Source organism: Candidatus Litorirhabdus singularis, from assembly GCF_026262625.1.
Lineage (GTDB): Bacteria > Pseudomonadota > Gammaproteobacteria > Pseudomonadales > Halieaceae > Litorirhabdus > Litorirhabdus singularis.
Window position 1 is genome coordinate 403,050 of record NZ_SHNN01000003.1, and the last position, 197,861, is coordinate 600,910.

At 55.5% G+C, this 197,861-nt stretch carries 180 protein-coding genes, 2 tRNA genes and 2 pseudogenes (1 of these 184 only partly in view); 91 read left to right on the forward strand and 93 right to left on the reverse strand.

From position 1 onward, the window contains the following. The 4 genes in view from EYC98_RS16340 to EYC98_RS16355 are tightly spaced (at most 57 nt apart) and all read left to right on the forward strand, a layout consistent with a single transcriptional unit that may run on beyond the window. A protein-coding gene (locus tag EYC98_RS16340; protein WP_279246446.1) for a hypothetical protein crosses the window boundary here: on the forward strand, positions 1-303 show its 3' portion. Its footprint begins 633 nt before the window's first position; the window shows 303 of its 936 coding nt (coding positions 634-936); its start codon lies off the left edge, out of view; the stop codon is at positions 301-303. Then, positions 303-1,280, forward strand: coding sequence for a diacylglycerol/lipid kinase family protein (locus EYC98_RS16345; RefSeq protein ID WP_279246447.1), 978 nt, complete (start codon positions 303-305; stop codon positions 1,278-1,280). The genes EYC98_RS16340 and EYC98_RS16345 overlap by 1 nt, the downstream gene beginning before the upstream one ends. After that, entirely contained in the window at positions 1,277-2,215 is a 939-nt protein-coding gene (locus tag EYC98_RS16350) for a hypothetical protein (RefSeq protein ID WP_279246448.1), read from the forward strand. The genes EYC98_RS16345 and EYC98_RS16350 overlap by 4 nt, the downstream gene beginning before the upstream one ends. Positions 2,216-2,272: 57 nt before the next feature. Then, the gene (locus tag EYC98_RS16355; protein ID WP_279246449.1) at positions 2,273-3,220 is read left to right on the forward strand and encodes a glycosyltransferase family protein; all 948 of its coding nucleotides are present in this window, start codon (positions 2,273-2,275) and stop codon (positions 3,218-3,220) included. Between the two features lie 8 nt (positions 3,221-3,228). On the opposite strand, the gene EYC98_RS16360 is transcribed toward EYC98_RS16355, so the two are convergent. Together EYC98_RS16360 and EYC98_RS16365 are read right to left on the reverse strand one after the other, a co-directional pair. Continuing rightward, a complete protein-coding gene (locus EYC98_RS16360) occupies positions 3,229-4,284 on the reverse strand; it encodes a mitochondrial fission ELM1 family protein (RefSeq protein WP_279246450.1) in 1,056 nt (351 codons plus the stop codon). Positions 4,285-4,289: 5 nt separating this feature from the next. Next, complete coding sequence (locus tag EYC98_RS16365) at positions 4,290-5,246, reverse strand: sulfotransferase domain-containing protein (RefSeq protein ID WP_279246451.1); 957 nt, start codon at positions 5,244-5,246, stop codon at positions 4,290-4,292. 301 nt (positions 5,247-5,547) lie between these two features. Here EYC98_RS16365 and lptF point away from each other — a divergent pair, with 301 nt between their 5' ends. The 3 genes from lptF to EYC98_RS16380 are packed head-to-tail and all read left to right on the forward strand — an operon-like array spanning position 5,548 to position 9,471. Further along, on the forward strand, positions 5,548-6,615 hold the full coding sequence (gene lptF, locus EYC98_RS16370) for an LPS export ABC transporter permease LptF (RefSeq protein WP_279246452.1): 1,068 nt from the start codon (positions 5,548-5,550) through the stop codon (positions 6,613-6,615). After that, positions 6,612-7,682: an LPS export ABC transporter permease LptG gene (gene lptG, locus EYC98_RS16375; RefSeq protein WP_279246453.1), complete on the forward strand. Its 1,071-nt coding sequence runs from the start codon at positions 6,612-6,614 to the stop codon at positions 7,680-7,682. The genes lptF and lptG overlap by 4 nt, the downstream gene beginning before the upstream one ends. 43 nt (positions 7,683-7,725) lie before the next feature. Continuing rightward, positions 7,726-9,471 (forward strand): ABC transporter ATP-binding protein, encoded by a 1,746-nt coding sequence (locus EYC98_RS16380; protein WP_279246454.1) that lies wholly within the window; start codon positions 7,726-7,728, stop codon positions 9,469-9,471. Here EYC98_RS16380 and EYC98_RS16385 read toward each other — a convergent pair. After that, on the reverse strand, positions 9,468-10,541 hold the full coding sequence (locus EYC98_RS16385) for a mitochondrial fission ELM1 family protein (RefSeq protein ID WP_279246455.1): 1,074 nt from the start codon (positions 10,539-10,541) through the stop codon (positions 9,468-9,470). The two genes, EYC98_RS16380 and EYC98_RS16385, sit on opposite strands and share 4 nt — an antisense overlap. Before the next feature lie 138 nt (positions 10,542-10,679). Here EYC98_RS16385 and EYC98_RS16390 point away from each other — a divergent pair, with 138 nt between their 5' ends. Genes EYC98_RS16390 through EYC98_RS16405 form a run of 4 tightly spaced genes read left to right on the forward strand, consistent with a single transcriptional unit; the run spans position 10,680 to position 14,302 of the window. Beyond that, entirely contained in the window at positions 10,680-10,922 is a 243-nt protein-coding gene (locus tag EYC98_RS16390; protein WP_279246456.1) for an acyl carrier protein, read from the forward strand. A 6-nt stretch (positions 10,923-10,928) separates the two neighbouring features. Then, the gene (gene spt, locus EYC98_RS16395) at positions 10,929-12,128 is read left to right on the forward strand and encodes a serine palmitoyltransferase (protein ID WP_279246457.1); all 1,200 of its coding nucleotides are present in this window, start codon (positions 10,929-10,931) and stop codon (positions 12,126-12,128) included. Then, positions 12,128-13,384 carry a UDP-N-acetylglucosamine 1-carboxyvinyltransferase gene (gene murA, locus EYC98_RS16400; protein ID WP_279246458.1) on the forward strand — a complete coding sequence of 419 codons (1,257 nt, stop codon included), beginning with the start codon at positions 12,128-12,130 and terminating at the stop codon, positions 13,382-13,384. The genes spt and murA overlap by 1 nt, the downstream gene beginning before the upstream one ends. A gap of 12 nt (positions 13,385-13,396) precedes the next feature. Further along, positions 13,397-14,302, forward strand: a complete 906-nt coding sequence (locus EYC98_RS16405; protein ID WP_279246459.1) for a metallophosphoesterase family protein — start codon at positions 13,397-13,399, stop codon at positions 14,300-14,302. A 12-nt stretch (positions 14,303-14,314) separates the two neighbouring features. Here the strand turns inward: EYC98_RS16405 and EYC98_RS16410 are convergent, their stop codons facing one another. Further along, on the reverse strand, positions 14,315-15,133 hold the full coding sequence (locus tag EYC98_RS16410; RefSeq protein ID WP_279246460.1) for a nucleotidyltransferase family protein: 819 nt from the start codon (positions 15,131-15,133) through the stop codon (positions 14,315-14,317). Between the two features lie 4 nt (positions 15,134-15,137). Continuing rightward, positions 15,138-16,283 carry a hypothetical protein gene (locus EYC98_RS16415; RefSeq protein ID WP_279246461.1) on the reverse strand — a complete coding sequence of 382 codons (1,146 nt, stop codon included), beginning with the start codon at positions 16,281-16,283 and terminating at the stop codon, positions 15,138-15,140. 478 nt (positions 16,284-16,761) lie between these two features. On the opposite strand from EYC98_RS16415, the gene EYC98_RS16420 reads away from it, so the two are divergent. The 5 genes from EYC98_RS16420 to EYC98_RS16440 all read left to right on the forward strand — a co-directional run bounded on the left by EYC98_RS16420 (position 16,762) and on the right by EYC98_RS16440 (position 22,097). After that, entirely contained in the window at positions 16,762-18,534 is a 1,773-nt protein-coding gene (locus EYC98_RS16420) for a fatty acyl-AMP ligase (protein ID WP_279246462.1), read from the forward strand. 17 nt (positions 18,535-18,551) lie between these two features. After that, positions 18,552-19,460, forward strand: coding sequence for an NAD-dependent epimerase/dehydratase family protein (locus tag EYC98_RS16425; protein ID WP_279246624.1), 909 nt, complete (start codon positions 18,552-18,554; stop codon positions 19,458-19,460). Between the two features lie 98 nt (positions 19,461-19,558). After that, the gene (locus EYC98_RS16430; RefSeq protein ID WP_279246463.1) at positions 19,559-20,551 is read left to right on the forward strand and encodes a lysophospholipid acyltransferase family protein; all 993 of its coding nucleotides are present in this window, start codon (positions 19,559-19,561) and stop codon (positions 20,549-20,551) included. Next, a complete protein-coding gene (locus EYC98_RS16435) occupies positions 20,541-21,152 on the forward strand; it encodes a sterol desaturase family protein (protein WP_279246464.1) in 612 nt (203 codons plus the stop codon). The genes EYC98_RS16430 and EYC98_RS16435 overlap by 11 nt, the downstream gene beginning before the upstream one ends. 9 nt (positions 21,153-21,161) lie before the next feature. Next, positions 21,162-22,097, forward strand: a complete 936-nt coding sequence (locus EYC98_RS16440; RefSeq protein ID WP_279246465.1) for a lysophospholipid acyltransferase family protein — start codon at positions 21,162-21,164, stop codon at positions 22,095-22,097. Between the two features lie 15 nt (positions 22,098-22,112). On the opposite strand, the gene zapE is transcribed toward EYC98_RS16440, so the two are convergent. Next, positions 22,113-23,222, reverse strand: coding sequence for a cell division protein ZapE (gene zapE, locus EYC98_RS16445; protein WP_279246466.1), 1,110 nt, complete (start codon positions 23,220-23,222; stop codon positions 22,113-22,115). Positions 23,223-23,372: 150 nt separating this feature from the next. Here zapE and EYC98_RS16450 point away from each other — a divergent pair, with 150 nt between their 5' ends. Next, positions 23,373-23,870 carry a Z-ring associated ZapG family protein gene (locus EYC98_RS16450; protein WP_279246467.1) on the forward strand — a complete coding sequence of 166 codons (498 nt, stop codon included), beginning with the start codon at positions 23,373-23,375 and terminating at the stop codon, positions 23,868-23,870. Between the two features lie 7 nt (positions 23,871-23,877). Here EYC98_RS16450 and EYC98_RS16455 read toward each other — a convergent pair whose 3' ends face one another. Next, positions 23,878-24,639: a Nif3-like dinuclear metal center hexameric protein gene (locus tag EYC98_RS16455; protein WP_420887185.1), complete on the reverse strand. Its 762-nt coding sequence runs from the start codon at positions 24,637-24,639 to the stop codon at positions 23,878-23,880. Between the two features lie 61 nt (positions 24,640-24,700). On the opposite strand from EYC98_RS16455, the gene EYC98_RS16460 reads away from it, so the two are divergent. After that, the gene (locus tag EYC98_RS16460; protein ID WP_320415563.1) at positions 24,701-25,786 is read left to right on the forward strand and encodes a S1C family serine protease; all 1,086 of its coding nucleotides are present in this window, start codon (positions 24,701-24,703) and stop codon (positions 25,784-25,786) included. Between the two features lie 38 nt (positions 25,787-25,824). Here the strand turns inward: EYC98_RS16460 and hisD are convergent, their stop codons facing one another. From hisD to EYC98_RS16480, 4 genes are all read right to left on the reverse strand, one after another. Continuing rightward, positions 25,825-27,123, reverse strand: coding sequence for a histidinol dehydrogenase (hisD, locus tag EYC98_RS16465; RefSeq protein ID WP_279246468.1), 1,299 nt, complete (start codon positions 27,121-27,123; stop codon positions 25,825-25,827). Continuing rightward, positions 27,120-27,761 (reverse strand): ATP phosphoribosyltransferase, encoded by a 642-nt coding sequence (gene hisG / locus EYC98_RS16470; protein WP_279246469.1) that lies wholly within the window; start codon positions 27,759-27,761, stop codon positions 27,120-27,122. Before hisG ends, hisD begins: the two co-directional genes overlap by 4 nt. Continuing rightward, entirely contained in the window at positions 27,758-27,997 is a 240-nt protein-coding gene (locus EYC98_RS16475) for a BolA family protein (RefSeq protein ID WP_279246470.1), read from the reverse strand. The genes hisG and EYC98_RS16475 overlap by 4 nt, the downstream gene beginning before the upstream one ends. Before the next feature lie 109 nt (positions 27,998-28,106). Continuing rightward, complete coding sequence (locus EYC98_RS16480; RefSeq protein WP_279246471.1) at positions 28,107-28,763, reverse strand: MlaC/ttg2D family ABC transporter substrate-binding protein; 657 nt, start codon at positions 28,761-28,763, stop codon at positions 28,107-28,109. Positions 28,764-28,925: 162 nt separating this feature from the next. Between EYC98_RS16480 and EYC98_RS16485 the strand changes: the two genes are divergently transcribed. The 12 genes from EYC98_RS16485 (at position 28,926) to yjgA (ending at position 38,328) form a co-directional block, all read left to right on the forward strand. Continuing rightward, positions 28,926-29,906, forward strand: coding sequence for a calcium/sodium antiporter (locus EYC98_RS16485; RefSeq protein ID WP_279246472.1), 981 nt, complete (start codon positions 28,926-28,928; stop codon positions 29,904-29,906). An 85-nt stretch (positions 29,907-29,991) separates the two neighbouring features. Further along, positions 29,992-30,918, forward strand: coding sequence for a KpsF/GutQ family sugar-phosphate isomerase (locus EYC98_RS16490; RefSeq protein ID WP_279246627.1), 927 nt, complete (start codon positions 29,992-29,994; stop codon positions 30,916-30,918). After that, complete coding sequence (locus EYC98_RS16495; RefSeq protein ID WP_279246473.1) at positions 30,915-31,451, forward strand: KdsC family phosphatase; 537 nt, start codon at positions 30,915-30,917, stop codon at positions 31,449-31,451. The genes EYC98_RS16490 and EYC98_RS16495 overlap by 4 nt, the downstream gene beginning before the upstream one ends. A gap of 92 nt (positions 31,452-31,543) precedes the next feature. Continuing rightward, positions 31,544-32,116 (forward strand): lipopolysaccharide transport periplasmic protein LptA, encoded by a 573-nt coding sequence (lptA, locus tag EYC98_RS16500; protein WP_279246474.1) that lies wholly within the window; start codon positions 31,544-31,546, stop codon positions 32,114-32,116. Between the two features lie 4 nt (positions 32,117-32,120). After that, a complete protein-coding gene (lptB, locus tag EYC98_RS16505) occupies positions 32,121-32,846 on the forward strand; it encodes an LPS export ABC transporter ATP-binding protein (protein WP_279246475.1) in 726 nt (241 codons plus the stop codon). A gap of 184 nt (positions 32,847-33,030) precedes the next feature. Then, positions 33,031-34,518: an RNA polymerase factor sigma-54 gene (locus EYC98_RS16510; RefSeq protein ID WP_279246476.1), complete on the forward strand. Its 1,488-nt coding sequence runs from the start codon at positions 33,031-33,033 to the stop codon at positions 34,516-34,518. 30 nt (positions 34,519-34,548) lie between these two features. Next, positions 34,549-34,836 (forward strand): ribosome hibernation-promoting factor, HPF/YfiA family, encoded by a 288-nt coding sequence (gene hpf, locus EYC98_RS16515; RefSeq protein WP_279246477.1) that lies wholly within the window; start codon positions 34,549-34,551, stop codon positions 34,834-34,836. A 3-nt stretch (positions 34,837-34,839) separates the two neighbouring features. Beyond that, positions 34,840-35,316 (forward strand): PTS sugar transporter subunit IIA, encoded by a 477-nt coding sequence (locus EYC98_RS16520; RefSeq protein ID WP_279246478.1) that lies wholly within the window; start codon positions 34,840-34,842, stop codon positions 35,314-35,316. Positions 35,317-35,319: 3 nt separating this feature from the next. Further along, entirely contained in the window at positions 35,320-36,177 is an 858-nt protein-coding gene (rapZ, locus tag EYC98_RS16525) for an RNase adapter RapZ (RefSeq protein WP_279246479.1), read from the forward strand. Between the two features lie 11 nt (positions 36,178-36,188). Continuing rightward, positions 36,189-36,458 (forward strand): HPr family phosphocarrier protein, encoded by a 270-nt coding sequence (locus tag EYC98_RS16530; RefSeq protein ID WP_279246480.1) that lies wholly within the window; start codon positions 36,189-36,191, stop codon positions 36,456-36,458. Next, entirely contained in the window at positions 36,459-37,817 is a 1,359-nt protein-coding gene (mgtE, locus tag EYC98_RS16535) for a magnesium transporter (RefSeq protein WP_279246481.1), read from the forward strand. Further along, positions 37,810-38,328 carry a ribosome biogenesis factor YjgA gene (gene yjgA, locus EYC98_RS16540; protein WP_279246482.1) on the forward strand — a complete coding sequence of 173 codons (519 nt, stop codon included), beginning with the start codon at positions 37,810-37,812 and terminating at the stop codon, positions 38,326-38,328. Before mgtE ends, yjgA begins: the two co-directional genes overlap by 8 nt. Before the next feature lie 46 nt (positions 38,329-38,374). On the opposite strand, the gene EYC98_RS16545 is transcribed toward yjgA, so the two are convergent. Genes EYC98_RS16545 through EYC98_RS16570 form a run of 6 tightly spaced genes read right to left on the reverse strand, consistent with a single transcriptional unit; the run spans position 38,375 to position 47,045 of the window. Continuing rightward, a complete protein-coding gene (locus EYC98_RS16545) occupies positions 38,375-42,538 on the reverse strand; it encodes a YhdP family phospholipid transporter (RefSeq protein ID WP_279246483.1) in 4,164 nt (1,387 codons plus the stop codon). 31 nt (positions 42,539-42,569) lie between these two features. Further along, positions 42,570-44,048, reverse strand: coding sequence for a ribonuclease G (gene rng / locus EYC98_RS16550; protein WP_279246484.1), 1,479 nt, complete (start codon positions 44,046-44,048; stop codon positions 42,570-42,572). After that, positions 44,041-44,634: a Maf family protein gene (locus EYC98_RS16555; protein ID WP_279246485.1), complete on the reverse strand. Its 594-nt coding sequence runs from the start codon at positions 44,632-44,634 to the stop codon at positions 44,041-44,043. Before EYC98_RS16555 ends, rng begins: the two co-directional genes overlap by 8 nt. Positions 44,635-44,643: 9 nt before the next feature. Continuing rightward, a complete protein-coding gene (mreD, locus tag EYC98_RS16560; protein WP_279246486.1) occupies positions 44,644-45,132 on the reverse strand; it encodes a rod shape-determining protein MreD in 489 nt (162 codons plus the stop codon). A gap of 4 nt (positions 45,133-45,136) precedes the next feature. After that, positions 45,137-45,958: a rod shape-determining protein MreC gene (gene mreC, locus EYC98_RS16565; RefSeq protein WP_420887188.1), complete on the reverse strand. Its 822-nt coding sequence runs from the start codon at positions 45,956-45,958 to the stop codon at positions 45,137-45,139. Between the two features lie 49 nt (positions 45,959-46,007). After that, a complete protein-coding gene (locus tag EYC98_RS16570) occupies positions 46,008-47,045 on the reverse strand; it encodes a rod shape-determining protein (protein ID WP_279246487.1) in 1,038 nt (345 codons plus the stop codon). A gap of 227 nt (positions 47,046-47,272) precedes the next feature. Here EYC98_RS16570 and gatC point away from each other — a divergent pair, with 227 nt between their 5' ends. Genes gatC through EYC98_RS16590 form a run of 4 tightly spaced genes read left to right on the forward strand, consistent with a single transcriptional unit; the run spans position 47,273 to position 50,781 of the window. Continuing rightward, positions 47,273-47,560 carry an Asp-tRNA(Asn)/Glu-tRNA(Gln) amidotransferase subunit GatC gene (gene gatC, locus EYC98_RS16575; RefSeq protein ID WP_279246488.1) on the forward strand — a complete coding sequence of 96 codons (288 nt, stop codon included), beginning with the start codon at positions 47,273-47,275 and terminating at the stop codon, positions 47,558-47,560. A gap of 1 nt (position 47,561) precedes the next feature. Continuing rightward, on the forward strand, positions 47,562-49,025 hold the full coding sequence (gatA, locus tag EYC98_RS16580) for an Asp-tRNA(Asn)/Glu-tRNA(Gln) amidotransferase subunit GatA (protein ID WP_279246489.1): 1,464 nt from the start codon (positions 47,562-47,564) through the stop codon (positions 49,023-49,025). A gap of 2 nt (positions 49,026-49,027) precedes the next feature. Beyond that, positions 49,028-50,470, forward strand: a complete 1,443-nt coding sequence (gatB, locus tag EYC98_RS16585) for an Asp-tRNA(Asn)/Glu-tRNA(Gln) amidotransferase subunit GatB (protein ID WP_279246490.1) — start codon at positions 49,028-49,030, stop codon at positions 50,468-50,470. Positions 50,471-50,487: 17 nt separating this feature from the next. Then, complete coding sequence (locus tag EYC98_RS16590) at positions 50,488-50,781, forward strand: PA4642 family protein (protein ID WP_279246491.1); 294 nt, start codon at positions 50,488-50,490, stop codon at positions 50,779-50,781. A 41-nt stretch (positions 50,782-50,822) separates the two neighbouring features. Here the strand turns inward: EYC98_RS16590 and smrA are convergent, their stop codons facing one another. Beyond that, complete coding sequence (gene smrA, locus EYC98_RS16595; RefSeq protein ID WP_279246492.1) at positions 50,823-51,404, reverse strand: DNA endonuclease SmrA; 582 nt, start codon at positions 51,402-51,404, stop codon at positions 50,823-50,825. 21 nt (positions 51,405-51,425) lie between these two features. Here smrA and EYC98_RS21800 point away from each other — a divergent pair, with 21 nt between their 5' ends. Both EYC98_RS21800 and cysZ read left to right on the forward strand, forming a co-directional pair. Further along, complete coding sequence (locus EYC98_RS21800; protein WP_420887189.1) at positions 51,426-51,662, forward strand: cysteine-rich CWC family protein; 237 nt, start codon at positions 51,426-51,428, stop codon at positions 51,660-51,662. Continuing rightward, a complete protein-coding gene (gene cysZ / locus EYC98_RS16600) occupies positions 51,652-52,395 on the forward strand; it encodes a sulfate transporter CysZ (protein WP_279246493.1) in 744 nt (247 codons plus the stop codon). The genes EYC98_RS21800 and cysZ overlap by 11 nt, the downstream gene beginning before the upstream one ends. Here cysZ and rhlB read toward each other — a convergent pair. Continuing rightward, positions 52,392-53,636, reverse strand: coding sequence for an ATP-dependent RNA helicase RhlB (gene rhlB, locus EYC98_RS16605; RefSeq protein WP_279246494.1), 1,245 nt, complete (start codon positions 53,634-53,636; stop codon positions 52,392-52,394). The two genes, cysZ and rhlB, sit on opposite strands and share 4 nt — an antisense overlap. Before the next feature lie 140 nt (positions 53,637-53,776). Between rhlB and EYC98_RS16610 the strand changes: the two genes are divergently transcribed. Next, positions 53,777-55,195 carry an MATE family efflux transporter gene (locus tag EYC98_RS16610; protein WP_279246495.1) on the forward strand — a complete coding sequence of 473 codons (1,419 nt, stop codon included), beginning with the start codon at positions 53,777-53,779 and terminating at the stop codon, positions 55,193-55,195. Here EYC98_RS16610 and EYC98_RS16615 read toward each other — a convergent pair. From EYC98_RS16615 to hemA, 4 genes are read right to left on the reverse strand one after another with little or no spacing between them, the layout of a single operon-like run. Further along, complete coding sequence (locus EYC98_RS16615) at positions 55,167-55,874, reverse strand: HesA/MoeB/ThiF family protein (RefSeq protein ID WP_420887190.1); 708 nt, start codon at positions 55,872-55,874, stop codon at positions 55,167-55,169. The genes EYC98_RS16610 and EYC98_RS16615 overlap by 29 nt on opposite strands. Before the next feature lie 55 nt (positions 55,875-55,929). Beyond that, positions 55,930-56,775, reverse strand: a complete 846-nt coding sequence (gene prmC / locus EYC98_RS16620; RefSeq protein WP_279246497.1) for a peptide chain release factor N(5)-glutamine methyltransferase — start codon at positions 56,773-56,775, stop codon at positions 55,930-55,932. Between the two features lie 2 nt (positions 56,776-56,777). Then, positions 56,778-57,866: a peptide chain release factor 1 gene (gene prfA, locus EYC98_RS16625; protein ID WP_279246498.1), complete on the reverse strand. Its 1,089-nt coding sequence runs from the start codon at positions 57,864-57,866 to the stop codon at positions 56,778-56,780. A 12-nt stretch (positions 57,867-57,878) separates the two neighbouring features. Further along, on the reverse strand, positions 57,879-59,153 hold the full coding sequence (gene hemA, locus EYC98_RS16630) for a glutamyl-tRNA reductase (RefSeq protein WP_279246499.1): 1,275 nt from the start codon (positions 59,151-59,153) through the stop codon (positions 57,879-57,881). A gap of 205 nt (positions 59,154-59,358) precedes the next feature. Between hemA and EYC98_RS16635 the strand changes: the two genes are divergently transcribed. The 10 genes from EYC98_RS16635 to EYC98_RS16680 all read left to right on the forward strand — a co-directional run bounded on the left by EYC98_RS16635 (position 59,359) and on the right by EYC98_RS16680 (position 67,237). Then, positions 59,359-61,053: a tetratricopeptide repeat protein gene (locus tag EYC98_RS16635; protein WP_279246500.1), complete on the forward strand. Its 1,695-nt coding sequence runs from the start codon at positions 59,359-59,361 to the stop codon at positions 61,051-61,053. Further along, a complete protein-coding gene (gene lolB / locus EYC98_RS16640; RefSeq protein ID WP_279246501.1) occupies positions 61,054-61,653 on the forward strand; it encodes a lipoprotein insertase outer membrane protein LolB in 600 nt (199 codons plus the stop codon). Next, positions 61,629-62,477, forward strand: a complete 849-nt coding sequence (gene ispE, locus EYC98_RS16645) for a 4-(cytidine 5'-diphospho)-2-C-methyl-D-erythritol kinase (RefSeq protein WP_279246502.1) — start codon at positions 61,629-61,631, stop codon at positions 62,475-62,477. Before lolB ends, ispE begins: the two co-directional genes overlap by 25 nt. Positions 62,478-62,492: 15 nt before the next feature. After that, positions 62,493-62,567 (forward strand) — tRNA-Gln (locus tag EYC98_RS16650). 138 nt (positions 62,568-62,705) lie between these two features. Then, complete coding sequence (locus EYC98_RS16655; protein WP_279246629.1) at positions 62,706-63,638, forward strand: ribose-phosphate pyrophosphokinase; 933 nt, start codon at positions 62,706-62,708, stop codon at positions 63,636-63,638. A 71-nt stretch (positions 63,639-63,709) separates the two neighbouring features. Beyond that, complete coding sequence (locus EYC98_RS16660; RefSeq protein WP_279246503.1) at positions 63,710-64,390, forward strand: 50S ribosomal protein L25/general stress protein Ctc; 681 nt, start codon at positions 63,710-63,712, stop codon at positions 64,388-64,390. A 27-nt stretch (positions 64,391-64,417) separates the two neighbouring features. Further along, a complete protein-coding gene (pth, locus tag EYC98_RS16665; RefSeq protein WP_279246504.1) occupies positions 64,418-64,996 on the forward strand; it encodes an aminoacyl-tRNA hydrolase in 579 nt (192 codons plus the stop codon). Positions 64,997-65,019: 23 nt separating this feature from the next. Then, a complete protein-coding gene (gene ychF / locus EYC98_RS16670) occupies positions 65,020-66,114 on the forward strand; it encodes a redox-regulated ATPase YchF (protein ID WP_279246505.1) in 1,095 nt (364 codons plus the stop codon). Between the two features lie 86 nt (positions 66,115-66,200). Next, positions 66,201-66,277: transfer RNA gene (locus tag EYC98_RS16675), tRNA-Met, on the forward strand. Positions 66,278-66,742: 465 nt separating this feature from the next. Beyond that, complete coding sequence (locus EYC98_RS16680) at positions 66,743-67,237, forward strand: hypothetical protein (RefSeq protein WP_279246506.1); 495 nt, start codon at positions 66,743-66,745, stop codon at positions 67,235-67,237. 188 nt (positions 67,238-67,425) lie between these two features. Here the strand turns inward: EYC98_RS16680 and EYC98_RS16685 are convergent, their stop codons facing one another. Together EYC98_RS16685 and EYC98_RS21680 are read right to left on the reverse strand one after the other, a co-directional pair. After that, entirely contained in the window at positions 67,426-67,683 is a 258-nt protein-coding gene (locus EYC98_RS16685; protein ID WP_279246507.1) for a hypothetical protein, read from the reverse strand. 83 nt (positions 67,684-67,766) lie between these two features. Continuing rightward, positions 67,767-67,946 (reverse strand): carbon storage regulator, encoded by a 180-nt coding sequence (locus tag EYC98_RS21680; protein WP_338140840.1) that lies wholly within the window; start codon positions 67,944-67,946, stop codon positions 67,767-67,769. 331 nt (positions 67,947-68,277) lie between these two features. On the opposite strand from EYC98_RS21680, the gene EYC98_RS16690 reads away from it, so the two are divergent. Beyond that, on the forward strand, positions 68,278-69,105 hold the full coding sequence (locus EYC98_RS16690) for a hypothetical protein (protein ID WP_279246508.1): 828 nt from the start codon (positions 68,278-68,280) through the stop codon (positions 69,103-69,105). Positions 69,106-69,528: 423 nt separating this feature from the next. Then, complete coding sequence (locus EYC98_RS16695) at positions 69,529-70,578, forward strand: MBL fold metallo-hydrolase (RefSeq protein WP_279246509.1); 1,050 nt, start codon at positions 69,529-69,531, stop codon at positions 70,576-70,578. 52 nt (positions 70,579-70,630) lie between these two features. On the opposite strand, the pseudogene EYC98_RS21865 reads toward EYC98_RS16695, so the two are convergent. Next, positions 70,631-70,810: pseudogene (locus EYC98_RS21865) on the reverse strand (IS6 family transposase); the annotation flags it as partial. A 176-nt stretch (positions 70,811-70,986) separates the two neighbouring features. Between EYC98_RS21865 and EYC98_RS16700 the strand changes: the two are divergent. Continuing rightward, on the forward strand, positions 70,987-72,060 hold the full coding sequence (locus tag EYC98_RS16700; protein ID WP_279246510.1) for a coiled-coil domain-containing protein: 1,074 nt from the start codon (positions 70,987-70,989) through the stop codon (positions 72,058-72,060). 113 nt (positions 72,061-72,173) lie between these two features. Here EYC98_RS16700 and EYC98_RS16705 read toward each other — a convergent pair whose 3' ends face one another. The 3 genes from EYC98_RS16705 to EYC98_RS16715 all read right to left on the reverse strand — a co-directional run bounded on the left by EYC98_RS16705 (position 72,174) and on the right by EYC98_RS16715 (position 79,115). Next, positions 72,174-74,015 carry a hypothetical protein gene (locus EYC98_RS16705; protein WP_279246511.1) on the reverse strand — a complete coding sequence of 614 codons (1,842 nt, stop codon included), beginning with the start codon at positions 74,013-74,015 and terminating at the stop codon, positions 72,174-72,176. Between the two features lie 90 nt (positions 74,016-74,105). Continuing rightward, on the reverse strand, positions 74,106-76,787 hold the full coding sequence (locus EYC98_RS16710) for a patatin-like phospholipase family protein (RefSeq protein WP_279246512.1): 2,682 nt from the start codon (positions 76,785-76,787) through the stop codon (positions 74,106-74,108). A gap of 177 nt (positions 76,788-76,964) precedes the next feature. Further along, on the reverse strand, positions 76,965-79,115 hold the full coding sequence (locus EYC98_RS16715; RefSeq protein ID WP_279246513.1) for a di-heme-cytochrome C peroxidase: 2,151 nt from the start codon (positions 79,113-79,115) through the stop codon (positions 76,965-76,967). A 682-nt stretch (positions 79,116-79,797) separates the two neighbouring features. On the opposite strand from EYC98_RS16715, the gene EYC98_RS16720 reads away from it, so the two are divergent. From EYC98_RS16720 to EYC98_RS16760, 9 genes are all read left to right on the forward strand, one after another. Continuing rightward, positions 79,798-80,604, forward strand: coding sequence for an acetoacetate decarboxylase family protein (locus tag EYC98_RS16720; protein WP_279246514.1), 807 nt, complete (start codon positions 79,798-79,800; stop codon positions 80,602-80,604). Positions 80,605-80,780: 176 nt separating this feature from the next. After that, the gene (locus EYC98_RS16725) at positions 80,781-81,575 is read left to right on the forward strand and encodes an SDR family NAD(P)-dependent oxidoreductase (RefSeq protein WP_279246515.1); all 795 of its coding nucleotides are present in this window, start codon (positions 80,781-80,783) and stop codon (positions 81,573-81,575) included. Between the two features lie 47 nt (positions 81,576-81,622). Then, positions 81,623-82,810, forward strand: a complete 1,188-nt coding sequence (locus EYC98_RS16730; RefSeq protein ID WP_279246516.1) for an amidohydrolase family protein — start codon at positions 81,623-81,625, stop codon at positions 82,808-82,810. Between the two features lie 19 nt (positions 82,811-82,829). Continuing rightward, positions 82,830-83,849 (forward strand): aromatic ring-hydroxylating oxygenase subunit alpha, encoded by a 1,020-nt coding sequence (locus tag EYC98_RS16735; protein WP_279246517.1) that lies wholly within the window; start codon positions 82,830-82,832, stop codon positions 83,847-83,849. Positions 83,850-83,943: 94 nt separating this feature from the next. Further along, positions 83,944-84,810, forward strand: a complete 867-nt coding sequence (locus tag EYC98_RS16740; RefSeq protein ID WP_279246518.1) for an SDR family NAD(P)-dependent oxidoreductase — start codon at positions 83,944-83,946, stop codon at positions 84,808-84,810. A 10-nt stretch (positions 84,811-84,820) separates the two neighbouring features. After that, positions 84,821-85,207, forward strand: coding sequence for a VOC family protein (locus tag EYC98_RS16745; protein WP_279246519.1), 387 nt, complete (start codon positions 84,821-84,823; stop codon positions 85,205-85,207). A gap of 183 nt (positions 85,208-85,390) precedes the next feature. Further along, positions 85,391-87,640, forward strand: coding sequence for an LruC domain-containing protein (locus tag EYC98_RS16750; RefSeq protein ID WP_420887186.1), 2,250 nt, complete (start codon positions 85,391-85,393; stop codon positions 87,638-87,640). Continuing rightward, on the forward strand, positions 87,637-88,602 hold the full coding sequence (locus EYC98_RS16755) for a hypothetical protein (RefSeq protein ID WP_279246521.1): 966 nt from the start codon (positions 87,637-87,639) through the stop codon (positions 88,600-88,602). The genes EYC98_RS16750 and EYC98_RS16755 overlap by 4 nt, the downstream gene beginning before the upstream one ends. 132 nt (positions 88,603-88,734) lie before the next feature. Next, on the forward strand, positions 88,735-89,556 hold the full coding sequence (locus tag EYC98_RS16760; protein ID WP_279246522.1) for a class I SAM-dependent methyltransferase: 822 nt from the start codon (positions 88,735-88,737) through the stop codon (positions 89,554-89,556). Positions 89,557-89,612: 56 nt separating this feature from the next. Here EYC98_RS16760 and EYC98_RS16765 read toward each other — a convergent pair whose 3' ends face one another. Together EYC98_RS16765 and EYC98_RS16770 are read right to left on the reverse strand one after the other, a co-directional pair. After that, positions 89,613-89,993 carry a VOC family protein gene (locus EYC98_RS16765; RefSeq protein WP_279246523.1) on the reverse strand — a complete coding sequence of 127 codons (381 nt, stop codon included), beginning with the start codon at positions 89,991-89,993 and terminating at the stop codon, positions 89,613-89,615. 544 nt (positions 89,994-90,537) lie between these two features. After that, positions 90,538-91,188 (reverse strand): TetR/AcrR family transcriptional regulator, encoded by a 651-nt coding sequence (locus EYC98_RS16770; protein ID WP_279246524.1) that lies wholly within the window; start codon positions 91,186-91,188, stop codon positions 90,538-90,540. Positions 91,189-91,384: 196 nt separating this feature from the next. On the opposite strand from EYC98_RS16770, the gene EYC98_RS16775 reads away from it, so the two are divergent. From EYC98_RS16775 to EYC98_RS16795, 5 genes are all read left to right on the forward strand, one after another. After that, positions 91,385-93,760, forward strand: a complete 2,376-nt coding sequence (locus tag EYC98_RS16775; protein ID WP_279246525.1) for a TonB-dependent receptor — start codon at positions 91,385-91,387, stop codon at positions 93,758-93,760. Positions 93,761-93,855: 95 nt separating this feature from the next. Continuing rightward, the gene (locus EYC98_RS16780; RefSeq protein WP_279246630.1) at positions 93,856-95,265 is read left to right on the forward strand and encodes an MFS transporter; all 1,410 of its coding nucleotides are present in this window, start codon (positions 93,856-93,858) and stop codon (positions 95,263-95,265) included. A 57-nt stretch (positions 95,266-95,322) separates the two neighbouring features. Beyond that, positions 95,323-96,135, forward strand: a complete 813-nt coding sequence (locus EYC98_RS16785; protein WP_279246526.1) for an acetoacetate decarboxylase family protein — start codon at positions 95,323-95,325, stop codon at positions 96,133-96,135. Positions 96,136-96,171: 36 nt separating this feature from the next. Continuing rightward, positions 96,172-97,419 carry a 3-hydroxyacyl-CoA dehydrogenase NAD-binding domain-containing protein gene (locus EYC98_RS16790; protein ID WP_279246527.1) on the forward strand — a complete coding sequence of 416 codons (1,248 nt, stop codon included), beginning with the start codon at positions 96,172-96,174 and terminating at the stop codon, positions 97,417-97,419. Positions 97,420-97,523: 104 nt separating this feature from the next. After that, positions 97,524-98,279: an SDR family oxidoreductase gene (locus tag EYC98_RS16795; protein ID WP_279246528.1), complete on the forward strand. Its 756-nt coding sequence runs from the start codon at positions 97,524-97,526 to the stop codon at positions 98,277-98,279. Between the two features lie 27 nt (positions 98,280-98,306). Here EYC98_RS16795 and EYC98_RS16800 read toward each other — a convergent pair whose 3' ends face one another. Both EYC98_RS16800 and EYC98_RS16805 read right to left on the reverse strand, forming a co-directional pair. Further along, positions 98,307-99,608 (reverse strand): flavin monoamine oxidase family protein, encoded by a 1,302-nt coding sequence (locus tag EYC98_RS16800; RefSeq protein ID WP_279246529.1) that lies wholly within the window; start codon positions 99,606-99,608, stop codon positions 98,307-98,309. Between the two features lie 40 nt (positions 99,609-99,648). Further along, positions 99,649-100,698, reverse strand: a complete 1,050-nt coding sequence (locus tag EYC98_RS16805; RefSeq protein ID WP_279246530.1) for a fumarylacetoacetate hydrolase family protein — start codon at positions 100,696-100,698, stop codon at positions 99,649-99,651. A 122-nt stretch (positions 100,699-100,820) separates the two neighbouring features. Between EYC98_RS16805 and EYC98_RS16810 the strand changes: the two genes are divergently transcribed. The 5 genes from EYC98_RS16810 to EYC98_RS16830 all read left to right on the forward strand — a co-directional run bounded on the left by EYC98_RS16810 (position 100,821) and on the right by EYC98_RS16830 (position 105,704). Then, positions 100,821-101,042, forward strand: coding sequence for a hypothetical protein (locus EYC98_RS16810; RefSeq protein ID WP_279246531.1), 222 nt, complete (start codon positions 100,821-100,823; stop codon positions 101,040-101,042). 230 nt (positions 101,043-101,272) lie between these two features. Then, positions 101,273-101,884, forward strand: coding sequence for an HvfX family Cu-binding RiPP maturation protein (locus EYC98_RS16815; protein WP_279246532.1), 612 nt, complete (start codon positions 101,273-101,275; stop codon positions 101,882-101,884). A 72-nt stretch (positions 101,885-101,956) separates the two neighbouring features. Continuing rightward, positions 101,957-102,157, forward strand: a complete 201-nt coding sequence (locus EYC98_RS16820) for a cation:proton antiporter domain-containing protein (RefSeq protein WP_279246631.1) — start codon at positions 101,957-101,959, stop codon at positions 102,155-102,157. A gap of 273 nt (positions 102,158-102,430) precedes the next feature. Next, entirely contained in the window at positions 102,431-102,889 is a 459-nt protein-coding gene (locus tag EYC98_RS16825; RefSeq protein WP_279246533.1) for a prepilin-type N-terminal cleavage/methylation domain-containing protein, read from the forward strand. A gap of 19 nt (positions 102,890-102,908) precedes the next feature. Beyond that, on the forward strand, positions 102,909-105,704 hold the full coding sequence (locus EYC98_RS16830) for a bifunctional diguanylate cyclase/phosphodiesterase (protein ID WP_279246534.1): 2,796 nt from the start codon (positions 102,909-102,911) through the stop codon (positions 105,702-105,704). A gap of 35 nt (positions 105,705-105,739) precedes the next feature. Here the strand turns inward: EYC98_RS16830 and EYC98_RS16835 are convergent, their stop codons facing one another. The 3 genes from EYC98_RS16835 to EYC98_RS16845 form a co-directional block, all read right to left on the reverse strand. Then, positions 105,740-107,149, reverse strand: coding sequence for a carotenoid oxygenase family protein (locus EYC98_RS16835; RefSeq protein WP_279246535.1), 1,410 nt, complete (start codon positions 107,147-107,149; stop codon positions 105,740-105,742). A 181-nt stretch (positions 107,150-107,330) separates the two neighbouring features. Next, positions 107,331-108,014, reverse strand: coding sequence for a glutathione S-transferase family protein (locus tag EYC98_RS16840; RefSeq protein WP_279246536.1), 684 nt, complete (start codon positions 108,012-108,014; stop codon positions 107,331-107,333). Positions 108,015-108,105: 91 nt separating this feature from the next. Continuing rightward, on the reverse strand, positions 108,106-109,278 hold the full coding sequence (locus EYC98_RS16845; protein WP_279246537.1) for a saccharopine dehydrogenase family protein: 1,173 nt from the start codon (positions 109,276-109,278) through the stop codon (positions 108,106-108,108). Positions 109,279-109,598: 320 nt separating this feature from the next. Between EYC98_RS16845 and EYC98_RS16850 the strand changes: the two genes are divergently transcribed. The 7 genes from EYC98_RS16850 to EYC98_RS16880 all read left to right on the forward strand — a co-directional run bounded on the left by EYC98_RS16850 (position 109,599) and on the right by EYC98_RS16880 (position 119,370). Further along, complete coding sequence (locus EYC98_RS16850; RefSeq protein WP_279246538.1) at positions 109,599-110,180, forward strand: NapC/NirT family cytochrome c; 582 nt, start codon at positions 109,599-109,601, stop codon at positions 110,178-110,180. A gap of 18 nt (positions 110,181-110,198) precedes the next feature. Beyond that, a complete protein-coding gene (locus tag EYC98_RS16855; RefSeq protein WP_279246539.1) occupies positions 110,199-111,704 on the forward strand; it encodes a cytochrome c3 family protein in 1,506 nt (501 codons plus the stop codon). After that, on the forward strand, positions 111,694-112,578 hold the full coding sequence (locus EYC98_RS16860; protein ID WP_279246540.1) for a DmsE family decaheme c-type cytochrome: 885 nt from the start codon (positions 111,694-111,696) through the stop codon (positions 112,576-112,578). The genes EYC98_RS16855 and EYC98_RS16860 overlap by 11 nt, the downstream gene beginning before the upstream one ends. Beyond that, a complete protein-coding gene (locus EYC98_RS16865) occupies positions 112,575-114,800 on the forward strand; it encodes an MtrB/PioB family decaheme-associated outer membrane protein (RefSeq protein WP_279246541.1) in 2,226 nt (741 codons plus the stop codon). Before EYC98_RS16860 ends, EYC98_RS16865 begins: the two co-directional genes overlap by 4 nt. Before the next feature lie 33 nt (positions 114,801-114,833). Beyond that, positions 114,834-117,119 carry an OmcA/MtrC family decaheme c-type cytochrome gene (locus EYC98_RS16870; protein ID WP_279246542.1) on the forward strand — a complete coding sequence of 762 codons (2,286 nt, stop codon included), beginning with the start codon at positions 114,834-114,836 and terminating at the stop codon, positions 117,117-117,119. A 49-nt stretch (positions 117,120-117,168) separates the two neighbouring features. Next, a complete protein-coding gene (locus tag EYC98_RS16875; RefSeq protein WP_279246543.1) occupies positions 117,169-118,086 on the forward strand; it encodes a cation diffusion facilitator family transporter in 918 nt (305 codons plus the stop codon). 81 nt (positions 118,087-118,167) lie between these two features. Beyond that, entirely contained in the window at positions 118,168-119,370 is a 1,203-nt protein-coding gene (locus EYC98_RS16880; protein WP_279246544.1) for a retropepsin-like aspartic protease family protein, read from the forward strand. Positions 119,371-119,381: 11 nt separating this feature from the next. Here EYC98_RS16880 and EYC98_RS16885 read toward each other — a convergent pair whose 3' ends face one another. Continuing rightward, positions 119,382-119,807, reverse strand: coding sequence for a nuclear transport factor 2 family protein (locus EYC98_RS16885; protein ID WP_279246545.1), 426 nt, complete (start codon positions 119,805-119,807; stop codon positions 119,382-119,384). A gap of 51 nt (positions 119,808-119,858) precedes the next feature. Between EYC98_RS16885 and thpR the strand changes: the two genes are divergently transcribed. Next, positions 119,859-120,404, forward strand: a complete 546-nt coding sequence (gene thpR / locus EYC98_RS16890) for an RNA 2',3'-cyclic phosphodiesterase (protein ID WP_279246632.1) — start codon at positions 119,859-119,861, stop codon at positions 120,402-120,404. Between the two features lie 3 nt (positions 120,405-120,407). On the opposite strand, the gene EYC98_RS16895 is transcribed toward thpR, so the two are convergent. Then, on the reverse strand, positions 120,408-120,779 hold the full coding sequence (locus EYC98_RS16895) for a YkvA family protein (protein WP_279246546.1): 372 nt from the start codon (positions 120,777-120,779) through the stop codon (positions 120,408-120,410). Positions 120,780-120,809: 30 nt separating this feature from the next. After that, positions 120,810-122,753 carry a beta-ketoacyl synthase gene (locus tag EYC98_RS16900; RefSeq protein WP_279246633.1) on the reverse strand — a complete coding sequence of 648 codons (1,944 nt, stop codon included), beginning with the start codon at positions 122,751-122,753 and terminating at the stop codon, positions 120,810-120,812. Between the two features lie 253 nt (positions 122,754-123,006). Between EYC98_RS16900 and EYC98_RS16905 the strand changes: the two genes are divergently transcribed. Further along, on the forward strand, positions 123,007-124,545 hold the full coding sequence (locus EYC98_RS16905) for an aromatic ring-hydroxylating oxygenase subunit alpha (protein ID WP_279246547.1): 1,539 nt from the start codon (positions 123,007-123,009) through the stop codon (positions 124,543-124,545). Between the two features lie 33 nt (positions 124,546-124,578). Here the strand turns inward: EYC98_RS16905 and EYC98_RS16910 are convergent, their stop codons facing one another. The 4 genes from EYC98_RS16910 to EYC98_RS16925 all read right to left on the reverse strand — a co-directional run bounded on the left by EYC98_RS16910 (position 124,579) and on the right by EYC98_RS16925 (position 129,076). Then, positions 124,579-125,739 carry a glycosyltransferase gene (locus tag EYC98_RS16910; protein ID WP_279246548.1) on the reverse strand — a complete coding sequence of 387 codons (1,161 nt, stop codon included), beginning with the start codon at positions 125,737-125,739 and terminating at the stop codon, positions 124,579-124,581. Next, the gene (locus tag EYC98_RS16915) at positions 125,708-126,757 is read right to left on the reverse strand and encodes a glycosyltransferase (protein WP_279246549.1); all 1,050 of its coding nucleotides are present in this window, start codon (positions 126,755-126,757) and stop codon (positions 125,708-125,710) included. The genes EYC98_RS16910 and EYC98_RS16915 overlap by 32 nt, the downstream gene beginning before the upstream one ends. Beyond that, the gene (locus tag EYC98_RS16920) at positions 126,758-128,233 is read right to left on the reverse strand and encodes an acyl-CoA carboxylase subunit beta (RefSeq protein WP_279246550.1); all 1,476 of its coding nucleotides are present in this window, start codon (positions 128,231-128,233) and stop codon (positions 126,758-126,760) included. 207 nt (positions 128,234-128,440) lie between these two features. Beyond that, positions 128,441-129,076, reverse strand: a complete 636-nt coding sequence (locus EYC98_RS16925; RefSeq protein WP_279246551.1) for an inorganic pyrophosphatase — start codon at positions 129,074-129,076, stop codon at positions 128,441-128,443. 253 nt (positions 129,077-129,329) lie between these two features. Between EYC98_RS16925 and EYC98_RS16930 the strand changes: the two genes are divergently transcribed. Together EYC98_RS16930 and EYC98_RS16935 are read left to right on the forward strand one after the other, a co-directional pair. Further along, positions 129,330-130,229 (forward strand): enoyl-CoA hydratase-related protein, encoded by a 900-nt coding sequence (locus EYC98_RS16930; protein WP_279246552.1) that lies wholly within the window; start codon positions 129,330-129,332, stop codon positions 130,227-130,229. A gap of 4 nt (positions 130,230-130,233) precedes the next feature. Then, positions 130,234-130,890 (forward strand): cupin domain-containing protein, encoded by a 657-nt coding sequence (locus tag EYC98_RS16935; protein ID WP_279246553.1) that lies wholly within the window; start codon positions 130,234-130,236, stop codon positions 130,888-130,890. A 57-nt stretch (positions 130,891-130,947) separates the two neighbouring features. On the opposite strand, the gene EYC98_RS16940 is transcribed toward EYC98_RS16935, so the two are convergent. Genes EYC98_RS16940 through EYC98_RS16965 form a run of 6 tightly spaced genes read right to left on the reverse strand, consistent with a single transcriptional unit; the run spans position 130,948 to position 137,472 of the window. Further along, complete coding sequence (locus EYC98_RS16940; protein WP_279246554.1) at positions 130,948-131,379, reverse strand: potassium channel family protein; 432 nt, start codon at positions 131,377-131,379, stop codon at positions 130,948-130,950. Then, on the reverse strand, positions 131,379-132,440 hold the full coding sequence (locus EYC98_RS16945; RefSeq protein ID WP_279246555.1) for a DUF2955 domain-containing protein: 1,062 nt from the start codon (positions 132,438-132,440) through the stop codon (positions 131,379-131,381). The genes EYC98_RS16940 and EYC98_RS16945 overlap by 1 nt, the downstream gene beginning before the upstream one ends. After that, positions 132,430-133,563, reverse strand: a complete 1,134-nt coding sequence (locus EYC98_RS16950) for an HlyD family secretion protein (RefSeq protein WP_279246556.1) — start codon at positions 133,561-133,563, stop codon at positions 132,430-132,432. Before EYC98_RS16950 ends, EYC98_RS16945 begins: the two co-directional genes overlap by 11 nt. Before the next feature lie 17 nt (positions 133,564-133,580). After that, positions 133,581-135,101, reverse strand: coding sequence for an efflux transporter outer membrane subunit (locus tag EYC98_RS16955; protein ID WP_279246557.1), 1,521 nt, complete (start codon positions 135,099-135,101; stop codon positions 133,581-133,583). Positions 135,102-135,103: 2 nt separating this feature from the next. Beyond that, positions 135,104-136,216: an AI-2E family transporter gene (locus tag EYC98_RS16960; RefSeq protein WP_279246558.1), complete on the reverse strand. Its 1,113-nt coding sequence runs from the start codon at positions 136,214-136,216 to the stop codon at positions 135,104-135,106. 26 nt (positions 136,217-136,242) lie between these two features. Beyond that, entirely contained in the window at positions 136,243-137,472 is a 1,230-nt protein-coding gene (locus EYC98_RS16965; protein WP_279246559.1) for a cation:proton antiporter, read from the reverse strand. Between the two features lie 371 nt (positions 137,473-137,843). Between EYC98_RS16965 and EYC98_RS16970 the strand changes: the two genes are divergently transcribed. Beyond that, positions 137,844-138,308 carry an SRPBCC domain-containing protein gene (locus EYC98_RS16970; protein WP_279246560.1) on the forward strand — a complete coding sequence of 155 codons (465 nt, stop codon included), beginning with the start codon at positions 137,844-137,846 and terminating at the stop codon, positions 138,306-138,308. Here EYC98_RS16970 and EYC98_RS16975 read toward each other — a convergent pair. From EYC98_RS16975 to EYC98_RS17065, 19 genes are all read right to left on the reverse strand, one after another. Next, positions 138,305-139,552: a CaiB/BaiF CoA transferase family protein gene (locus EYC98_RS16975; protein WP_279246561.1), complete on the reverse strand. Its 1,248-nt coding sequence runs from the start codon at positions 139,550-139,552 to the stop codon at positions 138,305-138,307. The two genes, EYC98_RS16970 and EYC98_RS16975, sit on opposite strands and share 4 nt — an antisense overlap. Then, positions 139,549-140,022 (reverse strand): hotdog family protein, encoded by a 474-nt coding sequence (locus EYC98_RS16980; protein ID WP_279246562.1) that lies wholly within the window; start codon positions 140,020-140,022, stop codon positions 139,549-139,551. The genes EYC98_RS16975 and EYC98_RS16980 overlap by 4 nt, the downstream gene beginning before the upstream one ends. Further along, positions 140,019-140,552 carry an FAS1-like dehydratase domain-containing protein gene (locus EYC98_RS16985; protein ID WP_279246563.1) on the reverse strand — a complete coding sequence of 178 codons (534 nt, stop codon included), beginning with the start codon at positions 140,550-140,552 and terminating at the stop codon, positions 140,019-140,021. Before EYC98_RS16985 ends, EYC98_RS16980 begins: the two co-directional genes overlap by 4 nt. 1 nt (position 140,553) lies before the next feature. Next, complete coding sequence (locus EYC98_RS16990; RefSeq protein ID WP_279246564.1) at positions 140,554-144,072, reverse strand: indolepyruvate ferredoxin oxidoreductase family protein; 3,519 nt, start codon at positions 144,070-144,072, stop codon at positions 140,554-140,556. Further along, positions 144,069-144,788: an enoyl-CoA hydratase/isomerase family protein gene (locus EYC98_RS16995; protein WP_279246565.1), complete on the reverse strand. Its 720-nt coding sequence runs from the start codon at positions 144,786-144,788 to the stop codon at positions 144,069-144,071. Before EYC98_RS16995 ends, EYC98_RS16990 begins: the two co-directional genes overlap by 4 nt. Then, positions 144,785-145,603: an enoyl-CoA hydratase/isomerase family protein gene (locus EYC98_RS17000; protein ID WP_279246566.1), complete on the reverse strand. Its 819-nt coding sequence runs from the start codon at positions 145,601-145,603 to the stop codon at positions 144,785-144,787. The genes EYC98_RS16995 and EYC98_RS17000 overlap by 4 nt, the downstream gene beginning before the upstream one ends. Continuing rightward, positions 145,590-146,489: an SDR family NAD(P)-dependent oxidoreductase gene (locus EYC98_RS17005; RefSeq protein WP_279246567.1), complete on the reverse strand. Its 900-nt coding sequence runs from the start codon at positions 146,487-146,489 to the stop codon at positions 145,590-145,592. The genes EYC98_RS17000 and EYC98_RS17005 overlap by 14 nt, the downstream gene beginning before the upstream one ends. Before the next feature lie 25 nt (positions 146,490-146,514). Continuing rightward, positions 146,515-147,621, reverse strand: a complete 1,107-nt coding sequence (locus tag EYC98_RS17010; RefSeq protein ID WP_279246568.1) for an acyl-CoA dehydrogenase family protein — start codon at positions 147,619-147,621, stop codon at positions 146,515-146,517. A gap of 3 nt (positions 147,622-147,624) precedes the next feature. Beyond that, positions 147,625-148,227 (reverse strand): TetR/AcrR family transcriptional regulator, encoded by a 603-nt coding sequence (locus EYC98_RS17015; protein WP_279246569.1) that lies wholly within the window; start codon positions 148,225-148,227, stop codon positions 147,625-147,627. Next, positions 148,224-149,411: an acyl-CoA dehydrogenase family protein gene (locus tag EYC98_RS17020; protein WP_279246570.1), complete on the reverse strand. Its 1,188-nt coding sequence runs from the start codon at positions 149,409-149,411 to the stop codon at positions 148,224-148,226. Before EYC98_RS17020 ends, EYC98_RS17015 begins: the two co-directional genes overlap by 4 nt. 1 nt (position 149,412) lies before the next feature. After that, positions 149,413-149,817 (reverse strand): VOC family protein, encoded by a 405-nt coding sequence (locus EYC98_RS17025; RefSeq protein WP_279246571.1) that lies wholly within the window; start codon positions 149,815-149,817, stop codon positions 149,413-149,415. Continuing rightward, on the reverse strand, positions 149,814-150,797 hold the full coding sequence (locus EYC98_RS17030; RefSeq protein ID WP_279246572.1) for a VOC family protein: 984 nt from the start codon (positions 150,795-150,797) through the stop codon (positions 149,814-149,816). The genes EYC98_RS17025 and EYC98_RS17030 overlap by 4 nt, the downstream gene beginning before the upstream one ends. 25 nt (positions 150,798-150,822) lie before the next feature. Then, entirely contained in the window at positions 150,823-152,034 is a 1,212-nt protein-coding gene (locus EYC98_RS17035) for a cytochrome P450 (protein ID WP_279246573.1), read from the reverse strand. Positions 152,035-152,125: 91 nt separating this feature from the next. Continuing rightward, positions 152,126-153,151: a phosphotransferase family protein gene (locus tag EYC98_RS17040; RefSeq protein WP_279246574.1), complete on the reverse strand. Its 1,026-nt coding sequence runs from the start codon at positions 153,149-153,151 to the stop codon at positions 152,126-152,128. Continuing rightward, on the reverse strand, positions 153,151-154,494 hold the full coding sequence (locus EYC98_RS17045; RefSeq protein WP_279246575.1) for an acyl-CoA dehydrogenase family protein: 1,344 nt from the start codon (positions 154,492-154,494) through the stop codon (positions 153,151-153,153). Before EYC98_RS17045 ends, EYC98_RS17040 begins: the two co-directional genes overlap by 1 nt. Positions 154,495-154,674: 180 nt before the next feature. Further along, on the reverse strand, positions 154,675-155,619 hold the full coding sequence (locus tag EYC98_RS17050) for a sterol desaturase family protein (RefSeq protein WP_279246576.1): 945 nt from the start codon (positions 155,617-155,619) through the stop codon (positions 154,675-154,677). Positions 155,620-155,634: 15 nt separating this feature from the next. Continuing rightward, the gene (locus tag EYC98_RS17055) at positions 155,635-156,378 is read right to left on the reverse strand and encodes an SDR family NAD(P)-dependent oxidoreductase (RefSeq protein ID WP_279246577.1); all 744 of its coding nucleotides are present in this window, start codon (positions 156,376-156,378) and stop codon (positions 155,635-155,637) included. 30 nt (positions 156,379-156,408) lie between these two features. After that, entirely contained in the window at positions 156,409-157,365 is a 957-nt protein-coding gene (locus EYC98_RS17060; protein ID WP_279246578.1) for a hypothetical protein, read from the reverse strand. Next, positions 157,365-158,390: a TIGR03617 family F420-dependent LLM class oxidoreductase gene (locus tag EYC98_RS17065; RefSeq protein WP_279246579.1), complete on the reverse strand. Its 1,026-nt coding sequence runs from the start codon at positions 158,388-158,390 to the stop codon at positions 157,365-157,367. The genes EYC98_RS17060 and EYC98_RS17065 overlap by 1 nt, the downstream gene beginning before the upstream one ends. 75 nt (positions 158,391-158,465) lie before the next feature. Between EYC98_RS17065 and EYC98_RS17070 the strand changes: the two genes are divergently transcribed. Genes EYC98_RS17070 through EYC98_RS17085 form a run of 4 tightly spaced genes read left to right on the forward strand, consistent with a single transcriptional unit; the run spans position 158,466 to position 161,285 of the window. Beyond that, on the forward strand, positions 158,466-158,912 hold the full coding sequence (locus tag EYC98_RS17070; RefSeq protein ID WP_279246580.1) for a MarR family winged helix-turn-helix transcriptional regulator: 447 nt from the start codon (positions 158,466-158,468) through the stop codon (positions 158,910-158,912). Next, positions 158,909-159,754 carry an SDR family oxidoreductase gene (locus tag EYC98_RS17075; RefSeq protein WP_279246581.1) on the forward strand — a complete coding sequence of 282 codons (846 nt, stop codon included), beginning with the start codon at positions 158,909-158,911 and terminating at the stop codon, positions 159,752-159,754. The genes EYC98_RS17070 and EYC98_RS17075 overlap by 4 nt, the downstream gene beginning before the upstream one ends. After that, entirely contained in the window at positions 159,751-160,521 is a 771-nt protein-coding gene (locus EYC98_RS17080) for an enoyl-CoA hydratase (protein ID WP_279246582.1), read from the forward strand. Before EYC98_RS17075 ends, EYC98_RS17080 begins: the two co-directional genes overlap by 4 nt. Beyond that, positions 160,518-161,285 (forward strand): glucose 1-dehydrogenase, encoded by a 768-nt coding sequence (locus EYC98_RS17085; RefSeq protein ID WP_279246583.1) that lies wholly within the window; start codon positions 160,518-160,520, stop codon positions 161,283-161,285. The genes EYC98_RS17080 and EYC98_RS17085 overlap by 4 nt, the downstream gene beginning before the upstream one ends. Positions 161,286-161,315: 30 nt before the next feature. On the opposite strand, the gene EYC98_RS17090 is transcribed toward EYC98_RS17085, so the two are convergent. Further along, a complete protein-coding gene (locus EYC98_RS17090) occupies positions 161,316-162,782 on the reverse strand; it encodes a hypothetical protein (RefSeq protein ID WP_279246584.1) in 1,467 nt (488 codons plus the stop codon). A 105-nt stretch (positions 162,783-162,887) separates the two neighbouring features. Here EYC98_RS17090 and EYC98_RS17095 point away from each other — a divergent pair, with 105 nt between their 5' ends. Beyond that, positions 162,888-163,295: a nuclear transport factor 2 family protein gene (locus EYC98_RS17095; protein WP_279246585.1), complete on the forward strand. Its 408-nt coding sequence runs from the start codon at positions 162,888-162,890 to the stop codon at positions 163,293-163,295. Between the two features lie 19 nt (positions 163,296-163,314). Here the strand turns inward: EYC98_RS17095 and EYC98_RS17100 are convergent, their stop codons facing one another. The 14 genes from EYC98_RS17100 to EYC98_RS17165 form a co-directional block, all read right to left on the reverse strand. Then, positions 163,315-163,674, reverse strand: coding sequence for a DUF4345 family protein (locus EYC98_RS17100; RefSeq protein ID WP_279246586.1), 360 nt, complete (start codon positions 163,672-163,674; stop codon positions 163,315-163,317). 59 nt (positions 163,675-163,733) lie between these two features. Then, the gene (locus EYC98_RS17105; protein ID WP_279246587.1) at positions 163,734-164,894 is read right to left on the reverse strand and encodes an acyl-CoA dehydrogenase family protein; all 1,161 of its coding nucleotides are present in this window, start codon (positions 164,892-164,894) and stop codon (positions 163,734-163,736) included. A gap of 20 nt (positions 164,895-164,914) precedes the next feature. Continuing rightward, on the reverse strand, positions 164,915-165,691 hold the full coding sequence (locus EYC98_RS17110; protein ID WP_279246588.1) for an SDR family oxidoreductase: 777 nt from the start codon (positions 165,689-165,691) through the stop codon (positions 164,915-164,917). A 91-nt stretch (positions 165,692-165,782) separates the two neighbouring features. Then, positions 165,783-167,123 (reverse strand): cytochrome P450, encoded by a 1,341-nt coding sequence (locus tag EYC98_RS17115; protein WP_279246589.1) that lies wholly within the window; start codon positions 167,121-167,123, stop codon positions 165,783-165,785. Positions 167,124-167,158: 35 nt separating this feature from the next. Continuing rightward, complete coding sequence (locus EYC98_RS17120) at positions 167,159-167,551, reverse strand: hypothetical protein (RefSeq protein ID WP_279246590.1); 393 nt, start codon at positions 167,549-167,551, stop codon at positions 167,159-167,161. Positions 167,552-167,553: 2 nt separating this feature from the next. Next, positions 167,554-167,787: a hypothetical protein gene (locus EYC98_RS17125; protein WP_279246591.1), complete on the reverse strand. Its 234-nt coding sequence runs from the start codon at positions 167,785-167,787 to the stop codon at positions 167,554-167,556. 4 nt (positions 167,788-167,791) lie between these two features. Continuing rightward, positions 167,792-170,023 carry a molybdopterin-dependent oxidoreductase gene (locus tag EYC98_RS17130; protein WP_279246592.1) on the reverse strand — a complete coding sequence of 744 codons (2,232 nt, stop codon included), beginning with the start codon at positions 170,021-170,023 and terminating at the stop codon, positions 167,792-167,794. A 376-nt stretch (positions 170,024-170,399) separates the two neighbouring features. Then, entirely contained in the window at positions 170,400-172,037 is a 1,638-nt protein-coding gene (locus tag EYC98_RS17135; RefSeq protein WP_279246593.1) for an NAD-dependent malic enzyme, read from the reverse strand. 32 nt (positions 172,038-172,069) lie between these two features. After that, positions 172,070-172,357 carry a c-type cytochrome gene (locus EYC98_RS17140; RefSeq protein WP_279246594.1) on the reverse strand — a complete coding sequence of 96 codons (288 nt, stop codon included), beginning with the start codon at positions 172,355-172,357 and terminating at the stop codon, positions 172,070-172,072. Positions 172,358-172,546: 189 nt separating this feature from the next. Then, the gene (locus tag EYC98_RS17145; RefSeq protein ID WP_279246595.1) at positions 172,547-173,212 is read right to left on the reverse strand and encodes a nitroreductase family protein; all 666 of its coding nucleotides are present in this window, start codon (positions 173,210-173,212) and stop codon (positions 172,547-172,549) included. Between the two features lie 136 nt (positions 173,213-173,348). Beyond that, positions 173,349-175,820, reverse strand: a complete 2,472-nt coding sequence (locus EYC98_RS17150; RefSeq protein ID WP_279246596.1) for a TonB-dependent receptor — start codon at positions 175,818-175,820, stop codon at positions 173,349-173,351. A gap of 110 nt (positions 175,821-175,930) precedes the next feature. After that, on the reverse strand, positions 175,931-176,608 hold the full coding sequence (locus EYC98_RS17155; RefSeq protein WP_279246597.1) for an SOS response-associated peptidase: 678 nt from the start codon (positions 176,606-176,608) through the stop codon (positions 175,931-175,933). Between the two features lie 62 nt (positions 176,609-176,670). Then, complete coding sequence (locus EYC98_RS17160; RefSeq protein WP_279246598.1) at positions 176,671-177,807, reverse strand: acyl-CoA dehydrogenase family protein; 1,137 nt, start codon at positions 177,805-177,807, stop codon at positions 176,671-176,673. A 14-nt stretch (positions 177,808-177,821) separates the two neighbouring features. Beyond that, complete coding sequence (locus tag EYC98_RS17165; protein WP_279246599.1) at positions 177,822-179,009, reverse strand: acyl-CoA dehydrogenase family protein; 1,188 nt, start codon at positions 179,007-179,009, stop codon at positions 177,822-177,824. Between the two features lie 222 nt (positions 179,010-179,231). On the opposite strand from EYC98_RS17165, the gene EYC98_RS17170 reads away from it, so the two are divergent. From EYC98_RS17170 to EYC98_RS17180, 3 genes are all read left to right on the forward strand, one after another. Beyond that, on the forward strand, positions 179,232-179,666 hold the full coding sequence (locus EYC98_RS17170; RefSeq protein ID WP_279246600.1) for a Zn-ribbon domain-containing OB-fold protein: 435 nt from the start codon (positions 179,232-179,234) through the stop codon (positions 179,664-179,666). A gap of 20 nt (positions 179,667-179,686) precedes the next feature. Further along, positions 179,687-180,874: a lipid-transfer protein gene (locus EYC98_RS17175; protein WP_279246601.1), complete on the forward strand. Its 1,188-nt coding sequence runs from the start codon at positions 179,687-179,689 to the stop codon at positions 180,872-180,874. A 77-nt stretch (positions 180,875-180,951) separates the two neighbouring features. Then, positions 180,952-181,386, forward strand: a complete 435-nt coding sequence (locus EYC98_RS17180) for a hypothetical protein (protein ID WP_279246602.1) — start codon at positions 180,952-180,954, stop codon at positions 181,384-181,386. Positions 181,387-181,415: 29 nt separating this feature from the next. Here the strand turns inward: EYC98_RS17180 and EYC98_RS17185 are convergent, their stop codons facing one another. Then, positions 181,416-182,033, reverse strand: coding sequence for a glutathione S-transferase family protein (locus EYC98_RS17185; RefSeq protein ID WP_279246603.1), 618 nt, complete (start codon positions 182,031-182,033; stop codon positions 181,416-181,418). Positions 182,034-182,196: 163 nt separating this feature from the next. Here EYC98_RS17185 and EYC98_RS17190 point away from each other — a divergent pair, with 163 nt between their 5' ends. Further along, positions 182,197-182,820: a LysE family translocator gene (locus EYC98_RS17190; protein ID WP_279246604.1), complete on the forward strand. Its 624-nt coding sequence runs from the start codon at positions 182,197-182,199 to the stop codon at positions 182,818-182,820. Here EYC98_RS17190 and EYC98_RS17195 read toward each other — a convergent pair whose 3' ends face one another. Further along, a complete protein-coding gene (locus EYC98_RS17195; protein WP_279246605.1) occupies positions 182,821-183,825 on the reverse strand; it encodes a Rieske 2Fe-2S domain-containing protein in 1,005 nt (334 codons plus the stop codon). A 105-nt stretch (positions 183,826-183,930) separates the two neighbouring features. Next, the gene (locus EYC98_RS17200; RefSeq protein ID WP_279246606.1) at positions 183,931-184,809 is read right to left on the reverse strand and encodes an HpcH/HpaI aldolase/citrate lyase family protein; all 879 of its coding nucleotides are present in this window, start codon (positions 184,807-184,809) and stop codon (positions 183,931-183,933) included. A gap of 83 nt (positions 184,810-184,892) precedes the next feature. On the opposite strand from EYC98_RS17200, the pseudogene EYC98_RS21810 reads away from it, so the two are divergent. Next, a pseudogene (locus tag EYC98_RS21810) lies at positions 184,893-184,973 on the forward strand (IS6 family transposase); the annotation flags it as partial. 34 nt (positions 184,974-185,007) lie between these two features. Here EYC98_RS21810 and EYC98_RS17205 read toward each other — a convergent pair. The 7 genes from EYC98_RS17205 to EYC98_RS17235 form a co-directional block, all read right to left on the reverse strand. After that, positions 185,008-185,889, reverse strand: coding sequence for an efflux RND transporter periplasmic adaptor subunit (locus EYC98_RS17205; protein WP_279246607.1), 882 nt, complete (start codon positions 185,887-185,889; stop codon positions 185,008-185,010). 11 nt (positions 185,890-185,900) lie between these two features. Continuing rightward, positions 185,901-187,898 (reverse strand): preprotein translocase subunit SecA, encoded by a 1,998-nt coding sequence (locus EYC98_RS17210; RefSeq protein ID WP_279246608.1) that lies wholly within the window; start codon positions 187,896-187,898, stop codon positions 185,901-185,903. A gap of 77 nt (positions 187,899-187,975) precedes the next feature. After that, on the reverse strand, positions 187,976-190,126 hold the full coding sequence (locus tag EYC98_RS17215) for a PqqD family peptide modification chaperone (protein WP_279246609.1): 2,151 nt from the start codon (positions 190,124-190,126) through the stop codon (positions 187,976-187,978). A 12-nt stretch (positions 190,127-190,138) separates the two neighbouring features. After that, positions 190,139-192,001: a GAF domain-containing protein gene (locus EYC98_RS17220; protein ID WP_279246610.1), complete on the reverse strand. Its 1,863-nt coding sequence runs from the start codon at positions 191,999-192,001 to the stop codon at positions 190,139-190,141. A gap of 337 nt (positions 192,002-192,338) precedes the next feature. Continuing rightward, positions 192,339-193,037, reverse strand: coding sequence for a cohesin domain-containing protein (locus EYC98_RS17225; protein WP_279246611.1), 699 nt, complete (start codon positions 193,035-193,037; stop codon positions 192,339-192,341). 35 nt (positions 193,038-193,072) lie between these two features. Further along, the gene (locus tag EYC98_RS17230; protein WP_279246612.1) at positions 193,073-193,204 is read right to left on the reverse strand and encodes a hypothetical protein; all 132 of its coding nucleotides are present in this window, start codon (positions 193,202-193,204) and stop codon (positions 193,073-193,075) included. A 104-nt stretch (positions 193,205-193,308) separates the two neighbouring features. Next, on the reverse strand, positions 193,309-197,861 hold a 4,553-nt coding region (locus EYC98_RS17235), incomplete at its 5' end, for a PKD domain-containing protein (protein WP_279246613.1).

Consider the following 197,861-nt stretch of genomic DNA (forward strand, 5'->3'; position numbering starts at 1 on the left):
CTGAGCCCGCAGCCAACAGTGCAACTGGATGTCAAATACAATCTGACGCGCACCGGACAGGCCGCGCAGCGGCGAAAAGAGACCGTCGACGCCACACCGGTCAAACTGTTGGTAGCTCCAACCGCACTGGCCTCTAATAAACCCGATTTCGAGTTGATGGGCCTTAGTGGCGAAATTACCGTATTTGTTGATAGCCTCGACCACACGCCACTGCGCGTTGCCGGCATCGCCCCGCGCGTGGGCGCGGCACACCTGGATATAGCGAACGCCGTGCTGGTAGAACGCCAGGAACCATCAGACTGATGCCGGACGCAGCACTCAACCCCTCTCGAATTGGCCTGATCAGTAACCGCAATAGCGGGCATAATCGCGACCAATTGGGCGCTATCAGCGCCTTGATAGACCGTTGTCCGGCGGTACTGCATACCATTACCGACCAGGCGGAAGATGTTGGCCCCGCCTTGGTGGCAATGGCTGCTGCCAACATAGAAGTTCTGGCAGTCAATGGTGGCGACGGCACCATCTCCGCACTACTCGGCCACTTGCTGGAAAATCCTGTCTTTGACCGCATGCCTCAAATCATATTACTGCCAGGCGGCACCGCCAACATGAACGCGGGAGACATAGGCGCCAGCGGCAAACTGCCCGCTGCCATTGAACGTTTTTGTGCCTGGACACAGTCGTGCGATGCGCCGGCGCCCATCAGTCGCCACCTGATGCGGGTTCAACTAACTCCGGATCAACCGCCCCACTACGGAATGTTTCTGGGCTTAGGCACCGTGATACAGGGCACCGAATACGCGCATGAAGAGATACACTCACGCGGGCTGCGTGACGATTTCAGTGTTGCCCTTGGTGTGGCACGCACGGCCTGGGGCGTCTTCCGCCATGACCCCAAGTTTGCCCGCCCGGTGCCGCTCAAATTTGACGCCGACAACAGTGGCAACCAGGAGCATCAGGCACTGGTCATGGTGATAAGCAGCCTGCAGCAGCTGTTTCTGGGTATGCAGCCATTCTGGGGGGAACAGCAAGCCCCGCTGCGCTACACCATCATCGACGTCAATCCGGTCAAGTTTCCTTCCACCTTCATCTCGATTTTAAGAGGTAAGGCGAACCGTAATGCGACTCCTGAAAACGGCTATCACAGCGCCAATTGCACCACTTTGAACCTGTTTCTGGATGGCCACATCAATCTGGACGGCGAGATCCTGGAAGTCAGTCGTGCCAACGGACCCATCCAAATTGCCGCCACCCCCGCCTTCGAATTTATACGCTTATGAGCAACTTCCCGACGGTAGAACTACCCGAGGTCAACGCGGCACCCGCCCTGGTGCAATTGATCAGCGAACTGCGCGCGCAATACAACGACGCCATCAATGCAGTGGTTATTTACGGATCCTGTCTGCGCAGTGGCGATATATTTGATGGACTGCTGGATATTTACCTGATCTGTGACAGTTACCGCTCGGCTTATGACGGCTCGCGACTGGCGCTGGGCAACTGGCTACTACCTCCGAACGTTTTTTATATCGAGAGTGAGTACGAGGGGAAGATACTGCGCAGTAAGTACGCGGTTATCTCCAGCGCTGATTTCGCCAAATTCTGTTCACCAGCTCGCTTTGAATCTTACATCTGGGGCCGCTTTGCACAGCCGGTCGCAGTGCCCTGGCACCGTGACCAGCCTAGTCTGGACAACCTGCATCAGAGTCTGCAACAAGCTGTGACGACATTTCTGGGCCGCAGCCTGCCCAGCATACCTGCCAGCGGCACCGTCACCAGCTTATGGCAAGACAGCCTGGCCCTAAGCTATAACACCGAACTGCGCAGTGAGGGCAATAATCGTGCCGGACAGCTGGCGCAAATGTCCGCCAGCCATTTTGCCCGGGCCACCGAACTGGTCGCCGCTCAGGTTCGTCCACCGCTAAACCTGCACCGAGTGGACGGCGAGCTGCACTATCAATCCAGTGTCACCCGCTGGCAGACGCGCTGGTCCACTCTGGGCTGGGCCTGGCGGGGCATCAGCGGCAAACTGCTTTCAGTACTGCGCCTGCTGAAGGCATTATTTACCTTTCGCGGCGGCCTCGACTACATCGCCTGGAAGCTGGAAAGGCATTCCGGAGAAGAAATAGTGATACCAGACAGGGTTCGACGTTATCCGCTGGTTTTTCTGTGGGGATTTTTCTGGCAGCTATACCGCCGCGGCATCTTCAAGTAGCGAGGCCGCTAGCGATACTTTATAGTTAAGCCAGCGTTCTACTACGGTTTTCAGGCAATGACTCACTGCGTATTTATCCAAACCAATCACAAGCAAATGACCGGTGCACTGGTAGCTCAACATGCACTGCGCCGTTATTCACAGAACAACGACAAGTTCGATGTGCGCATCATCGACACCCGCGACTACCCGATGTTTGCTGCCCACGAAGGCGAGGAATACCTGCGCGATGGTGTCAAACGTGAATGGCTCAATGAAGACCTCCAGTCCTTTACCCCTACCCGATTTATGCCGCCAAAACTAATGAACTATGAGGGCCGCGCGATCGTTATCGACCCGGATATCTTCGCGGCAACTGACATCTGGGAATTACTCAACCGGGACATGCAGGGCAAAGCCATCATGTGCCGCATGCGCTCTGGCCCCAAAGGCCTGGTCGATCGCTGCTTTGCCAGCAGCGTTATGCTGCTTGATTGCGCCCAACTGAAGCACTGGGACGCAGAGGCAAAGTTTAATGCCATGTTTGATTTCACCCAAGACTATCAGCCGTGGATATGCCTGAAGGAAGAACCGCGGGAATCCATCGAATACTTCGAACCTGAATGGAATGATTTCGACAAATTCACCACCGCCACCAAGATGCTCCACACTACCAGGCGCAAGACCCAACCCTGGAAGACTGGACTGCGCACAGACTGGCGACCGGCGGAGACCTTTAGATTATTTCCACCGGTGGCCTGGGTAATGCGGGCGCGCCGTCATTTGTTTGGGGAGTATGCGTTTCTGGGCAATTACAAGGCTCACCCTGACAAGAACCAGGAATGGTTCTTTTTCGCCCTGCTCAAAGAGTGCCTGCAAGAAGGCACTATCAGCGAGGAATTTCTGCGCAGCGAGATGGCCGCTAATCACGTTCGTCACGACGCCTTTGACGTTCTGGCTAACACCCCCGCTCTGCCACCCGGACCAACGCACCCATTAGCGCAAGCTACAAACCGCGCCGCTTGAGGCGCCGCTCAGGGCTTTAGCAATTGCTGCACGCGCTCAGCAGTCGCGGCTAATTCTGCGGCGGCATCAGGCGTCACACAGCTGCCAGAGGGCGCACCATCACTGAGCCAGTGAGCGGCGCCGGAGGCAACCAATAGTTGCTGGATTTTACCGATATCACGACGCATCCGCTGCGGCCCCCAACGCATTGCCAGACGATGACTCAGTGGCTTGAAGCGAAATTGATGCCCGTGCCGCCACCAGCTGCCAGCATCCTCCATGTCAAAAATATGCAGCGGTTTACCGCAACTGGCTGCTTCCGCCAACATCGACATGCTTTCGCCGGTAATCACAAACTCATCGGCTAGCGCCAGGTAACCCAAATACGGGTTCGCGCTATCCGTACGCCCAAACCGAAAACAGTGCACCGGCACCGTGAGCTGATTTTCTAAAGCCTCAAAACTGGCCGCAGGCGTGCGCGGGCTATCAGTGATCAACAGCGAACCGCCAGCCTGCTCTGCCAGAAGATTGGCCTGACGGCCCAGCCGCGCTGCCTTATCAGACGTCAGTACAAAGCGGCCACTATTACCGCCGACCATGAGTGCCAGCCAGGGCCGTGGCAGGTTTTTCAAAATAGGCAGCCACTGCTCGCCCGCGGCAGCCAGTTGCTCTGATTGCAAGCGCAACAAGGGCAGCTGATTATGCAAAATATTGTCGGCGCGCGGCAAAAAGTATTGTCCAGTGGTGACTATAAGATCCCAGCGGGCAAGCGCTGACCAGGGCCTACCCAAATGCACCAATTTCGCATGCCCCCCGGACTGCTGCTGAATCCAGCGCGCTACAGGCTCATTGCGGCGCCCGGCGCTGATGACCAGGTCCGGCCATGGCGCTACCAAGGACGAAGACTGGCGCTGATCAATACCAGCCAAGGTGGCACCTAAGAGCAGATGGGGCAGCAACTCCCAGCTCCGCGCACTTATCTGCTTGCGCTCATACGACAAACCAAGTGCATCTGCCAGCGCCAGCACCTGAGTATTGTCGCCGGCCTTGCGGCCCAGCAGGACCCAGATCAGCGGCTCGTCCAAAACCCTTAATCCACCGCCGCGGTTTTGCGATAGCCGTAAACCGGATCCAGCGAGGCCTCAAGCTGAGCGTCAATCGCCGCCACTTCTTCATCGCTAAAATAATCACGAAACCCACCAACCTTGGCACGCCGGGTTTTGAAGCTGTCAGGATTGTTTTTGTCACCGGGCTTCATCCGCTCACCAGCGAGACGGAACTTGCTGGAAGATTCCAGCTTCTTCATGTTCTCAAAGGCACTGTATTCAACCGCCGCGGTGACCTGCTCGGCAGTCGCATCAACTTTCATAAAATCCAGCATACGCTGTAAGTGTGGCGCCGGGTCGGCGCGTAAATCTTCGTAGCGCAGCACCAGATACTGTTGAATATTCGGCGCCTCTAACGCCCATAGATTGAGATACTCACACACCGCCGCCATGCTGCCGCCGTTGTCTCCAGTCACAAAATCAAACAGACTGATATCTGAACCACGCTCCGGGTAATTATTGATGGCAACTTTGTTCGGGCGCAGCCGAAATTTCCACTGAAAATACTGCGATACAGCCACATCACGAGGGTCCCGTGCCAACAGCACCACCGGCTTGTCATAGAAGGGCTTCTTACTCTCTGCAGCTCCGGTAAAGTCCTTAATATAATTATCATGAGTGAAGAAAATTTTAGGAATGGCCTTATTCATGTTGTGGAAATTGTCCATTCCCAGCAACGCATTGTCCGGTAAACCGTATTTAACGCGAAACAAATGCGAGACCATAACTCGCAGCCATGTGCGGCCACTTTTCCCAAAAGAAACCACGGCGATATCGCTGCGCCGTAATAGTTTGAGCTGATCTTTTCCGCGCAGCACGCGCTCGGCTGCCAATAGTTCGGATTCCGGTCTACCGCGCAGGCGCAGGTGCAGCCAACGTCGCTCCAACTTGCGAGTAGCGGTCTGGAAAAATTGTCGAACCAGCTGAATGAAGTAGACCATGCACAGGCACCTTAATGAGCTGCTTTAGCGGCGGCGCAGCATATAATAAACCCGCTACGGCCGCAGCCGACTTGGTACAAATACCCATAACTATGAAAATCTTGAATCCAGCGACTGTCAAGCAAGACCCGAGTCGCAGTCAGCAGTGCCCCAACGATTTCAGCCGCTGATACCACCGCGCCGCTGCAGCATAGGCTAGCAGAACTAAAGGGAGATTGGTGAGTCTGTTACACAGTCAGGAAAATAAACAGATCGCACAGAGCTGTTGTACAATGCCCGCGTTCGCCACTGGAAACCAGCCTTGATCATAGACCGATATATCAGCTCAGAAGTCATTCGCCCGTTTGCCGGCGGACTCGGTCTTCTGGTGCTTATTTTTGTCGGCTACTCCGCGACTATCCAGCTTAATCTGGCCGCGCAGGGTCAGCTGGGGATTACCTCTGCCTTCAAACTGATCGCACTCAATACCTTGATCACGCTGGAAGTTCTAATGCCGTCGGCGCTGTTCTTTTCCGTATTGGCCGCACTCAGCAGGATGTATAAAGAGTCGGAGATGAACGCTTTTTTTGCAGCCGGAGTGAGCCGCACAAGGATCTTGGAATCGATCTTTAAACTGGCGGCGATGGTAGCGCTGCTCACCGGGCTTATTTCGATAGAAGCCCGGCCCTGGGCCTATCGAGAGGTTTATCAGATAGAGGCTGAAGCGCTGGCCAAGTTCGACCTGAAACAGATGGCCACCGGAGAATTCGTCAGCATGGGAAGCAGCAAATACATTTTTATCGCTGATGACATCGATATCCAGGCTGGGCTGCACAAAGAAGTATTTCTGCATAAGCGCCATCAAAAAGACGGTCGCACCGAGATTATTGTGGCCCAGGAAGCCTCGCTACCAGTCCTGAACCCTGGCGAGCCCTTAACGGCTGAATTTTACAACGGCCATCACTACTTGCTGGACGATCGTAAAAAACAAGATGTATCGATCCGCTTTAAAAAGTTGACCGTCTACCTCGAAAACGAGGGAGCGCGGGCCGCCTATCGACGCAAGGCCGAAACCACAGAGCATCTTGGAAATTCATCTGACCCCAAGGATATTGCCGAGTTCCAATGGCGTTTGACGACACCATTGGCCACCATATTACTGGCGCTGATAGCCGTACCCCTGGCAAAATCTGAGCCCCGCGAATCGCGGTTTCGGAGTTTCTTCATCGCTATTGCGGTCTATGTCGGCTTGTTCACCTTAACCAGTGTGGCCCGCACCTTTATCGAGCAGGGTCGACTGCCGGCCATGCCCGGCCTCTGGTCGGCTTACATAGTTATAGCGCTAGTGCTATTGATACTGCTGAAGCAGCCAAGACTGAAACCGCGATGAGCATCCTCGAGCGCTATATTGCAGGCACCTTAATCAAAGGCTGGTTCACCGTGCTGCTGGTGCTGGGCACCGTATTTGGTCTGATTGCCCTGATTCAGGAACTCGATAAAACCCAGGGCGATTACGGCGTGCCGCAGGTCATATACTTCACCCTCCTGAGCCTGCCACAACAGCTACTCGACCTGATGCCGGTCATTGCACTGCTGGGCACCATTGTTGCTATCGCCAACCTCGACAAAGCCAACGAGCTGACCATTATTCGCAGCGCCGGCGTGCACCTTGCCACCGTACTTAAGGCCATAATATTGCCGACCCTGGTGCTGATGGCACTGCTATGGGTTTGCCTGGAATACGTTTCCGGGCCTGCCTTTCAGACCGCACAACTTATGAAAAGCGCGACCCGTAATGACCACCCTGATCGCATCCCCAACGGCGGCGTGTGGTCCAAATTTGACAATCGCTATATCCATTTGAGCAAGCTGAGAGATGGTAAAGAGCCCGGCGACATTCGTCTCTATCAGTTCGACGACAGCGGTGAATTGGTGCAGGCAGTGAGCGCGGTCACAGCCCAAATTGAACAGCGTCGGTGGAACTTCAACACAACTCGAACCAAAACCAATCAGAATGGCGAAATGGTTACCGCCTTGAAGAAAAGCCTGGCAATAGACAACCTGTGGTCGGTCAAGGAGTTACCCACCTTGAGCCTGCCCAGTCAGAGCATGCGACTATCCGTGCTCTACGAATATGCGCAATATTTGCGTGAGCAGGGACAACCCTATGAAATTTACTTACTAGCATTTTGGCAGCGTATTACACTGCCCTTTGCCGTCGCTGCGATGATCTTACTGGCTACTCCAGTCAGCACCAGCCTCGGCTCCGGCCGCGATGCGGGGCTCGGTAAGAACATCGCTATTGGCGCCGTAATTGGCATCTTTTTCTTCCTCGGCACACAAATTTCGCACGCAGTTGGACAGCTTATGGGCCTCAATTTCCTGCTCATAACCTTAGCCCCTATTGCGGTCATCGCCGTTGTAGCCCTGCTGCTTTTGGCGCGGCTGCGCTGGTGACTCAAATACTACCTGACTACTGCACCAGAGGACCCGCTTAGCCATGCGTTTGATGCTCAGCTTTTTCAGCGCCTATAAACTGCAAACTGCGCTTATGCTCACGGCGTTGCTGCTATCTGGCATGGCTGAAGGCATCGGCTTGTCCGCACTGCTGCCGCTGGTTAATGTGGCACTGGGCGCAGATGCCACTGCTGGCCTGACTGGCGGCATGGTCAGCGCTGAGCAGAATGACTTCGAACGTTTCTTCCTGGAAACGCTGCAAAGCATGAACATTGCACCGACACTGCAGAACCTGCTCCTCATCATGGTCATGGGCGTCGCCTTCAAAAGCGCACTGCTGCTAATCGCCCAGCGCCAGGTCGGCTACACCGCCGCCCAGGTTGGCACCGACTTACGACTGGAAATGCTACGCGCGGTGTTGCGCAGTAAATGGGAGTATTTTTTACACCAGCCGGTGGGTAAATTGACCAACTCACTGGCCACGGAAGCGCAACGGTCGTCCGCCTCATTTGTGTACGGGGCTACAGCTCTCACCTATTTCATTCAGGCCGTCATATACGGCGGCGTGGCTCTAGCCCTGTCTTGGCAAGCGACGCTGACAGCAACCCTGGCCGGCGCCGTAGTCATTGGAGTGTCGCACTTTCTGGTACGCATCACTCGCAAGGCTGGTAAAAAGCAAACCAATCTACTGACCTCCTTGATGTCCAACCTGACAGATACCCTGCAATCGGTAAAACCACTCAAGGCGATGTCGCGTGAACACTTGGCCGACAACGTTCTGGCTGGCGACACGTCGCGCCTGAACAAGGCACTGCGACGACAGGTACTCAGCGGCGCCGTGCTGGACTCAGCTCAGGAATTGATGTTTGCCGTATTTATCGCGCTGGGCATTCTGGTGGCACTGCAAGGTTTTGATATGCCACTGCCTACCGTCATGGTGCTCGTGGTCGCCATCGGTCGCGCCTTTGCCTTCCTTGGCAAGGTGCAAAAACAGTTTCAGAAAATGGCTCAGGGTGAAAGTGCATACTGGGCAATGCGGGCGTCCATCGATGAAGCCCTGGGCGCCGAAGAGCAGCTCAGCGACGGTATCGTGCCGAACTTTGACCACGCAATGGAATTCAGGGCTGTCGATTTTGACTATGACCAACACCCGGTGTTCAGACAGCTATCACTGACTATTCGGGCCGGTACACTGACCACATTGGTGGGCCCATCTGGTGCCGGCAAGACCACCATTATTGACCTCACTATTGGTTTACTGCGACCGCAACAGGGGCAGATATTGCTCGATGGCACACCTCTGTCGGACATCGATATCCGCGCCTGGCGCAGCAAGATAGGCTATGTGCCTCAGGAAACTGTGCTACTGCATGACACCATTGCTCACAACGTATCATTGGGCGACCCAGATTTGGATCCTGAGGCCATTCAACGCGCACTGGAATCTGCTGGTGCATGGGATTTTGTGCAAAAGATGCCCGAGGGTGTAGAGACAAACGTTGGCGAACGCGGCGGCAAACTGTCCGGTGGCCAGCGTCAGCGTATTGTTATTGCACGCGCCTTGGTTAACCGCCCGCGGCTGCTGATTCTGGACGAGGCCACCAGCGCACTTGATCCCGCCAGCGAAGCCGCTATTCGCCAGACCATGGAAACCCTCAAAGGCGAACTCACCATTCTGGCTATCAGCCATAACAGGGCGATGGTAGATGCCGCCGATACCGTCTACAAACTGGGCGACGGCCAAGCCAATGTCGTCGACCGCGAAACGGAAGCCGCGCTGTTTAGTTAGGCTTGTTCACCGGCGTCAAACATCGCTTGCACCGCGTCCACAGCTCGTTCCAGATCGGCTTGCGTTGATTGTGTGGCAACCAGCTGAGGCTGACCCAGCCACGCCGCGCGCCCGGCGTCCGCAAGACGCTGGTGCACCAATGTAATATCCCGACTGAGCCGCTGCCAAACCCAACGCATCAGACCACGATAGGCCAGTGTGGACAGGCGCCAGTCGTTGTCAGCCGGCAGCCGCCGCGCCGCCGGATCCATGGCCATTGCACCACGTGCCAGATCAAACATGTACACCGGTTTACCGGTGGCACACGCTTCTGAAAGCATTGATATGCTATCGGCGGTAACCACAATCTGCTGCGCCAGTGCGAGTAAGCCAAAGTAGGGGTTATTTTCATCGCCGGCCTGCCACTGATAAAAATACAATGGCTCTGGCAGTGCCTCGCGCAAAACCGCTACCACAGCCGGATGGGTACGCGAGCTGGTGCTTACCAAAATAGAGCCGCCGCTGGTCGCGACTAACTCTGTCACCTCACTCGCCAGCCGCCGGGCCGCCCTAACACCCAGTGCATAAGGCCCGCTGTCGCCGCCAACAATAACCGCGGTATAGGGCGATGGCAGTGCAGCAAACTGCTCACGCCACTGTGCGGCAGCCTGCGCCAAGCGCTCTTCGCTCACCTGATGCAGCGTCAACGCATTCTGAATCACGTTCGGGCGCCGAGGCAGGCGATACTGCGGTGTTGTTATTACCAGATCAAAACACTCGGGGTTAGCCCATGGCCTTCCGACATGCACGATGCGCGTATGCCCGCCAGACTGCTCGCAAATCCAGCGACACACAGGTTCGTTGCGCATACCCGCGGTGATGACCAGATCCGGCCACGGCGCTTGCAGCGCGTCTGATTCAGACAGACGAATACCTCGCAGGTTACTGCCACGAAAAATATTCGTGAAAAATTCATACTTTCGGTAGGCCAGTCGCTTTACTTTATAGCCCCAACCCAGCGCCTCTGCTAGCGCCGTAACCTGACTGCGCTCACCGGCGCGGTAGGGGTCGATCAACCAAACTACTGGCATTGGATGGTGTCCGTGGGTATAGTTCGAAGCACTGGAATCTAGCGGCTTGCGGGACATTGCGCAAGTTGTCTCAGGTTTCAGTCAGCGCTATTCAGCGCTCACATAACACCGACTTCACTCTCAGCATGGACAAAAGCAATGGCAGATAGTAAGCAGTACCTCGAATTTATGTACGGGGCTCTGGCAGAGCTGAACAAACAAGGCCTGGAGTTGTCAGAGACAACCGACATGATTGCCGATATGGGGCTGAGCTCGCTGGAAGTTATGGAATTCATTGAGCAGATTGAAGACGAGTATGATATTTCCATACCGCTTAATATTCTCCCCGACGTTAACACCATCGGCCAATTGGCCCAGAAACTTCAGGAACTGATCGAGTAATACAGCATGCTGTTTGACAAATTCAAGGAAATGGCCGGATTCCAAGCCGAGCTAACTGAACGTGACATCAAGCCCTTTGGGGCGGTTACGGAAAAATTTCTGTCGCCAACAGAAGGTATTGTTGGCGGCCGTAAAGTGATTCTTGCAGGTACTAACAATTACCTCGGACTCGCCTATGATCAGCGCTGTATCGACGCCGCGCAGCGCGCAGCGCAGGACTGGGGCACCGGCACCACAGGCTCACGCCTCGCCAACGGTTCCTTCGTCGAGCACGAGTTGCTGGAGCAGGAGCTGGCGGATTTTTATGGTGTCGGTCATGCCATCAGCTTTACCACCGGATACTCAGCCACGATGGGCATGTGCGCTACCATAGCCGGCCCTGGCGATGTCATTCTGTTGGACTCCGACAGTCACGCCAGTATTTATGCGGGCGTACAGCTTAGTGGCGCCGAAATCATTCGCTTCAAGCACTCTAATCCGGACGATCTTGCCAAGCGGCTGCGACGCCTGGGTGATCGCGTGAGCAATACGCTCATCGTCGTTGAGGGCATTTACAGCATGCTCGGCGACACTGCACCACTGCAGGAATTTGCCGAGGTCAAACGCGAGTACGGTGGCTACCTGATGGTAGACGAGGCGCATTCACTGGGCGTACTCGGCGCTACCGGTCGTGGTGCCGCCGAAGCCACGGGCGTTGAGGCCGATGTGGACTTTATTGCCGGCACTTACAGTAAGAGCCTGGGCTCCACCGGCGGTTATTGCGTCAGCCAACACGCCATGCTGGATATCATTCGCTACTGTATTCGAGCCTATATTTTTACTGCCAGCGCGTCACCTTCCACGGTGGCATCCACTCGCAAGGCACTGGAAATCATGCGCCAAGAGCCAGAACTGCGCGCCAAGCTGTGGAGCAACGCCAACAAGCTTTATAGCAGCCTGCAGGACATGGGGCTTAGCGTTGGCCCTACCCCGAGTCCGGTGGTTGCAGTAGAGCTGGGCGATCGTGAACAGGCCATCCTGTGCTGGAATGCACTCATGGACGCCGGAGTCTACGTCAACCTGGTCATACCCCCGGCTTCGCCATCGACCAATTTCCTGCTCCGCTGCAGTGTTAGCGCGGCGCATACCGAAGAGCAAATTAACCATATTATTAACGCCTACGCGGCGTTGCTAAAAAACGGCGCCATTAGCGTCCGGGCTGAATAATGGAAAAGCTAATTATCACCGGTGGCGGGCCACTGCAGGGTGAAGTCACCATTGCCGGCGCCAAGAATGCAGCGCTACCGGCAATTGCAGCCTGCCTGCTAAGCGCCGAGCCGGTAACACTCACGAACATACCTGGCGTCCGCGATATCGACACTGCGCTGCAATTGCTCAGCCTGATGGGCTGCGAGGTAGAGCGCGATGCAAACACCCTGCAAGTAACCGCCAGCACGCTCACTTCGGTGCGCGCACCCTATGAACTGGTGCGCACAATGCGTGGATCGATTTTGTTACTAGGCCCATTACTGGCGCGCTTTGGCGAAGCTGATGTATCTCTGCCGGGGGGCTGCGCCATCGGTTCGAGACCAGTCAACGAGCACATTACCGGCCTCGAGCGCATGGGAGCAGAGATTGATATCGAAGCGGGTTACATCAAGGCCAAGGCCACCCGCCTCAAGGGTGCACATATCGTCTTTGACGTGCCCTCGGTAACCGCTACTGAAAACCTGATGATGGCAGCGACCCTGGCCGACGGCACCACCGTTATCGATAATGCCGCCATGGAGCCCGAGATAACCGACCTGGCACTCATGCTCAGCAGCATGGGTGCACGCATCACGGGTGCTGGCACCAACAGTATTACTATCGAAGGCGTTGTCAGTCTCCATGGCGCGCAGCACCAGATACCACCAGATCGCATCGAAACAGGAACTTTTCTGGTGGCTGCGGCCGCAACTCGAGGCGATATTACCCTGCGCAACAGCAACGCAGCACACCTGCAATATGTCATCGCGAAGCTGGAAGATGTAGGCTCTGATATCAGCAGCGGCCCTGACTGGATACGCCTTAACAGCCGCGGTTTACGTCCGCAACCGGTGAATATCACCACCGCGCCCTACCCGGCTTTTCCAACCGATATGCAAGCCCAATTTGTCACCCTCAATGCGTTGGCAGATGGCAGTTCCACCGTGGTGGAAACTATTTTCGAAAATCGCTTTATGCACATCGCAGAGTTACAGCGCATGGGTGCGCATATAGAACTACAGGGGCATACCGCAGCCATTCAGGGCACCGAAAGACTGCAGGCGGCGCCAGTGATGGCCACTGACTTGCGCGCCTCAGCCTCGTTGGTCATCGCTGCACTGGCTGCCGATGGCGACACCACCATTGACCGGGTCTATCACCTGGATCGCGGTTACGACAACATCGACGCCAAGCTAGCTGACCTGGGTGCCAGCACGCGCCGGGTCTCGGGCTAACAGGGGCGCAGGGTGCAAACCTGGTTTGCCCATTTATCAGACCCACATCTGACCACCCTGGAGCAGGTCAAGCCCCTCAAGATATTGGGGAAACGCCTGCTAGGCTACATTTCCTGGCGTCGCAAGCGACGCTTTGAGCATCGACCTGAAGTGCTTGCAAGCCTGCAACAGCACTTACAACAGCAACCGTCCGACGTGCAATTACTGGTTACCGGTGATCTCACGCATATTGGTTTACCCGATGAATTTACCCAGGCCGCACATTGGCTGCGGCAGTTAGGCGAGCCCGACGCTATTGCCGTCATTCCCGGCAATCACGATGCCTGCGTGGCGCTACCCTGGCGGCAGGGGCTAGGACAGTGGCAAGACTATCTGAAATCTGACACACCGCAGCAGGACACCTTTCCCAGCCTGCGAGTACGTAGCGGCATCGCTTTCATTGGCGTATCCAGCGCCTGCCCCAAGCCACCTCTAATGGCGACCGGCACCGTCGGTACGGAGCAACTGGCCAAGCTGGCCGGGCTATTGAAAGAAACACGAGCGCAGGGCTTGTTCAGGGTAGTCTACATACACCACCCGCCCAAAACCGGCGTGGTCAAATGGCGCAAGCGTCTCACCGACGCACCCCAGTTAAGCGCAATGCTGCAGCGCGAAGGCGCTGAACTGGTGCTGCACGGACATGGTCATAGAGCTCAACAATACAGCCTACCCGGCGCGACTGGCGATATCCCGGTGATAGCAACACCCTCGGCCTCGGCTATGGGCCTCCACGGCGCCGATATCGCTCAATACAACCGGTACGGAATAGAATCTACGGCAGAAGGCTGGAACCTGACCGCTATTACCAACAGCTATGATAAACAGGATGCGGTGTTTCGCACCGGCGCTGCGCGCCAGTGGCAACTCAAACGTCAGTAAGCGTGCAATGGGCTAGTCTTCTTTGACTGCAGCCTTGGAAAATGACCCGCGCACCAGCGCCAGGTCGGAGATCGAATCAACATCAACAGCTGCATTAGCGTAGGGTAAAATTACCACTCTAATGCGCAGACCAAGGCGCTTGCTCAATTTCGCCAGAGCTTCCTCCAGCGGCAGCACGCCCATGCGATAGCGCAGCACCGCCCACCAGCCCAACAGCCCAATAACGACTCGCGGCTTCTTGCGTTCCTGCTCAATCTTGCGCCAAAAGCTGGCGGCACGACGGCCCTCGGGGGTAACAAAGGCGAACAGGTTGCAGCCACAGAACTCGCCATCTGAAAAACGCAGTACCGTTTTACGCATTTCTGGATAAGCTTCCTGTACCAGCGCATACGGCGCCAGGCCTACCGTCACGTCCACATCATCAGCCAGACTCTGACGGCCAAAAGCATCGACGATTTCGGGCGTCAGCAAGGGGTGGTCGGCCGTTGTCAGCAACACCCGCTCTTCCAGCGGCAAAGATTGCATCGCTGCATAGGCACTGGTGCTGGGACTGCTCTCCGGTGCCAGCCATGCCACTTCAGCAGAGCTCACCATCTGCTTGAGCTCTGCGTCACTTTCCAACTCCGACTGCAGCGGCCCCGACAGCAGTATTTTGTCTACCACCCTGGAACCCTTCAATGCAGCAATAACCCGGCGCACCATCGGCACTCCGTCGATATCAATGAGTGCCTTGCAGCTAACACCCGAGTGATTAATGAGTGAATCCTGCTTGGTACGATCACCCGCCAGGACAATAGTGGTGAGATGGTTGCTATCGGGATCTAGATGCATAATGTCAACTTAGTGTCTTTTCGTACATGCGGTAGCGCTTATAGGCGACTCCGCCAATGGTTTCAATGATGTTACGAATGCCGGCATTGCTTTCAAGTATCCAGCCCATTTCGGCACGTTCAACGCCCAATTCAAGGCCTGCCCTGCGCACCGCGTCTACGCCCATAAAAGCCATGGTCGGGCCCAACCGAGAATTCTGGAATTTCTGCCTTACGCCCATTAAAGGCACCCGAGCGCTCTTAACCCCGACGACCTTGAGCCGCCACAGCAACTTCACCCAACCAAAGGGCAGCAGTTTACCGTTCAAGTCACGGCTTGCCTCATTAATATTGGGCAGCACCACCACGAAAGCCGCTGGCTCTCCTTCGTACTCCACAATTTGCACATACTCATCAGGTAGCAAAAGGGTCAGTGTCTTCACCAGCGCACCGTATTCCTCCGCTGTGAAAGGCACAAAGCCCCAGTTGTTTTGCCAGGCATCATTAAAGATGTTACGCATAATCTCGGCTTCTTCGGCAAGATGCTTGCGCCGCAGCGGCCGAATCGTCACCTTGTCTGACACTCGCTCAGCCAATCGCAACATAATCTCGGGCGGTTCAAAGCGGGTATCCAGCATGTAGGCCAACATGTCCTGAGCCGGCACATAGGCCTGCTCTACGACGCGAGTGTCATACCAGGGCTTGCCATGACCCATCATAATAAAAGGTGGGGTATCAAAGCCGTCTACCAGCAAGCCAACCTCTTCATTGACGCCTAGATTGTAGGGGCCACGCACACGCCGCATACCCTGCTCTCGCAACCAGCCTTCAGCCGCAGCAAACAAACGGGCGAACAGATCTGCATCGTCCCCCGCTTCGATCAAACCGAAGTATCCAGTATCATCCTGATAACGCTGCTGATGCAGATCGTCTACTTGCGCGCTGATACGCCCCACCGGTTGATCACCACGATAGGCAACCCAGGCCTGCCATCTAGCGTGGAGGAAGAACGGGTTATTGGGATCAAAGCGTTGTTTTTGCTCAAAGTCGAGCGGCGCAATCCAGTGCGGATCGTCCTGGTATATCAGACGCGGTACATTGAGAAAATCGCGTATACCGCGGCGGTCCAGGACCGGCCGAATGGCAATTTCAGAGGCGTTGGCGGACGACATAATCGCGCTGTTCTCAAACCTGTGGAGGTGGGTAAAGGCTGGAAGTATAGCCGCGCAAGTGGACACTAACAATGCGGGGGTAAATGCATCGGTAATTTTACCTACAAATAGAGGTGCAATATAAAATACTTTATTTTCAATGCGTTACGAGAGGAAAGCAGGTGAAATAGTAGCTCTGTGCAATATCTATCCATGTATTAAACGAATCAGAACCAGAACCCCTCAAAATTTTCTGAAACAATCGCCCGACTATTGGTATTATTGCATAGCCGCTCGCGGAAGCCCGGTGCTAATATGGCGTCCATCGAGTGAAGGTAACATATAACGCTCGTCAGAGGCGCACCCGCAGCACCAAGCAGGGAAGCGCCCGCCAGATAAGGTTGGGGACGTTAACTGCAGGTTGCCAGAAACAAATCGGCAAATTCTGCTTCATTGAGCACTGACGGCGATTTTCGTCAGTATGTGCGGGGGAAACATTGTGCAACTTAACGCGACTCCAACCAGTCACCAACTACCGTTCCGGCCGGCCGACTTTGCCACGCTGACCGAGGCACTGGACTATGCAGCTCAGGGCGACACCGGCACCAATTTCTATACCGGCCGCGGTAAAATCTACGAAACGATTCCTTACAGCCAGCTGCGCGCAGAAGCGCAGACACTGGCCAGAAAGCTGCTTGGCTATGGCCTGGAGCAGGGCGATCGCGTGGCATTGGTTGCAGAGACCAGCTCCGACTTTGTCCGCTTCTTTTTCGCCTGCCAATATGCCGGCCTGATCCCAGTGGCACTGCCTGCCACCATCAAGATGGGCGCTCACGCAGTCTACGTAGCACAGTTACATCGCCTGCTGGAAGCAAGCTCCGCGGTGGTTGCTGTCGCAACTGAGGGCTACCTGCCCTTCCTCAAGGAAGCCGCTGAGGAACTGGATACAAAAATGGTTGATTTGCCAGAGGCATTCCACGCCCTGCCCGAATCTGATCAGCCGCTGCCTACGATACAGGCAGAGGATATCTCTTACATTCAATACACTTCTGGCAGCACGCGTTTTCCACGCGGCGTTGTCATCAAGCATCACACCATCATGGCCAACCTGAGCGGTATTATTCAACACGGCCTTGATATTACCGCCGCAGATCGTCTGGTGTCCTGGCTGCCGTTTTATCATGACATGGGCCTCGTCGGTTTTGTACTGACACCGGTCGCCGGTCAGCTTTCCGTCGACTATCTGGATACCCGCGAATTTGCAGTACGTCCGCGCCAATGGCTGAACCTGATGACGCAGACCAAAGCCACCATCTCTTTCGCGCCCTCTTTCGGCTATGACCTGTGTGCACGCCGTGTTCGCGAGAAAGACGTTGCCAGCTACGATCTCAGTAACTGGCGCGTTGCGGGCATTGGTGCTGAAATGATCCGGCCAGAAACGCTGGATCACTTTGCCGAACTGCTAGCACCTGCGGGCTTTGATCCCAAAGCCTTCACCGCCTGCTATGGCATGGCAGAGTGCACCCTGGGCGTCAGCTTCTCACCGTTGGATGAGTCCTACACCACACACTACATCGACAGCGACCAACTCGCTGACCTCCACAAAGTAGTGATCATGGAACCCGATGATGTAGATTGTCGTGGCCGACATTTTGTCAATTGCGGTAAACCTTTGCCTTGTTATGAGGTAGAAATTCGCGATGAAGATGGCAACTGCCTGGAAGACTGGCGCAGCGGCGTGATCTATGTACGTGGCCCTAGCGTAATGTCGGGTTACTACAACTTACCCGAAGAATCCGCCGAAGCTCTGTGTGAAGATAACTGGTTGAATACCGGCGACATTGGCTATCGGGTCGACGGCACTCTCACCATTACCGGGCGCAAGAAAGACCTTATTATTATCCACGGTCGCAATATCTGGCCACAGGATTTAGAGCATATTGCAGAAACCCAACCCGAAGTACGGGTCGGTGACGCGGTGGCCTTCTCAGCTCCCGACGCGGGCGGCGATGAACTCTGCGTACTCGTGGTCCAATGCCGCGAGACTGACGCCAATAATCGCCTCAACCTGGTAAAACGCCTGACCGCACTGGTGCGCATGGAGCTGGGTCTCGACTGCTATGTCGAGCTGGTACCCAACCGCTCACTGCCCAAGACCTCCTCGGGCAAGCTGTCACGGGCCAAGGCGCGACTGGACTTCATTGCCGAGCACGACGAAGAGCGTCTGACTGCGGTAGCCGAAGAAGTCCGGGTAAGGATTGCCTCCGCTTAAGGAGTAGTCCCCTGATCATCGCGGTTACAGGTGCTACCGGTTTTATCGGAGCGGCGATATGCGCCGCACTGATTGAGGCTGGTTTCGATGTGCGCGCACTGGTGCGCAGTCCAGAGCGAGCCGAGCAACTGTTGCCTGCCGCCGTTAACATAATCCAGGGCGACCTTGATAGTACTGCCAGACTGAATGAATTGGTCACTGACTGTGACTGCGTTATTCATTGCGCAGGATCGGTGCGCGGGGCTTCGCAGGCCGCCTTCGACCGTACCAATGTAACCGGAACTCAGCACGTAGTAGAAGCTATACAGCGCATGGCTACACCAGCTCGCTTGCTATTGCTATCCTCATTGGCGGCGCGCGAGCCCGGCCTATCATGGTATGCAGCCAGCAAACATCGGGGTGAGATGCTGGTTGCCAACGCTGACCCCGCCCTGCAATGGGTGGGGCTGCGACCGCCGCCTGTATATGGCCCGGGTGATAAGGAAATGCTACCGATATTCAAGCTCATGTCGCGCGGGCTGGCACCAGTACCGGGCAACCCGGGCAACCGTATCTCACTGGTGCATGTCGACGACGTAGTCCAGGTCATCGTCGGTCTGTTGGAGCTTGCAAACTGGCCTGGACGCAGTTATACCCTGTGTGACGGTCGCGAAACCGGCTACGACTGGGACGAACTGAGCACTATTGCAGCTAAAGTATGGCAGCGAAAGGTAAGGATATGGCGCATTCCGACATGGGCTGCAGACCGTGTGGCGGGGTTTAATCTGTATCTGGCACGCCGCTTTGGCTACGCACCCATGCTCACGCCAGCCAAGTTGCGTGAGTTGCGGCACCCGGACTGGGTGGTCGACAACAAAGAGCTGACCGCGCTACTGGGCTGGCAACCACGGGTCGATCTCGAACAGGGGATAACACGGCTATGGTAAGCGAGCGGTTAATGGCAAGGACATTTGCAGCTGAAACTGCGGATGTAATCGGCAGCTCGAGATGAACGAGCCGCCCAAGCAAATGAAAGGAAACCACCGTGGCTGAATACATCCTCGGCAATTCACTCAGTAAAGCCGCCAGCAAGCACAAGTTCTTGCGGGCCCTGCTGTGGCGCCTGGATTTCGCAGTGGTTTGGCTTTTAATCAACCTGTTCGCCCTATTGCCGACAGATACCGCGTCCAATCTTGGTGAGCGCCTCGGGCGCTTTATTGGGCCGCGTCTGCGCCGTAAAACTGAGCTGTACAGAGAGAATCTTGCGATCGCTTTTCCGGAACAGACTCCGGCGGAACGAGAGGCACTGCTGGTGCGCTCGTGGGGCCGCGCCGGTCGCGTGCTAGCTGAATACCCGCACTTCAACCGCATTGCCGCCAGCAAGGATCGTGAACGCTTACATATTCGTATTCTGCAAGACACACCCACCTACAGCGACGAGCACGCTGCGGCAGTTATTGTCACCGCGCATCACAGCAATTGGGAGATGGTTGGCTCTGCCATGGGGCGACTCGGCATCCCCAACAGCACCCTCTACAGCCCACCCACCAATCCGCTGCTGGACCGCATGCTACTCGCCTCCAGAATGAAACTGAACTGCGAACTGGTGCCCCGTGATAAAGCCGCCCGCAGCCTGGTGAAAGCCCTGGCACGCGGACGCAGTGCGGGCATGGTGATGGACCGACGTATTGACGGCGGTCATCCGATTCCATTTTTTGGCCGCCCCAAGCCCTCTACCCTGCTGCCGGCCAAGCTGGCCCTGAAGAATGGTATTGACTTGATACCGGCGCGGGTAGAGCGCCGTCAGGGCGCCGAGTTTGAAATAATCTTTTACCCGCCAATAACTGCACGTAACCCGGAGGCCAGCGAGGACGACCGTGCCGTTGACATGGTCACCCAGGTCCATGAACTGTTTGAGGAATGGATTCGCGCGGAGCCCGCAGACTGGTTCTGCAGCAAGCGAATTTGGCCTAAAATGAACGCGCAGGACGGGTATAATGCGCCAACAGCAACCGAGGCACGCTCCAATGTCCAGTAAAACCGAACATCAATCTATCAGGCTGTTTGAAAACAAGTTTCTCGAAAGCCTGACCCATGTCCACCCCCTGATTCCCTTGCTCCTGTGGGCGCCAATCGCCAGCTACCTGCTGTGGCGCAGCGTTGCGGTGCATGAATTGCCAGCAGCAGGGCTGCTACTGACCGCTGTTGCGGGAATTCTGGTGTGGACCCTGACCGAGTATGTGCTGCATCGCTTTGCCTTCCATTTTCCTGCCAAGAGCAAGTTTGGCAAATGGCTGGTATTTCTGTTCCACGGTAATCACCACGATGACCCCAAAGACAAGACACGTCTGGTGATGCCGCCCAGCGGCTCTATCCCCATCATGATCGCCCTGTATTTCCTGTTCTCGCTGTTTGTGCCGGCGCCATGGATAGAGCCGTTTTGCGCGTTTTTCATGATTGGGTATCTGATTTACGATTACATTCATTACGCTACTCATCATTTCCCGATGAAAAACCCGGTGGCGAAATACATCAAACACTACCATCTCAAACACCATTTCTCCGGCGAAAAAGGGCGCTACGGCGTCAGTTCACCGCTGTGGGATAAGGTGTTTGGCAGCGCAGGCAGCGGTAACTAAGACAGCGCTGTGCCTCGCTACTATGTCATCCCCAAGCAACTCGCCGATGCTGCACCCGCGCTGGGACGCTTGGCACAGTGGCTGGAAGCCGTTGGCATCAGCTTCGCCTTCTGGATACTGAAACGCTTATCACCTGAGCGCGGTTCACGCATCGCCGCCGCCGTTTTCCGAAAACTGGGGCCGCGCACCGGCAAAGCCAAAAGCGTTCGCCGCAATATGCGCGTGGTATTTCCCGACCATAATGATGAACAAATAGAAGATCTCTGCCAACAGGTCTTCGGGCAACTGGGCATGGCCACGGTAGAACTGGTCAAGATGCGACAGCTATGGGCCGAGCGTGAGCAGCGCATGGAATTTGTAATAGCACCGCAGGCGCTGGCCCACCTGCAGGCACAACGGCCCACCGTCTTTGTCACTGCGCACGTCGGTGCATGGCAGTTGACCAACCTGATATCACTGCATCAGGATCTAACCATCACCACAGTGTATGCGGCGGAAACCAACCCGACGTTACATGATCTGTTTCTGGATCTGCGCGAGGCTTTTGGGGTTAAGTTACTGCCCACTGAAGACGGTGTGCGCCCGCTTATGCGCGAATTGAATGCAGGCAATAGTATCGGACTGGCAATGGACAATCGCCTCGATAGCGGCAGCCCCATACCATTTTTTGGCGTCGATGCGCTGACCAACACCACCGCAGCCAGGCTAGCACTAGGCAACGCGCAGGCAGCCCTGATACCCATTAGGGCTGAACGGCTAGAGCCCGGGTATTTCCGTGTTAACGTCTACGACCCCATCATCAGCTCTGATCCCAACGCCAGCAAAGCCAATCAGACGCTGGATATGACGCGCCAGATCAACCAGCACTTTGAAAGCTGGATACGCGAGACCCCCGAGCAATGGATGTGCCTGAAACGGCGTTGGCCCAAGCCTGGAAAACCATGAGAACCTGCCGAGCTACTAGGGACGGTGGGAGCGAGCCAGATAATCGTGGCTTTGCATTTCCTGCAAGCGACTGACCGTACGCTGAAACTCAAACTCAAGGCGACCACCGGTATACAGCTCTAGTAACGGTACCTCGGCCGATATAATGAGCTTGACGTTGCGGTCATAAAACTCATCCACCAGATTCACAAAGCGTCGCGCCTGATCATCGCTGGTGCGGCCCATCTGCGGTACGTTACCCAGCAACACCGCATGATAAATGCGTGCCAGCTCAATGTAATCATTTTGGCTGCGAGGGCCATCACAAAGCTCAGTAAATTCGAACCACACAACATCGTCAAAGGCCCAACGCGAGCTGAGATAGCGGCCATTAATTTCCAACCTTTCCCATTGATAGCCAGTCTCAGGAACCAGGTCGTCAAAGCTCTGTTTGAGGCTAATTTCGGCTTCCGCATCCAACGGCCAATGATAAAGCTCAGCCTTCTCCAGCACGCGCAACCGGTAATCTATGCCACCATCAACGTTCAACACGCGGGTATGCTGCTTCACCAGGGCAATGGCTGGCAGGAAACGCTGACGCTGTAGCCCATTTTGGTAAAGCAGATCTGGGGCGATATTAGATGTCGCAACCAGAGTGACGCCGCGCTCAAACAGGGCCTCCATCAGTCCACCGAGAATCATGGCATCGGTGATATCAGAGACAAAAAATTCGTCAAAGCACAACACTCTGGCCTCGCGAGCCAGCCGGTCGGCAACGGTCAGCAGGGGGTTAACGGTGCCCTCTAACTGCGTCAATTCATTATGCACACGCTGCATAAAGCGATGAAAGTGAATGCGCAACTTACGCTCAAATGGGAGGCAATCGTAGAAAGTATCGACGAGATAGGTTTTGCCACGACCAACACCCCCCCACATATACAATCCCGGTACCGGCGCCTGCGCCTCCTCTGGCCTGATGCGGCGCCACCAGCGCCCGAGTGCTCCGCCTTCAGAGCGCTCTGACTCAGCCGCTACCAGGCCCTGGTAAACTGCTTCCAGCGCCTGCACCGCTTGTAGTTGCGCGGCATCCTCGACGAATCCATCGCGCTCCAGGTCTTGCCGATAGCGCTCAAGCGGAGTACTCATATCAGGTCTGCAAATTGCTCCAGTGGAGGGGACGCACACTTTAACCAGCGCGCGTTTAGTTGGCAACGTTGTGCCGCGACCATACCGCAGCTGCATCTATCGGGGTATAATCCACACCACCATCTCAGAGCCGTTAACGGGGAAACCTCAGTGTACAGTGACAACACCCTTATTCTCGCCATTATTATCGCCCTCCTGTTAGGGCTGGGCGTCGGTGCCTTTGTTAGCCGCCGCCTGTCGCCTGACACTAAGCGTCAGCGCGAATTGGAGCGCAATCTGGAGCGTGCGCTTGAGCAACAGCGCAACTATCAGCTTGAAGTCTCCGAGCACTTTGCCGATACGGGCAAACTACTGGGTACGTTGGCGCAGAGCTATCGCAACGTCCACAACCACTTGGCGGAGGGCGCCGATCGACTGACAGGTGCCGAACAGGGCCCGCAGCTAACACCGCTGCCAGATTTTTCAATCGACAATCAGACCGCTACTCCTGTTACCGAGGCCTCCCAACCACCTCTGGACTATGCACCCAAGATATCGCCGCACGAGCCAGGCATGCTCAACGAAGAATTTGGACTGGACAAAATCGAGCCCGAGCCTATTCCAGAGCCGGTGATAGACACCCAACCCATAGCAGCGGCAAAACTCTAAATCTGCTTCAAACCGGGTTGGGAATATCGATAAACTCGTGGTTAAGTCCCAGCTCCACCTGCAGTTTCTCTCCCAGCGCGCGCACTCCGCCGCGTTCGGTTGCATGATGTCCGGCGGCAATAAAGTGAATACCCTCCTCCCGCGCGATATGCACAGTTTGCTCTGATACCTCCCCGGTGATAAACACTTCCGCACCCGCGGCAACAGCCTGATCGATATAACTCTGGGCGCCACCAGTGCACCAGGCTACGCGTTGTACCTGTGCCTTCGGATCACCGATATGTAAAGGTACCTGGCCTAGCTGCTGCTCTAATCGCTGCAGCAACTCAGCCAGCGACAGTGGCTTGGAAAAATGACCATAATTACCAACCCCCTGAGGGTCAGTCGGGTCAAGCAGCCCCTCTTCAGTGATATCCAACAACCGCGCCAGCATCGCATTATTGCCAAACTCGGGATGGGCATCCAACGGCAGGTGGTAAGCCAACAGACTGACATCCGCGCGCAATAGCGCCGCGATTCGCCGCTTTAGCATACCCGTCAGGACTGGACTATCACCCTTCCAGAACACGCCATGGTGCACCAGTATCGCATCCGCACCGCTGTCGATCGCGGCATCCAGCAAGGCCTGGCAGGCGGTCACACCTGACACCACTTTACCGACACTGGCTGTGCCTTCCACTTGCAATCCGTTGGGGCAATAATCCGCAAAGAGCGCCGGACGCAACCACTGCTCCAGCGTGGCAACCATGTCTTTCAGTGGTACTGTCATGTAACATTCCTCGACCAAATTATCCGTTCATAATAACGCCAACAGCACAGGAGTCATTCGCTTGTTGAACAAGGCGCTGAAATTATTTACCTGGCCGGCCATCGCCGGACTGCTGGCGGCCGTGCTGCTTCTGCAATGGCATAATTTCCAGAACCTGGAACACAAAGTCAACGCCATTGCGGAACGCGGCAGCTACGCGGATGTCGTGGCCAGTGCTGTACCAGCGGTAGTGAATATCTATACCAGTAAGCTAGTGCGTGAGCGAATTCATCCGCTAATGAATGACCCCTTCTTCAGACGATTTTTCCGCAGCAGCGCTATGCCGCGTGAGCGCATGGAAAACTCTCTCGGCTCAGGGGTAATCGTCAGCAGCGAGGGGCTCATACTCACCAATCGCCATGTGGTGGCAGGCGCAGACGAAATCCGGGTCGCGTTTTACGACGGCCGAGAGGTGCTGGCGCGCGTCGTCGGCAGCGATGCCGATACAGACCTCGCAGTATTGCAGGTGGAGCTCGACAATCTCCAGGCTATCACTCAAGGCAGCCCGGATCAGGCTCGGGTGGGAGATGTGGTATTGGCAATCGGCAACCCCTACGGCTTCGGCCACTCCGTCTCTCAAGGCATCATTTCCGGGCTAGGCCGCTATGGGCTAAAGCTCAGCACCTATGAGGACTTTATTCAGACCGATGCGGCCATCAATCAAGGTAATTCTGGCGGCGCACTGATTGATACCCGAGGCCACCTGCTGGGGATTAATACCGCCAACGTGCAGAGCGAGGGCGCCGCCACTAATATCGGTCTGACTATACCCGCCGATCTGGCATTGAATGTGATGGCAGACCTGGTGCAATACGGCAAAGTCATTCGGGGCTGGATGGGGCTGGACGTGAAACCGGTGCCAAGCAACGGCGGCAGCGCCCTGTTAGTAAAGGCCACGGATGCTGGCGGTCCCGCGCAAAAAGCTGGCTTGTTGCCAGGCGATATCATTACCCACTTTGACGAGCAGGCGATTGTCGACGCACGACTCACTATGCAACAAATTGCTCAGATGCGCCCGGGAGACATCATCGATATCCAACTACGGCGCAACACGCAACAACTGTCACTGCAGGCTATTATCGGCGAGCGTCCCAGCAACAACCGCTGAAGAGCGCAATTGCAATGCTCGATGGATTAACGTCGGGCTCAGCTATCAGTATCAATACGGTATTCAGCAGAGCGCGCATGCGCCTCCAGTGACTCACCGCGCGCCAACGTGCTCGCCAGAGGCGCCAAGGCCTGCGCACCCTCCGGGCTGCAGTGAATAATCGAACTGCGTTTCTGGAAATCATAAACTCCCAGGGGTGAAGAGAACCGCGCAGTGCCAGCCGTTGGCAGCACATGATTCGGTCCAGCGCAGTAATCTCCCAGCGCCTCGGGTGTGTAGCGGCCCATAAAAATGGCGCCCGCATGCCTGATTTCAGGCAACCACTGCTCCGGCTCTGCCACTGCCAGCTCAAGGTGTTCCGGCGCAATACGATTCGAAATATTGACTGCATCTGCCAGGTCAACCGTTTCTATCATGGCGCCGCGGCGCTCCAACGAAGCCGTAATAATCTCTGCGCGCTCCATAGTGGGCAGTAATCGGTCGATACTGGCACTCACTGCTGACAGAAACTCTCGGTCCGGTGACAACAGAATAGACTGCGCATTTTCATCATGTTCAGCCTGAGAGAACAGATCCATGGCAATCCAGTCCGGATTGCTATCGCCATCGCTGATAATCAGTATTTCAGAGGGCCCGGCAACCATGTCGATGCCTACCTGGCCAAATACACGACGCTTGGCGGTCGCCACATATATGTTGCCTGGGCCGACGATTTTGTCGACCCGGGGAATGGTCTCAGTACCGTAGGCCAGCGCCGCGACAGCGTGGGCACCGCCAACCGTAAACACCCGGTCGGCGCCAGCAATCGCGGCTGCAGCCAAAACCATGTCGTTTATATTACCAGTGGGTGCTGGCACCACCATTACAATTTCCTCGACACCGGCCACTTTGGCGGGAATCACATTCATCAACACTGAGGAGGGATAACTGGCTTTTCCACCCGGAACGTAAACGCCAACGCGCTGCAGCGGTGTCAACTGCTGGCCCAGACGGTTGCCATGGGCATCCCGATAACTCCAGGAGTCCTGCAGCTGGTGTTCATGATAATCGCGGATGCGTGTGGATGCCTGCTCCAGTGCCTCGCGTTGTGGCGCAGAAATAGCCCCTAAAGCTGCCTGCAACCTCGGCTGATGCACTTCCAACTGACTGACACTTGCCACGCTGAGGCCGTCGAAGCGGTGGCTATAATCAAGCACCGCGGCATCACCGCGCGCGATAACATCCCGGACAATAGCATCGACGCTGCTAACCACCGCGGGATCTTCGGTTTCATTCCATGCAGTCAGCGCACGCAGGCTGTCGGCAAAGTCGGTATCGGTACTGCGCAGCCACTTCAAACCGACTGCCCCTCTACCGCCAACCCCACTGCATCAACAATGGCCTGAATAGCCTCATGCTTCGAACGCATGGCGGCCTTATTGACCACCAGTCGTGAGGAAATATCAGCAATTTTTTGCAAAGGCTGCAGGCCATTGGCGCGCAACGTGTTGCCAGTGTCTACGATGTCTACAATGATATCCGCCAGATTCATCATCGGGGCCAGTTCCATAGCCCCATAGAGTTTTATCACGTCCGCATGAATTCCCTGCTCGGCAAAATACTGCTGTGCAATGCGCGTAAACTTGGTAGCCACCCGCACCCGACTGCTACCGGGGCTCCAACCTGCAGGACCCGCAGTCATCATTTGGCAACATGCAATACCCAGGTCCAGCGGCTCATAAAGACCTTCGGCGCCATTTTCCAGCAGAATATCTTTTCCTACCACGCCTATATCGGCCGCTCCATGACGGACATACGTGGGCACATCTGTGCCCCGAATAATCATTAGCCTTACGCCCGGCATCGTAGTGTCAAATACCAGCTTTCTGCTGCTGGCAATGTCCTCGAGCGGCGCTATACCGGCGGCGGCCAGCAACGGCAGAGTTTCTTTCAGTATCCGGCCCTTGGTCAGCGCCAGAGTCAGCTCGGCACTCATTGCTGCTGCGCCCACTCCGCCGCAGTAAAGGTGCGGATGTTTACGGCATGGATGCTGCCATCTGCGATCTGTTCACGCAGCACTGCATAGACCATCTGCTGTTTCTTGACCGGGCGCAGGCCGGCGAAGATCTCACCCACTACCAATATGTCAAAGTGATTGCCTTCACCGCTTACGCTGACCTCACAATCCTTCAGCCCGCTGTGTAGCAATCCTTCGATATCACTGGTCTGCATGGTGCACTCCTTTCTCGCGCCGGCACTGAACTTGTGCGGCACCTCTAAAAACGCGGCATTCTAGGCGATTTGATCAATAAAGGCGAATCAGGTCGCAACCCCGTGCGCGCTAGATTTCTTCGGGGGTCCAGTTATCTATCACTGCTTTGAGGTCGCCGTTGTTATCTCGCACTGCGGCCTGAAACTGGTTACGGTAGACCTGCCCGAGATTGATTGATTCCACAATCAGATTACGCAAGCGCCAGTCGCCGGAGCGCGCCCGGCGCATCTGATAGTAAATTTGATAAGGTTCGTCGGCATCGCCGTGAATCAGTTGTACTACTGAAACTTTGTTGCCTTTTTCCTCTTCCGCGTCGGTGGGTAATACCTCTACCCGGCTACCGCCAAAAGCGAGCAGTCCCTTACCGTAAGTACGGACCAAGCCGAAGCGCATTTCCTGCGTGAAACTCTTTACGTGCTCTCGCAACTGCGCTTTGCCTTCAGCGGACAGCGACTGGTAATAGGACTTGGTCGCATAAGTACCCATTACACCCTTGGCAAAGCCAGAAAAATCAACAACCTCATCTAAAATAACCAATAATTCAGCGTAATAGCGCTCGGGATCTTCATCAATATAATCAGGCGCGGCTTGTACCACCACCATGACGCGGTCCGTTGCCGATGTAACCAACTGTTGTGCGCTAGGGGCGGCGGTCTCTGCTGCGCCCACTACCGGCACTGCTAAAAAAGCGAGTATGGCTATTACTTTCATCAAGCTGTCAAACATAATAATTTCCTGCGAGCCAAATTTGGCCTTTCCGTTACCTGCTTCCACGATATACTGTTCGCCCCCGGTCTTCCGTTATTGACCTCCAGCGGCGTCGCAAGTTCAACCGCAGCAGTCACCGCCATGCGGGGCGGGGCATACTTTAACAGGATTATACTTTATATGCTGATCGCGTCAGCTGCCATACTGATTGGATTCATCGTGCTAGTTTGGAGCGCAGACCTGTTTGTTGCAGGCGCTGCTTCTATGGCAGAAAACATGGGCATGTCGCCTATCTTGATTGGCCTCACCATTGTTTCCCTGGGCACATCAGCCCCCGAGGTTTTGGTCGCGATTACTGCTGCCATGTCGGACGTGGGCGAACTGGCGATAGGTAATGCTATCGGCTCCAATATTGCCAACGTTGGCCTGGTGCTTGGGCTGACCGCACTGATCGCACCACTGCCCGTGCACCGGGCGCGACTGCGCCGGGAACTACCGACCTTGATGGCCATCACGATCGCCTGCGGTCTTTTACTACTTGATGGCAAGCTGGACCTTCTTGACGGATTGCTGATGCTGGGGGCACTGGCATTCATACTGTTTGAAATGATTAATAGCCAGTCTCATGACCCCGATGCCAATGAAGAAGCCGGGGTTGAAGATTTGCCCCATATGCAGCCAGTGCGCGCCTGGGTGAGCTTTATCATCGGCCTGGTGCTGCTAATCGCCAGCTCCAAACTGCTGGTGTGGGGCGCCAGCAAAGTCGCTATTGAACTCGGCGTCAGTCAATTAGTGATTGGACTGACTATTGTTGCTATCGGCACCAGCCTGCCAGAACTGGCCGCAACCATGGCCAGTGCCCTCAAAGGCCACGGCGAAATTGCTCTGGGCAACGTAGTCGGCTCCAACATTTTCAACCTGCTGGGCGTAATGTCACTACCGGGGATGTTTGCCGTTGAGTACCTCGAGCCTATGGTGCTGATCCGCGACTACGCCTCCATGACGGGGATCACGCTGCTGCTGGCTGCGGTGTTATACCTGAGCCTACTGCGCCCCAAATGTCGTAACGAAGGCGGCAACATCCATGTTGGCAGGAGCATTGGTGCATTGTTACTGGCAGCCTACGCACTGTATTATTACTTCCTGTATTTGACGGCCTGAGCCATCACCCAACAAACTGGGGACCCCCATCGTGTCAAAAGTATCCAACCCTGATTTTCTGGCGTCGGTACGCCGCACCGTTTGCATGGAGCGTGATGCGATCACTGATCTACTGGAACGCATCGACGATTCATTCAGTCAAGCCTGCGAGCTATTGCTGGAGGTTAAGGGCCGCGTAGTCGTTACCGGAATGGGCAAGTCTGGGCATATAGCGACCAAAATCGCGGCCACGCTGGCTAGCACTGGAACCCCGGCAATGTTCGTCCATCCCGGCGAAGCAAGTCATGGTGATCTGGGCATGATAACCCCGCAGGATGCCGTTATCGCTTTGTCTAACAGCGGTAACACCAGCGAGGTAGTGACCCTGCTGCCGCTACTCAAACGCATGGCAGTGCCGTTGATCACCATGACAGGCAACCCCGATTCCGTCCTCGCACAAGCCGCCGACGTCAATCTCGACACTCGGGTTGCGGAGGAGGCCTGCCCGCTTGATTTGGCGCCTACCTCAAGCACCACAGTCAGTCTGGTAGCGGGCGATGCATTAGCCATTGCACTGCTGGAAGCACGGGGCTTTTCAGCCGAAGATTTCGCATTTTCACATCCTGGCGGGGCGCTGGGCCGGCGCTTGTTGCTCAAGGTTGAAGACATCATGCATTCCGGAGACAGTATTCCCAGGGTTTTCGAATCAACCACCCTGGATGACGCGCTCATGGAAATCACCACCAAGGGACTGGGTATGACCAGTATTGTCGACGCGGAAGGCGCCCTGCTGGGGGTCTTTACCGATGGCGACTTACGTCGCGTACTGGATGACGAAATCAATATCCACAACACACGTATTCAGGAAATAATGACGCGTAACTGCATCACTATTACGCGACAGATTCTCGCGGCCGAGGCCCTGCATATCATGGAAGAGAACAAGATATCTGCTCTAATCGCTGTGGATCTAGAGCAGAAGCCAGAAGGTATTGTGCATTTGCATGACTTGCTTAGAGCGGGTGTTGCATGAGCGCGCCAACCGCAAATGCCCGCCGCATTCGCCTGTTAGTTCTGGATGTCGATGGCATACTCTCCAATGGGTTACTCATCTACGGAAATCAGGGTGAAGAGATGAAAACGTTTCACACTGAAGATGGACTGGGTATCAAACTACTACAACGATCAGGCATCGAGGTCGCCATCATTACCGGACGTGAGTCTGCCATTGTTGCCCGGCGCGCCAGCGAACTGGGCATTGAGCGACTGATACAGGGACGTGAAGATAAACTGCATGCGTTACGTGAACTTGTCGCTGAGCTGGAAGTCGAACTACATGAAGTCGCCTACATGGGCGACGACCTGCCCGACCTGGCCGCTATTGCCAAGGTCGGTCTTGGCATGACCGTCGCAAGTGCCAACCCGTTTGTAAAGGAACATGCGCTCTGGTGCAGTCAGCGCAGCGCCGGTCGGGGTGCTGTGCGAGAAGCGGCGGAGTTCATTCTCCAGGCGCAGGGCAAATTGGATGACATTAGACAACGTTACCTCAGCGGCGAGCCCGGTTGAGCAGACAAGGAGCACCAGCAATCTCTAGCAAACACACCATTTCTGGACAACACACTATCTCTGGCAAACACCTTGCAGCTATAATTTGCAGCATGACCTACTACAGAACACTCTACCAGGGCATGTGTCTGGCGCTATGCTTTGCGCTGCTTCCACAACTTGCACTGGCGCTTCCAGACGACAAAGATCAGCCCATTTATATTGAAGCTGACGAGGCCGTGCGTGATGAAAAAAGTGGTCTGACCCTGTATCGCGGCAATGTCACCATCAGGCAGGGCACCTTACGTATCGACGCACAGGAAGTGAACATCTTCGATATCGAAACCCAGGCCGACAAAATCGTCGCAACTGGTAGTCCCGCGCGCATTGAGCAACAGCGCACACTGGAAGGCGCGGTCATGCACGCTGAAGGTAATACCATCGAGTATTTCAAGGAAGAGGAAAGAGTCTTCATTCGCGAGAACGCCATGCTGGAGCAAGACGGATCTATCGTCCAAAGTGACACGATCGAATACTTCATTAATCAGGAACTGGTCAAGGCCGCTACCGACCAAAGCGTCGGCGATAGCAAAAGCCGCGTGGAAGTAGTAATACCTGCGCATCGGGTAGAAGCAGAGCAGCAAGACCGCCCCACGCCGCCGCCGTCTGCTCCGAGCGCGGAGTAATAGCATGGGCTTACTGAAGGCCAATAACCTGGCGAAAAGTTACGGTGGCCGCAGCGTTGTCAAAGACGTCTCCATGGAAGTTGAACGCGGCCAGATCGTTGGCCTGCTCGGGCCGAACGGCTGTGGCAAGACCACTTGCTTCTATATGATTGTGGGGATTATTGCTGCAGACCAGGGCAACGTCAGCATTGATGATGAAGATATAACCGCGCTCCCCATGCACGGACGGGCCCGCCGTGGCATTGGTTATCTGCCCCAGGAAGCCTCTATATTCCGCAAGCTAAGCGTAACTCAGAACATCTATTCGATCCTGGAAACCCGCAAAGATTTGAATCGCGCGCAGCGTCTGGAGAAACTTGAGTCGTTACTCGAGGAATTCCATATCACCCATATTCGCGACAGCAAAGGTATCGCATTGTCCGGTGGTGAGAGGCGTCGGGTCGAAATCGCCCGCAGTCTGGCGACTGACCCGGATTTTATCCTGCTAGATGAGCCATTCGCGGGCGTCGATCCCATCTCGATCAACGATATCAAGCAGATCGTCAAACAACTGCAGAGTCGTGGTATTGGCACCTTGATTACCGACCACAATGTTCGCGACACGCTCGATATCTGCGAAAAGGCCTTTATCATGGGCGAAGGTCATATCATCGCCGCTGGCACAGCCGACGATATTCTCAACAATGAGAAGGTCCGCAGTACCTATTTAGGCGAAGACTTCCGTCTCTGAGAGCCTGTCTCTGCGCTCTGAGTGTGAGCGACTTCACACGAATTCCAAAAAACATGCCATTTTCGTGCCAAAATTGAGTTTTGTTGGTTGCCTCGGCTATGGGCGGCGGCTACACTCGATGAAAATACAGGGATAAACAGCGGGTTTCGGCTCCACCGATATTTGGTTCGAAGCCCCGATTATTATGAAACAATCGCTGCAATTAAAGCTTGGCCAACAGCTGACGATGACTCCTCAGTTGCAGCAGGCTATCAGGCTTTTGCAGCTCTCCACCCTCGATCTACAACAAGAAATTCAGCAAGCCCTGGACAGCAATCCTATGCTTGAGGTTCCGGATTTCCCAGACGAGGGCGGCGATAGCACAGATGGCAATAACGAGACGCCCTCGCCCGAGGCGACCAGCGAACAGGCAGGACCCGAGGAACTGATGGAGCTGGCTCAAGGTGGAGAGTCGCTGGGTGACACGATTCCCGACGACCTTCCCGTGGATACGCAATGGGAAGACGTCTACCAGGCGCCGGTCAGCGTCGGTAGCGGTGGCTCCGATTACGGCGACAATGACTATGATGGTCGCCTGGAGCAGACGGAAACACTCCAGGAACGCTTGAGCTGGCAGCTTAACCTGACCCGTTTCTCAGATCTGGACCGTTACATTGCCGTTGCCATCATTGATGCCACCAATAACATGGGACGCCTCAGCGTGAGTGCCGAAAAGATCTGGGAGGGATTTGATCCAGAACTGGAAATAGAACTGGACGAGGTCATGGCGGTGCTGCATCGCTTGCAGCAGTTTGACCCACCTGGAGTCTGCACCCATGACTTGCAGGAATGCCTGCTGGTGCAACTGCGACAACTGCCTGAAACGACCGAGCACCTGGCCCAAGCCAAGATGGTGGTGTCCAGACACATTACCTTACTGGCGACCCGAGACTACGCGCAGTTAATGCGCCGCGCGCGTCTGCGCGAGCCAGAGTTGAAGGCCGTACTCGAATTGATTCAGACTCTCACGCCTAACCCCGGCGAAAACCTGGGAGATGACGGCACCGAATATATTGTTCCCGATGTTTTCGTGAGTCGACGCGGGGGTACTTGGGTAGTAGAGCTCAACCCGGACATTGCCCCGAAAATCCGTATTAATGCCGAGTATGCCGGGCTGGTAAAACGCGCCAACAGTAGCGCAGACAATACCTACCTGCGCGATAACCTGCAGGAAGCTCGCTGGTTTCTCAAGAGCCTGCAGAGTCGCAATGAAACCCTGATGAAAGTGGCGACCAAGATTGTTGAGAGGCAGCGGGGTTTTCTGGAGTTCGGAGCCGAAGCCATGAAACCACTGGTACTCCACGATATTGCCGATGCCATCGAGATGCATGAATCAACCATCTCGCGAGTGACCACTCAAAAATATATGCACACACCGCGAGGCATATTCGAGTTAAAATACTTTTTCTCAAGCCATGTGAATACTGCGGCGGGGGGCGAATGCTCATCCACCGCTATTAGGGCATTAATCAGAAAGCTGGTCGATGCAGAAAACCCCCGTAAGCCGCTAAGTGACAACAAGATCACTAGCTTGCTGGAAGATCAGGGAATCAAGGTGGCGCGCAGAACCATCGCAAAGTATCGTGAGTCCCTGTCAATCCCGCCCTCCAACGAACGTAAGCAATTGGTTTGAGGGTCATCCATTCCGCACAAGGAGCACACTATGCAAATTAATATCAGTGGCCATCACGTTGAAGTTACTCCCGCCTTGCGAGAATACGTACTGAGCAAGCTCGAAAGGCTGCAGCGCCACTTTGACCAGATCACCAATACCGATGTCACTCTAATCGTTGAAAAAATGGTTCAAAAAGCGGAGGCGTCAGTCCACGTTTCGGGTGCAGACATCTATGCCCAGTCCGAGTCCGATGACATGTATACCGCCATCGATCTGCTGGCAGACAAGCTGGACCGGCAGTTAATCAAGCATAAGGAAAAGCATCGCGGACACTGACCTATGCCCGCTCCTACTCTCGATCTACGTGGCACTCTCACGCTGGCCAGAACCCTGTGCCATGCCCCAGGAGTCAGCAAAAAACGCCTGTTTGAAACTGCCGCGGCACTGATTCATGAAGATCAACCGCACCTGGAAGTCAGCGATATTTTCGCCAAGTTCCTGGCGCGGGAGAAGCTCGGTAGTACTGCTCTGGGCGATGGCATCGCTATTCCACACTGCCGCATCGGCAATTGCCAACGCGCTTTGGGCACGCTGATCACCTTGGCGGACCCTATCGACTTCGATGCCCCGGACGAACAGCGCATAGATGTGCTATTTCTATTGCTAGTGCCAGAAGAAGCCCATCAAGAGCACCTCAACCTGTTAGCAGGTCTGGCGCGCAATCTAAGCAGCATCGATTATCGTCAAGGTCTGCGTGATGCAAAGGATGCGGCAGCACTCTACAAGTTCGCTATTGATTTCAAGTTACCGGCCTGACACGTGCATTTGGTCGTCATAAGCGGACGCTCGGGCTCTGGCAAAAGCACCGCGCTGCACCAGTTGGAAGACGAGGGTTACTACTGCATCGACAATATGCCCGCGCGCCTACTGCCGGGCTTATTCGACACCGATGAAGGCAATACACCGCTCGCCGCCGGTATCGCAGTGTGCATAGACTCCCGCAACATCTTGAAGGACCTGGAGCAGTTCCCTGCATTGCTGGAATCGTTGCCGCCCGATGTAGACACCGATGTGGTTTTTCTCGACGCAGAAGACGCCGCGCTGCTGATGCGGTTCAGCGAGACGCGCCGACGACACCCCCTGAGCGATGACAATACCTCTCTGGCGGAGGCGATTCGGCAGGAGTCCGCGTTATTGGAGCCACTGGCCAGCCGCGCCTCGCTACTAATCGATACCAGCCAGATGACTATTTACGAACTGCGCTCTGCAATTCGCCAACGCATTCTGGGAAATCGCAGCGGCGATATGTCGGTATTATTCCAGTCTTTCGGCTTCAAGCGCGGGCTCCCCAGTGAATCCGACTTGATTTACGATTTACGTATGCTGCCCAACCCGCACTGGGATGCAAAACTGCGCAAACTGAATGGCAGAGATTCAGACGTCATCGCCTATCTGCAGCAGCAACCGGTGGTGGAAGAATATTATCAGGATATATGCCGGTTTCTGGACCGCTGGCTACCTGAGTACCAGGCCAATAACCGCAGCTACATGACGATTGCTCTCGGTTGTACCGGCGGCCAACATCGTTCAGTATACGTCACCGAGCGCTTGTATGAACGCTACCGACAGAGCTATTCCGAAGTTCATATCAGGCACCGCGAACTACTTCACTGGTAGACGGAACGCCTATGATCCAGCGCGAAATAACCATTATCAACAAACTGGGCTTGCACGCCAGGGCTGCGGCCAAGTTCGTCAGCTGCGCCACCGCATTTTCCAGTCAGGTTCGAGTGGGTCAGAACGGCGACCTGGTGGACGGCAAGAGTATTATGTCAATCATGATGTTGGCCGCCGCCAAGGGCAGCGTTTTACAACTCGAGGTGGAGGGTAACGACGAGCAGGCCGCGCTGGACGCGCTGGTCGCTCTCATAGAAAATCGATTCGACGAGGCAGAGTAAGTGCCCGCCCGCCACGACCCCGACAATACGCAGAACCAACTAAAGGAGCTCAATAGAGCACTCGACCGTGGCAGCGTAACCGAGGCCAGGCGCATGCTCGAGCTGCTCCCGGCTCCGGATGTCGCGCACCTGTTAGAGTCATCCCCGCCACAGAGCCGCAGCGAGCTCTGGGAACTCATAGACGACCAGAGTGAAGGCGACGTTCTTCAAGAACTCAGTGATGAAATCCAGTCCCAGTTCCTGCGCACCATGGACGCCGAAGAAGTGGCTGCAGCGGCAGCCGGCATGGACGTCGATGATGTCGCGGACATGCTGCAGCAACTGTCGGAGCCAGTGCTACAGGAAGTACTGGATTCGATGACCCTGCAGGATCGCACGCGGGTGGAGCAGATACTCAATTACGCCGACGATACCGCCGGCGGTTTGATGAATACTGACGCCATCACCGTGCGCCCGCCCCATACCATGGACGTTGTCCTGCGCTACCTGCGACGTCACAGCGAAATACCCGAGATGACCGATAATTTGATTGTCGTTAATCGCGCCGACGAATTCATAGGTCTGCTGCCGCTATCTACGCTGCTGGTCTCTGACCCGCATGCGACAGTCCGGGAAATGATGGTCACAGATGTGGAAGCGATTCCCGCGGCGATGCACGACAGCGAGGTGGCCAGCTTGTTCGAACGCCATGACCTGGTCTCGGCGCCGGTTATTGATCAGCATGGCAAGTTACTCGGTCGCATCACCATTGACGATGTCGTCGACGTGATTCGTGAAGATGCCGATCACTCTTTAATGAGCATGGCGGGGCTGGACGAGGACGAGGACACTTTCGCCCCGGTGATGGCCACTACGCCGCGACGCGCTATCTGGTTGGGCATCAACCTGCTAACAGCGTTCCTCGCTTCCGGCGTTATCAACATGTTTCAGGATACGCTGGAAAAAGTCGTGGCGCTGGCGGTACTGATGCCTATTGTTGCGAGCATGGGGGGTGTTGCGGGCACTCAGACCCTCACCGTTATCGTGCGCGGCCTGGCACTGGGGCAGATTGGTCATAGCAACCGCAACTGGCTTATTGTCCGGGAGGTTACCGTCGGTCTGATCAATGGCATACTCTGGTCTCTGGTGGTGGCAGTGGCGGCGTCGCTCTGGTTTCAAGACCCTTTAATCGGTCTGATTATCGCCGCAGCGATGGTCATTAATCTGCTGATGGCAGCGCTAGCCGGCACCATTATTCCGCTCACCCTTAAGCGCTTCAAGATCGATCCCGCGCTGGCTGGTAGCGTGGTTCTGACCACGGTGACCGACGTCACTGGTTTTCTATCATTCCTAGGTTTGGCAACAATTTTTTATGCATGATAACGAAGAAGAAGAAGAAGATTTAGGCCCCAGCAAATCGGCACTGAAGCGGGAAATGACAGCGCTACAGAAAGTCGGCGAGCAGCTGGTCGGTTTGAGCGAGCGTGAGCTGGCCAAAATGCCGATTGACGATGAAAATCTGTCAGAGGCTATAACACTGGCGCGGCGCATCAAGTCGAACAGTGGACGCCGGCGCCAACTGCAATATATCGGCAAGCTGATGCGGGGCATAGATGCCAGCGCATTGATCTTCGCACTGGAAGAACTGCACCAGCAAGGTCAAGCGGAAGCCAAAGCCTTTCAGGCGCTCGAGTTACTGCGTGAGAATATTCTTGGGGGCGATGCTGACGCGATTGAAACTGTAGTGCGGGATTACCCCAATGCCGACCGTCAGCAATTGCGGCAATTGCAGCGCCAGCATCAAAAAGAGCAGAGCGCGGACAAACCCCCGGTCGCTAGCCGCAAGTTATTCAAGTACCTACGCGAACTCGCTGAATCAGAAGACGATTGAGCCGGCACAAGGTGCTGCGAGAAACGCGATAACGCACTAGCTAGACTCAATCTACAGGCACAGCTTTGAGGGTACTGGAGGGCGCAACTTCAGGTACTGGATCCGGCACTGGATCCGGTAATGTCTCCGGTAATGCCTCAGTTTTGATCTCACCTTTGACCTCAGCTTTGACCTCAGCTGGAATCACTAGCTCGGTTTCCTCTGCGGCGTCAGGCTCCGCAGCTTCGGGCCCTGCCGCTGATGGCTCTGCGCTTTGATTCGCTGCCGGCACAGCCACCTCTTCACTAGTGAGGACATCTACTGCAGCAGGACTGGTGGGGAGCTCCGGGGCACGCCCATTCTGAGGAGGCGTCACATCGTCGAAGATACGCTTAAAGTCGACTTCCGGGTTATTCCATGGTCCCTCGATGTTGTAGATTGCGCTGCTAAAGCGGTCCATCTGCTCACTAAAAATCTGACTAACAACAAACACCCCTGCGGCCACCGGCAGACCCGCAACCAGAGCGGCTATCCAGGGTAGATTACTGGCAACCGGCAGCGTCGCCACCAGCTCTCCGGCCACTGTCTCGGACCCTATATCCGCCAGTCCAACAAACTGAAAGCGACTGCCGCGGCCGGCGACGTCGATCAGCGGCACGTCGATAACATCATTATCAAATAGCAACTCGCCAGTGATCGAATCGAAAGGCACCCCCGACTTGGCCAGTGAATTCAGGTCCAGACTTAACCGCCGCACAAATTCCGCCAGGTTAACGATAGCCACCACGCGCAGCGTTCCCTCCGCCGCCCCAGATGCATTCAGAAACCGCCCCTCGTCGACGTTCATTACTAATTGCCCCGATGTCCCCAGCAACGCAAAGTCGAGAGGAGACGCCGGCCAAGCGAGATCTATATCAACTCGCCCGCTATTGGTTTCAATGATACGTTCATAGCTGAAGCTAGCCAGTACATCGCCAAAGTCGACAAAATGCACTGGGCCCCATAGACGGGTATCAACCTCATCCCCGCTGCGGCGCCAGTCAAGATTCATAGGGGCCTCATCGACACCCAACTGCAAGCCCCGCAGATTCCCGAAAATGTCTCGAAACTGCAGTGTGTCTCCCTGCTCCTGCAACGAAAAATTCAGTTCACCCCAGCGTTGTGAGCCAGACCAGAGGTTTTCAATTTTCCACTCGAAACTCGGTAGCTCCAACTTTGACACCGCATCTGGATCGGCCGCCTTCAACCACTGCGGATCAATGCCCTGAATATCCAGCCTCTGCAGGTCCAGCTGGACCCAACTCAAGTCATCTGCCACCACCGCAGTGCCATCCAACCACGGCAAGGCAAAGCCAATCTGCCATTGACCCGGACCCTGCTCCGCATCCAGCAACACGGTGTTGGTACAGATTCCGAGAGCACAAAGCTCGCTAACCTGCAGACCGCTCACAACAATCGGCATTTCAGGACCAGGCAGGGGTGCAGGTGGCTGTGCGGATGGCTGTGCGGATGGTTCCGACAACGCAACCGACCCAGTTGTCAGGTCGTCGCCTAAAATATAATTGTCAATAAAGCTCCACCAGGATTCGGCCTCTACAGCAGGCAGCGCGCCACTGATCAGAAATGTGTCCTCTACCACCGGCAACGGTTGAGCGTTGAAGCCCAGACTGGCGCCATGATAGCCGCCCGCGTCCAACAACAGGCTCACAAACGCCCGCTCTTCATAGTCAATATCAAGCTGTCTGCGCTCACCATCCAGCGGCATGGTAAGTCTGAGGTCACTGACCTGTTCCGAGGCTTTGGCAAACCCTGGGGGAAGGTCCAGTGCAACGCCCTGCAGATCAGAAGCCATGACTATTTGGCCGGTCTCGCCGGGCGGCATCAAAATGTGTAATTCAACCGCAGCAACGCCCGTGGCCAATCGCAGTAAGTCCAACTGCAGCCAATTTCGCAGTGACTCAGCACCAACCTGACCGTCAACTCTCACGTCCAACAGCCCCGGCCCGTTGTCTGAGGTTTGCTGACTGACACTCGCCAGCAGTGGCTTGCCCCACAAACTGCCGCGTATATCTGTCGCCGTGAACCCTTCCCGCCAGTCATAATTCAGCTGGCCGCTGATGTCATCAACCGGAACCCCCAACGTCGCAGTCGTCAGATCCACCGACTCCCATTGAGTCCTGACTGTCACCTTGGGTACGGCGGCAGAATTACCCAGCACCAGTTGTAGATCCAATTCCGTGCTCAGCTCTCCGTCTAATTCCCAACCCGTGAACGCATCGCCAACAATATTGGCCAGCGGCGAATTGAGCAGCACAGAAAGCCCATCCGCCGCTGCGCCCAATGCGCTCCCTGTAACAGATAGCTGCATCAGCCCTTGTCCAAACGGCTCCAAATCAAGTTGGGTCACCTGCAGTTCAGAGCCATAAATCTGACCGCGTAAACCACTCCCCGAGACGTGACTATCATCAATAAACAGGGTGCCTTCCAGATCACTCAGCGATGGCCAGTCGGGATGGTATTGCAGTATCGCGTCCGCTACGTTGAAGTAGAGCTGCACGCTGCGCCTATCGGTGGCGCCAGAACGTAAGCTGCCACGAAAGATAAAACCGCCGTGAACTATATCGGCCTCACCAATACTGCCCGCCAGCCAGTCCAGCAACGAATCTGGTAAGGTATACGGCAGGTACTTGTAGCGGTAGGTTGGGCTGGCATCCTCCAACCCAACCATCAACTCCATCTCCAGGCCTGCTTCGGTCGCCTGCAGCGGCACGTTCAGGGAGAACAGTCCTCGCACCCGGCCCTCTTCACCAACACCGGTAAACGGCCCGCTAAACAGCTGGAAATTCTCCTCGGTCACAAACCAACCCAATTCAGCCGCAAACTCATCGTATTCGAGCGGGTGTCGATAGACAGTGGGGAAACCGAGGGAAAACTCCGATGAGCGCATTTGCACGGTTCCCACTCGCGGCTCCAGTGCCAGAAAGCCAGCTGCGTTGCGGACCTCCGGCGCACCACGCCAGGAGGCAACACTCAGATCATCAAAATTGGCATTCACTTGCCAACTACCACCTGGATCTGAAAGGTCACTGACTTTTAGTTGCAGTGTCTGCAAGCTACCTGCAGGTGCCAGTATGGCAACCACATCGGCCAAACCCGGTGGCAGAAAATCTTCTTCGATCAGGTAATCACTCAGACTACCTAGATCCACCACCGAGGTACGCAGATCCAACTGGCCGTCATCAAGCACCCCCGACATCGCATTCAACTGAAACGTCTTGTCCCCAATACGAGCATTAATTCCGGAGGCACCATAATGCCAACGACCGTCAACCGTTGCCGCATGCACCTGCGCCGAAAGCTCATCCAGTTCCAGGCGCTTACCATTATCTACCAGTTGCTGGATTTGCAGATCGCCAGCTGCGAAATCGGCCAGCACCTGCACTTGGCCGGCATCAATATTCAGCCACAATTGTCCGTCCAACTCGCCATTTTCCAAACGGAAGCCAGCCGCTTCCGCTAAACCGGTGTAATTGGAAACCTCTGGCACATGTGACTCGATATGAACCTGAGCGCGTAACTCATCAAGCTCTGTAGGCTCACCGATACCCTCGGCTATCACTCGAAACCAGCTGCGCTGGCTGGGTGACAACACGGATGCACGCAGGCGCCGAAAATCCTCATCGCGGCGCAGATTCAAATCTACCCGAAAATCATGTTCTATCTCGCCTTCATGCACTAACACCCGTGCCTGCTCCAGCTCCAGGCTGCCGGTGGCAAATATAAAGCGCAACAAGCTCTTACTGAGACCCCCACCCGCCGGAATGCCAGGGATAGCCAGTGTTCCGTCCTCAGCAATATCCACGTGAAGTTGCAGGCCACGGGCAACCAACGCGTGCATTTCCACCTTGAGCGAAGCTACTGTACCGGCCAGGTTAAGCCCTATGTTCAGGCGTTCCACGTGAACCGCTACCGGGGTATGCTCATCGCCCAGAATCCTGACGCCTTCCAACTCCAGATACGGCGCCATCGCAGTCCAGCGCCCGCGAATATGATCAGCCTCTATTACCATACCCAGGCGCTGATTCAGTTCTTCCAGAATCGGCTGCTGGAACTCGCTCACTCGCGCCACCACAAAGCGGCCCAAGCTGACGTAGGTAGCTAAAAGCATCACAAAAATTGCGATGGCTACCCACAGAGTATTGGTGAGCCTGTTGAGAAAACTGTGAGTCAATGGATTTCCTGAATCGACCAAACTGCAGGTATTAGAACGGTATTATGTCGAAGTGTTCCCTGCGATACACGGATTCAACGCGGATCTGTACAGTTTTGCCAATAAATTGTTCCAGCTCGGCCATCGCCGTAGATTCCTCGTCGAGCAGCCGATCGACTACTTCCATGGCAGCCAGCACCCGCAAGCCTCCTGCTTTATTGCCGCGCGCCTCCCGCAGGATCTCCCGAAAAATGTCATAACAGACCGTTTCGACGGACTTCATCTCCCCTCTGCCGTCACATACCGGGCAGGGTTCACAGAGCACATGCCCCAGACTCTCCCGGGTACGTTTGCGGGTCATTTCCACCAAACCCAACTCGGAGACGCCGGTAATAGCGACGCGCGCAGTGTCCCCTTCCATCGCTTTTTCCAGAGCAAGCAACACCTGTTGGCGATGCTCAGACTGGCGCATATCGATAAAGTCGATAATGATAATACCGCCCAGGTTTCGCACCCGAACCTGACGTGCCAAGGCAACCGCTGCCTCAAGGTTGGTCTTGTAGATGGTCTCTTCGGGGTCACTGCGGCCCACAAAGCCACCGGTATTGATGTCAATGGTGGTCATGGCTTCAGTCTGGTCAATCACCAAATGAGCGCCGGACTCAAGCTCAACCTTCCGCTCCAGGGCCTGACTGATTTCAGCCTCCACTGCGTACTGTTCAAACAGCGGCAGCGGCCCTTCGTAGGGCTCCAACAAAGGCGCAATTTCGGGCACGAAATCCAAACAAAATTGCTGCAGGGCGGCGGCGGTGGCGGCATCATCCACCCTTATTTTTTCCAGACCAGAGCGAGCCATATCCCGAATAGCGCGCTGCGGTAACGGCCAGTCTTCATAAATACGCTGGGGAGCGGGACCAGCACTGACGCGCTTGGTGACGGCGCCCCACAGGCGCTGCAAAAATCGTAGATCGGCCTCCAGTTCGGCTGCGGCAACACCCTCAGCAGCGGTGCGGATAATGAAACCTGCGCCCGCATCCATACCGACGGCAGCAGCACTAGCCTGCAACAAGTTACGCAAGCGGCAGCGCTCTTCCTCATCTTCAATTTGCTGGGAAACACCGGTATGGCTAGTGCGTGGCAGATATACCAAATAACGCGAGGAAACAGAAAGCTGCGTGGTCAGCCGTGCACCCTTGTCACCAAGAGGCTCTTTGGCGACCTGAACCAACAGGTCTTGACCCTCCCGTAGATGCTCGCTGATGCTCCGTTTGGATGCCGAGCGAATTTCCCAGCCATTGGCGTCGACTGCAGTAATGTCGTTGGCGTGAATAAAACTGGTGCGCGCCTCTCCGATCTCTACAAAAGCGGCTTCCATGCCGGGCAGTACCCGCACAACTTTACCCAAATAGATGTTACCGGCAATACCGCGATGAGCCGCGCGCTCAATATGCAGTTCCTGCAGCACACCCTGCTCCAGCAACGCCACACGTGTCTCCAGTGGAGTCACGTTGACTAACAGCTCCTCACTCATCCAGCGCTCCCTGCAACGCCGTTGCAACACCGAAATCGGCTAACAGCTGCCAGGTCTGCGCCAGCGGCAGACCCACAACGTTGCTATAGCTGCCGACAATAGACTCTACAAAGGCGCCACCAAGCCCCTGAATTCCGTAGCCGCCCGCTTTATCAAACGGCTCACCAGAATCGATATATGCTTCTACAGCCTCGCGCTGCAGACTGACAAACTGCACCCGTGTTTCGCAGAGGAGTTCCTCAACCCGATCACCGGCAGCCAGACACACACCGGTTAGCACCCGATGCTCGCGGCCACCCAGGCGCGCCAGCATCGCCAATGCGTCCATTCGGTCTACCGGTTTACCCAGAATTTGCTGATCCAGCACCACACAGGTGTCTGCCGCCAACACCACAACGTCAGCATCATTTACCTGAGCCTGGCAACTGGCGGCTTTTTCACGCGCCAACCGAACCACATAGTCTGAGGCTTCTTCCCCCGCCATAACAGACTCGTCAATATCCGCCGGGCGTTGACTAAACTTCACCCCAAGTCGGGTCAAAAGTTGTACTCGACGCGGCGAAGCGGAAGCTAAAATCACAGGCATAGCTGACGCTCAACTGACCCGGTAATGGCGGCGCACAGACCGCAATAAAACCAAAACCAAGGGCCACAGCAAGGCCCCGACCAGAGCAGGCATCAAAAACAACAGCGTATCGGCGCCGCTGCTGGTGAGATTCTGCACCCACTGCCCCAATAGCTGATTCAAACTCAACAACATAAGCACCACAGCCGCCTGTTGCCCCAGGTTGAACACCCGCAGGCGCTGATAGAGAATCAACGCCAAAAATGCCACCAGTGCAAATGCCAGCGCATTCTGCCCCAGAGCTGCGCCTTCCAATACGTCGAGCAAAATGCCCACCAGAAAAGCGATGAAAATTCCAACCCGTTGTGGCAGCGCAACAACCCAGTAGATCAGCACCAACGCGACCCAATCCGGACGCGCCACCGCCAGCCACTGCGGCAGCGGAAAAATGGCCAGCAGAAACGCCACACCAAAGGTGACACCTATCACCCAGACCGCGTTGGCACCAGGCTGCGACATCCGCTTAGTCCGCCACTGACTGTTTGAAAACCAACAACACGTGACGGCTGCGGTTAAGCGCCGCGTTGGGACGAGCCTTCACAACCGCGAAGGGCTGGCCCGGGTCACGCGTCACCTCAATAACCGTGGCTACCGGATAGCCAACTGGAAAACGTCGGCCTAATCCAGAGGTGACCAACAAGTCACCCACCTCGATATCCGTTGTTGAGGCCACATGACGCAGCTCTACTACATCGAGTCGACCCACACCCTCGGCGATCGCCCGCACCCCATTGCGATTAACCTGGACCGGCAACGCGTGGGTAGCATCCGTGATCAGCAAGACCCGGCTACTGGCGTTTCCAGCCTCGATAACCTGCCCCATCAGACCATCCGCATCCAGCAACGGTTGGCCCACAAAAACCCCATCGTCGGTACCTTTGTTTAATACCACCTGATGGCGAGCAGGATCTGGAGTCACGCCAATGAGTTCGGCGACCAACACGTCATCCTGCACCAGCGCGGAAGAATTCAGCAGCGCTCGTAGACGTAAGTTTTCCGCCCTTAGTGCGGCCATCTGCAGCATTTTTCCCTGCAATAACTGCGACTCAGAGCGCAGGTGTGCATTCTCTTCCAGCAGCGTACTGCGGGTAACCAGAATTTGACTGGACCAACTGCTCAAGCGGGCGGGAAGATCCACCAGCCAGTAAAAAGGATAGGCGGCATTTGACAAGGTGGCACGGGTCGCCGCCATCTGGTTAAAGCGCACATCGGCAAAAATCAGAGTCAGTGCCAGAACCCCCGTCAATGCTACGCGGGTAAAGGCAGAGGTCTCTTGGACGAACAGGGGCTTGATGCGTGCTCCTCGCTGTCAGGCAACAGGTACGGAGTGAGGCCTACTCGGTAGAGAGCAGGTCAATGGTATGTCGATCCATCAGTTCCATGGCCCGACCACCGCCACGCGCCACACAGGTGAGTGGATCATCAGCGACAATAACCGGCAAACCGGTCTCATCGGCAATCAGTCGGTCGAGATCACGCAGTAAGGCGCCACCGCCGGTCAGCACAATACCGCTTTCAGCGATATCGGCTGCCAGTTCCGGAGGCGATTGCTCCAATGCAGACTTCACTGCTTGAACAATCTGCGTCAATGGCTCCTGCAGGGCTTCAAGTATCTCATCTGAATTCAGTGAAAAGCTGCGTGGGACACCTTCGGCAAGATTACGACCCCGTACGTCAATTTCACGAAGCTCGCTGCCGGCAAACGCACAGCCAACCTCTTCTTTTATACGTTCCGCCGTGGCATCGCCAATCAATGAGCCGTAGCGACGTCGGACATGCGAGACGATGGCTTCGTCAAAGCGATCCCCGCCAACTCGAACAGAATCCCGATAAACAACGCCGTTCAATGAAATAATAGCAATCTCTGTGGTTCCGCCACCGACATCCACAACCATGGAGCCATTGGCTTCCTCTACCGCGAGCCCGGCACCGATGGCAGCCGCCATCGGCTCCTCTATCAAACGCACTTCGCGCGCGCCGGCACTCAAGGCCGATTCACGAATAGCGCGACGCTCAACCTGAGTAGACATACAGGGAACACATATCAGTACGCGTGGACTAGGCCTGATGAAGCTATTCTCATGCACCTTGGCAATAAAATGCTGAAGCATTTTCTCGGTGACCTGAAAATCGGCAATCACGCCATCTTTGAGCGGCCGGATAGCGGTGATATTGCCCGGCGTCCGGCCCAGCATACGCTTGGCGTCAGTACCTACAGCCTCAATCGTTTTCTGGCCATTGTGCACACGAATTGCCACCACTGACGGTTCATCCAGAACAATGCCCTGATCGCGAACGTAAATCAGTGTATTAGCGGTACCCAGATCAATGGACAAATCATTGGAAAAGAGCCCACGAAGATTTTTTAGCATGTAATTTTTTATACCCTGTTGCACCGGCTAAACGGCGCATTGAAAGCGGTTTGGGCCTGCCTATAAACAACAAGCCAGAACTGGGCGATAGCCACTTGCGCGGAATCTGCTTGACTAGCCGGCAACTCTAACAACCATGGGGATTTTGGGCAAGGCGCAAATGTGTTAACTTTGCGCCCCCGCAGCTGTTCTGGCGGGGCTTAACAGTCTTTTGTAAGAGCATTGTCATGTCAATTGAGCAAGCAGAAATAGAAAAACTGGCGGAGCTGGCGAGAATTCGCATCGCTCCAGAAGAACTCGCGGCTGTCACCAGCGGGATCGCGAGCATTCTAGGCATGGTCGACCAGATGCAGAGTCTGGCCACCAGCGATGTCGAGCCGATGGCAAATCCGCTAGACGCCAGCCAGCGGCTGCGGGAAGACGTTGTTACGGAGGTAGACCAACGCGAAGCGTTCCAGGCGCAGGCGCCAGCGACCCAGGACGGCCTCTATCTGGTACCCAAGGTGATTGACTAAGATGCCCTTTCACAGCCTCAAAGACGTAAGCAGCGGCCTCCAGGCAGGCACCTTTTCCAGCGAAGAGATCAGCGCAGATTATCTACGCCAGATTGAAGCCTCCAATCCTGAGCTCAACGCGTTTATAACCGTGACCGCCGACGCCGCGCTCATCGACGCCCGCAGCGCCGACGCAAGCCGTGCTGCCGGCACAGCGGGGCCCCTCACCGGCGTACCGATGGCGCATAAAGACATATTTTGCACCAGCGACGTTCGTACCAGCTGCGGCTCCCGCATGCTGGACAATTTTGCGCCGCCCTATAATGCCACCGTGGTCAGCAAGCTTGCCGCCGCGGGTATGGTCAGCCTGGGTAAGACCAACATGGACGAGTTCGCTATGGGCTCCTCTAACGAAACCAGCTTTTACGGGCCGGTACGTAACCCCTGGAACACAGATTGCATCCCCGGCGGCTCTTCTGGAGGTTCAGCTGCCGCCGTGGCCGCCGGCATGATACCTGCGGCCACCGGCACCGACACCGGTGGCTCTATCCGGCAACCCGCGGCACTGTGCGGCATCAGCGGCCTTAAGCCTACCTATGGGCGAGTGTCACGGTTGGGCATGGTGGCGTTTGCCTCCAGCCTTGACCAGGGCGGCCCTATGGCACGCAGCGCCGAAGACTGCGCGTTAATGCTGACTGCCATGGCGGGGTTTGACCCCCTGGACTCTACTTCTACCCAGCGCCCTGATGAAGACTTTACAAGGAATCTTGAACAACCGCTGCAGGGGCTCCGCGTGGGCGTACCTGGCGAGTACATGAACGCCGACCTGGAACCAGAATTGGCCAGCGCCATGCAGCAGGCGCTAACTGAATACGAAAAACTGGGAGCCACATTGGTCGACATCTCACTACCTCATACCGAGCTGTCTGTACCCGCCTATTATGTGATCGCGCCCGCAGAGGCATCCACCAACCTGTCACGCTTTGATGGCGTTCGCTACGGCCACCGCTGTGAAAACCCAACAGATCTGCACGATCTTTATACCCGCAGCCGCGATGAAGGTTTTGGCGCTGAAGTGAAACGTCGCATTCTGGTCGGTACCTATGCGCTGTCGGCTGGCTACTACGATGCTTACTATCGCAAAGCACAACAACTGCGACGCCTGATCCAGCAGGATTTTATCGGTGCCTTTGAGCACGTCGACGTCATTATCGGGCCAACCACACCACATCCGGCGTGGAAACTGGGCGCCAAGTCCGATGACCCGGTCGCCATGTACCTGGAAGACCTGTTCACGCTCAGCGTCAACCTGGCGGGGTTGCCCGGCATGTCAATTCCAGCCGGTTTTAGCGACGGCCTGCCGGTTGGTTTGCAGCTTATCGGCAACTACTTTGACGAGGCGCGACTGTTGAACGTTGCCCACCGATATCAGCAGGTCACCGACTGGCACCTGCGCACGCCGACAAGCACTGGCGGGGAGCAATAGATATGCAGTGGGAAACAGTTATCGGCCTTGAGATTCATGTGCAACTGGCCACTCAATCAAAGATATTTTCCGGGGCGGCCACCCGCTTTGGCGCAGCGCCCAACAGCCAGGCCTGCGCGATAGACCTGGCCATGCCAGGCATGCTGCCGGTCCTCAACACAGAAGCCGTGCGCTGCGCGGTGCTATTTGGTCTGGGCATAGACGCCGAAATAGCCAAACGCTCAGTGTTTGACCGCAAAAACTACTTCTATCCAGACCTGCCCAAGGGCTACCAGATTTCGCAGCTGGATTTTCCAATTGTAGGTCGCGGCAGCGTGCAAGTGCAGCTGCCGGATGGCAGCGAAAAAGAAATAGGCGTGACCCGGGCTCACCTTGAGGAAGACGCCGGTAAATCATTGCATGAAGACTATCATGGGATGTCGGGTATTGACCTGAACCGCGCTGGCACCCCGTTGCTGGAAATTGTTTCAGAACCCGATATCCGTAATGCCGAGGAAGCGGTCGCCTACCTGCGGACAATCCACTCCATTATTACCTATCTGGGTGTCTCTGATGGCAACATGGCGGAGGGTTCTATGCGCTGTGATGTAAACATTTCGCTGCGCCCCCGAGGTGAGGAGAAGCTCGGCACCCGCACCGAAATCAAGAACGTCAATTCCTTCCGCTTCGTCGAAAAGGCAATTGCCGTCGAGGTCGCCCGGCAGATGGATATTCTTGAAGATGGCGGTTCTATTGTGCAGGAAACTCGCCTGTACGATGCCGAGCGCAACGAGACGCGATCGATGCGCAGCAAGGAAGTAGCCAACGACTATCGCTATTTTCCGGAGCCCGACCTGCTGCCTATTGAAATCGATGACGCTTATATCGATGCGCTGCGTGAAAAACTGCCAGAGCTACCCCGTCAAAAACGTGAGCGCTTTTGCAGCCAATACCAGCTCAGCGCTTACGATGCCAGTGTGCTGTCAGACTCGCGCACTATTGCCGACTACTTCGAAGCCGTATGTGACGCCTGCAACGACCCAAAACTTGCCGCCAACTGGGTTCAGGGCGAACTGCTGGCGCAGCTCAACCGCACTGAGAGCGACATTGCCGATAGTCCGGTGCCGGCTAGCGAGCTGGGCGTGCTTATCACGCGTATTGCGGACAACACCATCTCTGGCAAAATCGCCAAACAGGTTTTCGAATCAATGTGGAACGGCGAAGGTGGCGTTGATCAGATTATCGAAGCACAGGGGCTCAAGCAGGTCAGCGATAGCGGCGAACTGGAAGCGATGGTGGATACTGTCATTAGCGCCAGCCCCGATCAGGTGCAACAGTATCTTGCCGCCGATGAGGGTAAACGCAAAAAATTATTGGGCTATTTTGTGGGGCAGATTATGAAAGCCTCCAAAGGTCAGGCCAACCCGAAGATGGTCAACGAGTTGCTACACAGCAAACTGGTTTAACAGAGCAGGAGAAGAACATGCGTAAGGATAAAGAAAAAGTACTGGATGAAGTATGGACCGAGGATCGAGTCCGCTCTTTTCTGGAAGTACGCTCCTTCGACCAGACAGACCGCAGCTTTCATATGCTACTGAAAGCCTATCAGAGCATGCGCGCGTCCGATTTCGAAAAATTCGTTGGCTTTTTCACCAATGATGGCCGTGACGTCAATTGCACGAATGGCAACGAAGAGACCGTCCTCTCCATTATCAGCCAACACAACAAAGGCGAAGAATACGCCGCTATTCTGCGTTCAGCCGGCGCCAGCCTGTAGGGCAGCATTTATTCTGCCGGGAGCTGGCTCCAGATTCAGAGCTAGCCGCCCCGGGTGTAGTGCTCGCGATTCTTCTGTTTCTGTTCTTCGCTTTTACGCAATAGAACAAAAACGGCCCCTGTACCGCCCTGCTGGACGGTTGCACTGTGGAACGCCAGCACTTCATCAAACTGCTGCAACCAATGATTCACACAGCCCTTAATAATCGACGACTGCTCCTGCTCACGACTGTTCTGACCCTTACCATGCACAACCTGCACACTGCGCAGACCTAGCTCCTGCGCCTGCATCACAAACTCATAGAGCTCCTTGCGCGAAGCGGTCACCGAGCGCCGGTGCAGATTGAGTAGCGCTTCTGCGGCATAGCGTCCCTGCTTTAGCTTACGAAACACCCCATTCTGAACACCGGGCCGCTTGAAACTAAGCACATACCAGGGGTCTAGCTTAGGCAGGTCGTCAACTTGCAGAAAATTGGGATCACCGGTTTCAGCGACAGCTGCCTGCCGCCGCGCAGCAGCGCTGGCGGCAGCGGGGCCACGTTTGGGCAACACTCGCGCCTCATGCTGCAAAGGGGCGACCCCTGCCATTTCCTGTTGGAACAGGAATTCCTCGTCATCGTTCATGCCGGACAGTATTATGGAAAAATGCCAGCATCGCAAAACACAGATTTCACCTGCTGCCCAATATGTGGCCACCAGAACCAATGCGCCAGGGCAAAATCGGGACAAGAATGCACTTCAGAGAAAACAGCAGACTGTTGGTGTATGCAGGAGCAATTCCCCGCAAGTTTAAAAACCCAGCTGCAGCAGAGCAGTGCACAGGCAGTATGCATATGCGCGAAGTGCCTGCACAGCTATCAGGAGAACCACAATGAGCAATAGCATTAACGATGGCGTGGGTTATTTGCTGACCGGTGCCGGTTTATTGAAGCACCCTTCGCTGCGCGCCTTTGTCATCGTACCGCTGCTTATCAACATTATGATCTTCGGCACCTTGATTGCGCTGACCGTAGGTGAAGTCAGAGACCTCATGGAAAGCTGGATGGCCGCTATTCCGACATGGCTGTCATTTTTGAGCTGGATTATCTGGCCTTTGGTGGTCATCTCGATAGCGATGATTAGCGGCTACCTGTTCACTGCCATTGCGATACTCATCGCCTCACCTTTTAACGCATTGCTGGCAGAGAAGGCCGAAGAGCTAATTACCGGAGAGCCGGCAGATGGCCTGGAAGGTATCGCCGGTGCTTTGATGAGCTTTCCGCGCTCGATCGTCCGGGAATTGGCCAAGTTTCTGTATTACCTGCCACTGCTATTGGCGGTGTTGCTACTCAGCCTGATTCCGCCACTCAGCCCGTTCGCGCCGTTTCTCTGGTTTTTACTGGGAGCATGGATGATGGCCGTACAGTACGTTGACTATCCGATGGACAACCATCTGCTTAGCTTTAAGCAGGTAAAACAGGCGCTGCGCGCCCGACGCACCAGCAGCCTCGGGTTCGGTGGTCTGGTGGCCTTGGCCAGCGGCATTCCCATCGTTAACTTTTTTGTGGTACCCGCGGCCGTTGTTGGCGCCACGGTGTTTTGGTGCGAGGAAATTAGAGGGCAGACCCCGCCCTAGCCCCCGGTTTTATCCAACAGTTCCTGCGGCGGATGCTCACAGGACAACTTGTTACCCAGCAGCGTTTCAATATCGGGCAGCAAAAATGCATCATCTTCACTGGCAAAACTGATTGAAATACCGCTCGCTCCGGCGCGACCGGTACGGCCTATGCGGTGCACATAATCTTCAGGATCTTCCGGTAGATTATAATTAATAACGTGACTGACACCATCCACGTGGATACCGCGACCAGCGACATCGGTAGCTACCAGCACTTTAATGGCACCGGTTTTGAAGTCATCAAGAGTACGGGTGCGCTTGTTCTGGGGAATTTCACCAGACAGAATACCGCAGGTGACACCGCTTTTACGCAAGCGCTCATGCAGGCGGCGAACCTGATCACGACGGTTGGCAAACACAATGACACTGGTAGCCTCATCTGTACGCAACAAGTTGGTAATAACCCGGTAGCGCTCCTCGCTACTGCACATATAAACCCGCTGATCGACACTGTCAGTCGCCACATGCTCAGGCTCAATGTCGATATTGACGGGTTCGAATGTCCACTGCTCTGAAAGATTCAGGATATCCGGCGTAAAAGTGGCACTGAAGAGCAAGGTCTGGCGATGCGATTTAGCGGGCGTAGCGCGCACAATCCGCTTCACCTGAGGGATAAAGCCCATATCCAGCATACGGTCGGCCTCGTCCAGAACCAGACATTCTACCCGGTCCAGGAACAGGTCACGTCGACCCATGAAGTCCAGTAAGCGGCCTGGGGTCGCAACCACAATATCCACTGGGTTACGCTGCAACTGATTAAGCTGCTTCTGGTAATCCATACCACCGATCAAAGTACTCACCTGCAAACCAGTGTGTTTTGCCAAGTCCACAGCATCGGCCGCAATCTGCATCACCAGCTCTCGTGTGGGCGCAATGACGAGACCACGCGGCTCACCCATAAAACGCTCGCCTTCGATAGGGTTCTCGAGCATGTCATTCAGCATGGTGATCAGAAAGGCAGCCGTCTTACCGGTACCGGTCTGGGCCTTACCAATCGCATCATGACCCTGCAGGGTATGCGGCAGGATTCCAGCCTGAATCGGCGAGCAATATTGAAACTGAAGGTCGGCGATGGCATGCAGAATGGTGTCGTCCAGGCCCAGATCGTGAAAGCGCGTTTGGCCTTCCTGCTCGGGCACCTGAAATTGGTCTGGGCTCCAGGACGTGTCCTGATTGGCCGCGTTACGTTTCCTTGTCAAATCTATGCTACTCGTCTGTTAGGGAAAAAAGCGCGCCATTCTAACACTTTTATGTCAACAACCGTACTTTGATATGACGGGGCCCGCAGCGCGCACATAAAGTTGCGTTGCTGGCCACCTGACCCCAGACTCCTGCGGCAATGAACGAATCTCCCAACACTGACGGTAATTTCCGCCATGAGACCAGCGCCATGCTCAAGCTGGCGCTGCCTATGCTGGTTGCCCAGTTGGCACAGATGGGGACCGGCGTGGTCGACACCATCATGGCAGGGCGCTATGCAGCTGAAGATCTGGCCGCTATCGCTATCGGCTACAACTTTTGGCTTCCCGTCTACCTAATCAGTCTAGGCATCATGCTGGCGGTCACCTCAATTGTCGCTCAACATTTTGGTGCTGGGCGCATTCAACAGTTGCGACGCTGTCTGCCACAGGCTGTCTGGCTGGCTTTGGGGCTGGGAATACTGAGCATGCCGCTGCTACTGTTTCCCGGGCCAGTTCTCGACCTGCTGAATCTGGAGGCCACAACGCAGGAAAAAAGCCGCCAATATTTGTGGGCCTGCGCCTGGGGTTTGCCGGGTGCTGCGTTGTTTCAAGCGCTGCGCTGCCATACTCAGGGGGTCGGTATTGTGCGCCCGTTTGCGATAGCCAGTGTGATTGGCTTTGGTGCCAATGTACCGCTCAACTACGCCTTTATTTACGGCCACTGGGGCCTGCCTGAAATGGGCGCAGCCGGGTGTGGCTGGGCCACCGCTATCTCCATGTGGATAACCCCAATATTGATCGCTTTCTATATCGCACGCTCCAAACCCCTGCGCCAATACCTGCCGGAAATGCGTATACACGCGCCAGACTGGCCCCAGATGCGTGAGATACTGGTCTTGGGTGTACCCATCGGCCTCACCTTTTTCCTGGAAGTCGCCGTGTTCTCGGTCATCGCTTTTATGATTGCTACTCAGGGCAATACCGCCATCGCCGCCCACCAAATCGGCTTCAACATCTACGATATTATTTACGTGCCACTGATCAGCGTCGGCGCCGCCATGACCACCCGCATGGGGCACGCCATTGGTGCTGGCTCGATGCCCGCCGTATCACGCAGTCTTTACAGCGGCATGCTGATCTCGTTTGGGGTGTTGATGCTGGTGGCTCCTATTCTCATATGGCTGCCCGACATGGTCGCACGCATTTACACCCAGGATACGGCGATACGAAATCTGGCCGTCACATTGCTGCAACTGACCTCCCTGTTCGTCATATTTGATATGTTGGCCGTGATGACCTCGGCGGCGCTGCGCGCCTTCAAGGATACGGTTTTTCCGTTTGTGGTCATGGGCATTGCTTACTGGGCGGTGGCCTTACCGCTGGGCTACTGGCTGGGTTTGGCCGACCCTGAATCCAGCACCTATGGGCCTCGCGGCTTCTGGATAGCCATGATTTTGGGCATAGCAATTGCTGCTATATTGTCTGGATGGCGCCTGCAACGCTGGATGCGCCAGCCGCTGGATCGCCAGCCGCTGGATCGCCAGCCACCTAACGCGAACCACACACCGGACAGTTAACTGCTGGTTGCAGATTGATACGGCGCACCTGCAACGACCAACCATCAACCATCAGCAGCTTACCCCGCAACGGCTCGCCAAACTGCGCCAACACTTTGACGGCTTCAAGCGCCTGCAAACTACCGATAACCCCTACCATAGGTGCCAACACGCCACTTTCGGCACAACTGAGGTCAGCGTCCTCCGGAGCATCCGGATACAGGCATTGGTAACACGCGGTCCCGCTGGCCGGGTCAAACACGCCAACCTGCCCTTCGCTGCGAATCGCAGCCCCGGACACCAGCGGAATATTGGCGGCCACGCAGGCCTGATTAACAGCAAACCGGCTAGCAAAACTATCACTGGCGTCGACCACCAGGTCAATCCCTTCCAACAAGCCCGCCAGGGTCTCGCCATCGGCCCTTATGGCAAATCGCTCGACCTGCGTATCACTGTTAATAGCGGCAATACTGCGCGCCGCGGAGTCAACTTTCAGCGCGCCCACGTCAGCCTCTCCATGAGCGATCTGGCGCTGTAAATTGCTGGACTCGACCACATCATCATCTACCAGTCGCAAGGTACCCACCCCCGCCGCAGCCAGATACAAGGCTGCGGGACAACCCAGACCACCCAAACCCAATATCAACACATTGGCTGCCAGTAATCGTTCCTGACCGGCAATATCAAGCTCTCCCAGCATGATCTGCCGGTTGTAACGCAATAACTGTTCGTCATTTAGCACAGTTCAACTCCTGCTATACCGATGCCGGCGGCAGCCAGCAGCCGCCACTGACCCGCTCTATGCCGGCCAGATCACGGCGTGACTGCACTGCACTAAAACCGCGTTTCTCCAGCAACTCACGCACGGCTGGAGCTTGATTATAACCATGCTCCAGTAATAGCCAGCCAGACGCTGCCAGGTGGAGTGGGGCCTGCTCAACTAGCCTGCGAATCGCATCCAGGCCGTCGCTACCACTGGCTAAAGCCTGACGCGGCTCAAAACGTAAATCGCCCTGTTCCAAGTGCACATCCGAACTCTCAATATAGGGCGGATTGCTCACCAGTAGCTGCCAGTCAGGTTGCTCAGAGAAAGGTTCAAACCAGGACCCGGCGCGTAGCTCTACGTTTGCCAGTGCCAGACGTTTAACATTGTCAGCCAGCACTGCCAGCGCCTCGGTGCTGATATCTGTGGCGCACACCTGCCAGAGCGGGCGTTCGCTGGCCAGCGCTAACGCTACAGCACCACTGCCACTGCCCAGATCAGCGATCGCTGCCGTCGCCGGCAGCTTTAAGTCCAACGCCCATTCAACCAGTGCTTCGGTATCCGCACGGGGAATTAAGGTGTGCTGGTTTACTTTCAGAGTGAGTGACCAGAATTCGCGCTCGCCGGTAATATAAGCCAACGGCTCGCCCAGCCTGCGACGTTCCAGCGCGGTCAGATAGGCCTGCTGCTGAGCGGCGTCCACCTGGGCCTCGGGCCATGCGAAGAGATAATTACGCTGACGCTGCAGATAAAAACACAGCAATACCTCGGCCTCGCGGGCAGCTTCCCCACCGGGTAAGTCTGCCGCCAGCGCCAACAGTTCTGCCACACTGGCCATGCCTAGCCCTCGTCGGCAAGCGCTGCCAGCTGGTCGGCCTGGTACTCCTGCCGCAAGGGCTCGACAACAGCGCCCAGTTCTCCTTCCATGACTTCATCCAATTTGTACAGCGTCAGATTGATGCGATGGTCGGTAACCCGTCCCTGAGGGAAATTATAGGTACGAATCCGGTCTGAGCGGTCACCCGTGCCAACCAGATTACGACGCTCTTCAGCTTGCTCAGCTGCCTGCTTGTCCTGAGCCCCGGATAGTAATCGTGCCGACAGTAAGGACATAGCACGCGCCTTGTTTTTATGCTGTGAACGCTCATCCTGGCACTCAACCACCATGCCGGTGGGCAGGTGAGTAATTCTCACCGCAGAGTCAGTTTTGTTGACGTGCTGACCACCGGCGCCAGAGGCGCGATAAGTATCAATGCGCAGATCACCTTTGTTGAGTTCTATGGCATCAACTTCATCCGCTTCCGGCAATATCGCTACGGTACAGGCAGAAGTATGAATACGCCCTTGCGACTCGGTTTCGGGTACCCGCTGCACCCGGTGGGCGCCAGATTCAAATTTTAGCCGCGCATAAACGTCCGCACCGACAACCCGCGCGATAATCTCCTTGTAGCCGCCATGGTCACCAGAGCGCTCGCTGATGACCTCAATCTGCCAGCGATTAGCTTCGGCAAATCGCGAATACATCCGAAACAGATCGCCGGAGAAAATAGCCGCTTCGTCGCCACCGGTGCCCGCGCGAATTTCCAGAAACACGTTGTGTGAATCGTTAGGATCGCGGGGCAGCAGCAGAGTTTGCAGCTCGGCCTCCAGTGCATCGCGCTGCTGTTCGCCGCTAGCGAGCTCATCCTCGCCCATAGCGCGCAGCTCAGGATCGCTATCTTTGAGCATAGTGGTGGCTTCGCCAATATCTTCAAGCACGCGCTGGTAGTTGCGGAAGCAGAGCACCACGGCATCTACCTCGGCATACTCCTGCGACAGCTCCCGAAAGCGGTTCTGATCAGAAATAATTTCACTGTCGCTCAACAAGGCACTGAGCTCCTCGTGACGATCTGCCAGGGCATCGAGCTTGGTTATTAGCGATTGCTTCATTTGAGTTTTGTGTCAGTCCTGTTGGTGATCATCAATGCCTAGCAGGCGCCGGCCTGCCAGCAGCACATCTTCATGCCCTTCGGCACTCGCGCGCTTGAGCTCAATGGTGGGTGCATGAATCAGCTTGTTGGTTAAACTGCGGGCCAACTGCGCCACAACTTGCTCTGCAGAACCGCCACGGGCCAAGTCTTGCAGAGCGCGTTCAACTTCTGCATCACGCATGGCCTCGGCCTGACTGCGCAGTGCCCGCACCGTATCCACCGCGCCACGCGAGCGCAGTTCCTTTTCAAATTCGACCACGCCGGCGGCTATCAACTCATCGGCCCGCCGCGCTTCATCGCGGCGCGCTGCCAGATTCTGATCGACAATTTCACGTAAGTCATCGACGCTGTAGAGGTAAATATCGTCAAGCTCGCCGACCTGAGATTCTATGTCACGTGGTACGGCGATATCGACCATCAAAATGGGGCGATGCTTGCGCACCTTCATCGCCTGCTCAACTGCGCCTTTGCCGAGAATAGGCAGTTGGCTGGCGGTTGAAGTAATCACAATATCACTGGTTTCCAGCTGCACCGGTATATCGGCCAGTAAAATGGCTTCTACACCAAATTTTTGCGCCAGCTCCCGAGCCCGACCCAGCGTCCTGTTGGCTACCACAATTTTACCGACCCCGGCATCGGACAAATGGCGTGCCACCAACTCTATGGTTTCCCCGGCGCCTACCAGTAAAGCCTTGGTCTCTTTGAGATCGGCAAAAATGCGCCCGGCCAGGTTGACTGCCGCATAGGCTACCGATACCGGGTTTTCACCGATGGCAGTGTCGGTACGGACTTTCTTGGCCACGGAAAACACGGTGGGAATGATGCGCCCGAGCTCAACACCAATAGTGCCGGCCTCATCCGCCACGGCGTAGGCAGACTTCATCTGACCCAGAATTTGCGGCTCACCCAGTACCATCGAATCCAGCCCGCTGGCGACCTGCATGAGGTGCTGTATGGCCAGACTATCATTGTGCTGATAGCAATTATCTGCAATCTGCTCGGGCTGCAGATGATGGTACTCCGCCAACCACTGCAAGGCTCGCGGGCCGGCATCAGCGTCTGCTGCAGCATTGGTAAAGCAGAGTTCGGTACGGTTACACGTAGACAGTATCAGCAACTCACCCAGGCCCACCTGGGCGCAGGCGTGTTGATGCGCCTCCACCAGCTGCTCGGGAGCAAACGCCACGCGCTCGCGTACCTCCACTGCTGCAGAATTGTGATTGATGCCAAGGACCGTCAGGCTCATAGTGCTCGTCAAGTTACCGAAAAAGCTGGCGGGTAGCCAGTGGGCGAAAAAGGGCGCGATTTTAACAACTTAACCACAAAAAAGCAGGCACAATCTGTGCACTGTAGGCGAATCGCGCCAGCTGTGTCATCATTAACCGATGCGGTATATCCATTTCGTCATTTTCTGTCTCCTGCTTCTCGTCGGATGCGCCCAGACTCCAGAATTGCAAACAGCCAGTGAACCAGCGGCTGAGCCTATAGCAGCACCCGTCGCAGACGAAGAGCCCGCCGCACCCGTTGCGGAAGTGCGGGTCACTCCGCAACGCCCGTTTCCCGATGATAGCCTCTACAGCCTGCTGGTCGCCGAGTTTGCTCTGCGTCGCCGCAAATATGAGCAGGCGCTGCAAAACTACACCGAATTGGCGCCACAGCTACGTGATACAGCCGTCAGCGCCCGCGCCACGCGCCTGGCGCAGTACATGCGCGATGACCAGTCTGCCATAACCGCGGCGCAACTGTGGGCAGAACTCGACCCGGATCAGATGGAGGCGCACCTGATGCTGGCAAACATGCTGGCTCGTCGCGGCCAGACTCTGGAAGCGCTGCCGCACATGATTGCCCTCACTCGCGCCGGCGGGGCCGCCAACTACTCGGCGCTGGCCACCGGCTTTGAGCAGCTGAGCAACGGGCAGAAGCAAAAATTACTGGATACCATTAATCAACTGCGTCTGGAGCAGCCGCAGGACACCCAATTAATGATCTGCAAGGCCCTGTTGCTTGAAAATCTGGGACAGACTCCGGCCGCTGTCGACGAACTACAGGCGGTTTTCGTCATTGATGATCAACAGCTGCAGGCGATTGTTCTGGAAGCCAAGCTCAAGCAAGATCTGGGACAGCATGACGGTCTGTACGATCGCATTATTACCGCACTAGAGGCCAATCCCGACAATAGCTTGCTGCGGATGCAGTATGCACGGCTCTTAACCCGCACCGACTTGAGTGAGGCGCGCACCCAGTTTACCTATCTGCTAGAGCGCGCTCCGGATGACTCCAACCTGCTGCTCTCGGTGGCCCTGATAGAAATGGAACTGGGTAATATTGCCGAGGCGAAACCCCATCTGGAAGCACTGCTGCGACTCGACACCCGAACCGATGAAGCGCACCTGTACCTGGGCAGGATCGCAGAGCAACATCAGCGCTTTGATGATGCCCTGCTGCACTACAAAAATATTACCCCAGCCGGGGATTTCGGTTTCGCCACCGGCCGCATAGCAGCGCTGGCGCTGGCGGCGGGCAAAGATCAGGAATTGCGCTTTTACCTGGCCCAACTGCGGCAACAGTATCCACGTCTGCGTGAGCAGCTCTACGCCATAGAAATCGATAGCCTGAGCAGCACCAATCGCACTGGCGAGGCCCTGCAGACCGCCAACGTCGCCCTGCTGGAGTTACCCGACAGTTCTGACCTGCAATATATGCGTTCGATGCTCTATGAAGCTCAGGGCAACCTGAACGCCATGGAACGCGATATGCGGCTGATTCTGGAGCGAGATCCAGACAACGCAACCGTGCTCAACGCGCTTGGCTATACTCTCGCAGATCGCACTGACCGCCTGGCAGAGGCCGAGATGATGATTACCCGCGCCCTGCAGCTCCAGCCCGATGAACCCGCAGTCATCGATAGTATGGGGTGGGTCAAATATAGATTGGGTGAGGTTGAAGAAGCCCTCACCTACCTCCAGCGAGCCTATGTGCTATTCCCAGACCCGGAAGTTGCCGCCCACTACGGTGAAGTACTCTGGGTCAGTGGCGATCAGGAACAGGCGCTGGAAATTTGGCGTGCCGCCCTGCTGGTTAAACCCGGTCACAGTCTGGTGCTAAAAACCATGCGCCGGCTGGGAGCCCCGGTCGTCGCCGAGTAAATGACTTACCTGTCACGCTCTTCAATGCTGCTCATGCTGGCGCTGCTGGGAGCCTGCGCGGCAGCCCCCCTAACCCCCGCAGGCGCAGACTGGCAAACCAATCGCGACGCACTCACCGCGCTCGATAACTGGCAGCTGCGCGGCAAATTGGCCGTCGTTACACAGGACAGTGCCGATAGCGTTAACGTCAATTGGAACCAGCAAGGTGCCATCACCCACCTGATATTGTCAGGCCCCATTGGCTGGGGCCGCGCCAGTATTAACAGCGACGGACAAACGCTGCAGCTGGAGCGCAACGGAGAAACAAGCACCGTTATGCTCGATGATGAACGTGCTCTGGTGCGTTTGTTGGGCTGGCCCATGCCGGTGGCGCTGTTACCCTGGTGGATACGAGGGCTGCCAGCACCGGACCTGCCGGTAGATGTGTTGGAACTGCAACAGGGTCAGCTGCGTGTGCTTTCCCAACAGGGCTGGCAACTGACCTACGAGCGCTACCAACCGGTTGGAGAGCTGCAGCTACCGAGCAAGATTCGGTTTCGCAGCGAGGGCGCCGAAGGCAAAATACTGATCAAGCAATGGCTGCCGGACCCAACACCGTGAAGCTGCTGTCTCCGGCCAAACTTAATCTGATGCTGCACATTGTCGGGCGTCGCAGCGACGGCTATCACGAATTGCAGACGTTGTTCCAACTGCTGGACTACGGCGACACCATGGATTTTGAAGCCACCGACAGCCCAGAACTAAACGTCAACTGCGCCGGCCTTGAACTACCACCACAGCAAAACCTGGCCTATCGCGCCGCACATTTGCTTCAGCAACACAGTCAATGTCGACGCGGCGCCAGCATAAAGTGGCAAAAGCAACTTCCCAGCGGTGGCGGTCTGGGTGGTGGCAGCTCCAACGCAGCAACCACATTACTCGCCCTCAACCGGCTCTGGGACTTACACCTTAGCTTGGACGAACTGGCGGCGCTCGGTCAGCAATTGGGCGCCGATGTGCCCGTTTTTGTGCGCGGACACAGCGCCTGGGCGGAAGGTATAGGCGAAAAACTGGTGCCGGTGGAGCTCCCGGAACGCTGGTATGTGGTCATTAAACCGGCCTGTCAGGTGTCTACCGCAGAAGTTTTTGCAAATGAGCAATTGACACGGAACACGCCAACAATCAAAATGGCGACCGTTTTTGCACAGGGTGGGCATAACGACTGTGAAATGGTCGTACGCCAGATGTATCCCGCTGTAGATAAAGCATTGATTTGGCTAAATAAATTCAGCCAAGCCAAACTGACCGGTACCGGGGCGTGTGTGTTTGCTGACTTTGCCAATAAGCAACAGGCAAATACCGTGATCCGACAGTTGCCAGACAGCTGGCAGGGTTTTATCGCTAAAGGGGTCAATCTATCGCCCGTGCACGCTGCATTAGCCTGAAGCAGCACAGTTTATTGGGGTGTCGCCAAGCGGCAAGGCACCAGGTTTTGATCCTGGCATTCGCAAGTTCGAATCTTGCCACCCCAGCCATATAGGTCTGGGCAAAGTTACAAGACTTTGCCCGGACAATTTGCCACATAGACCGGCACACATATCCGGTGCCCTGCCATCGGAATCGCAGAGGTCAACTCCATCACTCCAGGGGAAGTCAAAGTGTCCGTAAAAATGATGGTCTTTAGTGGCAATGCCAACCCGACATTAGCCGATAAAGTCGCTGGCAAGCTACAACTGCCGCTGGGCAATGCCAATGTCGGCCAGTTCAGCGATGGCGAAGTAGCTGTTGAGCTCAACGAAAACGTTCGCGGTAAGGACGTCTTCGTATTACAGCCCACCTGCGCACCTACCAACGACAATCTGATGGAACTGATTGTCATGATTGACGCGCTGCGCCGCGCCTCAGCAGCCCGTATCACCGCTGTAGTCCCCTATTTTGGCTATGCCCGCCAGGATCGCCGCGTGCGCTCTTCGCGAGTCCCTATTAGCGCCAAAGTCGTGGCCGACATGATGGTGGGCGTAGGCGTTGACCGGGTCTTAACCGTTGACCTGCACGCTGAGCAAATCCAGGGCTTCTTTGGTTGCCCGGTAGACAACATCTACGCGTCACCCATTCTGAAAGAAGATATCGTGCACTGCCGCTACGAAAACCTCATGGTGGTGTCGCCTGATATCGGCGGTGTGGTTAGAGCGCGAGCCATAGCCAAACAACTGGATGATGCGGATCTTGCCATCATCGACAAACGCCGTCCGCAGGCCAATGAAGCACAGGTGATGAACATTATTGGTGACGTCACCGGTCGCACCTGCCTGTTGGTAGACGACATGGTGGATACCGCCGGTACCTTGTGCAAAGCCGCCGAAGCACTCAAAAATGCCGGCGCCGAGCGCGTCGTCGCCTACTGTACTCATGCAGTATTGTCAGGCAATGCCATTAGTAATCTTAGCGCCTCCGTGCTCGACGAGCTGGTGGTCACAGACACGATTCCTCTTAGCGATGAAGCAATAGCATGCGGACGCATTCGACAGCTGACTATCGCCCCGCTACTGGCTGAGTCCATTCGCAGGGTGAGCAACGAAGAATCAATTAGCGCGCTGTTCGACTGAACAGCGTTTATTAAACCACCGGTTTGACTGGTCGAAGGTCAACCGGTGCATTTATCAAAGGAGTCCAGACCATGTCTGACACATTTGAAATAGAAGCCACGGCACGCGCCGACAAAGGGAAAGGTTCGAGCCGCCGCCTGCGTCGTCTGGCCGACCACATCCCCGCCATCATTTATGGCGGTGAGACAGAGCCACAGCCGCTGACACTGATCCGCAAGGATCTGGAAAAGGCGCTTGAGAACGAAGCTTTTTACAGCCACGTACTGGCCATCAGTATTGACGGCAAGAGCGAGAAAGCGATTCTCAAAGACCTGCAACGTCACCCTGCCAATAACCTGGTGATGCACGCTGACTTCATGCGCATCAACGTCAATGTGAAGATCAAAGTGAACGTACAGATTCACTTTATCAACGAAACCGAGTGCTACGGCGTCAAAACCGAAGGCGGTATGGTTCAGCATCAGGCTACCGATGTAGAAGTTCTGTGTCTGCCAGGTGATATCCCCGAGTACCTGGAAGTCGATATGCTTGATGTGAAGGTGGGTGACATTATCCACTTGACCGATATCAAGCTGCCAGAAGGCGTAGAGTCTACCGCGCTGTCTCTGGGTGAAGACCACGATCTGGCAATCGCCAGCGTACTGGCACCTAAGGGCAATACTGAAGAAGAGGAAGAAGCCGCAGCAGCTGAAGCCGCTGAAGCTGATGGCGCAGAAGCTGATGGCGATAAGGAAGGCGACAGCGAGGACTAGATTCCTCTCTGTCGGTCTGTGCCCGCATTGTCCGAGCCCATCAAACTGATTGTAGGATTGGGAAACCCCGGTGAAAAATACCGGGGTACTCGGCACAATGCCGGCGCCGATTTCGTCGCAACGCTAGCCCAACAGCACGGTGTCACCTTGCAACCGGAGTCCAAGTTTTTTGGTCTTGCCGGCAGACTGCAAGCCGGTGATATGGATATACGGCTACTCATACCCACCACCTATATGAATCGCAGCGGTCAGGCGGTTTCATCAATGGCAAAATTCTTCAAAATTGACGTCGCCAATATTCTGGTCGCTCACGATGAGCTCGACTTTGCTCCCGGTGAAGCGCGTTTCAAGATAGGCGGCGGACACGGCGGCCATAATGGCCTGCGCGATATTATCAGCGCCATGAGCGCTGACTTTGTGCGTCTGCGCATTGGTATTGGCCACCCCGGCAGTGCGCCCGAGGTAACCAATTACGTACTGAAGCCGGCCTCGCAAAGCGACCGGCTGCTGATTACCGACAGCCTGGACCGCAGCGCAGATACGTTGCCCATGCTTGCCGCCGGTGAGCTGGCCAAAGCAACCCACCAATTGCACAGCAGCAATTAATAACCAGTTAAAGGATTACCACCATGGGATTTAAATGCGGCATCGTCGGTCTGCCTAACGTCGGCAAATCGACCCTGTTCAACGCCCTGACCAAGGCTGGCATCGGGGCGGAGAACTTCCCCTTTTGCACCATCGAGCCCAACGCCGGTGTAGTACCGGTGCCTGACCCTCGGCAAGACAAAATCGTCGCACTGGTCAAACCCGAAAAAACCATTGCCACCACCATGGAGTTCGTCGACATCGCCGGACTGGTAGCAGGCGCCTCCAAGGGTGAGGGCTTGGGCAACCAGTTTCTCGCCAATATTCGCGAGACTGATGCCATTGCTCACGTGGTGCGCTGCTTTGATGATGAAAACGTCATTCATGTCGCCAACAAAATTGACCCACTCAATGATATCGAGATCATCAACACCGAACTGGCACTGGCTGACCTGGAGAGCTGCGACAAAGCGCTGCAGAAGGTCCTGCGCACCGCCAAGGGTGGTGACAAGGAATCCATTGCCCTCAAGGCACTGCTGGAAGACAAGCTGCTACCGCACTTAAACGAAGCGCTGCCAGCGCGGGCGCTGGATCTCGACGACGATGAGCGAGCTCTGGTAGGCACCCTACACCTGCTAACAATCAAACCCACCATGTACATCGCCAATGTCGATGAAGACGGCATGGATGGCAACGAACACGTAGCGCAGGTAAAAAAGCTGGCAGATGCCGAGAACGCCGTGATGGTCGTTATTTGCAACAAGCTGGAAGCCGAAATAAGCGAACTGGAAGATGACGAACGCGATGAATTTCTGGCTGAGCTAGGCCTGGAAGAGCCCGGCCTGGACCGCGTCATACGCGCTGGTTACAACCTGTTACACCTGCATACCTACTTCACAGCTGGCGAAAAAGAAGTACGCGCCTGGACGGTAAAAGTCGGCGCCACCGCGCCACAGGCCGCGGGCGTGATTCATACCGACTTTCAAAAAGGCTTTATTCGCGCCGAGGTAGTCGGCTATGACGACTTCATCGCCAATAGCGGTGAACAGGGTGCCAAGGATGCTGGTCGCTGGCGTCTGGAAGGCAAGGAATACGTAGTGCAGGATGGCGATATCATGCACTTTCGCTTTAACGTCTAGGTCCACGCCTTCACGGCTTGACTTGGCACCTCAAAATCTGCAAAATTCGCGCCTCTCGTATCTTGCGAGATTCTGCACACCTTTGTGGCTACGTAGCTCAGCTGGTTAGAGCACAGCATTCATAATGCTGGGGTCGGTGGTTCAAGTCCACCCGTAGCTACCAATTAATTATTTAAAAACAATGACTTACAAACAGCCCCCAATCACCCAACGCCAATTGAACTAAGCATAGACTAAATCACTAGGCGTTTTCTCCTGCTGACAGCTCACGCCACTGAACCGTCAAATCTGCAAATGTTTATGTTGGTACGTTTAGCCCTAGAGTAAAGTCGGTGGTTCAATGCCCCCCCGGGGTGGTGTTTGCTACTCTTTTATTTAACGGTAGCCGCTCTGACTCACGATAGCCCAATTTGAGTTTTCAAATTTAAAAAAAAACAGCTTTTTGACTACTGTAGCGTCCTACTTACCTTGCGCACTCGCTACGCTCATTGACGTGCCAATGAGTGAGCCCATGAGCGTAGCGAGTGCTACAGGCCGTTGCGGCGCTGATGTCCGCTTTCGCCTATTTTGAGACATTCTCAATCTACTGAGCTACCCTCCACAATTAATAAATAAAAAGGGTTTTGAAGTGAAACGTACTCTACAAGACTGGGCTAATCTAGCCGGAATCATCGGAAATGTTGCCATCATAGTGTCACTGCTGTTTGTTGGGCTTCAAATTTCAGATACTACGAAGGAGATGAGGGCTGAGACCGCACACAATGCCACTGCCGCACTTCAGACATGGTACAACGAAGTCGGAACCAATGAGCAGGCGGCAAAAGTATTTCGAAAAGGAATGAATGACGCATCATCTTTATCAAAAGATGAGGCATTGCAGTTCATAATGAGCGTGCATAGTGTAATGCTGGCTTATCAAAGCATTTACTTCCTGGGTATTGAGGGAACGCTGGACTCAGATATGAATATCGCTATGTCTTCGGCATTGGAGGCCGCAGTTCCAACTCAGGGGTTCCGTTGGTACTGGCAACAACGTGGCCGCCACTTTACGAATGAGTTTAGGGGTTTTGTTGACCAAATTATCGCCGCTCACCCGAATGGCGGGGCAGAAGTGTATAAATAGCCCTATTTGATTGTCCGCTACTCGCTGCGCATAAGAGACGAAATGCGAGCCAGGGTATGCTGGCTAAGCAGTCCGGAAAGAGGTGGAGGCAGACATGGCAACCGTCTCCTTTCGCCTAGGAACGGTCCTTAGCCATGTGATATGGTTTTCACCAGGGAAGCGGTAGGCTCTGGGACCTGATTGGAGCATCAGTTGTTCTCCCTCCGCCACTTCTTGCAGTCGGGGTCTCGCTGTCCAGCAGCATACCCTTCGCTGTAAGCCTGCCTATACGTATCATCGTCATATCCGTAGGTAAGGTGGCCGCGTTCATCACAGCCAACGGCGAATCCATCTGAGTTGCCTCGGTCCCTCAATGTATCTTCGGACATAAAATCAGGGTTGTCATCACACCCCATGATGAACGTAGCAGCAACTGCGAATGCTAGTAGTCTTATTTTTTTGTTCATTAGCTCTATACCATCACGCAACAGAGAAAACTTCCTTCGCAAATAGTATAGACAATGGTTGAGATAACATTCATGAAGACAAATCAACCTTTACTCTGGCGCTCAGTCCTCTGCACTGGATAGCAATTCCTCCCTGACAATCGCCACATCTTCGGGCGCACGATGCCCAGCTTGACCTGATTGCCTGCAACAGCGATCACAGTCAGCACTATGTCATTACCGATTAATATTTTCTCGCCAAGACAGCGTGTAAGTATAAGCATGATCGACCCTCCGTGGTGTATGCCTTAGCTAAGTGTAGGCGAGATTCCCGCTGCTTTACCGTTGTAGCGATAAATGACTGAAATGGATTGGTGAAAGCCTCGATGCGTTCCCTACATATCTCCTTCATATCGGCTGCTGGAAAGGCTCTCAGCTTGTCAGTATACTTTACAAATCCCTGTTTTCTACTAAGCCTTAACGCGCTAAGTTATTGATTTGTATCAGTGGGTGCAGCCGCAAGTCGCATTAGATTAGCAATATGGCGGAGGCAGTGATTAAGCCCAGAACTAACCGAAGGTATTATTAGCGAATGAAAACGAGAAGGAACTCCTTATGAAATTGTTGAAGTCTCTATGTTTATTCAGTGCAGCTAGTTTGTTGTCAGGCTGCTATCTTGAGGCCTTTGTAGGTTCAGGAGGAGAAATCAAATCACTATCTGGCACACGAGATTGTGAGGTGAACAGTGTCTGTCTGTTTGAAGTTACTGATACAAATTTCAATGAGTCGTTTGTTGCTATGCCCAAGCCAGGTTATGTGTTTTCAAAATGGAAGGCAGGAAGCGGTTATCTCTGCGGCGATGATACAAACCCTATATGCACCGCAAATAACACCGGTTACGTAGGAAATCCATCAGCAGACGCTATTATCGCTTCAGATTACCGATACCACATCATACCTATCTTCGAACTTGCTGAAACTAGCGGAACTGACGCAGTGGTTGTTGATGCTACAGGGAAAGTAATCGGAATACCCGCTGCAGGGTTGCAGGAAGGGCAAGCAGGATATGGTGGAGAGATGACTGTCTACATGACTTTCGATGGACTAGAGGGTGCGCATCTTGCCGTTCTGGATACGCACGAAGAGAGGGTAAAACAATACGAAAGATTCATCCCCGCTTTTTACAGTGACTTTGGCTGCGATGCGCCCTTCATTGTCATGGACGCGCCACAAAACGAACCTGCTTACGCAATAGCAACAGCTCGGCAACAATTTTATGCGGTTGATCTTTCTGCGGAGCCTGTCGAATATACTCGGCGAACCAGATGGGATGATGCCGCCGAGAGTTGTCAGACACTAGGACAGACGTTACTAAGCACTGGCCTACCCATGGTTCCGGTTGAGATAGACATTACTTGGCCAATCCGAGTGGAACTTAGATAGTAAGTATTGGTTTTTCGCCGCGCTGGCCTCGGAGCCTTATCTAGTGAGCCGCTACTGAGTCCTTTTCAATGTCCTTTAGTGGGAGAAGAAAGCCGAGATCAGGGTTGATCGGTTCCAGAGCTAAGCTAACGACCGCGCACATCCACTATTAGACATAGGCAAGTGTCAGTAAATCTTACAAATCTCCGCTTCCTACTAAGCTTTAACGGGTACTGACAAGTTAACTTATTTTTGCTCGAAAAGTGGGGAGCCAGCGCGAAAGACTCAGTGAAGTCGAGCCAAAAGTGGGAGCTGATGACGCATTTCTGGTTATCTGACCCCTAGTTGTGTAGCGCCAGCCCATGACTTCAAGTTAACTTGTCAGGACCCCTTTCTGACATAATGTCGGCTTAAGTCCGCTAATGTGTTGAACGAGACCGCTGTATGCGCCGCTATAAAATTTTCCTGCTATTGGCCCTGACAGTACTGCCAATCAATTTTTTATACGGCGAGTCAGAGGCATTGTTCAGTGGCGCGCCACGTGGCGATGACGGGCGCTTTACCAACCCGACGGGCGACCTGGCACACGGCAGCTTCGGCGTTCGCTTTCCTTTCATACTTCGACGTTTGGGGACCTATTTTCGTAGCGCCGAGGGAGCGCCGCCGCGGGTCGCCAATGACGGAGCTTTCCTGCGCGAAAATGCCCGCCACAGCGTACCCACAGTAACCTGGATCGGGCATGCGACATTGCTGGTCCAGAGCGAACATGTAACGTTCCTGACCGACCCCACCTGGTCAGCCAGGCCCAGCCCTATGCCGGGAGTGGGTCCGAAGCGTTTTGTGAAGCCCGGCCTTGCGTTCGCGGACCTGCCGCCAATTGATTTTGTGTTGATTTCCCACAATCACTACGACCACCTGGACCTGCCAACGTTACGCAATCTCGCTGAGCGCAATGCTGATACCGTATTTTTTGTCCCGCTGGGCAATGGTGACCTCCTGCGCAGTCAGGGCATCACGCATGTCGAGGAACTCAACTGGGGGCAGGCCTTCACCTACAAGGGCGCCACTATTCATTGCCTCCCATCTCAGCACTGGAGCAAGCGCAGCCTCACGGATGACCACAAGGCACTATGGTCATCCTGGGCCGTCACCGGCGACCAGCGACGCTTCTACTTCGCTGGCGATACGGGCTATTTTTCGGGCTTTGAGGAAATCGGACAAAAACTTGGGCCATTTGACCTGGTTGCGGTTCCCATAGGTGCCTATGAACCGCAGGCCATGATGCGCGAGTCGCACATGAACCCTGAAGAGGCACTTCGTGCTGCACTGGATTTACGTGCCGAAACGGCTGTCGCCATCCATTTTGGCACCTTCGACCTCTCCGACGAACCGCTTGACGAGCCACCACGCCGTTTCAGGGAAGCCGCTGCTGATACAGAGCTTGGTGATGGGGGAGCATGGGTGTTAAACATTGGTGAGACTCGCGAGTTCTGAGATTAGCCCACCTATAGCTTGGGGGGGGTTTGGGGGGGTTTGGCAAGTTCCGTCAAGCAACCGCCCTACTCCATTCTGCAAACGCACTGATCCTTAGATCACGATAATGCTTCGCACCGACTAGATCCGTGCTCAGATTAAACAAGTTATGCACTGCGGCATAGGCGCTAACAAATCTCTGCGCCTGCTTTACCGATTTGAATCGCCTGATCCCTCGCTCCCTGACCCTCGTCGTTGCAGGCGGCGGGCATACAGACGGCCGAACTTGATACACCAAAGACGGATCGCTTTCCGACTGACAGTGATGCTGCGTTCAGCTAGGAGGTCTTCAATATCGGTGAGTGAACTTGTCAGTACCTTGCGTCATCAATAAGTGGTACTTTCGACAAAACCAAGGGAGCACAGCGCATGGACCCAAATATCAAACTTCGACGCCACGCCAAACTATGGGAAAGTGGTACCGCCAACGTTCAACGCTGGGCTGTTGGCTCAGTGATTTTTGCCGTTGTCATGATGCTAAATGTCATCAAACCCTATCATGAGAACTATCAGTCTCAAGAAGTGAAAGATCTGCGTATAGAGTTCCAAGCGTTAGAAGATGAACAAAAGAAGAATGGGCTTCGGATCGCCGGGTTGAATGCAGTTGAAAATGTGCTTGATGAGATAAGACGTGATATCAAAAAAGAACCTTGGGCTGACGAGATAAAAACACTCGTTGACCACTGCCGGGGAGGTTGTCCGGCGGATACAAAGCCGGTTGCCAATGGTGTGATCAATGCCATTTCATTGGAGTTGCGAGAACTCATCGTGGATAAGCTTGATGCCGCCATTAACACCGCAAAGCTCGACCCAGATACAAGTAAAGAGCTCAAACAACATGCTAAGGAAATTAGGGAAAAAATTGAAGAATGGAGGCAAAGCAAGATCAACACAATCTGGTATCGAACCAGAGCAATGAAGCGCGATACCGGCAGTCAGGCTGGCAATGCGGTATTGGTGAGCGCGGAAGAGGCTGAGACCAAGCTCAGCGATCTGGGTCAGGCCACATTGGAAGCGATTAAGGGCACGACGGCAGCAATGGAGAGTAAAAAACAGGAATTGGATACAGAGAATGTCGCCCTTAGCATCGATTTGAAGGACAAAAACGAAACTATTGAGAAAGCGATGAACAGGGCTCTACCCGGCTGGGCGACAGGACTGTTCACTGTTGAAGACATGATCAAGAACTATCCCTGGATACTAATATCACTCATCGTATTCATGTTGGCGAATGCCTGGAATGCCGGGCGCCATTTCCGCGGCATGGCGGATGCGGAGGGCTGGTCCATCGAGGAGCGCAGTGACCCATTGTTGTCTTCCCCATGGACGCTCACATGGCGTGGTTACACAGGCTCTGCCGTGACGACGCTCTATTATTTCACCGTGCTGGGAGCTCTAGCTGCCTGCTTGTTTTTCTCTCTGCGACTCAGCAATACGCCATAGAATTTCTGAAGTAGACAGCCGTGCCGCGTTTTATCCGTCCGCCGGCAATCGATTACTTGGCGCTTACCGTTGAGCAAAGCTGAGCGGCGCGCTGCCGGAATGTTATTTTCGCATCAAGTGCCTTGAGTCAACCCCGCCACAGCGGCGACCACAAAGGAGGCCAGCAACCAACCACTCAAAGCTTGAACATACAGCGAGCTCTGCGCCCACTCCGGCAAATTTTCTTCGATGTGCTTTCTATGGGCCGAATTGAGCTCAACCAGTGGCAACATATAGTCCAGGCTTGCCCACGTAGACCACCAGAGTGATTTGTCGCTGGTGAGCCGAATAATTAGGGCTCCTACACAGCTGAAAGCAACTACCCAAAACAGCGCCAGAAAAGAATAAACACCTATACCATATCCAACGCCAATCTCCAGCAACCACATTCCGGCGCAGCCGCTCAAGCTGCTAGTTATATCATTTCCATTGCATACAGCCGTCCTCTCTCTCTTCCTGGCCTCAAAGAGGACCTCGGCGGCGGCACTATAAGCTCCATCTTTACGCAGCTGGCTCGCCAAATGGTGATAGGGCTGTGCAGTAAAAGTCGTGTCACGGCTCAGCCAGTCCACGTAGTAACCCGAAGAACTACCACTCTTGCCCAGACTGTCATCATGCAGTTTAGAGTAATGCAGGCCATCAATTTCTAAAACCGGGAGCTTATTCCCTTTAACAGAATCAAGTTCCCTTGTACGAATCAGCCCATCGTGAACAACTGCTACTTGCGCGTCCTGCAGAATAATCTTATTTATTCCGCCTGCATCAACCTGATGTCGACCTTGTTTTTGTGCTGTTACTTTGTCACAGGTTTCAGTTTTTTTACCGGCATAATCAAGCATCAAATCGCCGCTCACTTTCAATCTTCTTGCATTTACGCTGCCTTTAATGATGCTCCCGCGCAAGTCAAAATCGTTCCCGATCTTTGTGTGCCTCAAGTCGATCATGGCATCGCCCGGGGAACGTATCTCGCACAAAATCAAACTATCGCCTATAGAGCTATTGGTAAGGTCGAGGCCAGCAACCTCAGCCCCCGAGAACCCCATGCGCCCATTTACTCTTGAGCTACGTAAGTCAATTCGTTCAAGAAAACGGGCACCATGCCTGAAATTTAGATCTTCTCCAACGGACAGGAACTGCATATTTACTTTGCCCTTGAAATGGGCGTAGTCACCCACAAACTCACCTTCAACTACGGCACTGTTAGCAATAAATTCTCCCCCGATAACGGTACGAAATCTCTCCGGTAAATCAACGCCAGACTCAACATTCTCCGACTCATGCAAATGAAGATCCTGCCCTATAACGGCATGCCTCATATTAAACGTTCTATCAACGTGAGAAGCCCGGGCAGACAGTTGGCCTCGAACAGTCGCGCCAGACAGTAAGAAATCGCTCTCAAAAAAAGAGCCATCAACTATCAGGTCATAATGAAATTCGGTATTCCGAAACGTGACCCGGTCCGAAAACCTGGAGTGCGTTAGCGAAACCCTCTTGGACACTTCTCTGTCCGTGACGCAAACGGGATTCTGAAAGTGCGCGCCAACAATATTTATCGCAGAAATGTGCACGTCCGAGAGCAGATGATATAAAAAGCCCTCTTCAAGTAATTTGTGATTGTTCAGCAGCGACGGTTCATTTGAGCCAAGCCCACATAATTGACCCTCGCAGCTAACCGCTCTAAGGTCGGCTTGCATGCCGCTTAGAAGCTGCAACTCTATCCAATCTGTCAGCGGCGTCCGCTCAAAATTCTCTATGAACTCGCAGCTCTCATCCAGAACTCTCTCGTCCGCAGATGTATTCAATGGATACAGAGAAACTGCCAAAACTGGCAAGATCATTAGCACACCATGGACCAAGGACCGAAGTGACAGGCGAAAACACTGACGGTAATCCCTGAAGTGTTTGATGAGCGTCATAGACGGCACTCCTCCCAGAACAAGACATTGCTGCAGGCACAGCATTGTTCGGCCGCAGGTATCTGCATATTCATGTAACCCCTCATCTACTTACTGAGCGGTGCTACTGCCCAAATTGGCAAATCCTCCAAGCCTTTCAACATCCTTCAACATGCCCTCACAGATATGTTCCCCCAATGCTCTGTATGCCTCAAACTGGGCCTCCGAAAAAAACTGATCTGCCGTCGATTCATGTGGATAGGCAGGGTTCTCTTTGCGATACGCACGAATGTACTCCGGCTCATCTCCCGTAACCGAAAGCTTGATGTAAAGCAGGTGTCCAACCTCGCCGTTGCCATAGTTAATGTCCGCAAGTGCCCAATGCGCCAGACTGTTCCGTTCGCCAGACGACGCGCGTCTCAAGCGCAGATTGTCCAGCGCGGTGTCGCCCTCCACCAGGGAATCTGAACCGACACTGAAATCAATCTCAATTCCCATATCGATCCTGGCAAAACGCATGACGGTGACGAGACCGTTGAAAGTGATCTCCGGGTCATGCTCGCCGTCTACAGCGACGATAAACTTACAACGCCGGCGCAGCAGCTCATAAACTGCCAGGTTCTCAATATGGCCACCATCAGATACGTTCACATGCGAGGTCTTGGCATTGATTCTGCCAAGGGCTTCTCGCCATATTAGCGCTGGGCGCGCGCCACCCAGCAGCATTCGCTTGTACCAGCTTCCAGCCTCGACTTTAGCCGGATTGGGAAGCCAGTACCCCAGCCGAATATTGAGAAGCGTCATAATAAAGCTCAATGAGCGATTGGTAGTGCGCCCCATATTCGGTGCAGCAGCAGCACCCGAGATGGCCATAGCGGTTCCAAGATTAAGGTGGCTGTCTACATGCTCCATTACTTCGGTAGGCGCGTAGCCGGTGATTTCACCCCCGGTATAGTGTTTGCTGAATATGAAAAAGTCCGACTCGCGTCCGCGCAGATCCTTAAGGCTACTGCCCTGCAAATTAAGCGCCACGTTGACCAGATGGTAGGGCGCCTTTGAGCCAGGCTGGTTCAGTTGGCTCATCTTTACGTCGTCGGTAGGAAGAATTTCATCCTCATCATCCAAATCGATGAGGAATGCCTTACTTAACCTGTCGCGATAAAACCCATGAGGAGAGGTGATGTTAATGTCGAGAAAATATCGGTTAAATAACCAGAGGAAAATGGCAGCGATGATAAACGCAATACCTTCCCTGCTGAAAATTTGATGTGGCTGCGCACCAAGAATTCTCAAGCTGGCTGAAGACCCTCGCACAAGATAGTAACAATCTGATTGCTGATCAATACGAAAGCGCTCGCGCAGGGAAACAGGATAAGTAGGCTGATTTGGAGCTGCATCACATTTTGTGGGGGAATCGGCATCCTTTGGCCTAAAGCCCCAGATTCGCCGATCTGCTCGCCAGTCATCCGAATCAATTCCCGCGCAATCAGTCTCGGCACACTCCATTTTACCAGTGGTGATTTCCAAAGACGCCAGATTCAGATTGCGCCCGGCAAAATCACCTATGACATCCTCTACGGATTCGGGCTGACGTTTATCAGGTTCGAACAACAGGCCGTATAAGCCTATTAGTGAGCTATAAAGATCACCGATCTCCTCTCTGACGCCGAATTCTCTGGGGGACAGTGGCGTAACAGCATCGCCAGAATCCTTTGGGTCAACATCCCATTTTCCACAGCCCTGGTCGCTCTGCTGACACTTCGCAAGCTGATCGAGATACTTAGATGATTCAAGCGGCAAAAAAGGTGAATCGATAAACTTAAGACACAACATCAAAAAAATGAGAAAGATAACGGCGGGACCTAATACACCTAGTATCAGCAGTACCACCTTGCCGAATATTCTCCCGACGTTTTCTGATGCTTTTCCAGCAAGACCAAAAGCACAAAACACCAGCAACAATAGAATACCCAAAGACCAGTAACCCTGGCGTCCCAGTTGCACCAACCATTGCGACAATTGGCCGCCGTCATGCTCTATGGCAAGCCGGGTGAGATTCAACAGTGGCATGGCTAAGGCGACGATGATCGCTAGCAACAGCGGCACTGTTAACGCTAGCTCAAAGTAATTTCGTTGCCGCCAGCTAAACAATTTCCCCAGTATTTTCACGGCGAAGGGAAAGGCTACCGACATAATCACAAAAACCGTAATCAATGGCATAATCAACAGCGGAAACTGATCCCACAGCGGCCCGAATTCGTAGAAAACCGCAACAAGCACCACGGACATCATAATAAATGGCAGGAATACGAAAAGGTTGAGTACAACGCCTCGTAATAGCAGGTTGGGTAGGCGCAAACGCCCCAGAATGCCTCCCGGCATTAAATAGCTACTGAAGTTACGTAGGTGGGTTAGCGCCGTCGGTTCAGTAGAACCGGTAGTGTACTTAAACGGAAACTTCTCGTAGTCCGTACTGGCTTTTGGATTGTTTAATACAGATGAGAGACAAGAGCCAATATAGCCGCCGCCCGAAACAGTAGACAGGTAGTCTATGTGTTTAAGCCAGCCGTGTTTTGCCAGGCCCTGTATTACGCCCAGACTGAAGGTGGCCGAGCGGATACCGCCACCAGAAAGTGATAGGCCTTTGAGACTATTGTCCACATTGGGCTTGTCATCGAAAGCTTCGCTGACATCAACTCCAACTTTTTGCCGACGCTCGCTGATTGTTTTTAACTCTTGCGGGAAGACTTCTTCTATAAATTGATTCTGATTTCGACCCTTCGCACTTTCCATGTTCAGCTTCTCTTATCGTCTTCGTGATCAGGCGCTGTTAGCGCAGAATATTATTGGGCTGGTACGAATGTTTAATTAGTGGCCACTTAGGCACTCGCCTCCTGTGCCGTTCCGACATAGGAGAAGGCCTTCCAGGAGATGATGTTTCGTTACATAACTGATCTACGTGATAATGCACTACAGAGTCTTTAAGAACTCGATGATATTCATTCGATCTTCTTTGGACAGCGCCGGGCCAATCACTCCCTTGGCCTGTTGATCCCAGCCCTTCTCGCGGTCCCACCTATTAGAAAATTCATGGCCCTGATTGCCGTTACCGGGCACCGTAGTGTCTAGTATGAAATAGCCATCGCTGCTGTATTTTTCGCCTGGGCGAAACAGCGAGGTGATGTCCTCAGGCTGTTTCAGTCCCATATGCACCGGGTCGAATGTGATATTACCCAATTGTACATATCTTGGACGCTGATCCGGGGGGGACAGCAAGTCATAAACAGTTGCTATCGAACCATTGTGCAGAAAAGGCGCAGTAGCCCAGATACCATTGTGCGGCCGGGCCTTGTAGCCAGCATCGATTTGCAGGCAGTTCGGTCGATGTTCTTCGTAGATCGCCTGGTCTTCTTCGGCGATATAATTCTCAATAAACCATTCGTTATTAACCTGCTGCACGATGGCACCTAGCGCCAGTCCAAACAGCATATCTGGACTGTCCCCTACACTCACATTGACCAGGCGGGGCTCCGAAGCAGAAGCGATCTTGGGATCCATTGATTGTGGAGCATAGGTGCAAATATCCGCTGAAACGCCCATACCGGCGGTTTGCTCTGCCGCTGTGCCGCCGGCATCCCCCGCGGTATCCACCGTACGGTACTTCATAATATCTGCTGTCGCGGGGTCAGTGCCGACTTGCTCCACCGAGATCATTTTCACGTTCAACAGAGCGTCAGGCGTCGCATGCTTGTAGCGACCGTCGGCCCCCCTCTCTGAAAGAGATTGGCCAGCGTGGGGCTTCTCATTGTAGTAGACCTCTGGCTCGAAGTACTTCCGGCTACCGTACCCGGTTTCGTGTGTGTCCTGGTTACGCCAGAAGGCATCTGAGTTTAGCGGTGGTAAATGACAGCCAGCGCAGTGCTCTGTGTACAGCGCCTCTCCCTTACTACTGCGCGCAGGAACAACCTCTCCGAAGGCCTCTGGCCATTTGGGCCCAGACAAGCCGGTCAAGCCATTCAGTCCGGTACCAGGATCGCGTACAAAGGGATTATCTAAGCCTTCGGTTGAACCGCTGGGAAAAGGATTATCTCCGCTAAGCGCCTGCTCGATCCAGTAGAGGTTAGCCAGCGGCACCGAAGATGAGAACCGCGCCTCACCTTTGGGTGCTCTGGTGTTTATAGTGGCTCTTACACCCATAGCCTCACCCGCATTCCTGATCAGGGGCTGCATTATCGAACCATCGTACTGGACCCAGTCGAACCAGGAAGCAGTCCACAAATGTGGAAAGTTAACCGGGGCGTTAATGGCCACATAGTTACCATAACGCTTCGGGTCCAGCGCAAAAACCTGGTTACCTATGCGATTAAGAGCGTCCAGACGTGCGAAACCCTCAACGACATCAACCTCGCCAGGAGCCTCGGCCAGGGAGGCAACACGCGCCTCTAGCTCCACCGCTAAATCGGCTGCGTTTTTGTCCGTGTAGGCATCGTCCTTGAGCACGGCCTTGGCAAAACGATCAAATCGCGCATTGAATATAGGAAATTTTGAAGAGACGAGGGTCTGGCCCAGCGCCGCGCCAAGTGCAATGGTCAGTTGCCCCAGGTCGATAGGGGCCGCGCCGCCCTCAATTATGTATCTCTTGTTATTATAGATAAGCTGAGACGTGTGACAGGCAGAGCAGTTAAACCCAACAACAGTTTCACTATTATTGATGCCCTCCAGTGACTCGTATTGTGAAAGCGCAAATCCCACCGGCAAGCCATCTGGATTCAGATCGCTTTTCTCACCCTCAATAAATCCAAAGCGAAGTAGATAGCTGTTATCTGAGAATTTTCCCCGGTCACCGAACGGAATCGTAAAAAGGCTGCTGGCTGGCTGCTCCAGTGCCAACAACCAACTCAGAGGAATAGGTAGCGTGGAAGTGCCCTGACTGATGTGGTGAAACTTTGCGGTGGTTTGCTCATCCCAGTTTTGACTGCGGTTCAGACGGACCACGTCTTTGTCACTGATCTGCGGCAGTGCAGGTAGCCGCGGTGCTGACATTGCCTCCAGAACAGCACCAAATTTGTCCCCCGTAAGGAAATCAACCGCGGCGATTAACAAGATAAGGCCGATGGCCATTAAGAGCCGCTTGAGCGGGTGCCTGAAAACTGTTTTTCGTATGTTTATCAATTGAGATTACCTTATTTTTATTAGGTTTTTCTCAAGCCAGCGGACTGGCTTAACATCTTGGGCTGACCAGGCCACTTAATCGTTAAATCGCTATTCACCCCATCTGCGAAACGAGCATGTAGATGTCTATAGTTGCTAAGGTTAGCTGGTTTCTCGCTAAAGTCTAAGTTTAGTAAATATCAACGAGACTGCAGCTTGGTTTTGGCTCTGTTCCTGCGCTCTGTCTTGAGGCTCTGTTCACTGTTGAGTGAATGCCGCCGCGACGCTCCGTTCCCAGAGCGTCTTGCGTGAATTCGATCGGTGATCGCCGACCCGGCGCTACCAGAACAGGATGGGCAACAACTAAATGCAGAGGATCAAAATGGTCAACTTTTGAAGAGGTGAAATACCCCTGCTCACGCCATGGAACCGCGCAGGTATGCCAGATTCGACATGTGGGGAGATCTTTGGCAGGATTAGGACAACAGACAGTGTGGTGACTGTCAGCATTTATGCTATTGGGCCGGCGCGAGTTACATTGACTGCGTTAATTTAGTATTGCCTATAATCAGGGCTGGGTGACTCGCCAACGGGTGCCTGCCCACGTTGCATAGACCTGTATTATCACTTACCTAAAAACGGGAGATTACCTATGACCAGCTCAAGTGAAGCCCCCTTCAGTAGCCCCGGCGAGATCAACAACTGGCCGATGCTCAAGATTGTTTATCGCACCAGCCCGGAAGCCATAGCTGCACTACTGCCTCCGGGAATAACCAACAGCGAAACTTCCAACGTCACCCTGTCTATTTATAATCTCCCGGTACCTGATGAGCCCGAGTATGGCATTCTGATGACTTGCGATGCCACCTATGATGGCATTCCAGGTGAATGGGCGCTGGGTTATGGGATCGATCAGGAGTCCGCGATATTTATCAGTCAGGCCACCAACGGCCAGCCCAAGTTTCCCTGTGAAACCGAGTACTACCGACAAGGCGACCGTGTGCGCGCACGCTGCATACACCAGGGCTATACCTTCGTCGAGTTTGAAGGCACTGAGGTTGGTCAAGACAACTACACCGACGGCCTGGAACGCAACGAATGGTGGGTTAAGGTTTCGCGCGAAGTAGGCGGCGGAAAAGGCTACGACTTCCCTCCACACGTCGTCCATGTACAGGGTAAATACGGCCCGGGCTATCGTCTCAAGCTGGACGGTGAACTTACTCTACGCGAAAGCCCCTGGGATCCCATCGCCGAATTGCTGCCGATGGAAGAGCAGGTTTCTGCGCACCTGTGGTGGCCTGAATTCAAGAGCCGCGATATCTCACTGGCAGGCCCGCTCGACCCAGAGGCGTTCTGGCCACATATTGATACTATTTCCGGCTCACGCTGGCCCGGTAGCAATGGCGGGCCCAAGCGCAAAACCCCACCTCCACCATCGCAATGGAAGAAATCAGCCTGACGGCAAGTCATTGATCATCCCCGCTAAAGCGGGGATGTTGAGCAAAGATTGAGCCCTTGCGAGCGGATATCAGCGAGGGTTTTGCCAGCTGGCGTTTATCAGTTTTTGACGTTTCAGCACATTAACCGCTGAATAGCTAGCAAACCCATTCCAAGAGCACATTAGGTGGGCATCGTATGCAGCAGAGTGTTGGCTTTAGCAAGAAATATGGTGCCTGGGCGCTGGTCACCGGCAGTTCTGCCGGTATTGGCAAGGAGTTCGCTCGCCAACTGGCAGCACGGGGCCTAAATCTGGCTCTGGTGGCACGCCGCGGTGACTTACTGAGAGACTTGGCCGCAGAGCTGGAGTCGACCTACGCTATTCAAACCCGTGTGATCCCCTGTGATCTCAGCCAGACCAACTTTCTGGAGGAGATCAGCAGCGCCTGCGTTGATCTGGAAATTGGCTTACTGGTCAACAATGCCGGGGCGCCCAGTTTTCACGGGCGCTTTCTCAGTCGCTCCATCGCCGAGATGGAGCAGACGCTGCACTTCAGCATCCATGTACAGTTGCATCTTATCCGTCATTTTGCCGCAGCCATGGCCCAGCGCCGGCGCGGCGGTATCGTTCAGGTCAGCTCCATTTCAGGCAATCTATCCATGCCATTCATGGCGGAGTATTCGGCGAGCAAGGGTTATCAGCTGCAGCTCGGCGAATCACTGCACTACGAACTCAAGGATTACGGCATAGACGTAATCGTGCTGTCCCCAGGGGCCACGCACTCCGAGCGCATAAACTTCGGCATGCAACCGGAACCGGTCGTAGCCGCGGCCCTCGACAATCTAGGCCGACTACCCTCGGTCATTCCCGGCTGGCGCAACCAATGGAGTGCCTTCAAACGCCGACACTTCAACAGCCGCAAGCAGGTTGTACAGGCAATGGGTGACTTCCAGCGCGGACGCTTGCAACCACCCCACGACATCATAGAGTAGTCTAAACTGACTGAATATCGTGCATAGAATAGATGGGAGAGAAAATCATGGACCGTTATTTGATTGTATCCACTGATGGCCACGCTGGGCTGCCGCCAGGAGGCTATCGCGATTATCTGGATACCAAATACCACGCCGAATTTGACGCTCGTCTGACAGCCCAACAAGCGGCGACCAGGGCAAGAGAGAACAAATTCCTGATTTCCGATTTCAATGATAAATGGCGCCAGGGTATCGAGAAGGAGCTAACGGGCGCTTGGAATGGGGAGATGCGTACCAAGGTCATAGATGGCGACGGTGTCGCCGCCGAGGTGCTATTTCCCGACGGAATTACCGAACAAAACGCTCCACCTTTTGGCGCTGATCTCGGCCTGAAACCCTGGGGTCATGATACCGAGCTGCAATGGGCAGGCGCCCGCTCCCACAATCGCTGGATGGCTGAATTTTGCAAGGAAGACCCGGTACGTCGCATAGGGCTAGCCATCGTGCTAATGCTATACGATGTGGACGAGGCTCTTGCAGAGGTCAAATGGGCGCACAAGAATGGCCTACAGGGTATTTTGATACCGGCATTAATGGGAGAACTAGACCCCTATAACCACCCCAAGTATTACCCTATCTGGGAGTTCTGCCAGGAACATAATATGGTGGTTCATACTCACTCCGGACCCTCCCCAGACTTCAATTTTGACCTGCCGGGGGCCATGGGCATTTACCTCACAGAGTTTGCCTGGTGGGCCGGGCGCCCTATGTGGCACATGATTTTCGGCGGCGTTTTCGAGAAGTTCCCGCGCCTCAAGTTCGTTATCACCGAGGTCAGCGAGTTCTGGGTTCCACATCTGCTGGAGCTGATGGACGTGCGCGCTTCGGTCAAACATACCAGCGGCAAGCTGGGTGATTTTCGCAGCAACCTGACCATGAAACCCAGTGAATACTTCAAGCGTAATTGCTGGGTGGGCGCCTCTGCCTTATTCGACGAGGGCTCCACTGCGGTGCGCCATGACATCGGCATTGAGAACGTAATGTGGGGCACCGATTATCCTCACCCCGAGGGCTCATGGCCTAATACCCATGAAAAGCTGATCAAGTACATGAAAGGTATGCCGGAATCGGAATTGCAGTCGATACTCAACCGCAATGCAATAGAGTGTTACAACCTCGATGTGAAAAAACTCAACCCCATTGCGGAACGTATCGGCCCTCTTAAATCGGACTTTGTTGACGCGGCTGCCTGAGGCAGTGAGGAGAAAAACAATGAACAAGCGCTTTCCTATGCCAATGCCCTTCGGCTGGTTCTGTATCGGTTACGGTGATGAGCTGGCGGTAGGCGAGGTTAAAAACGTTCATTACTTCGACAGGGACATGGTGTTGTTTCGCACCGAATCAGGAAAAATCGGGCTTAGTGACCCGGTTTGCCCACATCTTGGCGCCCACCTGGGCCATGGCGGTACTGTGCAAGGTGAATCCATTCGCTGCGCTTTTCACCACTGGCAGTACGATACGCAGGGAGTCATAACCGATATTCCCTATGCCAGCCGCATTCCGCCGAAGTGGGAAGGTAAGCCCTGCCTGAAAACCTATCCTGTGTGCGAAAAAAACGAAGTCATCTGGGCCTGGTACCACCCCGAAGATGCCGCACCGGACCAGGAGGTTATCGAGCTGGACGAGATCAAAGATCCTGAATGGGTCGATCAAGAACGCTACTTCTGGAGCTTTGATTCCTGCCCACAGGAAATTGCAGAAAATGGCGTTGATGTTGCCCACTTCAAATATATTCACAACATGGACGCCGTACCTCAAGGAGAAACCACGTTTGAAGGGCATATTCGCCGCAGCAAAGTGCGCGGCCCGCGCACCATGACCAATGCAGCCGGTGAACAAGTGGTCATCGAGTCAGGTGTCGACGTGGTACAAAATGGCGCTGGCCAAAAGTGGACCCGGTTCAGCGGTATGGTGGATTACTTGCTGCAGGTATTGGTCACGCCGGTGAACGATGAACGTGTTGAAGTCCGCTTTGCTTATACGCACAAGAAGTACCCGGAGGATTCCTTCGAGTACAAGACCTTGCGCGAGGGCATTGCCGCCACCAATGGCCAACGCGGTCTGGACGGCGACATTCCGATATGGCAAAACAAGTTTCACCTGCGCGAGCCCATACTCTGCGACGGCGACGGACCGATTATGCGTTTTCGCAAGTACTTCGCTCAGTTTTATGTAGGCGGCCCCTATGGTGATGAAGGTGACATGCCCAGCGACCTGGAAGCAGTATCCTGAGGCACAATTTTGACGGACACTCACAAACACGATCCGCTAAGGCGCTGGCAAGACGACTGAGCGCTAGCAACCATTGCTTGAAGGAGCATCGACAATGACAAGCGACTACCAGGGCAAAACGGCAGTGGTAACCGGAGGCGCCTCCGGCGTCGGCCGCTGCCTGTGTGAGCGGTTTGCACGCGAAGGCATGAACGTCATCATGGCGGATGTGGAGGCAGACACGCTGGAAACTGAGGCGGCGGCGCTAAGAGAGATGGGATTGAACGTAGTAGGAATACGTGCCGACGTCACCGACCCGGAATCGATGGACCAGCTTGCCGAGCGCAGCAGCGCAGAGTTTGGCAACGTACACATCCTGTGTAATAACGCCGGCGTAGGTATCAAAGAGGCTCAGCGCCGTATGTGGACGCTTACACCCAATGACTGGACCTGGGGTTTTAATGTCAACGTCATGGGTATTGCCAACGGCGTGCGTGCTTTCGTTCCCGCAATGCTGGCCCACGGGGAGCCGGGACATGTCGTAAACACTTCTTCGGGGAATGGTGGTCTCAGCTCGTTGCCCACCACACCCATTTACGCCTCTACCAAGGCGGCGGTGACTAGCATGACCGAAGTCCTGCACTACCAGTTTCTGCAGGAAAATGCGGCACTGCAGGCACACCTGCTATTTCCCGGACCGCACCTGGTGAACACTCGTATCCTTAGCTCGATGCGCAACCGCCCCACCGAACTGCGCGATGATAACGAACCCGCTGCCTATAACAGTATGGCTGATCTGGCCAAGGCCTCTGGCCTGAAGCTGCAACTCACCGAGCCGGAAGAAGTTGCGGAAACCTGCTTACAGGGTATTCGCGACGGCCAGTTCTGGATCCTGCCCGCCAGCGAGCGGCAGGACAATCGAGTCAATAACCGCACGCAGGACATACTCAATCGCGCTAACCCACAATTACCTGAGGAATGAGGACTACACTATGGCATCACGCGTCGCACAATTTTGTATTTCGGTCACTGACCTGAATCGTAGTGAAGACTACTACACCAATGTATTGGGGCTACAGGTTCAGCAGCGTATAGAGATCCCTGATGCCAAGGAACTCGTACTGGGGTCCGACGGTTCGGAGGGGATGATTCAGCTGGCGCAAAAGACCGACCAACAGGGACCCATCAACCACGGTGACGAGGCCTTGTGGAAGTTCTATATCTATAGTGACGACATCCAGGCGATTTACGATGCCGCCAAGGCTTATGGCAGTGAATGCCCGCAGGCACCTACCAAACTAGAGCAGTGGCCCGTAACCATCGCATTCATCATCGACCCGGATGGCTACAACATCGAGTTGGTGCAGCGCGACGGATAACCTTCGGTTTTGCGTGCGGCTTGCCGAATGATTCGCAAATTGCAATGCAGAACCGAACACTGATCTCTAATGTGCAGAGAAAGCAACCGGAACGCCTTTAAAACGGTCAGTACTCTTCATCGATAAACATGGCACGGATCTTGATAGCTAAAGGGTTATCAAGCTAATCATTCGAGCCAAACTGTGCTGCTTTTCAAACCACATAAACTGCTATCCGCCCTCGCGCTCCTAGTCGCGGCGTTTCCTGCAATCTCGGCACCATTTCCTACCTGCCCGAGTGAGGCTTTTCTTACTCAGGGAAAGCCAGCTGTGCTCTATAGCGTGTCTTTGACTACTGGCACCTATGACCTCTTAAAGGAAATGGATACCGTCAACAAGCTCAACGGTATGGGCTTCAATTACAGTGATGGCTACCTGTATGCCTGGTTTTATGAGCAGCAGACACTAGCCCGTATTCACGCGGACTACTCCATTGAGCCTCTTCAACTGCAACCGGCGCTGAACCTTCAATACTACATCGGTGATATTGCCGTTACCGACAATGCACAATATATCTACCGCAAAAATGGAGCCAATGGAGGCCTTTGGCGTATCGCGCTTGACCCGGTGAGCACTGACTATCTGCAGCCGCAGCAAATTGTGACGGCTCAGGAACTCTATTTGAACATTTTCGATATGGCCTTCCACCCCAGCGATGGCTTCATTTATTCCGTCGACAACATTGGGCGCCTATACCGTATATCACCAGCAAACGGTGTAGCATCGCTGGTCGCCAATGTAGGGCAAACAGGTACTTTCGGGGCTGTCTATTTTGATGTGGATGGTCGTTTGTATATTAGCCGCAACAACGACGGTTACATCTTTCGTATCGTTATTGATTCTGCAAATCCCACTGCAGAGTTTTTCTCGTATGGACCGGCATCGAGTAACAACGACGGTGCACGTTGCGCATTAGCGCCGGTGGAAGAACCCACTACACCAACCATGGATTTTGGCGACGCACCGGCCACTTACGGGACCAAACTCAGTGACAACGGAGCCAGGCACATAATCAATCAGGCACTGTACTTGGGCGAATCAGTAGATGCCGAAAATCGAGCATTCTTAGCCCCTTCAGAATCGGATGACACAAAAGACCTTCAGGACGACGAGGATGGCGTTCAGTTCGTCACCGAGCTGGCACGAGGCGAATCTGCGGTGATTGAAGTGACTACCGTCGGCGATGGTTTGCTGAGCATCTGGCTGGACAGCAATCGCAACGGAATATTTGAACCGTCAGAGGCGGTCATCGCGGATAGAGCAGTAACTACCGGTAACCCGTTTTTATCCTTCACAGTCAGTGAAGCAGCTAGTCTCGGGGCCACATGGATGCGGGTTCGTCTGCACAACACAGCTGGCTTGACTGCCATAGGATTGGCTAATGAGGGCGAAGTAGAAGACTACCCGGTAAACATAAATCTACCGAGTACCAAGACCGAATACTACCCATCAAGCTCCGGCGTGGTGACGTTGGCCTACGAGGACCAGTGGCCATCACGAGGTGATTACGATATGAATGACCTCATCGTGTATTACCGAACTTCTATCACCTCGGATAATGACGAAGTGGGCCTGGTCAGACAAATACAGGTCGAAGGGGAGATCGCCGCCGTAGGCGCGGCCTTTCATAGCGGTTTCGCCGTGTCTATCCCAGGCCTAAAAACCGTCGACGTCAATGCTGCTGACGTGTCGCTTCTAATCAACGGGGAAGCTCCTGAAGCCATTGAATTTGGCAACACGGTAGCGTTCATGCCCCTGCAAGGTATACCCGGTCAACTGCAGCAAGATGCTCTTTTTGAAATCGTCAGAGACGTCTGGACAGCCGTTGCACCTGGTGAAGGCTGCGCCTTCCACCGCACAGAGAACGGGTGCGGTGAATCTGAAGCCGCGACATTTATTCTCACTATTCCCATCTCGGGCGAGGTACCCGCAAGTCAGATCGGTAAAGGCGTATTCAACCCCTTCGCATTTGCCACCAATGGGTATACAAGAACCAGTATTTTCAAAGATGAGCTGGGCGCCATAGTACCTCCCGGCGATGGCCTGGAGATCCATCTTAAAAATCACCCCCCCAGCTGGCGCGGGGATAATGAATTGCTGGGGAGATCATCTGACCGTTCAATTCCGAGCAGTCTCAGTACCAGCAACCCCATTACCTACCAGACCCAAGCTGGATTGCCCTGGGCAATAGAGATTGCAGGGCGTTGGTGCTACCCCTCCGAATATCAGGATTTAACTCTGGCTTATCCGGATTTTGTAACTTTTGTAGCTAGCGACGGCCAGCTGGGTGCCGACTGGTTTCGTATGAGCAATGCAGGCAATCACCCGCAAAAAGGTGAGGCTGGCTACATCTTCCAAAAAGACAACACAATTAGTTCAGGGTGCGCACAATGAAATATTTTTCATCGGTTAGTGAGACCGCGAAATCATCGTCCAACCGTAGCATGCGGCTCATCCTGCTAATGGCCACGACTGCAGTAACAGGCTGCGTGTATATTGACCAACCTGACATTCAAACTGCAGAGTTGTATTCATGGAATGACCGGCAGTCACCGCTGGCAACACGTAACCTCTTCGTAGACTCAACGCAGAGACAGTTATTTAGTTTTGTCAATTTGCTCCATACCAACCCTGATCTCGTAAATGCAGAAGACACGCCTTACGTCGTCCGCGCCTGTGATGCTGAAACATGTTATTCGTCGATTGTTTTCAGCTCTGACTTTATCCGCAACCCCAGGAATTTTCTGCTTGGTACGGCCACGATTTCCGCGTTATCAACAACCATCTACAATGATGTGTCAGATCTACCAAAGGAAGCTGTTGCCGCGGCGCTTGACGCTCTGGCTGCCAAGGTTCTCATACCCGCTGAGCGCACCTCACCGTATACCGATTTGTTAAGGATGAATATTGCTGATGAAACCGTCAGAGAGGCTAATATGATACAGCCTGACCTGGAAGGCGTCGCCTTGAACGCGATCCAGAACGACGCACAATACACCTTCACCAAACTGCTACAGTCAGTGACCTCCGACACTACAGATCTTATCAGCACAGCAGAGTTTGGTTTTTCCAGTGCCAGCCGTATCAACGTTGACGTGGATGTGTCGACACGTATAAATGGCCCCGTTCACCTATCTATTTGCAACTCATTCGAGAACGACGCAGATGGCTACAAAGTCGACTACGCGAGTTGTCAGCTCAAAATAACGCTTGAAGATGGACGTTTCACTGGCGAACTAGAACTACCATCCACAAATGTCCCGCTATTGGTTACGCTCCTGCCAATGAAAGCTCTGGGGCGTGTGGAGTATGTAGAATGGGTCAGCTCGGCAAATGGCACTCTCCAGGTGCGCTGATCCAGACACCCAGCGCAGACCTCGCGACTTCGGTATTTGCGATTCATCGAGTCACTAAAAGCTGCTCGTACCTACACCGAATACACCTTATAGTTTAGACTTTCGATACCAATAATCGTAAGGAACTACACTATGACCCGTGTACTCGCACTGCTCACCGCATTACTGCTTTCCACTCCCACGCTTGCCGACACTGGCAAGCTAGAGGATGCCATTGAGGGCAAGCATCGCACAGAGGCCTATGTGGCGCGCGACAAGTACCGCCATCCTCTTGCAACCCTTCAATTGTTTGACGTTCAACCTCATCACACCGTGGTTGAAGTGTGGCCCGGCGGCGGTTGGTATACCGAAATACTGGCGCCATATCTGCGCAAAGAAGGCCAACTGATCGCCGCTCACTTTGACTCCAATGACACCCAGACCAGCTACCGACCGCGCTCAAGGCAGGCCTTCGACGACAAAATGGCTGGCAACAAGCGGGTCTACAGCAAGGTCAAAGTCACGGCGCTGAGTTTTGACGAAACTGCGGGGACGCTTACCGGGCCTGCAGCCGAACCCAACACGGTGGACCGGGTACTAACCTTCCGCAGCACGCACAACTGGCACAACAACGAGACTATGAATGCCGCCATGAGCCATTTCTACGCGATTCTAAAGCCCGGCGGCAAGCTCGGTATCGTGCAGCATATGGCGGATGAGGATCAGGACTGGAAATCACGCAGCATCGGCTATGTGGGCCGCGCCTATGTAATCAGCGAGGCCACCAAGGCCGGGTTCGAGTTACATGCGGAAGGCTACTTCAATCGTAATCCGCTGGACACCAAGCGTTACGCCAAAGGCGTCTGGCAGCTGCCACCCAGCTTACGTGATCTGGAAACCGATGCCGAAAAGGCGCCCTACCAGGCCATTGGCGAGAGTGAGCGGATGACACTGGTGTTCGTCAAGCCTTTATAGCTCGGCTGAAGGCCGCAGCCGAGGCTACCCGGCTGCGGTGATTTAGAGAGTGCCGCTTACCCTATACGATGCAGGGCGCACACTTTGTTACCGTCGGGGTCACGCAGGTACGCCAGATAAATGGTTCCCGCGGCGCTAACACGCTCTCCCGGCGGATCTTCACAGGTGGTGCCACCATTGGCGATACCCGCCGCGTGCCAGGCCTCAGCCTCAGCCGGGCTGTTGGCCGCGAAGCCAACAGTACTGCCATTACCGCGGCAGGCAGGCTCGCCGTCGATAGGAATGCTGATAGAAAAGATGCCACCGGGTGTGGCGTAAAAACACCGGCCTTTGGGATCGATTACACCGGGCTCGAAGCCCAGGGCTCCCAGAATGGCGTCGTAGAACTTCTTGGAGGCGTCCATATCGTTGGTGCCAACCATAATGTGACTGAACATAAGCTTTTCCTTAGCAGGTCGATTGCGAAGCGCACAGTCTAGGTAACTAAGCGCACAAGCACCAGAACTAGCCCGACTCCTGTGCCGCATTGCTAACGACACAATCTGTAGTGCATTACTACAGTTCTCACACTATCTGAGTAAACTCCGAATATCTAATATAGCTAGCGTCAACTGCCGGTCTAAGTAGAGCCATGCTTAACACGGCACCTAAACCCGAGCAAAGTAGATAACACTTTCCCCAAGTTGAGGCATTTACGCCACGTGGACCAAAATCATTCCACTGTCTTGTGAACGAACCACCTATGCTTTGGCCTCCGGCGTTCTGATGGTGGTTATCAGCGTCCTGTGGCAGCCGATCGACGGGACTCTATGGCAGGTCGAGTCAGAGGTAAGCGAGCTGGACCATCGCCATAGTTGCGAACTTCCTGATCAATCATTTTGAATTGTTTGGCCTACAGCGAGCGTGGTCAGCTGCATCCGGCAAACCGGCAGCTGCACCCGCATTTACCGACCGCGACCTATACCAACTAATCCCCCTGACCTAACCAGCCTCCAGCAGCATCGAGACCAACATCTCTGCATGCGCTTCAACCATGCTTTCCTCGCAGGGGTCGACGCCAAACAGGTCTTCGCATTCTGCTGCAAAGGAAAATATGGTCGATGTACTACTGATCATAATGTAGTACCAGTGAATGAAGGCTTTTCTGTCCAGACCTTGTATTTCATAGACCAATTTTTCCATTGCCATAGTGGAAGGGCGAATATGGGTGTCGATCAGATATTGCGTACGCCAGCTGTGCCGGGTTGCCTCGCGACTCATTAGTCGGCTCAGTTCCGGGTGGCGTGCGTGAAAGTAAACGTAAAAGCGCACGATAAAGGCCAAGGTCTCTCGACCTGAGACTTCTTTCATGATCGTCATACGCTCGCTGAACTCAGTGCTCATTAAGCCAACAATGGCGTCAGCCGAGGCCTTCCACAACGTATCTTTGTCGTTAAAGTGATAGCTCAACAGATTCCGTTTAACGCCTGCAGCAGTTTCCAGATCGCGCACCGACACCGCATCAAAGCCGCGCTCGGAGAACAACAATATCCCGGCATCCAACAGCTTGGCTCGGGTTAGCTCAGCCCGCTCCTGGGTGCGCCGGGTGCGTTTGGTCGGCGCATCCGAGGTGACTGTTTCTGTGTCAGGCATAGTTTCCACGTGTTACCCGCTGAGAATCGCAGGAGGTTAATTTGCATAGCAGTATAAGGGACAGAATCTTATACTGGCCAGCATTTATATTTGTTGACGCGCACATTTAGTGAAGTTATATTTGTCGCGATGTAAATTTAGTGTCTTTTGACAGTCAGCCGTAAACGACAATGAATCGAACCTGGGGACTACACCAATGACGTACTTACCGCACCGACACGCAAGAACCCTGCTCTTCACCGCAGTCGCCACTCTCAGCGCAGGCCCGGCCATGGCACAAGCCTTACTGGAGGAAGTTGTTGTCACAGCCCAGAAGCGTGAAGCAACACTAAGTGACACGCCAATTGCTATCACTGCGCTAACTTCAGAGCAGCTGAATGCGCTGGGCATCGTCAATCAGCAGGACATCGCCAACTTCACGCCGAGCATGTCCTACGAGGAGAACGCAGGCGGCGGTGAAGGAAATCGAATCTACCTGCGCGGTATTGGCCGCGAAACCAGTAGCGCGGGCACGGAACCCGGGGTTGGCGTTTACGACAACGGTTTTTACACCAACGAATCCGGAGTATTGGCGGGCTCGGTTGATCGTATAGACCGCATCGAAATTTTGCGTGGCCCGCAGGGCACTTTATATGGCAGAAACACTACCGGTGGCGCCATCAATGTCATCAGCAAAAAGCCCGGTGATGAGTTTGAGCATGTCGTCCGGGGCGTGGTTGGCGACTACTCCACCACCTCACTGCAGCTGACGTCTAGCGGCCCGATCACCGACAAGGTCGGTTATCTGGTGCATTACAGCCAGCTCGATCAGGACAGTTTTTACGAGAATCTCACCGGCCCTGACCCTCGCGGCATCGACACTGATTATATAGAGGGTCAGATTGACGTCGATTTTACTGACAATATTAACTGGAACCTGCGTTACACCAGCGCCAGCTTCAAAAATGAAACGCTGGAGCGGGCCAAGCTGGATGGCTATCGCAACGAACCTGATGCACCGTCTCGGCTAGGTGAAATTGTAATAAACCCGGAGCTTTTTGCAGTACTGGACGAGGGCCCTGGGCAAAGCGACCCCTTCAAGATCAGCTCCGATTTCAGAGGCGAGGTCGCTATTGATGATCAACAAGTATTCCAAAGCACTTTAAGCATAGATTTCGACGGCGTGACCGTCCGTATGCTGAATGGCTATCAGGATTACACCTGGAATTCCGCCAAGGATTTTGACGGCCTGAATAGCCCCGCCTCATTTGTTGAAACTATCGCTCAGGAGGAAAAGAATGTTCAGCATGAGCTGCAGTTTATTTCCAATGGAGACGGTGACATTGACTGGGTGTTGGGCCTGTTTTATCTGAAAAACGATAATACCCAGCCCTACGCTTTAACCGATGCCGCCAACCCGTTCCTGATCAACAATATTTCCGGTGTCGAGAACCCGGACGGGATTTTCTACGACCAGGTCGGTGTACTGGAAGCAACCTCAATGGCGATTTATAGCCAGGTAGACTGGCAGGTCAACGAACGTCTATCCCTATCCGCTGGCTTGCGCTACAGCGAGGACGAGAAAAAGGCCTCAGAAGAGCAGCAGATATTCTATGATTCTGCGCTGGATTCTTGCGGCGGCGGTGGTGCAGATGAGTTTTTGCCCGCTTTGAGAGCTGGCGGTGACCCCTATGGGATTCCCGCAGGCTGCGCAACGCGTTTTGGTTTTCAGGTCAGCGACCTGTCGGCGGAGCACGAAGAGACCTGGGACGCCGTCAACTGGCGGTTGAACGCCAGCTACGAAATTGGTGATGACGGTCTGCTATTTGCAACGGTCTCCACTGGTTACAAGCCGGGAGGATTCCGCTTAGGTGCCATGCAAGATGATCCCACCACCCCGGAAAACGAATCAGTCGTCGACAACGAAGAGCTAACTTCCTATGAGATCGGCTACAAAGGCACCATTGCCGACAAACTTTCATTCAGCACCGCTGTGTTCTTCTACGACTACGAAGATATGCAGGTAGAGCTGGCTATTCTCGATGCCAACACCGGCATTGCGACAGCTAGATTAGCCAACGCGCCCAAGTCTGAAGTCTACGGGTTTGAGTTTGAGTCAACCTGGCTGGCGACAGAAAAGCTGACTTTGCTGGCTAACTATTCCTACCTCAAATCCGAATACACCGAAGAGTTCATTGTGCAGGATAACAAAGACGGGCAGCTGCGCGATGTACAAGGTAACGAATTGAACCGAACCCCTAACAACAAGTTCACACTGGCGGCCTACTACGTACAACCAGTAGGTCCAGGTGATGTGGTATTGACCGCCAACTACAGCTATATCGATGATCAATATATGACCGTATTCAATGACGACATTGAGACGGTAGACAGTTATCAACAGGTCAATGCTCGTATAGCGTGGAAGCCCGATAGTGCAAAATATGAAGTAGCCGTGTTTGGCCAAAACCTCACCGACGAACTCAGTTATGCCAATGCCTACGGGGTGAGCGGTGAAGCTGATGGTGTGCGTCGCTCCGGACGCCCCATTAACCCACGCACCTACGGCCTGGAAGCAGTAGTATTTTTCTAGACCGACGCTAAGCGAGGGCCCGGGGCAGCGCAAGCTGACGCGGCGCCCTCGCACAGAATACTTTCCAGCAATCAGGAGTAAGGCCCATCAGCGCTCTGTCCGCCAGGGAAAAATGGGCCTACGCCGTCGGCAACATACCCTTTGCTGCTAAAGATGCAGCATTTGCCAACTTCGTTGTCTTCTATTACACCCAGATTCATGGCCTCAGCGGCACTTTGGCAGGCCTGGCGATGTTCATCGCCTTATCCTGGGACGCAATATCTGACCCCATTGTAGGTAGTTGGTCCGACAACTTTCGTTCACGCTGGGGCCGTCGCCACCCGCTGCTGGTAGCCGGTGGTTTGCCAACGGCGCTGCTGTTCCTGGCCCTGTTCACACCGCCCGAGCAGTTTGGAGACGCCGGGATCTTCCTCTGGCTATTGGGAGTGTCGATACTGCTGCGCACTTTCCTGACTATCTACTTCATCCCCTACTCCGCCATGGGGGCAGAGTTATCCACTGATTACGACGAGCGTACGATTATTGCCAAAGCCAGAGTGACCATGGGCTGGCTGGCGGGAATGGCGTTGCCTGCAGTGGCCTTCATACTGTTTTTTGGCCCGCGCGATGGTGTCGACGGGCGCCTGGTAGCTGTCAATTACTGGCACTACGGGGTGCTATCTGCGCTGGTGGCTGGTATCACCGCCGTGGTCTGTATCATCGGCACACGCAGCGTCATTCCGCGCCTGCCCACTGCCAGCCCAGCGCACAAGTTCTCCTGGCGCGATCCGCTGAAGGATTTGCAAATGGCGCTTACGAATCGCAATTTTCGTCTGTCTGTGGGTGCGAACCTGGCCTTTGGCATGAGTGCGGGAGTCTATACAACGCTCTCACTCTATCTGGGCACCTATTTCTGGGAGTTCAGCGCAGACCAGCTGGCCGGGATGGTCTTGCCCACGGCGATCGCAACACTGATGGCATTTATGGCGCTCCACCGCCTGGGCAGGCGCTTTGACAAACCACATTTACTGGCGTTTGCCAGCCTGGCACTGGCGCTCAACGCGCTCTGGTTTTTGGGGAGCCGCCTACTGGGCTTCCTGCCAGAAAATGGCCACGCCATCATCTATCCCTTGTTGTTGCTAAACACCGGAATCGGCGTGTTTATGATCGTTAGCATGCAGGTACTGGCGGCCTCCCTGGCAGCGGATATTATCGATGAGCAGGAAATGGCAACCGGTAAGCGCCAGGAAGGCGTGGTATTTGCGGCTGGCGCATTCGTACAGAAGGCAACCACCGGCGCCGGAGCGCTGCTGGCCGGTATTGTGATCGACTTGTCAGGCATCACGGGAGATTCCGTGCCCGGCAGTGTTGATACCGACGTATTACAAGCACTGGGGTGGTTCACCCTGGCCATGACAGCAGGGTTGGCCCTGATCGCCTTCTTCTTTAACACGCGATTGCGGCTGGGGCGCAAGGACCACCATAAGGTGAGAACGCAGCTCGCCGCCTCAACTCCCGGGGATTAATCGCATGCTTCGAATAGCCAATGGCACCCGTTCAATATCACGAGGATTAGCAACGACATGTTTACCTTAGACCCCAACCAGAGCCATGTAATGCCAGCGCATTTCGGACCGCGCTATATTGGCGAAAAAACCAGCGGCCGCTACCACGATTGCACAGCAATGACGGTTTCCTATCTGACCGACCGGGAAAAGCTGGCGGCCTATTTACCGGCACCCTTTGAGGTAGCAGAAGAGGCAGTAGTTACTGTTTACTATGTCTGCAACAAGCAAGTCGACTGGCTGGCCGGACATGGCTACAACATGATCGCCGTGAACGCAGCTGTCGTTTATAACGGCGAACAAGAGCAGCTGAGCGGCACCTATTGCCTGGTGATCTGGGAAAACCTGACCGACCCCATTCTGGTCGGTCGGGAGGTGCAGGGTATACCGAAAATTTATGCGGATATCCCTGAGCACAGCATTCACGGCGGCAATTGGAGCTGTAATGCCAGCCATTTTGGTCACAAGATTATCGATATCGCCATCAGTAATCTGGAGCCACTCTCTGCTGAAGATGTGGCAGCTGGGCAACAAGCGCAGGAAGGAAAAGACCATCCAATGACATGGCGCTATATGCCTGCAATCGGCGGATTTGGCGAAGCTGCGGTTAACGAACCGGTGACGTTTCCTTCAGAAAATAACTTCACCGATGTGTGGACCGGTGAGGGGTGCGTTGACTGGGCGCGCCTGACCTGGGAACAAAACCCGACCCAATATCATATTGTGAACGCCTTGCAGGCGCTGCCGGTATTGGCGTATCTACCTGCGCTGGTCACCAAAGGCAGCACAAATTTGGTGCTACCGGAACGTTGGACAAGAACACTCCGTTAAGCCAGCTCCCAAGCAAACCAGAGACTACTGCATACAATGAAGATACCCGAAATAAATAGCGTCTGTTTTGTCGGTGCCGGAACCATGGGCTGCTTTAACAGCCTGATGGCGGCAGCGGCAGGCTATCAAGCCGTGATTTACGACATCTCCACGGCAGCGCTGGATCAGGCGCCACAGGTACTGGAGGGCATGGCCGGTTTTTTGGCTGCGCAGGGGTTCTTCCCGCCCGCTGCAATACCGGAGGCGCTTGCCCGTATTTCGGTAAATCCGGTTTTGCGCGACGCTGTCGACGCAGCGGACCTGGTTAGCGAGTCGGTGGCGGAGCGCCTGGAAATAAAGCGTGATGTGCACCATACCCTGGATGCCATTTGCAGCCCCGCCACGCTCATAACTACAAACACCTCCAATCTTATGGTGTCCGACATTGAAGATGTACTGGTTCGCGGAGAGCGATTTGCGGCACTGCACTCGCACCTGGGTTCCTACGTGATCGACATTGTCGGCGGCCCAAGAACTTCGGCGCGGACTATAGATGTACTCGAGCGCTATGTGTTAAGTATCCGGGGCCTGCCGCTGGTGCTAAAAAAGGAAAATCCCGGCTACGTGATTAACGCCATGCTGGGGCCGCTGCTAAGAACCGCCAGCGTTCTGGTCGTAGAAGGCCACGCTACGCCCGAAGATGTTGATCGCGCCTGGATGTTGAATCAAGGCGCCGGCATCGGGCCGTTTGGACTCATGGATTTGTTTGGCCTGAACATCATCTTCGATAGCTGGAAAAAGCCCCAGCTGCAGCAGCTGCCCCTACAGGACAAGCTGATCGATTTCATCACACCCTATATAGAGAGTGGCCATTTGGGCATAAAGACCGCAAAAGGTTTTTATGGCTACCCAGAGCCACGCTACCAGCAAACTGATTTTCTTGAGACAAACAGGGATCTTTCGCTCGTCTATAACGCTCTCATTGCAGTGCTCATCGAAAATGCCATCTTGATTGCACACGATGAGGTGGCCGCGCCTATCGACATAGACCGCGCCTGGATGACTTCATTTTCGCTGGCCCAGGGGCCGTTTGCTGCACTGGATGAGATGGGTATTGATACTTTCTGCGATACCTACAGGGCGTTTATCGGCAAGGGCATCTTGCAGGGCCGAGTGGCAGATCAGGTCGAGTCCTTTTTACAGCCACATATTGAAAACTCTCAGCTGGGCGTCAAATCAGGACAAGGGTTCTATGGCTACCCCAACCCCGCATTTAGCGCGCCTAACTTCATTCCTGAACGGTAAATTTTCTACTACCGAGATATTGTGCTGCTACTGAGGCTGAAATTAGTATGACTCCATCGCTGGATATAAACCGCTTATTCTCCCTATCGGGAAAGGTCGCTCTTGTGACCGGAGGTTCACGGGGCATAGGCCGCATGATAACCCAGGGGCTTTTACAGGCCGGCGCCAGGGTCTACATTTCGGCGCGCGGCGCCGAAGATTGCGAGCAAGCCGCGCGCGAGCTGACTGAGTATGGTGAGTGTATTGCCATTGCTGGTGACGTCACTGACCCGGACGCCCGCGCTGAGCTGTGCCGGCAGATAACCGCCGCAGAGCCAGCACTGAATATTCTGGTAAACAATGCCGGCACCGCTTGGGGGCAGGAGTATAAAACCTATCCTGAGGCGGCCTTTGAGAAACTGATGAAACTCAATGTTAGCGCGGTGTTTGTTCTAACCCGGGATCTAACCCCTTTATTGGAAGCGGCAGCCTCACAGGATGATCCCGCACGGGTAATCAACATCGGCTCCATGGACGGCCTGCATGTCCCAACGGTGAATCGGCTGGGTAATTTCGCCTATTCAGCAAGCAAGGCCGCGGTGCATCAATTGACTAAAAATCTTGCCGTGGAGCTGGGCCCCAGAAATATAACAGTCAATGCAGTAGCACCGGGGTTTTTCCCCAGCAAGATGGCCGACCTGGTTATCGAGACTCGCCGCAAGGATATTGAAAGTAACAGCTTGTTAAAACGGCTGGGGCGCGACGAAGAAATGGCAGGCATCGCCATTTATTTGTGTTCCCGCGCCGGGGCCTATACCCACGGCGCTATCATTCCGGTCGATGGCGGCACATCGATTAATCACCAACACGCCATGGATTAGCGCCCCTGCGCAGATGTCACCGCCCCGTCATACGCACTTTCGCCGAGGCGCATGGCGGCTAAGCAAAAGAATAAGCTCCGCCTCTCTTACTCCGCTGAGAAATGCCCCATGCACTGTCGCCGGATGCTGGCTGTGAGTGGCTTCACCGGCGAAGAATATTCGGTTATCAATGGGCGCAGCCAGATCGCACCGCATCTCCGGTGTGGCTCCCATCGCCAGCGCTGAGTAGGACCCGTAACTGAATGGATCGGCAGCCCATCGAGTGATTCTGTAATCCATGGGTTCTGGCACGTACTCACCATAAATCGATCGCAGCACGCCCATGGCTTCCGCGAGCACATCGGCATCGGTGCCGCCCTCCATTTGTAGCGCAACCTCGCCACCGTTAAAGGCAAGCAGCACTGGCTCACCGGTTACTGGTTGTAGGTTGAGCCAGTAGGGGAACCTGGCCGGTACCTCGTTAACATAGCCAAAATTGTGTATATCAGATTCCCAAAAGCCTTTATCAAACCGCAGGTACAGCTTATCGAGGAGCCCCATCTCAAGCGCGTCAATGGCGGCTACTTGTGCGCTGGGCAGCGCCGGTAAAAATTCAATCACCCCCGCCTTGAGTACACCCAGCGGCACGGTGATCAGAACCCTACTTGCCGTATAGTTTTGAGTCTTTGTCTTTACAACGACGTTAGTGTCCTCCCGATAATCAACCGCTGTGACCGGGCTGTTCAAGACAATATCCAGCCCTTCGGCGAGTGCAGAGGCGAGGGCGTCGTAGCCATGAGGAAATACAACCTCAGTATCACCGAAGGCTTCGCCGCCTTCATCGAGGGCGCTAACCGAAAGTCTAGAGGCGTCCAGACCGTAATCGTTCGAAAATGTCTGACTGGCCAGTAAAGCTATTTCCGCCTGACTGAAAGCGGCAAGCTCACCCGCTGCCGCTGACTTATCAATAAGTGTTTGCACTGACGCACTATCTCGCAAACCGGCAACCGCCCTACTCAGCGCCGGCATAAAGCGTTCGGAACCCTCCGAGATCAGATTATTCGTGGTACCGCCGGCGTTATAGGCGCGGTAGCTATCGTAATCCCACTGCTGCGTCACCACGCCCAACTGCTGACTGTATTCATACAGGGGATTGCCGGCAATGCCGTGTATCCAATTGGCGCCCATATCGAGAGCTAAGTCAGGCATGCTGCGATCGGTCCAGGTGCGGCCACCGATTCGATCGCGCGCTTCCAGCACAGTCACCTGCAGACCCGCCTCTTGCAGTAAGCTCGCAGCGCGCAAGCCGGCCATACCTGCACCAATGACGATAACCGATTCCTTCACCATCAGCCTGCTAGCACCCCGCGGCGCAAAAAAGCGGACATGTCTAAGGTTCAGTGATCAAGTTACGCATGAAACCCAAATAACTTCCAACGCTGGTGACCACATCACCATCAGCCAGATACGCCCAGGGATTCCACAGCGTGGCCGGGTGAAACATTACGCCTTCGGGGGTACCGGTGAGTAGTAAGGTGCCAGCTGGAATGTGATCACAAGCCCCAATTCGAACCATCTCATCAGCCATTTCATAGTCGGTCTCGCACGCCGCCAATACCTTTGACAACAGCTGTCGAGGCGACCAGATCATAGACCCAGCTGAAGCGCTTTGTCGCAATCTGCCATTAACAAAAAGATCCAGTTGCAGCTCCTGATAGAAGTTCTCGTCCTGCGGAATAACCAGTAGTGCTCCAATAGGCAGACGGCTATCGCCACCTTTGGCAAGCACAAAACCGGTGAGCCCCATCTCGCCTCCCAGATCAATATCCTTGACGAGTTGCCAGCGGTCGGTAAAGTCATTGCACAGTACATAACCAAGGCGGGCAGGCGTTGTGGGCTTATGCTCGGTGAGCGGAACCGCACACAACTCCACCTCATAATCCAGCCGCCCTGCGGCCAAAACATCGCTGTTCCAGGCTGTGGCCCGCGACAACTTGGGGAACAGGAAAGGATCACCTTCGTGACCCACCTCCTCTGCATGACCGCGAAAATTAGTGCCGGCGGCTACATGGGGGTAATGGCCATCAAGGGGAGAACCTAGCTGCTCCCACCCCATACGCTTGACCGCTAAGCCACCGTAAAGTTTTTGCAGCCCCCGCTTACCGAGCTCACGAAAGACATGCAGACTATCCGTATACTCCACGCCAGTCGCGTCACTAATATCAACAGCCGTTATACCCGCTTCGTCCACATCGATCACCAGTAACATCGCTCCTGAACGGTGTCGAGCCAGGGTCACAGCGCGATCACGCGGCGCCATTTCTAGCGACGCCAGCGCGATTGATTCAGTGATACCGCTAACCACAGGCCGGGTAAGCGCATAGCTAGAGACCAGTGCGACAACAACCGCTAATAGCAATACTGATACTGCAACTTTCACTGGCTACTCCAATGCTGACGTTCAGGTGTGGCGGCTATGTCAGTAACATTCTCACCGAACAAAACGAATGTGATACTTACATTAACACAATGGCTTGCCGACCCTAACCCTGCATGATGCTAATGGCGAACCTGGACCCGGCACTACGCCCGGTACTGCGCCCGGTACTGCGCCCGGTACTACGCCCGGAATTTGCAGCGGACATGCCGGAGCGCTGCAGTAATATGACCATGCATCTAATCGAGAGCGCGGCGCACTTGGTACAACAGGAACAGGCAGAAGTGTTTAGTGGTCACCTGGTTAGTGGGTTAAAGCAGAATTTCCCAACATCTGTGCCCTCTTGAAGCGCAAACCAGATGCAGCTTTCGCGGTCGGCAGCGGCACGCCGCCCGAGTTTGATCCATCGCCTGGCTGCTAATGGCTGAGCAGACTTCACCCCTATGTGCGCCGAAATAGTCCGGCTGGAGATTTATTTTCAATTGGCAGGGAATTAACTGCGCGGGATGTATCTAAAGGTAGGTCTTTAGCGACAATCAACACTAAAAACTAGGCCTGGGCCTATCGGAGACTACGCATGATACAGCTACTCAATAAGCTCCAGAATCTACTGGAACTTGGCTTCAAAATAGACTTTATCGCCCCGCTCCTGCTGCGCCTATATCTGGTGCCAGTTTTCTGGATGGCCGGCACGCAAAAGCTGGGACATTTTCAGGATACCGTGGACTGGTTTGGCAATCCTGACTGGGGATTGGGGCTGCCTTTTCCTTTAGTCATGGCGACAATGGCGGTTGCCGCCGAGGTTGGTGGCGCCATCTTACTCACTCTGGGCCTGGCCACACGTTGGATCAGTATCCCGCTCATGTTTACTATGTTGGTCGCTGCAGTATCGGTCCACTTACAGAATGGATGGCTGGCGATTAGCACGGCCAGTGGTCCGTTTGCCACCGAGCGCACGATAGATGCGATAGACAAACTCGACCGCATCAAGTCCATCCTGCAGCAACACGGCAACTACGAATGGCTTACCGAAAGCGGCTCCGTGGTGATACTCAATAATGGCATCGAGTTTGCTGCCACTTATCTCGTCATGCTGCTGGCACTGTTTGCCCTTGGCGGCGGCCGCTACATCAGTGTCGACTACTGGTTGGCCAAACGCTTTCGCGACAACAACATCGCGACGTCTTAGCGCGGCCGACCAAAGGGGACCCTTCGCCGAAGTAGAGCAGTAACTGCGCAGTCACCGCTACCCTCAATACCAATCGGTTGGCAGTACATTCTGATCTGGGGCGGACTGCGTGGCGCCATCGCCATCGCCATCGCCATAGCGTTGGTGCTGAGCCTGCCTTTGGAGCCGGACTACTGGTGGACGGTCCAGTCCATGGTGTTTGGAGTGGTACTGCTCACTTTGCTGGTGCAAGGCCCGACCACCGGCTACTTGATTAAGCATTACACTCATTAAGCCGGGCGCGGACTGCCACCAACTCAAGAGGAATGCGGTAACTGCATCTAACAATGCACATCCCTCCTTCGTGATCAGCATTTTCCCGGAAATCCCCTCGAAAACCATAAAAATCCTGCAACGGATCGAAAATTAGCTATAAAAAGGAAATCATATATTCCTATTTGTTCTAAATCTTAATGTTAGCTATCTCACAGTTCCGACAATCCCGACAAGCCAAGTGAAACGCGACACGTTAATCTTTTCAACAACCTAATTCCCAGAAGAAAAAACGTGCAGAGCGGATTACACAGAACGGCAGCGTTTACGTTGATTGAGATACTGATCGCGATGGCGATCATGTCTATAGTCGCAATGGTGGCAGTACCTACCTATAGCGGCTATATGGAACGTATCGAAATTGCCAACGTAGAGGCGGATTTCGTCAAAATCGATATGGCGATGCAGGGCTATTGGGTTTCCTATGGCAGTTACCCACCGGACCTGGAAACTCTTAATCTACAAAAGGATGATCCATGGGGAAGCCCCTACCAGTATCTGAATATGGCACTGACCAAAGGCAACGGGCAAAAGCGCAAGGACCATAATCTGGTACCGCTGAATACGGATTACGATCTCTACAGCAAGGGGCCGGATGGGCGCTCGGTAGGCCCATTGACAGCTAAACACAGTCGCGACGATATCATTCGTGCCAACAACGGCGACTATGTCGGCGTTGCCTCTGACTACTAATTATCTGTCGAGGACAATTGTGAATCGTGTAAACACAAAGCCTGCGTACAACTCCCCCAACAACTCAAGAATTACCCGTCAGCTATTTTCGATATTTTTCCTGTTCGCACTATTACCCGTCAGCATTCTTTCCTACGTCGCGCTGGAAACTACCGCTGCAGCTTCAAGAAACCAGTCCACGCAAGCACTTGAGGATAAAACCAAGACTCTATCGTATTTAGTCTTAAACCGGCTCGTGTTCGCAGAGAAAACTCTGGGACTGGCGACAACCGCCGAGGAAACGCCAGACAACAGAGCGAAAAGTGCCTGGGTCGGGTTAGATTACAACAGCTTCCAAATGACACCACAACAACAACAACAACTCGCCTTAGGGGGTTATGTTGTGAGCGCCACCACGCTTGCGAACCCTGCGCTCAAACTCATAAGGGCCATTGAGCCCGAGCGCCTTGAAGCCGGCTTCCAAATGGTGCCGTTGACAGAAACTCTTATTCTTGGTGAGGAAGAAAGTCGCAACCTGAGCATAGATTCCTGCGTCTTTACTGAACACGGTCTCCCTCTGTTCTCGAGCCATCAGCAATTGTGTGCTGAGTTGGGCGAAACGACCAACGCCCTTGCTGGACACAAGGGTATGGTGAAATTCGGACTGGCAGAAACTGAATATCAGGCCAGTTTCCGAACTCTGTTTCTGCAGGACCGATACCAGGGTCCAAATTGGAAAGTAGCCGTTATCCAAAAGCAAGACGACCTAACCTCAGCGGCAAGTCTGTTCAAGAGCAACTTTCTACTGCTGGCGCTGCTGGTAATACTGAGCCTGAGCCTTGCTAGCATCCTGTTGATTCGCCGCCGCATGTCCCCGCTCAGCGATATAATGGAAGGCATCGCGCGCGTCAGTGAGCAACGTTACGACACGCCGGTACAGGTAACTACCAAGGATGAATTCAATGACCTCGCCACGGCAATCAACGGCATGTCACACAAAGTTTCCTCGCAACTCAACATGCTGGAATCGCTGGCTGCTCTTGATCAGCTGATACTAACGCGCAGCGGGCGCGATACTTTACTACAAGCAGTAATAGAGCGGACACGGGAGCTGCTTGCGATCGATGCAGTTGGAATCCTTATAATCGAATACGGAGAAGACGGGGAGCACACCACCCTTCAAACCTGCAATACACTGAAGCAATTGAACAAACGCACGGTAGCCTTGCAGAACTATCAGCAAGCGCAACTGCTGCAGGAAGACCTTTGGCTATCCAAGGCCGGAGGACGTCATGATGATATCTTTGAGACACTACCTCATCAGATTACCGAAGCGCATCTGTTGCCTGTGCGCAACGAAGGTGGCGTTAATGTTGTGCTGCTACTGGGTTACCAAAAGCGCGAAGATCAGGGTGCCGAGCACACGTCAGTCATCAACACTTACATTGACCGCATTGCCGTTGCGCTGGCCAATTCTGATTCCGAGGAAAGACTCTTTCGACAGGCAAAATGCGACTCACTGACCGACCTGCCGAATCGACTATCCATGCTAGAACGCCTTAATTCCAGCATTAATCATTCAGAAAGATCCGGGCAGTCATTTGCCCTGCTGTTCATTGACTTGGACGATTTCAAGCTGGTAAATGACTCTCTGGGCCACATCGCGGGAGACGACATGATCACCGCGATGGCGACGCGACTTAAAGAGAATATTCGTGACGGAGACATGGTTGCACGCATGGGCGGCGATGAGTTTGTCGTGATTTCTGACTACTTTGATAACGGAAATGCTGCCGCCACAAGAATGGCCAAGTTATGTGACAAAATAATGAAGGTAGTAGACGAGCCAATGCAAATACATGGCCGGGAAATACGTTCCGGGACTAGCATAGGTGTCGCGATATATCCCCGCGATGGGCTCGATGCCAATATCTTGCTCCGTAACGCTGATGCCGCAATGTATCATGCCAAGGACAAAGGGCGCGGCAACTATCAGTTCTTTTCAGAGAGTCTGAATACCGCAACCACCAAACTGATGGAGTTATCGTCGGAGCTAAAACGAGCGCTTGAGAATAATGAGTTCGTGCTCCACTACCAGCCTAAGTACGAGACAAAAAGTGGCGCGATAGTTGGAGCCGAAGCGTTAATCCGCTGGCAGCACCCCGAGCGAGGCCTGCTCGCGCCAGGCCAGTTCATAGACGCAGCGGAGAGAATGGGACTTATCACCGCTATTGGCGACCAGACAATGGGTATCGCTGCGCGCCAGATTCAGCTGTGGTCTGAGCAGGGACTGAACGTTCCAAGAATTGCCCTCAACATGTCGGCGGTACAGGTACAGCAGGAAGATGTGGTGGAGAAACTGATAAGCTGGCAAAAAGTATTCGGCATACCCTACGAAAAGCTGGAAATCGAGATTGTCGAAGGCGTTTTAGTAAAGGATATAGACGTCACCAGCGAGAAGCTCAATCGCATTCGCGAACTGGGAGTGGAGGTCAGCATCGATGACTATGGTACCGGTTATTCTTCACTGAGCTACATTCGCAGCCTGCCGGTAGATACACTGAAGCTTGATAGATGTTTTATCACTAATCTATGCTCAAGCAAGGCGGACCGCGCCATTGTGTCTTCCACTATACTACTCGCCCACGAATTGGGCCTGCGGGTTATCGCCGAAGGGGTTGAGACACTGGCACAGCTACAACTGCTCAAACAACTGGATTGTGACGAGGTTCAAGGGTTCTATCTGAGTAAGCCACTGTCACAGGAAAATCTAGCCATCCTACTCTCTGACCGACAAGACGGTGCCGGGATCTGCCAACAGGTCAGTAACTCCTAAGATATCTGGCATCACTCGGCATTAGTATTGCAACGCTAGGCAGCCACCCAGCCCGCGTGAAATCCATAAGGTACGCGATGAGGAATCATCAGCGTGGCTACAGGACCCGCAGCCAAATCCAATGCGTCAATAATCAGGCATTCACTCTGCTCAGCCGTCTCATCATGAATGAACGAGATGATATAGCCGTCATCCTCCGACTGTGAATTTACTCGCGGCGCAAACACGGCCTCACCACCAAAGCGGTTGGCGCCATATTCGTAAGTCACCTTGGCACCGGTGTCGTTGTCATACTTGACCACACCGTTGAAGGTCAGCGGACGCGTTGGGTGAAAGATAGCGCCATACACATAACGGTTCTTGCGGCAGGAATACTTTTCGTTAATGCGGGTAAAGTCGCAGTGCACATCACACAGCAGACCCTCCTCTACCTCACCGCTATCGAGGTCGATGCGCCACTGGTACAGCTGACCCTGGGTTTCGGTAGGGTCATCGCCCAAGGCTTCGCCGGCACCAATGATGTTGGTAGTTTTGGAACGCGCCGCCTGCAACACAATAACGCGGCCCTCTTCCCAGGCATTCGCTGTGTGAATGACTACGCCGACTTCGACCTCAAACCAGCGCACATCCGCATCGTTACCAAAGCGAGGCAGAACGCCAATACGCGAGCCGTGCTCAGCATCAAAGCCCAGCGCGGGCCCGCCTGCCATGGCCCGTTCAATATCAAGCGTAATAGGAAAATCGAGGAATAGGCTGTGGTTTTCAGTCACCGCGAAATCGTGCATGAATATCGGCTTGGGAATATTAATGGGAGTGGTGTGAACCAACTCGCCGGTGGCGCTGATCACCGAGTAATTGACGTAAGGCGCCTCGAAAGACGAACCGAATGTCATCATCTCGCCCGTGTGCGGGTCAACCTTCGGGTGCGCTGTAAAGGAGTGAGTCAGCTTGCCATCGAAATCAGAAGTGCCACGGGTGTCGAGATTCGGAAGACCGATAACCGTAGGCTGGGACGGTTCGTGCAGGGCGTACAGTGTCTTGTTATGAAACACAAAAGCGGTGTTCGCCAGGTTCTTGGTCCCGGGCATACCTTCAGGAACCCGCGCCGGGGTCGGATCAAGCATGGACAGCATGCCCTTCCAGACCCAATCACCTGTCTCCTGCTCTAACTTGAAACCCTCGGTCTGTACAAACCGATTGCGATAACGGGCAGTGCCGGCAGAAAACTCTATAGAGTGAATCATCCCATCGCCGTCGAAGGTGTGGTAAGTCTCCACGCTAAAAATGTGTACCGGGTTAGGCCCGATCCGCAGGAAGTTACCTTCGAGATCTTTTGGAATCGAACCCCTGACCTCCATATCCTGAATGTCATGCTCTTCCATGATAGGCCCGAAATTTCCTTCCAGAAATGGATTTCCTGCAGTAACAGCAGCGGCATTAGGCATGGCTTTTTCCTCAGATTAATTCAGCGACCCAGCATAGCCCAAGGCTCCCGAGAAGGACAACATGAGAATCGCCGCCCAGTGTTTTGGAGCCGGCACGGGAACGGTGACCGCCGTTGGTCCCCCGTTCAAGATATGCTGATGTGCGCCCTGCCCTTGAGGACGCCCTTTAGCCCGGGAAAATCTACTGGGGCTCGCCAGTCAGCGCATCTACGCGGTCCATCCATGCGACGACGACAGGGTAGCGACTAATAATCTCTGCACCCAGTTCCGCGACCTTAATCGCATCGATTTCAACAAAAATGCTGATATCCGCTGCGGACAAACCCGTCGGCAACAAAAAGTCCTGACCCTCAAGCATCGCCGCGATGCTGCCAATGTGGCGATCTATGTCACTCAAAATAACTTCTCGGGAGCGACGCCCAGCGCCTTGTGATTCTCCCATCTTGCGCAGCAACCCTGGTACAAAAGGGCCCATCAAACGCTTGACCCATGGCTTCTCGTGCTGCAGCAAATGGCCCGCCCGCCTTTTGGCGTTCTCGGCGAAAGAAAAGTGCAGCGCTATATCATAGTAATAGAGGCTTTCATCCGCCCAATCTTCCAGCACGTTACACAGCGCCAACTGCGCCGGGTCTGCGGGCAGCAGGGGCGGCTCAGGATACTTCTGTTCCAGGTAATGTACGATCTGGGTAGAGTCCTCAATCCGCGTGCCCGTATCGTCGAGTACCGGCAGTTTCTTGGCGGAACTGTATTTACCCGCACCCAGCAGTGACACTTCCTGCACCGAGAAAGGAATATTCTTATAGCGCATGGCACGGCGCACCTTGTCACAGAAAGGCGAAACTTCAAATTGGTAGAGCGTGATCATCGGGTTTTCTCCGCAGCTGGAGGGGTGATTATTAGCTTGTCACCAGACTCGCCAGCAACAGCTGGCTTATCCGGTGACAAGCACAGGAGCATCAGGACTCTATGGCAAAGGTCAGCCCGGCATGGGCTACCAAACGCTTGATGAGCTTCTGGCCCATGGCAGGTGCACTGGTGTAGATACCACCGGCCAAGTCTGGACAATCCTGTAACAGGCACACCGCACTTTCAGCAATCATTTTAGAGGTGGAACCATAGCCGGGGTCCATATCACCGGTAACCGCTGCTCTGATCTCATCGCCAGCGGCTGTGGTGCCAACGAACAACACATCGTAGTTGCCTGCTTCACGGGACTCCTTAGAGGGACCTTCACCCGGCTGTGGCACATCATCACCCACTAACGGATTGACCGTGGCGACTATTTCCGCAACTGCTTTACCCTCTTCACCAGCTCCCGTCAGCATCATCTCGTCATACTGAAAATCTTCGCCATAGGCGAAGCCCAGCAAAGCATTGGAGCGGTGTACGTTTTTAGTATTGATCGCTGCCATAATAAAGGGTGCCACCCATTGGCCTACCACTTCATCTTCATACGGTTTGTTGTCAGCCGGCTGCTCAGGGCCCTGAAATCCATTGGCCAGACTAAACGGGTTAGCGAGCACCGCCAGCAGCTCAGGGTTCTTACCCAGCGCTTCCATTGTCGCGTTCAAGGACGCCGCAGTGCCGCCCGAAAACTCACCATTCATGGCACGCACCCGGCCGCGCACGCGGGGACACGTGGCACCAAATTTCTCGCTGGCGGCATCTTGCAGAAACAGCACACCAAGGTCGAACGGTATGGAGTCAAAACCGCAGCTATGCACAATACGGGCGCCTGAGTTAACTGCCTGCTCATGATAGCGATTGATCATTTCATGCATCCAGCCCGGCTCGCCAGACAGATCGACATAGTCGGTACCCAGCTCGGCACAGGCTGCCACCAGATCAGAGCCGTACAATTGATACGGACCCACCGTGCTGATAATGCAGCGGGCATCGCGCACCATGGCGCGCACGGATTCAGGATCCGCTGCATCCGCCACAACCAGAGGTGTTGCCGCATCAGCGCCAATTTCGTCGCGCACACTCGCGAGCTTGTCATGACTGCGTCCCGCCATAGCCCAACTTAGACCATGCCCCTTGATAACATGCATATACTCAGCCACCAGCCGTCCGGTAAATCCGCTGGCGCCGTAAATTACGATATCGAACTTTGCATTGTCGCTCATAGCTATACACTCCCGTTTACACCATCAGTACCGCCCAAAAAAACGACTACCGAGCTGGGTTTGATAAAAAAAGAGCGCAATATTATCACGCCAACGCCGGGGGAAGGTAAGCATTATCAGAAGCAGTCAGGAGCACCTGTTCAGGCATTAAAAACGCAGTGGGCAGCGGGCAGTGTGCAGTTCGCCATCAGAGTGCGGGCTCGCAGCCAAATAAAATTTGGCCTCTGCTTGACCTGTATCATGGCTGTAGCCCTTGTAAGGCGGGGTTACACCGTCTATCGTTGACCCAATAACCATAATCAACAAAAGGTTAATGTGACTTGTCCTCATTACAGCGTTTAAAAGAATTCCTGTTGCGCCCCAGCGCGCGGTTTTCCGTGCTGGCGCTGCTGGTGACGGGTCTGGTGGCCGGCGTATTCGCCGTCGTCACATTTGAAACCGCATTGCACGCGACCAGCACCGAAGAATTTTGTACCAGCTGCCACGAAATGGCTGACAATGCCGGCATGATGCTGGTGGGGACTACCCATTTCGAGAACAAGAGCGGCGTACGCCCCACCTGTTCAGACTGTCATGTGCCACAAGAGTTCGTTCCGAAGATGATCCGCAAAGTTGAAGCGGCAAGGGAGGTATGGGGTTCAATAACCGGGGTTATCGATACTCCGGAGAAGTATGCCGCCCATGCTCCGGTGATGAAGGCCAGGGAAATCGCCCGCCTGAAGGCCAATGATTCGCAGGAGTGTCGCAACTGCCACGATGTAGAGAAAATGCTGTGGTCGGCGCAAACCGCCAAGGCCCAGCAATACCACCGCCAGGGCAACGAGGAAGGCAAGACCTGCGTTGACTGTCATGCGGGCCTGACCCACACACCAGCCGAGCAGCAAGCTCCGGCACAACTCTAGCCGACGCAGGGGAGCACTATGCGCAAAGTCTGGGTGGTATTATCTGTCCTGTTGCTAATATCGCCATTGGCATGGAGCAGCGATTCTCAAAGCTGCCTCGGCTGTCATGACTTTGGTCCTGAGTCACCGGTACACCCCATGCTTGAGGGCCAGCACGGTAGCGCAGAACAGGGTTGCGCAAGCTGTCACGGTGCCAGTGTCGAACATAGCCAGCGCCCTACCATGCGTAGCCCTGACGTCAGCTTCGGGCCGCGCTGGGGCTCCAGCGTGGGAGATCAGGATGCGCCATGCCTTGACTGTCACCAGCAAGACGTTGCCAAGCACTGGCAGGACTCCCTGCATATGTCCAACCAGATGACCTGCGTCACCTGCCATGACCTGCATAGCGAGCAAGACAAGGTCCTTGCCGCCGGCGGCCAGCTTGCCGTTTGCAGCATCTGCCATAAACCTCAGCAGCATGGTATCCATGCCATTTCCGAAAAGCTGGATGAAAACCCGGATTGCACCACCTGCCATAACCCCCACGCCGACCAGGTGCCACTGGGGGTGATGTTAGCCAATCGCTCCGCAGGCTGCCGCACCTGCCACGACCTGGTGCAAATGTCCGCAGAGGGTCAAAGCACCGCCAAAGCGCGCAGCTATCACAAGGTGATGGCGCAGCCTGATCGCACCTGTCTGGACTGCCACAGTGGTATAGCCCATGGCCCCGCAGATGCCGTTGCACCCTTCGTACCGCTGGCCGTCGCCAGCAAAACAGTGACCTTATTTAATCCAGGACAGTCTGATATTGACTGGATTCTTAGCGAACACCCAGGCGCCCAGCCGTTCCGCCAGGGCAGCAACTGCCAACAGTGTCACCGCGGCGACGAGGCTGCCATGGGAGAATCAATGGGTGCTAAAGCGCCCACTTCCCGCGATCTTGAGGTCAGCATCAGTACCGAGGGGCCAGACCTGGTGATGCAGGTGAGCTGGACCGGTGGCAGTGATGACAGCTCGCTGGCCCTGATGTGGGGCGATGGCGGCAATAACGCATTTCGCCGCGGCGGTTGTTGGGCGGCCTGTCACAGTGATATGCCGGGCATGAGTCGTGACCGCGGTCAGGCATTGGGCAAATACCTCGCCGATTCGCGGCAACAGGTCAAGCGTATTGGACAACCGGCACTGGTTAAGGACAAGGCTGCGCTGGAAACCATGCTCGCCGCCGGCAACTTCGTGGAAATGTGGCGTGTAGAAATCGCAGCCGGTGACACGGCACAGGCCAATACCGCCACGCTGCAGGCTGACCTGACCTGGTCAGACGACTCCCCGTTGCAGGCTACTGCGAGTTTCAAGGCGGGGCGCTGGCAAATGCTGCTGCGCAGACCACTGCAGGCGGGAGCAAGTCACAAGGCCTTCTCTGCCACCGGGAGCTATACCTTTGGTATGGCCTTGCACGGCAAACAACACCAGGGCGGCTCGCACTGGGTGTCATTGCCGATGACGCTAAGCCTGGATGGTGAGGACACCGATTTCCGTGCGGACTAGACTCCTCTGTGGCGGCGCCCTATTGCTGCAATTAGTGCTGGGGCTGGGGCTGACGTTTAATGCCTCAGCGCAAGATTGCCAGGTGTGTCACACGGCAGCCGCCGATGAAGCCGTGCACGCCGTGTTTATGACCGCGCATGGGCGCCTTGATGGCGGCGGTACTGCGGCCTGCCAGTCCTGCCATGGCGCCAGCCCCGAGCACGCCGCCAAGCCTGGCAGCAATCCCCCTGAATACAGCTTTGGCCCGCGCTGGGCCATGCCGGTGGAAACCGCTAATGCAGCGTGCCTGACCTGCCACCGGGATGATGGCCAACTATTCTGGCTGGGCAGTGAACACGAACAGGAAGAAACCCGCTGTACCGACTGCCACCAACTGCACGTGAACCAGGACCCGGTACTAACCCCAGCGGGCGAGTTGGATAACTGCCTGCAATGCCATTCGCGAGTGGAGGCACAAATGCGCCTACCCTCCAGGCACCCAATCCTGGAAGGCAAGACCAGTTGCAGCGACTGCCACAACCCCCATGGCAGCAGCACCGATGCCGCACTCCGCGAGCCGACTCTCAATGACCAATGTTATACCTGTCACGAGGAGACCCGCGGCCCCTATCTCTGGGAGCATCCGCCAGTGACCGAAGACTGCAGCCTGTGCCATGAATCACACGGCTCGGTGCACGATCAACTGCTGACAACCCGCGGGCCATTCCTATGCCAGCAATGTCACTCGGCTGCGTTTCACCCCAGTCTGGCCAATACCGGCAGCACGCCCAGTAATCGCAGCAGCAATCAGAACATGCTGGGGAAGAACTGTCTGAATTGCCACAGCCAGGTGCACGGCTCCAATCATCCCTCCGGCTCAAGGCTAACCCGGTGAGGTGGTCGCTGCTGGCCCTGGCCGGATGCGCAGCGACCGCACTGGCGCAGGACCCCTTTGCGCCGCTGCTGGAGGACACGCGTCCACTGGCGACCCGCTGGCAGGTAGATTACAGCTCCAACCTCAAGCTGGGCGTGGGCTATGTCAGCGAGGACAACTTCAAGTTTGGCCAGTACAACGGCCTGCACAAGGAAGGCGCGGTGCTGCTGGGAGACCTGTTGTGGCGCGGTAACAACGACGCCTCCTATTGGCAACTAAGCGGCACCGATCTCGGCTTGCAGACTCGTGAGGCCGGTGCCCGCTGGGGCAAAACCGGCAAGTTTGAACTCAGTTTTGAGATGGACAACCAATTACAGGTGCGTAACGACAGTGGTCGCACTCCCTTTACCGGTACCGATGTATTGAGACTGCCGGAGGACTGGATCGGCGCCAGCGGCACCGGCGGGTTCACCAACCTGAACAACAGCCTGCAAGGCTTTGACCGCGAATTGAGTCGTGACCACTACGCCGTTGGACTGCAAGCGCAGCTGTCAGCCGCCTGGTCGCTCAGCGCCAACCTGGGCTACGAGGACAAGCAGGGTACGGCGGAAACCGGCGCCGCTTTTTACAGTGATGCCGCCGACGGCCATGCGGCAATCCTGCCGCAGGAGATTAATTACCAGACTAGCGATTTTGATCTTGCCCTGAGTTACAGCGGCGACCGCCTGCAACTGACCGGCAGCTGGCAGTACTCGGATTTTGATAACGATGCCGAGCTGCTGCGCTGGCAAAACCCCTACAGCGGCTTTCAGACGACGGTGAGCTACCCGGCCGGCGAAGGCGGACTGGGGCAAGCGCCGGACAATACCCTCAACCGGGTTCGTTTATTGGGCGTCTATACCTTCAACCCGCGCTGGCGCCTGCAGGTAGACGGCAGTTTTGCGCGCACCGAGCAGGATCAGGACTTCGCTGACTACACCGTTAACCCGACCCTGCAAATTGATGAGCCATTGGCAGTCGCCAGCCTCGATGGCCAGGTGGATACCGGCGTACTGGATGCGCGGCTGTATTTTCGTCCGCTGCCAAAATTGAATCTGGAGGCGCGTTTTCACGGCGAAGAGCGCAGTTACCAGGGTGACCGCAACGGCTACCGCTATGTTCCCGGTGACGCCGCCAGCCAGTCTGCAACGGCACTGACAGTTTATAACACCCTGCACGACCATAGCCGCAATCGTTTCAGCCTGGAGGGCAGTTACCGACTGCCCTGGCGCAGCAAGCTCTGGCTGGAGTACGGCTATGAGGAGGTGGAGCGTAAAAATGCCGCTGTGGAAACAACTCAGGAAAATACCCTCGACCTGCGTTACCGCATCAGGCCACTGGACAGCGTCAGCACCACACTCAAACTCGGCTACGCCGATCGCGCTGCGGACACCTACCGATGGGATCAGTCGTACTATGCGCGCCTGGATGCGGAGCTGATCAACGCCACCCCGGCCAGTCAGCGCTACAGTAACCACCCGCTGCTGAGCCAGTATCACCTGGCCAATCGCGAGCGCAGCGAACTGCAGTGGGATGTTAACTGGCAACCGGCGCACGCCTGGGACGTGAGCGCGAACCTGCTGTGGCGCGAAGATGACTACGACAAAACCGACCTGGGGCTACGCAATGAAGAGCTGGCGCGGCTGGGCGTTAACCTCGGCTGGTTGCCCAGCGCCGGGTTGCGTCTGGGGCTTTACGCCAGCTTTGACCGCTACCAGTCGCAACAGCGCGGGCGCAGTTTCCGCGGTGGCCAGGAAAAGAACGCCTTCGCCATTTACCCGCCGCTGCCACAGGCGTCCGACCCCGCGCGGGACTGGGACACAGGAACAGATGACGAGGCGACCACGCTGGGCCTGAATGCCCAATGGCAAGCGGGCGAGGCATTGAGTCTTAGTGCTGACTACAGTTATGTGGCGACCAATGCCGCCTATGACTTTGCCGCTGGCACTGCCAGTGGTGTTGATACCACGCCACTACCCGACGCTGAAAGTGAGCAGCACCACCTGCTGTTGGAAGCGGCCTGGCATTTACGCGACAACCTGTCGTTGCAGCTGGCTTATCAATATTGGAACTACAGCCAGGACGACTGGGCGCTGGCGGGAGTGACCACCAGCAGCATTGACAAGGTACTGACCCTGGGTGAACAGGAGGCGGACGAGAGCCTCCACTATATAGGAACTTCAGTGATCTACCGCTGGCAATAACAGGCGCCACGAAGCTGAGAAAAGGTGAACGAGATGTTGAAGAAAGTCACAAACTTATTCTTGATGCTGGCACTGACCGCGGCTGTCAGTGCCTGCGGTGGCGGTAGCGGCGGCGACCGCGCCGAGGGCGTGCAACCTGGTCCAGATGAGCCTGGTGGCCAAGTCCCTGTGCCCCCTCCAGAGTTACCGGCTGCGCCCGGCTATGCCGATGCAACGCAAGTTTTCGCCTTTATCACCGCGGCTCAAATTCCGGAATCCGGCTTCACCGAAGTTACTTTTCAGGTAACCGACGAAAAAGGTGATGCCATTGTCGATCTGGAGCTGGAAGATGTGCGCTTTGTATTGTCCAAGTTGCGGGCCAGCGAGCTGGGCGGTGCCACCGGCGAGTGGCAATCCTACATCAACACAATCGAAGAGCCAGATAGCAGCGTGGGTCCCGGCACCGAGCCGCGACTGCAGGCGACTTATGAGGATTTCAGGGCCGGCGGCGACCTGCTCAACAACCTCGATGGTACTTACACCTATACCTACGTCACCGACGTGAACAACCCGGACCCTGACATTCTGGCCCAGGCGCAGGCCGAGGATCTTGATGTCAGTTACGAGCCCGAGCGCCCGCACCGCGTTGCCATCCAGTTCGGCGGCGGCCCCAATCCAATCAACCCCTACTACGACTGGGTGCCTGCCACCGGGCTTGCCGCAGCGCCTGCCATGCAGATTGCCGCGACCGCGAACTGCAACCGCTGTCACGACCCCTTGGCTATTCACGGCGGCGGCCGCATTGAGGTGGAGTATTGCGTGACCTGTCACAACCCCGGCTCGACTGACGCCCACAGCGGCAATAGCGTGGCTATGAAAAACATGGTGCACAAGATCCACATGGGCGCCAACCTGCCCAGCGTGCAGGCGGGAGGTAGTTACATTATCTATGGCTATAGGAATAGCGAACATGACTACTCGCATGTGCAGTACCCGCAGGATCCCCGCAACTGCCAGAACTGCCACGTTGGCACCGGCACCAGTAATGAGTTTTATCCTGATGTAGCGTTGACCAACCAGGGCGATAACTGGGCCGAGTACGCCACCCGCGACACCTGTGGCAGCTGCCATGATCTGGTCGACTGGGATACCCACGCCCGTGGCCAGCCCGATGACAGTCGCTGTGCCAGCTGTCACCAGGAAGGCGGCCGTGCCGGCAGTATCGCCAGCAGCCACGCTCTGCTGATTCGTGATGAAGCCGCCCGTTATGACGCCGTGGTAGAACACGTGGCCAGTTCCGGGCCTGGCGACAAACCCAGCGTCGACATCCGTGTCACCAACCCGTATACGGGTGAGGATTACGATATTCTTGGTGACGATCCGTTTATAAATGATGGCGCTTCACTCAACGTCAAACTGGCCTGGTCGACCACCGATTACACCAACACCGGCAACGGTGAAACCAACGCCAGTACCATTTCCCAGAGTGCACTGAGCAGCGCGACCCCGAACGGCGATGGCAGCTTTAATGTATTGTTTGACCAGGCATTACCGGACTCAGGAACGCCACCCGGAGTGGCGGCCAGTGGCAGCGGCGTGGCGATCATTGATGGTCATCCCACCGTCGTCATAGAGGAGGGAGAGGACCCGGAAAATATCCCTATCCGCGATGCGCATGCGTTTTTCTCCATTGATGAGGCTGATGGCATGCCGGTCGAAAGGCGTGATTCGGCAGATATAGGTGCCTGCCTGAGTTGCCACCAGAACCTGGTACTGCATGGCCAAAATCGTGCTGACAACCTGCAAAGTTGCGTCGCCTGCCACAACCCGCGCAACACCGATCGCGATACGCGCGCTGTTGCAAACAACCCTCCTACCGATGGCAAGCAGGAAGAATCCATCGACATGAAAACCATGATTCATGCCATTCACGCCGCGGGCATGAGGGAAAATCCGCTGCAGATTGTCGGCTTTCGCGGCTTCAATACCTACGTGTTCGACGAAGAGCATGTGCAATACCCAGGTCGGCTTGGCAACTGCGTAACCTGCCATGGCGATGATGGCTTTGAGCTACCCCTGGCCGCCGGCGTATTGGCCACTACCGTGGACACCGGCAGCGATCCCAGCGACCCGGCAGATGACCTGGTCACGACAGCGGCAACAGCGGTCTGTGCCAGCTGCCATGATTCCGACTTGGCCACTGGACACATGATCGATTTCGGCGGACGCTTTGCCACCACACAGGCAGCCATCGATGACGGCACAGAGGCCGAGGGGTGCGACCTCTGCCACGCCGCAGGGCGTGATCATGAGGTGCGCCGACTGCATGGTGTAGATTAGCCAGCTAACATCGGGTAACTTGCTAAGGTACCCTCAAGAGCATCTAACCATGGCCGAATCTTCTCTCGCGCTAGAGCAGCGTGCGCTGAAAGTCTCAATAGCAGGCGCGCTATTCATGTCGGTGCTAGGGGTGGGTTTCGCCATCACCACAAAGTCTGAGGCGATTCTACTCGATGGGGTTTTTTCGGGCATCGGTTTTTTCATGGCGATCGCTACACTTAAAGTAGCAGCTTTGGTGACCCGCCCGGACGACGAGCGTTTTCATTATGGCTACGCTCACTTTGGCCCACTGATCAACGTGCTGAAGTCATTACTGATGGTGGTACTCTGCGTTTTTGCACTGCTGTCCTCCGTCAGCGCTCTGCTGGGTGAGGGGCGACCGCTACAAATCGGCAATGCCGTTATCTACGGGATAATTTCGACGCTGGGCTGTATCTGCTTTGCCCTCTATTTGTCGCGTGCTGCAAAGACAACCGCTTCTTTGCTGGTATCTGTTGACTCCCAGGGATGGATTATCGATTCGATGATGAGTGGTGCGGTGCTGCTAAGCTTTATTGCCGGGTATCTCGCCATTGGCACCACGCTGGAGGTCTATCTGGACTACCTCGATCCACTAGTGGTTACGGTTCTCTGTCTACTAGCGCTACCTATGCCGATCAGAATACTCATGCAGAATGGACGTGATGTATTGCTGATGGCACCGGAAAAGGCGGTGCAGGATGATGTGATCGAACGAGTAGCGCGGGCAATGAAGGGACTCTCTGTGGCCGATTATCGCCTGCGCATGCTAAAAATGGGCAGCACCATGAACATACTACTGCATATTAAAATGGGGCCGGATTTCAAACTGAAAAATGTCACCGAGCTTGATGCTATCAGAACGCGCGTGGTGCAGGAACTGAATGCCATGGAGGGCCGAGTCACCGCAGACCTGGTATTTGTTGATGACATGACATTGGCGGACTAGGACAATGGAACAATGCATAAGGCGATGAGTAGCCCAGCACACAAATTTGGCACTAGCGCATACCAGGCATAAACTAACCCGATGCAGCGCCTCATCTCTTATCCCGTCATCTTTGCCGCTGGCATCAGCATCGGCTGGCTGCTGCATGGTTCACTCGACTCCACACCGCCACCTATCGAAAGCATGCCAACCACGGTAATGTCACCAGCGCCGGTTACATCGTCGCGCCGTAGCGTCAGCACGCAAATTGTTGCAGAAAAGGAAGTAACGCAGCCGTTGTCACGCTCTGAGTTCCTCCAGTTGTTAAATACCCAGTTTGGCAGCGCCATTGAAGTCTACGCTTTTACTCAAAGGCAGAACCCAGAGGCAGCGGCCCTTTTGCGTCCAGCGCTAGACTCATGGCTGCGGCAATGCATGAGTCATTGCGCGTCAGGTGAATTCTCTGCGAATGTGAACGCTTGGCTACATCTATACTACGAAGACATTCCGGTTCTGTTGCTACTGGCGGAGCACCAGACCGCACAGGGCTTTCCCGAAGAAGCGGCCAGAACGCTACAGTACGCCAGCACTTATGCGTACGAAAAATCACAGCTTAGTGCTGTTGCAGCAGCGCTTGAGAGCTTGGTAGTGACAACCGATCAACGAATGGCAGCAAGCACAAACTGGGTCGAACTGGCAGGTTTTTACGAACTGCTAGACAGCATCGGCTTAACACAGCCGCAGTATCAACTACGGCAAGCGCTGCTCTATCAACAACTGGGCGAATTCAGCAGCGCGCGAGCGCTACTACTAAACTTGGCCGCAGCGGATGAGAACGGCGATGAGGAGTGGCGAGAAGGCGTGCAGGCTGCTCTGCGCAACAGCTCTGATACAACCCCGCAAGAGATGGCCACTATGACCGCACCCCAGACCATTCCACTACAACGTCTGGGTGAACACTACGTACTGCAGGCGTCCATCGACAACATACAGTTATCGCTACTGATCGACACAGGGGCCTCCATAACAACGCTGTCGAGAACCGGCTTCAATAAGCTTGATTCCGCTGGACTGCAGTATCTTGGCAAACGTCTTTTTAACACCGCTGGTGGCGTGGCCAGCGGTGAGGTCTATCAGACTAACGCTATTACTCTAGGCGACTCTACTTGGCAGCAACTGGATATTGCAGTGCTGGACTACCCCACCGCCGCGGGTGTAGACGGACTACTCGGCATGAACCTGCTACGTAATTACCGCTTCCAAATCGATCAAGACCAGCTATTGCTCTATCTACAGCCCCGCTGAGGACCGCATGACTAAAAAAAGTCGGCCATCATTTCGTCCACTTCCCAAAATGCACGCAGAGACAATACTTTACCTTCCGCATCCACCTTGTAGACCATCACCAGTTCACAGCGCCCGACTGCACCCTCCGCTGAGCGCGTGGTAATGGTGCCAACATTGGCGCACTCGTTACCACAGGCAAAGCTCTCCCGGATATGAAAGCGCACGTTGCCCGTACCGATAAAGTTATCCCAAAAAGCCGCTATGGCATCGATACCGTGGTGGCCTTTACCCTCTGGGTCCATTGGCGAGACGCCTACCGGGTCCTCCAGCACAGCCTCCGCATGAAAATTTTCCAGCCAGCCTTCCCGGTCGCCGGCTTCTACGGTTTCAATAGAACGTATTGCTGCGGCACGAGCCGGATGCGGTGCACGGTTCTTCATTATTTCATGTGACATGGTAAAAACTCCCTGATTGCAACACAGCGATAAGTGTATACCCTGACACCGATGCGAGCCTTCTTTGCTTTTAAACCGAAACCGGAAATCTGTCTGAACATCGAGAGTTGGAGGCGGTTGAACTGGCCACTATTAGCGAGACCCGTGCCGGTGGCTAACTACCACATGACTCTGGCATTTCTTGGGGATATTAATGAACCGCAGCTGGAAGCTCTGATCGACAAAACTTCAACGCTCGAACTGCCGAGCTTCAAACTGACACTGGATACCACAGGCTTCTGGAGCAAAACCGGCATATTATGGCTGGGGCCATCGACGCCACCAGCGGCTCTGAACCAGTTGGCGCAGGCGCTGGGCAGCGTTGCAAGTTCCTGCCAATTGCCTGTCGCACGCAGCCAGTTCAAACCGCACCTTACCTTGGCGCGCCGGGTCAACCCGCCTCCGGGAGCACCGCTCCAATTGCCTGAGTTCTCATGTGCCTGCAGCAGCTTTGCGCTCTTCGAGTCCAGCCAGGGTAAGCACGGCGTGAGCTATCACACCGTTGCCGAGTGGGCGCTGCATCCCTCTGCCGGGAAACGCCAGCTCAACCAATCTTAGCTGCTAATCTGTTTCAATATTTTCATCCGCGTCACTGCCAAACCAATGCTGCATTTTGTCGGCTGCTTTAGTACGAACATCATCGTTGATATAGGTCGCCACCGCTGCCACCGCCAGCGCCAGTACGCCAAGGTCATCGGCATAGCCAACAACCGGGGTCAGATCCACAATAGCGTCCAGGGGTGCGATAAAATATCCCAGCGACGCCACAATAGTTGCTTTGGCCCAGGCCGGGGCTTTCTCCTCCTGACTGGCATAGTAAAGCCATAGGGCTTTCTCTATCACTTCGCGACCGGCGGTACGCGCATACACGCGCAACTTGTCCCAGAAACCCTGCTCGGACCAGGCCTTCGAGTAATCCTGCGGTTCATTCATCAGTTGATTCCCTCAGCCTGAAGCCTTTGTTTAGCTCATATCAGCGTAAGGGTTGTCAGTGGGCAACTCAATAGCACCGGGTAAGCCATCAATAGTTACTCGCAGCTTGTCGATCACTATCGCCTCGTCCGCAATCATACCCTCGCCAAATCGATAAATAGGCGCATAGTCGCCGCGATCAGCCGCAAGAAAATACGCGCTGGCTGCGGCTTCGCTGATTTCACGCCTGGCGTAATAAGCCGCCATGGTCTCAGCGCTATACCGCCGCTCCAGCATCCGCTGAGTACGTGCGGGTGATAGCACCACCGCCGAAGCATTGTTGCCCCCAAATCCCTTGGAGTTCAAAATTGCCACCTCCAGATCCTCGGGGTTACGTTGGACATGTTCTGGGCCAATGAGCAGACGTTGCTGATGCACATCATCGGCTACCGCCTCAATAGTAGGTATGCCCGGCAGGATACCGTGCACAAATGCACCCAACGCTACTACCAGCTGGTCACCACTGGCAGGCGCAATGGTGTGGCCGACATAGGCCTTAACCGCAACCACCGGCCAGTCCTCAATCTCAAAGGCCGCCGCAACCTGATCAAATATCTGCGATTCTGTCACACGATTCTGTGGCGTACTGGAGCCGTGGGCCAGCACAAAGCTCTTGCTACGCAAGGCTTCTTCCCCGGCAACAGCGACTACGGCAGCCGCCGCTTTGGCCATGGTGATGTGATTGCCAGGCCCCGGCGCGGTAATCGATTTTTTAATACCGTCGGCATCAATGAAAACATCGGTTATCGAGCCTAGTAATGGCGCGCCCAATTCAACCGCCAAGGCGTCGTCCATTAACACGAAATACTGACTGGCCTCCCCCATGGTAAATCCACAGTTCTCGCCAAAGGGGCGACTCGCACGGCGATGATCCACTGCCGCATCACCATAAGTTCGAATCATGTTTTCGTCGGTTGCCAGAGCACCCATAGTGGCAAACCCATCCATCAATTCAGGCACTATTGGGGCCTCACTATTACCCACCATAGCGACTCGAACTTTACCGGCCTGAATATCCGCTACCGCAATGCGCAAGTTTGACAAGAAAGTCGCGCAAGCTGCCACCGAACTACTGGCGATGCCGACATTCGCCAGCACATAGGCATTAATGAAGTCCGTTGGCATGGAGTTAATACCCATCACCAAGGCCTTGGTGGTGACCCGATCGCCTTTCATGCGTGACTGCTGCATGCCGCCGTAGCCGCTCTGGTCCATCTGTCCGAAACCGCTACTGGAATAAACCCCGACCTGGTCAGGGTTTACATGGCGCAGAATCTCCTTCCACTCGATGCCCACTGAGCGCAGTGCATCGGTGGCCCCAAACAGCGCCATCTGCAATCCGCGCGGCTGGAAGCGAGAATTGTATAACTCGCTGATCGCAAAACCACTGGGTAGCTGACCGGCGGCTTTGACCGGAAAGTCGCGCTGATTGTCGAGCTTCACATTAACAGAGCCGACCACTGTCACCAGGGCCTCCTTATCACCCACCAAATCCAGACTCCAACCTTCCGGCAGCGGTTCCGGCACTTGCGCCAGAGGCATAGCAAATTGCAAACCAGCGCTGGTATCAGCAGGGCTCAGGCTGGCGTTGGACTGCCAATGCAATGCATCGACGTTGAAGTATTCCGGCGCCACCCGGCGCACCAGCGTGCCGGCGCAGACAACTTCTGCAAATCCTGCAGCAACAGCGCTGGCATCGAGTACTGTGCCTTCGGCAAGATCAGTGTTATCGGTATTTTCAATGCCATGAACTACGCGAAATCGACCGTCAGCCTCTGCAGCAACCAAGCCCATCATTACCGCCAGACCGACCAGAGTCTGGCGACGCTGCGCCTCGGGTAAGACATCGATAACCATACGCCGGAAACTTTGGAATCCCGAGGTGCGACCGGCGGCATTGACACCACCCATACCCACGATAACTGGTAAACGCATAATTCCCTCATGGGCGGCATCGGGGCCGCCCGCGACTGGCAAAACGTGAATTACACCATTAGTCACCAGCCGGGGTCCAGACCAGCACCTCACCATCCATCTGGTGATTGCCTTTTGCAGCGCATTCCAGCCATCACAGCAGCCACCCAAGCCACAACTGCGACTATCTTGATCGAGGTCAGTCCGGCTAGCGTAGTACTGCGCTAGATTGCTGGACTAGCAGACACACAACAATGATAAGGAGAGATGCCACATGGTCGAATTTGTTACAGGTAGTAACCGATCAGCGGGAGCCAGCTACGCCGACATCTTGGATGCAGACTCGCACCCGGTACGCGATATTCTCCGCGCCGAGTCTCCGCTTGAGCCCGGCCCCACCCGCATACCTGCAGATTATTACTATTCACGGGAGATCCATGAACGTGAGATAGAGAAAATCTGGAAGCGCAGCTGGCAACTGGCCTGCCACGAAGACGAGCTGCGCGATATTGGTGACTATTACGTTTACGATATCGCCACGCTGTCATTCCTGGTGGTCAAGACCGCCGAAGACACCTACCAGGCCTTCTACAATCAATGCCTACACCGCGGACGCCAGCTCTGTGACCAGAGTGGAAAATCTGCTTATGTATTTCGCTGCCCGTTTCATGGCTGGGCCTGGAATCTCGACGGCTCACTGCAAGAGATACCCTGTGAATGGGATTTTCCATCGGTCGATAAAGCCGAATACGGACTGCCGGAAGTCCAGGTAGCACGCTGGGGAGGGTTTTTGTTCATAAACCCCGATCCAGAAGCGGAGTCCTTTGCCAGTCATATCGGCAACCTGTCAGATCATTTCACTCTGCTGCCCTTCGAAAAGCGCTATAAGGCCGTGCATGTAGCCAAAGTCCTCAAGGTCAACTGGAAAGTGGCTCAGGAAGCCTTTATGGAGGCGTACCATGTCATCGCCACCCACCCCACTATTCTGGATTCACTGGGTGACAGTAATTCCAAGTATGATGTGTTTGGCAATTATTCTCGCGCCATCTCTCCACAGCAGGTGGAGAGCCCGCATATTCGGCCCTACGAGCCTGCGCCTGACTCCCGCATGTTCACCAGGCTCAAGCACGCGATTACCGGGTTCCTCTACGAACGTATCGAGGACAACCTGGTCGCCGTAACCGACCACAAAGGCCGCGTCAGTCATTTTCACGCCGACGGCAGCTGGGTCAATGGACCGATGACCCACTGCGACCCGAACATGTGCAATTGGATTGGCGGCAAACAACTGCCGGGTGCAGAGTCAGTGCCTTATCCGGCTATGCCAGAGCCTGCGCCTTCCGAAAACCGTCGTTCGGTTGCAGCCAAGCCGATTCGCGAAGACTTACGCGCTACCCTGGGTGATAGCGTCGATGAAATTTCTGACGCTGAGTTACTGGACGCTATCTACTTTACCGTCTTCCCGAACTGGCACCCCTGGGGGTCCTTCAACGACATCTTTTATCGTTTCAGCCCGAATGGCGACAATCCCGATGAGTGCGTGCACGAGTGCTGGTACATGCGCCCCTCGCCCAATGGTGAAGAACGTCCGGACCCGGCGCCTGTCCACTGGCTGGATGCCGACGCCGATTATACAGAGGCGCCAGAGCTGGGTTTGCTGGCCAAAGTATTTAATCAGGATGTCCACAACATGCCGCAGGTACAAAAAGGACTCAAGGCGATGAAGCGTCAGGAAGTGATTTTTGCAGATTACGAGGAATCCAAAATTCGCCACTGGTACCAACTTTATTTGCGGGCAATGGAGCTGGATTAATTGAAATAGCTTGTCCAGCGTTTGATTGCAGGCCTAAGTCCCGCCTAACAGTACAGCCTGCAACTGTTGCTGCGCAGCCACATTACTCAGCCTGTCGCGATAAAACCGCACGGCGTTGCTGGCCAGTTCGTCTCGCGCTGCCGGTGCATCTGCCAATTCCACAATTGCCTGCGCTAAAGCCTGCGGATCAGCCGCGGGTACCGTATGCCATGGCTGATAATCAACCCCGGCACTGAATCTCTCAGTGCATTCGGTGGCCGCAGTGATAATGCAGCGACCTACTCGCGCATAGGCATAAAGCTTCAGCGGCAGCACCCGCTGGGTTTTCTCGGTATCACCAAAAATACCCAGACAGATGTCGGACTCAGCTATCGCGCCGGCCAACTCCTGACTCGACATCCACTGCCGTTGCCAGTTCAGGCAACCGGGGTTCGCCGCCAGTACCTGCTCGAGCTCAGCCGCCTGCTGGCCATCACCAATGACACTGATCTCAATATCCACTCGATCCGCCAACAGCGCGGCTGCGGCGGTGATAGTTTGCACACCATGTAAGGGTATAAGAGTCCCCACAAATAGCACCCTACAGCGCGCCGGATCAGCCTGCTCTGTAACGGGGATAAAATTTTCCTCATCAGTCGACAGTGGGATCGCCAACACCTGCTCAGCGCGCAGCCCAAACAAAGCGCACAAGTGGCTGGCGCTTTGTTCTGTGTCGACAATATTAATGCTCGCGGCGCGCAAAGCGCGACGCTCCAGCAAAAATAGCAGACGGGCCGCCAGACTGTTCTCGCGCAACAGACCACGATCCAGAACGACCGTATCGTACAGCGATATAAAAGTATCGACGACAACCCGCTTACTGCGACGCGGCAGAAAAGACAGTGCCCATAAGAGGAGAGTGCCGGGGTAAGGGACATAGATGCAATCTATAGGAGGATGCCGCAGGTAGCAGAAAAGTACTGCACAATGGGCCGCCAACATCCGCCAGAAATTGCGCAACACGCGGCCGAGCCCAGCACTGCGCTGGGTGCTGGTGGCCCACGCTGAATAATGTATCTTGCTCACACTGAAGTGCGCGGAATCTTGCAGAGCAGCCACGCGATGAAGTACGTTCGGGTAGCCTTCAGACTCCAACTGCACCCCCAGAATTAGCAGCGTGGGCTTATCCATCGCGAACAAATTCGGGGAAGTCATCCATCTTTCCAGCGATACCATGGCCAATGCCAAACACCAGACATTTCAGGCGGCGCAGCTTATTGGTTTCGAAAACCAGTACTGCCAGCAACTCAGCCGCAAAACCCAGACTTCTGCGCAGACACCAACGCGGCTCGCGTAACACGTATTCCAGCAGCAGCCGCGTAGTGTTCCGGGCGTTGGTATAGTCCCGCAACGGACTGTGCCGATAGGGCCGCATGCCACCTAACCAGCTGCCGCTATCATATTCCTCGCCAATGCTATGCCGCATCATCGAACCAGGATACAGCGCAACAAGGCAACCTGCGTTACGTGCTCGCAAACAAATTTCGTGATCAATGCCGTCAATAAAAAACTCTTCCCGAAATCCACCGAGGCTGCGCCAGCTATCGAGGTGCATCAAGGTACCCGACGTGATGACGGTGGCCACGGGGATCGGCGCTGCGGCGGAGTCCGCAGTAATTTTGTGGAGTCCCCGGGAAACACTGAAATAGTTGCACCCCAGTAGCACCGGACATACAGAGCTGCGTGACCAGGCGGCTATCATCATAGGCACAAAATCTACCTCCAGCCTGCTGTCCTGATCGAGTGTAACCACCCATTCATAGCCTGCATCCAGCGCCAGCTGACAGCCCTGATTCAGCGCAACACCCAGCCCCTGATTGATATCGTTGCTATGAAAGTGCAAGCGCGGGTGAGTCACTATGTGCCCCGCACCCGCTCCAGTGTTATCTACCAAAAATACGGCGTCGAACTCAGACAACAGTAGCTGCAAGTGTGCATCAAATTCTGAATCGGGCTGATAACTGACGATGACCGCCGCAGTAGTCTGCACCGAAGGTGCTGCAGCAACGGTCATACGCAGTGCTTCCAGTGGCCGCAGAAAGGGGCTCGGATAGCCGGGCCCGCGCCAACGGCTGCCAAAGTCGCCAAGAGAGGAGGAAGCATATATCTCATGCCCGCTATTGAAACCCACGGCATCCAGCTTGACAAGCAAAGGGCCAGCGCGACCAGCCATTCAATCCAGATACAACGCCTGAATGATCTCATTACGCAGCTCCCCAGGCGCAATCACCTTATCGAAAGCCATAGCGTCAGCCGGCACCCAGGCTCCTGATTGCAGTTCCTGCATCTGCGCAGACTCTTCGGCACTGGCCCGCGTGGCCTCGGCACCACCAATAGCTGGCACGCCGCCGAGAGTAACACTCGGCAGTGCCAAGCTGATGGTCTGACGATCCCAGGGGTTCATCCCCATCACCGAACTTCCGAATCCAAACGCCTTGCGCAACGTCGCTACAACCTTGCGACCGCGATAACGGCGCTGTGCCGCAAACATCTGTCCGGCAGCGCGCAGCACCCCCTCCCGCTCAGAGGCTGCACCGGGCAATACTCCGGGGTTATCCAACAGGCTAAGCAATGGCAAACCAAAAGCGGCGGCCACATCAATAAAATGAGTTGCTTTATAGGCACCAGCGGCGGTGATCGCACCGGCCATTACAGCAGGCTGATTCGCCACGATCATGCAGGCCACACCACCGATTCGCGCCAGCGCCACAATCATGGTTCGACCATAAGCTGGCTGCAATTCAAAGAGGGTCTGGCTGTCTACCAACTCCTGTAATACATCGCGCATATCATAGGCGAGGTTAACCTGAGGTGGTATCAAGGTCATCAGTTGATCTACCGCTCGCGGCTGCGCCGCTGGCGCTTCGCGAGATTCAGGCACCTTCCCACCCGCCCGTGCCGGCAACATCGACAAAAAATAGCGCGCCATAGCCACAGCCTCAGCTTCGCTGTTGGCCAGGTTATGGGCTACACCGCTTTCTGCCGTATGCATCTGAGCACCACCGAGTTCCTCAGCGGTTGCATCAATACCCAGCGCGGCCTTAACCAACGGTGGACCGGCCGTAAACATGGCCGAACCAGCAGTCATGATAATCAGGTCAGCAAACATTCCTGTGAGCGCGCCATGCCCCGCTGAGGTTCCCATAACCAGAGTCACCACTGGCACCTGCCCCTTGAGGTCGGCTACCAGTTGTAAATCTCCCGGCGCAACCGGATAGCGCTCACTGCCGTTAGTCGCGCGTTCCCCAGCGCCATCCAGCATTAGCACAAGCGGCAGCTGCTGCTCAGCCGCCATACGTACCAGACGCGCTCGCTTAGCCGCATTCGGATGTCCAATAGAGCCGCCCTTGACCGTAAAGTCCTCGGCCATTACAACCACCGAACGGCCATGCACTCGACCGGTGCCGCCGACTAAACCATCACCTGGAACCGCAGCGGCTCCGCCCGGGTGATTACCGCCCGCCAAAGCCCCTATTTCACTAAAACTGGCTGAGTCGCAGAGGATATCTATACGCTCACGGGCGGTTTGCCGGTTGCGTGAGTGCTGGCGCGCGATCTTATCTTCGCCGCCCATCGCTTTCGCGGCATCGGTGCGTGCCTGTAGCTGCTGTAACAGACTGTTCCAGGCTTCTGGATTGTGTGTTGCCAAAACCATTCCCTCGCGTGAAGACTGACGTGCAAAGACCAACGCCTATCTTACCGTGGAATCGCGCAAAGTATGAGGTTTTGGAATTCAGCGAGCGGAGTATCAGTACAAAGCCAGCTAGGGACAACCATCAAAATAGCCGCGGGCACAGGGCTGCACCCGCGGAAAAATCAAGCAGACACCATCAAATCAGGCGCCTGCAGCATTGTGCTAGTCAGCCAGCTTGTGCAGATGGCCGAAATCTTTCTCATAGTCCGCCTGGGCTGCAGCAATTACCTTAAGCGCCTCTTCACGACCGTAAACATAGTCCACTTTGACATCATTCTTCTTGCCGGGAACCATTTTGTAAGTGGAGAAATAGTGCTGTAGCCGCTCTATTTTAATAGCGGGAAGATCAGCAATGTCTTCAACTTCGCCCCAGATATTGTCGCCTTCCAGCACTGCAACAATCTTGTCGTCGGCTTCGCCGCCGTCAATCATCTGGATACCGCCAACGACTCGGGCGTTAAGCAGAATGTCTGCACGGGTGATGTGACGCTCGGAATAGACGCAGATATCCAACGGGTCACCGTCAGCAATATCGGCGTGATGGCAGCGCTTGGCAACCTCATCACCGCAATAGGTCTGGGGAATGAATCCATACAGAGCAGGCGGTGAAGAAGTCGCACGCTGAGGCCGGTCAACCATCAAAAAGCCAGTATCCTTGTCCAGTTCATATTTGACGACATCCGCAGGGGTCATCTCAATATACACCTGCACTATGTCGTCTGTGGCATCGCTACGACGCGCTGTCAGTCCGTGCCAGGGATGGCGACGCCAGCGATTGAATTCATTGTTACCGTACATGGGTTACTCCATTGCTTACGACCCTGGCGACGCGTAAACGTAACGTCAGGACCTGAAGGTTGATAATAAAGGAGGCCAGATAGTTGAAGTTCCGACCAATAAACGCGCGCGAATTGTACCGGTTCTGGAGTAAAAAAACCGCATAGTATTGGACAAAATGTGAGCGATTACTCAGTCCAGCCAGAAAGCGTGATTTGGGTCGACGGCCAAACTGGTTTAGTCTTCACCCTCGGCCACCAAAGAGACAGTAAGCATGAGCGACAACGACGGTAATCATTATAGTCAGCAAGATTCCAACACAACCCACTACGGCGAGAACGGCTACGATGTTTTACTGATTGACGAGCCTGCTGAGGGCGTGCGCCGACTGACCCTGAATCGCCCTGAAAAACGCAATGCCCTCAATCACCAACTGCGCGGCGAGGTACTTCACGCCCTGCAATGCGGGGATGCTGATGACTCGGTACGGGTCATGATTGTGCGCGGCGCTGGCACATGCTTTTCTGCCGGTTACGACCTGGGCGGCGGTAACAGTGGCCTGTCATATCCGTTTCATACCGCCGGCGGCGACAGCCAGTGGCCACGCCATGTGGTAGAAAGCTGGATGCGCATCTGGGACCTGCAAAAGCCAGTGATCGCTCAGGTCCACGGTTACTGTTTGGCGGGCGGCAGCGAGCTGGCTACCGGTTGCGACCTGGTGTACGTAGCCGATGACGCACAAATTGGCTACCCGGCGGTCCGCTTTGGTGTACCGGACATGCAATTTCACCCCTGGCTGGTAGGTATGCGTAAAGGTATGGAAATGCTGCTGACCGGTGACTCCATCAGCGGCACCGAAGCGGTGGGCTACGGTTGGGCTACCGGCGCCTTTCCCGAGTCTGAACTGGAGGATCGGGTTCTGGCACAGGCGCAGCGAATTGCGACTATTCCTATGGATATTCTGGCACTGAACAAGCGCGCCGTGCACCGTCAGATGGAAGCCATGGGCCTGCGAGACGGACTGCGTCAGGGTACCGAAATTTGCACACTGGCGACTCATCAGCCCACCTTCAAGGCATTTCTAAAAGCCACCGAAGGCGGCACTAAGCTGACCGATGCCCTGCAGTCTCGTGATGGTCAATTTGGCGACTATCGCACCAGCGAAGATGAGTAAAGCTGTGTCTCTCACTAATATGGACTTCAGCCAGCAAGTCGTTATCGACACCGCCCAGCAAGACTGGGTCGCCAGCCCCATGCCCGGTGTGTGGCGCAAGCCACTGGCACGCGAAGACGCCGAACGTGGCCATGCGACCAGTATTGTTCGCTATGATCCAGGCGCCAGTTTCTCCACTCATGATCACCCACTGGGTGAGGAGATTCTGGTGCTATCGGGCACCTTCTCTGACCAAACGGGCGACTACAAAGCTGGTACCTACTTCCGTAACCCAGAGGGTTTTCGGCATGCACCCTTCAGCGCTGAGGGATGCACTATCCTCGTTAAACTGCATCAGTTCAGCCCGCAGGATAACGCTCATGTAGTCATAGACACACGGACTGCGCAGTGGTCCCCCGGACAGGGTAATTTGCAGGTAATGCCACTACACGCCTGCGGCAGTGAACAGGTCGCCCTGGTGAAATGGCCGGCGGGTGAAAAGTTTTTGCCTCACACCCACTTCGGAGGCGAAGAGATTTACGTCATGGAAGGTGAGTTTATCGACGAACACGGACGCTACCCCGCTGGTACCTGGATTCGCAGCCCACATCTGAGCCAGCACCACCCCTACGTGGAGCAGGACACGCTGATCTGGGTCAAAGTAGGCCATTTGAACAGCTGAAAAATCATCGACGCGTGGCTGGCAAAGTCGTCGCAGCCTGGCTCGCGTGATGCGCAGCTAGTTTTGCTCGGCCACAGCGCCCTGCATAGCATCCTGCAGTGCCCACATTACCACCGCCGTTGATACTCCGATCATCAACACGCCGTTAACCGCTTCTAGCGGGCCCAATAGACGATGCTGCTCCGACATCACGATATCGCCATAACCGAGCGTCGCAAAGTTTACCGCAGAGTGGTAAACAGCCACCGAGAAAGTGTTGAACTCTTCCAGCAACATAAACACTCCAGCCCAAATTCCGATCTGCAAAGCGTTGCCAAGCACCAGCAGTAACATCACCGCACAGAGCAGGAACATAGTGGCTGCAAAGGAACCACCAACAACCAAATGTTTACGCCGCGCATAGAACCGGACCGCAAGAGACACCAGCAGCGCCTGCATAATAAGGCATAAAACCATGGTTGCCAGACCTACTAATAAATTCGCCAACATCAGCCTACCTCAAGTGCGCCCAAGGCGCGGTTAGAGCTGCGAGCTCGCAGCCATTCAAGAAATATCAGTGCCATCCATGCGTAAAGGGTGACTAACAAAAACAGTCCCATGCGCACAGCAAATGCCTTATATACATCTTTGCCGCTGGCACTGTCCTCGACCGCGGGTCCCAGCAGAATCAACATGGTGACCAGCACGTTTTGCCAGAACGAAGGTGGATATCGGGTAGCCAGCACACCATAGAACTTACCCGCCAGAAATATTCCGAGCAGCAGTGTCCACAGAAAAAACATCCACAAATTGGGCGCAATACTGAGACCGAACCACAGCACCACCGCGAACAAACCGGCTAGCAGCGTAGACCCCAGCAGTTCCTTGCCCGCGTGCCGCGCATCCAGAATTGAAGTCTGCTGCCCCAGCGATACTGCCTTCATAACGATAGGCATGTAGGCCGCGGGGTTAACCAGAACCAACAGAAAGCTGGGGAAGACTATTAACGTAGCACGCAGCGCCAGCCAGTTGGATTCGACCACATCGACCGCAGGTTCAGGCACCGGTGTTGCTGCCGAGTCCTCAGGGAACAAAGGATACACCAACCAATGGCACACTACGGCGAGAGCAACGCCCAAAACCATGGCGTCAATTATACTACTGGCCACTACATAGCTAACCGTTCCCGCTGCCGTAATCATGGTTATACCCGCGGTCAACAGCGTCGCAGCAGCACCTTTGCCCAAATTAATACTGAGGAAATTGGTGACAAACAGTCCCACGAATACCAACAGCAGACCGGTTAGCGGATAATGCATTAGCACAGGCAGCAGCAACAAACCGACACCCAGTGTCAGTGTCAGCACCAACATCAGTCCCAGCATGCCTTTGACACCCATGGGTGGCTTTGGCGCAGCGGCGAGCATAAACGCAAATATGGGCGCCAGAAAAGGCATCTCCAGCGGTATGGCATAGGCTGCCGCCAGCGTCAGTGCAACCGTTAAGCTAAGTCGAAATACCCGCCGCGCCGCGACATCCATAGCCAGCCAGCGGGCTGGCTCAGTAGGCATACGACATGACGCTCATCAAGCGAATGTAGAGCTTACCCAGCCAGGTCAGCAATCCGCCTTCGTCGCTATAGGCCATGACAGATGCCTGTCCGCCTACCCGCAGGCGAGCCAACAGAGTCTCGTCCTGCGTCACGTCAAACCCAATGTTGACGGGAAACCGCTGTGATTGCCGCAGCCAGTCGCGACTATTATCGATAGTGGGCAAGGTGCCAGCAGGCGCTGTGCTGCCCGTGCTGATTCCCAAGCCGATACTGCGCACCTCGCCTTTGAAAACGCGGCCCGGCAGTATGTCAAAAATCAACTCCACCGGCGTGCCGGGACGCATATTACCCAGGTTGTTCTCAGTGTACTCGGCGCGCACCCAAACATCGCGCACCGCCACCAAAGTCATCACCGGAGTACCCGCACCCGCGTAGAGCCCGATGTCTGCACGCAAATCAGTTATCACACCTCTCGAGGAGGCCCTGACCACGGTCCGTTCCAGATCCAGCTGCGCTTTCTCTACCGCAGTTTGTGCCACTTGTACCAAGGTATTGATTTCACCTTTACCACCACCCTTTTGCTCGATAGCGCGTTGTATATCAGCCTCGGCAGCGGCCACTCCTGCCTTGGACTGATCCAGGGTAGCGCGCGAGATTTCAAGTCGCCTGACGGATATAGTCCCAGGGTCATCCGCACGCAGACGCTCCAGTCGGCTCGTATCTTTTTCAGCTTTTTCCTGATTGGCCTGCGCGGCGCGCAAGTTCGCACGAGCTGCGTCTACGGCGGCAGAGCCGGCATCCACCTGGCGCAACGTATTTTCAAGGTCCGACTGCGCCCTGGAAAGTGCGATTTCGTATTGGTTGGGGTCAATCTTGAACAGCCGGTCACCTTCATTAACCGACTGATTATTCTCTACCCAGACCTCCCGTACGACACCTGAGACCTGTGGTGCGACACCAATAACATAGCCCTGAATGCGGGCCTGGTCGGTATAGGGTGTGTAGCGATCAGCCGCCAGATACCAGGTCAGAGTGAGCAGGATCAAGATGGCGACCAGAGCACCGCCCCATTTGACGACACCGGGCGCCGCGTCTTCATTCAGTGCGGGCTCTTCGGCCTTGGTTGTCTCGTTACTATCCATGGCTTTCGCTCTCTGTTCTATGGTTCTGATGTCGGCAGCGGTGTCGTCAATAAATCACCCCAGTCGGTCCGCTGCTGCATTTTCTCGCGCAGGCTCTCGGGCACTATTTGCTCAATAGTCGCCTGCTGCCAACCACCCCCCAGTGCCTTGTAAAACGCTATCACAGCATCAATATGCGCACCTTGAGTAACCGCCCGGTTGTTGGACTGCACAGCCAGCGCGCGCTGTGCATCCAACACCCGCTGAAAATCTGAGTAACCCTCCTGATAACGCGAACTGGAAAGCTCCAACGAGCGCTCTGCGGCCGCCAAGGACTGTTGCAGAATAGCGTCCTGCTCCAGCGTTTTAACCACGCTGATAGCGGCATTATCAATTTCTCTGGCCGCCTGCAGAACGGTGTTTTGATAATTTTCAATGGCCTGCTGTAAACGCGCATCCTGCGCCCGCACGTTGTTCTTGATACGCCCGTAATTGAACAGGTTCCAGGTGAAACTGGGGCCGATACCCGTACTCAGGGTATCGTTGCTGGCGTCTAGCGAGTTGCCCGACCAACCGATAGTGCCAAACAGGGATATCGACGGATATAAATCAGCCTCGGCAACCCCGATCTGCGCCGACTGCGCGGCAACCTGCCAGGCCGAGGTACGGATATCAGGACGCCGCATCAGCAAGCGCCCGGGAATATCCTCAATCATGGTCGCACTCAGCGCTGGCAGCGTTGCCGGCACAGCCTCCAACTCAGGCATCGCTCCGGGCGGACGCCCAAGCAGTATTGCCAATGTATTGCTCAACTGCCGCTGCGCGATTTCCAGCGCCGGTATGGTGGCCAGTGTAGCCAGATACTGAGTATTGGCCTGCTGTAAATCCAGCTCCGCAGCCTGGCCACTGTCATAAAGCTTAGTGGTAATTTCGAAGCTGCGAAGCTGCAGTCCAGCATTCTCTTGAGCAATAGCTATCTGCAGCGCGGTGGTGCGATAAGCAAAATAGGCCTGTGCCACTTGTGCGCTTAGCAACACCTGCACATTCTGTTGATTGCTCACGGAGGCAAAAAATGCCGCATCTGCGGACTCAATACCTCGGGCAAAGCGTCCCCAGAAGTCCAGTTCCCAGCCAATATTGAAACCCACGTCATAAGCTGTAATATCAGAGCGATCACCCGAGTCATTGCCCTGCGTATCCCAACTGTCAACGCGCGCCAATGATCCACTGGCCTGCTGCAACTGGGGATAGCGGCTGCTCTGGACAATGCCCAAGGTTGCCTGGCTTTCAAGAATGCGCAGGCCTGCGATACGCAAACCAGGGTTTTCCAGCCGCGCGGTCTCTATCAGTTGATTGAGTATCGGGTCCTCGAACGACTGCCACCAGAATGACAGATCCTGACCCTCAGCATCTGCGGCGGGCTGTTCAACCTGGCCATAGAGGCTGGCCTCCCAGTCCTCCACCCAACCTACTCTGGGCTCCTCATAGTCGGGACCCAGGGTGGTACAGGCGCTCATCACGACGCTTGTCGCGAGCAGCAAGATGCGTAACGCAGGCATATTCAGTCGGCGCTATCTGCGGTTTCGGCGGCCTCGTGCTCAGCAAAAGCGTCCACCCACTTCATGAACACCTGATAGCCCACCGCCAGAATCACGGCACCAAGGAATAAGCCAATAATTCCTGCAGAAACCATACCACCCAGTGCACCCAGCAAGATCACCGGCATCGGTGCGTCAACTCCGCGACCTAATAGCATCGGCTTGAGCACGTTGTCGGAAGCCCCGCCCACCAACATATAGACAGTCCAGATAACATTACTGGTGCCAGAAGCGTCACCAACCATCCACAAATAGGCAATTACGGGTAGTGATATCAGCAACGCCGGTAGTTGCAGAATACCAAAGAACAGAACCACCAGCGCGAGGATTCCAGCTGCAGGAACACCGGCAAACATGAACCCGACACCGAGTATCAGTGCCTGTATCAGGGCCACACCCAACACGCCCACCGCAACCGAACGGGTCGTCAACGTTGCCAGTGTATGCACTTCTGGCCCTGCCACCGGACCGGCAATACGGCATATGATGCGATACATAGCGGCACTGCCGCTAGCGCCATAGGCCATCATAATACCCGCAACGATGTAGGCAGCGACAAAGAACAGAACTGCACCAGCGCTGCTACCGAGGTAGCCCAGTGTGCGTCGACCCAGTTCCTCCAGTGAATCTTTGTGGGTTATCAAGAAAGCTTCAATATTGTCAGCAGCATCCGCCCACAACGCAAACAAGCGCTCACCCACCAGCGGCCACTGTGCGACTGCCGGATTGGGATCTGGTATCGCTATAGTTCCCGCCTGCCAGGCGGCATAAATCGAAGTAATATGATCTGCAAAAGAGAGCGCCAGCGATACTACAGGCACCCCTACCAAGAGCAGGCCAGCAACAATCAGCAGCGTCGCCGCTCGGCCTTGATTACCGCCCAGGCGCGCAGCAATCGATTGATGCAGGGGGTACAGCGTCACGGCTAACACCAACGACCAGATCATCAAAGAGACGAAGGGGTTGAACACCCGAAAACACAACAGGACCAGTGTGCTTATAAAAGCAAACCGAATCAGCCCATCCATAAACTCGTGTGACGTCAAAGCCTGTGTCAGACTCGTGTTGGTATTCATCCCAATTTTCCCCTTAAACCTTATTATTAGTGGCGGTCATTGTAACCGCTACGATTAGTTTCGCCAGCTACCTCTGGGCGGCTTGCAAACAAAGCGCCCACCCACGGGTTAGCTGTCACGCCATGAGCAATCACACTGAACAGTATTGTCAGCAGCACCGTTATGACAATCGTCTCGATCTCTGGAAAATTCTCGCCCAACACGATCACGACAAACACGATACTGGCAAGTCCTCGCGGACCGAACCAGGCCATGAACAACTTTTCATTAAAGCTCAGTGAAGTACCCAAGAGCGACAGCATCACCGGCAGCATCCGTACGACTGTCAAACTGAGTAGCGCATAGACAAACACCTGCCAACTGAATGAGCCCAAGGCAGGGCCTACCACCGCGGCTCCAAAAATAACCCAGGTAATCATCGCCAGGGTATCTCCTGTTGCCTCCGCTGATTCCAGCATCGGCTGCTTCTGCGCCCCAGCTATGCGTCCGAATAGCAAACCACCGCAGAAAGCCGCAATAAAACCACTACCCCCCAACAGCTGCGCTAACGCAAAACACCCCAGGGCCGTACTGACCACCGGCAGTTGTCGCCAGGCGTTATCCATCCAACCATTCTCTGAGGCAACGTCAAGCAACTTGCAGGCAGCGAAGGTAAACACCACGCCACAGAAAACACCAATACCCACTTCAGTAACCATGAAGTGGAAAAAACCAGACTCCGCGCCCTCCGCCGCCGCCAGGGCCAACAAGGCCAGCAACACGGGTACGCAAATTCCATCGTTGAGACCACTCTCCACATTCAGACTGGTACGAATTCTGGCAGGCACTGAATGATCCGAGATAACAGCCTTTCCCAGCGCAGCATCGGTAGGCGCCAGTATGGTCGCCAGTATTGCTGCCTCGAGGTAACTCATTTGATCGAAGAGCAGCAGCGCTGCGCCAAAACCCAAGCCAAGGGTCAGGGGCAAACCAATACCCAACAGTCTTTCTGGTATGCGCAGATTGCGCTCCAGCACCTCAAAGTCCGCCTCGGCCGCGTCGCAGAATAACACCACGCCCAGAGTGATTTCGGCAATGAGCCGCAGCCCCTCATTACCGATATCAAGGTTCAACCAACCCAGACCGAGATTACCAAACAGCAACCCGAACATCATATAGACCAGTGCACCATTAATAGGACGGCGCTCAAACCAGCCGCTGGTGGCGCTATACACCAACGCCAACACCGCTAGCAATCCCAGGGTCTGGTAAATCATTGGCCTCGACTACTCCTCAAGATGGCGCGGACGCCGCTACAGATGGCGCTGCCATTGTATAACTCAAATCACCCTTGATGCGCGCTCCAGAGAAAACCTTGAGGTAAGTATTTTTCAGCACATAGTGATCTAAAAACGCAAGAATTCACCCTTTTTACCTGTCAGCAAGGTGGTAAAAGAACCATACCTGCCAATGCCTCAGGTTAAGCGGTAGCTTCACTGAGCAGTCCAGCCAGCAACCCGCGCAACGATACTGGAGCCAATGCTTAAACTGGCGTTGGGAAATTAGCGCTTTATCAACAGCCACACGTGCCTTGCTAAAGCACCGGGGTTTATAATGAGGAAAAATGTATTAGCACAGTGAGCCGCGCATGATTTCAGATACCGCTGTCAGTTCCAGCCCGATTATTATCCAAGCACCGGTTGAACGCGTCTGGGAGGTACTGGTCGACTTCCCGAACTACATTAACTGGAACCGATTCAATCCGGACATCCAGACCCAGCTGAGTCTGGAAACACCGGTGGTGATGCAGGTTGTTATGGCTGGCCAGCAATTTGAAATGACTGAATATATGTCCCGCATTGAACCCTGTCGGGCACTGGCCTGGCGCATGGAAAATAACCCCGGGGATCCCATACACGCCGAGCGCACCCAGTATCTGGAAGCGCTAGACGCGAACAGTTGTAAATATTGGTCTGTGGATGAGTTCAGCGGGGTGGGCATGGCCGCTATGTTGGCAGAGTCGGGGCCGGCGGTTGAAGCGGGTTTTGAGCTGGCCGCCGACTGCCTCAAGCAACACTGTGAAGCCCTGGTCGGCGCAACAACTTCCAACTAAGCCAGCACGCCTGCATCCAGCAGCGCCTGCACCTGCGCGTTGTCGTAGCCCAGCAATTCCTCAAGAATAACTCGACCGTGCTCACCAGCCTGAGGCGCCAAACCTGGCTCAGGTAGGTTCTCACCGACAAATTTTACCGGAAAAGGCAGCATATCGGCGACATGGTCTGCTGCCTGTAGCCAGGGCATTCGCGCCTGAAAGTGCGGGTCATCGAGCAGGCTCTGCGGTGTATTGACCGGTGCTATCGCCGTGTTGTGGTCACTGGCAAACTGCAGCCACTGGGCACTGGATCTGGTCGCGAAAATTTCTCTTAACTGCGCCTGCAACTCACGGTTATTGCGAGCGTGATCGCCATAGCGCTGCCCAGGCCACCGTTCAAACAAGTCGCCGCGCTCAATACCGTGGCAGAAGTTTTTCCAGAACTCCTGCTCCGATGCCATGAACAACACATGGCCATCGCTGGTCTCGTAGAACTGATAACGCACGCCTTCACGCATACCCGCCGTACCCGGCGCGCGCCGCTCAAAATCATCGCTGGCATTGCCGGTAACTTCGCTCTGAGGGCGCTGATAGGCCTTCCAGGTTTCACTGCGCAGACGATCCATATAGGCAGCTGCATCGCTCTGACCAAGGTCAAGGTAAGCACCTGTGCCGCTGCTGCGCGCACGCAACAGGGCCGCGCAGATGGCCATGCCGGCAACCATCGGCCCCGCATGCATCCCCACTGAGGGGTGTTCGGGAATATAACAAAAACCGGCTTCATCATAGGCGGGCGCCACCAAACCGGCCCAGGCATCAAATGCCAAACCATGAGCAGGCATATCACGGTAAGGGCCATCCATCCCGTAGCCAGAGAGGCAGCAAAATACCAGAGCCGGATTCAACGCACGTAATGCCTCATAGCCCAGCCCCCGCCGCGCCAACGCGCCCGGACGCATAGCTTCTATAACGACATCGGCCTTGGCTGCCAGCTCGCGGAACACCGCCACGCCCTGCTCATGCCGCAGGTCCAGCACCAGGCTCTGCTTGCCGCGTGACACCTCGTGGTGCATCAGCGAGTCGCCTTCGATAATAGGCCAGGTCAGTTGGCGCACGTAATCACCGCCGGGAGGCTCAACCTTGATCACCCGCGCACCCAGGTCAGCCAGATGGGCGGCGGCAGCTCCGGCTGACAACAACGAACAGTCAAGCACCAACACATCGCTCAGTGGTGCTTCCGTTGCATTACCCGAAAGGGTCGTCATGGCTGCCACTCCTCACCCCGTCGCTGCCAGGGATTGTCCGCTACATCAAGGGGCACTGCGCAGCTTACCGCCGAGCTCGAGGCCAGCTCATCTGCTACCAGCAGTTCCAGGTCAAAATGCAGCCAGCCACAGCCAAAGTCATCAATCGCTTTGTGCGTCAGTACACCGTTAACGGTAACCGCAGAACCGGCATACACCGGTCGCTTCATGGCAATGCGCAATCGTCCCAGACGTATTCGTGGACCCAGGTTATCGGTCAGCAGGCGCTGAAACAGTGCGCCCTGGTGTATCGTGTTGAGAAAGATATCGGCATGCCCTGCCGTCTCTGTCGCATACTGGTAGTCGTGATGCAGTGGCGAGTAATCGCGCGTTGCCATTGCGCCAGCAACCACTGCGGTGGTGGTGACTGCTAATTCCAGCGGCTGTAGTGAATCTCCCACCGCCCGCTCAGAATAGTAGGCTTGGCTCATGACTCCACCTCACGGCGATAGCCAAAACAATCAAATTGCTCGGTGGCCACCAACGCCTCGTCCTGATTGTGGTAGCGCACCTCAATGACCCAGAAGCGACCGCGACCCAAGCGGGTGGTTTTCTCGGCGCTGACCTTCTGTAACAGTTGGCTCGAAGACAGACGATCATTGAGGACTGCCGGCTGATAAAACACTGATTCAAAACCACTGACTAGCGCCGTCGGATAATCAAACGCGGCCTTAAGGTCATAGTGAAGTTGCAGCGGCATCACCTCGCTATGATCATCTGGGCGCCATAGCTCGGGTCGGGTCCAGCTGGACACCATCGCCGGTGGTGTGAACTCAGCGCCGAGCAACTCAAGTGCCACCGCTGAGTCCCACCAGGCCGGATTGGCATCTTCAACCGCAGCACACAGCGCGCACACATTAGTGGCGGCCACCAAGGCCTGCGCCTGCCGCTGGTAGCGCAGCTGACCAACCCAGCCCGCTACCGGCTCAGGCAAATCAATTGACGCATCACTGGGTGTCACTTCACGCCTCCACCGGTTCTACCATTCGCACCGGTTGCACGCCGCCCGCAGAGAACTCGGCTAACAACTGCTCACGCAGTTCCGCCTGTTCGGCAACAGCCGCTTCCTTGACCACATCAAACCCGCGTATCCGGGCCGGCTGCGACGCCAGCTGCACCGCAGTGCTGTGATTAGCCACCGTCAGCTCTGCCAACACTTTTTCAATAGTCTGTTCATAGTCGCTGATCAACTGCCGCTCCAGGCGCCGATGTTTGGCGTAACCAAACACATCCAGCGCCGTGCCGCGCAATCGCTTTAGCGGCGCCAGTAGACGAAACGCCTGCAAAATCCAGGGGCCGAATTCGACCTTGGGGTAGCGGCCGGTCAGCGGATCACGACGCGACAGCAACGGCGGTGCCAGATGCACGCCGAGACGAAAATCGCCATCAAACTGCTGTTTGAGGCGTGCGGCAAAGGCGGGACTGGAGTACAAACGCGCCACTTCGTACTCATCTTTGTAGGCCAGTAGCTTGGCATAGTTCTGCGCTACCGCAGCACTCAGCTCACCTTCTACGCCGAGCACGCCACGTTCTGCCGTTGCCACTTTATCCACCAGTGTACGATAACGCTGTGCGTAAGCGGCATCCTGATAGTCGGTCAACAGCCGTTCTCTTGCAGCCAACAGACTTTCCAGAGTCTGCTCCTTTACTTCAGTTACTGCCGGTTCGACTGCAACCACACCCTCACCCATAACCGTCTGCAGTTGCTGTGGATCAACCACCGACAATCTACCCAAACGAAATGCCATCAGATTCATTTCAATAGCGACTCCATTGAGTTCGATAGCGCGTTCCAGCGACTCAAACTGCAACGGAATATAGCCACGCTGCCACGCGGCGCCCAGCAGAAACGCATTGGCGCCAATCGCATTGCCCAGCAACTTGGTGGCCACGGCGGACGCATCGACACCATGAGTATGCCCCTCCCGGGTACGCACCTGCAGTGACTGCTCCATAGTGTCGCTGTCGAAGCTGAGGTCTGCATTCAGGGCAAAGGCACTGGTGGGCGCCACATAACTGTTATAGACCACCGCCGAGCGTTGCGCAGACAGCGCCGGCAATACCTGTGCACCGGCTGCCACCACCAAATCGGCGGCCAGCACCAGATCGGCAGCGCCTTGCGGTATGCGCGTGGAAACCTCAAGTTCATTGGCGGCCACAAAACGTATGTGGCTGGTCACCGCACCGTTGCGCTGCGACAATCCGGTAATATCCAACACGCTGCAAGGTTTGTCCTCCATGTGCGCAGCAATACCCAATAGCGCACCGAGGGTCACAATGCCACTGCCACCGACACCGGCAACCACGATATTGCAGGCCTGGGCGCTCATGGTCTGCGCCGGCGCAGGCAGATCGCGAAGCAAGCGCTCGTCAATACCCTCACCGGCCGCTGCCGCGCTGCGCAGCTTGCCACCGTAAACCGTGACAAAACTCGGGCACATGCCTTTGACACAGGAAAAGTCTTTGTTGCAAACCGACTGATTGATTTTGCGCTTGCGACCCAACTCGGTGGCTACCGGCTCCAGCGCAATGCAATTGGATTGCACGCCGCAGTCACCGCAGCCCTCGCACACGTCCTCATTAATAAACAGCCGCTGGTCGACGTCTGGTAACTTGCCGCGCTTGCGCAGGCGCCGCCGCTCGGTGGCGCAGGCCTGCTCATAAATAATGACCGAGACCCCTTTGTGATGGCGAATATCCCGCTGCACCGCATCCAGTTCATCGCGATGATGGAAGCTGGTGATGGCCGGAAACAAACGCTTGTCACTATGCCGCTGCAGGTCATCAGTGACCAGGGCAATACGGGTGACGCCTTCCGCATGAACCTGAGCGGCAATATGCGGAGCAGTAATACCACCGTCAAAGCTCTGCCCTTCAATAGGCTGACCACCGGTCATCGATATCGCACCATTGAGCAGGATTTTGTAGGTCATATTGCTGCGCGCAGCCACATTGGCTCGCAGCGCCAACAGGCCCGAGTGAAAATAGGTGCCGTCGCCCAGGTTCTGAAACACATGCTCGCGGTCCATAAACGGCGCCTGCCCAATCCAGGTCGCGCCCTCCCCGCCCATATGCGTCAACGACTGCGTGCGGCGTCCCGGCATCCACGTCGCCAGTCCGTGGCAACCAATGCCACCCATAGCCACCGAGCCCTCCGGTACGTTAGTTGAGGTGTTGTGCGGGCAACCGGCACAGAAACTGGGAATGCGCATCAAACCTGAAGCCGCCACCTCGCCTCGACTGGCAGCGGCCAACTGCTGTTGCAGAGATTGCAGCGACTCCGCCAGCTCCTGATCCGGGTGGGCAGCGAGATAAACCGTTGCGACAATCTGCGCAACCTGAGCCGGGTTGAGTTCACCATGACTGGGCACTAGCGCAGCACCGCTGGCATCGTGTTTGCCGATAAGCTGCGGCCGCTCGCTCTGGTTGTAGAGAATGGCCGCCACCTGCTCTTCGATCACAGGGCGCTTTTCTTCAACCACCAACAAGGCATCGCAGTCGGCAGCAAAACGCTGCAGACCCTGCGGCTCCAGTGGCCAGACCATCGCTACCTTATAGACCGACAGCCCCAGCCGTTCCGCCTCTGCGGCATCAATACCCAGCTGCGCCAGCGCGTCCATGACATCCAGCCAGGCTTTGCCGGAAGATATAATACCCAGCTTTTTGCCACTCCCCGGATACACGGTGCGATCCAACTGGTTGGCGCGCACGAACGCCCGCGCCGCATCCAGTCGCTCTAGCATCAACTGCTCAGCGTCCAGCGGTGTAAAGCCAATGCGGATATTGAGGCCATCGGCCGGTAACGAATAATCTTCAGGCTCTACAATCTGCACCCGACCGGCATCAACGCTCACCGAGGCCGAGCCCTCCACGGTATCGGTTACACATTTAAAACCTACCCAGCAACCGGCGTAGCGAGACAGAGCAAAACCGTAAAGACCAAAGTCCAGGTATTCCTGCAACGTCGCCGGGTTAAGAATCGGCATGCCAAAATGAATCAGGGCATGATCACTCTGATGCGCGGTGGTGGACGAGCGCGCACCATGATCGTCACCGCACAATACCAGCACCCCGCCATACTGCGCTGAACCGGCATAGTTGCCGTGCTTGAGGGGATCGCCTGATCGATCAACGCCAGGACCCTTGCCGTACCACATCGCGAACACGCCGTCGTAACTGGACTCACCCAACTCTTTGACCTGCTGGGTACCCCAGACTGCAGTGGCTGCCATGTCTTCGTTAATGCCCGGCGCGAAGTGAATCTGATTCTGCTGCAGGAACTCTTCGGCCTGCCACAGCGCCAGATCGTAAACTCCCAGCGGTGAACCCCGATACCCGGAAATGAAGCCGGCAGTGTTCAGACCAGCGGCAAGGTCACGCTGGTATTGCAGCATCGGCAGGCGCGCCAGCGCCTGACTACCGCTGACATAGATGCGTCCGGACAGGGCAGTATATTTATCAGCGAGACTGATTTCTTTCACGATTTTTTCCTCACACTCAAAGCGGCTTCGTTAACGAGCGCCTGCGCAAGAGTGGCACCCTGCCCCGTATTCAGCGCCTGTTTTATTGTGCCGATCATACCCGGCTTACAGTCGGCGGCAGCCGTTGCCAATTGCTGCGCCAATGGCAATACCTCAGCAACCGCTACGGCATGATTAGCGAGACCCAGCTCAGCGGCACGCGCTCCACTGAGGCGTCGTTCACAGAGCAATAGCTCCCTGGCATTGGCGGCACCTACCAAGCGCGGTAAAAAGTAACTAGAGCCCAGTCCCGGCACGATACCCAGCTCGGCGAAGTTGAGTACCAGTTTGGCATCCTCAGCTACCACACGGATATCTGCCGCCAACATGCCGGTTATGCCAATTCCAGCTGCGGCACCGTTGATCGCCGCTATGGTGAGCAACTCCAGCTCAGCGAACTCTTCGGTAAAGCTGGCGATAAATTCCTCCTGCCCCAGCGCCTTGCCACTACGCGATAATTCACCGCCCAGAAACTCCAGATCGGCACCGGCGCAGAACGCCTTGCCCGCGCCAGTAATTATCGCTGCATGTATCTCTGCATCGGCCTCTGCTGCGCGCAACGCGTGCACCAACTCATCGCCCATATCAGGGGTATAGGCATTCAGCTTGTCAGGTCGGTTGAGGGTGATCTGCAACACACCGTCAGTCACCGCGGCAATAATTTCCCGGTAGTTCACGATTCAATCTCACTGTAATCACGCCACTGCGGCGGTCTTTGCTCGACAAACGCCTGGCCGCCCTCGGCTATATCCGGGTGACTGTTATGTTGCATGATAATGTCCCATGCGTGCTCTAAGCCATCCTGCAAGCCGCGATCAGCTCCCTCCCAAATAGCCCGCTTGCTGCGCGCCATCGCGGCCGGAGAATGCTGCTTGATTAGGTCCGCCAATTCCCGCGCGCGGGGCAGCAACTGCTCGGCTGGCACAACTTCTCCTACCAAACCCAGCTGATGAGCCGCGGAGGCTGAGAGGCGTTCACTGCCACCCATCAACACCATTCGCAATACCGACTCTAATGGCATTTTCCGAGCCAGGCTCACCGGCTCCAGGCCCGCTACCAAACCAACTTTCACGTGGGTATCGAAAAACGTCGCGTTATCGGCTGCAATAACGATGTCACTGTCGGCAACAAAGTGCAGACCGCCGCCCACTGCCATGCCATTGACGGCGCAGATGACCGGCTTCCAAACCTGGTTCTGCAATGACGTCCAGCGGATAGACTGCAACGAGCCTTCCATACCATCGCCATCGGTCTGCGGCAGGTCGGAAAGATCGGCGCCGGTGCTCAGTGCTTTATCACCCGCACCGGTGAGTATCGCCACCCGCGCCTGCGCATCGTTCTCAAACTGCCGCCATAGCAGCGGCAGTTCACGACTCATTACCGAGTTCACCGCATTGCGAGCTTGTGGACGATTCAGCGTAATCAGGGCGACCCCATCGGTTACCGCATAGGTAAGCGTCTCGTAGCTCATGCCTTGCTCATTGCTTTGCATCGGGTGCCACCACGCCTTTATGGAAGGGATAGGGTTTGCCGAGAATACCGAACACGCCAAACTGCGACGGCATCTCCGCCTGAAACTGTTCCCGCACCGCCTGCACCGTCCAGCCGCCGGGCATCGTCAGCGTCTTACCGTAGTGAGGCTGAATCATATGGGACAGGCGTTCGCCGCCAACCCCGAACACTTGACCGCTGACGTTAGCCGCCTCATCGCTGGCCAGGTAGACCACCAACGGCGCGTTGCGCTCTGCCTGCCACAGCTCCGCCGCCGACGTACCATCTTGCGCGTCACTCATCAGCCCGTCGGTCATACGCGTCATGGCGACCGGACAGATAGCATTCACCCTAATACCCAAGCGGGCCAACTCCAGCGCCCAGGTATAGGTCATGGACGCAATGGCACCCTTGGCCGCCGCATAGTTGGTCTGACCAAAGTTTCCGAAATGCGAGCCGGAGCTGGTGTTGATTATGGCGCCGCCATTACCTTGCTCACGCATCGCCAACGCGGCCAACTGAGCGCAGTGAAAAGTACCCTTCACATGCACCCCCCAGACCGCATCAAATTCTTCCTCAGTCATTTTGAGAAAGGAGCGATCACGCAGATTACCCGCGTTGTTAACCATGATATCAATACCGCCCCACGCCAAAATGCAGGCGTCGATAATAGACTGCGCTCCCGCACGACTGGCAATATCTGCCGCTGCCGCCAGAGCTTCACCGCCCTGGGCAACAATCTCCGCAACCACCGCCTCCGCCGCGGTAGCATCAATATCATTGACCACCACCCGTGCGCCCTCTTGCGCAAGCAACAGCGCATGGCCACGCCCAATACCGCCACCGGCGCCGGTTACGACAGCGCGCTTACCCGCTACGATACCCATAAAAATTTCCTGTCCGTCATAGCCATCAATCCAGTATCTCCGCCGCGATTCGCTGCTCCAGATAATCCGTATCCCAGTACATCAGCTGCAAATGCTTGGCGCGCCGGTAGTAGAGCTGCGGGTCCGCATCAGCACTGAAACCCATACCACCGTGCACCTGCACCCCCGTGACCGTACTGCGGCGGTACACAGCAGTCGCCTGCAACTTCGCCATCATTGCCAGCTGGGCGTAGGGCCGGCCCTGATCGCAGGCCCACGCCGCCTGATAAACCAGATAGCGCGCACCCTCAATTTCTGTCGCACAGTCAGCCAAATAATGAGCGATCGACTGAAACGCACCAATAGGCTGACCAAACTGTTGCCGCTGTTGGGCATACTCGTTGGCCATCTGCAGCATACTGCTGGCGCCGCCGATGGCCTGAGCGGCCACCGCAATTTGCGTTTGCAGCATTGCCTGCTCCCAGGTCGCAGTCGCATCGCCGGCATCCAGCTTGGCGAGCGCGTCAATCTCTACACCAGTGAAGTCCACAGCAAAAAGTTTTTGATCAGCATGATTGGGCTGCTCGCGAAGTTGCAGCGTATCTGCCGCTACCAGCGCAAAAGCCAGCGCGCCTTTATGCCGCAGCGCAACCAGCACCGCAGCGGCACTATTGGCGAATGGCACCAACACCTTTTCGCCGTGTAACTGCAGTTTGCCCGCCGCGGTCACGGCACTGCATTCCCAGTGGTCAGTATTCGGACTACAGGCTGCTTCCTGCCAGGCTGGAACTAACACTGTGTCGCCGCTAGCGATCTGCGGCAACCAGATTTGTCGCAGCGCTTGAGAGCCACACAGCTGCAGCAGCGACGCACAGACGCCAGCGGAGTCCAGTAACGGCAGGCTGACCAGACTGCGGCCCAATTCCTCATGCACGATGGCACTGTCGAGGCTGCCCATACCCAAGCCACCATATTCAGGGTCGATGCCCATGGCGGTAATCCCAGTGTCCGCCAGAGCCTGCCATAACTCTGTCGAATAACCGCTTGCCGATGTTTCCGCAGCGCGCACTGCAGTGCTACTGGCGTGATCACGGCATTGTTTGCGCACTGTCTCACGCAGGCGCTCCTGTTCTTCACTGAAGTCCAGTTCCATAGTCTAGCTCCGCCCCGCAGGCGCGCCGCGTCGCGCGCTGTCAACGATGGTGCGTATGGTGCTCTTATGCACCGGCAGGTCCAGTAACATAAAACGCATAATCACAGGCCCCAGACACTGATCGGTGAATAACTCTACATCCGTCGTCGCCGGCAAATCACCGGCAGCCACCGCCGCCACCACTAATTCCAGCAAGGGCGCGCGACGGGCGCGTATCACTGGTATCAGCGCTTCGTTCAACGAAGGATTATGCAGACGCTCTGCGGCCAACGCGGGCAGCACAGCGCCCAACGGTGTATCGCGCATAAACTGGCTGAACTGCCATATCATATCCACCAGCTGCGTCAGTGGCTTGCCACGCCGGGAGGCAACCAGTGGAGCGGTACGGTCAAAAGCCGCAATCACCAGATTCTCTTTGGTAGGCCAACGCCGGTAGATTGTCGCCTTGCTGGCGCTGGCGCGCGCTGCCACCTGATCAACGGTGAACCCGCGAAAGCCAACGTCGGCCAGTAACTGCAAAGTGGCATCCAATATGGCATTTTCCGCGCTAAGGCTGCGCGGTCGTCCGCGGCCACGCCGCACTGCTGTATCCGCGAGCGCTGTCATTTTGACGGCAGCCCCAAACCACGGCGCGAAATAATATTTTTCTGAATCTCCGAGGAGCCGCCGCCAATGGTATCAACCACGGTGGCGCGGTAAGAGTGCTCCCACTTACCCGCTGCCGGTGCGTCGGCAGCACTGCGGCGCAACAGCCCCATGGGCCCCAGGCAATCGAGGGCAAAATCCGCCAGACGGCGTCCCAATTCGGTGCTATAAAGCTTGCACATAGCCGCTTCCACCGTCGGCACATCGCCGCGCAGCGCTGCTGCTATAACACGGCGCTGCAGCATCGTCGCGGTCTCCACATCACAGGCCAGTCGGGCAATGCCGCGGCGCACTGAATCTTTTGTGGTTAACGGTTGACCATCGCGGAGCGTCAATTTGAGCAAGTCTACCAGTGCCTCAAACTTGGTCCGCAGCGGCCCGATGGTATAGAGGGTGAAGCGCTCGTAGTCCAGCGCTTCGCAGACATAGAGCCAGCCTTGATTCTCCTCGCCGACCAGATAGTCGGTATGCACGCGGACATCATCAAAGAACACCTGATTAGTGCGATGATCACCCATGGTGCGAATTTCTGTGATGCGCAGACCCGGTGCATCCATGGGTATCAGAAACACACTGATACCTTTGTGCTTGGCCGCTGCCGGGTCGGTGCGCGCCGCCACCCAGTACCAGTCGGCAAAGTGCGCTGAGGTCGTCCACATTTTCTGTCCGTTGAACACCCAGTACTCGCCGTCACGCTCCGCCTTGAGTTGCAGTGAAGCCAGGTCCGAACCCGCACCGGGCTCCGAGTAGCCCAACGCAAATTCAGTTTCCCCCCGCAGTATTTGCGGCAGAAACTCCTTTTTCAGTCGCTCAGAACCGTGGTTAATCAGGGTCTTGCCGATACAACCCACACCTTTGCCAATCAATGGCGCACCCACACTCGCCAACTCTTCATTGAGCAGATAGTCGTAGATACCATCACGGGCCTGACCGCCGTATTGTTCATCCCAGGACATACCCAGATAACCGGCTTTTGCCAGACGCTGGTTAAACACGCGCCGGGCAGCGCTGTCAGACAGCATGGAGTCGGCCTCGCGGTTCGGCGCAAACACACCATCGGCTTCATCCTGCTCACGATGGGTGGTCAGGAACTCGCGTACGTCACTGATAAAGGCCCGCTCGCTGGCGGCAAAATCGAAGTCCACGCTAGTTCTCCTGAGTTAACTCCACCGTATTACCATCGGCATCTTCCGCCTGGGCCACCAGCACACCCGGTCGCAACTCGCGAACAGGTACAGGAATTTTGAAACCGGCGTCAGCCAGAGCTGCGACCACTGCTTCCAGATTGCTGATGTAAATGGTCAGATAGCGGATACCGGTCTGGCTGGCAAAACCCTCACGGGACCCCTCGGCGGCCGGCGGTGTCTGTGGTACGAACACGCGCAGAATACTGTCACCCACCGCGTAGCGGCGGATAAAACCAACTTCCGGAAATTCCACCTCGCCCACCACCGGAAAGCCCAGCAACTCACCATAGAAGCGATGCGCCGCTGACAGATTCGTGGTGACGAGCCCGGCATCCAGCAGCGGTTTTTGTAAGATGGCGCTCATAGTGATTCCTCGTCCTGCTGGTTACCCGCGTTCAGGTTCTCTTCGATGGTAATTGCATCCAGGCCGCGGTGACCCCAGATATCGCCTTCCACAAATTCGTTGCTACTCCAACTGTCGTCAAGTAGACGTCCATCCCAACCAATCTCCACTTCGAAACCGGACGGGCTGCGCATATAGAAAGACAGCACATTATCGTTAACATGCCGCCCCAGTGTGGAGGTAATCGCCAGCCCGGCATCCTCAGCACGTTCCAGACACTTCAAAACCATATCGACTTCCGTCACCTCCAGCATCAGATGATGCAGGCCGACCATGTCACCAATACGCAGCAGGCCGATACTGTGATGACGGCGGTTACAGTGGAAAAAGTTGGCGGAGTTATCTTCACCAAAGCGAATGTAATCGGTCAGCTCGAAACCCAGTAACTGCGTGTAGAACTCCCTCGCTGCCATTAGAGGACCCGCAATCAGATTCAAGTGCCCCAGGCCCATGTCGCCAGTCAGGAAGCTCATACCCTGCGGAGAACAAAACTTGCGGTCCATAGTTATACCGTAGAACAGTTCGATGCAGTTACCCATAGGGTCCTGCGTGTACGCAATACCGGTGACGGCACGGCCACGCGCCTGCTCCTCACTACCCAGGCGTGCTTCTATGCCAGCCGCCTGCAGCTCAGCAACCGCCGTGCTGAGCGCAGCCGCGTTATCCAATTCAAAACCTATGTACAACAACCCGCTCTTATCATCCGAAGGGTGCACCGCTAGCCGCCACTGCCAGTCATCCAGCTTCAGGTAAATACTGCCATCGCTGCCAATACCACTACCGCCACTGGCCGGCCCCTGACCCGGCACCGCCGGCATCCCCCAACTTTCACCGGGCACCGCTCGCGCCGGCATGGCGCCGATAATATCGGTGGCATAACTTAACCAGGCTTGAGGATCGGGAGCGGCAAAGCCGGCATAACCCAGACTACGGATTTTCATGTTTCAGGTGCCCTCGCTATGGCTACTATTTGGCGGCAATCTGGTGAGACTCGCGGGTGACCGTGATAGGCACACGGGCAAAGCCCGACAGATGCTCTCCGAACACTCGCTCGCACTGCTCGTGTAACAACTCATAATCACTGATGGCATTAAACAATTCTTCCAGCACCACCCGCGCACCCATCGTTGCCAGATGCATACCCAGACACTTGTGACCACCGGTGCCATAGGTCAGGTCGCGTGGATACTCGCGAAAGATATCAAAGACATCAGCGCGCTCAAATTCCACCTCATCGCGGTTGGCAGAAGCGTAGATATACAGCAGTGCCTGACCCGCCTTGATCTGTGCCCCACCTAACCCGAAGTCTTTGACGGCACGGCGGCACAGCATATTGGTGGGCTGATCATAGCGGCAGGTCTCAAAATACAGCGGCGACACCAGGCTGGCATCAGCCAACACCTGAGTCCGCAGGGCTTGATCCTGACCCAGATAATAGACCGCACCGGCGCAAACCATAGGCGTGGTCTCAGAGCCCAGAATGAGAAAGTTCATCAGCACATTGACCATACCTTCATCGTCCAGGCGCTCGCCATCAACTTCAGCGTTGAGGTAGGCCGCAGTATGCCCAACCGCCAGATCCGGGTTAGCCCGCAGGGTTTGCACAAATTCAAACAGGTAACCGCCCAGCTGCGCCGCGGCCGTCTGATTACGTTCGGAACCACCGCCCACCTGACCGGGGTCGCGGTGCAGCATGTCGTCAATCAGCGCGCGAAAGGTCACAGCATCAGCCTTGGGCAGGCCCAGGTTGTAGCCGGAGTTCAGACAAAAAACCCGATTGGCGTAGTCGCTATAGACATCAAACTCGCCGCGCTCCAGTAACGGCGCCAACACCTCGCGGGCCAGTGCACGAAAACGCTGCTCCTGCTCAGCCACACTGGCCGGCGTATAGTCTTTGCGCACCACCGCGCGCCAACGCCGGTGTTCAGGGGCATCCATGGTGGTGAAGGCGCGAGGAATCGGCTCGCCGAGAAACAACTGGCCCGGCGTCGCACCGTCAGTCCAGGTGACATCGCCCTCATGCTGCTGGCTTGCCTCCCATACATCCTCAAAGCGGGCCAGCGCCCAGGCATCATATTTTTCGATGTAGTGGGGCTTTCCTTCAGCCCGCATGGCGGCATACAGCGGGAAGGGATTACGCATGGCGGCGTCTGAAAACGGATCGTACTCTACGGTCATAGGGATAGGTACTTTATAACGAAACTGTCAGTACCTATTTTAGAAGTCCCGGCCGATCTGTCAAGCCGGGATCGACGCGACAGTCGGACTACTAGCTCAACAGTTCTCTGGCATGTTGCAAGTAAGCATCAATACGCTCGCCAATCGCCTCCAGAGACTGCACCTTCATACCACCGCTGGCGCCCTGCTGCAGCCTTGCCAAAACGCCCTCAACGATGCACGCCTGCTTCCACCAGCTGAACGCGTTATACCATTGCATGTGCGTGATGCTGACTGCGGACATTTCACAGTAACAGTCCAACACTTGCTGACGCCCCGGAAACTCCGGATGCTGTGTGGGAGGCGCCATAAGCCAGGTCAGACTTTCGCCGGGCTCAGCCCAGTAATTCAGCGACCAGATAAAATCTGCGCGCGGATCGCCGATTGTGCACAGCTCCCAGTCCAGCACCGCCGCTACCCGGTAATCATCACCAAGAATACAATTGTCAAACCGGTAGTCGCCGTGCGCAAGACCCGGGGCCAATTCTGAAGGCGGTGAGGTGGCGACCAAGGCCGCATGCAATTCGTCAAACAAGGGCTGCTCACGTTGGCTTGCCACCTCAACCTGCCGCTTCCAGCGTTTCAACTGACGCTGCAGATAACCGTCGTGCTGGGCCAGATCTGCCAGACCCACTGCCTCCAGATCAATCTGGTGAAACGCCACTTGCGCTGCCACCAGTGATTCCATGGCCTGCCAACAAGCCGCAGCCGTCATTGCCGCGCAGTCGGACTGTTCACGCAGGGCGAGACCTTCTACCAGCTCCATGCAATAAAACTCGCTGCCGGTAACGGCCGAGTCATCACACCAGGCGTACAACTGCGGTACCGGCACGGCAGAGCCCTGTAGGCCGCCAATAATTTTGTATTCACGCTGCATATCGTGTGCGGTTGCTATGCGGGCACGCACCGGCGGACGTCGCAGAATAAAGCGCGCGGCATTGGCCGCCGTGACCCGGTAGGTCAGATTGGACCCACCGGCCGCAATCAATTCAAATTCATAGGGTGGCGGCATATCCTGCAGATTGGCCGCTAACCAGGCGGTGACTTGTTCCAGCTCTATACCCTTGGGCGACTCCATCAGGGATTCTCCACTGATGAATCAGCAGCATCCCGCTTGGCCGCCGCAACAGCGTCACCATACCTGGCTACCGCCTTCGCCCGCTGACTGGGAATATGCTCCGAGGGCAAGCCCTCGCGTGGCTCCTGCAACGCCAACACCAGCCGCGAGACGGTTTGCTTATGCACCTCATCGGCACCATCGGCAACGCGCAGCGCGCGCCCGGTGCGATACATCTGTTCCAGCGGCATATCACTGGAGTAACCCAGTGAACCGTGTAACTGAATAGCGCGATCAATCACCTGCAACATAATATTGGGCACTGCAAACTTGGTGGCAGCGATTTCCTTTTGCGAGGCCTTGCTATGCGGACCCTGGTTATCCATGGTCCAGGCTGCCTTAAGCACAAATAGCCGCGCCATTTCAATTTCCGCATAACTGTCGGCTATCATCGCCTGCACCAACTGCTGTGACGCCAGCGGTTTGCCACGCGTGTGCCGCGACACCGCCCGCTCCTGCATCATTTCAAAAGCTCGATTGCACTGCCCAATCATGCGCATAGCGTGATGAATACGACCACCGCCCAGACGCTTTTGGGCCAGCATAAAGCCCTCTCCGGGTTCACCGATCATGTTTTCCAAAGGCACCCGGCAATCCGTAAACCTAACCTCGGTATGACCGCCGATACGCGGCAGCAGATCGCCAACGTCAGTGTGACCGGGATGCGACATGGTGCCGACATCGCGCACCAACTCAACCCCAGGAGTCCCGCGCGGCACAATGACCATGGCGGCGCGGGCATGGGGTGGTGCAGCAGGATCGGTCACAGCCATCACTACCATAAAGTCAGACACCGACGCATTCGAGGCATACCACTTGTGCCCGTTAATCACCCACTGCTCGCCCTCACGTTCACAGCGCGTTTGAATACCCGTGGGGTCACTACCGGAGTTATCGAATTCAGTCAGCGCAAAAGTTGAGCGCATCTCACCGCGCAGCAGAGGATATAACCACTGCTCTCGCTGCGCTTCATTGGCCCCGGCGGCAATCAATTCGGCATTACCCGAGTCCGGCGCCTGACAGCCAAACACTTCAGGGCCCAGATCACAGCGACCCAACACCTCATGCATCAAGGCCAGATACATTTGACCCCGCCCCTGCCCACCATCCTCAGGCGGCAAGTGTGCTGCCCACAAACCGCGCTCTTTGACCCGCTGCTTGAGCGGCTCAAAAATGCGATCCATTTGTGGCTGAGTGACATCACCCAACAACAGCTCCAGCGGAATAATTTCGTCGTCTACAAACTCGCGAATCCAGTCCAGCTCAGCTTGTACTTCTGGCTCAGTTGAGAAATCCCACGCCATACTTTTCCTCCCTCGTTGTCGCCGCTGCGCTGCCGCACGTCACCGTGCCATCGTATTGCCACGGAGCATTTTGACCAGCATAAACCGGCGCTATGTCACCCACCAGTCAGTTTGAGAATTTGCGCGAGCGTGGTTTAAAAAAGGCGCGCGGCAGCGACTGCGCCTGGAATACAAATCAGCCTAATCGACTTCAGGTGTTTCGCGGGCACTGCCAGGCCAGCGCAGAGGCGCCAAAAACAAACCCCAGTAAGTCAGCGGCAACTCAACATCCCCCGTGCCGATATCGGAGCTTTGCTGAACCCTGTCCCGCGGCCAGAAGAAACTACCAAAGACCCAGTCCCAGACAATCGTGTTGTTACCGTAGTTGTGATTCGCCAGAGTGACATCCTTGCTGTGGTGCCAACGATGCAGCTCTGCCATCGAGAAAATGTAATTCAGCGGGCCCAGGTGCACGCGATAATTGGCGTGCTGAAAATAACCGTGACTGGCACTGAACAATGCCACCAACAGAAAGCATTCCGGCGACGCCCCCAACAGCACCAGCGGCAGCGTGCCCGACAGACCGTAGAAGGTGATATCGAGATAATGAAAGCGCGGCGCATTAAGCCAGTACAGCCGATTGGAACTGTGATGCACGGCATGCAGGCGCCAGCCCCAGGGCCACTCGTGCATCTTGCGGTGATACCAGTAACTGCCGAGGTCCGCGATCAACAATGCCAAACAAAACTGTGGCAGCAACGGCCAGCTGTGCGGCCACAGTGACCATGGCATATGCGCTGCCAGATACCCTCCCAGCAAAGCAAACAAGGCCAGGCGCAACGGCTCGGAGACCACAGCCGCCAACAGAGAGTTGATCACCAGCGTGGTTATATCGGTGCGTACATTTTCCGTCCAGCTGGGGTGCCAATCCGCACAGTGCGGCTGCACTCGCTCCAACAGCCAGACACAAAGCGGCACCGACACCAAACCAACCCCAAATGCCGCGGCGGTTGCCTCCGGGCGATGCTGCATGACCCAGAGCATACCGCCCATGACGGTGATCATAACTAGCGGGTAACTGGTCCAACTGATCAGTCGTCGCCACCACAGCGCCGGATACAGGAAATAGGGGTTGTCTGCCGTCATAAGTCAGAGTCTAGCTCAACCGCCAACAAAACCGCCATTAATAACCAAGGTATGACCGGTGACCCAGCTGGCCTCCTCAGACGCCAAATAGACTACGCCAGCAGCCACATCCTCGGGGGTACCGATACGGCGGGTGGCATAGAACTTCTCAGCACCCACGCTGAATTCAGGCGGCACCGTATTAATCAGGCCCAGAGCAATGGAGTTAGCGGTCACACCTTTTTTGCCAACCTCCAACGCCAAGGAGCGCATAAAACCGTCCATAGCGGCCTTGGCCGCGCCATAGATACTGGAACCGTAATGACCGATACGCCCGGCATCAGAAGTGATGGCAATCAGCCGCCCCCAACCACGCTCCACCATCGAGTCAGCCACCAGACGCACGCAATTGAGCAAGCCATACAAGTTGTTATCGATGTGCTGCTGCCATTCGGCTTCCGGCATTTTTAAAAACGGGGTGACGGTCTGCCCATGTGGCAGCGTACCCACGTTGGCGACCAGAATATCCACGGGGCCCACACCCTGTTCTGCGACCGCCAAGGCGTTGGCAACCGCGTCCCGGTCAGTGACATCAAACCCGGCTGCAACCGCGGTGTGGCCGGCGGCTACCAACTCGGCTGCCATAGATTCAGCGCGCTCGGTAAAGTAGTCGTTCACTATCACCGTAGCGCCCTGGGCCGCGAGACTGCGGGCAATGCCCGCCCCGATACCACGACCGGCGCCGGTAACCAACGCAACCTTGCCATTCAATTCAAACATGCTGTTCGCTCTCCAATAGGGTGCACGACGTCAGTGATCACTGCCTACTGCTATCAGGTCAGTCGGCTTCTTCAGTCCTAAACGCTGGTAATAGCGCTCGGGGATGTTGGAAGCCACTTTATACATATGCACGATGCAAGGTCCGCGCGCCAAATCAGCGGCTGGCTCAACCATGAACAACGGCGCACCAAAATGTTTAATGGCCGCGATCTCAGCGGCGGGCTCGTGACAGCAGTAAATCGGCAGGTTGTCGCGGCCATAGGTGAGCGGCCCCGGTTCTTGCACCAGCGCTCCGCCGCGCTGCTCACTATAAGCGCCCTGCTGAATCAGCCGCGCGCCACTGGGGCAGGTATGTGGCCGGAAGGTCACTTTTTCGTCGTCCTCACTGAGACTGAACGGCTGCAAATGACAGCGGGTAAACGCAATCAGCCGCTGTACTCGTTCTCGAAACGGCAGGTTTCCCCCGGGGTCAAGCATCTGCGGTTGCATCACGGCTTCCAGCACCTGCTGCAGCGGCTCGATTCCCCAACCCCGATACAGAATGGATAGCAGCGCGGTTATGCGCGACATCATGCCATCGTGCGCTCTCAGCACTTCATCGTGCAGAGCAGCACTGCGCTGCAGCTGCTCCTCATATAGCCCAGCCTCTCCCGCCGCTAACGCGAGCTCTGTCTCCGCCTTCCAGGTATCTACCAGCGTCTCGGGAGTCAGTTCACGTTCGGGCGCTTTATTGAAATCCAGTATTTCATCCAAAGCCGACTGAGCGACATCACTCCCAGCCAATTGCTCCAAGGTGTCCAGTACCCGCTGCTCCCAACCGCGGTAGCTGCCGATGATCAACTTCGCTTCTTGCAGCAACTGCAATTGCAGCACGCGCAGCTGAGGAAAGTCTTCCGTCTGTAGCGCCAGACGCTGCAGCTCTACGCTAGGTATACCAGCGCGCTCCAACTCTTGTTCACTGAACTCGCGAGCGACGGCAACCACCATCAACCCTGCTGTAACTGCTCAATCACCGCTGCCACCAAGTGATCATCTGCCGGATCTTCCGGCATCGGGAAGGTAATTCGCCCGGTCAAGTCGCCATAGCGCTCTTTGAATACAGCGGCAATTTCATCGTAGGTGCCACGCGGTACAACTTTTTCCAAAACCTCATCAGTGATGATATTGGGCATATCCTGCCAAGTACCGTTGCGGGTCATATCGAGCAGTTGCTGCCCCTTATCTTGCCAGCCGAACAATTCCAGCGTCGGCCAATAGGCCGGTGTCGAAAACAGGAACCCCAGCATCCCACGCTGCTTCTCCCATTCTGCGGCCACCGTAGCTTCGTCCTTACCCGTGGCAGTAAGCGGGCCCAGCACCAGTTTGAAGTCTTTCCCGTCGCGACCGGCTTTTTCAAAGCCCTGCTGCAGACGCGGCAGAAACACCTGACGAATATATTCCGGCGGTGTATTGGTGGGGTGGGTGATGACACCATCGGCAATGCGCCCCACCATGCGGGTCATGTCGGGGCCTACAGCACCGGCCAATATGGGGATGTCAGGGTGATCTATCGGCCCCGGATTAAAAAATGGCTGCAGCTTGGTCAGACTGTAGTGCTCGCCTTGAAAGTTAAGCCTGTCACCGCTTTGAAAGCTGTGAAAGATGGCTTTGACCGCCTGAATATATTCGCGCAGCTGCGGCACCGGACTATCCCAGCGCGCCGCGTAGCGCTTCTCAATATTGGGTTTGATCTGGGTACCCAGCCCCAGCTCAAAACGTCCCGCCGACATGGCTTGCAGGTCCCAGGCGGCAATAGCCGTAATCATCGGCGAGCGCGGGAAAGCCACCAACACCGATGTGCCAACGACCAGCTTACTGGTAGCCGCCAGCGCCATGGCAGAAATCAACAGCCCATCATGCACCGCGTCGGGAACTTGCAGCCCAAAGTATCCCATGGCCTCAGCTCTGGCAGCGCGCTCGCCTGCGGCGCCCGGCCCCATGGTCTCCGAACAGTTGGCGAATACCTGAAACATACCTGTACTCCGGTTGACTTGAATAATTAAACAGCTAAACTGATAGTAAGTTTAACTGACTATATCGATATTGCAATGCCCGATTTACAGCCACATCAGATAGGCCAGATACTGATGCTCGCCGCCCGCGATTTTCAGCGCCGTCTCGACCAGGACCTGCGCAGTCGCGGTATTAAAGGTGTCGGCTCGCGTCACCGCGAGGTCTTTCTACAGCTCGGTCAGAACGGCGCCTCGCGCAGTGTCGACCTGGCACACTCTGCCGGTATCAGACCGCAATCGATGATGGTTATTGTGCACGAACTGGAAGAGTTGAAGTTGGTAGAGCGCCGCCCGGACCCGTCAGACTCCAGGGCCAAGTTAATAGATTTTACTGATCAGGGACGCGCTTTTATCGCCGAGTTAACCCGCTCCACGGAAATCGTGTGGCAACAGTATGAAGACGCCGTTGGCAGCGCCCGTTTACAAGCAACCGTTAGCGGCCTGCAGGCCCTGTTAGACGCAGACAAAGGAGTAACAGTATGAGCAAAAAAGTTGCCTTTATTACCGGCGCCAGTCGCGGCATAGGCGCCGAATCGGCGGTGGCACTGGCCAAAGCGGGTTATCAGGTGGCGATCACCGCGCGCACCCTCAGCGATGGCGAAGCACACGATCATATCGGCCAATCCAGCGCCCTGCCGGGCAGTCTGGAGGCCACGGCGGCCGCAGTAGCTGCCGCAGGCAGTGAGGCGCTATGCCTGCGCGCCGATATAACCGATGAAGACTCGGTCGTAGCCGCTGCACAGGCCGCTCTTAAACACTTTGGGCAGGTTGACCTGCTGTTCAATAATGCGGTTTACCAAGGCACCGGTAATCAGGAGCGGATACTGGATGTGGAACGCGCCCAGTTGGATCGCATTTATCAGGGCAATGTCTATACGCCGCTGGCACTGATCAAGGAAATACTGCCAGGCATGCTTGAGCGCGGCCATGGCACCGTACTCAATATGCTCTCCGCCACTGCCTTTATGGACCCTCCAGCCGCTGCTGACAAAGGCGGTTGGGGCTTTGCCTACCCCTCCTCCAAAGCAGCACTGGGACGCATGGCTGGCTCGCTGCGCGCCGAGCATCCGGACAGCGGCTTGCGGGTATTCAACCTGGAACCCGGCACCGTGGTAACAGAAGTCATGAAAGCCGCCGGTATCGACACCGAAGTACTCGCGCGATTTAAACCCTGCACCCCGGCCGCGATCGCTGCAGTCGTCGCCTGGTTGGCAGAAAACGAACCCAAAGAGGAATGGAACCCCCTTGAAATTTTACGCGCGCCGCGCATGGCGAAGGCCATGAACCTGCTGGACGCACCTTCACTACTGGGAGAAGCAACATGAGCTTGGTCTTGCTGGAAAAACACGACGGATACGCGATCGTCACGCTCAACCGACCCGCCGAGATGAACGCATTGTCTCGCGATCTACGCAAAGAGTTTGTCGCAATTTTTGCGGATTGCAGCGCGGATGAAAACATCCGTGTGATTATCCTGACCGGCAACGGCAAGGCCTTTTGCGCTGGCTTCGACCTCAAGGAACTCGGCTCCGACAATTCTGACAACGCCGCCGATGAGGTCAACAATGCGCTGGCCTGGGCGATGAGCGCTTTTGAAGGACCGATTATCGGCGCCATTAATGGTCACGCCATTACCGGCGGATTCGAAATGGCCTTGGCCTGTGATGTGCTGATTGCCTCAGAAAATGCGCGCTTTGCCGATACCCATGCGCGGGTCGGGATACTGCCGGGTTGGGGTTTAAGCCAGAAATTGCCACGCTTGATTGGCTTGTCCCGAGCCAAAGAAATTTCTTTCACCGGCGCGCCCGTGTTCGCTCAGCAAGCTTATGAGTGGGGGCTGGTGAACCACGTTTTTACGGCGGAGGAATTACTTCCCAAAGCTATCGAGATGGCTGAGAACATGTGTGGCTGCGTGCCGCATGTGCTCAAACAGTACAAACCACTCATCGATGAGGGTTACTCAATGCCACTGAACGAGGCCATGCCCTGGGAAGAAGCCAAGGCGATCGAATCTGCCAAGCAGGCCAGCGCTGCCATGATTGAGGCGCGTCGTAAAAAGGTACTGGAAAAAGGCCGGAGCGAATCCGAATGAAGGGCAAGGTAGCCCTTGTCATGGGCGGCGGTGCCGGCACTGGCAGAGCCACGGTGCTGGCTTTTGGCGCTGCGGGGGCACGGGTTGTTATTGCCGACTTAAATCCCGAGGGCGGCAAAAAATCACTGGCTGAGCTGGAAGCCGCCGGTGGTGAAGGCATATTCGTACAGGCCAATATGGCCAGTGCCGACGATATCGCGCGGGTGATGGGCACGGTGCGCGACACTTATGGCGCGCTACACGCAGTGTCCAATAACGGCGCACGCGGTACTGACAATCTACCATTTACTGATATTAGCGAAACCGACTGGAACAACTGCATGGACGTTACGCTGAAGGGCGTGTGGCTGTGCATGAAGGCGCAGCTGCCACTGTTGGAAGCCTCCGGTGGCGGTGCCATCGTCAACGTTGCCTCCCTCTCTGGTATCAAGGGCGAACCCCTGCAATCGGTGTACGCCGCCGCCAAAGCCGGCGTCATCAATTTGAGCAAGTCGGCCGCCACCGAATACGCCAAACGCGGCGTACGCGTTAATACGGTCTGCCCCGGCGGTATCCGCAGTGGCGGCATGGAATTCTATCTGGACAAAATGCCGGAGATGAAAGAGAAGGTACTGGGCGTCCACGCGATGGGAAGACTGGCAGAACCGGAGGAAATTGCCGATGCTGTGGTTTATTTATGTTCCGACAAGGCCTCCTTCATCACCGGCCACGATATGGTGGTCGATGGCGGTGCTCAGATTCGTTCCAACGTAGTCGACCTCTGAAACCCTGTCATAGCAAGACAGCTGCGAGGTTCAATGCCCTCGCCAGCGCGCCTTGATATGTGACTGCCGCACGGCGATTTCACTGCGCCGCTGATCGGGGCTGACTTGCGGTGTGTCGGCGGGTAGGTGACTGGCAATGTCACTGAAATCTACTAACCTGGCTTCAGCTATCGGCATCCCTTCAGCTGAAGGCTGCTCCCGAAACACAAAGCGCATCGCGTGGGTGCCCTTTTCCAGTCCCGTGGTGTCCACCCAACCCTGCACCCCCGGGTCGCGATGGGCAACAATGTAGTAACGCGAACCATCAGACGCCACCGGCAGCTGAGCCCCGGTGAGGCTGCTGGTGTAATTCTGCTGATCAGGGCCTTCGAACCAGAGGTTATTCAGCTGAAAGCCAATATAGTGCGGCTCTACCGGCGCCGTGACTTTGACAATCAGGGCCTGCTCCGACTCCAGCTCAAATACCCCTGCCGCATAGAGCTGCTGGGCCCCGGCAACACCGCCGGCGGTAAACGGCGCCGCCGGCTGATTAATCCCGTTGACCGGCATATTGCGGCGTCCGTCTCCATTCACATCCGCATTGACCTCCAATGCCAGCGCCTGCAATTTTTGCCAGAACAGAATCTGATTCGGCAACTCGGTGCCTATCTTGCGTAATTTTGACGCGACAAACGCTGAGTCGATCGGCGGCCGACTCTCACCGATCGCGTCCAGCCGCAAAATTTCCATATCCAGTGGTTGCTCGTAGGTCCAGTCCGAGAAAATCTCGCGGACCGAAAGAAACTGCGCTTGGCGCAACTCCTCAGTGGCATCAACAGCACAGGCCATCAATTTCTGCGATAACAGGAAATTACCGGTATGACCCGGCGGCCGCTCTGGCCCTATCAGTATCTCGAAATTATTCAGACCTCCTACTTCAAGCTCAAAGCTATTGAGGTAGTCCAGAGTCTGATTTTTACAACTGGCCATCTCAGCCAAGTCGCCGGTACCGCCAGGCACATCGGTGATGGTCTGAAATGTCACCATGCGCGGCGCCTTGGCGGTCTCTAAACCACGTGCCGAAGAACCCCATTCGCTGACGTCGGAGGCAAAGCCCACCACCATGTAATAGCCAGTAGCGTCGATAGGCGCTTTCAGATACATCGCATCGGGATTTTCGCCGGTCCATTTACGCAACATATCCATGGAGCGACCAAACTCAGGAAAGCGGGGGTCCTGCCGCATTTCCATCTCGATCATTCGGTTAATGTGCCCCAGCATGTAGCGATGGCCTTCGGCAAGATTGCGATCAGTCGCGGGCGCCGGAAACGCACGCGGGTCGGTGAGACTGTGCTGAGCCCGGTTCAAACCATCGATAAAATCCGCCCAGCTGGAGTCAAGATCGTTAGCGGCCGGCGCTGGCATAGGCGAAGGTTCCGAGGACCAGGGCGTGTAGACCGCTGCTACCAATAAACCGCCTAGCAGCATGCCCAGCAGGGTAAAAACTATACGGCTCATATCAGTTCCTTTGGCAGCGCGCTATCTTGCTGCGCGCCGCACTTGTTATTAGTGTGATTTCATCTTACCGTTTACTTTCAATAATTATTACCCGGGAAGCAGCCCATGCAAGAAAAAATACCCCAGCAACTCGCGCTACTCTATGCCAAATATGTCGATGACAAGGAATTCGACAAAATGGGGGCGATTATGGTGGATGACGTCAAGATGGGTTCACACGGCTTTGGCAGCAACACTCTGGAAGAATTCAAAGAGCAGCTGAAGTTCCTCGACACCTTTTCCGCCACCATGCACCTGATTGGCAACCAGCTAGGCGAGTGGGATGGCGATAACTACAGCGGCGAAACCTACTGTGTTGCCTCACACATCTATGAGAAAGACGGGGTGCCCCATAAGATGGAAATGGGTATTCGCTACACAGACAGCATCAGTGCTGTAGGCGATACCTACAAATACACCGAGCGCTATCTGAACGTAGTATGGGAGCAGGATCTGCCGCTGACCATGGGCTGAGCACTGAGCGCTTGCGCGCTCAGAACAACAGACCACTGAGAAAGAGGACGGCCAGGCCACCATCGATGATCAGAGCCGGAATAGTCGCCTTGAAGGTCATGCCATCTTTTGCCATTGAGTAGAAACGAGCTAACAGCACCAAGGTCCAGCCCAACCCCAACGCCATGTAGACCTCGGGGGAGTTAAGAATCAACGCGGCAATCGCCAAACCCAGATTCATGCCCCCGAATACGCCGCGTATCTCTGACCAGGCATCGGGCCGCGTCATTTCAATACCCATACTGTCAGTAAAGGCCTTGGGCTTAAAAAAGCCGACCAGGCCCAGCAGTAACATCAGCAGCGCGCCCACTCGGGGCATCCATTCAATTATCGTTTCCATGGCACGTTCTCATTCAATTTTAAGGCAGATTAACAATATGACCGCTGCGCGCAAAGGTTTTAATAAGAGCGCGGCATGCCCAGCTCATGTTCGCCCAAATAGGACAAAATCAGATTGGTTGAGATAGGCGCTATCTGATACAGGCGAGTTTCCCGAAACTTCCGTTCCACATCGTATTCCTCGGCCAGACCAAAGCCGCCATGGGTTTGCAGGCAGGTATCACCCGCCGCCCAGGACGCCTCTGAGGCGAGCATCTTGGCCATATTGGCTTCGGCGCCACAATCATCTCCAGCATCGTAGAGCCGCGACGCTTTCTCTACCATCAGATCGGCAGCACAGGTCTGAGCATAGGCCCGTGCAATCGGAAACTGTACGCCCTGATTGGTGCCAATCGGCTTGCCAAACACCTCGCGCTCGCAGGCATACTGGGTCGCGGTTTTGATAAACCAGCGCGCATCGCCAATACACTCAGAAGCAATCAATATGCGCTCGGCGTTCATGCCCGACAAAATGTAGCGGAAACCCTTGCCTTCTTCACCCAACAGATTGGCAGCCGGCACCCGCAGATTGTCAAAGAACAGCTCGGTGGTAGCGTGGTTAATCATGGTGCGAATCGGCTTGATGGTGAGACCGTTACCCACCGCCTCGCGCATATCGACAACAAATACTGATAAGCCCTCGGTTTTCTTACTCACCTGTGACTTGGGCGTGGTGCGCGCCAACAAGATCATCAGGTCGGAATGCTCGGCGCGAGATATCCAAACCTTTTGCCCGTTGATCACATAGTCATCACCGTCGCGCACCGCCATGGTAGTAATGCTGGTGGTGTCAGTGCCTGCGGTAGGCTCTGTTACGCCGAAGGCCTGCAAGCGCAGCTCGCCACTGGCGATACCCGGCAGATAACGGGCTTTCTGCTCTTCACTGCCATGGCGCAGTAGCGTACCCATCGTATACATCTGGGCGTGGCAAGCGGCGGCGTTGGCGCCCTGCTCATGTATAGCCTTCATAATTTCCTGTGCCACCAGCAGCGGCAAGCCACTGCCTCCATACTCCTCCGGTATCAAACAGGCCAACAGCCCGGCCCGGGTCAGTGCCTGCACAAACTCGGTGGGATATTCCCGTTCACGATCTTTCTCACGCCAGTATTCCCCCGGGTACTCGGCACATATCTGCGCCACCGTTTCCCGCACCTGGGTTACCAGTTCGTCGTGATCACTCAAGCTATTTTCTCCTTTCTGATTCATTCGTAGACCGGTACCTTCAACATATCCACGCCACTGCCGCCATCCACATACAAATTGACGCCGCTGATATAGGCAGCGGCATCGCTGGCGAGAAACAACACCGCATTGGCAATATCTTCGGGGCTGCCCACGCGCCGGACCTGTGTTTCGCTAGTGAGGGTATCCGCCAGTCGGTCGACACCCTCCGTCTGACCAATTTCACCGGGGGCAATGCCGTTGACGCGAATCCCTAAGCCCGCCCATTCGGCAGCGGCTGAGCGGGTAAACGAAATCACCCCGCTCTTGGCGGCAGCAGCATGTGCCTGCCAGCTAACGCCCATATGCTCAAAGGGTGCCGTGATATTAATCACCGCGCCACCGCGCTCTTTCATAATCGCAGTGAACACCGCTTTGGTGACATTAAAAGTCCCCTGCAGAACAATGTCCGCCACCGTCTTGAAGGCATTGTATGACAGGTCTTCAATACGCGCCGGAAAATTCCCCGCGGCATTATTGACCAGTATATCCAGCGCTCCCCAGCGTTCCAGGGTACCCGCCACGGCACGCTCGACTGCCTCGATATCGCGGATATCAGCCTGAAAAACGATGCACTCTATACCCTCGCTGGCCAATTCGGCTGCGGTTGCCTCCAGCACCTCAAGCTTGCGACTACAGATAGCCACGCGGGCGCCGTGCAAACCCAGCTGCCGCGCAATCACCTTACCAATACCGGTACCACCCCCGGTAACCAGCGCCACTTTGCCGGCCATTAAGTCTACTCTGAATTCTGACATACACTGCTCCATCGGCTGCGCAGTATAGCGTTTGCCAACTGCTGGCGGCCAGTGCAGTGCGCCAGCCTGCCACTAGTGATTCAGGCGCTGCTCAGTCGCTCTGCAGCGGTTTTAGGGTTATCGGCAAGTCGTCGCGCGGCTTGGAAATGGGCGACTGCTGCACCGGCATGGTATAGCCCTCGGGCACAGACCACTGATACTGCTTGAGCATTTCAAACATCACCAGCTTCACCTGCATAATGGCAAAATGTAAACCGATGCACATATGCGCACCTCCGCTGAAAGGGATCCAGCAATAAGGGTGATTCTTCTGCTCTGCGCGCCCTTCAGAAAACCGCTCCGGATCAAATCGAGTCGGCTCTGGCCAGTACTCTTCCATGTAATGCGTGTGAATTGGATAGGTGGCAATCATGGAGTTGGCGGGAACGGTATAACCCGCATACTCGAAAGCATTGAGACTGTACTTCGGCAAGGTGGACAGCGGCGGGTACATGCGCAACGCCTCTTTCATCACCCGCTCTACCAGCGGCAAGCCGTCCAGGTGCGCGTAATCCAGATGCTCCAGCTGCAGTCCCCTAGCCTCTTCGCGCAACCGCTCCTGCCACTCGGGGTGCCGGGCCAGCGCATAGGTCATACTGGTCAATGTACTGGTCGTGGTGTCGTGTGCCGCCATCATTAGAAACAGCATATGATCAGCCACCTCCTGATCGGTGTACTGATTACCGTCCTCATCCTCGGCACGACACAGCAGCGAAAACATATCGGTGCCAGCCCCGCTGCGTTTAGCGGGGATCTCTCGCAGCAGATAGTCAATGATGTACTTACGGGCGCGGATACCGCGCCACAAAATGGTGCCCGGTACTGCCCAGGGAATACGCGGCATAGACGCCGCCACGGTATCTTCAAACGCCTTGCTGATCTTGCTGGCTTCGGCGCCCAGGTCCATACCCAGAAAAATAGTGGCCGCGAGATCCAGGGTCATATGTTTGAAAGCGGGAAACGCCAGCAACTTGCCGCTGGCATCAGCCTCCAGCTCTGCAACGGCGGTCTCCACCTGTGGCACCATTTCCTGCATATAGCGTTGCAGCGCCGTCGCCTTGAAGCCTGCCTGCATAATGCGGCGATGGTAGCGATGGTCATCGCCATCACGCAGCATCAGGCCGTTGGTAAAGATACGCCCGATAATCATGTCCCAGGCTTTCTTATTGGAAAACACCTGGCTTTCATTGACCAACATCAGCTTCGCCGCATCGGCCCCCATAAGATGCACATAGGTCATGCCGAACATCTTCTGCATGACCACATCGCCGTAATCTTTACGCAGCTCACGGGCGTGTTCAAGCGGATTATTGTAGCTGCGACGCAGCAGGCGCCACGTGCCCCAAATGCCGGGTTTTATAGGCTGCAAAAGCTTGGGCGGATTAGCGGTCATTACTTGCCTCTATGCGCTGCGATGCTTTGCAGGGACTATTTGTTAAGAATGGATTCTTTACGCGACTTGAGTTTTGGCTTTTCCGCCAATTGGTCGAGCCGGGTAGGTCCGGAGGCTTCGGCGGGATACACGGCGCCAGCGTTCTTATTGGCTACAGACTTGGTAGCCGCGGAACTGGGCTCAGCGGATGACGGCCGCAATTGCCACAGCAAAAAAAACAGCGCCGCGTAAACAATAAGGGTTTTGAAGACCAGTGCCAGCCCAATCCACTGTGGATAATGCTGTTGCAAAAAGCTGGCAACGTCGGTGTACAACCAGGACGTCACCAGTGCGAACGCCGCTGCCGCACCGATGAGAAAAAGCTTCATGCGATACTTACCAGCAAAAGCCAGCAGCGCACTGAGTCTGGCGAATCGATACAGCGACACGACTAGATACTCAGCCCAAGCATAGCGAGCACTCCAATGATCCCGGTCTGCTTGATATCGCCCCAGACGGAGGCCTCTGCGTCCGCGAGCAAGTATTCAAGCTCCTCTTCACTCAGATCTTCTTCCGACTTACTGTGCAGGATAAGATCTTTACGCACCCGTTTGACGGCTACTTTACGGACCCTGCGCTTGATCACACGATGCGGGAAATAGTGCTTAAGTTGTTCCAGTTCCATAAGCTTAGGGTACACCAGTCACAGGCTTTACCGATACGGGTACGCCGTTGACCACCGAGGTGCCTGAAGGGACATCCAAAGTCTCATCAACCAAATCATTGGCACTGACACCGGGCAGCCGCTGGCGCGCCGTCGACTGCCCACTGTCGGCGTAAGTGTGCCCAAAGCCGTGCGGAAAACTGACTACGCCAGGCATCATTTCATCACTGACCACCACCTCCAACACCTGGCTGCCAACGGCCGTGGTAATTTCCGCCGGCTGCCCCTCATGCAACGCCAACCGGGTCGCATCCTGCGGGTTAACCAACAGCGTGCAGCGATTCTTGCCACGCGCGTAGGGCACCAGATTGTGCAGCCAGGAGTTCATATCGCGAATATGCCGGCGGCCGACCATCACCAGGTCAGGCAGCGGCCTTTGCAGCGCCAGCGCAGCACGCGGCAGGTCGTTCACGATCAATGCGGGCACCAGATTAATGCGCTTGTTCTCCGTGCGTAGAGCATGAGGTAACATCGACTGCAGCGGCCCCAGATCAATGCCATGCTCAGCCGCACTAACCTTGGCCAGAGTCAGTCCATCCGGATTATCGCCAAACTGGTCGCCATAGGGCCCCAGCCGCAGCAGAATATCCAGAAACCGTTCGCTGTCACGATACTGCTCGGTCGCCGCCTTGATCTGCGCTGCTCTGGCTTCGGGATCAGCAGCGGCAGCGCAAATCTGCGCCAGCATACCGTCCAGCATCATCGCATTGAGGTCTGCGGCCTCCATGCCGTTCATACGGGCAGCCACCTCCAATAACAACTCATACTGTTCGCGACTGTCATCCGCCGCCGCAAACACCTGCGGCGAGTAGCGAGCAAAGTTGCGCTGGCAAAAAGCCGAGAACAGGAAATCGTAATTACTGTGCTCCAACTGAGTGGTCGATGGCAGGATAATGTCAGCTGCAGCAGTGGTCTCATTAATATAAAAATCTAGCGCCACTACAAAGTCGAGTTTTTCCATGGCACTGCGCACCGCCTTGCCGTTAGGCACTGACAATACCGGGTTGCCCGCTACGGTAATCAAGGCATGAACAGCGTCTGCTCCCTCACAGCTAAGCTCCTCGGCCATCAGGGACGCGGGCAGCATACCCATGTACTCCGGAAATCCTCGCGCACGCGACTTCCAGCGACCGTGCTTTAGCGGCTGATATGGCAAGGGCTCGTTCTGCCCGGTAGCCGGCCGCGCAATCATCGACCCACCCGGCACATCGAGACGACCGCTGAGTATATTAATCACCTCCACCAGCCAACTGGCAACGGTACCAAACTCCTGCGTGCACAGGCCGATGCGGCCGTACAGCACGGGATTGTCTGCCGCGTGAAAATCTGCCACCAACTGCCGGATAGTCGCCGCGTCGATGCCGGTTACGGCGGCAACACTCGCGGCAGTGTAAGGTGCCACCAACTGCCGTAACTCCATCACCCCATCGACAATCGGTGCCAGCGCGCCGACCGTCACCCAGTCATTGCTAAACAACTCATTGACCCAGGCCAGCAACAGAAAAGCGTCACTACCGGGCCTGATAAACAAGTGCTGCTGTGCGACCTCGGCTGTCTCCGTACGCCGTGGGTCCAGCACCACCGTGCGACCACCCCGCTCATGCAGTTCCTGCAGCCGCGCCTTAATGTCCGGCGCGCCCAACAGTGAACCCTGCGACACCAATGGATTGCCTCCCATGCACACCAGGAAGTCAGTGCGTTCCAGATCCGGCACGGGTATCAGCCAGGCGTTCCCGTAGAGTAGTTCACAGGCCAGGTTCTTGGGTTGCTGGTCAACACTGCCGGCGGAGAAAAAGCGCTCGGTATTGAGCATGTTGATAAACAACTCGGTGTAAATCTGGGTGTTGAAGTTATGGCCGTTGGGGTTGCCGTAATACATCGCGATAGCATCTTTGCCATACTGTTCGCGGATGCCGTGCAGACGCTCACCAACTTCGCTCAGCGCCTCCTCCCAGCTGATCGACTCCCAGCCGTCGGCGGTGCGTCGCACTGGCTCACGCAGTCGCTCCGGATCCTCATGGATATGATTGAAAGCCTGCGATTTAGCGCAGACATAACCGCGTGAACGCGGGTCATCCGCATCGCCTTTAATCGAAATTACCTGGCGCGCATCTTGATCCACCTCCAGCACCAGGCCGCAGCTGGCTTCACAGGTGGGACAACTACGGTATATCGTTTCAGTCGCTGATTCAGTCATTGTTTTGCCTTACTGACGTATCACAAAAATGCCGGATAGAGTCGACCCGGCACAAGCCATTGGGTTTGCTGGGGACCACCGCCGGCGAGCCGGAGAATGTATCTGCTGCGCGTTGCCGCCATTAAAAACGCCTCACCACAGCAGACTGCCATGAAATGGCATAGCCCTGATTTTGTCAATTAACAGCGGCAGCCTGCGGCCAGATAGTCAAACCAGCGTGGAGCCAATGTTCTTTCTCGCAGTGGACTCGTTGCCAGATTCGGTCCTGCCTTGGCTTATGGCCCTACACCCTCTGCAGGACCGGCTCCGCGACAAACCGCAGACATGACAGCACCGCGAGAAGCTAAGGGCAGCTCTCTGTGCCTGGAAAGTCAGGTCAGGCGTAGTGGGGATAGACCGGCTGGTACATCATGGCTTTTATCGCTGCCAGCGGGTTATCGGGTCTGACCACGCTGGCCACACCCTCCTCCCAGGCAACTTCCGCGACGGCAGCAGCAATCAGCGCCGACACTTCTGTGATATTTGATAGCGGCGGGTACACCCGTCCCAACTGCAGATCTTCGGCAGTAACCTGGTCAGCAAGGCAATTCGCAGCAGCAAGAAACATAGTGTCGGTGACGCGGGTGCTGCCACTGGCCAGCACTCCCAATCCGACCCCGGGAAATATATAGGCATTGTTGCCCTGACCAGAAACAAACTTCTTTGCAGCATAGCTGACCGGCGCAAAGGGACTGCCGCTGGCGAACACAGCCCTGCCGTCACTCCACTGGTAGGCCTGCTCCGCAGTACATTCAGCCTTGGTCGTGGGGTTGGATAGCGCAAAAATCAGCGGACGCTGGTTATACTCGGCCATGCTCCGAATGATCGACTCGCTAAACACCCCCGCTTGCCCCGCGGCACCGATCAGAGCGGTAGGCTGCAGTACCTCCACCGCGTCCTCGAAGTTGGCAATCGCTTGCTGATCATGGGCAAACGTCTGTTTTTGCTCGGGTATGTCGCTACGCCCGCTGACCAGCAAACCCTGGCTATCGAAGTACCAGCAACACTGCCGTGCCTCCGACTCGCTGATTCCCATCGCCACCAGCGCCGCCACCACACTGCGGCCAATCCCGATGCCCGCCTGACCGGCGCCATAGAACAACAAACGCTGGTGCTCAAGTTTGCCCTTGCTTATGCGCATTGCTGCCTTTAAACCCGCAAGAGCCACTGCACCGGTACCCTGAATATCATCATCAAACACACACGCCAGATCACGATAATGCTTTAGCAGACGAAAGGCATTGCGGTTACCGAAGTCTTCCAGCTGAATCAGCACGCCCGGAAACTGCTGCTGAGCAGCGTCCATAAATTCTGCGACCAGATCGTCGTAGCTCGCTCCCCTTTCGCGGCGCTGCTCCAATCCGTTATAGAGCTCATCGCCGAGCAGGGATTCATTATTGGTGCCGACATCGAGCGTCACTGGCAGGCAGTGCTCAGGCGCTATGCCCGCACAACCGGTGTACAAAGACAGTTTCCCAACGGGTATGCCCATGCCATTAGCGCCAAGGTCACCCAGACCGAGAATGCGTTCACCATCAGTGACCACAATCACCCGCACATCCGGGTGCGGCCAGTTAGCTAAAACATCTGCAACCTGACCAAGATCATCCAGTGAGATATACAGACCGCGGGGGCGGCGGTAAATGTGCCCAAACTCCTGGCAGGCCTTACCCACCGTGGGTGTATAGATGAGCGGCATGATCTCTTCAATATGATTCATGAGCACGCGGTAGAACAGGGTCTCATTGCGATCCTGCAGGGCTATCAGAAACAGGTAGCGCTCCAGATCCCCGGACTTGGACCGCACATTACCCAGCACCCTGCGTTCCTGCTCAGCGAGGGTATGCACGCGAGGGGGCAGTAGTCCATTGAGTCCCAGTGCCCGACGCTCTGCGAGCGTGAACGAGGTGCCCTTATTACGCAAAGGGTCATGCAATAACCTGACCCCGCCTGGTATCTCCCCGGCGTCATCCATTACTGCGTAGTCTCATCACTATCGACAACCTGCTAGTCCCGCAGTCGATCCGGGTAAACCAGTCCCAGCATGTATTCAGCGGCGGCTTCTGCATCGTAGTCCGACACACTGCTATCGCCTCCCCGAGCCGGCATTTTGAGGTAGCCTTGCTGAGCATGCTCAAAAAGAACAGCTTCCCACAGGCTCGATCTGTCCTCCCAGTCGGCCGCCCGTTCAGGCACCGGCGCGCCATCCTGGCCGCTCTCATGACACCCGGCGCAAGCTTGCTGATAGGCCGCTCGGCCTTCTTCATACCGCTCCAGGGCATTGCCTTGATTCACGCTAAAAATCAGCAACAACAAAAACCATCTGCAAGTCATCAGCCACATAACAGTTACCCCCAATCCAGGTCGGATTCTGGCAAGCCACTCTGCACAGTTCAGGCAGCTCTAAAGCAAGCATGGCACATCATTATCCAAAATGTATTGATGTAGCTCAGATAGTGAACAAGCTCTGGAGCAAACGCCTGATCACTGAGCGAAGGGGGCGCCGTCAAAGCGGTCGCGCACTACAAACTCCTCTACCGCCTTACGCTTCAATCGCGTCAATTGCTTCACCGGCTTACCGATCGGCACCAGCGTAGCCAACGCCCAATCTTCAGGAACATTCAGTAATTCCTTTACCGCCGGTTCAACCGCCAGACTGATAGTGGTCATAGTGCCGCCAAAGCCCTCGGCCCGCGCCGCCATAAGAATATTCCAGACCAGAGGATAGATGGAGCCTCCACTGGCCAAACTAATACGATCAAGGTCCTTGTCCAGCGCAGCAATACTGCCCAGATCAAGACAAACTGCTAACAACACGCTGGCGTTGCGCAGGTGATCGGTGAGCTGCGGCAACGGCTCAACCGCGGCTATCTGTTCCGCTGTCAGCGCGGTTTCGTGAATGGGACTGTAGGGCGTCTCGCCAGCCATAGACTGGGCTGTATAGCGCCGTGCGGTCTCTAAGGAAAGGTCTGCAATGGCGGCTTGCAAAGGTTTGTCACGCACAACGATAATTTTACCCGCCTGACGATTACCACCGCTGGGCGCGAAGCGCGCATTCTCCAGAATCTGGTAGAGCAATTCATCCGACATGTCCTCGCCGGTGTATTGGCGGGCCGAAAAAGTGCTGCGCATGGTTTCATAAAGTTCCAAGAATAATTCTCCCTTTCGGTACACTAAGAGGGCCCGAGACGGGCACGGCTTCAGTTTAGCAGATACTGCGGAGGGGTATTATCGGAACCTTGGCAAAAAAACCGGGCGAGCAAATGCTGCGCCCGATGCAGCAGACTCAGAACATGTACTTGAATTCCATACCGTACATACGCGGAGGCTCACGCCGGTCATAGGAGGGCGCACCGTCAGTAATCGGCGATGCGATAGCCGCACCGGAGCCGCCAGCTTCCGTGTCTGGACCCCAGTCGGTGGCATTGGTCATCCAACCGGCCACTTCCCAGTTGCCATTCGGGCTCAGGTAAGCAAGCCGCAGATTCAATTGCTCTTTGTCTTTAAGGTCCGGGCAGCTGTCAAAAGGCAAGTCATCACCGCGTGGCGCAACCGCAGAGTCCTGGCTAATAGTTAAATCACCGTCAACGGTATCCAGCTCATAGTAGGCTGAGGTGCCAGTACCCAGGTCTTCAATGTACTTACAGGAAAGACGGTCCGTCTCACCTTCCTGCCAGCCCCAGGAAATAGCGGCAGAAACTTCGGAGCCCGCATTCATCGCATAGGTATACGTTGCGCCCAGAGCATAGGAAATTTCTGGAGAGCCAGTCAGCTTGTTGCCGGTCTCGTCAACGGGATCGCATACACCGTCTACTTCGCGACGCCGCACACGGTCCGTGTACTTGGCATCCAACGTACCCAGATTACCCCAGAGCTCCAGGCCATTGACTGGCACCCAGTTAACAGCCAGCTCTACGCCTTGGCCTTCCACATCCGAGGTTTCAAATTGGTTGGAATCGAAATCTGACTCGGGCAGACAAGACGCCGGAATGAAGGTCAGGTCCTGCAAATTCTCGTAGTCGAAATCAAAATAAGTCGCATTAACGCGCAGCGTATTATCCAGCCAGGTAGATTTAATACCGAACTCCAGGTTTTCTACCTCGGCAGGGTCAAACGCAGGCGACACGTTGGAGTCGTCTGCACTGTTAAACCCGCCAGCCTTATAGCCTAGCGCCCAACTGGCGTACAACAAAACATCTTCGGTGAGCGCATAGTCCACCACAAAGCGCGGGGTGGTTTCATTCCAACTCTCGCTCTGATCGTAGGAGCCTGGAATAGTACCGCCGACTGGCAGGTAGTTACCGGCATCATCAAACAGTGTTGGCGTGAATGCAAAATGGACGCCGAAATCGTTAACCGGGACAAAGCGACTAAAGTCCTTCTCATCTTCTGTGTACCGCACACCGGCAGTCAGTGAAAGCTTTTCAGTCACGTCATAAGTAAAGTCGGCAAACACCGCCCAGGATGTGTAATCTCCCTGCACGTTGATATTCTCGCGATAGCGATCAGCCACTGCCAAGGCTTCTGCACCGCTGGTATAAATCCGTGGCAGATGCGGGAACACCGAAAACGCAAGATCATAGCCGGTACCCGGCGGAAAAGTGTCATAGGGAACGCCAACCTCGCGCTCTATAATCAGGCGATCTGCTGCACTCGGGTCAAGCGAGATCGCACTGGTCTGCTTGGCAGTCTCCTCGTGGTAATTAGCACCAACAGTCCACTGCAGTTTCTGCCCCCATTCACCGGCAAAGCGGAACTCCTGGCTCCACTGCTCATTATCTTCGATGTTGTTGTCATCGAATTCAAAAGTGGGATCGATCCAACCATCCTGATTCTCAGGGTTCTCACTCTCGTAAGTACGGTAGGAGGTGATCGATGTAAATGTCGCAGCAGACAATTCGTAAGTCAGGTGCAGCGAGGTACCAAACAGCTCGCGGGTTTCATCCAGGCGTCGGTTGGTGGCAGTCTCTCGAAAGTCTGCGCCGGCATTATCGCGCGGGCCATAAAGAGCGCTGGTAACGGCTTTCGAATCCTGATCAATTTTGTCGTACTCGACACGCCAGAGAATATCCAGATTATCTGACGGTAACCAACGCAGGGCACTGGTGATAGCCCAATTCTTTTGGTACTGATGATCATCTCCGGTAACAATATTCGTCACATAACCATCTCGGGTGTTTGCCAGCACACCGGTACGCCAGTACAGCTGATCGGTCAGCGGCAGGTTGTAAACACCTTCGACCTGCACACGATTATAATTACCCAGGGTCGCCTGAACCCAACCCTCGGTTTCATCAATTGGTTTATTGGTTACGTACTGGATTGCACCAGCCGCCGCGTTGCGGCCAAACAACGTACCCTGCGGACCGTTCAAGATTTCGATGCGGGCGATATCATTGAAGGCCACCTTAGAACCACCGGAGCGTCCAATGTAAACACCATCTAGATACACACCCACCGCAGGGTCTGCTCCCACCCCAAAATCGCTGGTGCCAATACCACGAATCTTGTAGCTGGGCTGGTTGGAACTGCGCGGAATCTCAACATTGGGAGTAAACGCGTCCAGGTCACCTATATCCTGCGCGGTAAGACGGTCCAGACTCTCTGAGGTGAACGCCTGCACTGCAATAGGCACATCCTGCAGACCCTCCTCGCGCTTCTGAGCGGTAACCACAACTTCTTCTAGCACAGCCTGTGAATGAGCGAGCTGAGTGGCCACTGCGAGCGCGACTGGCACTGCGATTCTGAATACGTTCATGCTGTCCCCTGATTTGAACTTTATAATTATTGTCAGCGGTTTAAAGACCAGTTTCTGACGTTTTTCGGCTCGATTATAGCATTGCGTCTGGCGCTAATTGCACCCCCCATTTAGTCTGTCAGCAGCACGCCCTCAGCGGTCGGCTGCAGCAAATCGAGATCTTTATTGCGCGCATTGTTGACGCCGATCGCAAGCGGCTGAACCCGCAATGGATAGCTGAGCTGTGGCGCAAAAATGGGGTCGTTAACCGCCAAACGGGACTGTGGGTCAAGCCATCGCTCAACGTCTTCCTCGCGCAATACCACTGGCATGCGTTTATGGAACTGCTCAAATTCAGGGGCCGCTGCCGTGGTTAACAGAGCACAGGACTCTATGATTTGATCGTCACCCTGCCAAATCTCCCAAACCGCAGCCACCGGCAATGCCTGATCAACGGCGGCAATGAGATACGGTTGCTTAGCGTCCTCTTCCTTCCGCCATTCAATAAACGAGGACATAGGCACAATACCCCGGCGGCTTTTAAAAGCCTCGCCAAACGCACGGCTGCTGGCAATGGTTTCGCTGCGTGCGTTGAACATCGCGTATTTCTGGTCGACCTGTTTTGCCCAGGCCGGCGTCAGCCACCAGCGCACAGCTGCCAGCTCTCGCTGCAGACCAGACTGGCGCACCATGGCAATAGTTTCAGTGGGAGCGATGTTGGAGCGAGAAGGTAACGTCAGGTCGACACCCAACACCTGCAGTAAACGCTGCAGTTCAGGATTATCAATAACGTTAAAGCGCCCGCACATAGCGTCTCAGGATAGACGCTCTGGTACCCGTCGGCAATTGGCGCTGGCGCGTTGCGTGATCGCTAGGCGCAATAGGCCTCGCCAGCGGCAATCCTTGCACCCAGTGCAGCCAATTGACGGGCACTACCGCCTAACATCATTTCATTATGACGCGCCCACAGACAGTAACGCCAAAGAGGATAGTCTCGGTCGATGCCAGTACCACCATGCAGGTGCTGAGAGGCGTAACTCACTCGATGCCCCACATCGCCAGCCCACACTTTGGCAATCTGCACTTCATTGGTCGCGTCTGCCTCACTGGCCAATAAACTGGCAGCCTGATAGGTGTTCAAGCGCAGGCACTCCACATCTATATAGCAGTTTGCTGCCCGATGTCCCACGGCCTGAAAGGTACCAATGAGCACACCGAACTGCTTGCGCTCTGCCGAGTAAGACGCGGTCATTCGCATTGAATGATCGGTGACACCCAGTTGATGCGCACACAAAGCGGCTGTTGTACGCAAACTCAGCCATTGCATGACCGCTGCTCCTGCGGTGGGACCGGCCAGCACATCCGCCGCCGAGACCTGTACATCCTGCAACGTCAATTGGTACTGCGTCTCATAGGTGCTGTAGCGCACATCTTCCAGGCTAATACCGGCAGATTTGGGATCTACAAGTAACACCACCACGCCACCATCAACCGCTGCAGACAAAAGAATACGATCAGCACTGCGGGCAAACGGTACGCAGGTTTTCAAGCCACTAACCCGATAGCCATCGCCATCCAATGTCGCTGTTGTCAGCGACGGTGCAGCGGGTTCCTCATTCCCCGGCTCCATCAGCGCCGCGGTAAGCAGCACATCGCCGCTGGCTACGCCAGGCAACCAGCGCCCCTGTAGCTCGCTGCTACCAAAGCGTTGAATTGGCGCGGCGGCGGAAACCAAATGAGGAATCACCGGCACCGGCGCAATGCTGCGCCCAACCTCCTCGATAAACAGCGCCAGCTCGGTAAAGCCAAAGCCCATACCGCCGTGACTCTCTTCAAGCGCCACGCCTAATAGGCCGGCCTGAGCCAACTGTTGCCACAGCTCGCGATCAAATCGCTCAGCTTTAAATTCGTCATAGGCTGCCAGCCGCTCCGGGGTCACCTGCTCACTGAGTATCTGGCGCGCCAACGTTTGTACTTCGCCCTGTTGTTCTGAAAATCCGAAATCCATACTATTTGCTCCTGCTAGCGACTGGCACGGGGAATCCACAACCCGGCCGCCGAGATAATATCGCGTTGAATTTCGTTGGTACCACCGCCAAAGGTGATAATAGAAGCAGTACGATAGAGTCGTTCTATACGACCCTGCAGTACTTCACCGGCCTCTGAGTGAGCCTTGACCATCGAGGCCTGCCCGACGACCTCCCCCAACAACCGGTAAGCCTCAATAAAAAACTCGGAGCCATAAACTTTTGCCACCGACGCATCGGCCATATCCAGCGTACCCTCACTCATCGCCCAAGCCTGCTTGTAGCAGACCAGCTTGAGCGCCTCGATGCCAACCCGTACCCGCGCCAGATTGCCCTGCACCCAAGCCTCGTCGACCAGACGACTGCCGTCCGCCAGCGTGGTTTCGCTGGCCCACTGCACCACTTTATTAAACAACACTGCAGTTGGACCAACATTCACCAGGCTCAAGCGCTCGCGGTTGAGCTGACTGGTTATCAACTTCCATCCGCCATTAAGCTCGCCCACCAAATTACGATCGCTGACCCGAATATTGTCGTAGAAAGTGGCATTCGTGCGCACATCACCCAGCGTATTGACCGGCGTACAACTCCAGCCCGGATCATCATTGGGAACCAGGAACATGGAGATACCCTTGTGCTTTTTAGGCGCATCGGGGTCGGTGCGCACCGCCAACCAGGTGTAGTCGCAGAAGTGTGCCAGCGAGGTCCACATTTTTTGCCCGTTGATAACCCACTCATCACCATCACGCACCGCGCTGGTTTTCAGCGCGGCCAGGTCAGTACCTGCACCGGGTTCGGAATAGCCGATCGAGATCAATAATTCGCCAGCGAGAATTTTGGGCACCAGCTCGGTCTTATGCCACTCATTGCCGTTTTCCGCCAACTGCGGACCCACCGACTCAGTGGTGAGAAACGGGAACGGATAGCCGGCCCGCATAATTTCCTCGACAAAGATAAACTGTTCAATCGGCGACATCCCCTTGCCACCCAGCTCTTCGGGCCAACCGAGGCCGATCCAGCCGTCAGCGCCCATTTTTTTCAGTGCAGTGCGCCACAGCGGACCACCACCCTCACCCATATCCCGGCTACATTCATCCATCAGTTCCGGAGTCATTAACTCGCCAAAATAGGCGCGCAGTTCCTCCCTGAGAGCGTTTTGTTGAGGGGTAAACTCGACTTTCATGGACTGACCTTTGCAAATAGTTGAATCAGCCCACCATATTACGGTGAGGCGCGCCTGTCTCAATAGCCAAAGATGTCATTAGGCACTGTCAAAACAGATCAAAGTATAGGCGGGTGGCCGAGTCTGCCATGATGAACCGGCTCCGCTATCGTCCGGTTCGCGGTTGCTGCCATCTCCAGCGAATAGTATTCTGGCGACCGCTTTTCCCCGAGGTATACCGCAATGAGCGTCAAACCACTGGTGCCTGCCATAGAAGGCTGGCACACCATGGACACTGCACAACCGCACCTGATCGGCACCCGTTGCTGTGACTGCGGCACCTACTTTTTCCCCAAGCAGTCGAGCTTTTGTAAAAACCCCAGCTGCGAAGGCAGTGAATTCGAAGAAGTCGAATTGAGCCGGACCGGCACGGTCTGGAGCTATACCAACGCCTGCTACAAACCGCCTACGCCCTTTGTCGCGCCGGACCCGTTCGTCCCCTACGCTATTGCTGCAGTGCAGCTGGAGCATGAGCAGATGGTAGTACTGGGGCAAGTGGTTGCCGGAGTGGACTGCGCCGACCTAAAGGTAGGCATGCCCATGGAACTGGTACTGGAAACCCTGCATGAAGATGAAGAGAACACCAAAGTTACCTGGAAATGGAAGCCGAGCGCTTAGCGCCGCCTGAGGATAAAACTATGTCACAAGAAGTTGCCATATTAGGCGTCGGCATGCACCCCTGGGGTAAATGGGGTAAAAATTTCGTGGAATACGGCGTAGCCGCTGCACGCGAAGCCTTAGCCGATGCCGGGGTGCCCTGGCAGGACATCCGCTTTGTCTCCGGCGCCGCCACCATTCGCTGCGGTTATCCGGGCTATGTGGCTGGGGCCACCATGGCGCAGGCGTTGGGCTGGCAGGGTGCTGAAGTTAACACCTCGTATGCCGCCTGCGCTTCTGGCTCGCAAGCACTGGCCGCCGCCCGCGCCAAAATACTCTCGGGCGCCTGCGACGTGGCCCTGGTGGTTGGTGCGGACACTACCCCCAAAGGCTTTCTGGCACCTGCCGGCGGCTATCGGCCGGAAGACCCGGACTGGGTGCGGTTTTACCTGGGCATTACCAACCCCACCTATTTTGGCCTGTACGCGCGGCGCCGCATGGACGTCTATGGCGACACGCTGGAAGACTTTGCGGCAGTAAAAGTCAAAAACGCCGCGATTGGCAGCAAGAACCCGCGCGCACGCTACAAAAAGTGCTTTACCGCTGAAGATGTTGCCGCTTCGGCAATGGTGGCGGATCCGCTGCGCCTGATGGATATTTGCGCCACCAGCGACGGCGGTGCAGCCGTGATTATTTCCAGCCTCGAGTACGCCCGCAAAATGGGTAAGGGCGACGCGCCTCGTGTTGCCGCTATTTCTACGGTGACGCCAACCTTCGCCAGCGAAGTTGTCGAGATGCCGGATATAGCAACCGACTCTGCTGCTGCAGCCGGTGTCGATGCTGCCAGCTACCGCGCGGCCATCCCCCTGAAAGCCTATGAAGAAGCTGGCATCGGTCCCGAGGATATCAGTCTGGCCGAGGTCTATGATCTGTCAACGGCACTGGAATTAGACTGGATAGAAGATCTGCAGCTGGCGCAACGCGGTGAAGCGGCACACTTGTTGCGTCGCGGCGACACCTCCGTCGGCGGCAAGATACCGGTCAATGCCTCTGGCGGCTTAGCCTCCTTTGGCGAAGCGGTACCCGCCCAAGCGCTGTCTCAGATATGCGAATTGACCTGGCAGCTACGTGGCCAGGCCGGTGAACGTCAAGTTGAGGGTGCTCGGGTAGGTATCACTGCCAATCAGGGCCTATTCGGTCACGGTTCTTCGGTCATCATCAAAAAGTAGCGGTCCCGCGGCCGGCAAACACGGCCGGGGCCCCGCCACGACCAATAAGAAAAAGGTATAAACAGGGGTTTAAAGACATGCGTATTTTGATATTTGGCACAATACTGGCGCTACTAAGCGCCTGCGGTGACCCGCTAGTCATGCTGCCGGGCGGGACGTTGAGCGGCACCGAAATGGCCGCGCCAGAACAGTGGGCACAAGTGCCAGACACGGTACAGTTAGAGACCAACCCCGGCGACCCCTATTCGGTGAACGTTTGGGCCGCAGGTGTCGGCAGCAACCTGTATGTGGCGACCGGTGAGGAAGGTAGCAGCTGGAGTGAATATATGGATGCCGATCCCAAAGTGCGCATCCGCATGGGCGACAGTATCTATCGACTTAATGCCACTCGGGTCACTGATATTGCCGAGCTTAGCGCCGTAGGCGCTGCCTACATCACCAAGTACGATATGGACCCGGACGAAGACTGGTCAGCCACCAGCATCGTTTACCGGCTGGACCGCCGACCCTGACCTATGGACGGTAGGCGCAGACCAGCGCTCTACTCTACCCCGCGTTCTAAGGCCCGCTGATAGGCCGGGCGAGCCTGATTGCGCTCCAGATAAGCCGCCAGCGAAGGGTAAGGCTCTAACTGCCCCAGCGCCTGCGCCATGCCCACCATATAACTGATACCAAAATCTGCACCACTGAAACGATCGCCCAGAATGAATTCATTATCGCCCAGTTGCTGGCTGATATGCCCGAAATGCAGGGCAATTTCAGGGTCACCAAAGCCGTCCAGTAAGGGCTGCGGCTCACCGCTGCGCAGCGCTATCATTTTCAACATCAGTGGAGTGAACACCGAACCCTCGGCATAGTGCAGCCATTGGGTATATTCGGCCCATGCAGACAGGTCAGACCGCGGTGGCGAAAAACGGTGGTTGGTATCGTATTTCTCTAACAGATAGCTGGTAATAGCTCCGGACTCTGACAACACCAGACCGTCTTCTTCAATCACCGGCGACTTGCCCAGCGGGTGAATCAGCTTGAGCTCCGGCGGTGCTCGCATGGTTTCAGGGTTGCGCAGATATTCCTTGAGCTGGTAATCCAGCTCCAGCTCTTCCAGCAGCCAGACCGCAAAAATCGAGCGCCCAATACGCAAATGGTGAATCGTTAACATGTCCAATCTCCAGTTTAAAATCGTAGCAGCGGGCTAACCACAGCGTCCGCCAACCGCCAAGTGTCCCATGACCGCCACCAAAATAGCAGCCTTAACTACTCGTACAGGTCAGCCTCGCGGTCGTTTGCTATGCTAACTGCTTTAGTAGGCCACGGAGGCCTCGATGAATCTTATAGAGTGGTTGTCGCTGGCAACCGTTTGTCTGCTGGGCGCCATGTCTCCTGGACCCAGTCTAGCGGTGGTGCTGGCCCATACACTGCGCCAGGGGCACGGCTCAGGATATGCCGCTGCGATTAGCCACGGCGTCGGTGTAGGCCTCTATGGGTTGCTTACCGTGGCCGGACTGGCAGCACTGGTGACCAACTCACCGGTGCTATTTAGCACGCTGCAATTGGCTGGCGCTGGCTACCTTATCTTCATGGGAATCAAATCACTGCGCGCCACCAGCAGCCCGCTAGCCGCGACCGACCCTAAGCTGGAGGGCGAACGCGAAAACCCCTGGCGCGATGGCTTCCTGGTAGCCTTCCTGAACCCCAAACTAGCCGTGTTCATGTTGGCGCTATTCAGCCAGTTCCTGAGCCCCGACACTGACTGGACACAGCGGCTGATCATGGCAACAACAGTCGGCACTCTAGATGCACTGTGGTACTGCGCCGTCGTGATGTTCATATCACGACCTCCGGTACTGGCCCGACTGCGTCAGGCCAGTGGCACCATAGACCGCGTGCTGGGCGTAATACTCATCGTGCTGGCGATCACGGTTATCATCTCAGCACTGTCCGGCTGATCAGGCTGCGGTGCTACTTCTAACCGGGCCGGAGTCGCTGTAGAACTGTTGAAACCACTTGCGATACTTGGCAATGGGTCCGTCGCCATCACACAGCACGGGGTTGTCCACATAGACTTTGTTTTCCCAGATGGGAATATCCTGTTGCACCTGGAATACTACTTCATCCCTGACCCCATGGGCGTAAAGCTTGTTGACGTCTTCCTGGTCGCGGGGCAGGGAAAAGTTAAAGCGCATATGAATATTCTGATCATCAATCGGCGTTATCGTGCCCATCATCACAATATCGAACATCCGGGAAAAACGCTGATAAGTGAGGCCGGGACCGATGCTCCAGGACTCCAGTTTGGACGCGTCACTATTCGCCCCACTGCGGTCGACGTTACCGTCTTCATCAATATGATTGGTCTGGCTGTCCATCAACGTAAGGCGCTTGTGACCGTCCATAGTGACCTTACCGTCCGGCATACTGTGGGAATTATGCACGGTGACAAAATGCGCAATATCTGCCGCATTTTCGCCGGTTTCCTGGATGATGGTATTGATAGTCCAGTCGTAGGTGTCGAGCTCGGTCCAGGCCTCTGAATTCAGTTCCGCGAACTCCTCGACCTCAAAACTTGGGGCCGCATGCTGGGGGTGATACCAGGCCCAAATCATCTGGTTGCGCTCTACTACCGGATAGCTGTCGATGGCCTGCTTGCCGTCTACGCGAGCCGGCATGCGCTTGGCATAGGGAATGTTGGTGCAAAAGCCATTGCCGTCAAATTTCCAGGCATGGAAGGGGCAGCTAATGCTGTCACCCTGAACGCTGCCGCCATGACCCAGGTGTGCGCCCAGATGAGGACAGTAGGCTTTGAGTAATGCGGGAGCGCCGGACTCGGTGCGAAACAACACCAGCTCCTGGCCAAAATAATGCAATGGTTTGACGTCGCCAGCTGCCAGATTGGCCGTGTACTCGACTGCATACCAACCGAACGGGATAGGTTTGTCGTAGCGCTTGTTCATGGTGCCTCCTTCATTGATAGTCTTACCGTCAGGCTGCCCTGATCATACTTTGCTTGAGATAATCCGCCAGATGATAAAAAAGCCGCCAACAATTAGCCAGGCCCGTTAGCCGCTGACGACCTCCAATCGCTGCTGTGATTCCCACAGCGCCAACAGGCGGTGGGCGTCGTCAACGTGCATGGTTTCTACCAGCTTGCCGTTGAGCACGGCCACACCTTTGCCCTCGTCTCTTGCGGCCTGCCAGACTGAAATAATCTGCCGCGCGTGCTCTACCTGTTCCTCATCCAAACCGTAAACTTCATTGGCCGTGGCGACCTGACTCGGATGGATTAGGGTCTTACCGTCAAATCCCAACGCGTGACCCTGCACACAGTCGGCACGAAAGCCCTCCTCACTAGTGATATCCAGAAACACGGAGTCGAGGATAACAATGCCGCCCATTCGCGCCGCATTAACGCAGCGTGACAAGGCATATTGCAGGCCCAGACGATCGGGGCGCACCGGCACACGCAGCTCATTAGCCAGATCTGTGGTACCCATCAGCAACGCCTCCAGACGACCGCCGGAGCTGGCAATGGCCTCGACATTGGCAACCCCACGGGGCGTTTCGATCATGCCCCACAGCGTCACCTCTGCCGGCGCACCGCTGGACTCCAGCAGTTTGCTGCAGCGCTGCAGCTGTTCTGCCGAATCGATCTTGGGCAGGCAGATGGTCTTCACGCCGCTGGTAGCAAGTGCCTGCAAATCAGCTTCGCCCCAGGGGCTGTCGATACTGTTGGCGCGCACCACCACCTTGCGCGCTCCATAGCCACCGGCCTGCAACTGTTCCAGCACCTGCTGCCGCGCCTGTTCCTTGGCATCGGGCGACACCGCATCTTCCAGATCAAAGATCACCGCATCACAGTCCAGCTGCCGTGCCTTGTCCATGGCGCGCTGGTTGCTGGCCGGCATATACAATGCCGATCGCAGAATTTGCTGACTCATATTTACTGCCCCGCTGTTTTGGCCGTCATCTAATCATGATTACCTGGAAATTCACAGTCAGGGTGCTCCTCAGTGCCAGGGCGGATCTTATTGCTAAACGCGGCATCGACGTAAGCCGCGAATCCATCAGACTTTGGTGCAGCAATTTCGGCCGTCTCTGTGTTTGAGGATTGAAGCCTGAGCATTCAGGCTATGGGGTCAATTACTGAGGTCTCCAGCAGCTGAGTTGCCAGCACCCTCTGTTGAGTCAGAGGCATCCACCAGAAAATTGATATCGCAGCGAACGCCGCCAGGTGTCATAAGGTCAGCATTATCAAATTCCAGCCGCACCCCGAAGGTGTTACTGGCAGCATCAATCAACTTGTCCACCACCACGACACTGGTCACCCGTTTTTCACCACCTCGGATATGTGGCGTCACCTCACCCTGCGTGCCGACATTTATCAACCCATACATATCCTCGGAAAGGATCACTTCTACATTCAACGGATTCACGTCGGCAATCTTCATAATCGAGTTTTCTTCCACAGACTCCCCTGCATCCAAAAGGATCTCCACCACCACCCCATCAATCGGACTTTTAATAGTGCGCCGCGCCAATATACCCTCGGCACGCTCTTTCTCGAGCTGCGCCAGCGCCAGGTTGTCATGGGCTTCGCGCAATTCTGCCTTCCCAAGTATCAGGTCCGTATCGGCCTTGTCTTTCTCATGGAACGGGATAGCCCTCGTTTCATAAAGCGCATCAACACGATTTTTTTGCGCCTGCAGGTAAGCAACCCTGGCTATCTGTGAGTCCACACCAGAACGCATTGCCGCGCGGGCTCTGGCGATACTGACAGCAACGATTTCGACATTCGACTCAAGCCGGGCCAGAACCTGCCCTTTCTCTATAACATCCCCACGCCTGACTAAAATCTCCTCTATCACACCATCTTCCCGCGTACTAACGTCAACCACGGAGTTCGGTTCAATCAGGCAATCATAACCCGAATAATCTTCAGCACCGGCCGGCACAACCCAGAAACAGGCTATGATCAACCAGCAAGATTTTGAAAACTCCCTGTATGTACTTCCCATCATGATCTCCATCACTACTCGGCGCGCCCGCTGAATGCGAGCATGTCGCCCAGGTTATCATCGAGTTTTAGTAACTCGCGTCTTATCTTGCTGTGATGGCGTTCAGCCGCCAACTGCGCAAAACTCACTAACGGCTTACCCATCCATAGCGGCAGGGGCTTACCACGCTTTTCCCATCGGCCAAGAAGTCTCGCCAGCGTCTCGCCAAAATATTCCTTAACAAGCTCATCCTGCAGTGAAATGATCGACTGGTAGACACCGGGATCGCCCTGCCTTCCACAACGCCCAGAAAACTGCCTGTCTATGCGTCGCGCTTCATGTCTTGATGTTGCCAGCACATACAACCCTCCGGCATCGGCCACACCCGGCTCCAAACGAATATCGGTGCCACGACCTGCCATATTGGTTGCCACCGTAATTCTGCCCGGCTGTCCTGCCTGGGCAATAATCTGCGCCTCTTCTTGATCCTGCCGCGCATTCAGCACCTCATGCGGCAGACCGGCAGCCGACAATAGCCGGTCCAGATGCTCGGAATCTGCGACCGAGCGCGTACCAATAAGTATCGGGCGTTGCAGCTGATGTAAACTGCGCACTGTTTTGACAATCTCACTCCACTTGTCATCGACATTCACAAATATTTTATCCGGTATTTCCCTTCGCCGTAGCGAACGATTGGTCGGTATCGTCACCACATTAAGCCGGTACACCGACCAGAGTTCACCGGCGATTTCACGGGCTGTGCCGGTCATACCTGCGAGCCTCAAATAGCGTCGAAAGAATCTCTGGTAACTAATGCGCGCCAGCGTCTCCTGCCGGCCGCTGATGGCGCAGCCTTCCTTGGTCTCTATCATCTGGTGAAGTCCGCGCTCCCAGGCACGATCCGGCATAACACGCCCGGTATATTCATCGATGATCTGAACCTTGCCGTCTTTCAACAAATAATGAACATCGGCGTGATAGAGGTGTATCGCTGCAAGCGCCTGCTGCACCAATTCTTGCCGACGCTTTGCCCCGGTCCACACACCACTCAGGCCTCTTACCTGTTTCCAGACATTGGCCTTGCCAAAATCGGTAAGCTCAACATGCTTGTCACGCACCCTGACGGTATAATCACGCTGCTCTCTCAACATGCGCGCTATCCTGATTGCTTCCTTAAAGGTGAACTCTTCCTGTGTCGCATCGCCCTTGCTGGAAATAACCAGCGGAGTACGCGCCTCGTCAACCAGCACACTGTCTGCCTCATCGACAATTGCAAAGCAAAGACCACGCATAAGTAATCGACTGGTACGCGGGCGATCCTTGTAGAGCCCTTCAAGTTGCATATGCAGCCGGCGATTCTCCTGCCCCAACAAAAGGCTGTCCTTGAGGTAATCGAAAACCAATTGCTTGTTGGTGCAATAGGTAACGTCACAGGCATAGGCGGCACGCCGCTGCTCCAGTTCCATACCCTCCGTAATGGTACCGACGGTCAGTCCCAGCGCCTGATAAACAGGGCTCATCCACTTGGCATCGCGTGCCACCAGAAAATCATTAACCGTAACGATATGCACAGGAATACCAGCCATTGCGGCTGTACAGGCCGGCAGTGTTGCCGTCATGGTCTTGCCCTCTCCGGTTTCCATCTCTGCGATCATGCCATTCAGCATGGCGCGGCCACCGAACAGCTGTACGTCGTGATGCCGCATACCCAGGCGCCGGGAGGCAAACTCCCTGATCAGCCCGAATGACTCCGCTACCAGCTCATCCCTGAACCCTTCGCTATAGAGACGCTGCCGCAAATGGGTGACACGCGAATGCAGCGCTGCTTCATCAAGGCTGTCGATATCTTCTGAGAACCGGTTCACCTCCTGGGCAAAGGGAACATGGCGAATACTGCGCCCATGAACATGTTGGCGCAAAAATCCAGTTATTCCAGCCGCCGTCTGGTCTAGCCACCCGTCCCTGATATCTTCTCTCTGCGGATATTCACCAACAGCAATACCCGGGCGAAGCGTTGCTGTACTAGAAAACATTGCGCCCCCCCGGCCTTGGCAAAAAACCAGCAGGATTACGCTTGAACGACAACGACGAGCGGAAACGGCTAGCGCAGCTATACACTGAATTGCCTCAGGAACAATTGTCTTAGTGAGCGGTACAGCTGCAACCCGGCTGGTTTATAACCCAGGTCAAAACGTACGTACATACGCTGCCCAAGAAAAGAGTTTGTTGCCATCGGCGGCAGCCCGACATCAATTTCAAAAACCCGCTCGAGCGCAGATCGCCCGCCTGCCTCCCTGGGGTCTATAGCGATGCGCCCCCCGCCCATCGAGCCAAGAGCTGCCGTGGGAAGCTGCATAGTGCCACCGGGCACTTCGCGCAGGATCTCTGCTGCATACGACTCCGAACTCCAGTCTGCCGGCATCACATCCACGCGCCGGGTGCGGTCATGAATAAGGGCTATTTCGTCATGCTTCACGACTACACGCACTGTTCTAAGGTCCGCGGGCCCAACCACATAGGCAACCAGCTGCCCCTTGCGGGCAAAACGCCCCGGCATATCCCGCTCTTCCGGCAACACTAGCAAGCCTGATCGCTGACTGTGAATCACCAGTGCCTTGACGCGCTCGCGCGCTCGCGCAAGGTCTGCAGTGGTGGCCGCCAGTTCATCACGAACAAGTGCCGTCTGGACCCGGTCGTTTGCCTGTGCATTTATCAACTGGCTCCTGAGTCCTTTTTGATCTGCCTCAAGTACCTGCACCCGTGCTTCCAGAAAAGGATCGCGCAATTCAAGAATTGCCTGCCCGGGCTCTACCCAACTGCCGCCGGGAACTAGCAGCCGGTAAAAAAATCCATCTGCTCCTGCCCTGACATGTGATTGCTCTGACGGCCAGACAACTCCATCGGCACGGGTAAAAAATGGGGCTGGCAAGAAAAACAGCAGCGCCACCAACACCAGCAGCACCACTGCGGAACTGCCAATGCTGCGGCCACGATTGTGCTTCAGGCGCGGGCTATTAAAAAGAAACGCAATATTCTTGCTCATAGGAACAATGACCTGGGTAATAATTGCCCAACTTGCAAGCAGGACACCAACAACAAAAAACTTGCCACCAATGTACAGGATGATGACAAACATAATAAACATGCGGTAAATAAAGGCCGCAACACCATAAACGGAAAACCACACGCGTTCACCCAGCGTATCGGCAGGAGAATCTGCCTCTTTCAGACGGAACAGATAACGCTGAATCAGGTAACCAAGATACTTGTTGGAACGTGCTGCCAGGTTGGGGATCTCAATGGCGTCAGACAGCACGTAATAACCATCAAATTTCAGCAGTGGGTTACCGTTAAATAACAGCGTAGACACACCGCTGATAAGCATCAGGTTGTAGGCAATGGCGTGCACTATTCCCGACTCCACAGTCAGCCAGACAAACATTGCCAGCGAACCCAGAAACAACTCCACTGCAATGCCGGCAGCACCAATCAGCATGCGCTTGCGTTTATCCCTGACACCCCAGGCAGACGATACGTCAACATAGGGAACCGGCACCAGTACCAGCAGCATAATGCCCATCTCGTGCACTTCGCCGCCGGCAAACTTGGCGGCATAACCGTGCCCCAGCTCATGCAGCGCCTTGACGACCGGGTAGACGAACCAGAGCAGTATCAGGTTTTGCGGCGTCAGCGCACGGTCCACAATATTTTCCGTGAGGTCGCCCCAGTGCGACAGGGCCATCACGGCACCGCAGCAGACCACAACCAGCCAGAGAAGGGCACCGAACCAGCTGAACAAGAACCGCACCCCGGGATAGGTCCGTTCGAGAAACTGCTCCGGATCAAGCAACGAAAAGCGCAGCGCCAATGGAGTCCATAAGCGCTGCTTAAGCTTCATGCGCTGTTGGCGCTGAAAACGCCGGAACAATTCTTCGCTGTCCGGCTGCACGTCAGAGATCAGTGCATCGGCCGCATGCAGCTGTCCCAGCAGACGGATCACCTCATCCTGGGTAGGCGCGTCATCACCAGACTCTCTGCTGACAGCATCCCACAATTCCTGGATAGTACTTTTACCATCCATAAGTCCGATAAAGCGATAGGCGGCAGGCGTGAATCGGTGCGATTTACCACCGGCAATATCCTGCAGAACAAACCAGACCCTGCCGCGATATTCATGACGATGCAGAAGAGCATGGCTGCGTAGCCGAGGTTTTAGCTCGGCAACCCGATACCAGGAAGGACTAAAGAATGAATCTGACATGGGTCACGATACTCAAGGCCACCATGACCACAGGAACATACTCCACCAGTGAGTAATCTTGTGCGTCCAGATCCAGATCAGCTTGCGCTCACCTACAAAAATCTTGCCAACGCCCTGCATACCGGGACGCAGTGTCGGGTGAGCTTTTTCCAGCAACCTCGCTTCTACCTTGAAATAGCTGCGCCCCTCTTCGGCTGCTGATACCGGTATAATCTTTTCGACCTCGATCACCAATGGCACTCCCGGCATACCGGTCAGGGCAAGCTGTCCGGATTGCGCCACCATTAACTGGCCGATATCGCGCTCGTCCACTTTAAGAATAACGCGGTAGGAATCCAGTGGCGCGACTTCAAACAGGATGTCGCCACGTTCTACCGGGGCACCCAGCGACTGGCTAAGATCCCCAGACACCACGAAACTGTCGAACGGCGCAGTGACATTTATACGCTCAAGCTGCTCCTCCACCAGGGCAATCTGTGCTTCTGCCTGCTCGATCTGCGCACCGAGGATATTGACCTGAGCACGATCGCGTTTTGCCTGCGCCTCGCTGTACTCCCGACTGTATTGGGATTTCTGGCTGGCCCATTTCAACCGTTCAAGCCGCAGGTCACGATCATCCAGCGAGAACAGCACATCACCGGCCTTAACAACATCGCCCGCCCGCGCATTGGCCTCGGCAAGAAAACCGGCCAGCGGAACAGCGATAGCCCGCTGCACGGCACCTTCCATTGTTGCATCGGCAGTAACGCGGTATTCCCCAGTTGCAAAGGTAAAGAAAACCAGCAGAAACAACGTCGAGGCTGCCGTCAGCTTGAGCGCTGTATAACGGGGTCCAACCAATTTCCGCGCATGGGTTTTCAGGCTGTCTAATGCCTTGATCGCCAACCAGCGATCATCCTTGCGTCTGGAGTCCAGCACCGGGCCCAGCAATGAGGCCGCATGTTCACATAATTTGACCGCGCTTCGATCAAATTTTTCTCCCTCAGGACGTTCCAGTGTAATCGCGCCAAGAATCTTGCCGCCGTCAGTAAAGGGTATGCTACAAATAGCTCCCGCGCCGTGCGTCTTTAGCAGCGAGGCATGGTAGCGGGTTACCTGCAGAGGGCCATCATCAAACGGCGGAAATACGACTGTCGCTTCCTGGTCAACAGCCTCGTCCATGGCCGCGCCGATATCACGGATAATATTTGACTTCTTTCCGAACGAAGCACTGTGAGACAGTGCATGCACCCGCGAGTGTTTGCCGTGCAGAAAACCGATACTGACCCGTTCACATTGCAGGATACCCGCCAGCTCTGTCGCCACTGCTGTGGCCGCCGCCTGAAAACGGTCGTAGTGCAAACTGGTAGCCACCAGGTCCAGCACGGTGACCAGTCGATCGGCGGAGGTGTACTTGTTCCTGTGAACAAGTGTCTCAAGCCATACTGCCCCCCACTCTAGCTGCCCAAGCACATGTTGGAGCTGGGCTTCTGAGCAATGATCCACCTCTATCGCAACCGCCCCGCAAACTTTAGCGTCAACCAGCAATGGACAGGCAATGGTGTTGCGTTGCTGCTCGCCGCGCGATGAAGTTGCACCACCGTGTATAACAGCATGGCGTTTGACAATGGTGGACTCAATCGCCGCTGCCAGAGCCGGGGTCCCCAGAGACCCTACCGGCCAAACAGCTATCGGTGCAAGTTCGCCTTCACCTTCCTTGCCCAACACAACCACGCCCAGACAAACATTGGCATCAATGATTTGGCACTGAATATCCAGCCATGCTGCTGCAAAGCTTGCCGGATCGCGGACAGACTTGAGCTGCTCCCAGGATTCTGAATCCGTGAAAACAGTGCTTACTGACGGCGCATCCCCTGGGTCTGCACTGTCGGACATAGCTTCTCCCTTTTTTTATTTGATAGACCGGCTTCCAAAGCTTGGAGGAAGACAGAAAATTAAAAACCGCTTAACGGCCCGATTCATTTCGTTATGTTGCCAAGATCTAACAGCGATTTATACGGCTTATTCTCAGATAAACCAAGTAAGCCGCTCGACATACAGCAATCTTTGCTTCGTCCAAAAAAACCGACCGGAAACAACCATAGAAGCTTTCAGCAGGGCAATTAACGAATTTCGGGGAAAGCGGTGGCTATTGCGGCTACTGCTATTCACATACGTTTAGCTCGTTAAAGCGACGATAGTAAAGCTGATCCGACTGCAACGCTCTGATCATCTAGAAGGACCCGCTCAGTGCCTTTTTCTGGATCAGCAGCACGTCATCTACACCGATCTTGCTATCTGTCGGCGCGGGGACACCACCGACCAGTGGCGCCACGTTACCATGTGCCAACTGCCCCGCATCAGGTGTATCCATTACCAGCGCAAAGCGTGTGGCTAAAAGCACGTCAATAACGTCGACCTTCCCATCGACATTGATATCGCCATCGGCAACCACCAACCCTACCTCAATGCTGCCGCCAGCAGCATTGGGTGCCCCACCAATGGAGGTAAATTCCAGCTCCTCGTTGATCAGCACCTCAACCACCTCCTGTACCGTGGTGCCAGTGGCTGCGTCATCGCGAATGAGAAAATCCAGTTCTAAAAGCACTGCCCCCTCCGTCGGGGTCACGCCGACGATCAGGCTGATGTTACTGATAATCACCAGTCCGCCTGTGTCATTGATCACCGGACTCGTGGGTGAGTAGGGCCCTCCCTGCAGACCCGCTCCATTGCGCGCGGCTATGAAATCCACCGCTGACGGGTCATAACTCACACGTATGTCCATTGACTCGATAATCAGACCATTGACATCCGTGATCGTAAGACTGGAGGTCACCGCGCCACCCGGCGCGCCCGTCAAGTTGCTCGACAGAGCCAGGGACTCGGCCCAGACCAGCGGCGGGCACAGCAACATCAGGATGCCGCAAAGCATTCCTGGCAGTGCCCCATGTCGCAAGGAAAACAAGACTAGCAGCCCATCAGGTAACGCTGACAGATGGCATCTTGCACGGATCCGTCATGGCGCAGCAGCAGCGCACCCGCTGCCTTTGGAGCTGTCAGCACAGTGATGTTAGCTGCGATCATTGCTGTTGTTATCATCTGTTAACTCCACATAATTGTTCTAATGTCGACGCTGCATCACAGTAGTATCAGAACGACATAAAACGGCGAAATATCCGAACCCGCAAAGGTATCACGGGCGCTCAAGACAAACCATCCGTGGCTAGCGGCAGATAAGCAGACGATCTTATAGATGCTGAGTTGGTCACACTTTCAGGGCGAAAAACGGCCTGTGAGGACGGCGAGTACCAGTCTACGCTGCGCTCATTGCCGGGCAAACTGCTGTCGCGGCTTACCGCGATCGACCAGCTACCGAGCGTGCGGGTATGACGCATCTTGTTCTCATATATCTCAAGCGCCAAGATACCCTGCACCCGCGTTTTCTCCAGTGAAACTCGATCGCCCTCAGGGGGTAGCAAACCCGTGGATGACGCCGCACCTTTATCGGTACTGGATATACCTGCCTCGACCAACTGTGTCGCGGTGAAGTTATCACCGCGCCCATCGACCGTGTTAGACAGTTCGGTCGATTTACCGGTCGGGCTAACAGGTAAAACCTGCGCGCTGGAGACGCCAATTAGGCTGGTGCTCAACTCGACACTGGCATCCCGGATAGGCAAGTCATCCGAAACGTTGATGCTAGCAGCCGTGAAACCGGCATCTGGCATCACCAGCGGCTGGGCGATGCTGTAAGTAGTGGTAGCGACGGTCAGCGGTGCCTCGATAGCGCTATCACTGTCAGTGTCCAGCGGCTGCGCCAATACCGTGACCTCGCCGTCCGTCCCGTCAGGACCCACAACAGGCTCGGGGATAAGTGTGTAATGACTGTCATTCAGCCGGGCACCCTGAATATCGATCACGGTTGAACCACTTACTGCATCGGCAATGATGCGGAAATCGATCTCTACCAGAATACCGCCATCTTCCAGCGGCACCGCCAAGTGACCAGAGGCGGTGTCGACAGTGATCAGACCCTCGGTCGAACTGTTGGCGAGGAATATCTCAAAGGTCTCGGTCACTTCGCCCGGACGTATCGCTTCCACGACCAGCACCTCGGCGTCGAAACCTATCTCTATCTGCAGGGCATCAAGCCCAACGGGCAGCGTATCGACCCACACCGGTACTGTAATCAGGTCACCGGAATACCCTGCAAGATCCAGCGGTATGCTGAGCGTCGGGTCCAGTCCGCCAAAGACAATCGCTTGCGACAGACTCGGCAGCGGCGGAATCTCCAGGCGATCAAAGCCTTCGATCTCCTGCAGGATACGCGTCCCGTCCAGGGAGCTCAGGCTACCGTTGCCCGTGATATCGCCAAGGATGAGGGGATCCAACAGCGGGTAATACTGGAAGCCGGTGTCCAGCTCGGCCACCACCTGGGATATATTGATCGCATCTTCCGATGTGTAACTGGCATTGCCGGTGGTATCACCGAGGTAGGCCACCACATGCACAGCGTCGTCCGCCTGCACGCTAATGGCACCGTTGTTGATAGACACCGCCGACAGATCCAGCAGCTGCTTCGCACCGTACGGGGCATCCTCGGGCACAGTCGCCGTCAAGGTCAGTAGCTGCAATGCCCCGCTGCCAAACCCGGTCCCACTACTGATGGTTACCGTGACCACTCCGGCTACCGACAAATCTGCAGCCAGGATCGCGTCCCCGGGTAAGGCCGCGCCCAGGGTAACACCGGTCACGTTGAGCAGTGACGGATCATAAGTCAAAGTCAGGCCGACCGAGGTCACGCCGGTGCCGTCGCTCAGCATGACCGGCAGGCCCACGCCCGTGGCCGGAACATCAACGGCCTGGCCCGGACCGCGGGCAACGTCGGAAATACTCACGGTGACCGCAGCTGACGGTGACACGGTGAAGGTCATCACATAATCATCGCCGGCTATGCCATCACCGTTGCCATCGAGCAGCCCGCCGCCGGTATTTATAAATCCGTCATTGGCACTGCGCAGCGTCAGGGTGTAGTTGTCCGCTGCCAGCACACCGCCGGTCCTCACGAAGGTTACGGTCTGCAAGCCTGCATCTAAAATCAGCGAACCGTTGACCGCACCCACCGTATCACCCACCAGCGTGATATCCGCTGCCCCAAGTCCACCCGTCTGGGTGTCATACAGGTTCAGCACTGAGGGATCCAATGGCTGACTGAACGTAATCGTCACGCCCGAAGGGCCTGGCGTCACCGAAGTCGCTCGCAATGCGGCAGTGTCAACGATAACGGTATCCGTAGAAAGACCGGCGTCATCGTCCGTTACGGCGAGGCCGATGGTGTAGCTGTCACCCGGATTGTTGCTTAGGTACTGGTGCGTCAAGGTGAAGGGCTGCACACCCGCGACACTTGGACCGAAGCTGAACTGTTCGACATTGTTCGGCGACAGTGGATCTCCCCAGTTAATATCCAGCGTGAAGCTGTCCAGCTTACCGGGGTCGATGATCGTCCCGCTGAGCGTCGTATTGCCGTTCTCGTCAATCGCGGTCGCCAGTAGACCGCCCAGCAGCGGCGCTATATTGTCGACATTAACCGTCGTTGTACCGACTCCGATCGCGCCGTCATCGTCCGTAACCACAACTGTCACTGTGTAGGTTCCGGTCGCTTCATCTGCATAGTTGTGATTCAGGGCGAAGCTATTGTTCGAACTCAGGGCCAGCACCTGCACACCACTTCCGTCGCCGTAGTCGACCGTCGCTGTCCAGCTGTCTGCACCGCGATCAATGAAGGTGCCAAAGCTGGTAAATGTGCGACCTTCATCAATCGTCGCAGCAGCGCCCGCATTAACCTCTGGCACCATGTTGTTTACGGTAACGACCGCCGTATCTGTCGCTGCACCGCCGTCGCCGTCGAGCGCTGTGACGGTTACGGTGTAGATACCGTCTTCTGCATACTTGTGAGCCAGGGCAAAAGTCTTGTTCTGTGTAAGGATCAACTGCTGCGAAGCGCTGCCGTCGCCATAATCGACCGTGGCAGTCCAGTTGTCGGCGCCCGGGTCGGTGAACGAGCCGAAGCCAATAAACGTCCGCCCCTCGCCGACTGATCCAGCCAGGCCAGCGTCAACTGCTGGCGCAACATTACTCACGGACACTGTTGCCGTGTCGCCGCCGACAGCCTCGTCATCGGATACCGATACGGTGATCACGTAGCTGCCGTTATCGGCATAGATGTGATTCAGGGCAAAGGTCTTGTCCGGATTTAGCGTCAAGGCCTGGACACCGGTGCCATCACCGTAGTTAACCGTCGCCGTCCAGGCGTCGGCGCCCGGATCCGTGAACGACCCTGCGCCGATGAATACACCGCCCTCATCGATCGCGCCACCCGCGCCAGCATCGACCGTCGGTGCAACGTTGTTCACCGTCACCGCAGTAATCGCATCGCCGACACCGCTATCGTCGTCAGACACGCTCACGGTAACGCTGTAGATGCCGTTATCGCTATAGCTATGATTCAGGGCAAAAGTCTTGTCCGGGTTCAGGGTCAGTACCTGCTCACCGCTGCCGTCGCCGTAGTCGACCGTCGCCGTCCAGGTATCAGTCCCTGGGTCGGTAAACGACCCGGTGCTACTGAAGGTGCCGCCCTCGTCTACCAGCCCGCCTGATCCCGCATCGACAACCGGCGCAATGTTGTTCACGGTCACACTGGTACTGGCGATCGCCAAGTCACCGTCATCGTCAGTCAACGTCAATCCGATAACATAGACATCGCTCGACGTGTCAGACGGTCTGTCGTCGCTGTAGCGATGCGAAGCAGAGAATGTTCCTGCAGCCAGAGCTGCCTGATTAAGCGTCGTGGTGGTGCCGTCGCCCCAAGTTATCAGCAGGGTATGGGTATCGATAAGCCCTGCGTCTTCGAACGAGCCGGTCAGATTAATCGATTCATCTTCGTTGATCACCGACGCACTCAGCACGAGCCCGGTAACCGCGGGTCCGGCATTGGTGACGACCGCAGTCTGAACGGCATTGCCTGCACCGCCGTCGTCGTCGGTCACGGTCAGGCTGATGCTGTAGCTATCGCTGGCATTGTCGTCTGAGTAGCGATGCGATAGCGAGAACGGCTGACTGCCTGTCGCATTGGAACCGTAAGTAAACGTATCAGAGCTGTTGTCGCCCCAGTCGATGACGAGCGTGAAGGTATCCAATGTGCCCGGGTCGTTAATCGTTCCGCTGAGTATCGTTGTTCCGTTCTCGGCAACAGCCGTAACTGCTAGATCAGCCAGCGTCGGAGCAACGTTGGTAATAACTACCGAGGTATCAGCGACTCCGGTGCCGCCGTTATCGTCGGTTACCGTCAGGGCGATCGAGTAAGAATCGGTCGCGTTGTCGTCCCCATAGCGGTGGGTCAGCTCGAAGGTCTGCGAGCCGGTGGCGCTTGCACCGATGGAAACCTGCTCGATGCCCGGTGCCAGCGGGTCGCCCCAGTCAATGTCGATAGTGAAGGTATCCAGCGCCCCGGGGTCGGTGATCGTCCCGGTAACTGTGATCGTGCCGTTCTCGACGCCGGGGGTGACCACCAGGTCGCTGAGTATCGGGTCAGCGTTGACAAAGACCACCGATTCACTGGCGCTGGTCGATCCGCCGTCTTCATCGCTCACCGTCACCGTGACCGTATAGACGCCGCTGACAGCGTAGCTGTGATTCAGGGCAAAGCTCTTGTCCGGATTCAGGGCCAAGGCCTGCACACCGCTGCCGTCACCGTAGT

What these genes read in the sequence shown, in the direction of transcription:
- EYC98_RS16345 (WP_279246447.1), top strand. Translation starts at nt 303, where the DNA reads ATGCCGGACGCAGCACTCAACCCCTCTCGAATTGGCCTGATCAGTAAC.
- EYC98_RS16350 (WP_279246448.1), top strand. Translation starts at nt 1,277, where the DNA reads ATGAGCAACTTCCCGACGGTAGAACTACCCGAGGTCAACGCGGCACCC.
- EYC98_RS16355 (WP_279246449.1), top strand. Translation starts at nt 2,273, where the DNA reads ATGACTCACTGCGTATTTATCCAAACCAATCACAAGCAAATGACCGGT.
- EYC98_RS16365 (WP_279246451.1), bottom strand. Translation starts at nt 5,246, where the DNA reads ATGGTCTACTTCATTCAGCTGGTTCGACAATTTTTCCAGACCGCTACT.
- lptG (WP_279246453.1), top strand. Translation starts at nt 6,612, where the DNA reads ATGAGCATCCTCGAGCGCTATATTGCAGGCACCTTAATCAAAGGCTGG.
- EYC98_RS16380 (WP_279246454.1), top strand. Translation starts at nt 7,726, where the DNA reads ATGCGTTTGATGCTCAGCTTTTTCAGCGCCTATAAACTGCAAACTGCG.
- EYC98_RS16385 (WP_279246455.1), bottom strand. Translation starts at nt 10,541, where the DNA reads ATGCCAGTAGTTTGGTTGATCGACCCCTACCGCGCCGGTGAGCGCAGT.
- EYC98_RS16390 (WP_279246456.1), top strand. Translation starts at nt 10,680, where the DNA reads ATGGCAGATAGTAAGCAGTACCTCGAATTTATGTACGGGGCTCTGGCA.
- spt (WP_279246457.1), top strand. Translation starts at nt 10,929, where the DNA reads ATGCTGTTTGACAAATTCAAGGAAATGGCCGGATTCCAAGCCGAGCTA.
- murA (WP_279246458.1), top strand. Translation starts at nt 12,128, where the DNA reads ATGGAAAAGCTAATTATCACCGGTGGCGGGCCACTGCAGGGTGAAGTC.
- EYC98_RS16410 (WP_279246460.1), bottom strand. Translation starts at nt 15,133, where the DNA reads ATGCATCTAGATCCCGATAGCAACCATCTCACCACTATTGTCCTGGCG.
- EYC98_RS16415 (WP_279246461.1), bottom strand. Translation starts at nt 16,283, where the DNA reads ATGTCGTCCGCCAACGCCTCTGAAATTGCCATTCGGCCGGTCCTGGAC.
- EYC98_RS16435 (WP_279246464.1), top strand. Translation starts at nt 20,541, where the DNA reads ATGTCCAGTAAAACCGAACATCAATCTATCAGGCTGTTTGAAAACAAG.
- zapE (WP_279246466.1), bottom strand. Translation starts at nt 23,222, where the DNA reads ATGAGTACTCCGCTTGAGCGCTATCGGCAAGACCTGGAGCGCGATGGA.
- EYC98_RS16455 (WP_420887185.1), bottom strand. Translation starts at nt 24,639, where the DNA reads ATGACAGTACCACTGAAAGACATGGTTGCCACGCTGGAGCAGTGGTTG.
- hisG (WP_279246469.1), bottom strand. Translation starts at nt 27,761, where the DNA reads ATGAGTGCCGAGCTGACTCTGGCGCTGACCAAGGGCCGGATACTGAAA.
- EYC98_RS16475 (WP_279246470.1), bottom strand. Translation starts at nt 27,997, where the DNA reads ATGCAGACCAGTGATATCGAAGGATTGCTACACAGCGGGCTGAAGGAT.
- EYC98_RS16480 (WP_279246471.1), bottom strand. Translation starts at nt 28,763, where the DNA reads ATGTTTGACAGCTTGATGAAAGTAATAGCCATACTCGCTTTTTTAGCA.
- EYC98_RS16485 (WP_279246472.1), top strand. Translation starts at nt 28,926, where the DNA reads ATGCTGATCGCGTCAGCTGCCATACTGATTGGATTCATCGTGCTAGTT.
- EYC98_RS16490 (WP_279246627.1), top strand. Translation starts at nt 29,992, where the DNA reads ATGGAGCGTGATGCGATCACTGATCTACTGGAACGCATCGACGATTCA.
- EYC98_RS16495 (WP_279246473.1), top strand. Translation starts at nt 30,915, where the DNA reads ATGAGCGCGCCAACCGCAAATGCCCGCCGCATTCGCCTGTTAGTTCTG.
- lptA (WP_279246474.1), top strand. Translation starts at nt 31,544, where the DNA reads ATGACCTACTACAGAACACTCTACCAGGGCATGTGTCTGGCGCTATGC.
- lptB (WP_279246475.1), top strand. Translation starts at nt 32,121, where the DNA reads ATGGGCTTACTGAAGGCCAATAACCTGGCGAAAAGTTACGGTGGCCGC.
- EYC98_RS16510 (WP_279246476.1), top strand. Translation starts at nt 33,031, where the DNA reads ATGAAACAATCGCTGCAATTAAAGCTTGGCCAACAGCTGACGATGACT.
- hpf (WP_279246477.1), top strand. Translation starts at nt 34,549, where the DNA reads ATGCAAATTAATATCAGTGGCCATCACGTTGAAGTTACTCCCGCCTTG.
- EYC98_RS16520 (WP_279246478.1), top strand. Translation starts at nt 34,840, where the DNA reads ATGCCCGCTCCTACTCTCGATCTACGTGGCACTCTCACGCTGGCCAGA.
- EYC98_RS16530 (WP_279246480.1), top strand. Translation starts at nt 36,189, where the DNA reads ATGATCCAGCGCGAAATAACCATTATCAACAAACTGGGCTTGCACGCC.
- yjgA (WP_279246482.1), top strand. Translation starts at nt 37,810, where the DNA reads ATGCATGATAACGAAGAAGAAGAAGAAGATTTAGGCCCCAGCAAATCG.
- rng (WP_279246484.1), bottom strand. Translation starts at nt 44,048, where the DNA reads ATGAGTGAGGAGCTGTTAGTCAACGTGACTCCACTGGAGACACGTGTG.
- EYC98_RS16555 (WP_279246485.1), bottom strand. Translation starts at nt 44,634, where the DNA reads ATGCCTGTGATTTTAGCTTCCGCTTCGCCGCGTCGAGTACAACTTTTG.
- mreD (WP_279246486.1), bottom strand. Translation starts at nt 45,132, where the DNA reads ATGTCGCAGCCTGGTGCCAACGCGGTCTGGGTGATAGGTGTCACCTTT.
- EYC98_RS16570 (WP_279246487.1), bottom strand. Translation starts at nt 47,045, where the DNA reads ATGCTAAAAAATCTTCGTGGGCTCTTTTCCAATGATTTGTCCATTGAT.
- gatC (WP_279246488.1), top strand. Translation starts at nt 47,273, where the DNA reads ATGTCAATTGAGCAAGCAGAAATAGAAAAACTGGCGGAGCTGGCGAGA.
- gatA (WP_279246489.1), top strand. Translation starts at nt 47,562, where the DNA reads ATGCCCTTTCACAGCCTCAAAGACGTAAGCAGCGGCCTCCAGGCAGGC.
- gatB (WP_279246490.1), top strand. Translation starts at nt 49,028, where the DNA reads ATGCAGTGGGAAACAGTTATCGGCCTTGAGATTCATGTGCAACTGGCC.
- EYC98_RS16590 (WP_279246491.1), top strand. Translation starts at nt 50,488, where the DNA reads ATGCGTAAGGATAAAGAAAAAGTACTGGATGAAGTATGGACCGAGGAT.
- smrA (WP_279246492.1), bottom strand. Translation starts at nt 51,404, where the DNA reads ATGAACGATGACGAGGAATTCCTGTTCCAACAGGAAATGGCAGGGGTC.
- EYC98_RS21800 (WP_420887189.1), top strand. Translation starts at nt 51,426, where the DNA reads ATGCCAGCATCGCAAAACACAGATTTCACCTGCTGCCCAATATGTGGC.
- cysZ (WP_279246493.1), top strand. Translation starts at nt 51,652, where the DNA reads ATGAGCAATAGCATTAACGATGGCGTGGGTTATTTGCTGACCGGTGCC.
- EYC98_RS16610 (WP_279246495.1), top strand. Translation starts at nt 53,777, where the DNA reads ATGAACGAATCTCCCAACACTGACGGTAATTTCCGCCATGAGACCAGC.
- EYC98_RS16615 (WP_420887190.1), bottom strand. Translation starts at nt 55,874, where the DNA reads ATGCTGGGAGAGCTTGATATTGCCGGTCAGGAACGATTACTGGCAGCC.
- prmC (WP_279246497.1), bottom strand. Translation starts at nt 56,775, where the DNA reads ATGGCCAGTGTGGCAGAACTGTTGGCGCTGGCGGCAGACTTACCCGGT.
- prfA (WP_279246498.1), bottom strand. Translation starts at nt 57,866, where the DNA reads ATGAAGCAATCGCTAATAACCAAGCTCGATGCCCTGGCAGATCGTCAC.
- hemA (WP_279246499.1), bottom strand. Translation starts at nt 59,153, where the DNA reads ATGAGCCTGACGGTCCTTGGCATCAATCACAATTCTGCAGCAGTGGAG.
- lolB (WP_279246501.1), top strand. Translation starts at nt 61,054, where the DNA reads ATGACTTACCTGTCACGCTCTTCAATGCTGCTCATGCTGGCGCTGCTG.
- ispE (WP_279246502.1), top strand. Translation starts at nt 61,629, where the DNA reads ATGGCTGCCGGACCCAACACCGTGAAGCTGCTGTCTCCGGCCAAACTT.
- EYC98_RS16655 (WP_279246629.1), top strand. Translation starts at nt 62,706, where the DNA reads ATGGTCTTTAGTGGCAATGCCAACCCGACATTAGCCGATAAAGTCGCT.
- EYC98_RS16660 (WP_279246503.1), top strand. Translation starts at nt 63,710, where the DNA reads ATGTCTGACACATTTGAAATAGAAGCCACGGCACGCGCCGACAAAGGG.
- ychF (WP_279246505.1), top strand. Translation starts at nt 65,020, where the DNA reads ATGGGATTTAAATGCGGCATCGTCGGTCTGCCTAACGTCGGCAAATCG.
- EYC98_RS16685 (WP_279246507.1), bottom strand. Translation starts at nt 67,683, where the DNA reads ATGAACAAAAAAATAAGACTACTAGCATTCGCAGTTGCTGCTACGTTC.
- EYC98_RS21680 (WP_338140840.1), bottom strand. Translation starts at nt 67,946, where the DNA reads ATGCTTATACTTACACGCTGTCTTGGCGAGAAAATATTAATCGGTAAT.
- EYC98_RS16690 (WP_279246508.1), top strand. Translation starts at nt 68,278, where the DNA reads ATGAAATTGTTGAAGTCTCTATGTTTATTCAGTGCAGCTAGTTTGTTG.
- EYC98_RS16695 (WP_279246509.1), top strand. Translation starts at nt 69,529, where the DNA reads ATGCGCCGCTATAAAATTTTCCTGCTATTGGCCCTGACAGTACTGCCA.
- EYC98_RS16700 (WP_279246510.1), top strand. Translation starts at nt 70,987, where the DNA reads ATGGACCCAAATATCAAACTTCGACGCCACGCCAAACTATGGGAAAGT.
- EYC98_RS16705 (WP_279246511.1), bottom strand. Translation starts at nt 74,015, where the DNA reads ATGACGCTCATCAAACACTTCAGGGATTACCGTCAGTGTTTTCGCCTG.
- EYC98_RS16710 (WP_279246512.1), bottom strand. Translation starts at nt 76,787, where the DNA reads ATGGAAAGTGCGAAGGGTCGAAATCAGAATCAATTTATAGAAGAAGTC.
- EYC98_RS16715 (WP_279246513.1), bottom strand. Translation starts at nt 79,115, where the DNA reads ATGGCCATCGGCCTTATCTTGTTAATCGCCGCGGTTGATTTCCTTACG.
- EYC98_RS16720 (WP_279246514.1), top strand. Translation starts at nt 79,798, where the DNA reads ATGACCAGCTCAAGTGAAGCCCCCTTCAGTAGCCCCGGCGAGATCAAC.
- EYC98_RS16725 (WP_279246515.1), top strand. Translation starts at nt 80,781, where the DNA reads ATGCAGCAGAGTGTTGGCTTTAGCAAGAAATATGGTGCCTGGGCGCTG.
- EYC98_RS16730 (WP_279246516.1), top strand. Translation starts at nt 81,623, where the DNA reads ATGGACCGTTATTTGATTGTATCCACTGATGGCCACGCTGGGCTGCCG.
- EYC98_RS16735 (WP_279246517.1), top strand. Translation starts at nt 82,830, where the DNA reads ATGAACAAGCGCTTTCCTATGCCAATGCCCTTCGGCTGGTTCTGTATC.
- EYC98_RS16740 (WP_279246518.1), top strand. Translation starts at nt 83,944, where the DNA reads ATGACAAGCGACTACCAGGGCAAAACGGCAGTGGTAACCGGAGGCGCC.
- EYC98_RS16745 (WP_279246519.1), top strand. Translation starts at nt 84,821, where the DNA reads ATGGCATCACGCGTCGCACAATTTTGTATTTCGGTCACTGACCTGAAT.
- EYC98_RS16755 (WP_279246521.1), top strand. Translation starts at nt 87,637, where the DNA reads ATGAAATATTTTTCATCGGTTAGTGAGACCGCGAAATCATCGTCCAAC.
- EYC98_RS16760 (WP_279246522.1), top strand. Translation starts at nt 88,735, where the DNA reads ATGACCCGTGTACTCGCACTGCTCACCGCATTACTGCTTTCCACTCCC.
- EYC98_RS16765 (WP_279246523.1), bottom strand. Translation starts at nt 89,993, where the DNA reads ATGTTCAGTCACATTATGGTTGGCACCAACGATATGGACGCCTCCAAG.
- EYC98_RS16770 (WP_279246524.1), bottom strand. Translation starts at nt 91,188, where the DNA reads ATGCCTGACACAGAAACAGTCACCTCGGATGCGCCGACCAAACGCACC.
- EYC98_RS16775 (WP_279246525.1), top strand. Translation starts at nt 91,385, where the DNA reads ATGACGTACTTACCGCACCGACACGCAAGAACCCTGCTCTTCACCGCA.
- EYC98_RS16785 (WP_279246526.1), top strand. Translation starts at nt 95,323, where the DNA reads ATGTTTACCTTAGACCCCAACCAGAGCCATGTAATGCCAGCGCATTTC.
- EYC98_RS16790 (WP_279246527.1), top strand. Translation starts at nt 96,172, where the DNA reads ATGAAGATACCCGAAATAAATAGCGTCTGTTTTGTCGGTGCCGGAACC.
- EYC98_RS16800 (WP_279246529.1), bottom strand. Translation starts at nt 99,608, where the DNA reads ATGGTGAAGGAATCGGTTATCGTCATTGGTGCAGGTATGGCCGGCTTG.
- EYC98_RS16810 (WP_279246531.1), top strand. Translation starts at nt 100,821, where the DNA reads ATGGCGAACCTGGACCCGGCACTACGCCCGGTACTGCGCCCGGTACTG.
- EYC98_RS16815 (WP_279246532.1), top strand. Translation starts at nt 101,273, where the DNA reads ATGATACAGCTACTCAATAAGCTCCAGAATCTACTGGAACTTGGCTTC.
- EYC98_RS16835 (WP_279246535.1), bottom strand. Translation starts at nt 107,149, where the DNA reads ATGCCTAATGCCGCTGCTGTTACTGCAGGAAATCCATTTCTGGAAGGA.
- EYC98_RS16840 (WP_279246536.1), bottom strand. Translation starts at nt 108,014, where the DNA reads ATGATCACGCTCTACCAATTTGAAGTTTCGCCTTTCTGTGACAAGGTG.
- EYC98_RS16845 (WP_279246537.1), bottom strand. Translation starts at nt 109,278, where the DNA reads ATGAGCGACAATGCAAAGTTCGATATCGTAATTTACGGCGCCAGCGGA.
- EYC98_RS16855 (WP_279246539.1), top strand. Translation starts at nt 110,199, where the DNA reads ATGCGCAAAGTCTGGGTGGTATTATCTGTCCTGTTGCTAATATCGCCA.
- EYC98_RS16870 (WP_279246542.1), top strand. Translation starts at nt 114,834, where the DNA reads ATGTTGAAGAAAGTCACAAACTTATTCTTGATGCTGGCACTGACCGCG.
- EYC98_RS16875 (WP_279246543.1), top strand. Translation starts at nt 117,169, where the DNA reads ATGGCCGAATCTTCTCTCGCGCTAGAGCAGCGTGCGCTGAAAGTCTCA.
- EYC98_RS16880 (WP_279246544.1), top strand. Translation starts at nt 118,168, where the DNA reads ATGCAGCGCCTCATCTCTTATCCCGTCATCTTTGCCGCTGGCATCAGC.
- EYC98_RS16885 (WP_279246545.1), bottom strand. Translation starts at nt 119,807, where the DNA reads ATGTCACATGAAATAATGAAGAACCGTGCACCGCATCCGGCTCGTGCC.
- thpR (WP_279246632.1), top strand. Translation starts at nt 119,859, where the DNA reads ATGCGAGCCTTCTTTGCTTTTAAACCGAAACCGGAAATCTGTCTGAAC.
- EYC98_RS16895 (WP_279246546.1), bottom strand. Translation starts at nt 120,779, where the DNA reads ATGAATGAACCGCAGGATTACTCGAAGGCCTGGTCCGAGCAGGGTTTC.
- EYC98_RS16900 (WP_279246633.1), bottom strand. Translation starts at nt 122,753, where the DNA reads ATGCGTTTACCAGTTATCGTGGGTATGGGTGGTGTCAATGCCGCCGGT.
- EYC98_RS16905 (WP_279246547.1), top strand. Translation starts at nt 123,007, where the DNA reads ATGGTCGAATTTGTTACAGGTAGTAACCGATCAGCGGGAGCCAGCTAC.
- EYC98_RS16910 (WP_279246548.1), bottom strand. Translation starts at nt 125,739, where the DNA reads ATGACTTCCCCGAATTTGTTCGCGATGGATAAGCCCACGCTGCTAATT.
- EYC98_RS16915 (WP_279246549.1), bottom strand. Translation starts at nt 126,757, where the DNA reads ATGGCTGGTCGCGCTGGCCCTTTGCTTGTCAAGCTGGATGCCGTGGGT.
- EYC98_RS16925 (WP_279246551.1), bottom strand. Translation starts at nt 129,076, where the DNA reads ATGTACGGTAACAATGAATTCAATCGCTGGCGTCGCCATCCCTGGCAC.
- EYC98_RS16930 (WP_279246552.1), top strand. Translation starts at nt 129,330, where the DNA reads ATGAGCGACAACGACGGTAATCATTATAGTCAGCAAGATTCCAACACA.
- EYC98_RS16940 (WP_279246554.1), bottom strand. Translation starts at nt 131,379, where the DNA reads ATGTTGGCGAATTTATTAGTAGGTCTGGCAACCATGGTTTTATGCCTT.
- EYC98_RS16945 (WP_279246555.1), bottom strand. Translation starts at nt 132,440, where the DNA reads ATGCCTACTGAGCCAGCCCGCTGGCTGGCTATGGATGTCGCGGCGCGG.
- EYC98_RS16950 (WP_279246556.1), bottom strand. Translation starts at nt 133,563, where the DNA reads ATGGATAGTAACGAGACAACCAAGGCCGAAGAGCCCGCACTGAATGAA.
- EYC98_RS16955 (WP_279246557.1), bottom strand. Translation starts at nt 135,101, where the DNA reads ATGCCTGCGTTACGCATCTTGCTGCTCGCGACAAGCGTCGTGATGAGC.
- EYC98_RS16960 (WP_279246558.1), bottom strand. Translation starts at nt 136,216, where the DNA reads ATGAATACCAACACGAGTCTGACACAGGCTTTGACGTCACACGAGTTT.
- EYC98_RS16965 (WP_279246559.1), bottom strand. Translation starts at nt 137,472, where the DNA reads ATGATTTACCAGACCCTGGGATTGCTAGCGGTGTTGGCGTTGGTGTAT.
- EYC98_RS16970 (WP_279246560.1), top strand. Translation starts at nt 137,844, where the DNA reads ATGATTTCAGATACCGCTGTCAGTTCCAGCCCGATTATTATCCAAGCA.
- EYC98_RS16975 (WP_279246561.1), bottom strand. Translation starts at nt 139,552, where the DNA reads ATGACGACCCTTTCGGGTAATGCAACGGAAGCACCACTGAGCGATGTG.
- EYC98_RS16980 (WP_279246562.1), bottom strand. Translation starts at nt 140,022, where the DNA reads ATGAGCCAAGCCTACTATTCTGAGCGGGCGGTGGGAGATTCACTACAG.
- EYC98_RS17000 (WP_279246566.1), bottom strand. Translation starts at nt 145,603, where the DNA reads ATGCAAAGCAATGAGCAAGGCATGAGCTACGAGACGCTTACCTATGCG.
- EYC98_RS17005 (WP_279246567.1), bottom strand. Translation starts at nt 146,489, where the DNA reads ATGGGTATCGTAGCGGGTAAGCGCGCTGTCGTAACCGGCGCCGGTGGC.
- EYC98_RS17010 (WP_279246568.1), bottom strand. Translation starts at nt 147,621, where the DNA reads ATGGAACTGGACTTCAGTGAAGAACAGGAGCGCCTGCGTGAGACAGTG.
- EYC98_RS17015 (WP_279246569.1), bottom strand. Translation starts at nt 148,227, where the DNA reads ATGACAGCGCTCGCGGATACAGCAGTGCGGCGTGGCCGCGGACGACCG.
- EYC98_RS17025 (WP_279246571.1), bottom strand. Translation starts at nt 149,817, where the DNA reads ATGAGCGCCATCTTACAAAAACCGCTGCTGGATGCCGGGCTCGTCACC.
- EYC98_RS17030 (WP_279246572.1), bottom strand. Translation starts at nt 150,797, where the DNA reads ATGAAAATCCGTAGTCTGGGTTATGCCGGCTTTGCCGCTCCCGATCCT.
- EYC98_RS17035 (WP_279246573.1), bottom strand. Translation starts at nt 152,034, where the DNA reads ATGACCGTAGAGTACGATCCGTTTTCAGACGCCGCCATGCGTAATCCC.
- EYC98_RS17040 (WP_279246574.1), bottom strand. Translation starts at nt 153,151, where the DNA reads ATGGAGTCGCCCAAGGGTATAGAGCTGGAACAAGTCACCGCCTGGTTA.
- EYC98_RS17045 (WP_279246575.1), bottom strand. Translation starts at nt 154,494, where the DNA reads ATGGCGTGGGATTTCTCAACTGAGCCAGAAGTACAAGCTGAGCTGGAC.
- EYC98_RS17050 (WP_279246576.1), bottom strand. Translation starts at nt 155,619, where the DNA reads ATGACGGCAGACAACCCCTATTTCCTGTATCCGGCGCTGTGGTGGCGA.
- EYC98_RS17055 (WP_279246577.1), bottom strand. Translation starts at nt 156,378, where the DNA reads ATGTTTGAATTGAATGGCAAGGTTGCGTTGGTTACCGGCGCCGGTCGT.
- EYC98_RS17060 (WP_279246578.1), bottom strand. Translation starts at nt 157,365, where the DNA reads ATGGTGGTTGCCGTCGCTCGCGAGTTCAGTGAACAAGAGTTGGAGCGC.
- EYC98_RS17065 (WP_279246579.1), bottom strand. Translation starts at nt 158,390, where the DNA reads ATGTTTCAGGTATTCGCCAACTGTTCGGAGACCATGGGGCCGGGCGCC.
- EYC98_RS17070 (WP_279246580.1), top strand. Translation starts at nt 158,466, where the DNA reads ATGCCCGATTTACAGCCACATCAGATAGGCCAGATACTGATGCTCGCC.
- EYC98_RS17075 (WP_279246581.1), top strand. Translation starts at nt 158,909, where the DNA reads ATGAGCAAAAAAGTTGCCTTTATTACCGGCGCCAGTCGCGGCATAGGC.
- EYC98_RS17080 (WP_279246582.1), top strand. Translation starts at nt 159,751, where the DNA reads ATGAGCTTGGTCTTGCTGGAAAAACACGACGGATACGCGATCGTCACG.
- EYC98_RS17085 (WP_279246583.1), top strand. Translation starts at nt 160,518, where the DNA reads ATGAAGGGCAAGGTAGCCCTTGTCATGGGCGGCGGTGCCGGCACTGGC.
- EYC98_RS17090 (WP_279246584.1), bottom strand. Translation starts at nt 162,782, where the DNA reads ATGAGCCGTATAGTTTTTACCCTGCTGGGCATGCTGCTAGGCGGTTTA.
- EYC98_RS17095 (WP_279246585.1), top strand. Translation starts at nt 162,888, where the DNA reads ATGCAAGAAAAAATACCCCAGCAACTCGCGCTACTCTATGCCAAATAT.
- EYC98_RS17100 (WP_279246586.1), bottom strand. Translation starts at nt 163,674, where the DNA reads ATGGAAACGATAATTGAATGGATGCCCCGAGTGGGCGCGCTGCTGATG.
- EYC98_RS17110 (WP_279246588.1), bottom strand. Translation starts at nt 165,691, where the DNA reads ATGTCAGAATTCAGAGTAGACTTAATGGCCGGCAAAGTGGCGCTGGTT.
- EYC98_RS17115 (WP_279246589.1), bottom strand. Translation starts at nt 167,123, where the DNA reads ATGACCGCTAATCCGCCCAAGCTTTTGCAGCCTATAAAACCCGGCATT.
- EYC98_RS17125 (WP_279246591.1), bottom strand. Translation starts at nt 167,787, where the DNA reads ATGGAACTGGAACAACTTAAGCACTATTTCCCGCATCGTGTGATCAAG.
- EYC98_RS17130 (WP_279246592.1), bottom strand. Translation starts at nt 170,023, where the DNA reads ATGACTGAATCAGCGACTGAAACGATATACCGTAGTTGTCCCACCTGT.
- EYC98_RS17135 (WP_279246593.1), bottom strand. Translation starts at nt 172,037, where the DNA reads ATGGATGACGCCGGGGAGATACCAGGCGGGGTCAGGTTATTGCATGAC.
- EYC98_RS17150 (WP_279246596.1), bottom strand. Translation starts at nt 175,820, where the DNA reads ATGAACGTATTCAGAATCGCAGTGCCAGTCGCGCTCGCAGTGGCCACT.
- EYC98_RS17155 (WP_279246597.1), bottom strand. Translation starts at nt 176,608, where the DNA reads ATGTGCGGGCGCTTTAACGTTATTGATAATCCTGAACTGCAGCGTTTA.
- EYC98_RS17160 (WP_279246598.1), bottom strand. Translation starts at nt 177,807, where the DNA reads ATGGATTTCGGATTTTCAGAACAACAGGGCGAAGTACAAACGTTGGCG.
- EYC98_RS17165 (WP_279246599.1), bottom strand. Translation starts at nt 179,009, where the DNA reads ATGAAAGTCGAGTTTACCCCTCAACAAAACGCTCTCAGGGAGGAACTG.
- EYC98_RS17170 (WP_279246600.1), top strand. Translation starts at nt 179,232, where the DNA reads ATGAGCGTCAAACCACTGGTGCCTGCCATAGAAGGCTGGCACACCATG.
- EYC98_RS17175 (WP_279246601.1), top strand. Translation starts at nt 179,687, where the DNA reads ATGTCACAAGAAGTTGCCATATTAGGCGTCGGCATGCACCCCTGGGGT.
- EYC98_RS17180 (WP_279246602.1), top strand. Translation starts at nt 180,952, where the DNA reads ATGCGTATTTTGATATTTGGCACAATACTGGCGCTACTAAGCGCCTGC.
- EYC98_RS17185 (WP_279246603.1), bottom strand. Translation starts at nt 182,033, where the DNA reads ATGTTAACGATTCACCATTTGCGTATTGGGCGCTCGATTTTTGCGGTC.
- EYC98_RS17190 (WP_279246604.1), top strand. Translation starts at nt 182,197, where the DNA reads ATGAATCTTATAGAGTGGTTGTCGCTGGCAACCGTTTGTCTGCTGGGC.
- EYC98_RS17195 (WP_279246605.1), bottom strand. Translation starts at nt 183,825, where the DNA reads ATGAACAAGCGCTACGACAAACCTATCCCGTTCGGTTGGTATGCAGTC.
- EYC98_RS17200 (WP_279246606.1), bottom strand. Translation starts at nt 184,809, where the DNA reads ATGAGTCAGCAAATTCTGCGATCGGCATTGTATATGCCGGCCAGCAAC.
- EYC98_RS17205 (WP_279246607.1), bottom strand. Translation starts at nt 185,889, where the DNA reads ATGATGGGAAGTACATACAGGGAGTTTTCAAAATCTTGCTGGTTGATC.
- EYC98_RS17210 (WP_279246608.1), bottom strand. Translation starts at nt 187,898, where the DNA reads ATGTTTTCTAGTACAGCAACGCTTCGCCCGGGTATTGCTGTTGGTGAA.
- EYC98_RS17215 (WP_279246609.1), bottom strand. Translation starts at nt 190,126, where the DNA reads ATGTCAGATTCATTCTTTAGTCCTTCCTGGTATCGGGTTGCCGAGCTA.
- EYC98_RS17220 (WP_279246610.1), bottom strand. Translation starts at nt 192,001, where the DNA reads ATGTCCGACAGTGCAGACCCAGGGGATGCGCCGTCAGTAAGCACTGTT.
- EYC98_RS17225 (WP_279246611.1), bottom strand. Translation starts at nt 193,037, where the DNA reads ATGCTTTGCGGCATCCTGATGTTGCTGTGCCCGCCGCTGGTCTGGGCC.
- EYC98_RS17230 (WP_279246612.1), bottom strand. Translation starts at nt 193,204, where the DNA reads ATGATAACAACAGCAATGATCGCAGCTAACATCACTGTGCTGACAGCT.